The following is a 226,617-nucleotide window of genomic DNA, read 5'->3' on the forward strand; positions in this document are numbered from 1 at the left end:
GTGGAGAACAGGCCCTCTGTCCGGTGGAAAACCTGCTTCTCTGGCCTACTATGGTGCGAGTGGCCAAATAACGGCCATTGAACCCACAAGGAGAACCTCGATGACCGACTCGCGCGTTGCACTGGATGCTTGGACAGCAGCCATCGAACTGCTTCGCGCAGAAGATCTCCTCACCGATTCCCAGACTGCTTTCGTCCGGATGGCTCATCCTCTCGCAACGGTCGAGGATATTTTCGTCATCGCTGTCGGTTCTGAGTTCGTGAAGTCGTGGATCGAAGAGAACGTGTCGGCCGCTATGGAGGCGAAACTCTCCGACATTCTCGGCCGACAAAAAAGAGTGATGATTTCGGTGGACTCTGCGTTGGGGGAGGCTCCTCTCCAACAGACTCCGGCCGAGCCTATCCATACCCGCGGTTATATCCCCCAAGCACCGTCTTCATCGCCGGCCGTCCCTCCCACCCCAGGAACGCCAGTCGCCCCGCATGACGATTCGCTTTCCGTCGCCTCGGCCGCAGATGCTGCCGCCGACCAGCATCGCAGCCAGCCTCCGGCAACCGAGTCCGCCCTCCGCGCGGCCGGCCTGAATCCGCGATACACCTTCGATTCCTTCGTGATCGGAGAATCGAACAGGTTCGCACACGGAACATCGTTCGCGGTGGCGGAAGCACCGGGCCAGACTTACAGTCCCCTTTTCATCTACGGAAACTCCGGCATGGGAAAGACGCACCTCATGCACGCCATCGGGAACTATGCGCTCAATCTCTATCCCGATCTCAAGGTCAAATACGTGTCTGCCGAAGAATTCACGAATGACTTCGTCAACTCCCTCGGTGAGAACACAAAACACCTTTTCAAGGAGCGCTACCGCACGATCGACATTCTCCTGATCGATGACATTCAGTTCTTCGGCAAGAAAGAGGGCACGGTCGAGGAATTTTTCCATACCTTCAACGCACTCTCGAACGCCAACAAACAGATCGTCATCTCCTCGGATGTTGCGCCCCACCTTCTCAACGGCTTCGAGGAGCGGATGATTTCCCGCTTCGCGTCTGGCATCACGGCCAACATCACACCCCCTGATCTCGAGACCCGCATGGCGATCATCAACCGGAAAGCTGCCAGCGACAATATCCACGTCCCTCGGGATGTCACCGAATACATCGCAACAAAGGTCGCGACAAACGTCCGAGAGATCGAGGGCGCGCTGCGCCGAGTTACCGCATACTGCGATCTGTCGAAACAGCCCATCAGCGTTGCGGTTGCTGAGCTTGTCCTCAAGGACCTCATCACGGATCCCGATTCGCTCGAGATCACAGCCGGGCTCATCATGGCCCAGACTGCCAGCTATTTTCACATCACCATCGAGGATCTGACGTCTCCGGATCGAACACGTGTAACGGTGACAGCGCGCCAGATCGCCATGTACCTCTGCCGTGAACTGACTGATCTCTCGCTCCCGAAGATCGGCGATCTCTTCGGCGGGCGCGATCACACGACAGTTATGCATGCGTACAAGAAGATTTCGACGCAGATGGCGGAGAAGCAGACACTCTTCGGCGACGTGTCGACGCTCACAACCCAGATCAAGCAGGCGGCCTCGAAGACGGCCCGTCACTAAGGAAAAACCTTGATATCCACAGATTTTGTGGACAACTCCGGAAAAAGGCGCCTTTTCTGTGGATAACTAGAAGAAAATGTGGAAAGTAAATTCTGACGAATGGCTCAATCCACAGGGGCCCCGAGTTTTCCACAGTTCGACCCCCATGTGGTTCACAGGCCGAATGGCAAGAATGTGCCAAAAGATGTCGTTTTCAACATGTTCCACAGGGCCTACTACTACAACTACCTTTGAAGAATTGAAGAAAAATACGAGCCAACAGACGCCTCAAGTGGCTCGCTCACCTCTCGTGGGGACTTGAGATTCTCTGGTCACGCGAAGCGTCGAAGTCGCGTAAGGTAAGGCTAGTTACAAGTCTCATAGGAAGGACTCCAGGGTGGAGCTGAGGGTCGAACGCGACGTTCTTGCAGATGCTGTGACGTGGGCAGCCAAGACAATTCCCAGTCGCCCCGCCATTCCGGTACTCGCGGGCATCAAACTCGTGGCAGATAGCGAAGGCACTTTGCAGGTCTCTGCATACGATCCGGAGACGACCGCCCTTGTCGAGACTGAAGCAAGTGTTGATACTGCTGGCGAATGTCTTGTCAACGGACGCATCCTTGCAGATATTTGCCGGAGTCTTCCCAATAGGCCCGTCGATCTCACGCTCAATGGAACAAAGCTCGAAGTGGTCTGCGGCAACGCGCGCTTCTCCCTGCACTCCATGGCTCTCGACGAATATCCTGCTCTTCCCTCGACATCCGATGTCATCGGAACCGTCGACGGAGCCGAATGGCTGGAAGCCGTCAATCAGGTTTCCTCCGCAGCATCCCATGACGAGACACTGCCTTTGCTTGTGTCCGTCTGCGTTGAAATCGACGGCGAGAACATCACCCTCATGGCAACGGACCGCTACCGATTGGCCGTCCGCGAGCTCTCGTGGTCACCGTCCAAGACCGATGTGTCTGATCGGATTCTTGTCAAAGCATCGCGGCTGCTCGACATTGCGAAATCGTATGGCTCTGCAGGACAGATCACGTTCGCCCTGGACGAGGCTGGCAATGCCAAGATGATCGGTTTCGACGCCGTCGGCAGGCAGAGCACATCGCGCCTGATCGATGGCGATTACCCGCAGGTGCGTTCTCTGTTCCCGAAGGACATCAACGGCTATGCCGTCGTGTCCCGGGTCGAGCTTCTCGAGGCGATTAAGCGCTCCCGTATCGTCGTCGAACGAAATTCTGCTGTTCGTCTGTCCTTCAGCGAGGGTCAGGTGACGGTCGAGGCCGGTCAGGGCGGCGATTCCGCGCAGGCGAAGGAAGTCCTTCAGGCCAGCCTGAACGGCGAAGACATTACGATGGCCTTCAACCCGTCCTATCTGCAAGATGCTCTGACTGTGACGACCTCACCCTATGTTCGCATCTCCTTCACTCACTCAACCAAGCCGGCTGTTGTGTCTGCTCAGGAGGAACTCGGGGGTGACGACTCGCTGGACTTCCGCGTTCTGCTCATGCCGATTCGAGCATTCGGTGTGAACTAGTGTGAAGTCAGCGGTTCGTCAGGCTTCTCTAGGCACTGGCAGGAGATGTCGCTAACGTGTGGATCTCTCATCTCGCTCTCAACGACTTTCGTTCCTACACGGGCACGGTTCTCGAATTCTCCCCCGGAGTCACTATTTTTGTGGGAGAGAACGGCCAGGGCAAGACAAATCTGGTCGAGGCTATCGGCTATCTAGCAACCCTATCGTCGCATCGAGTCTCAGCTGATGCTGCCCTCGTCCGTCAGGGTGGCCCCGCAGCTGTCGTTCGTGCAAGGGCTCACGATGGTGATCATGAGACGATGCTCGAGATCGAGATTCTCGCCGGACGCGCGAACAGGGCGCGTCTCAATCGGGGAAACGCGAAACCGCGCGACCTTCTCGGGATTGTCAGAGCGGTGGTGTTCTCGCCTGAGGATCTTACGCTGGTCAATGGCGACCCCAGTGTCAGGAGGCGTTATCTCGACGAGGTGGCTATCCAGCAGCGGCCTCGCATGGCTCATATTCGTGCTGAATATGATCGTGTTCTACGGCAGAGAACTGCCCTGCTGAAGTCGGCCAGTATGGCGAAACGGCGCGGCCAGCCTATCGATCAGGTGAGCTTCTCTGTGTGGGACGAGCAGCTGGCTGAGCTTGGTGCCGTGATCATTGCACACCGCACCCAGATCGTGCGCTCTCTTCGTCCGCTTGTCAGGGCGCGATATGAGGAGATAGCTCCAGGCCGGGGCAGTACTCACCTCGCTTATCTGGCCAACGTGGATGACGATTCGAAGAATGTGCCGTCCTTTGACGTTCTCAACGAATCGAACGGCGGTTTGGGGGAGATCGAGGAGAGTCTTCTCGATGTTTCTGCTGTGAAAGAGCGCCTCCTTGCGGAGATTGATGAACTGAGAGACAGGGAGATCGACAGAGGTGTGAACCTGGTCGGTCCACATCGAGACGACCTGCTTCTCGGGCTGGGATCACTTCCCGCGAAGGGATTCGCCTCTCATGGCGAAACCTGGTCGTATGCTCTGTCATTGCGTTTGGCCGAATGGGAGCTCTTGCGCGGGGATGAGGGGGAATCCGATCCTCTTCTCATCCTCGACGATGTCTTCGCTGAGCTCGATTCGCGTCGGCGCTCTGCCCTGGCCTCGATCATCGGAGCGGAGCAGGTCTTCATCACCGCCGCGGTGGGTGATGATATCCCGCCGGAGCTGATGGGAACCCGTTTTCGAGTGCATGATGGAGAGGTGACGAAACTTGATCGTTGAGGAGGCTCGTGCCGCGGCGCGGCTGAAGTCGGGCGACGACGTCTGCCTGCGTGCTCTCGAACGGGCACGGGACATGCAGGAGCGACACGGTTATCGTCGAGTTCCCAAACCGAAGCCGTTCACGGGCAAAGGTCGTCCACGGGGAGATGTGTCGTCGGCCCAGGATCTTGCCGTGCAAACACCCGGGCCCGGATGGGGAGACGTAGGCTCCGGTCCGAGACCTTCGTGGAGAGACCCTCGGCCTATTGGGGAAACCCTGGGGAAGTTTGTCACCGGGTCTGGATGGTCTCGGCAGCTGTCGGTGGCAAAGCTTCGTAACTCGTGGGATGACATCGTCGGATCCACCGTCGCCAAGCACGCCGTCATCGACGAGTTCGAGGATGGGGTGTTGACGATTCTCGCGTCTTCTCACTCGTGGGCGGTCAATCTGCGGTCGCTTCTGCCTCAGGTCGAGAAGGCCATAGTCGATGCCATTGGGGAGGGGATCGTCGATGAGATCTCCGTCAAGAACCCGCAGCAGGTGTCATGGAAGCACGGCAGGTTTTCCGTGCCAGGACGCGGACCTCGGGATACGTACGATTAATCTCTCCCGAGTAGTTCATTTACTTAAATAGGGCTAGAATGAGACGAGCCCTAAATCTAGGCATACCTACTAGTTTTAGGGTCCAGGCCGACAGACGCGATTCTGTGCATGTTTTACAGCAGGTCTGGTCTGAAACAACAAAGGAGAATCCCGCACGTGGATGACGAACGCTCACACGAGACCCAAGGTCGGCGCCCAGGCACGGTCGATGTTAATCAGGCCTACGATGCCGCGGACATTACAGTCCTCGAAGGCCTCGAAGCGGTCCGCAAGAGGCCAGGCATGTACATCGGATCGACCGGTGAGCGTGGTCTCCATCACCTCGTCTACGAAGTGGTCGACAACTCGGTCGATGAAGCGCTTGCCGGCTATTGCGATCACATCGAGATCACTCTTCTCGAAGACGGCGGCGTCCGAGTGATCGACAACGGTCGAGGTATTCCTGTCGCGATGCACCCGACGGAGGGCAAGCCGGCAGTCGAGGTCGTCATGACCGTTCTGCACGCCGGCGGTAAGTTCGGCAATGGCGGCTACGCGGTGTCGGGCGGTCTGCACGGCGTCGGCATTTCGGTGGTGAACGCCCTCTCCACCCGCATGGCGACTGAGATCAAACGTGACGGTTTCCAGTGGACCATCGCATACGAAAACGGCGTGACGACGGAGCAGCTCGAACGCGGTGTCGAATCAGACGAGACTGGAACAACCCAGACATTCTGGCCCAATGCCGATATCTTCGAGACAGTCGAGTTCGATTTCGAGACGCTTCGCAAGCGCTTCCACCAGATGGCGTTCCTCAACAAGGGCCTGCGCATCACTCTCACCGACAATCGTCCGCAGGCTGTCGCCGAGGGCGATGAGGTGACGGGTGATGACGAGGGGACGACGAACGATCCTGTCCAGGGGCATCGCCAGGTCTCCTACAAATACGAAGGCGGTCTTCTCGACTACGTCAAGTTCCTCAACCACATGAAGAAGGTCGATCTGGTCAATCCAGAGCCGATCTACTTCGAAGCGGAGGACACGGAGAAGAAGATTTCCGTGGAAATCGCGATGCAGTGGACGAACGGATACTCCGAATCCATTCACACGTTCGCGAACACGATCAACACGACGGAGGGCGGCACCCACGAAGAGGGCTTCCGTTCGGCGTTGACGACCATCATCAACAAGTATGCGAGGGAGAAGGGCCTCCTCAAGGAGAAGGATCCCAATCTCTCGGGCGAGGATGTCCGTGAAGGCCTGACGGCCGTTATCTCGGTCAAGCTCGGTGAACCGCAGTTCGAGGGTCAGACGAAGACAAAGCTGGGCAATACCGAGGCCCGAACCTTCGTCCAGCAGCAGACATATCAACAGTTGGCCGACTGGTTCGATGCTCATCCCGCTGAAGCGCGCGACATCATCCGCAAATCGACCCAGGCATATCAGGCGCGTCTAGCCGCGCGTAAAGCCCGGGAAGCGACCCGACGCAAGTCGGTCCTCGAATCGGCGTCAATGCCCGGAAAGCTCAAGGACTGTACGTCGCGCAACCCTGCAGAGTGCGAGATCTATATCGTCGAGGGTGACTCCGCTGGCGGCTCTGCCGTCAACGGCCGAGATCCCATGCATCAGGCGATCTTGCCGATCCGCGGAAAGATCCTCAACGTCGAGAAGGCTCGGCTCGATCGCGCCCTCTCCTCAGACACCATCCAGTCGCTCATCACGGCCTTCGGTACGGGTGTCGGCGAAGAGTTCGACATCAGCAAGCTCCGCTATCACAAGATCATCTTCATGGCCGATGCTGACGTCGACGGACAGCATATTGCGACACTTCTCCTCACTCTCGTCTACCGGTACATGCGTCCGCTGATCGAGGAGGGCCGCGTCTTCCTCGCGATGCCGCCGCTCTACAGGATCAAGTGGACGAATGCTCCGCACGATTATGTTTTCTCTGACAAGGAGAAGGATGACGTGATGGAGGCAGGACTCGCGGCAGGAAAGAAGCTCCCGAAGGATAAGACCCAGGGCGCGATCCAGCGCTACAAGGGCTTGGGCGAGATGAACGATTCGGAACTGTGGGACACCACGATGAATCCCGTGACCCGAACGCTCAAACAGGTAGAGATCGGCGAGGCTGCGGCCACGGATGAGACCTTCTCCATTCTCATGGGCGAAGATGTCGAGTCCCGCAGAAGCTTCATCCAGCGCAATGCACATGACGTGCGTTTCCTCGATATTTAAGGGCAGCAGTGAGCGAAGAAGTAACCTCAACGTATAACCACGGCAATATTGTCGAGGTCGACCTCCAGCGGGAGATGGAGCGGTCCTATCTCGACTACTCCATGTCCGTCATTGTCGGACGCGCACTTCCCGATGTTCGCGACGGCATGAAGCCCGTCCACCGCCGCGTCGTCTACGCGATGTGGGATGGCGGATATCGGCCGAACAGCTCCTTCTCGAAGTCGGCGAAGATCGTCGGCGACGTCATGGGCCACTATCACCCGCACGGCGACTCCGCCATCTACGACACGATGGTGCGTCTCGTCCAACCGTGGACCATGCGCTATCCGCTCGTGTCGGGGCAGGGCAACTTCGGTACGGCAGGCGATCTGGGAGCCGCAGCGCCCCGATACACCGAGGCTCGGATGGCGCCCCTGGCTGTCGAAATGGTTCGGGATATCGACCAGGAGACGGTCGACTTCGAACCGAACTACGACGGTTCGCTCCTGGAACCCAAGGTTCTGACGTCGCGTTTCCCCAATCTTCTCGTCAACGGCTCGGAGGGCATCGCGGTCGGTATGGCGACCCGCATTCCTCCCCACAATCTTCGCGAGGTCGCTGCGGGTGCGCAGTGGTTCCTCGAGAACCCGGACGTGACGAAAGAGGAGCTTCTCGAGGAGCTGCTCCACCACATCAAGGGCCCGGACTTCCCGACAGGGGCAACGATTCTCGGGAAGAAGGGAATCGAGGAGGCCTATCGCACCGGCCGCGGCTCCATCACCCAACGAGCTGTCGTCGAGGTCGACGAGATCAATGGGCGCCAGTGTCTCGTCATCACGGATCTGCCCTATCAGGTGAATCCTGACCGGCTTCTCGAGAAGATGGTCGAGGGGATCAAAGAGGGCCGTCTCCCGGGGATCGCCGATATTCGTGACGAGACCTCGGGCCGCGCCGGGCAGCGCATCGTCATCGTTCTCAAGCGTGATGCTGTTGCGAAGGTTGTTCTCAACAACCTGTACAAGCACACACAGATGCAGAACAACTTCCCCGCCAACATGCTTGCCCTCGTGGATGGTGTCCCGAGGACACTCTCCCTCGACGGCTTCATTCGGCACTGGGTATCCCACCAGATCGAGGTTATCCAACGGCGGACAACGTTCCGTCTGCGGAAGGCGAAGGAACTGCTCCACATCCTCACCGCTTATCTCAAGGCACTCGATAATCTTGACGAGGTTATCGCTCTGATCCGGCGCTCCCCGACAGCAGATGTGGCGCGCGAGGGACTTATCGAGCTTCTCGACATCGATACGGAACAGGCAAATGCGATCCTGTCACTCCAGCTGCGCCGCCTGGCAGCCCTTGAACGTCAGAAGATCCTCGACGATTACGCGAAGGCTGAAGCAGAGGTTCTCGACTACGAGGATATTCTTGCCAGGCCCGAGCGGCAGCGGTCCATCATCTCCCAGGAGCTGAAGGAAATTGTCGACAAGTATGGTGACGAGAGGCGGACGAAGATCCTCCCCTTCGATGGGGAGATGTCTGTCGAGGACCTTATTCCTGAAGAAGATGTCGTCGTCACTGTCACGCGAGGCGGATTCGCCAAGCGGACCAAGGTGTCGGAGTACAGAGCCCAGCATCGCGGCGGCAAGGGAGTGAAGGGGGCGTCGCTCCGGGGCGATGATGTCATCGACCGCTTCGGCGTTGCCTCCACGCACGACTGGCACCTGTTCTTCACGAATCTCGGTCGGGTCTACCGGATCAAGGGATACGAGATCCCTGAGGGCGGTCGGGATGCGAAGGGGCAGCATGTCGCGAACCTCCTGGCATTCCAGCCGGGTGAACATATCGTGACAGCCCTCAATATTTCGTCCTACCAGGATGCCGAATATCTGGTCCTTGCGACGCAGGACGGCCTGGTCAAGAAGACGAAGCTTGCCGACTATGATTCGCCGAGAACCGGAGGACTTATCGCCATCAAGCTGCGTGAGCACGTCGATGGGTCGACCGATCAGGTTGTGGCTGCCCGCCTTGTGGACGATGGTGACGACATTCTCCTCGTCTCGAAGAAGGGCCAGTCTCTGCGCTTCACGGCGAACGACGAGACGCTGCGCCCGATGGGGCGATCAACGTCGGGTGTGCGAGGCATGAAGTTCCGCGACGAGGACTGCCTGCTGTCGATGGATGTGGTCCGCGACGATTCTGAAGTCTTCGTCGTCACGGAGGGCGGCTTCGCCAAGCGCACCATCGTGTCGCAGTACCGGGCGCAGGGCAGGGGCGGGTACGGCATCAAGGTTGCCAACCTTGTCGAAGAGCGGGGCGATCTCGTCGGTGCTCTCATCACTGAACCGACCGACGAGGTCCTTGTCATCATGAACTCGGGCAAGATCGTGCGATCCGCGGTCGCCGAAGTGTCGTTGACAGGACGCAACACGCAGGGCGTCATGTTCGCAAGGCCCGATAGCAGCGACAAGATCGTTGCTCTTGCGAGGAACGTTGAACGTGTCGAGGACGTCCTCGAGGAGGATGTCGTCAGTGACACACCGGCCGAGGATTCTGCGACAACGGATGAAGACGATGCTTCCCGTGGGGTACCGTCTAATCAAGACCAAACCGGCATTGAGGACGACGAGTCATGAGCGTGAAGACAGAAGGTACGCAGGTTGCTACGCAGCGAGGAGGCATCCGGCGCGCGCATATGACCATCTCGAGGATTGACCCGTGGTCGGCTCTCAAGGTGTCCTTCCTGCTCGCGGTCGGCATCGGTGTCATGACCGTCATCTCGACGGTCGTGGTGTGGAACGTCTTGGATGCGATGAATGTGTTCGCCTCGATCAGGGACCTCCTCGAGACACTCGGCTCCGCGCCGCTGCTGGAACTCATACAGTATCTCGAGTTCGGCCGGGTGGTCTCTTTCTCGATCATCGTCGCCGTCATCGACATCGTGCTCTTGACGTTCCTCGGCGCAATCATCGCAGTGCTCTACAACCTGATTGCGATGCTCGTCGGCGGCACTCACATCACCATCACCGATGAGTAGGACCTTCGGGTTAGCATCTCCCAGACAATCACGATAAGATAACGGAAGTGCCGTGGCCGCCAGTTGAATCATCCTGGCGGCCACGAGACATTCCAAGTGTCGGCAGGGTCACTTCGCGCAGGTTTTGTTCCAAGGCTAAGCGTGAGATAACCTAGTTTGGCACGTTACCAACAGGTAATAGGGGCCTATAGCTCAGTCGGTTAGAGCGCTTCCCTGATAAGGAAGAGGTCGCTGGTTCGAGTCCAGCTAGGCCCACACCCGTACGATTGGTTAGCATGAAGAAGTTCGCAGTAGTCATCATTGCCAGTGGCCTTGGTTACATGGCCTGGTTGAAGATTGCGGCGGACCGTGCAAATCAGGCAGTATGGGAAGAGGTTGCGGATCCAACTCCAGCAATCTAAGGGGCTATGGCGCAATTGGTAGCGCATCTGCTTTGCAAGCAGAGGGTTCGGGGTTCGAGTCCCCGTGGCTCCACAGAGAACGCGGCACATGGTGCCGCGTTTTTTTGTGCGCCCTGACTCGTATGGCCGTCCTGCGACCCGATACTGCATAGTTTCCCACGTCCTAGCCGCAGCGGAAGTTGGCCTGCGCCGTCGTTGAAATGATCCCTCAAAGCGTTGACTGGGAGCATTTTCTCCAATTCCCCCATTTAATACGGATATAACCGTATTATTAGGTTTAACCAGGTGGTTCGAGTCAAGGAGAAATTGTGGACCCCGATTTTCCGCTGTGGCTGCGCGCCATGCATCTCATGAACTTTGTTCTGATCGGCATCCTGCTTCGGAGCGGATGGGAGATGCTCTCCTCTCTTCCACGTCTGTGGTGGCGAAACGATTGTGCCCCCGGTACTGAATGGCTCCGCTTCACGAAGCGGAAGCTCCCGAAAGAGGAGGGCGTCTATACATCGCTCATGGACGAACGAAGCCTGAGCCCACTGATCTCGCTCCCGGGGAAGAAGAACATCGGTCTGGGACGCCACTGGCACGGCCTGGGGACCACGCTATGGCTCATCAACGGTCTTGCCTACGTCATCCTTCTCTTCGCGACCGGCCTGTGGCGGCGCATCATCCCCACATCGTGGGATGTATTCCCTCAGGCGTGGGAGTCCCTGACGATCTACCTGGGTTTCGGAAAGCCGTCGATCGAACACTTCCAGCCGTATGATGCGCTGCAGATGCTGGGATACACGACGATCATTTTTGTCGTCGCACCACTCATGATCCTCACGGGGCTCGCCATGGCACCGGCGATCCGGTCTCGCTTCCCCCGCTACGTCAAGATGCTCGGCGGCCACCAGGGAGCACGATCGATCCACTTCATCTGCATGGTGATCATGACGCTCTTCATCATCATGCACGTCAGCCTCGTCTTCCTCGTCCATGCGGAACACAACCTGCCGAAGATGATGTTCGGGTCTGACGATCCGGCACGCTACGCTCAAGCCTTCACCGTCGCGGTGGCGATGATCATCGCCGTCATCGCATTCTGGATCGCACTCAGCTACATCTCCCTTGCCGACCGCCCGCGGATGCAGCGCTTCCTTGTCGCCGTGACGGAACCGGTTCGACGTGTCGCTTTCGGCTGGATGAAACCGCGGAACCGGAACCAGACCGCATATACGGAGAAGGACATCTCAGAGTTCCACTGGACCAACGGCCTGCCGCCGACCGCGGACGAGTCCGTCGAATGGCTGGAGATGAGAGACAACGACTGGGCGGACTGGCGACTGCACGTCGGCGGCGACATGATCGACTCATCCCTTGAACTCACACTGGACGACGTCAAGGCACTGCCGGCGCACGACTATATTGCGACCCACACGTGCATGCAGGGATGGTCGGCAACATCGCGATGGACGGGAGCCCGTCTCGAGGACATTCTCGCCCTTCTCGGGCCGCGACCCGCAACAGCGAAGTATGTCATGATCACCTCGCACGGCCTAGCGCAGGAGATGATCGACCATCGGCCCCGCGAACCGTTCTATGCGGTCATCGACCTCGAGACGCTGCACGAGGACGACACGGTGCTGACATACTCCCGTAACGGTCAACCACTCGAGTCTCATCTCGGAGCTCCCGCACGACTCCGCGTCGAGTCGAACCACGGATACAAGATGGTGAAGTGGGTGAAATCCATCGAATGGATAGAAGACTATTCCGTCTATGGCGATGGTCGAGGCGGGACCCGCGAAGATTCTGCGCTCCAGGCCTTCAACGGCCGGATTTAGGAGATAACCGATGATAGCGACAATCTATCGACTTCATGGAGTGTCGACAGACGACGACATCCTCAACCTGAGACTGACAGTCAGTTCCTACGATGAACAGGTCGGAGGGGTGTCTTTCGAACGTCTGGCAGACGGCTCGACGCTCATGATTATCAAGCATCGAGAGGGGACGCTCCTGTCGACGGAGAACATTTCCCGACTCGTCCAAGAGGCCGGTCCGTTCACAATGGAGACGATGTGAGAGATCCGCAGACGGCATAAATAGCTGTAAAAAACGCGTTCCGGGGCACGACACGTGCGGCAACTCGCTAAGCTGGTCCCACTGCCGACTACAGTGAGGACCACTCGTGATCCAATTCCGCGATGTTGGAAAGACCTATCCGGACGGCACCGTTGCCGTTCACAGCTTCAGCTACACCGCTGATGAGGGGAAGATCGTTGCGCTTGTCGGAGCATCCGGATCCGGGAAGACGACGCTGCTTCGCATGGTCAATCGGATGGTCGAACCGTCGCGCGGATCGGTCTGGGTCGACGGAGAGGATGTCTCCACGGTTGACCGGGTCGCGCTGAGACGATCGATCGGCTACGTCCTGCAGGCCGGTGGTCTCCTCCCTCACCGCACCGTGATCGACAATGTCGCGACTGTTCCCATGCTTCTCGGAGTGCCTCGCCGCCAGGCGCGCATGGCAGCGGGGGAGCTCCTGGAGCGAGTCGGCCTCGACCAGACGATGGGGCGGCGCTATCCCTCCCAGCTGTCGGGAGGTCAGCAGCAGAGGGTCGGCGTTGCGCGGGCACTTGCCGCGAACCCCAAGGTCATGCTCATGGATGAGCCATTCGGAGCGGTCGATCCCATCGTGCGTCGGGAACTGCAGGACGAACTGAAGCGGCTCCAGAGTGATCTGGGAAAGACCATCATTCTCGTCACGCACGACATTGACGAGGCTTTCCACGTGGGGCACGAGGTCGTCCTCCTTCGGGAAGGCGGGGAGATCGTCCAATCGGGAGTCCCGGAGGAGATTCTCGCCCATCCGCGCAACCAGTATGTTCGGGACTTCATCGGGGCAGACAGAGCTGAACGGAACTTCTCCATCCGCACCATCGACGGCCGGCAGATCGTCATCGATGGCGATGGTCGCCCGGCAGGGCTGCTGAACCCATGACCTGGCTCTCCTACTCGTGGGGGCATATCGCCGATCTGCTTCTTATTCACCTGGCGATCACGATCCCTCCGATCCTCATCTCGATTCTTATCGCCGTGCCGATCGGCAGACTCGCGTTTCGCTATCCCCGCCTCGGCGGGCCACTTCTGTCCGCATCGACCCTGCTGTACGCAATCCCCGCGCTGCCGCTCCTCATCATCATTCCCGTTCTTTTCGGGACCTCGCTGAGATCGTCCGCCACGATCACGATCGCGCTCACCGTCTATGGGGTTGCCCTGCTTGTGCGAAGTGCGGCAGATGGTTTCGAGTCGGTCGATCCGGCCGTGCGCCAGGCGGCGCTAGCCGTGGGCTACTCGAAACGGCACATGCTGTGGCTCGTGGACCTGCCCTTGGCCACCCCCGTCATCGTGTCCGGCATCCGCGTCGTCACAGTCAGCACGGTGGGACTGACGACCATCGGCGCACTCGTCGGCATCCAGAGCCTCGGCAGTCTCTTCACCGATGGGTTCCAGCGGGACATCCCGGCGTCGATCGTGACCGGTATCGTTCTCACCGTCATCGTTGCTCTCGCCCTCGATGCCCTCGTTCAACTGATCGGCTACCTCCTGACGCCCTGGACGCGTGCGGGATCAAGCCGGGGGGTGGGTGTCTCATGATCCTCAACGACACGCTTGACTGGCTCCTCGACAGTGCACGATGGTCCGGAAGCGGCAGCATCCCCCAGCGGGTGGGGGAGCACCTCGCCATCACTTTCATCGTCGTCCTCATCGCCGCCACGATCGCCATCCCCATCGGTGTGATGATCGGGCACAAGCGGCGCGGCAAGGCCTTCGTCGTCGGTGTTGCGGGAGCACTGCGAGCTATCCCCTCCCTCGGCCTGCTCACCCTCGTGGGTCTCTCGGTGGGCATCGGACTCCAGGCGCCTCTCGTCACGCTCGTCGTCCTCGCTATCCCCTCCCTCTTGGCGGGAGCATACTCGGGAGTCGAGTCCGTCAATCGTCAGACGGTGGATGCTGCGAGGGCACTGGGTATGAGCGAACCACAGATCGTGTGGAAGGTGGAGCTGCCCCTCGCTTCCCCCGTGATCGTCGGCGGCATACGAGCCGCCACCCTGCAGGTTGTCGCCACCGCAACCCTCGCGGCATATGTGGCGGATTTCGGTCTCGGCCGGTACGTCTTCTCCGGGCTCAAAGGTGGGGACTACTCACCGATGCTTGCGGGCGCACTTCTCGTCACGATACTCGCGATCATCCTCGAGCTGATCCTTGCGTCGATCCATCGAGCATCACGTAGACTCGCATATCCAGTCGGTATAGCCACCGTGAAGGGAACACCATGAAACGAACACTTGCCCTCCTGACCATCCTCGGTCTGGGGATGGGAGCCTGCTCGAGCGACGATCCGCTGGCGGACGATGCCGGCGGAGATCAGGGAGAATCCCGGGCGATCGTCATCGGATCCCAGGATTACTATTCGAACGAGATCATCGCAGAGATCTATGCGCAGGCACTGGAAGCCGAAGGTTTCAAGGTCGAACGAGAGTTCCGGATCGGCCAGCGCGAGGCCTACGTTCCAGACATTGAATCGGGAGCCATCGATCTCTTCCCCGAATACTCCGGCCCGCTGCTGCGGTATTGGGCGGGCGAAACCGACGTTCGGGAGGCAAGCGAGGTTCACCGAGAGCTTGTCGAGATCGCACCGGAGGGAGTACGCGTCCTCGAATACTCCCCGGCCACAGACCAGGATGCCTACTTCGTGACGCGAGAGTTCGCTGAAGAGTGGGATCTCGAATCTTTGGGCGACCTAGCCAATGTCACCGTACCGATGACGATCGGCGGCAACTCTGAGCTCGAAACGCGGCCCAATGGTCCACAGGGGCTGCTCGATGTCTACGGGATCGAGGTCGGCTTTACCCCGATCGAAGACGGCGGCGGCCAGCTCACCGTCAACGCTCTCGAGGCGGGCGACATCCAGATGGCACTGATCTACACAGCCGATCCGAAGATCGCTGATCTTGACGTTGTCATGCTCGAGGACACGGAGAGCATGTTCTTGGCCTCTCACGTCGTGCCCCTCGCGTCTGACAATGTCGATGAGCAGGCTGAAGAGATCATCAACCGCATCAGTGCGGCCATGGATACCGATCAGCTCGTTGCGCTCAATGCACGATCTGTCAACGATCAGCTACCGGCATCAACAATCGCAGCCGACTGGCTGGCAGATCAGAACTTCTAGATAGGTGAAGGCCCGAACACCGCATGGTGCTCGGGCCTTCACTCATGACACTACTTGGTGTCGGGCTTTCCGAGATCTGACTTGTCGTCAGCCTCGGCCAGTCCCGCCTGGGCGGCGGCCTCAGCCTCTGAGAGAGCAGGCTTGTCGACCTTCTCTGCCGGCACCGGGTCGTTGACTACTGCCTCGGCTTCGGCCAGAGGATCGGAGTTCCGTGCAGCGGCGTCTTCAGCGGCGATGTCCTCCCAGTAGGCTTCCGCCCACGGATCCTCGATCGGCTGATTCCTCTTCCACACGAAGTAGCCGATTCCGGCTGCGGAAGCCGCGACGAGTGCCCAACCGAGCTTGCACTTCTTCTTCTGCTTGGGCTGCGTCTTCAATGCCTTCGATGAGGCCTCGGAGATGGCAAGCGCCTTCGTCTTGAGGTCAGCATCCTTGGCGGCCTCTTCGCGTGCCGCCTCCGCGGCGGCGCGCAGACGCGGCAGGTATTCCTGCTCCCACACTTCACTTGCATTGTGCGTCGCGTCCTGTGCCTTCCGCGACGCATTCTCGATCTTCGGAGCGGCCCACTTGGCGCTCTGGTCCGCGTAGCGCTTCGCCTGCTTGCTCGCACGCGTCGCGTAGACATTCGCCTCGCCCGACGCCTTCTCTGCGAAGTGCTTCGTGTTTTCGCCAACGTGCTTGGCGTATTCGCTCAGGCCACCCGCGCGGGTGCCGAGCAGGTCTGCCCACTCGCCCAACTGGCGGCTGAGCACCTCTCCGAGTTCCCCAGTCTGGGATTTCGCCAGTGCTGGAGCGGTCTTCTTCTGGCCGAACATACGACACCTCCATGTGGATTCGACTAACTCTATGAAGTCTATCTCTCATCAAACAGCTTCGCTCGCATTGGTTTAAGTTGCCGCGCGAAATACGCCGATGGCGCAAGGAGATGTTGGGCGTCGACGGGGGTTAGTGGGAAGATAGTCCCCATGGAAGCAACACTGCATACAAATCATGGCGACATTGTCGTCGAACTCTACCCCAACCACGCTCCCGCGACCGTCGCGAACTTCACCGAGCTCGCGACAGGTGAGCGCGAGTGGCAGAACCCCGCAACGGGTGAGCGCACGTCCAAGCCGCTCTACGATGGCGTGGTTTTCCACCGCATCATCCCCGGCTTCATGATCCAGGGCGGTGACCCGTTGGGCACCGGTACGGGAGGCCCCGGCTACAACTTCGACGACGAGATCCACCCCGAGCTGTCCTTCACGGAGCCTTACATGCTCGCGATGGCGAATGCTGGGAAGATCGGTGGCCGCGGCACGAACGGTTCACAGTTCTTCATCACGGTCGCTCCCACGACGTGGCTGCAGGGCAAGCACACGATCTTTGGCCGGGTCGCGAACGATGATTCGCGAAAGGTCGTGGACGAGATCGCTGCCGTAGCAACCAACGCCCAGGATCGTCCTCTCGAGGACGTTGTCATCACCTCCATCTCCGTCTCAGCATGACCGAGTATCCGGATCCGGTGCCGGCCGATCGCGCGCCGGATCCGGATCGACCTCGCCGTCGGCGACCTGCTGTCACGACCGCACTCATCGTCATGTGCGTGGGAGTGTACGGGTTCGGACGTCTCTGGCCAGAGGTCGAATCAACCCTCATCTTCGCGCCATGGCTGGGCGAGACACAGCCGTACAGGTTTATCGGATCGGCCTTCATCCACGCCGATTTCTGGCATCTCATCTTCAATATGTATGCGCTATGGCTCGTCGGCAACGCGATCGAGCCGGCTTTTGGTCGATGGCGCTTCATCGCCCTGTATGCCCTGTCTGCGATTGGCGGCAACGTTGCCGTCCTCGTCCTCTCAGACCCGACGGGCGTCAGCTATTTCACCTTTGTCGTCGGCGCTTCGGGTGCCGTCTTCGGTCTGTTCGGGGCGCTCTTCGTTCTCGCCAAGCGACTGTCTCGGGATACGACTGCACTCCTTATCCTTCTCGGCATCAATCTCATCCTCGGTTTCATTCTCGAGGGGATCTCATGGCAGTCACATCTCGGCGGCCTCATCGTCGGCGTCGTCCTGGCCTTCTTCTACGTGAGGACGAACAGGCTGTGGGGACACATTGCAGCCACGGTAGCGGTGGCGATGACCCTCGCCGGCACGATTCTGCTGAACTACGCCTAGGACTTTGCGACTAGATGACCGCCCGAGAGGGCGGTTTTTTTCACATTCTCGACGCAATTTCTTCCACCCCAACCAGTAGTTGTCCACAGATTTATCCACAGCTGGGGATAGTTGCGGTCGCAAGGACTGGATCTTTCCGCATGATCCTGGGAAGTTACACGCGTGTAGTTATCCACTTGTGTACGAAAACTGTGGATAACTTTTGACTGCTTCCACAGCAGTGGATGAAATTGTGTGTAACCGGGACCTGTGTTACCTTTTCGCCCCCATGCAGACAGTCGCCGTTCACCGTCGAGATTCTCCGAGGACAATCCACTCATCGCGTCGCGTACGCCAGTAGAGAGTCACGCTGCGCAGCCCCATGAAGATTCCGGCATAGCCCGCCCACAGGAGAATGAGGCCGAGCCGATCCAGGTCTGTGGCGGCGAGGACGAGGGGAATGGGGGCGTAGGCGAGCAGGGAGACGAGCATCATCCACGCCAGGTAGCGAGTGTCGCCCGCACCGATGAGAACGCCATCGAGCATGTAGGCCACTGCGGCCACAGGGAGTCCGATGCCGCAGACGAGAAGGCCGGCAGCGGCCCAACGCGTGACGTCAGGGGACGTCGAGAACACGGTCGGGATCCACCCGGAAGAGGCGGCGAGAATGATCCCCAAGACGGCTCCCACACCCACTCCCCAGACCAGACACCGATCGAGCACCTCTCTCGCGCGCCGGACGGCAGATGCTCCGAGAGCCTGCCCGACGAGCGCCTGGGCGGCGATAGCCAGAGCATCGAGCCCATAGGCCGCGAAATTCCATACGGCATTGACGATCTGATGGGCGGCCAAGACCGTCGTCCCGAGCGCGGTGGCCGCCGCCACCGTGAGAAGGATGCTGCCCCGCAGGCAGAGTGTCCGCACGATAAGGGGGACAGCATCCGACAGGGACCGCAGAACTCCGGTGCCCGAGGGCAGGAGAGCGGCGCCGTGACGGCGCGCAGACCGCACAACCACCCCGCCGAGGACGAGCCCCATGCCCGTCTGGGCGAGCGCAGTCCCGTACCCGGCACCCGCCGTGCCGAGTCCGCCGGGGTAGATGAGGAGATAGGACAGCGGAATATTGGCCAGCGCGCCAATCGTGGCGACGAGGAGCGGCGTGCGGGTGTCCAGCATGCCGCGCACCGTCCCGGTTGCGGCGAGCACGACGAGCATGCCGGGCAGCCCCCACGCGCTTGCCCGAAGGTAGGACACCCCTTCGGAGAGAACCCCGGAATCTGGACCGAACCAGCCGAGAATCGTATCCGCCGCGACCATGAGAACAGCTCCGAGAACGAGCCCGAGTCCGAGAGCGAGCCACATCCCGTCCATCCCCAGCCGAAGCGCCTGGGCGGGCTTCCCTGCGCCGAAGTAGCGTGCCGTCGAGGCCGTCGTCGCGTAGGACAGAAAGACACAGATGCCGACGATCGTCGCCAGGACGGTGGACGCGAGGGAGAGGCCGGCAAGAGGGTCAACGCCGAGCCGCCCGACGAGCGCGGTGTCGACGAGAATAAGCGTGGGCTCGGCCAGAAGGGTCGCGAGCGTCGGCAGGGCGAGGGAGATGATCTGGCGGTCGAGGCTGGTCACCTCCTCACTGTAGGACGGCTCAACCGAGGCTTGAGGAACGAAACTGCCCTGGTGTGTTGCTCGCCGTCCACAGGCTCGAGTTATCCACAGCTGTGGGAAACATTGGGGATGAATTCGGCGTTATCCCGCCGTTTTATCAAACTATGTGCCGACAACATGCCGCATCTGTGGATAACTGACCGTTTTACGCACACGTTGTCCACGATTCAAGGGGTGTGTTTCCACCATTATCATCACGTTGTCCACAGGTTATCCACAGGTGTGGACGGGGTATAGTCCTGCTAGACGACAAAGGAGAGGTATGACTGAATCCGGGGGCGGTTTCGAGAGGACCCCACCACAGAACATCGAGGCTGAAATGTCGGTTCTGGGCGGCATGATGCTGTCGAAGGACGCCGTCGCAGACGTGACGGAGATCCTTAAATCGGATGACTTCTATCGGCCTTCACATGCTCTGATCTTCGACATCATCATGCAGTTCTTCGGCGATGGCGAACCGGCAGATGCCGTGACTGTGGGCGCGGAGCTCAAGAGGCGCGGCGAACTCGAGCGAGTGGGCGGGCTGCCCTACCTGCATTCCCTCGTCGCGTCGGTTCCCACCGCCGCCAATGCCGGATACTATGCGACGATCGTGCGCGAACAGTCGCAGCTGCGCTCGCTCGTCGAGGCCGGCACCCGCATCGTCCAACTCGGCTATTCCACCGATGGTGCCGAGGTCGATCAGCTCGTCAACATGGCGCAGTCAGAAGTGTATTCGTTGACGGATACTGCCGAGAAGCGCGAATACGCGGTCATGGAAGACATCGTCAACGACCTTGTCGAAACCCTCGAGCACAACGAGTCGCGAGGCGGCGAACTCGACGGAGTCACGTCCGGCTTCGCCTCGGTCGATGCGATGCTCAACGGCTTCCGCGGGGGTCAGATGATCATCGTCGCTGCCCGCCCCGGCGCCGGCAAATCAACGTTCGCCATGGACGTGTGCCGAGCGGCATCAGTCCACCACAACCTGCCATCGGTCTACTTCTCCCTTGAAATGAACCGCACGGAATTGTCGATGCGTGTCCTGGCAGCGGAATCGAGCGTCTTCCTCGATCGCATGATCAAGGGCAACATGACAGCGGACGACTGGCATCGTGTCGTCAACGGGCTTGAGAAGATCTCGAAAGCACCGCTGATCGTCGACGACTCGCCGAACCTCACGATGGCAGAGATCCGTGCGAAGTGTCGGCGTTTGAAGCAGCAGCACGACATCAAGCTCATCGTCATCGACTATCTGCAGCTCCTCACCTCCGGCGCGAAGAACGTCGAGTCGAGACAGCAGGAAGTGTCGGACTTCTCCCGCTCCATCAAGCTCCTCGCCAAGGAACTCGACGTACCGATCATTGCCGTGGCACAGCTCAACCGTGACTCTGAGAAGCGTGACTCGAAGAAGCCCATGGTCTCCGATCTTCGCGAATCGGGCTCCCTCGAGCAGGACGCCGACGTCGTGATCCTGCTGCACCGCGAGGACATGTACAAGTCGCGTGAAGAGTCGCCGACTGGCATCGGCGAGGTCATCGTCGGCAAGCACAGGGCCGGCCCAGTCGGTTCGATCATGCTGAGCTTCCAGGGGCACTATGCGCGCTTCGTGGAGGCCGCCGAATAGACTACCGTTGAAGGCTGCGGCGCACGGTTCGTGCGCCCCAGAGGAGTAATGCGCCCGCTTCCCACATGATCGCCCAGCACCGCCGATTCTCGGGATCCGGTGCGCCCACCCCTCGGGGGATGAAGCCGATGTGACGAGCGATGAGAAGGGTTCTGGGAACATGGAACCGGGACGTCACAAGGGTGACAGGTATTCTCTCGTCCCCGCCGTAGGCCAAGACCCGTGGATCAGGCGCCAGGGAGGCAGGCTTGCCTGCCCATGCCTGCGGGAAACGAGGATCGGTGATCATGGCGCGCAGGTGAAGCAGATTCTCTTCTGTCGTGCGGGAATAGGCCTCTTCGATGAGCATGTCCCGCGGCACCCCGAGAGATTCCATGATGCTCGCCATGACGGGCGCCTCAGGTTCGGTCCCCTCACCGCCGATACCGCCGAGGCAGACAACGACGGGGAGTACTCCGTGCCGTCGTGCTAGATGCCACTGGTCCGCGGCGGCCTCGAGTCGGGAGCGCAGTGCGGGGGATGCTGTTCCGCCCGACACTGTGCTCCCGAGGACCGCAATAATCGGCCTAGTGTTGGTAGGCACCTTGCCACACGGTGTCGAACGGTGCATGCCCACTGATCCTGTGTTCGATGCCGGCGGTGACGACATCCTTCGCGATCTGGACAGCTTCTTTCAGATCCGTGCCCTTGGCAAGCTCGGCGGTGATGGCGGCGGCGAGAGTACATCCCGCGCCGTTGACACGATGGTCACCGACCTTGGGAGCGCGATAGACCGTCGCTTCATGTCCGTCCCACAGGACGTCCACAGCGTCGTCGCCGGGGAAATCAATGCCGCCCTTGACGACGACTGCCTTCGGACCGTGCTCGGCGATACGCTGCCCCGCCTCGATCAGGTCATCGACGGTCGTGAACGATTCCATGCCGGACAGTGTCAGCGCTTCGAAATGGTTCGGTGTTGTGACCGTCGCCTGGGACAGCACCTCTCTCCGCAGGGCCGCATCGGTATCAAAGGCTTGGCCGGGCTCCTGCCCCTTGCAGATCAGGACGGGGTCGACGACGATATTCTTCCACGGCCGGGAGCGGAGCTTCTCCGCGACTGTTTCGATCGTGGGGACCGTGCCAAGCATGCCGATCTTGACCGTGTCGAGATCGAATGCCGCCGTCGCGGCATCGAACTGGTCGGAGATCAGCCCAGGCGCGATAGGCGTGAAACTGTGCGACCAGTCATCGTCCGGATGCATGGTGACGATGCAGGTGAGGGTGCCGAGACCGTAGACGCCCAGCTCGTGGAACGTCTTGAGGTCGACTTGAAGGCCGGCGACTCCGGCCGCCTCTGAGCCTGCAATCGTGTAAGCGAAGTTCATGATGTCCTTTCTGGTCACAGACGATCCATGGTCCGAGGGTCGGAGCCTTGACGGCCGTCCTCGCCGCGGTCGAGCGCTGTGATGATCTCATAATCCTGGTCGGATAGCGCGACGTCAAAGATGTCCATATTCGACACGATGCGCTCCTTCGTGACGGACTTCGGGATGACGACATCGCCGCGTCCCACATGCCACGCCAGCACGGCCTGGGCTGGGGTGATGCCGCGGCGCTCAGCGATCTCGACGATGGCGGGGTCGTCTAGCACGGCCCCGCGGCCCAGGGGAGACCACGCCTGGGTGATGATCCCCGCGTCCGCATTGGCCCGGCGCGATGCGTCGTTGGTGAAATAGGGGTGGATCTCGATCTGGTTGACAGCGGGAACGGTTTCGCTTCCCTCGAGGAGTACGTCCAGGTGTTCGGGGAGGAAGTTGGAGACACCGATGGCCCGTGCGCGACCGTCCGCGAAGAACTCTTCGAGAACCTTCCACGTCGAGAGGAAATCGCCCCCGTACAGGGTGGGGAGGGGCCAGTGGATGAGGAACAGGTCGACGTAATCGGTTCTGAGATCCTCGAGTGATTGCGCGAAGGAGGACCGAGCATCCTCCGCCCGATGGTTCGTATTATTGAGCTTCGTCGTCAGGAAGATCTCGTCTCGCGGGATTCCCGATGTTGCTATTGCTTCCCCGACTTCGGCCTCGTTTCCATACATTTGGGCCGTGTCGATGTGACGATATCCAGCATCGAGGGCAAGACGGACCGCTCGCACAGTGTCTTCGGGAGCGATCTTGTATGTCCCGTACCCGAGTTGAGGCATGGGGTGTCCGGTGTTCAGAGTCAACGTCGTCATGCGTTCATTGTTCCCTGTCCGGCGGACGAATGGAAACGTTGATGCTGGGAACGAAAAGTCTGAGACGTGCTACCCCGTGACCAGCGGACTTGGTACGTTGGTGTTATGCAGCTCATACCCGTCCTCGTGGTCGAGGATGTCGATACCGCCCTCGATTTCTATTCGAGAGCATTCCGCGCGGAGACCTACAAGGTCATCGACCAGACGACCACCCTGCGCATCCAGAACCAGGCTTTTGCGATCAGGGAGGCCGACGAGTCGGATCCTGCCGGCAGAGCAGACAGTGTCCTGCTGCTGATCGAAACCGCAGCCCCCGACTCCGTGGCGGAAGTCGCCATCTCCCACGGCGCCACCGCCGTGTCCCCCGTTGATGATCGTGAGTCCGGCATTCGTGCCGGCCGCTTGCGCGACCCGTTTGGATTCCAATGGATAGTCAGCACCCCAGTACCCCGGTAGGCGGTTCCTACGATCTCGGCTTCGCCCGGCTCGCCGTCTTCTGCGACGGCGACACGGTCATCGCCTCAGGCTTCCAGTCGCTCGACGAGATCGCGGCAGGCCGACCCTACACGGAAGGAGACCTCCCGGAGACGGTGACGCAGGCTCTTGCCGCGTGGCAGGACGGCCAGTGGGAACCGCTCATGACAGTGCCGGTGCGTTATGCGGGAACACCGAAACTCGCGCAGCTGCGACGCGCCATGAGAACAGTCCCCGCCGGCCAGGTCGTGACATATTCCGATCTTGCAGCATCTGCAGGGCTGCCGGGACTCTCACGACTGGCGGGGAGGGCGTGTTCGGAGAATCCCTGCCTGCTGTTCGTGCCCTGCCATCGGATCGTCGCCGCGGGCAACGTCGGCCCCCAGGTTATCGCCGGATCCTATGCAGGTTCCGAGACCGTGAAGGCACTGCTCCTCGAGCACGAAGGGGTGGCGGTGCGGACTCGTCAGCGCGACAAGGCCTCAGGCTTCTGATCTGAGAGGGGGCATACTTGTCTCATGGCACGTGAGACAGACAGCTACCGCATCGCATCCGACACCTACCTTGACCACCGCATGACGGTGCCCCTCGACCATGCGGGCGGATTGACCGAGACGATCACGGTGTTCGCGCGCGAGATCGTGCGCGACGGCCAGGAGAAGTCTCCCCGTCTCGTCTTCTTCCAGGGAGGGCCGGGATCGCCGGCCCCGCGTCCCGCCCCGCTGGGTGGATGGATCGAGTGGGCTCTCGGGCGCTACCGCGTCGTCCTCATCGATCAGAGAGGCACCGGAGCATCTCATCCGATCGATGCTCGGGTTGTAAAGGCCCGGGGTGACGTGCAGGCGCAGGCTGATTTCCTGTCGTACTTCCGGGCAGATTCGATCATCGCAGACGCAGAAGCTCTTCGCCGTGATCTGCAGGGCGATGAGCCGTGGCACGTGCTGGGGCAGTCGTATGGCGGGTTCGTCAACACCGCCTACCTCTCCCAGGCGCCCGAGGGCCTGGCGTCCGTCATGATCACAGCCGGCCTGCCGTCGGTGACGAAACATGCGATTGAAACCTATCGGCTGACCTGGCCATCGACAGAGAGACGAAACGGCGACATGTACGACACGTTCCCGGGACTGCGGGAACGAGTCTGGGATGTTGCCGTCCACCTCGAGAACCACGACGAACGCCTCGTGACGGGCGAACGGTTGACCCCTGCTCGGCTCCGCATGCTCGGCATGGTGCTCGGCTTCTCCTACGGCCCGCAGACCCTGCACTTCCTCTTCGAGGACCCCTTCATCCGCGTGAACGGCGAGCTCGCACTGAACTCCCGGTTCCTCCTTCAGGCATCGGAGCGGCTCTCGTTCGCGGGCAACCCGATCTACGGGATCCTCCACGAGTCGATCTATGCGGGAACGGTGCCGGGGGGAACGCGATGGGCGGCGCACCGAGCCCGCGACGAGTTTCCGCAGTTCGCGATCCCGGGATCAGAACAGTCCCCGTTCTCAACAGAGCGGGAGGCGAGACAGGCAGGCGCGGAGTTCCTCTTCTCCGGCGAGCACGTGTTCCCGTGGCAGATGGTGGAGGACCCGGCGCTCTCGCCGATCGCGGAGGCCGTGAACGTTGTCGCCGAACGCGAGTTCGACTCGCTCTATGATCTCGACGTGCTGGCCGCCAACCGCGTGCCAGCATCGGGATGGGTGTATTGGGACGACATGTTCGTCCCGGCGTCCCTGTCGCTCGAGACAGCGGATCTCATCAACGGCTTCACCCCCATCCTGACGAACGATTATCACCACGATGGTCTTCGCGTCGACGGCGCACGCCTGCTCGAACGAATGCATACCCTCAACCATCAGAAGCTCTCGACCGCGCGGTAAGGCGCCAGGCTGCAGCGGTAGGTCCCCAGACGCCACACCGTCTTCCCTGCTGACATCATCATGTGAGTTGCCACGTTATTGGATCAAAGAGCGTGGAAGTTCTTACAGTGGATGTATGAGCACAGGACCGAAGGGTGGGCCCATGAACATCTCACAGGAGATCGTCAACGACTTGGTTCTGTCCGTGCCCGACAACCTCACGGCAGAGGATCCTCCGGCACAGATCCGGGAGGATGGGTGTGCTCCCGCCTATCGATGGGGAGCTCGCCTTCTCCTCTTCCCCTCCCGCGAGGAGGACGTGGAGCGCTTGGAGCGCGCACACCGGTGGACTGCCGAGGCGACGGCGCTGCTGCGCGATGCTCATATCGCAGTTCCGACCCCCCGCTACCGGGGGGAACCGAGTAAGATCTGGCCCCACCCGTGGTACGTCACCGATGCCGTTGGGGGGCGCCCACTCCACACGGTCGAGCCTGACGGGCGTGGGCGGATAGCCCGAGATCTGGCTGTCGCTGTCGCGGTCCTTCACGTGGATGCCCCGCCCTCCGCCCCGGACATCCCGCCGCTGAGTCCATGGGACGCGAAAATTGAGAGGGATGCGGTGCGGGGCGCCGACAGGCTGACAGAAATGATCGAGCTGGGAGCCAGGGTCCCGCCCTGGCAGGGCAACCCGGTCTGGTGCCACGGCAACCTCAATCCCGCCACCATCGCGGTCCACGACACGTCGCTATCCGGATTGATCGACTTCGGGGCCCTCGGACGAGGCGATCCCGCCGTTGACTACGCCGCATTCTTCCTCTGCTTCACCCCATCGCAGCGGGAGGATGCCAGGGTGATCCTTCGGACCATCGGTGCACCAGATGATGACGACTTGTGGATCCGTGCCCGTGCATGGGCGGCACGGACGGCTCTCACCCTCCTCGCATCCCACCAACCAGACATGTCCGTCGTGGGAAGGCAGGCTTGTGAACTCGTTCTCGAGTCTGCGTGACTATCGTTTCCAGCACCGGCTCGTCGGGTCGTAAGCTGAAGGAATGGGTGACACGATAGCGCAGCTGATCCGGGATCTGACGGACGACGATCTCATCGCCCTCTTTGACGGACCGACAGTGGAGCGGGGGCGCAGCTACTATCGGGAGGGACGAGTCGAATCCGTGTCGGATAGCAGCGGCCTCGTCGCGAGGGTGCGCGGCAATGGCCGCTCGTATCTCGTCCTGATCGACGACGTCGAGCCCTTCATCGGGCGCTGCACCTGCCCAGTCGGCACCTACTGCAAGCATATGGTCGCGACACTGTTCGCTCTCGGCGCGGGAGGGGACCTCGGCTGGCGGGGGCTGCTGACTGCGATCACAGCAACCCAAGAGAAGCGGGGTGCCAGTCTCGCTCTGGGTCTCGGCACGAGGAATGAAGGGGTGCCGCTGAGCCCGTTCCGCAGAACGGGCGAGCACTGGGTGGCGGTACCGTGGCCGGACCTGACGAACAACAACTGGCAGTCCACGACCGCTGGCCTCGATGAGAAGCAGGTGACAGTCCTCCGTCACCTCCACCGCTCCGCGCGACGCAGCCGCCCATGGAACTCGCCCTCCGACATCCTCCTGTCCGATCTCGGTGCGGAGGGGCTTTCCTTCCTCCGCCAGGTCACCCACTCGGGCGCCGTTCTCCTCGACCCGGACATGCAGAGACTGGACGTGGTGGAGGAGCCATGGCCGGTCAGGCTGGAGATCGAAGGGCATTCAGACCTTGTCGTCCAGCCGGTTGCGAGCAGGCCCGATGGTGTTCGTGCCCTCGTCCTTCCCGGGGTTGTTCCCGCCATTGCGCTGTCTCGCGGACATGTGGCCCCTGTCGACCCGGTGATGCCGGTCCAGATCCAGTCGATGATGGCATCGAAGGGAAGCCTGCACGTGGCGGCGGAGGAGAGGCTCGAGTTCGAGGCAACCTTCGTCCCCGCCCTGGGGCAGGTCGAGATCCTGTCTCCCGACGGATCTTTCACACCCACACTGTTCTCCGAGCCCCGTCTCCATCTGCACGTGGCGCGACCCGCCGGGCTGTCCCTCCTCCTCACGTGGAAACAGTCCCGAGCCGTCCCCGGCCACGACAGTCTCGTCACCGATCATCTCGACGTCGGTCTCCTGGCAGAGGATGTCTCATTCGTCTACGGGGTGTGGCGGGAGGCAGGCCTCCCGGACATTCACATTCCGTCGCCCACGCAGGTCGGACCCGAGTTCCTCGGCGTCTTCCGCGACGTCATTGTCCCCACACTGGAGAACCACGGCATCGGGGTGACATTTGCTGGCCGCGGCGATATTCAGCTGGTGAGCGCCGCCCCCGAGCTCAAGGTGAACGCCGCCAGTGAACGCGACTGGCTCGATCTTGCGCTGACGGTCAGCATCGAGGGGCATGACGTGCCACTCCCCGTCCTCTACCCCGCCCTCGTCGGCGGGCAGCCATATCTGGAGTTCGGCAGCATCCTCATCAAACTGGGGGAGGAGTTCGATCATCTTCGCGCACTGCTGCGTGAGGCCGCCATGCTCGGCCGGATCCGGGGGACGACGATCAGCGTCCCGGCAGCCCAAGCGCATGCCCTGAGCATTCCGGAAGAGCTGCTCGACGGAGTGCTGGCCGACAGGCTGGCGGCCTTGCACAGTTTGGGGGAGCCCGTGCCCGTGCCGGCTGGGCTCACGGCCACGCTGCGGCCCTACCAGGAGGTCGGCTACTCGTGGCTGGTGCGCCTCGCGGAGGCCTCCTACGGCGGGATACTCGCCGATGACATGGGCCTGGGCAAGACTCTCCAAATCCTCTCCACGATCGCACGCCTGAAAGAAACGGGGCGCCTCGCGGCACCTGTCCTCATCGTTGCCCCAACCTCTGTCGTCTCCACGTGGGCAAACGAAGCCGCCCGGTTCACTCCAGGACTGAACGTCCGCGCCGTCACGGCGACCAGGAGGAAGCGCGCAGAGCGGCTCCGGGACATGATGGATGCGGACATTATCGTCACCTCCTATACGCTCCTCCGGCTTGAGGGCGATGATTACGAAGACATTCGGTGGGCGGGACTTGTGCTCGACGAGGCGCAGGCAGTGAAGAATCCCCGCACGATCGGATATCGTGTTCTGCTCATGCTGGTGCGCGACTGGACGTTCGTCGTGACCGGCACCCCGGTGGAGAACACGATCGGTGACCTGGGCGCGCTCTTCGCCCTCTCATCCCCCGGCCTGCTGCCAGGGCCCGATGGATTCTCGGAGAGGTTCCGCCGGCCCATTGAACGCAACGGGGATCCGGCCGCCCGTGCCATGCTCCACAAGCTCACGCGCCCCTTCCTCATGAGGAGGCGGAAGAGCGATGTGGCGACGGACCTCCCGGAGAAGATGTCCACGATTCTCTCTGTGCCGATGGATGAGGGGCACCGTGAGCGGTACTCGAAACAGTTGGAGAGGGAACGCCAGGAAGTCCTCGGTCTCATCCGGGACCCGGACGGCAACCGCATGTCGATCCTTGCCTCGCTCACTCGGCTGCGTCGTCTCGCGATCGACCCGGGGCTTCTCGAGGATCGGCAGGAGCCCTCCGCCAAGACGCAGGTTCTTCTCGAGCATCTCGATTCCCTCCTCCCCTCAGGCCATCAGGTCCTCGTCTTCTCGCAGTTCACGAGCTATCTCTCGAGAATCGCGTCCGAGTTGGAGAAGGCGAAGATCCCCTACGCTTATCTGGACGGATCGACACGGAACAGGGATCGGGTGATCTCTTCGTTCAAGTCAGGAGAGAAACCGGTCTTCCTCATCTCCCTCAAGGCCGGCGGCGTCGGCCTCACACTCATCGAGGCCGACTATGTCTTCGTCATGGATCCCTGGTGGAATCCTGCCGCGGAGGAGCAGGCGATCGACCGAGCCCACCGCATTGGACAGGACAAGCACGTCCACGTCTATCGCCTGGCATCTGCCGACACGATCGAGGAAAAGGTTCTCGCGCTGCAGGAGCGCAAGCGGATGCTCGCGGACATCGTCGATGCTGGGGCAGGATCGCCCATCACGCCCGACGATATTCGAGCACTGCTCGAGGACTGATCCTCAAGCACAGTCGTGCCCTCCGTTACTGCATGGCGGGCAGACGTTGCGCCCCGCCCGGGCGGGGCGCATAACGCTACGAGAGCGGTTCGTCCGCGATAGGGCGGAGCAGGTAGGCGGCGGCCTCCGGGTCCTCTTCTGCCCGCAGCCTGGGAACGGAGGTCTTCTCGGGATTGAAGCCCGTCTTCCCGGCATAGAACGCGCGGATGACCTCCATATCAGCCTTGATATCCCACGTCGGTTCGAAGGTGGGGCCTGTGCCGAAGACCTTCGTCGAGGCGTCGACATAGCCGAAGGTGATGGGAAGCTTGTTCTCGTACGCCATTCGATAGAAACCGGACTTCCAGAAGTCACGCTTCGATCGGGTGCCCTTGGGTGTGATGCAGAGGGTGAATGTCTCGGACGTCGCCACGGCCCGTGCCACGCTCGTCGTGACCCCGGTCGACTCGCGGCGGTTGACGGGAATGCCGCCCAGCCATCGAACGATCGACTTCAACACCGGGTACTTCATGACCTCGTCTTTGACGAGGAAGTTGAAGGACCGGCCTTCGCGCCACATAATCAGAGCCATCACCGCAGCGTCGAGGTTCGACGTGTGCGGGGCTCCGATGATGATCGACTTCTCGGGCCACTGCTCGACCTTGACAGTCCAGGGGATGACTGCGATAACGAGTTTCGCGAAGCCGCGCTTGATTGCTTTACTGATCACTTCTCACCGCTACTGAATAGTTCCAAATTTCGGATTTCGTGCCCACAGGCTTCACGCCGTTCGCACGCGTGTGGCTCTCGCGGAAGGCCTGCGAGTTGCGCCACGCATCGAATGACTCCTCATCGCTCCACCGGGTGACGACCAGCCACGTGGTGCGACCATCTTCCGGCCGGAAGAGCTCGAAGCCCTCAGAGCCGGGAATCCCCTCCATGGAGCGCACGCGAGGGGCGAAACGCTCGGCAAGGGTGTCTCCAGCCTCGAGGGGAACATCGATGGCATTGATTTTGATGACGGTCATGGCCAATCCTCTCAGTCGAACTTAGGTTACCCTAACGAACTTAGGGTAACCTAAGTTCCACGAGTTCAAGGAATTGGTCCGTACCGAGGGCCCCTGGCACCAGTGTGTCGTGGACGATAAACGTGGGGGTGCCGGTGATGTTGAGAGACAGGGCCTCGTCGCGTGATGCCATGATGTCGCCGAGCACGTCCGAGTCCGTCAAGGCACCCTCGAAGGCCTCGAGGTCGGCCACGCCGACACGCTCCGCCACCTCAAGGAAATAACTGCGGTCATAGGCGGGGTCCAAGCCGTCGTAGGCGTCTCTGTAGAGAGCGTCCCCGTATTCCCAGAAGAGGCCCTGCTGCCCCGCAGCTCTTGCTGCAAGGGCGGCATAGACGGAGGCATCTCCCAGAACCGGATGATCACGGTACTCGAAGCGAACCTGACCCGATTCGATATACGGATCGAGAGCAGGCGCCACCTCGACGTGCCACAGAGCGCAGTACCCGCAGCGGTAGTCGGCGTATTGGACGATCACGATATCCGCGTCGACGTCGCCGAGGGCGTAGGGATCGTCCGGATCCCTACGCTGCTGCGCCATGAGGAGCGCCACCGTCTCCTCGGGACTGAGAGCGGCAGGGCTCGTCGGAGACGATTCGGCTTCGGGTGCGGACGTCGACTCATCAGGGGCCGCTCCGTCCTGCGGGCCGCCATCGCCCAGCGCGAGGACAAGCGCGACAACCAGCACGATCACCGTGACGAAGAGGATCGCGACGGTGACGAGTAACCCCCGGCTCCTGCCGGCGGGAGGCGAATCCTGCCCAGCGGTGAGCCGGGGGTCGAGAGTCACTGCTTCCAGGCCTGCATCTGCGCCAGAGCATCATCGGGCTTGGAGATGCAGGAGGCGAAGGTGTCCAGGTCGACGTTGCCGCCCGAGAGGACGACGCCGACGCGGGAACCGCGCTCGATCTGGCCTGAGGCGACAAGGTTCTTGATGCCGGCGAGGCCGAGGACGCCCGTCGGCTCGGCAACGAGCTTGAGGCGGTCCGCCACGAGCTTCATCGCCGTGAAGATCTCGTCATCGGACACGGTGATGATCCCGTCCACGCGCTTCTGCATGAGTTCGAGAGTGAGCTCAGAGATGTGGCGGACACGAGCACCGTCCGCGATCGTGGTGGGAGCCGAAATCGTCACGACCTCACCCTTCGCGAGGGACTGCTGAGCATCGTTCGCGTTCTCCGGTTCCACACCCCACACGTCTGCGTTGGGGTTGAAGACCTTCGATGCGAGAGCGGAACCCGAGATCAGGCCGCCCCCACCGACAGGGAGCACAACATCGTCGAGGTGGCCGACCTCGCGGATAAGCTCCATGATCGCCGTGCCCTGGCCCGCGATGATATCCGGATCATCGAACGAGGGGATGATCTCAAGATCCCGCTCTGCAGCGAGCTGCTGCGCCATCTCTATCCGGTTGTCCGTCTCAGGGTTGTACATGCGGACCTCAACCCCATAGGACTTCGTCATATCGACCTTGACCTTGGGAGCATCCGTCGGCATGAAGACGACGACGGGGATCTCCAGCTGGTAGGAGACGAGAGCCATGGCCTGCGCATGGTTGCCCGACGAGAAGGTGACGATGCCGCGATCCTTGGAGACGAGACCCCGCTCGGCGCGGGCCAGGACAGCATTGAAAGCGCCGCGGGACTTGAACGAACCGGCACGCTGTTGGTTCTCGCACTTGATCAGCACCTCAACTCCGAGATACCGGTTGAGCAGCCGAGAACCGACAACACGGGTCTCGTGCGTGTAGGGCTTGATGCGGGCCGCGGCGGCCGCGACGTCTTCGAACGTGGGCAGGTCGGTCATGATGTTCTCCTTCAGAGCAGGAAACTGAACGCGGGGGTGTCCGGTTCGAGCTTCTCGATTACCAGCGGTGACGCCTCCATCCTCTCCAGCAGAGAGGTGATACGCGTCGGGACATCGATTTCGATGCCAACGAGCGCCGGGCCCGTTTCTCGGTTGTTCTTCTTGGTGTATTCGAACAGGACGATGTCTTCACCCTCGGACAGGACGTCGTCCAAGAAATGGCGCAGAGCACCGGGCTGCTGTGGGAATGTCACCAAGAAGTAGTGCCGCAATCCCTCGTGGACCGCGGATCGTTCAATGATCTCATCGTACCTGGACAGATCGTTGTTGCCGCCCGACACGAGGCAGACGATGGGACCGTCGGCGGCAGTCACGAGACCGAGGGCGACAACGGTCGAGGCCAGCGCCCCGGCAGGTTCGGCGATGATGCCATCGCTCTGGTAGAGCTCGATCATCTCCGTGCACACGGCACCCTCGGGCACCGGAACGATCCTGTCGACGAGATCGCGGACGATCGGGAACGTGATATCGCCGACGCGTGCGACGGCAGTCCCGTCGACGAAGCCATCGACCGATGGAAGCTTGACGGGCCGCCCCTCATCCAACGCCACCTGCATGGAAGGCGCACCTGCAGGCTCCACGCCGATGATGGTCGTGTCCGGATAGTTCTCCCTGACCCAGATAGCGGTACCGGCGGCGAGACCGCCGCCCCCGATCGGAACGATCACGGTCCGTGGGCGCACGGAGGCCTGCTCGAAGACTTCCTTGATGACAGTGCCCTGGCCGGCAATGGTCCGAGGATCGTCGAAGGGATGGACATAGATCGCGCCGCTCTGCTCGGCAAAAGCCTGGGCCGCGGACGATGCCTCATCGAATGAATCGCCCCCGATGATCTGTTCGATCCAGGGCCCGCCGATGTCTTGGATGCGGCGACGCTTCTGGCGGGGTGTTGTGGACGGCAGGAAGACTCGTCCGTGGATCCGGAGCTGACGGCAGGCGAAAGCCACACCCTGGGCGTGGTTGCCGGCTGAAGCGCAGACGACGCCGTGGGAACGCTCCTCCTCCGAGAGGGTGGAAATGAAGTTGTAGGCGCCCCGAACTTTGTATGATCGGCCGACCTGGAGATCTTCGCGCTTCAGCAGCACGTCCCCGTGCAGGATGCCAGAGAGCCGAAGAGACAGTTCCAGCGGCGTGCGTCGGACCATGGGTCCGAGGCGTCCCGCCGCTGCGGTGACGTCTGCTCCAGTTAGTTGTGGCATGTCTCCATGGTGCCACGCGTACGGCGAACAAGAGCGGCACTTCGTCCCAATTTCATGGATCGGAGAGTAAAGATAAGATCACAAATATGGACATTGACCCGATTGAACAGATCTTCGAGTTTGAGCGAAAGTTCTACGTCTCCCAACTTCCGGACGTTGTTCAACACGCCCACCACACCCTCATCATCCAGGGTTACGTTTTTGCTGAGGATGGATATGCGATCCGGGTCCGTGTCACCGTTCGTGATACCGCGATCGACTTTTCGGGCTTCAACCCGGATGTCGACCGCTTCGGCGCGTTCGAACGACGCATCCTGGCAGGCCTCCAGGGCTCGCTCAGCGGCGCATGGATCACCGTGAAATCTCCGCCCGTGTCCGCGCAGCGCTACGAACTCGACCAGCAGCTCGACAGTGCCGTCGCCATCTCCATCCTCCAACGGTGCCCCACCATTGTCATCAAGAACCGCCACTCCGTGTGGCTTGGAGAGGATGGCTGGGAGATCGACGAGTTCGGTGGACAGAACGCGGGACTCGTCATCGCCGAATGTGAGCGCACAGGCCCCGTCGTCAACCTCACCATCCCCGATTTCTGCGAGACGGAAGTATCGTCCGATCCCCGCTTCACGAACGACTACCTGTCAGCGCAGCCATGGGTGGGCTGGGGGTCCGCATTCCGTGCCGAGCTTGCCGCCAAGGGGCCCTACTTCGAGGACCTGTGATGGTGGTCCATATCGTGTGCATGGGAGTGGCAGGGACAGGGAAATCCACTCTAGCCCGTCGTCTTGCACGTGAATTGGACGGTTTTGCCTTCGCGGAGGGAGACGACTTCCACAGTGCGGAGAATCGAGCCCGGATGAGTCGTGGGGAACCGTTGACGGACGAGGACAGGGCACCGTGGCTGGCGGCGATCAGAGACTGGATGGCAGAGAAGGCTGAAGCCGGCACATCCACCGTCGTCGCCTGCTCCGCCCTGAAACGCCGCTACCGCGATGTTCTGCGGGAGGGGGGTGGCCGTGTCTTCTTCGTCCATATCGCCCCACCCGACGAAACCGTACGCGAACGTCTCATGAAGCGAGCAGGGCACTTCATGAAGGTCGATCAGCTCGACAACCAGCTGGCCGTACTCGAGCCGCTCGAGGGTGACGAGGACGGTGTCGTCGTTGCCGACAGTCACGAACCGGACAGGATCATCACTGACATCCTGCCGCTGCTTACGAGGCTCGACCGAGATTAAGAGGTGCGGGACGTCCGTAAGAATGGCGATCATCTGCCCTGTTTCCGCGTATTCTTGGCACTATATCGGTGATGACAGGATGGACGACCATGAGTTTCTTGCTCAACGCGATTTGGCTCTTCTTCGGGGGATTCGTGCTCTTCCTCGAATATATCGTCATCGGCGTACTCGCCATCATCTTCATCATCACGATCCCCGCAGGCATTGCCTGCTTCCGCATCGCCGGATTCGTCCTGTGGCCCTTCGGCCGAGTCGTCGTCGAACGGCCCGACGCCGGAACAGCCAGCACGATCATGAACGTGATCTGGTTCCTGCTCCCGGGATGGGTGCTGGCTCTCGGACACCTGACGACCGCCGTCGTCCAGGCACTCACCATCATCGGGATCCCGCTCGCGATCGCCAACATCAAGATGATCCCCATCACCTGCTTCCCGTTCGGGAAGGACGTCATGTCGAAGCGCGAAGCCGAGATGAGACGGGTCCACATCCTCGCGGCAGGCCCCGCCACACCCTAGTTGTGATGCATGACGGTCATGGATGGCTGGGCAAGGAATGCGAGAGCCGCGATCGTGAAAGCCGACATGGCGGACGCTGCCCGATTCCGGTCAACCCCGTAATTGTCGGCCAACCAGTCCGCACCGACCTCGAGTGACCACGCATCGACGTCGAACACGTCGATATGGCCGAGACGGTCGAGGGTGTTCTGGTCGATCGTCGTCCCCTTCTCATGGTTGATGACGATCGCGATCTCGGAATGGAACCCGCGCAGCGGCGTGACTGTCGTATGGGGCTGGTCATCGAACATGCGGTAGATGCCAGCCGAGTCGAGCTTCTCCCCGGCGAGCGATGCAAGAGGATAACCGGTCGCCATCGGCATATCGAGAGCCTCCGCAACCTCCCGCACGAGAGCCTCATGATCATTCGCCAAGTCGATGATGGAGGAGACCCAGTCAAGCGCTCCACAGCCGCTCGACCTGTCATCCGGCCCGACATGGATGGCACCCTCGGTGCCATGCCACGTGAGTTTCGTCGTCAGCTCAGACGCCCCCCACATCGGATCAGTCGCACCACGCGTAGCCGCCAGCCCGACAAGGAGGCTCAAACTACCCCCGGGCGCACACGGCACGATCTGGGCGTACGGCGTCGTGGGGCGCCGACCGTCGATGCACCGCCCGGGCAGATCCTGATCGGTCAGCGTGTAGAGCGTCCCGTCGGCGTTCGCCTGGGCGAGAGGCCCCAGCGCCGGATGATCCGGGTCGGGGGCAATGGATCCGATGGCTAGCTTGGCGAATTGCTCCATAACCCTACTTCCAGCCGAGTGTCATGAGGAAACCGACGATCATGACACCGAAACCGACGAAGAGATTGTAGTTGCCGTTCTCGAACGGGATCGGCCAGTTGCCGCCCGTCACGTAGGCCGTCACGACAACGATGAGGCCGAGGACCATGAGTCCGACCATGAGCGGTGCCCACCATCGCGGCGATGACTGCGGCTCGCGATTCTTCTCGATCTCAAGCTCGCGCTGCGCGCGCTTCTTCTGGACTGCGGCCTTGCGACGCCTGGACTCGGGCATGTTCGCTCCTTCGTTTAGGGATGGCATAATCTTAACTGGACCAACGCGGAATTGAGGAGGGGCACCGATGCGCCGACACGCCAAGGCCAAACCGTCAGCCTTCTCGAGAGTACTCGGTGTGACCGGTGAACTTCTCATCACCGCCGGCGTCGTCGTCCTCCTCTTCATTCTCTGGCAGGTCTGGTGGACCGACATCATTGCCGGGCGGGAGCAGGCGCGGCTCGTCGGAAACTTCTATGACGAGGTCGCCGACAGCGGCGACGGCATCGGAACCGAGCATCGAGACGACCCTCCCGTGGTCGATGTGGACAGCATCAGACCCACCATCGGAACAAACAACATTTGGGCGATCCTCCACGTTCCCGCCTTCGGCGACGACTACCAGGTGGGCATCGCCGAAGGCGTCGACCTCAGGACCATCCTCGATCAGGGCAGCCTCGGCCACTACCCGGAGACCCAGCTCCCGGGAGAGCCCGGCAACTTCGCTCTCGCGGGACACCGACAGACTTACGGTGCGCCGCTGTGGGCCCAGCCCGACCTCGAGATCGGAGCTCCCCTGATCGTGGAGACAGCCGACAACTTCTATGTCTATCGCGTGACCGAGCACGAGATCGTGGCACCCAGCGCAGTCGAGGTACTCGCCCCAGTCCCGGGTGATCCTGGTGCCGCAGCAGACGGTCACTATCTCACGCTCACAACCTGTCACCCCCCATTCGTCTCCAACCAGAGATGGATCACGTACGCAGAACTCGACTATTGGATGCCCCGCTCCGAGGGCGTCCCGAAGGAGCTGTGATGTATTCGGCCCTCTTTCGTCGGCTCCCAGGCCCCACATGGTTCAAGATCATCGAGATGATGATCCTTGCAGCCCTCGTCATCGTCGTCCTGTTCGGCTGGGTCTTCCCCTGGGCGGCAGAGAACCTCCCCATCTCAGAGAACACGGTCGGCTAATGAGCACCATTCTTGTCATCGATAACTACGACTCGTTCGTCTACACCATTGCCGACTATCTCCAGCAGCTCGGAGCGACCGTCGACATCGTCCGCAACGACCAGGTCGAAGCAGAAGACGCGGAAGACTACGATGGTGTCCTCATATCGCCCGGCCCGGGCGCGCCGGCGGATGCCGGCGTCTCGATCGACATGATCCGCTACTGCGCGGAAACGAAGAAACCCGTTCTCGGCGTATGCCTGGGACACCAGGCGCTCGCGGAGGTCTTCGGGGGCGTCGTCTCACATTCCCCGGAACTGATGCACGGCAAGACGTCACACATCCACCACGACGGGACCGGCGTGTTCGAGTCGCTTCCCAGTCCGCTCGAGGTCACCCGCTATCATTCGCTGGCGATCGAGAACGGTACCAACCCGGACGAACTCGAGGTGACGGCGAGCGTTCTCTCGGCCCGCGGCGAGGTCATCATGGCGGTCCAGCATTGTTCGCTTCCCCTGTGGGGGGTCCAGTTCCATCCCGAATCCATCCTCACGCAGGGCGGACACCGCATGCTCGCCAACTGGTTGGCGATAACCGGTGATGATCGGGCAGTATCGCGCTCTGCCGGCCTAGCGCCCTTGATTCAGCGCGGCTAGCAGCCCGCCCGATAGAGATCTGGGAGGAGAGCCATGCTCCCCTCCCAGTCCTCTACGGTGACGGCGACTCCGACGGCTCGTCCGATGGTTCGGGAGTCGGGGTCGGCGTCGGCGTGGGTGTCGCGGGAGGCTCTGTCGTGGGCTCCTCGGTCACCGGGGGAGCCTTCGCAATCGTGATCGTGATCTGAGTGCCGGTCGTGACGATCGACCCCTCACGATAATCCTGTCCGATCACCGTGTCCGGAGTAGCATCCGCTGTCTCCTGCGGCTCGATCCGATAGCTCAGGCCCCGAGCATCCAGCTCGGCAGTCGCGATGTCGACATTGAGGGTCAAAAGGTTGGGGACCGTGACTCGGCCCGAGGAGACCTCGACGTTGACCACCGTCTGTCGCGGCACCCGGGAGTTCGGCGCAGGATCCGAGGAGACGACTTCGCCCTCGTCGTAGGTCGGGTTGTTGTCGACCGTCGTCGTCGTTCCCCAGATCAGCCCCTCGTCTTCGATGGCGCGACGGGCGGCCTCCACACTGAGCCCTGTCACGTCGGGAACGGTGGCCTCCCCGACCCCTGCCGAGAACGTCACCTCAACGCTCGAGCCCTTCTCAACCTGAGAACCCACCGGGGGATTCGCAGACACGAACAACCCTGCGTCGATCTCGTCGGATTCGACGGGTTCCGCGATCGTCATGTCCAAGTCCTGCTCCGCTAGAGCATTGCGGACTTCCTGTTGGTTCATGCCCTCAAGGTTGGGGATTTGGACGAGCTCAATGCTCGGCGTCGGCTCCTCGGGAGGATCATCGTTGCCGAAGACCTGGAAAGCCACAAAACCGAGCACCGCAAGGAGAAGAACAATGACTGCCCACAGCCACCCATTGTTCGACTTCTGCTGCTGGGCGGGCAGTTGGCCCGTCTCATACGGGGGGTAATTGCCTGTGTGAGCAGACGCCGCTGTCGGGATGGAGCCGGGGGCGGCGGCCCCCAAGACAGCCGTGGCCGCCGCGGCAGGCACCGCATAGGCAGTTGTCGCTGGAGCACCCACCGCCTGCCCGCGGACCGCGGACAGCAGATCAGCACGGAACTCAGCGGCACTCTGATAACGATCCTCCCGGGTCTTCGAGAGAGCCTTGAGCACGACACGGTCGATGTTGTCAGGAATGTCTGCAGTGACAGAGGAAGGCGGCGCGGGAACCTCCGACACGTGCTGATAGGCAACCGAAACGGCGCTATCGCCGGTAAAGGGGGGCTTGCCCGTCAACATCTCGTACAGCAAGCATCCCGCCGAGTAGAGATCAGAACGAGTATCGACGACTTCGCCCCGGGCCTGCTCCGGCGATAGGTATTGAGCCGTACCCACCACCGTGTTCGTCTGGGTGACCGTGGAATGTGCGTCAGCGAGAGCGCGCGCAATGCCGAAGTCCATGACCTTGACCGAACCGTCTGGGGTGAGCATGATGTTGCCCGGCTTGATGTCGCGATGAATGATGCCTTCGCGATGAGAATACTCGAGTGCTGAGAGCACGCCGGCCGCGACATGTGCGGCCTCGTCGATCGGAATCGGGTCACCGTCGGCCAGCAGGTCGCGAACCGTCTGACCGTTCACGTACTCCATGACGATAAACGGGAGCGTGATCGTGCCCTGGTTCGTCTGGATGTCTTCTTCACCCGTGTCGTAGACGGCGACGATCGACGGATGATTGAGAGCCGCCGACGATTGGGCTTCGCGACGGAACCTGGCGAGGAACGTGTCATCGGTTGCCATGTCGGATCGCAGGATCTTGATGGCTACGGTGCGCGAAAGACGGGTGTCGTAAGCGATGTACACCTGAGCCATGCCGCCGCGCCCGATGAGCCGACCGACCTCGTAACGGTCTGCCAGCATTCGGGGTAGTTGGTCCACCATGTTTTCCCTTTCGTTACACCTAATCCGATAGCGCGGCCAGCATGACCGACTGCGCCATGGGGGCGGCGAGAGACCCGCCGTCAGTACCAAAACCCTGGTAGCCGCCGTTTTCCACGACGACCGCGATCGCCACCTCAGGATTATCGGCCGGAGCGAACCCGATAAACCAGGCATGTGGGGGGATTGTCGTCGATATCTCTGCGGTACCCGTCTTGCCGGCAACCTCGACACCCTGGATTTGTGCCCGATAACCAGTCCCGTTCGCCACGACATCGACCATCATGTCCGTCATCAGCTGCGCAGTGTTCTCGCTCATGGCAACCGAGTACTCCTCGGGATTCGTCACGCTGAGGACACCAAGGTCGGCAGACAGGGTCCGATCCACAAGGTAGGGCTTCATGAGTGACCCGTCATTGGCGATGGCGGAGGCGACCATCGCCATCTGCATCGGAGTCACACGAACATCGAACTGTCCGAACGCACTCTGCGCAAGCTCGGCCTGCGTCGCAGTGTCGGGGAACTGTGACGGAGTGACAGTCATCGGGATAGAGAGTGACTGGCCGAAGCCGAAGGCTTCCGCCTGCTCCCGGACCGTGTCTTCGCCCAAGTCGACTGCCGCGATCGCAAACGGAGTGTTGCAGGACTGGCGGAGGGACTGAAGGAGCGTCGCCTGCCCGGATCCGTCCCCACAGGCGAGTTCGCCAGGGTTGTTGATCGCGTGAGTCGTACCCGGCGGAGTGTATTCCGTCGGTGCGTCGATGAGATCGTTTGGCTGATAGCCGTTCTCCAGCATCGCCGTCGCTGTGACAACCTTGAAGACCGACCCTGGGGCGTAGAGATCCCCGCCGATTGCGCGATTGATGAGGGGTTGAGTCTCGTCCGCGACCAGTGCATCGTAGTTCGCTCGTGCGGCCTCGGCGTCGTGGGTTGCGAGGAGGTTCGGATCGTAGCTCGGGATCGACACCATGGCAAGGATGCGGCCGGTGTCGGGTTCGAGGACGACGATTGAGCCGCGCTGCCCGTTCAGGGCGTCAACAGCGGCCTGCTGGACGTCAGGATCGAGAGTGAGCTCGACGCCCCCGCCGCGTTGGGCGTTGCCCGTGATGAGGTCCTTCAGCCGCTGGAGTGCGAGGGACTGGGAGGACCCGCCGAGGACGCTGTTCTCGTAACGTTCGACCCCGGTGATGGAGTTGAAGGCGACCGAGAAGTAGCCGGTCGAATGGGCGTACAGCTCCCCCTGCTGGTATGTGCGCAGGAAGTTGTAGAGATTGTCGACCGGTTCGGACGTGACGACGGGTTGATCAGCCACGATGATCGGGCCTCGTTCGCGGCCGTACTCCTCATAGATCGTGCGGGAGTTGCGGGCGTCAGCGTTGAGCTCGGGAGCGCGAACGAACTGAATCATGGTCACGGACACGAGCAGTGCAAGGAACATGAGGCACGTGAGCGTGGCTATTCGTCGGATGGGTTGATTCATGGCAGCTGCACCGCCTGAGTCTCCTGTCGATCGGCTGGGGACGAAGGGCTGCGCGGAGTCAGATCATGAGGGGGCTCGCCGCCGCCGTCGTACTCCCAGGCGGGCGGCAGCGGCTCGGACGACCTGATCTGCGGTTCGCGGGCAGCATTCGAGACGCGCAACAGCAGACCGATGACGATCCAGTTGCACAGCAGGGAGGACCCACCGAGTGCGACGAGCGGAAGCGTGAGGCCGGTCAGCGGGATCAGACGAGTCACGCCTCCGACCACGACGAACACTTGAAGAGCAATGACGAACGACAGGCCGGACGCGAGAAGCTTCCCGAAACCATCCCGGACGTAGGCGGCGCTGCGCAAGCCCCGCACAACGATGACCAGATAGAGGGAGAGGACGGCGAAGACGCCTATCATTCCCAGCTCCTCGCCGATGCTGGAGATGATGAAGTCTGAATTTGCCTGGGGGACGATGCCTGGATAGCCCTGGCCGAGACCGGCGCCGAACAGGCCGCCGGATGCCATGCCGAAGTTGCTCTGGACGACCTGGTAAGAGCCGAAAGGTGCGTTGTACACGTCCGGGTCCATTGCGTTCAGCCACACGGTGAAACGGGCAGTCACATGCGGGAAGGCCTGGAATGCGACGAATCCGCCGCCGAGGGCGAGGAGCCCGCCGATGATCATCCACGACAGACGGTCGGTCGCGACGTAGAGCATCGACACGAAGAGCCCGAAGAACAGGATCGAGGTGCCGAGATCCTTCTGGAAGATGAGGACGGCGATGCAGACGGCCCACGCGAGCAGGATAGGGGCCAGGTGGCGGAGCTGGGGGAGTTGGAGTCGAAGAAACTTTGGGCCCGCAAGAGCAAGATTGTCTCGGTTCACGACGAGGTAACCGGCGAAGAAGACGGCGAGGAAGATCTTCGCCAGCTCGGCAGGCTGGAACGAGAAGCCAGCGATGTTGATCCAGATCCGTGCGCCGTAGATCTCTCGACCCAAGCCGGGAATCAGCGGAAGGAGGAGCAGCAGGGCACCGATGACGAGTGACGTGTAGGTGAAACGGCGCAGAATCCGGTGGTCGCGCAGAACGACGACGGTGAGGACAGCAACCGTCAGTCCAAGAAGGGTGAAGACAGCCTGTGAACTCGCGTGAGACGTGTTCTTGGCAATGTCGAGACGGTCGATGACGGCGATGCCAAGCCCATTGAGCGCTAGCGCTGAGGGAAGGATAACCGGGTCGGCATAGGGCGCCGCCCAGCGTATGAGGAGATGGGCGGTCAGAGCGACACCAAGCGCCCCAGCCGAGATGATGACGAAGTTGCCAGGCAGGCTTCCCTCGGCGCCGAGGTTGACGAGCGCGTATGCGCCCACCCCGATGAGGACCGCGATCACGGTCAGGAGGAACTCCGGGAGACGTCCCGGACTGGCCGCGCGGGGAGCCGCCGTCACGGTGTCTCCCCAGGCTGGCTGCCGCTGCCGCTCTGCGTCGGTGGAGTCGGATCCTCCGACGGCGATGCCGGCTCGGTCGTGGGCTCGGTCGTGGGCTCGTCTGTCACGTCTTTGAGGAAGCGCTCCTCGAGCTCGGCGACAAACTGCTCTGCATCGGCTCGTGATGACAGCGTGACAGGTTCGCGCAGTCGACGCTGCGCAGTGTCGGTCAGGTCGTCGATGCGAATCGCGGAGCGCTCTTCCAGGTGGGATAGATCGAACGGTCCCACGGATTGCGGCACTCCCCGGTAGATCCCGACATTGCCGTCTGCGGCGTACACGTAATACTGGGATTGCGTCCAGAACCATCCGCCGAACAGGCCCCCGCCGACGAGGAGGAGCAGACCGAAGATGACCGCGACACGGGCAGGCCACTTCCTCTTGACGGCAGCAGCCGGCTCGTCCGCATCGCTGCGAACGGCTGTGCGTTCGAGATGATTCGACGCTCCATCGTGGAAGAGTGAGGCGGCCGAGCCCACGACAACGGGCGAGGTGGAGGGCGCGGTAGCGGCCGTGACATCACGGTCGTCGAGGACATCGGCAAGAACAACGGTCACGTTGTCGGGTGCCCCTCCTGCTAGCGCAAGTTCAATCAAACGGTCAGCGCACTTGTCGAGGTTCTGGTAGTGCATCATGGTGTGCGCGATCGTCTCGTTCGAGACAACCCCGAAGAGACCATCGGAGCAGAGCAGCCAACGATCACCGACCACGGCTTCCCGCACGGATTCGTCGAGCTCGACCTCCCCTTCCGTGTCGCCCAGAGCGCGCATGATCACGTTCTTCTTCGGGTGATTCTCTGCCTCCTCAGGAGTGATCTGCCCGTGGTCGACGAGATATTGGACGAGAGTGTGATCCTTGGTGACCTGGATGAGGGAATCGCCGCGAAGGAGATATGCGCGGGAATCGCCGATGTGGACCATGGCGAGCTTGTTGCCGGATCGGAGAATGGCGATGCAGGTGGTTCCCATGCCCTTGAGGCTTCTATCGCGCTCCGCCATGTCGACAAGTTCGTCATGAGCGCCGGTCACTGCGTCGCGCAGCAACGGAAGGAGATCTTCGGCCCGATGGATATCGTCGAGTGCTGCCAGCATCGACACCGTCACACTCGAGGCAGTGTCGCCGCCCGCCGCCCCGCCCATGCCGTCCGCCATGACGAGCAGGTGCGGCCCGGCGTAACCAGCATCCTGGTTGTTCCTGCGAACTGCACCGATGTCGGATCGTGCAGCGAAACGGAGGTGAACAGACATGGTGTCCCTAACTCTGCAGCGTGAAGGTCGTCTGGCCGATCGTGACCGAGTCACCGGCCTTCACGGGCATAGGGTGGTCGATCGGTTGGCCATGGACGAACGTGCCGTTGGTCGACTGGAGGTCTTCGACAAACCACTGGCCTTCCGACACGAAGAATCGAGCGTGCCTGGCGGATGAGTAGGAGTCGTTGAGAACGAGCGCTGAATCAGGGGAGCGTCCCACGATCACGGAGGAGTTCCCCAGCGGGACCGTCGTCCCCGCAAGAGGCCCGCCGGTCACCAGGATCTTCGTCGGGGTAACGCCTCTCGGCTTCGGCGACGGTGACTTCCTGGAACCAGCAGAGGCAGTAGGAGAAATGGGACGAGGCCGGCGGGGGATTCGAACCCCGTAGATGTCCTTTCGCAGGGTTGACATGATCGACAAGACAAAGACCCACAGCAGGACGAGGAAGCCCAGCTGGAGAACTGTCAGGACCAGGTCGCTCATGCGTAGTTCTCCGGGCTCGTCCAGAACATGATCCGGGTTCGCCCGATCGTCACCGTGTTGCCGTCGACGAGCGTTGCGGCGCTGATGCGATGGCCCTCGACGAATGACCCATTGGTCGATCCGAGATCGGTGGCGATCACGCCCCTCGGTGTTACCCGAAGCTCGAGGTGGTGACGCGAAACCCCGGTATCGTCCACGACGACGTCAGCGTCGGATCCGCGCCCGATGATGGTCACGGGGCCTGTGAGCAGATAGCGCTGGCCCTGGACGTCGATGATCGGGTTTGCGGGAGAAGGAACAGAATTGGTCACGGGTGCAACAGCTCCTCGTACGGTTTGAGAGGTGACCCGGACGGTTCCGGTGCCCGCCTCCTCATCTGATTCGAACGAAATTCTCAAGGGACCGAGGAAGGTATAACCCTGCGAGGTGGCATAAGTGACGGCGTGGTCGATGAGCTCTTCCTCGATCGCCTCTTTGCCCCACTGGTCGATCTTGGCGAAATCATCAACCGAGAGGAGCACGCCGAATTCGTTCGGGGAGATCGTGCGCGAACGCGAATAGACAGCCGCCCCCTCGTCCATTGCACGGTTGAGCGCCGACGCGATCTCGACGGGCTTCACCTCAGACTTGAAGGCGCGACTGAAGACGGAGTTCACGGCATTTTCAATGCCGCGCTCGAACTTGCCGAAAGCTCCCACCTCACATCCCCTTTCCGAAGACTGTAGGCCAGACAAACAAACCTAGGTCAAGACTAGTAGGAAACTCGTCCCAAACGACCATGGCGGGGAGTCCCGGGGGCATTTCGTTCGTCGCGATGGTTTCTCTGCTTCTCCATTATCCCCCGTGTTTCCTTGACAACAACCCACTTTGGTCACGCCAAGGGGAGAACGTGCAAATCGTGCGATCAGTGGACGTCGCCGGTTTCACAACGTCGCAAGTTTGAGAGAGCGCACTGATCAAGGTAAGCTAAGCGAGCTGGTGACCAGCATTGCGCAAGTGGCGGAATAGGCAGACGCGCACGGTTCAGGTCCGTGTGCCCGAAAGGGCGTGGGGGTTCAACTCCCCCCTTGCGCACCAGCTCTCGGGACATCGTTTATCGGTGTCCCGAGTTTCGTATTCGACAGCAGCGGTTCGTCGTGCCGTGTGTCCGTGCCCCGGATAGAATGGCGTGACTACGAAAGAAGGCTGTCATGATCAAGGATATTGGACCGAACCCGCACGCTTTCGACATCGAGACCGCGACACGGAAGAACGAGAATTACCGGACGACCGTGTGGACGGGGAAGTACCTCCAGGTCACTCTCATGTCCATCGAGCCCGGCAGCTCGATCGGTCTCGAAGTGCATCCCGAGACCGATCAGTTTCTGCGGATCGACGCCGGCACGGGACTGTGCGTCATGGGAGACGCTGAAGATGACCTGAGCTTCGAGCAGGAGGTCTCTGACGGCTGGTCGATCCAGGTGCCGGCAGGCAAGTGGCATGACGTGAAGAACACCGGTGATGAGCCGCTGCGGCTCTACACCGTCTATGCCCCGGTCCACCACGCGCAAGGAATCATCCACGAAACCGCCGAAGACTCCGAACGCGACGAGGAGAACGGCGTAGACGTGCCGCCAGAGTGGACAGTGCAGCCGGAAGACCCTGCAGAGGACCAGCACGCCTAAAGACCGGTGGCTGCCCTCAGAGGGCAGCCACCGAAACATGATCGCTCAGATGTTCTGGCTCTAGCGAATTTACTTCCACCACGTGTCTGACATTGCTGCCGGCATGTGTCGCTTGTGCCGTGATCTGAGGTAGTAGGCCTCGATGCGTTCTGCGACCTCGACGCTGACCGTCTTCCCCTCGAGATAGTCGTCAATGTTCTCGTAGGTCAGGCCGAGTTCGTCCTCATCGGTTCGCCCGGGGTTCTCGTCGAGGAGATCAGCGGTCGGCACCTTGTTCCACAGCTCTTCCGGGCCGCCCAGCTCTTTGACCAGGAGTCTCACCTGGCGCTTGTCGAGGCCCGCAAGGGGAACAATGTCGACGCCCCCGTCACCATACTTGGTATAGAAACCGGTCACAGCCTCCGCTGCGTGATCAGTACCCACCACGAGCATCCCAGTATCTCCCGCCACGGCATACTGCGCCATCATCCTCATACGCGCCTTGGCGTTGCCCTTGGTGAAGTCGGACATGCGAGCATCGACCCCAAGGCCATATTCTTTCTCGAAAGCGTCGACAGCGGGTCCGATATTGAACGTGACGCGGCGGTCGGGGGAGATGAACTCGATCGCGGCCTGAGCGTCCGACTCGTCCGACTGCACGTGATGGGGAAGTCGAACGGCCACGAAGCTTGCATCATGACCCTGCTGACGGGCTCGCTCGACGGACAGTTGGGCGAGACGCCCGCCGAGCGTTGAGTCCACGCCGCCCGAAATCCCGAGAACATATCCTCGAGCTCTCGCTTTGATGAGGTAGTCCGTCAGGAATTGGACTCGATCCTCGATCTCGGAAGCCGGATCGATCTCGGGCTTGACGCCCAGGTCACCAATGATCTCTTTCTGAAGGTCTCGCATGGTCCGACACTACCGGAAACACATACCCAGTTCCCGTGGATATTATACAGAGAGCCTGTGGATAACTCATCGTTTTTGGTGGAAAAGTGGCGAAAACCTGTGGACAATGGAGGATTTACGGTGGATAACGCTGTGGGAAACATGCCCTTCATGAAATGACACCGGTGTTTTTCAGGAGGTGAGAGGTGCGGCAGGTGTGGATATGCGGTCGACTAGTCTTCCAGTCGTCCCCAGTTCGATTCCATGCCCCGGAGCCGGTCGAGTTCGCGGCGATCCTTCTTCGTGGGCCTCCCCGCTCCGCGCTCGCGGATAAAAAGGGGCGGGATATAGACCTTCGCGCGCTCGGGCGTGTGGTTGATGTAGCACTCCTGGGCCAGCGGCGCGCTCGTGCGCTTGACGATGAGCTTGGTGACCTCGAGGATCCTATCCATCCCCTCGATCCTCAACCTCACCTCGTCTCCCACTTTCACCTTATGGCTGGCCTTCACCGGGGCGCCATTGACGCGGACGTGGCCGGCCTTGCAACTGTTGGTCGCTAGTGTGCGGGTCTTGAGCTGGCGCACAGCCCACAGCCACACATCGACACGAACACTCTCACTCATGGTGCCAGTGTAGATGCTGGTGCGCGGCTGACAGTCGGTGATATCTGTGCGGCACAACTTCCTGGCATCCGCAGGCGGATGGTCTCGGATCGCTGCTCGAAGGCTGTTCCGTCAGCACCGCAATGTCGTTCTGCGACTAGGCCGGGCCGGGGGTCCCGGCGTGCCGAGACCCCCCGCGCCACATCCCGCTATTTCATGCGCTTCTTCGTTTCGAGGTTCCGCTTGTAGAGCACCTTCTCGTCAATGGGGGCATTGTTGGATGCTCGGTGGTGACGATAGTATTCGGCGGCTTGGACCTGCCGCTCGCGTTCGAGCCCGGAGGATATGGGGGCCCTCCAATGCTCTTGCGTGTAGCCGAAGGCCGCCACGAGGTCGAGGGCGTGCGGCCTGATCTTCGTCAGGAGGCGTGCGATGTAGTCGGATAGGGTCCGCGCACGGCCAAGGGAAAGATGACCGTTCATGAGGTACCAAGAGAGTTCGCGCTCGATCGTGGTGAGGGCAAACAGATCCCTCAGGCGGACGAGCACCGCTCGCGTAGCCTCATCCTCGACCTTCGCCAAGCCCTCGTTGAAGGCTGTCAAGAGGATGACATCGATGTGCGCCTTCGCGGTCTCGATGAGCTCGACCTGATGGGAGTTGACGAGGGCCGCAGCCTTCTCCTTCGGCATATTGGGAGCCTGTCGAAGGTTGAGGCTCAACTCTTCCACCATGGATTCGGCCCGGGTCGAGATGAGCTCGAGCTGGAGATCCGGATCCCTGAGGGACGCCGCGGTACGGCGGACCGAGCCGAGGTCGGATGCGGACTGGAGGAGGCGGCGCCATGGGGTGTGCCGGGCCGAGATGGTTTCTGCCCGAGAGGTGATGAACTTCGTGACATCGCCAGCATCCATGCCCTTGAGCGAGTTCGCGTATTCGCCGAGGAGGCGCTTGCCGACCAGCTGGAGAAGGATGTGGTTATCCCCCTCGAAGGTCGCGTAGATGTCGAGGTCATCGTGCAGTCCCACGAGCCTGTTCTCAGCCATGTAACCTGCTCCACCACAGGCCTCGCGAGAGGTTTGGATCGCATCGAGGGCGAGCCAGGTCGAGTTCGGCTTGAGTGCGGCCGCCAGGGTTTCCAGGTCCTCCCGATTCTCATCGGTGTCGTTCTCGCCGCTGAAGACCTCGTGGAAGGCATGGAGGAGGTTCTCTTGGGCGAATGCTGCCGCATAGGTTCTCGCCAGGAGCGGGAACAGCCGGCGCTGGTGCAGCTGGTAGTCGAGGAGGACGACTTCGTTGATTCCGGTGAAGTCGGCGAACTGTCGGCGCTGGCTGCCGTAGGTGATGGCGATGCCGAGAGCGAGTTCGGCCGCGTTGATAGCGGCGCCCGAGAGTGAGACGCGTCCCTGGACGAGAGTTGTCAGCATCGTGAAGAATCGCCGCCCCGGGGAGGCGATGGGGGAGGTGTACGTGCCGTCGGGTGCGACATCGCCGTAGCGGTTGAGCAGGTTCGTCCGGGGAACTCGGACGTGATCGAAGGCGATGCGGCCGTTGTCGATGCCGTTCAGGCCGCCCTTCTGGCCATCGTCCTCGATGGAGATGCCGGGGAGGACTTCACCGTTCTCCCGAATCGGGACGAAGAAGCAGTGCACCCCGTGGTTGACGCCCTTGCTGATGAGTTGAGCAAACACGACGGCCGCGTGTCCGTGCAGCGCCGCGTTGCCCAAGTAGTCCTTGGTCGCCGCTCGGAAGGGCGTTTGGATGATGAATTCTTCGGTGTCGGCATCGTAGAGGGCTGTCGTTCCGACCGCTGACACGTCGGAGCCATGGCCGATCTCGGTCATGGCATAGATGCCGGGCAGCTCCAGGCTCATCGTCTTCGCCAACCACTTCCTGTGGTGCTCCTCCGTCCCCAGGTGGAGGATCGCCGAGGCGAAGAGCCCGAACTGGACGCCTGCCTTGATCTGGAGGGACGGGTCAGCGGCAACGAGCTCTTCGAACGCGGCGAGATTGCCGCCGGGATCGTTGTCGCCGCCGAGAGACTCGGGCAGCATCTGCGCCGACCAGTTGCGCTTCGCCAGCTCCTTGAGGCGTTCGAGAGTCATCGCGCGATGCTCTTCCTTCGACACGTCCATCGGACGTGCGAACGCAGGATCCGCAGAGATCTCTCTGCCCCACGCCCTCATCTCCGCCCATCGGCCGTCGAGGATCTTGGTCAGTCCCTTGACGTCGATATGGTGTGCGTCATCGACGTGGAGGTGAGATTCGGCGGGCGGGCCGCTTGATTCGTTGGCGGCGATGGGGCCGGCGGAGTGGGCCGCGAAGGCGGCGCTGTCAGAGGGTGCCCCGGAGGGCACTGGGGGTAGCGTTGTCGTCATTGAGAACTCCCGAAAGCAGTGCAGAAACGATGAATGTTGTGATCTGGTCTTTACTGATGCTGTGATCCGAATCCATCCACCACTGGAACGTGGCATTGACGAATCCGATCGTTCCGACTGACCAAGCGTGTAGCCGGTCGCCGGTGAGGATCCCCTCCATCGACTGTGCGACAAGAGCCGCACAGTCCTCGAGGAACTGCGACAGTCCATCAGAGGGTTGGATGACGAAGTGATAGACGTTGACCGAACTCGCGGCGGAATCGACATACATGCGCACCATCGTGCGAATGGATTCTTCCGGGGTTGAGCCGGCCCGAACGCCTTCTTCGAGCTTGTTTGTCATGCGTGTCAGGATCGACTCCCCGAGCGCCTGTTTCAGCTCGTCCTTATCCTGAAAATATCTGTACACAATCGACTTGGATGTGCCGCTGGCGGCAGCTATCGCGGCCATGGTCACGTCAGGACCATCGGAGTGGATAAGCTTGCGAGCGACGTCGATGAGCTCTGCACGTCGCTGTTCACGGTGATCATCCCAGCGCGTTGAGCGCCGATCAATAGATGTAGCAGGGTTCACAAAACCGACGGTATCAGATACTCTCGGTATTGCATACCTTCGAGTTGGCATAAACGAAACGGAGAACTCGTGAATTATCCCCGCAATGTTGCGGTGCTGGGTGGAAACAGAATTCCATTCGCCCGCGCTGGCAAGGCCTACAAGAACGTCAGCAACCAGGACATGCTGACAGCCGCCCTCGACGGGCTGGTTGCGAGGTTCTCCCTGCAGGGTGAGCTCCTCGGCGATGTGGCTGCGGGCGCCGTGCTCAAGCATGCGAAAGACTTCAATCTGACGCGTGAGTCGGTGATCGGGTCAGCACTCGATTCCCGCACGCCTGCGATCGACATGCAGCGAGCATGCGCCACCGGCCTCGACGCGATCAACTTCGTGGCGAACAAGATTGCTCTCGGCCAGATCGAGGTCGGTATCGGCGGCGGTGTCGACTCAACGTCAGACGCCCCGATCGAAGTGAGCGGTGCGCTCCGCAAGATCCTTCATCGCGCCAACGCCGCACGCTCGACGAAGGAGCGCCTGCAGATCCTGGCCTCCCTCCGCCCTGCCGATCTGAAGCCCAGCGCACCGTCCGCAGCTGAAGTGCGGACTGGTCTGAACATGGGCCAGCACCAGGCGCTGTCGACGGAGCGCTGGGGTATCACCCGCGAGGAACAGGACCAGATCGCCTTCGAGTCCCACAAGAACCTCATGGCAGCCTATGAGCGCGGTTTCTTCGATGACCTCATGACCGGTTACCAGGGTCTCTCGCGAGACGAGAACCTGCGCGTGTCCACCATGGAGAAGCTCGGATCCCTCAAGCCGGTCTTCGGCGGGCCGGAGGGCACGATGACGGCGGGCAACTCGACGCCGCTCTCGGACGGAGCCTCCACTGTTCTCATTGCTTCGGAAGAGTGGGCGCAGGAGCACGGGCACCAGCCACTTGCCTACATCCGCGATATCCACACTCGCTCCGTCGATTTCACGGCGGGAGCGGACCTGCTCTCCGCACCTGCCTACGCCGCACCCGAGATGTTGGCCCGCAACGGCCTCACGCTCGACGATATGGACTTCGTCGAGATCCACGAAGCGTTCGCGGCCACCGTCGTCATGATTCTGAAGGCGTGGGAAGACGAAGAGTTCGGCCGTGACGAGCTCGGACTCGACGGGGCCTTCGGCTCGGTCCCCCGGGACCGCCTCAATGTCCTCGGCTCCTCGCTCGCTGCGGGCCACCCGTTCGCCGCGACAGGCGGCCGCATCGTCGCCTCTCTCGCCAAGATGCTGTACGAGGCGGGTCCCGGCAAGTTTGGACTGATCTCAATTTGTGCCGCCGGCGGGCAGGGCACCGTCGCCCTCCTCGAATCTGCACGCTGAAAGGGAATCTCCTATGAAGTTGGATTACACGGCATTCGTTCGCTCAGCCCCCGGCAAGTTCATCGCCGGCAAGACAGGGCTCCCTCAACCGACTGACCTGCCGCGTTTCGCGGACAGGCCGCAACCGGTTCTTGGGCCGGTGCTCGTGCTCGGCACGTCGCAGGCCGCGGAAGAACTCGCCGCCCAACTTCTGGAGTGGGACTGTGACGTTCGTCGGCACGCCGATGATCTCGATAAGATCGGCACCATCGTGGTCGTCTTGGATGAGATCTCGGCGCCCGGCGACACCGGCCCGATTATTCGGGACATGCCGGGTGCTTTCAAGAAGATGAAGCTCGGCGGGCGGGTTGTCACCGTCTCCCGGACGGCGAACAGCGACGATCCGCATGTCAATGCCGCCAGGGCTGGAGTCGAGGGATTCGTTCGTACTCTCGCGAAGGAAGCACGGTACGGGACGACCGCCAACGGCATTCTCGTCGATGACGGTGTGAGCCTCCGGGATCCGTCCGTCATCGGTGCCCTGCGGTTCTTCGTGTCCGCGAAATCCGCATTCGTCACGGGCCAGACCCTTCGGGTGTCGGCTGAGGGAGGGGGCCTTCCCGCTGTCTGGGAGGCACATCTCCAGGGCCGCACGGTCCTCGTGACTGGTGCGGCTCGAGGGATCGGTGCCGCCATCGCGCGCACTCTCGTCCGCGATGGCGCGAAGGTGATCATCCTCGATGTTCCCGGCGCCGGAAGTGCGCTCTCCGATCTCGCCAACGAGATCGGTGCGATTCCGCTGCAGATGGATATCACGGCTGAGAACGCCGGTGAGCGGATCGTCGACGAGCTGACAAAGCGAGATCTCACGCTCGATGCCTTCGTGCACAATGCTGGCATCACGAGGGATAAGTACTTCGCCAATATGGATGAGGATCGGTGGAACTCTGTCATCGATGTCAACATCGCGGCCCAGCTCCGGATCAACGATGCCCTCCTCGCGTCCGACCGTCTCGGTGACGACTTCCGGCTGGTCTCGCTTGCGTCGACATCCGGCGTGGCGGGGAATGCTGGCCAGGCGAACTATGCCTACTCGAAGTCGGCCGTCATGGGCATGGTTGCGGCGCTCGCACCGATACTGGCCGAGCGCGGGGGAACCGCGAACGCTGTCGCGCCGGGCTTCATCGAGACCGAGATGACGAAGAAGATTCCGCCCATGCAGCGGGAGATCTTCCGACGCTCCAACTCTCTCAAGCAGGGCGGGCTCCCGCTCGACGTGGCCGAGACCATTTCGTTCCTGTGCAGCCTTCCGGCTGGCGGGTACGTGGGTCAGACGCTCCGCGTGTGCGGACAGAACCTGGTGGGCAGATAGATGCGGATCGAGCACGAGAGGCTGCCTTCCTTCGGCGAGACCTTCACCGCTGCGGCGATGCAGGCCGTGCGTGTCAAGGCGGGACGCGGCGCAAGCAGTCTTCCGGGAACAGAGGCGCGAGCAACCCTCTCGGCCGACCCGGAGAAGCATGCCGACTTCGTCCATCTCGTCGGCGACACGGTGACGGATCACCTTCACCCCGGGTACGTCCATGCGCTCGGCTTCCCGCTGACGATGTCGCTGCTCGTCCAGAAGGATTTCCCGCTGCCGCTCCTCGGCATGCTGCACCTGACGAACAGGGTGACGCAGAGCCGCGGCATTGAGCTGGGGGAGACGATGGAGCTGATCGCTTCCGTGGAGAATCCTCGGGCGCACTATGCCGGGACGCTTATCGACTCGATCGTCCGCGTCATGGTCGACGGCGAAGAGGTCATGGTCGACACGGCGGGTTATCTCGTCCGGGGCTCGGACCTGGGCGGCCCCCGCCCGGAACGTCCCGATCGTGAAGAGTTCGAGCCGGGCCGTGCGACGGCCGTCTGGTCCCTGTCGGGAGACACCGGTCGCCGCTATGCGAAGGTTTCCGGTGACGGCAACCCGATCCACCTCTCGAAGGTGACGGCGAAGCCATTCGGTTTCGACAAGCCGATCGTTCACGGCATGTATTCCGCGTCTCGCGCCTATTCCGCCACCGGGAAGGGCAACGACGGTCCGCGAGACTGGTTCGTCGAGTTCGAGGCGCCGATCTCCCTGCCTGGCAAAGTCCAGTTCGCGACGACCATGGTCGATGGCAAGGCGGAGTATGTGGGGTGGCGGGCCGCTCGAGGCGAGAAACCTGCCCGTCGTCATTTCACGGGCTGGGTTGAGTAAGTATCAATGGGATTTTGTCCCGTTTTTCACCAATGTTTCGTCAGATCTGATTAGATGATTGGTATGCGAAAACGTGGTTGTGCATTGGCACTGGCTGTGCTGATGTCGGGATGTGCGGCGACTGACGAGCCGTACGTCCCGAGCCACACGCCCACCTCGATCGAGCCTGCGGGAGATCCCTCCGCGACGCGGGGGCCGGTGAACTCCGAGTTGTTCTCGGCGATCGAGAAGGCAGAGAACTTCTTCGGCGGCCATGCTGTCGCCTTCGAAAGCCGAGCCGAGGCCTATACGGTGTCTGTCATATCGCGCGGGACGCTGCGAGAGATCACCATCGTCGGATCGGGAGTCATCGTCAACACCCTCCGAGATTTCGACGAGGGGCTTGAGGATTTCTTGGAGAACCAGGTCGTGACACTGGCGGACGCGGTCGATGCGGCATCGATCGCGACCCCCGGCAGGGTCGATTCTGCTCGCATCGTCCTCGACGACGGCGACCCTCACTATGTTGTCGTCATCGAGACCGACGAGGATCTTGTCGAGGTCAAAGTGGACGGCTATAGCGCGCAGATCCTCTGACGGCCCTGCGGGTCTTTTGCCCCGTGAGCACGGGGTTTGTCGGCGGCTCTGAGACAGTAGTCCTATATGCCCGCTTTTTCCTTATCTATCCTTAGCCCATGACGGTACAGGACGAGCCTCTCAAGGGGCGGATGGACGTGCCCCTCGAGAAGTGCGAGGAGCTCGAACGCATCCACTTTATCCTCGGGAAGCGGTGGATGGGTCCGATCGTCGACACCCTCCGCCAACGTCCCGCCCACTTCAACGAGCTCTCGAAAGTTCTCGACGTGTCGCGGCGCATGCTGTCCGCGCGGTTGAAGGAACTGATCTCTATCGGCGTGGTGGAACGCACGGACGAACACGGGGAGATCCTCTACGCGCTCACGCCGTCCGGCCAGGAGCTGGGCCCCTCGCTCGACGTCATGCGCGAGTGGGCAATCCGGCACGTGGATCTCATCCGCGATTGATTCGCTACACTATGTGACGAAGCGTTCCGCTTCCCGAACACGCCCGGTGGTGGCAGCACCGAGCTCTCCTTCGTCACCCTGAGGTTCGCATGTCTGCCTATTCTTTTGCCCCGGTACGCCGGGGACACTACGACATCATCGTCGTCTTCTTCGTCCCCTTCCTGCTGCTGTCGAATATCGGCGCCACGAAGCTCATCGAGATCGGAGTTTTCGACTGGACGCTGATCTTCGACGGCGGGGCGATCCTGTTCCCGCTGACCTATATCCTCGGCGATGTCCTGGCCGAGGTCTACGGGTTCAGGCCCGCCCGCCGCGCGATCCTGCTCGGCATGTTCGTGTCGATCATGGCATCGGCCGTGTTCTTCCTCGTCCAGATCGCTCCCCCCGCTGCGGACTACGAGAACCAGGCCGCCTTTGAGGCCGTGCTCGGGTTCGTCCCTCGGATAGTTGCCGCGTCCGTCGCCGGCTATGTCGTCGGCCAGCTCATCAACTCGTGGGTGCTCGTCACCATCAAGAAGAAGTACGGTGAGAAGAACCTGTGGGCCCGGCTCATGGGCTCGACCGTCCTCGGAGAAGCGGCAGACACGATGATCTTCTGTGTCGTCGCCTGGGTGGGCGTCATGCCGGCCTCCACCATCCTCAACCTCATGATCGTCGGCTACGTCTACAAAGTCGCGGTCGAAATCGTCCTCCTTCCCGTCACCTATCGTGTTGTCGCCTGGGTGAAGAGAACGGAACCCGCCTACCAGGAGATCCTGTGACCTTTACTGTCAATACTCGCCTCGACGGCCTCGGCCGCGCCGGCACTCTGACGACGCCGCACGGCACGATCCACACACCGGCCTTTATCCCCGTCGGGACGAAAGCGACCGTGAAAGCGGTGCTGCCCGAATCGATCAAGGATGTGGGTGCGCAGGCCGTCTTGGCCAACGCCTATCACCTGTTCCTCCAGCCGGGCTCCGACATTGTCGACGAGGCTGGCGGCCTCGGTGCGTTCATGAACTGGCCAGGCCCCACGTTCACGGATTCCGGCGGTTTCCAGGTGATGAGCCTGGGCACCGGTTACAAGAAAGTCCTGTCCGAGCAGTTCGCTGGATCCGGCCAGAAGGGCCGTGACGGCTCCGATCTCGAAGTTGCGGAGAACAAGATCCGGCGCGCCCACATCGACGACGATGGCGTCACGTTCAAGTCTCACCTCGACGGGACGAAGCACAGGTTCACGTCTGAAGTATCGATGCGGATCCAGCACGAGCTGGGCGCCGACATCATCTTTGCCTTCGATGAGCTCACAACGCTCCTCAATTCTCGTCCCTACCAGGAGGAGGCGCTGGAACGGACCAGGCTGTGGGCGGAACGATGCCTTGTCGCACACAAGAAGCTCACCGAGGAGCGTGACGGCAAGCCCTACCAGCAGCTGTTCGGTGTGCTGCAGGGCGCCCAATACGAAGATCTGCGCCGCAAGGCGGCGCGTGACCTGGGCGCCATGGAAGTCGATGGCCAGATGTTCGACGGCTTCGGCATCGGCGGTGCCCTCGAGAAAGAGAACCTGGGAACGATCGTGGGCTGGGTGAGCGAGGAGCTTCCCGAGAACAAGGCACGTCATCTCCTCGGCATTTCCGAACCGGATGACTTGTTCGCGGCAGTCGAAGCTGGAGCGGATACGTTCGATTGCGTGAACCCGTCCCGAGTGGCACGCAACGCCGCCATCTACTCCCCGGACGGCCGCTTCAACGTGACACGGTCCGAGTTCCGGAGGAACTTCACGCCCCTCGTGGAGGGCTGTGGATGCTACACGTGCACGCACTATACGAAGGCATACCTTCATCACACGTTCAAAGCGAAAGAGATGATCTCCTCGACTCTCGCCACCATCCACAACGAGTACTACACGGTCCAGCTCGTCGACTCCATTCGCCGCTCCATCACCGATGGGACGTTCGCGGAGTTCAAGGAAGAAACGCTGGGACGGTTCTACGCCAACCGGCGCTGATTAGACGCGTCCGGTTGGCGCAGAAGCCGGCTCAGTCGTTGCGGCGGTAGTCGGCCGTGAGAATCCTCGACTCGATCGGCCGCGATGCGCTGGCGGCAGCGAGACAGAGGACGAATCCGAAGAGCACGACTCCGAGGAGGCCCGTCAGCCCGCTCATCTCGATCGTGAACCCCGGGGTGGCGGCCGTCATCGTCGCCATTGCGAGGAAACCGAGCGGGATCGCGAGCCCGAGGGTGGCGACGAGGGGGAGCAGGACCTGACGGTATCGTGCGGTCCCGAAGACTTGACGCGGGGTGCCCATGCGGGTCAGGGCAACGGTCTGATCTGCTCGATCCACGGTGAATGCCGCCTGGTTGATCAGCGTTGAGGTGGCTGCCACGACCATCCCGATCACGAGGGTCACCATCGTGCCGGTCGAAATGTCCTTGACTTGCAGGTTGAAGATGGGATCGTCGGGCGTGACTGGCATGCCGGCCATGAACGCGGCGATGAAACCGATGAAGGCCAGTGCCGCCACGTTCCGCCACGCATCCCGAGGCTGAGCAACGAGCCGTCTCATCGCCAGCACCGTGGCGGGGCTGGATGATCGGGCAAGCGGCCGGGCGATCAGCTGAATGAGCCATGGTCCGACCAGATTGACCGTGAACAGGAGGAGGACCAGGACGCCCGCGATTGTCGCGAACACCATGAAGTCCGATTCGCGAAGGTTGAACGTCTGCGAGGCCACGATGAAGAGGACGATGGCGAAGGCGAAAGCGATGACGCGCCAGAACTTCAGTGCCTTCGGAGATTCCCGCCGAGCAACCCCAAGGGGGCTGATGACCACACGCTGCAGTCCGATCACGGTCGACAGGGCGGAGAGGACGAGGATGACGACGACAACCGTGCCGTTCACCCACCATGGCGCGACCATCTCCCCAGCGGATATGGGGGAGCTGTGGAAGGAGATGAACTGCCACAGCGGCAGGCTGAGGGCGAAAAGGAGCGACCCGAGCAGTGCTCCGGCGACCGTGAGGACGACGGACTCGATGACAGACATGAGAACCACTTCCCCGCCCGTCATCCCGATCAGTCGAAGGGAAGCGAGCCTGCGGGCGCGTCCGGATGCTCCGAGCCGGGCCGCCCCTCCGCCCAGACCGAGAATCGGTACGACAAGGATCGCGCACGCCACGATCGCGAGGAACACGTAGGTCTGCGCGAACTCCTGCGCTGACCAATACTCGTATTCGCTATTGGAGACGACGTCGACTAGTGCTTGGGGAGGGTTGTTGTAGCGGTCGACGAACATACTCGTACCCCCGGCCACTGTCAGAGCAAGAAAGCTCGTCACAGCGAAAGCAAGGATCGCGAGAACATCAAGTCCGGACCGGTTGGTTCTTATCCGGGAGATCGCGAGGCGCGACGACAGGCCGATCATCGTCCCACACCCAGCTTCCTATCGTCGTGGATAATCGCATCCCGAATCTCGACAAGCCGGTTGCACCATTTCGCGACCTCCATGTCATGCGTGACGACGATGAGAGTCGCCCCCGACATCTGGCACACAGTCGTCAAGATCTGCATGACCTCATGGCCCGTCGCCTGGTCGAGGGCACCCGTCGGCTCATCCGCGAACACGACCGCGGGATGATGGACGAGGGAACGTGCGATCGCGACACGCTGCGCCTGCCCGCCCGACATCTCGCCCGGTTTGCGCCCAGCCATGCCGCTCAATCCGAGGCGATCAAGCCAGTGGGTTGCCTCCCTCATCGCCTTCGACCGTTTCCAGCCGGCAAGCAGGAGCGGGAAGGCCACATTCTCGGCTGCCGTGAGCTCGTCGACGAGCTGGCCGTCCTGGAACACGAAACCGAAGCGTTCGCGGCGCAGATGCGAGCGGTCACGGTCCCTCAGATCTGTCACGTTCGTCTCCCCCAGCCGGACCGTACCCGAATCGGGGCGGAGAATGCCGGAGAGGACATGAAGGAGGGTGGATTTGCCGGAGCCGGAAGGGCCCATGATGGCAAGAGACTCCCCTGACTGGACATCGAGGGAGACGTCGGCAAGCGCCTTGACCGTCCCATAAGTCTTGACGAGGTGTGTTGCGCGTATTGTGTCGTTCATGGTTCCCATTCCACCCGAGGGCCTCGGCCTGCACCATCCACCCCGGTGCCGTCTTGGAGTGGACCCAGGTCTACTCCGTCCGGGAGCTGACCACCCTAGAATAGGGCTATGAGAGCCAGCCTGAACATCGCCATCGCCGTCGGGGTGTTGGCCATTCTCGCCGTGGAACTGGTTCTCGGCTACCGCGACGGGGCCGTCTTCACACTCCTTGCCGTGGTCCTCACGCTCGGCCTGAGCAGGCGGACGCGAGACGAGACCGGTCACGTCGAAGACCATGCCGACAACCTGGCAGAGCTGAGGCGCTCGCGGAGAGAGATCGTCGGTGCATTCGAGATCGAACGCCGCCGCATCGAACGAGACCTGCACGACGGCGCACAACAGTATCTCGTGGCCGCGACGATGAAGATGGGAGAGGCCGCTCTCGAGGTCGATCCAGACAGCGCTGCGGGGCGTCTGCTCGCTGCCGCCCAGGATGATGCGGGCTTGGCCATGAAGGCGCTGCGTCACACCGTGCATGGGATACACCCGCAGGTGTTGACAGATATGGGGCTGGAAGAGGCCGTGCGTGATCTGGCTCGCCGCTTCACCGATGTGGACGTTCGCTGCCCACATCCGCTCCCCTCGCTCCCCACGGGCGTGACGGCGTCAGGCTACTTCTTCGTCTCGGAGGCGCTGACGAATGCTGTCAAGTACGGCGGTCCCGCTGTCGTCCTGTTGACCGCGGATGAATCCCTCCACATCACCGTCACCGACCGAGGGCCCGGAGGCGCAGTCATCAGGCCCGGCCACGGCCTGTCTGGCATGAGGGAACGACTCGCGGCCTTCGGCGGCACCCTTCATCTTTCAAGCCCCACCGGCGGCCCCACAGAGGTGCGCGCCACCATGCCGCTTCTGCTCAACGTCGGAGAGTCAGGATACCTGTGAAGATCATTGTCGCCGACGATTCAGCACTCCTCCGGGAGGGAATCATCGGACTCGTCGAACGGCAGGGCCACGACGTTCTCGCCAGCGCGGAGGACGCGCCCGGGCTCGTCTCGGTCACAGCCTCCGCGATCGCGGCCGGGACGATCCCGGACGTCGTCATAGCGGATGTTCGCATGCCGCCGGGGATGGCCACGGACGGCCTGGATGCTGCCGTCGACCTGCGCGAAACCTATCCCGAGCTGGGGATCATGATCCTCTCCCAATATGTTGCCCCCGCCTACGCGTCCCGCTTCCTCACGGGTGGAGTGGGAGGCTTCGGATATCTTCTCAAGGACAGGGTGGCCAAGGTTGGTGACTTCATGAGGTCCCTGACCGTCGTCGCCTCGGGAGGAATCATCATCGACCCCGAGGTGGCAGGCCAACTCGCGCAAGCGCGCTCCGGTCCTCTCGATTCCCTCACCCCGCGCGAGCGCGACGTGCTGGCCCTCATGGCGGAGGGCCTGTCGAACAGCCAGATCTCAGCCAAGCTCTACCTCTCAGCCGGGGCCGTCTCCAAATATGTGGCGTCTGTCTTCCTCAAGCTGGGCCTGCCGGTGGGTGAGGAGAATCGGCGCGTGCGTGCCGTTCTCGCCTACCTGACAGCGAGCAGGAGCTAAAGAGCGGGCAGGTTCCAGATGGTCGTACCGTCCACGGCGACTGACGCGCTGGAGGCATCGAGATCGAGTGCGACAACCATCTCCCGCCCCTCGCCCCGCGTCGCATAGACGAACCGCGTATTGGTGAGTTCGAGCGTCTCGGTGCGTGCGGATGCCAGCCAGCGGTGCTCCCGTCGCAGGTTCGCACCCCACCGATAGATGTTGAGCATGCCATGATCTGTCGCCTCTGCCGGTGAGGTGGGGAGCATGGGACGGATCGGGTCGTCCGCAGCGAAGCCTTCCCCCTTGGTGGCATGCCAGCCAAACTCATCGCCAGCATAGATCGAGGGAATACCGGGAGTGGTGAAGAGGATGACAGCTGCCATGGCGGCCTTCGTCATCCCCACCGTCGAAGCGATCCGATCGACATCGTGGTTCCCGATAAAAGTATTGGGGGTGAAGGTGTCGAGGAAGGTCGCATGGCGCTGGAGGGACCAGTCGAGCTCATAGAAGTTCTCCTCCTTGAGGCTGGACCAGATCGCCTTCCACAGCTCGTATTGGGTGACAGTGTCCAGGCGGTCGGGCCCGGTGAAGCTGGGATAGTCGCCGTGGATGACTTCCCCGAGGAGCCAGGCGTGAGGGTAGGCGGCCCGCACGGGCGGCACGATCTTCTCCCACACGGCCGGATCCATGCGGTATGCCGCGTCCATCCGCCACCCGCGCACACCGCGGTCGAGCCAGTGCAGGAGCACGGACACGATGTAGTCGATGACGACGGGATCATCGTGATCGAGCTCGAGAAGGGAATCGTGCCCCTCGAACACTCGGGGGCTCCCGTCATCGCTTCGTGCCACATGGGAGTCGAGGACGTGGCCGCGGGCCACATGGTTGAAGACGCCGTCGAGAACGATCCCCAACCCCCGCTCGTCTGCGAGGCGGACGAATCGATCGAAGTCGTCGTCCGTTCCCAGGCGCGGATCGAGGGTGAGGTGGTCGAGGGTGTCGTAGCCGTGGGTCGCGGAGGTGAAGACGGGTCCGAGCAGAAGAGTGTCGGCCAGGCTCGCGGCGTGATCGAGCCAGGACTCCAGCCTCCCGAGCCGGTGTTCGCCGGTGCCAGGATCGGTCCAGTCCCTGATAGGGGAGCCTGTAGCGCCCAACGGATAGATGTGCCAAAGAGTATCCACCCGACCATCTTCCTCTATCGCCCACCGTGAGCAAAGGCTCTCACCGGCGCGGACTTTCTTGCGGTGACAGGTGGGCCGTGTTCTAGACTGTCACCGGAAGGGGAATGAGTGCGAAGAATCCTAGTGGGCCTTGCCGTTCTTGTCGCGGCCTCACTGACTGCGTGCGGCTCCGTTGCGGGACCGCTGGATCTCGGTACCCTGGATGGTCAGTCGGAGCAGCCGACACCCTCGGTCGTTCCCTCTGATGATGAGACCGGCGAGAGCACGTCTCCCGTTCCCGACCCGGACCAGGACCCTTCCCAGGCCACGGCGATTGATGAGTCGATGACCGTGTCCCTGCCGGACGACTGGCGTTACGCCCCCGAACTGGAAACCCCGTACACGGTGTTCACCTGGTCGAAAGAGGACGGCACTCAGAACCTATCCATGGCGCCGCTTGGGCCTTGGTCACAGATCGAGTCTCCCGAGGAGTACGTGGAGGAGCTGACCGCCAACGGAACGTTGGCAGATGCGACGGCGACCATCGAGGGCGATATTCGGATCGACGGATATGACGGGTTCTGGATGTCGGTCGAGGGCCCCGGGTACGTGACCAACATCTACTACATCAACGTCAAGGGTGGCATCAAAGAAGTCACCGCGAACGCATACCATTCCCTCGGTCTTGCAGAGATAGACAGGCTGGTTCACACAATTGATTTCTACTAGGTTCGCGGCAACAGTACTGGCAGGCCTGCTCGCACTGTCAGCCTGCGGTGACACGTCCGAAACGGACAGCACGGCGACAAGCCGAGCCCTGGGCGCTGTCGAGTCCGAGACGACCACGGTGTCCGAACCCGGCGTGACGGTGACGCGCCCCGCCGGCTGGTACGAGGTCGAGCCGCAGGACGGATTCGCCTACCAGTACCTGTGGAGCGGCAACGACTGGGACGACGTCCTGGCCCAGTATTTCGAGACCAGCGACTACGAGTTCTCGAGCGAGTTCTTCATCGACCTGCTCGATTCGGCTCTCGGAGACACCTCCACCCTCGAAGTCCGAGAAGTCCAGACCGAGTTCGCGGGATATCCGGCGATCATCATCGACATCGTCTACACCTCCGGATCGTACACGTCCCTCACCTACGTCAATGTTGACGATCGGCTGTGGGAGTTCACGGTGAATTCACAGACACCCGAAGGTCTTCGTCGCGGGGAGAAGATCAACTCCACGGCAATCTTCACCCCGTAGGGCTGGCCCAACCGCGCCTGACCACGGCCCGAAGGACAAGGCCTACGGCAAGGACGCCGAGGCCGGATCCGATGGCGGACAGCGGCAGAGAGAAGGCCACTGCCACGCAGCCCACCAGTCCGATCCACTGCACCGCGCGCCTTCGACGTTGGGTGAGCGCACTCAGGTTCGCGACCGCATAGTAGAGCAGCACGCCGAACGATGAGAACCCGATCGCGCCGACGAGCGGAACGAAGAGTACGAGAGGGATCGTGATGGCCAGGAGAGCAAGGTCGATCCGATAGGGGGAGCGACCCTCGCGAACGGCGCAGAGCACTCGAGGCAGATCGCCCTCCCTCGCCATGGCGAGCCCCGTCCTGCCGATCCCGGCCGTGACACCCAGGAGCGAACCGGCGCACGCCGCCGACACTCCGACCGTGAGGATGGCATGGACGGCGGGGCTGGTCGACAGGTCGGCAAGCGGGTGCAGAGAAGACGTCAGGGCGTCGATGCCGAGGAGGGAGACGAGACTGAACGCGACGAGGCTGTAGAGGACAAGAACCAGGGCGAGAGCTATGACGATAGCCCGGGGGATCGTCCGCTCCGGCTCCTTGACCTCTTCGCCGAGTGTGGCGATGCGAGCGTAGCCTGCGAACGCGAAGAAGAGCAGCCCCGCACCCTGGAGCACTCCGACCGCAGACCCCTCCGCCACTGTCACCTCGACGGGGGACCTCTCATTCCAGCCCGCCGCGAGAACCGTCGCAACGGAGGCGAGGGTGATGGTGAGGATAAGAGCGGTGGCGGTCGCGGTGCGGGTGATGCCGGCAAGGTTGATGACGGTCACGGCAACAAGCACAAGCACGGCAGCCAACCGGCTGTGATCGGGAGCCGCGTAAGCGCCGAAGGTGAGTGCCATGGCGCCGGCGGATGCTGTCTTCCCGATGAGGAAGCACCAGCCTGCCGCGAATCCCCACCACGGTCCCAACCGTTCGCGGCCGTACACGTATGTCCCGCCCGATGTCGGGTATTGGGCGGCGAGTTGGGCCGAGGAGGCGGCGTTACAGATCGCGATTGTCGCGGCGAGAATCAACGACAGGGGGAGCAGGTGTCCGGCCGCGGCGGTTGCGGGGCCGAAGGCGGCGAAAAGACCGGCCCCGATCATGGAACCCATGCCGATCGTCACGGCTCCGGACAGTCCCAGTTGTCGATGCATGGGGCTAGTCTGCCGTGTCTGTCCGTTCAGAGCACGCTACCGGCCCGGCCGGGAGGGTCGTGGCCAGGGAAGCTCGAAGAACAGCCATTTCACCGGCGGTATCCAGCGCGCCACATACACCGTGATGGTGGGGATGATCAGGCCGACGGCGATCATGATGAAGAAGTGGATGATGCTGTCTGGTGCGAACCGCCAACCGACCCACCAGATGTAGCCGAGAAGCAGCGGGTAGTGCATGACGTAGTAGTAGAGGGAGTATCTGCCGACGAACTCGAGCGGCCTCGTCCACCGCGACGACGTGATGAAGGAGGCGAATCCGAGGACAAGCGCGATGAAGGCGAGCGGCCCCCAGATGTACTCCAGGCGATACCGGACCGGCGCCGAACCGCTCACGTACAGGAATGTCGGAATGAGCCAGAGGATGAGGAGCGTCAGCGCGACGGGGGGCTTTCGCACGAATCGAATGATCCTCTCCAGGTGCTGCATCGCGACCGTTCCGAGGAAGAAATAGGTCATGAGGTTCGCGAACCGGAGGTCGGTCGAACCGATGGCGGTGCCGTCGATCAGCTGGTATGCGCTGTAGGCGAGTCCGAGGACGGCCCCGGTCCAGAGGGGGAGGCGGAGCCAGGCGATCGCCTGCGCGATGAGGTAATAGAAGAACAGGTTCCGCAGATACCACAGGGGAGTCTGGTTGGGGTTCTCGGGGCGCAGGATGTTCATGGGGATGTCAGACAGCAGGGCCGCCTCGTGGATCCACAGGACGACGAAGAACATCGCGATCCAGACCGCGTACGGCCACGCCAGCTTCGTGAACTTGCCGGGGAGGAACTTCTTCCAGCCCTTTGCGATGGAGCGGGGGACGAGCATGCCTGACAGGAACATGAGAAGCGGCATGCGAATGAGGACGAGGATCTTGTTCGATACCAGCATCCATTCGGAGCTCTGGAACATTGCGCCCGTGCGCCCGATGGCCTCCGCGTGCCCCCAGATGACGGCGATGATGGCGAGTCCGCGCACCAGGTCCATCCAGATCGCACGCGACCGCACCGTCTTGCTGGACGTCTCCTGAACTGTTGGCATGAGCACCAGATTATCAGCGGGATTGCACGGTCCCAGAATACCGAGAGAGGGGTAACAGTCCTACCGTGACAGTTTCCGCTGGGCCTTCTCGATCTTCATGAGCGTGCTCGGACTGCTCAAGGCCCGAGCGAACTGGATCGCCTCATCATCGAGGATCGTCGACATGGAGACCATCCGTGCGCTGCGATCCGCGGGCGGGAGCTGCTTGAGGATCTTCTTGACACCCTTCCGATCCACGCGCTCGATCAGAGCATCAATGAGACCATACTCCGCAGCTTTCGTCACCCCGATCGTGTCCGAGGTCTTCATGAGATCATCTGCGATACTGGCGCCGACCTGCCTGCGGAGCAGTTCGTGGGTGCCGAAGTCGGAGGGAAGGCCCAGCTTCGCGTAGGCGGTGGTGAAGCGAGACCGATGCGTCGCGATCCTGTAGTCGCAGGCGAGGGCGATGCCGAGACCGGCCCCGGCGCATGCTCCATCGATGAGTGCGATCGTCGTGGCGGGGGAGAACAGAAGGTCCTCGATGACATTCCCGCCCCGGCGGACAACGTCCGCCGCCCCGTCCACATCGCTCTGCGCCTGCTCGGCCAATGCTGCGACGGTGGAGAGACCCCCGCCGGTCGAGAATCCGCCGTTCTTCCCCGTGATGACAAGAACGCCGGGGGGAGCGTTTTCGATCTGTGCCGACAGAGCGCCGACCAGCGCCATGTCCAGCGCGTTCTTCGTCGCGGGGTCATCGAGAGTGATCCAGAACTGGTCCTTGTCCTGGAAGGCGGTCACTCGAGGATCAGAAGCATTCACGTCTTCCACAATAGCGTCAACGAGCAGAGCCCACGAGCACGGATCACCGCAGCGGTTCGAATGCGAGGGCGGTGGCGGAGGGAATACCGGGCAGAGAGGCCGCTGCGCGTACGCCATCGATCACGGCCATGCGGACCGCCTCCGCGGCAAGGAAACAGACAGCATTCAGCGGAGCCTCCACGGAGCCCGTCGAGACAGCGAAGATCGTATCTCCGTCATCCATCGTATGAACCGGTCTGATCGAGCGGGCCAAGCCGTCGTGGGCCGCAGAGGCCACCTTCGAGGCGTGGGGTTTCGTCAGGGCCGCGTTCGTGGCGACGATGCCGATGGTCGTGTTCGTGAACCCGACGCTCGACCCCACATACGCTTCAGTCGGCAGGAAACCGTGGCCATTATGCGTTCCCGCTATCTTCTCCGCGCCGTCATAGATATCGCCGAGTGCGTTGACGACGACTGCGGCGGAGACGATGAGGTCCCCGCTGGTGACGGCCGCCTGGCCGAGACCCCCCTTCATGACACCACCGGCAGGCCCCAGATATTTGCCCACCGTCGCGCCAGTCCCTGCCCCCACGTTCCCCCGCGACCTATCGTCGGAGGCGGAGAGGGTGGCCTGCCTGCCAAGCTCGGGAGTGGGATAGGCGCCGCCGCTGAGCGGCAGGTCGAAGATCACGGCCGCCGGAACGATCGGAACAATTCCCATCCCCGTATCCAAGCCCCGGCCCTGCTCCGCCAGGGTAGACATGACACCATCGACGGCTGCGAGGCCGAAGGCGGAACCGCCGGTCAGAACGATCGCCGTCACCTGTTGGACGGCGGCAGTCGGATCGAGGAGGTCCGTCTCTCGCGTTCCGGGAGCAGACCCGCGTACGTCGACACCGGCAACACCTCCCGTGTCGATGATCGCGACGGTCACGCCCGTGCCCGCCCCGCTCGCATGCCCCATTCGCACACCACCAGCATCCACCAGTGCGCCATTCTTCACGATCTCCATGCGCCGACACTACCCGCGCGGGAACGAAAGAGCGACTACCGTGGGTGGGGTGAGGTTGGATATGCCGGAACATCCGGTCAGTGCCGTTCTCCCCGCTCTCGGGGAGGCCATTGTCGGCCACGGCGCGGCCGTGCTGTCGGCGCCCCCGGGCACAGGCAAGACCACTCTCGTCCCGCCCTACCTGGCGGAGCTGGTGACAGGCAGGATTCTGGTCTCCCAGCCGAGGAGGATGGCGGCACGTGCCGGTGCGCGGCGCCTCGCGTCCCTCGTGGGTGAACCTGTCGGACAGTCAGTCGGGTATTCGGTGAGGGGAGATACGCGGCGGTCCCGCCAGACGCGAGTCGAGTTCGTGACCGCCGGTGTCCTGCTGCGCCGGATCCTGTCCGAACCCGACCTGCCGGGAGTGGCTGCTGTCGTCCTCGACGAAGTGCACGAAAGGCACGTGGACTCAGACCTGGCGGCGGCCCTCCTCCTCGACATCCGAGACCTGACAGGGCTGAAGCTTGTCGCCATGTCGGCCACGGTGGCGGCAGACGCATGGGCGGGGCTCATGGACGCCCCCATCATCACCGCGCACGCCCGGACCCATCCTGTCGATATCCACTATCGGCCCGGACCCCAGCCGCTCGGCACACACGGGGTGGAACGAGACTTCCTCGCGCACGTTGCGCACGAGACCCGGCTGGCGGCCGACGAGAACTCCGGAAGCGTCCTCGTGTTCCTTCCCGGCCGGCGAGAGATCGAGAGAGTCGCCAGCCAGCTCGATCATCCCGGCGTCCGCGTCCTCCACGGCTCCATTCCCGCACGTCTTCAGGACAGCATCCTCACGGGCAGTGACGAGCAGCAGATCGTTCTTGCCACATCGATCGCGGAATCGTCCCTCACAGTGCCGGGGGTGGCGCATGTCGTCGACTCGGGCCTGTCACGAGAACCGAGGACCGCCTACGACTCCGGCATCTCCCGCCTCGTCACCGTCTTCGAATCGAAGGCGGGGGCCGCGCAGCGGGCCGGACGAGCAGGCCGTCTCGGCCCCGGCCAGGTGCGCCTCCTCATGAGCAAGACGAGCTGGTCAAGGCTAGCGGACTACCCGCAGCCAGAGATCCGCACGGCAGACCTCACGGAGTTCCTCCTCTCGGCGCACCGGTGGGGGAATGTCGAGGATCTGCGGCTGCTCGACGAGCCTCCTGCCGCGGGGCTCAGCTCCGCGCGGAGGATCCTCCTTGCGCTGGAGGCGATCGACCAGAACGGCATCACCCCCGTGGGAGAGCGGATCTCTCGCATGCCGGCACACCCGCGGACGGCGGCCGCGCTCCTGCGCCTCTACGCCTCGGTGGGCACGAGAAGGACGGCAGAGATCGTTGCCCTACTCGACGAGGACCATCAGGTTCCAGGGGCCGATCTTGCTGCGGCCTGGCGGGACATGATCCGTCATCCCACAGCCTCGTGGAAACAATCGGCCGCCCGTCTCGCCGGGCTCGTCCCCGATGTTCGCGGCGATTCGATGACAGCAGATGAAGCGCTGGCCGCGGTCGTCTCGCACGCCTACCCGGACCGTCTCGCAATGCGTCGAGCGGGCAGATATGTGACCGCGTCGGGAACGGGAGCGATACTCCCGCACGGATCCCCTCTGACAGGATCCGAATGGTTGGCGGTTGCCGACATGACGGACACGGGGCGTGCGGATGCGATGATCCGCAGTGCCGTCCCCATCGACCCGGCGGTGGCGAAGCAGACCGGCGGCAGGGACGAAACGCGACATGAACTGGCCGATGGCAGGGTTCGAGCCTGGCAGGTGCGGAGCATCGGCGTGATCGAGCTTCACCGGACGCCCACACGAGTCGACAAGAGCATTGCACGGGAGACGATCAGGCAGGCTCTGGCGCAAACCCCGAGCATCCTCACATGGTCGCAGAGCGCAGTCGATCTGAGGGAGCGTCTCGCCTTCCTGCACAGAATCCTCGGGGAGCCCTGGCCGGATATGGGGGACGAAGCGTTGGCGGATAGGGCCGAGGAATGGCTCGGCCCCGAACTCGACAGGTGGAGCGATGGTGGCATCATTCGGGCCGACCTGGCCGAATGTGTGCGCCGGCTCCTGCCGTGGCCGGAGGCGCTCCGCCTTGACGACCTGGCACCCGCCCGCATCGAATCACCCGCGGGTGGCACCGTGAGAGTCCGCTACGACAGGGAGACGCCGTACGCGGCGATGAAGCTCCAGGAATGCTTCGGCTGGCAGGAATCACCATCCGTGGCGGGCGGGGTGAGGCTCCAGATCCACCTGCTATCACCGGCGGGGCGTCCGCTCGCGGTGACAGACGACCTGGCATCGTTCTGGCGCGGCGCCTATGCTCACGTCAGGGCAGAGAACCGGGGCCGCTACCCGAAACACCCGTGGCCGGAGGACCCGTTGACGGCAGTTCCGACACGACGAACGAAAAGGACAAGCCCATGAGTCAGCTCAAGGCTTTGAAGAGACAAGCCGCCGATGCTGTGCGGGAGATGAGGGACTGGCTGGTGCGAGACGGCCACGCGCCCTCCGAGGTGGAGGTCCTCGGCCGCATCGACGGCCCCGGCGTCACCTTCTTCGTCATGAGGTTCCGTCTCGACGGGGACTGGCTGTTGGGTGTGGCAGGAGGCTACGTGGCGGACACGCTCACTGTCACCGGGCACACTCTCACAGCCTACGAGCCCGTCACGGACAATGTCGGAGAGGACGCGACAGCCCTGATCACCGCGATGGATCGCGCTCTGACAGCGGGGTCCGTTGCCGATGGCAGGACGGTGTCCGAGCGGCTCACGGCAACACTCCTCGTGCACGAGAGGGTGGACGTGTCTCGTCTGCAGGGGATGCTCGGCGGCGACATCATCGACGGCGCACTGGTGCTCGGCACGTCGACGCTGCGGCCGGGACCGGCCCAGGATGTCACAGACGCAGCTGAACGGGCCTACCTTTGGCCCCAGGCCGTCTCGCAGACGAAAACCCATACGGCAAGCATCATCATCGACACGGCGGGCGGCGAGGAGAGGGCCCGAATCCACACTCGTCTTGTCGCTTCCCTCCTCGACGAGAATGTCGCGGCGGTGGCCGCGAACGGCACCGTCTATGAACCGGCCTTCTATCGGCAAGTTGTTGACACGACCCCCGAGGACTCACCGGCAGTCCTTGTTCTCGTCCATCTCGGCATCGCGACCCGGCGCGGGCGGCTCTATGGCTTCACGGAAGGATTGGCGGACGTGGGGAAGGACGAGTTCCTCCTCTCAGGGTCGAGCCCCGAGGAGCTGCAGGGGGTTCTCCTCGAACTCGCCTCTCACGTTCTTCTGACAGGAGCCGTGATCCCCGATGATACCGAGCTCACTCTTTCGACGGGAGCGAAGATTCACCTGTCGCGGCAGGGCGAGGGAGCGGAAGCAGTCCTCGCCGGCAGGCTCTGACCCGCAGGGTCAACTGGTCGATCCGGACGCATTATCCGTCACTGCCGGTCGAGCGCTCCGCAAGGATGAGGCACTCCATGTGGCCCGTGTGCGGGAACATATCGAAAAGCTGTGCACGGACGGCACGGAAACCCATCGTCCCCAGGTCGTCGGCCGCTGAGCGCAGGTTGCATGACGAGTAGAGGACGCGGTCGATGGGCGAGTCACGGATCCACTCCGCAAGATCACCGATCCCACGCCTGGGCGGGTTGACGATCAGGAGATCCGGGGCGGAATCCTGCTGCCGCGCCCACAACCCCGCGTCGGCTGCGATGAAGGTCGGTGGCCCGCCAGCCGCCCGCACAGCATCCTCCGAGAGTTCAACGCCCCGCACGGTACGCCAGGGACGTGCGACCGACTTCGCGAACCCGCCGACGCCGCAGTACAGATCCCAGACTTCTTCCGGGTCCGTTTCGTCCACCCATGCGGCCGCAGTCGCGTAGAGAACACGGGTGATATCCGTATTCGTCTGGAAGAATCCCTGCGGCCGGAGTCTTAGATCGAGCGGCCCCAGGCTCATATCGAGAACATCGTCCCCATAGAGCGGAATCTCGGTGGGACCCTCCGGCAGTGCTACGTGATGCGGATGAATGTTCGCCGTCACGACGTCGACGGGAAGCCTGTCGACCAGCCAGTCGAGATGAGCGAGCAGGGAGGGCACGAGTTCTTCTGTGCGTAGCACGAAACGGATCATGAGCCGATCGATGGGACTGGCCGTGAGGATGATGGACTTCAGCTCTCCCATGCGGTCCGGAATCGAATAGGGGACGAGACCTGCCCGTGCGATAAACCGGGCGAGAGTCTCATGTGCGGCCGTGATGATCGGCGGATACAGCAGGCAGTCGCGCAAGTCCTGCCCACGACCATCGCCCACGATCCCGAGACGAGGGTGCTCCGGCGTGCCAGTGACGACGATCTTTGCCTTGTTGCGGAAGCCGAACTCTGCGCTTTCGACCGGTGCGAACCATTCGTCACAGGGGAGGGTCTCCTCCGCGCGGCGCTGCTTGAGGGCTACCTGCTCCCGGTACGGAACAGCGAGATGTGTGCATGAACGGCACAGCCCCGCGTTGAAATATCCGCAAGGTGTGAGGGGGAAGTGGTTGTCCGTTGCCACCCCATCATCCTAGCGGACGGTGTGGGGGCGCAGGATCGCTCCCGCACCCCCTCCGCTCACGCTGTCGGGCCCGGGTCGCGCAGATTGCCGTCGGCGTCGAGGTGGCGGCCAGAGGCCGTCTTTGCCTCATCGACGTCCCACACGTCGGTGAGACGGACCGCCTGGTCGAACTCCTTATCGATTTCGGCCTGGATCTCGGCCGGGTAGGCGGTCTTCTTCGAGACGAGCCACGTGACGAGGAGAGCCGCGAAGAAGGCGGGAACCATCTCGTAGAGGTCGAAGATGCCGCCCGCGTCGATGTTGCCCCACACGAAGACGATGACGGCGCCGGTGATCATGCCCGCCATCGCACCCCGCGAGGTGAGTCCCTTCCAGAACAGCGCCAGGATAACGATCGGGCCGAAGGAGGAGCCGAAGCCCGCCCAAGCGAAGCCGACGAGATCGAGGATCGTGTCGTTGGGGGAAATCGAGATCAGGGCTGCGACGATTGCGGTCAGGAGAACGGCGAAGCGTCCCGCCATGACGCCGCTCTTCTGCGACATCTTCTTCCTGGTGATGCCGGAGTAGACGTCCTCGACGAGAGCAGAGGAGCTGACGAGGAGCTGGGAGGAGATGGTCGACATGATCGCGGCAAGAACAGCCGCGAGAATGAGGCCACCGATGAGGGGGTGGAAGAGGGCAGTCGTGAGCGCGATGAAGACCGTCTCCGGATCGGCAAGCGGGTTGGCGTCGGGGCGGAAGTAGGCGATGCCGACGATGGCAGTGAGAACCGCGCCGCCGACGGAGATGATCATCCAGCTGATGCCGATGCGGCGACCGTAGATGGCGTCCTGGGGGTTGCGCAGCGCCATGAAGCGGACGATGATGTGTGGCTGGCCGACATAGCCCATGCCCCATCCGATTGCGCCGAGAACGGCCATGATCGTCAGGCCGGCGAAGGGATCGAGTCCGTTGGCCAGCCCGGAGCCTTCAAGCGTTTGGCTGCCTACGATGTCCGACACGTCGCCGACGCTGCCCACGTTGATCGTGGTCGCTATCGGGACGATGATCAGCGCCGCCATCATCAGCAGGCCCTGCGCCATATCCGTCCATGCCACCGCGATGAAGCCGCCCGCGAACGTGTAGAGGACAACGATGACGGCGACGAGGAGCATGCCCCAGATGTAGTCCCATCCGAAAGCGGACTCGAAGTATTTGCCGGAGGCGACGAGCTGGGCAGAGATGTAGAAGATGAAGAAGATGAGGGTGATGATTCCGGCGACGATCGTCAGGCCGCGTCCGGTGCCCTGGAGGCGCGCATTGAAGAACGACGGGATCGTGATCGAGTTGCGGGCGATCTCCGTGTAGGCGCGAAGCCTGGGGGCGATGAACTTCCAGTTCAGGTATTGGCCGATTGTCAGTCCGACCGCGATCCAGCCCTCGACGAGGCCAGCCGCGTAGATAGCGCCGGGCAGGCCCATGAGGAGCCAGCCCGACATGTCGGATGCTCCAGCGCTGAGCGCTGCCGGGATCGGGTGGAGGTTGCGCCCCGCGAGCATGTAGTCGTCGTAGTCTTTGGTTTTTCGGTAACCCCACCATCCGATGAGGATCATGGCAATGAAATAGGCGACGAGTGCGATCGTCTGTCCGGTGAGCTGACTCATGACTGTCCTTCCCCGGCGCGGCGGCGCCGAGTGGTTGTTCTCCCGGGATTCGTATCACCATCGCAAGAACACACCCACAGGAGAGATCTGCACCACTTTCTTGATATCGAGATAGTAACGGACTGAGGGGCGCCATGGGGAGCTTTTATCCAGTTGTGGCCGTTTGTTCGAGGTTTGCGGTGGTTCGGAGACGACAGTGGGGGCCGCCGAAGCGACCCCCACCGCTCTGGTGCGAGTTATTCGACCGTGAGGCGTTCGCGCACCTCAGGGTTCTCATCGAGCCATTCCGCGACGGTCTCAGCATTGTCGCGATCGGCATTCTCGTTGAGGACGTAGTTCTCAACGGCGGAGAGCTCCTCATCGGAGATCTCGAAGGACGAGAACATGGCGGCGATCTCAGGGTAGTCGTCGGAGAAGCCGGAACGACCGAAGGACTTGATGTCCTCAGCATCGCCGTACGCACCCTCGGGATCCTCGAGGTCACGGATATCGTAGGCGCCGTACGCCCAGTGCGGGGACCAGAGGGTGACAACAATATTGCGCCCCTCCTTCATCGCACCATCAAGTTCGGCCAGCATCGCGGCAGTCGAGGAGATCTTGAAGTCCATGCCCTCAAGCCCGTAGGTGGGCATAACCTCGTCGCGGGTGATCCGGGTCAGCCCCGCCCCGCCATCGATGCCGATGATCTCGTTGTTGAACTCATCAGCGGCGTCCGCGAGCTCGTCGATCGACTGGATGGGAGCATCGTTGTTGACGGCCAGAGCAAGCTTCGCATCCGAATACCAGGTGCCCAGATCCTCGATGTCGTCCTCGTAGCTCTCCAGGTATTCCGAGTGCGTGACGGGCAGCCACACGTCGAGGAGAAGGTCGATATCCCCGCTCGCGAGGCCGGTGAAGATGACGCCGATGTCGGCGTTCGTCAGGGTGACATCGTAACCCTGCTCGTCGAGAGCGATCTTGGCCATGTGGGAGACGACGACGCCCTCGTCCCATCCGGCAGGGACGCCGATTTCGATCTCTTTCGTCACCTCGGCGTCACCTGTCGTCTCTGTCTCTTCGCTCTCGCTGCCACAGGCGGCGAGGAGCGTCAGTGCGACGGCGGCAGAGAATGCCACGCTTCGTGTCTTGCGAGTCATGTGTCTTCCTTCTGTTGTGTGTCGATGCTGGCTTCCGGGTCCGGCAGCCATAGGCACTTTCTGGGATTCTTACTGGGTGAGCTGGTCTCGTTTCGACATGCCGAACGCGGAGGTCACGCGATCGAGGTACATGGCGAGAATGACAACGGACAGTCCTGATTCCGCGCCGAGGGAGATATTGACCTGGGTGACTGACGTGTAGACGTCAGCACCGAGACCGCCCGCGCCGACCATGCCCGCGATGACAACCATGGAGAGAGCGAGCATGATGACCTGGTTGACGCCGCCCATGATGTTCTGTCGGGCGAGCGGGAGCTGGATCTGCGCGAGGATCCGGGCGGGGTGAGCGCCGAAGGCGTGTGCCGCTTCAACAACCTCCCGATCGACCTGTTTGATGCCGAGTTCGGTGAACCGCACGGCGGGAGCGATGGAGAAGAGGATGGTTGCGACGATGCCGGGAACGACACCGATCCTGAACAGGACGACGAACGGAATGAGATAGACAAAGGCCGGCATCGTCTGCAGGAAGTCGAGCACCGGACGGACGATCGCGGAGGCAGTGCGGCTCTTCGCTGCCAGGATGCCGAGCGGAATACCGATGGCGATGGCAATGATCGAGGCGACAAGGACAAGGGCGAACGAGGACATGGCGTTCGACCATTGGCCCACGCCGTAGATGATGAGGAAGCCGAGAAGCGAACCGACGGCAAGCTTCCAGCCCTTGACGGCGAAGGCGACAAACGTCAGCAGCGCCATGATCGTCCAGACGGGAAGATCATCCGCCACACTCTCCGGAGGGGTGAGGAACCATTGGCTGAGAATGAAGGCCAGCGCGAAGGCGCCGGCACCACCCAACCCGGCCTTCCATCCCTTCCACAGCGTGATCGCAAGCGTGACGATCACGGCGATCGACAGGAAATCGGGCGTGAGGAGGAAGTTCTCGAGGAACGTGTAGAGCGGCATGAGGATGTCGCCAGAGATCCAATCGAAGACACCCTTAAGGTTGCCCGTCATCCAGTCGACTGCGGACTTCGCCCAGTCGCCTAGCGGGATCTCGAACAGAAGACCATCGGCCATCAGAAACTCTCCTCTGCAGTCGTCTCGGCTATCGCCGGCATCTCACCCGTCGTGGCGGCCGCTGACGGCGCGCTCGCGGCAGATGCTGCACTCAGATCCACCGGCATCACCACGTCTTCCTGCCCAAGTGCACGCAGAAGCGTGACGTTGGGGATGACTCCGAGAAGACGGTTGTCGTCCGAGACGACGGGGACCGTCAACTGGTCGCTGGCGGCAGGTGCAACAACCTGGTTGAGCGGAGTATCCGGTCCCACCCCGGGATGAGAGGGGTGGATGAGGCCCTCGATCGATGTCAGTCTCGGATTCCGGCGCAGTGCGCGAAGGATCTCTTCGACATAGACGCAGCCGAGCAGGTTGCGGGATCCACCATCGGTCACCCAGCCGCCCGGAGCGTCGATCTCCTCCAGCTTCTTGAGGACGACGTTCGGACCATCGCCCCGGTAGAGACGAGTCAGGGGCTTGACCATGATCGAGGAGGCTGTGATCACGCGGGACCGGTCGACGTCCTGGACGAATCGCTCGATGTAGTCGTTGGACGGGTTCGTGAGAATCTCTTCGGCCGTACCGATCTGGTCGACGGATCCGTTCCTCATCACCGCAATCCGATTGCCGACGAACATGGCTTCGTTGAGGTCGTGGGTGATGAAGATGATGGTGCGCCGCTTCACCTCCTGGATCTCCAGGAGAAGCTCCTGCATGTCCCGCCGGATCAGCGGGTCGAGAGCGGAGAACGCCTCGTCCATGAGCAGGATCGGAGCATCAGCGGTCAGTGCCCGGGCCAGGCCTACGCGCTGCTGCATGCCGCCGGACAGTTCGGAGGGATAGCTGTTCTCCCAACCCTCCAAACCCGTTGTCTTGAGCGACTCGGCGGCGCGCTCCAGGCGCTCCTTCTTCGCTACGCCGGCAATCTCGAGGGGGTAGGCGGCATTGTCGATCACAGTGCGGTGGGGCAGGAGTGCGAAATGCTGGAAGACCATCGACATGGAATCCGCACGCAGGGCGCGAATCGCAGACTGCGACATTGCCGTGATCTCGTCATCGCCGATGAAGATCTTTCCGCCTGTGGCCGGCCCGAGGGCGTTGAGGGTCCGCAGGAGTGTTGACTTCCCGGACCCGGATAGGCCCATGACGACGAAGATCTCACCGGGATCGACCGTGAAGCTCACATTGTTGACTGCGACTGTGACGTCGTCGGGAAGCTGGTCAAGGCTCGCTCCGCTCTGGAGCATCTTCGTCGCCTTGGCACCGTCCTTCCCGAAAACCTTGTAGACGTTCTCGCACCGGAGACCCTTCATCTACTTCCTTACTCTTCCGCTCAAAACTCGTCGTGTGCTTTTACTTGTTCGTGAACTGCGGCACACGAATGACATACTTTGCAGGCAATTACCAGACTTCCAGGGTTTCCACAGGCCCTCAAATAACGATCCGATAACGCGATGGCGTGATTGTGGGAGAGAGGCGCGAATTGGCGGGAATCGCACGGTGACGGCTCGGCGCGGGCTGTTGCCGAATTGTGACCCACCAGACTCATTATTCCGTATATTCTGAGAAATATGCATAAATGATTCGTTTGGTCCCGTGCTTAGGGCCCGTCCCGGCCGGCATGTGTGCGCCACTGAGCCAAGAAAACTGAGATCCTATCGGTTCGCGGCCCAAAGCGCCACGTATGATATGCAAAAGTTATGAAGATGAGATGTTCGTCGGCGTGCTGATCGCCGCAAGTATGGTCTCGTCAAGGAAGCGTCGAGTTTTTCCCAGGGGATGCAAAAAGTCCGGCACCAGTGGTGCCGGACTCGCTGCGCGCCCGGAGGGATTCGAACCCCCAACCTTCTGATCCGTAGTCAGATGCTCTATCCGTTGAGCTACGGGCGCCAGTCGCTTGGACGTCATTTATCATAACGCGATTTCATGCCGGGACGCGAATCTGGATTGCATGAGAGCCGTCACGATTTAGACGCGTACAGCAAACTAGCCGATAGCCGACAGCGCCTTCGCGAGGCGGGGGCGGACCGGAGTCTCCCACGTTCCGACAAGCTCCTCGACGTCTCCCTTGAACTGGCGCTTGAAGTGGAGAACCCCAGCATCGGAGGCGTCATCGGTGAAGATGCCGGTGATGCCGAACGTGTTGTACCGGTCAATACCGTTGGCGCTCGCCCACTCGAGCATTGCACGGTGGACGAGATAGATGCCGTAATACGACTGGTACTCACGGTAGGAGCCTGACAGCAGGTAGACGAGCTCGTTGGGGCATGCGATGAAGAGCGATCCGGCGAGGACGATCTCGTTGCCGGCACGATCGCGGTGTTCGCGGGTCTCAGCGGCACGCCGGCCGAGCACATTGAGGCGTTCCTGTGCCTCATTGCGGGCGGTTCGCTGCTTCTTCGCGAGATTCTTCCCCTCGCCGGCCAGGGCCTTCTCCTGCTCATCGATCCTGGCGATCGTGGCCGAAAGCTCCGCGGACTCCGCCGCGATTCCCGCAAGATAGTCATCGCAGTTGAGAACCGCGACCGGGGCGAACACGTTCTCCGGCTCCACCCGCTTCATGCCCTGGTAGAACGCCATTGCATGGTTCGAGATCTCCTGCATCTCAGACCGGTCTGCCGTGTGGGACAGGATGTCGTTGAGGATATGGAACTCGTCCGCCTCGAGGAATCTCACCTCGACACCGGGCGTCCCCCGCACGGTTGAAGCCCGTCCGGACCACCTGTCCGACAGACTTCGTCACGTCCGCGAAGGTCATGCCCGAAATGTCTTTCGTGTAGAAGAAACGCGCCTGGATGTCAGCTGACTCGTAGAACTCGCGGCGGAGACGACTGATCCCCAGCTCCGCCATCGTCGCCGCAAACACGTCAGCCACCGGATTATCGGCCACGGGCGTGATGTCCTCGTAGAACCGCTCGGCAAGGAGCGGGTTGAAGCGCAGCGCCACCATCGCCCGATCCTTCTTCAAGTAGGAGATGAGATGGTCGAAGAAGAAGCGGACAAGGTCTGGCCGGGAATAATCCATGACGGGCCCGTATGCGATGTTGGCGCGCTTGAAGACTTTCTTCCACGGCTGGTAACGGACGAGCGCCGCGGCGACCACGCGCTCCTCCCCGTCGATGGTCTCGACAACGCCCACCTCGTGGATTTCCGTGCCTTCGCTGCGCCGCTCCGCGGCGTAGCCGGGGAGCTGGGGGAACAGTACTCGTTCCTGATCGTGTACGAAGCGGGCGTAAGCGGACTGGGAGAGTCGGGTGAATCGCATGCACCTATTGTGCCCTCTGCGGGCGGGGCAACCTAGAAGGCGGTGTCAGAGGGCGTCGGATAAGACGAGATGAGAGCCCGCAGCTGGTTCGCATCGGCCGCATAGCGGTAGGCGAAACGCTTGATGTTGGGATCCCTGCGATAGGAGAGGGGATGGACGGGGGGTCGGCGGATCATGAGCCGCAGAAGGTGAGTGCGCAGTGCCCTGTCGCGGACCCAGCGGAGTATCGCCAGGGGCGGGACGAACGCATAGATCCCCTCACGCGTGCCGACTCGCGGGGATAGCGCGACACCGTCGACGAAGTCCGCCACCATCGCACGAGCAAGGTTCACCCCGCCAACAGCAGTGAAATACGAACCCCGTCCCCAGCGGGGATTGACGTCGAGGACATGGGGTTCACCGGTGCGGGAATCGATCTTGATATCGATCGAGAAGAAACCGCGCAGCCCGAGTGAGGTGACGACCTGTGAGGCAATCTCGCGAAGATCTGGCCGATCGGTGACGTGGATGATCCCGGCGTTGCCGATAAAAGATGACTGATGGAGTCCAAGGACCTGCCGCCCCATGGCTACGGCCGTGACCGTGCCCGCTGCATCGACATAGCCGGAGGCGATCCACGAGTAGGTGTCATCTCCGACGACCATGTCCTGGACGAGCATCGAGCCAGTAAAGCCCGCGTTCGCGATCGCCGACAAGATGGCGAGAGCATCATCGGCAGACGCGGCGGAATAGACCTTCTTCTGCCCCGCGAAGCGAAGCCTGCCGAACGCCATCCCACCATCCTTCGGCTTAATGACAGCGGGGAAGGTGATCGGCTGGAGGAGCTCCTGCCAGGACGCATCCGGATCCGATAGGTCGATGTCGACTGTTGTGATGGTCGGCAGTCCGAGAGATTCACACAGACTGTTGAGGACGGCCTTGTCCGAGGCTCGTTCCACGATCTCTGTCGACGCCAGCGGAATGATGTAGCCAGCCTCCGTCAACGTCTCCCGGTGCCGGAGGACGAGGTCGACATCGCGATCCATGAAGGGCATGAGGATGGGAGTGCGGTCCGTGTCGGCGATCTTCAGAAGAGTCGAGACCATGAGCTCGTCGTCGAGCGTGCCGCCTTCGCCGACATAGACATTGTCGATGATGCTCGAATAGGAGATCGAGCCGCGAGACTGGCCCGAGACCGTCACCGATCGGCATCCGAAAGCCTCGTGGAACATCCGTGCGCACGAATACGTGCCGACATCGGTGCCGAGAAGGACGGGCATGAGCTCGGGACGAGGTGTCGATGAAACCATGCTTCGAGTGTGCCACAGTCGCCAGTGCCTAGCCGCTGCGACGGGCGACGCTGAATGCTGAAAGACTGGCCGCGTCAGAGTCGTGGCGGGCTAGCATGGTGGCTCACAAGAGTTGAGGGGAAGAGCATTGTCAACGACACTGAGCATCGATCTCTGGACGGATATCGTCTGTCCATTCTGCTACATCGGGGAGTCCCGCCTGCGGCGTGCTCTCGAACGAAGAGGCATCGCCGCTGAGATCAGGATCCGATCGTTCGAACTCGATCCCGATGTGCGGGAACCGATGAACGTGACGGATCGTCTTGCTCAGCGCAAAGGCCTGACCCGAGCCCAGGTGGTGGAGATGGAGGGGCAGGTCCAGGCCATGGCGCAGGCCGAAGGCCTCGACTATGTCACCGACCGGCTCCAAGGCTCAACGCTGCCCGTGCACCTCATCGCCCAGTACGCCAACACGGTCAGTGCGGAGGCGGGTGAGGAGTTCTTCCGCAGTGCACAGACCTCCTACTTCAACGGTTCGTTCAACCCTTTCGACGAGTCTGAGCTCATCGGCTTCGCCGTCGACTCCGGCCTGGACAGGGCAGGTGTCACGGCGGCGCTGACCGATCCGGACCTGCTCGATGCGGTGCGAACCGATCAGCAGATCGCACGCCAGCTAGGCGTCCAGGGGGTTCCCTACATCCTGCTCGACAGGAAGCTCGCTATCCCGGGCGCCCTCAGCCTCGAACAGTTCGAGAGTGCCATTGCCCAGGTGGAAGAACTCGGCTCATGAGCGAGGGCCATGACTTCGACCTCTCCGCCATCGTCCAGTTCGGCGGGGGAGCGCTCTGCGGCATCGACGGCTGCGAGACCGAAAACCTGTCGGACCCGGCCGAGAATGACCGAGTCCGACAGGCGATGACCCTCAAGGAAGAGTCGACTATTCGACCAGAAGGTCAGGATCCGATCCCTGGGTGAACTGCGACATGTAGAGGCGATGGTAGGCGCCGTCCCGTGCCAGCAGCTCATGGTGGCTGCCCTGTTCGACGATCGCACCATCCTCCATGACGAGAATGATGTCGGCCTCGCGAATCGTGGAGAGCCGGTGCGCGATGACGAAGGACGTGCGGTCCGACCGCAGGGCGGTCATCGCCTGCTGCACGAGAAGCTCGGTACGAGTATCGACGGATGATGTCGCCTCATCCAAGATCAGGAGCGCGGGGTTCGCGATAAATGCTCGGGCGATGGTGATGAGCTGCCGTTCGCCTGCCGAGATGTTCTCCCCACCATTCTCGATGACTGTCTCGTAGCCATCCGGGAGGGTGTGGACGAAACGGTCGACGTAGGTCGCCTTCGCCGCGGCAATGACTTCCTCATCAGTAGCATCCAGCCGCCCGTAGCGGATATTGTCCATGATCGTGCCGCCGAAGAGGACGGCGTCCTGGAGGACCATGCCGATCCGTGACCTCAGGTCGCCGCGATCCAGGAGGGACGTATCGACTCCATCGAGGCGTATCTGGCCGCCCTGGATCTCGTAGAACCGCATGATGAGGTTGACGAGCGTGGTCTTCCCCGCCCCCGTGGGGCCGACGATGGCAACGACCTGGCCGGGCTCGGCGCGCAGCGAGAGGTCGGTGATCAGAGGCTTGTCGGGGCTGTAGGAGAAGGTCACGTGATCGAACTCGATCTTGCCCGCGACCGGCTCCGTGAGTGTGGCCGGCTGACGGTCCGACGGTGCGAGGAGGCCCGCCTCCGCGAGTTCGCCCAGATCGGGCTCCTGCTCGTCCGCATCCAACAGTTCGAAGATCCGCTCCGCTGATGCCACGCCCGAGATCAGCATGTTCGCCATTCCGGCAACCTGGCCGAGAGGCTGATTGAATTCGCGCGAGTATTGGATGAAAGCCGTGACCGCTCCGAGTGTCATCTGTCCGTTCGCGACACGCAGGGCGCCGACGACGGCAATACCGACGTAGCCGAGGTAGTTCACCCACTGCATGATCGGCATGATCATGCCCGAATAGAACTGTGCCTTGAAGGAAGCCTCGTAGAGCTCCTCGTTCCTCTCATTGAAACGTTCGCCCATCTCGTCCTGGCGGCCGAACGCGGTCACCAGTTCGTGGCCCGTGAACGCCTCCTCGATGTGGCCGTTCAACCGTCCCGTGTTCCTCCACTGGTCGGTGAAGAGACGCTGCGATTTGGTGCCGATGATCCCGATGACGACCCCGGAGAGGGGGAGTGCGACGAGGGCGATGAGGGCGAGCTGCCACGACAGGGAGAACATCATGATGATGATGCCGATGATGGTCAGAAGCGAATAGATGACAGACGTGAAAGCCTGCTGCATGGCGTTCTGAACGTTATCGATGTCGTTCGTCGTGCGCGACAGGATGTCGCCGCGGGAGTTCGTGTCGAAATACGACAGCGGCAGACGATTCACCTTCCGTTCGATGTCGTTGCGCATGCGGAAGATCATTCGCATGACAACATCGTTGAGAAGCCTGCCCTGAAGCCACATGAAGAACTGCGCCACGAGGTACATGCCGAGAACGATGCCGATGAGGAGAGCGAGTCTCTCGAAGTCGATGCCGTCACCGGGGACGAAATCCATGCCGGACAGCATGTCGGCCAACTGCATCTCGCCCGAGGCCGCCAGGCCCTCGATGACCTGTTCGCGCGTCAAATCGGCGGGCAGGTCTGCCGAGATCGCGCCGCCGAAGATGACATTCATGGCGTCGCCGAGGATCGAGGGCGCCCACACGGACAGAACGACGGCGATGACAACCATGATGAGGACGGCGAGGAGGGCCGCCTTCTCGGTCGCGAACTCGCGCAGAAGCCGGATGGCGGAGGGCCAGAACGCTTGCGCCTTCCGCGGCGGGGCAGAGTCACCCCACATTCCCATATCGACAGAGTCCTGGAACTCCTCGATCTCAGCGTCGCTGAGGGCGCCGGAAGAAGACTTGTCGGTGCTCATGCGAGCTCCTCCTTGCTGATCTGAGAATGGACGATCTCCTGATAGGTCGAGGAGGACGTCAACAGTTCGTCGTGGGTGCCGCGGGCTACGATCTTGCCCTCCTCGAGAACGAGGATCTGATCCGCGTCCGTGATCGAGGAGACGCGTTGTGCGACGATGATGACCGTCGCATCCTGCGTGTAAGCGCCCAAGGCGGCCCGGAGCTTCGCATCCGTCGTCACGTCGAGGGCCGAGAACGAGTCGTCGAAGAGATAGATGCGGGGGCGGGCGGCAAGGGCGCGGGCGATGCACAGCCGCTGGCGCTGCCCTCCCGAGACGTTCGTGCCGCCCTGAGAGATTGCCGAATCCAGTCCAGTCTTGGCCGCTTCACCCGAACCTGTGGAACGCTCCGACACGAAGCCACTGGCCTGAGCCGTATCGAGGGCGAGCCACAGCTCCTCATCGGCAGCGTCCGGTGCGCCGAAGCGAAGATTGTCTGCCACGCTTCCCGAGAACAGGTAGGGGCGCTGGGGGACAAGGCCGACCGTGTCGGTCAGGGTCTTCCGGGCCAGTTCCGTCACTGGCACGCCGTCGATCAGGACCTGCCCGGCAGTCGCGTCATAGAGGCGCGGAATAAGGTTGATAAGGGTGGTCTTCCCCGATCCGGTTGAACCGATGATCGCTGTTGTCTTGCCGGGACGCGCGAGGAATGACACGTCGTCGAGGACGGGCGATTCCGCGCCCGGATACGAGAAGGAAACATTGCGGAACTCGACAGAACCCTCATGGGTGTCAGGGAGCCGCGGGGCCAGGGGTTCCACGACGGATGACTCCGTGTCGAGGACCTCCCCGATCCGCCTGGCGCAGATGATGGCGCGCGGGAAGATCATGAACATGAAGGTTCCCATCATGACCGCGACGAGAATCTGGAGAAGATACTGCATGAATGCCGTCAGGGCACCCACCTCGACGAGACCCTCGTCCACACGGATACCGCCGAACCAGAGGACCGCCGCGGTTGCGAGATGAAGGATGATCGTGACAAGCGGACCCATGAGAACGAACAGCCGCCCGATACGGACAGAGATATCAGTCAGGGCCGCATTCGCATCCGAGAAGCGGGCGGCCTCATGGTTCTCACGTTGGAAGGCCCGAACAACACGAATCCCCATGATCTGCTCGCGCATGATCCCATTGATCGAATCGATAGCGTCCTGCATGCGCTGGAACAGCGGCATCAGCATCTTGATAATGACAAGCAGAATCGCGAGAAGCACGGGAACCGACGTCCACACGAGCCACGACAGACCGGGATCTTCACGGATCGCCATGACGATGCCGCCCACGGACATGATCGGAACCATGACCATGAAGTTCAACGACATGAGAAGAACCATCTGGACCTGCTGAACATCGTTCGTGCCGCGAGTGATGAGAGTGGGGGCGCCGAACCTGCCCACCTCTTCCGAGGAGAATGTATCGACACGGGAATAGACGGCCTTGCGAAGATCGCGGCCGACCGACATCGACACCCGCGCACCGAACCACACGGCAGTGACAGCCGTGACCAGCTGGACGAGAGCCACGATCAGCATGACACCGCCCGTGTTCCAGATGAAATCAGTATCGCCTCGCGCAATGCCCTGATCGATGATGTCGGCATTGAGGGAGGGGAGGTACAGAGTGGCCAGAGTGGTGGCCGTCTGAAGTATCACAACCGCCAACACCTGTGCGCGATACGGCGAGGTGTAATGGCGGATCAGCTTCCACAGCATGGGAGTCACTTCCGTTGGGCACGGTCCGCGTAAAGCGCACCGAAGGGTCGAGCGATGCGAAGGCATCATCAATGAGTCAAGGTACCAAAATGGTGTGGCGGTAAGCGCACGACGACTCGGTTACACCGGACCGAGGAACGCCCGCCACGCGCCCAGATCAAGACAGCGCGCGTGGTGACCGCCGTCAGCGAAGATCTCATTGTGCGCCTGTCGAGTACTGTCCGTCTAGTACGATTCCGCCACATTCACGAACCCGACTTTGTCGGATATCGCGCGGCAGGGGGGCCACTCCCTATAGGCTCTGTGCAAAGCATGGGGGAACGACATGTCGAACAACGCCATCGGAACAGACATCTATGTGGCAATCCCCGAACGCGGCCAACAGGTATTGCCACTCCTCGCCGGAGATCTCGTCGACGTCCGGGTACTGGCCCGCGAACGCTTTGCGCTCTTTGCGGAACGACCAGGTGGGCGCCTCTATCGTCTCCACGGTGAACCCTCCGGCTCGAGAGACTATCCCGAGTGGCCCACTCTCATGTTCCGGGCACTCTTCGTCGGGGAATCCGTCCTCCGTGTCGTGGAAGAGCTCCCCGACTGGTCGGTCTTCGGCCCGCGAGGAAAAGCCGTGGAAGACCTCATCGACCAATACCTGTTTCTCGACGACACGGGGAAATCGTCCTACCATCGCGTCGAGCAGGTCGGCAGAGCACTCCTGCGCGACTATGCCAAAGAAGAGGCGGGTGGGGACTCATTCCTCGAATCCATCTTCGACGGCACAGTGTATGGCGGGAGGTTCGAGATGGCATGCAGGGCACTCTACTATCTTGCGAACTCCTCCTGTGCGGCAGGCCCCCTCGCGCTCGCGGCCGCCATCATCCTCAGAGAGGGACTCGGCGAAGAAGCTTACGAGCATCTCGTCCAGCCCTACCGACTCGCCAGCATCCCCTTCCTCGAGCAGGTGGAGTAGGGCCAGAACCTCGAGGGACAGCCCTGTCCAGCAAACGCTCCGAGACGGCCCGGATCGAGCAGGCTCCCGGACCAGCGGATCATACTGATGTCTACCTGCTCAGGCTTGGGAGAACGAACGGATCGGAACCGACCCGCAGCGTATTGTCTTCGGCTCGAGCGATCCGAACCGGAACGCAAGACGGGGTGATACCGGAAAACCCCCCTAATCGCTGGTATTTCAACGATTAAGGGGGCTATCGCGGAGATGGAGGGATTTGAACCCTCGAGGGGCTATAAACCCCTACCTCCTTAGCAGGGAGGCGCACTCGACCTGACTATGCGACATCTCCAGGTGCTATGAGCTAGCGTGCCCTATTTTACAGGTCAACGGGGCCAGATGCTAATGGAGCTCCCGTGCGGGGCGCCATACCCCTATTCCCGCGAAGGAGTCTGTCCGATAGGGACGTGATGACGCACCGCTTCGAGGAGGGATGAGGTCAGGCTGCGGGAGTGGCGAATCAGCTCCTCCGCATCGCGTTCAAGAGCTCGAACGGCGAGGGTGACAGTGCAGAGCCTCTCCTGCTCCTCGAGCGGAAGAAGAGGAATCTCTAGATCGGTGACGGGGATGCGCCGGATCGCTACTCCATCCCTGAACCTCTCATTCCATTTGCCCGTCACTGCCAGAGCAAGGAACTCTGGTGTGAGGACAGAGCGATCGAGAACTCGGAGCCGTTCCACCCCCAGTGCTACGTGATGATTGCCCGTCGTGTCCACCATTGCGTTTAGCACGTTCATGGTCGAGATGAGAACGTCCCCTGGCTCCGTCTCCTCCATGGGAAAGAGGGCAGGTGTGTCCAATGGCTCCGGCAGGGACTGCTTGGCCACGTGGGAGGACGTGATGATCGCGCTGTTCTCGCTCGAATCGGGAGATTTCCGGTGACGTCCTGGCCTTCGCTCGACAATTCCCATCTCAATCAGCCTCTCGATCGTCACGATCCGCGCCTCGGAGAGCCCGGCAAGGGAGTCGATGTCGACAGAAACTGTCGCCAGGCTCGAGATTTTCTGCTCCAAGGCTTCTGCCGAGTCGGCGACTCGGCCAGAGATCTCGGATGGGTCGACATCCGTCGCGCCGATCCAGAGTGCCGGAGTGAGAGCGGAGCCCTCGGCGATGATGTCCGTGACGTCGACGCGGAGGTGGGGCGCGGTGATCGGTGCTCCCGTGAACCAGGTGGGGGCAACGTTCTCGGCGTCCGGTGTCTCGCTCGCATCGACCAGGAGCACGTCCGTTGACGAGGCGTCAGGGTTGCGGAGCACCCACAGCACGGTGGCAACGGCAGAGGAGGGAAGGAGCCTGCCAGGCAGGCTCACAATAGCCTCGATGCAGCCCGCCTTGATGAGCTCCGTGCGAACGTCCTGGTCCACGCGTGAACGACGCAGTGCTCCGGTGGTTGTCACGAGGTAGGCTCTGCCGCCGGGCGCCAGGTGCGCAAGCGCGTGCTGAACCCACAGGAGATCCCCTCCCATCCTTGACGGGATCCCGTATCGAAACCTCGGGTCCGACAGGAGTGTCGAGTGATCCGCGTGTGGACTGAACGGCACCTCGGCGATGATGACGTCTGCCTGAAGGTCTGGGACCGGGTCATCGGCAAGAACGTCTCCCAAGACGAAGGTGATGGTGCTTCCGCTGAGCATCGAGCGCAGGCACGCCAAGATGAGAGCGTTCGTGTTGATGTCTGATCCGATCAGCGCTCGTGCACGGCGGTGCTGGGCCACCTGGACGAGACTGTTGGCGATCCCGCTCGCCGGATCGTAGACCGTACCCTGCGTCTCCTTCGCCAATGAGGCGAGGAGTGTCGATGAGCGTGCGCCGATGGATCCGAAGGTAGACCCCATCCTGCTCTCACGGTTGAACCGGCTCATGAGCTCGTCTGCGTATTCCGCCATGCGGCTGCGCTCCGCCGACTGGACTGCGCTGAGAAGGGGTTGGAGTGCGTTCGCATCAACGCCCCGGAGGACGTCTCGCACATCGAGCGCCAGTCTCTCCCGGTCATCCGTCGGGTAACCCTCGCGCAGCTCCGCCTCCGCCTCTGCCAGAAGGTCGAGCTTCTCATCTGGACCTGCGTCAGCAATGTCGTCGAAAGTCTCCGGCAGGTGCTGCCTGAGAGTGAGGAGCAGAAGCGTGAGAATGTCGATCATGGCGAAGTCGACGCTGCCGCGAAGGGTGTTGAGGGATGACCAGATTGTGGCGACCGTGTCTTCCTCCTTGACCTCGTAATCGCGGTCGGTGAGCCATGCGATGACCTCTTCGCGCGAGAACAGGGGGCGGGATTCGGTGCCCCCGACAGGCTGGGGGAAGTCGGGATTGCGCCGACGCCAATTGCTGACGACAGGCCTGCTCACCGAGGCAAGTTCAGCAATGTTCGTGGGAGACAGGAGCTGGTCGCGCATACTAAGCAGCCTTCGTGTAGGTGGTGGGAGAGAGGAGGTCCTCGAGGACAAGAACTCGGGAGGCAGATGCGGAGAGGATAGGTGAGAGCTGGCCGCGCCACGACGCGACGGTGACAGGCACGCCTGCCGCACGGAGGGCCCTGACGCTTGGTGCGAAGCCATGGTCGCCCGAGACGAGGACGATCTCGCTGTAGCGGCCGGCCAGGTCTTCATTAGCCATGACATCGATAAGTGCCTTGTCGGCAGCATCGGGCCCGGAGCCTCCGGTGACAATGCGGGCAGAGCCCCACGACAGTCCGACGTTGAGCAGGCCTGTCGCGCACGTGCCGACGATGACCTGCTCGTCGCGAGTTATGTCAAGCATGGTGGTGAGAAGGGAGCGCCCCCACTCGGCTGCATCCCGAGTCATCGCCGCACCGCCAATCATGTTTTCGATATCGACAAGAAGAAGTCGGCGATTGCCGAATGTCGCACGCCTCGACGCGCTATCCGTGAACATCATAATCTCAACTCTCTGTGTGAACTAAATAAACAACCTCTTGAGAAAAGAGTAGGATGCGGCTCTGGCAAAAAAGAACGTTAATCGTGTTAACGCGAAGCGTGGAGATTGGGTTGTTAACAATTGTGCGATGTGCGGAGACGAGAAACCCGGGCCGGCCAGCGTACTGGCACAACCCGGGTCACGGCGGAGGGTGGGGGATTCGAACCCCCGATGCGGGGTCGCCGCATAACGGTTTTCAAGACCGTCTCATTCGGCCGCTCTGACAACCCTCCAAGCCAGGCCATTCTACTGATTCCTTTCCCGACATGCACATCGCTGTCAGAATGGCGTCATGACCACAATGCTTGCCATGACGGACGACTCAGACTTTCGCCTCATCGACACCACCATCCCCGCGCCAGCTGCTGGCGAGATTCTCATCAAGGTTTCACATGCGGGAGTGAACCGCGCAGATCTCAGCCAGGTCGAAGGCACCTACCCGCCGCCTCCCGGCGCCTCCCACATTCTCGGGCTGGAAGCATCCGGCACCAGAATGGACACGGGTGAGCCGGTCATGGCGCTTCTCTCCTCGGGAGGATACGCGGAATACGCCGCCGTGCCCGAGGGTCAGGTCATGCCCGTGCCGACAGGAATGAGCCTTGACGCTGCCGCGGCAATCCCTGAAGCCCTGGCAACCGCCTGGTCCAATCTCGTCGACGTTCTCGCGGTTGCGGAGGGTGAAACCGTTCTCATTCAGGGCGGGTCTGGATCGTTGGGCACCATCGCCGTGCAGCTGGCCAGGGAGCTTGGTGCCCGCGTCATTGCAACGGCGGGAGGCCATGAGCGCTGCCGGCAGGTTCGTGCTCTCGGCGTTGAGTGCATCGACCATGAGTCAGACATCGTCAGCCGGGTCCGAGACCTGTGCCCGGAGGGCGTCGACGCTGTGCTCGACATCGTCGGCTCCGACGTCGGTGACCTGCTCCCGCTCATGGCGACGGATGGCAGGATCGCAGTCGTCGCGCGTCAGGGCGGCGCCGAAGCCACCATCAACATCGGCAGGCTCATGGTGAAGAGAGTCTCGATCCACGGCACAACCCTGCGATCCCGGCCCATCCACGAGAAGGAACAGATCCTTCGAGCGGCCGCTCAGTTCGCTCTCCCCCGATTCGAGGACGGGAGAATACGGCCGATCATCGCCCGCAGGTTCCCCCTGGCGGAGGCGAGGCAGGCACTCGACTACGTGAGAGGATCGCGGCCCTTCGGCAAGGTCGTCCTCGACTGCTAGAGGAGCCTTTCGAGGACGATCGCGAGACCATCTTCATCGACCGGCGCGGTCTGAGCATCGGCTGAACCATGAACCTTGGGGCTGGCATCTCCCATCGAGATACCGGTCCCCGCCCACCCCAACATCTCGATGTCGTTCTCACCGTCGCCCACCGCGAGTACGTTCGATGTGGGCAGGGAGAATTCCTGGCGCAGCTTTTCGAGGGCGCTAGCCTTCGAGACGCCATAGGGCGAGATGTCGAGCCAGGCAGTCCACCCGACCGCATACTCCACACCGTCCAAGCCGAGCCCGTCGATACGGTCCTGAAGCTCTTGAGCGCTGAGAGAAGGGGCGCGAACAGTCAGCCGTGTCGCATCGTCTCCCGCAAGCTTCGCCGCAGGGGTGATGACCGAGTGTCCGACAAGCTCTCCATCCGGGAACGGTGCCGACAGCCTGCGGGGGCCGCGTGCAGGCTCGACCGCGAGAAGCGCTTCTGGCACATGAGTCCTGATGATGTCGATCTCGGCCGCAGGATTGAACGTCGTGTAGTCGAGAAGCCGGGCACCCGGGTAGATTCCCGGCTCAGCGACCCCGGCCTCGCGCGACAGGGTGATCGCGCCGTTCGCGCAGATCGCGACACCGTCGGGAAGGCGGAGCTGGTCCGCAACCAGCATCATGGCGTCGATGCCGCGCCCGGTCGCTATGACGACACGGGAGCCGACAGCGAGGTGGGCGTGGATCGCGTCCGCGACGCGAGGCGACAGAGACGTGTCGTGACGGATGGTCGTGCCGTCCAGGTCGAGGGCGACGAGAAGCTCGGGACCGGCCCCGGGCAGGCTCGACATCGCCTCATCGAGCCGTGCGGCGTCGTATGCGCTGGCTGTCACTGTACGGAGATCAGCTCCCGGCCGCCGAGGTAAGGCCGGAGCCCCTCGGGAACGTAGATGCTGCCGTCCTCGCGCTGGTGATTCTCGAGGATCGCCACGAGCCAGCGAGTCGTCGCCAGTGTGCCGTTGAGCGTCGCGACGGTCTGGGTCTTCCCATCAACCTTCTCCCGAACGGAGAGGCGTCTCGCCTGGAAGGTCGTACAGTTCGACGTGGACGTCACCTCCATCCACCGTTCCTGGCTTGGCAGCCAGGCTTCGCAATCGAACTTACGGGCAGCAGAGCTGCCGAGATCTCCCGCCGCCGTGTCGATGACGCGGTAGGGAAGCTCAACCTTGGCAAGCATCTGCTCTTCGAAATCGAGCAGACGAGCATGCTCGTTCTCCGCATCGTCCGGGGTGCAGTAGGAGAACATCTCCACCTTGTTGAACTGGTGGACGCGGATGATTCCGCGGGTGTCCTTGCCGTACGAGCCGGCCTCCCGCCGGTAGCAGGTCGACCATCCCGCGTAGCGCTTCGGGCCGTCCGACAGGTCGATGATCTCATCGGAATGGAACCCGGCCAACGCCACTTCGGAGGTGCCGACCAGATAGAGGTCGTCCGTCTCCAGGTGATAGATCTCGTCGGCGTGCGCGCCGAGGAAGCCCGTCCCCGCCATCACCTCCGGCTTCACGAGGGTCGGCGTGACCGTCAGGGTGAAACCGTTGGCCTCGGCAAGATCCGCTGCCGCCGTGAGCAGGGCGAGCTCGAGCCGCGCGCCGATGCCGGTGAGATAGTAGAAGCGCGACCCGGACACTTTTGTTCCCCGAGCCATGTCGATGGCGCGAATGCCCTCGGCAAGATCGAGGTGGTCTTTCACGGGGAAATCGAATGTCGGAACATCTCCCACGTGCTTGAGGACGACATAGTCGTCCTCTCCGCCGGAGGGCACCCCATCGACGATGATGTTCGGGATCAGCATGCCGATCCGCTCGTATTCCGCGTTAGCCTTCGCGGCGGCGTCCTCGAGCTCCTTCACCTTCGCCGCCAGTTCCTGAGCCTGGGCGAGGATGGTGGGACGCTCCTCGGCGGATGCCTTCCCGACCGTGCGAGACAGAGCCTTCTGCTGGGCGCGCGTCTCCTCTGCCACCTGCAGAGTCGAGCGACGGGCCTCGTCTGCTCGCAGGAGGTCATCTACCAGGGTCTCATTGGCGCCGCGGGCCCGCTGCGATGCTTTGACAGCTTCGGGGTTCTCACGGACGTAGCGAATATCGATCATGTCACCAGTCTAGCCCGCAGGGGTTATCCTTTCGATATGACCTGGGAATCATGGCTTGCGATTGCGGCCCTTCTCGTGGCGCTGAGCGCCCTGTTCCTCGCACTCAGCAACCGACAGGCCATCGCAACGCGTCTCGCCAAATCCTCCGAGCACGGCCAATGGGCGCTCGAACACGATGCGGACAACGTGAGATCGAAGCCCGTGGTCGTCATCTACAACCCGGTCAAGAACATCAACGTCCCCACCTTCAAAGCCCTCGTCGAGCGCATGGCGGCGGAAGCCGGTTATCAGGACGTTCGCTTCAGCGAGACAACAGTCGAAGAACCGGGCAGCAGCCAGGCGAAGCAGGCTGTCTCCGACGGTGCCGGTCTCGTCATCGCGGCCGGTGGAGACGGTACCGTGCGGGCCGTCGCAGCAGGGCTCGCCAAGAGCGGAACAGCTCTCGGCATCGTTGCCCTCGGTACCGGAAACCTCCTGGCCCGAAATCTCGACCTTCCCATCTCCTCGACCGAGGCGATGGTGCGGACCGCACTCACGGGAGGCACGCATGCCATGGATGTCGGGTTCCTTCAGGCGGACCCGCTGACGGAATCCGAGCTGTTGGTCCTCGCGAACGAAGACCCCGATGCGCTGTCGGTGCCGGACGGCGATCACGCCTTCGCCGTGATCGCAGGCCTCGGTTTCGATGCCGCGATGGTGGGCGATGCTGATGCCGAGCTCAAGTCCAAGATCGGCTGGGTTGCCTACGTCGCCTCAGCCGTACGGAATCTGACAGCCACGAAGATCCACGCGAAGATCACGGCCGGAGCCGGGCACGAGGTGCCGATCGATGCTCGTTCGATCATGTTCGCCAACTGCGGGAAGCTGCCCGGCGGTGTGGTGCTCGCTCCCGATGCTCGACTCGATGATGGTTGGATCGATCTCGTCGTCATCGACACGAAGGGCGGCCTTGTCGGCTGGGCCGATCTTGTTCGCCGCATGGGATTGGCCGGCATGGGTGTGACGAATGACGGTCTCCCGATGACGGGCATGATCGACCTGCGCAAGACGAGCCGGGCCAGCGTCGTGACGGAATCACCCGCCCGCGTCCAGGTTGACGGTGACGTTCTCGGCTACGCGTCGACAGTGAGGGCGCGAGTCGAGCCTGGTGGTCTCCTCGTCAGGTTCTGATCCTAGTCTTTGGTCTCAAGCAGGCCCGCCACCCATGAGCGTGCCGACGAGAAGTCCTGATCGGCCGTACCGGGGCGAAGCTTGACAGGTATCTGGTGGGCGCTCGGATAGGACCCGAAGAACCGAACCAGTGGGCATGTCCGATGGAGGCCGATCAGCACTGCCTGGACGCGCTCATCCGCGACATGGCCTTCGCAGTCGATCGAGAACTGGTAGCGGCCGAGAGAGTCGCCGACGGGACGGGATTCGATCCTCGAGAGATTGACCCCGCGGGTAGCGAACTGCTCAAGCATCGTCAGGAGGGCGCCCGACTCGTCCGAGGGCAGCTGCACCTGGAGCGTTGTCTTATCGGAGGGGGTCCGTTCCGGCAGCGGAACATTCTCCGGGCCGACCGTGATGAACCGGGTGACAGCATCCGGGTTGTCGGCGACACCCTCCGCGAGAACCGTCAAACCATACTGTTCCGCGGACAGGGGATTGCACAGGGCCGCATCGAAGTTTGTCGCTCCTCCCGCCATCGCCGCAGCCGCGGCCGCCGTGGAGGTGGCAGGAACATGGATGACATCGCCCAGGTTGTCGGCGATCCAGTTCTGGCATTGGGCCCAGCCGTGGGGGTGGGTCGAAATCCTCTTCACATCCTCGAGGCGCGTCCCCTCGGGGGCGGCAAGGACGAACGTGATCGGGACGAGCATTTCCCCGACGATACGGAGGGCGGAGCCGTTCGAGAGGGAGTCGATGGTGGCATTGACGCCGCCCTCGACAGAGTTCTCGATGGGAACGACCGCGAAGTCTGTCTCACCCCTGCGGACCATGCGGAGGGCCGCGGGGACATCAACCGCAGGAACGTGCTCGGACTCGTCGCTCGAGACCTGCATGAGTGCCATCTGCGTGAACGTGCCCCGAGGGCCCAGGTAGGAAAAGCGCATAGGCACCATTGTAGTCCCGTCCTTTCACCGTCATTCTCGTGTCCATATAGGATCGGTCCATGAGATCGCTCGCAGCCGCCGTCATCGCCGCTTGTGCCTGTGCGCTAGCGATCGTCTCGCCCGCCGCAGCCCACTCCGATCCTCCCGTTGTCATCATCGGCACCGGAGGAGTGATGTGGGAATACGTCACTCCGGAGGACACGCCCAACCTCTTCGCCTTCTCCGAGCGTGCGGCAGTCGGCAACGTCTCCGTCCGCTCCGTCTATCCCACAACCTGCCCAGCAGACGGATGGCTCACCCTGGGTGCAGGAGAACGAGCAGGCGATAGCGTCTCCGATTCCGGGGCGTGCCGGCTGCTCGAGGAACCGGCACAGAGCGAGACGGGCTTCCTCGTCCCGAACTGGAAGGACTATCTCGCCTCTGCCGAGAATTCCCCCTACCGTGCGACCCTTGGTCAGCTGAACGACCTGACGCGGGATCGTGACACTCTCGCACTCGGCCCCGGTGCCGCGATCGCACTGGCGGACGATCGTGGACGAGTTGAGGACTACGGTGACGTGTCTGATCTGACCGACCTCGCGCCGGGCAAGGATCTTGTGCTCATCGACCTCGGCGGGCTGTCGGAGCTCGAACCGCGCCAGTTCGCGCAGACGGAATCGCGGCTGACGGGCGATCCGCTCTCCGCCTCTTTCGTGGGCCAGAACTGGAATGACAGCGACCTGAGAGAGCTCATGAGAGAGCTCGACGCACGTCTGGGAACAGTGCTCGACGACGTTGAGAAGGCGCTCCCCGATGCACATACGACAATCGTGTCTCTTTCCGACTATTCCGCAACCGCGTCGACGCTCCAGGTGGTCATGACAGAGTCGGACGAGCCTGGCCTAGTCACGTCAGCGACGACGCGGCGCGACGGCCTCATCGCCATCACTGACCTCCTCCCCACCATCGTTCCAGGCGCGGCGGGCCCAGGGTCGCCGTTGACTGTCACTGAAGGAGGGACAGCCGCAGACAATCGTGAAACCGTCACCGATCTTGACAGGCTGACTCTCGCGATCGCCCCCGCAACGGGACCGGTGTATGCGCTGTGGGGAACGATGTGGCTCCTCACGCTGGCCTTCCTGCGCAGGCGTGGCCCCGCCCTCTATACTGCACTCCTTGCTTCCGCCGCCGTGCCGGCAGCCAACGTCGCGATGATGGCAACCCCCTGGTATCGGGCACCCTTCCCCACCGCCGTCCTTCTCCTGGGAACCTTCGCGCTCAGTCTCGTCATCGCAGGCATCGCGTTCCGAACGAGGAGATTCGGGCGTGAATACCCGGCAGGGACTGTTGCGGCCGTGACCGTGACAGCCTTCCTCCTGCCGGTGCTCCTCGGATCCACACTCGCCCTCAACTCAGCATTCGGCGCCCTCCCCCAGCTTGGTCGCTTCTACGGGATGACGAACATGATGTTCGCAATATCGGGAGCCGCGAGCCTCATCCTCGCGGGAGTCATCGCCAGCCGGGTCGCGGAGAACAGACGTGCCGCGCTCATGATCCTCCTGCTCGGGGCAGTCGTCATCCTCATCGACGGCTCACCCTGGCACGGTGCGGACTTCGGTGGGCCCCCCGTGCTCACGATCGCGTTCGCAGTGCTGGCGATGCTCGTGGCGGGCTGGCCGATCACCGTGTGGCGGGCCGGCGGGATCCTGATCGCAGCAGGTCTTGTCGCGGCACTGTTCGCGACTGTCGACTATCTTCGCCCAGCAGACGAACGCACCCACCTCGGCGACTTCGCGGAATCCGTCCTCGACGGCTCCGCACTGACCGTGATTCTCCGCAAGGGCTCTCAGGTGCTCGCGCAGTGGCCGCTGATCCTCATCCTCCTCAGCGTGGTCGTGGCCCTTGCCCTGTGGTTGAAGAAGAAGGGTGCGATGGCACTGTTCGCTGAGAAGCGGGACGATCCATGGCTGTGGGTGGGTCTCGCGCTCGTCATCCTCCTTGTCGGAGGAATGCTCATCAACGATTCCGGTGTCATCATCGTCGTGACCGGAGGAATGGTTGCATTACCTCTGATCGCGTCACTTGACCGGGCGGATCAACCAGCGGCGGTCTCGCCTAGAAGGGGCGCACCCGGTAGGCGCTGAAAGGCTCGCCTGGGCGCTGGCTGCTGGGATCGACCCGGTAGTGGGACGCTATCCGAACGCCGCGCAGCCTGCGCATGTTGACCGCGAGAGCAACATCCCGGTACTGGCCGGCACGATGAAGCTGGCCCGAGAAATCATTCCCGGTCGGACGATGCTGGAGATCGCACGGGATCTCCTGAAGAGTCATACCCGCCACGAGCATGTCGATCGTCATCGCCGTCTCAACACCCCAGCCGCGTGCCAGCGGCTTCGCCGACTCGTAGGCTTCCCTCGTCATGCAGCGCTGTCCCGACAGCGGCTGCGTCGGGGACCATCCGGTCAAAGCGGAAATGGCTCGGCGCGACAATCCCGTGACGAGTCCGTGCCCGCCAGCACCGGCCTGCTTGGGAAGAACCGCGATCGTGCAGTCTGCCTGGCCCGACATGACGGGCTCGACGAGGGGGGCGGTTTGGACGGCGGTCTCGCTGAGATCCGCATCGATGAACATGAGGAGCCGGGGTTCGCGTCCCTCCGCGTCCCTCATCGCCACCACGGATGCTCCGGTTTCCAGGGCGGACGCCTTGCCCCTGTTGACCGGATGGCGCACGACGGTCGCACCGGCCGCACGTGCAGCTGATTGCGTGTCATCCGTCGAACCGTCATCGACCACGACGATGAGGTCAACGTAGGGAATCGCGCGCGCTGACCGAATGGTCGAAGCAATCAGATCGACCTCGTCCTTTGCGGGTATGACGACCGCGACGTGCACACGAGAGGAGTTCACAACGTAAGCTTAGCGCCCTAACTGGTGAGAGATTGACAACAGACCGAATACTGATGGGTTGGCGCAGCTGATGTGCGCCAACCCGCCTATCGGAGAGTCACCTGCCGGGACACGATGCCGGACCTGGCGCGGCGCTCTTCGGGAGTGAGGGGCTCGGTGGCGGCGATGGCGGCAGCGAACTCGTCCTCGAAGGTTGCCATGGGGGCGGATAGCTCATCGGCTTCCGTGCCGGGAGCGAGCTGCCAGACGGGGATGAGGAGTCCGCACGCGCGGAACGCGCCCACGAAACGAGCATCCTTATCGAAGCCCTCCGATCGTGCCGTCTGGAGGCGTGCCAACCCGTCGAGGACACGGTCCTGATCCTCTGTGCGAATCCAGCGCACGAACTCGTTGGTCATCCGCACCCAGTACGCTCCGCGAATCGCATCGATAGCGACAGTCGGGGCAACATTGTCACGCGTCTGCTCGATCGCCTGGCGGACATCGTCGCGATCCTTCTCCTCGTCGCTCACCCAGTAGGCGAAATCCTCGTACAGGACGAGGTCGAGGGGCTGATCGACAAGAACGTCTGACAGTCGCGGGCCCGGCTCTGCCAGTTCTGCGGACTGGATGGCTTCCCCGGGCTCGAGCTCGAGGGCGTCGATGATGAGAGCGGCAAGGTCGCGGGAGGCGTCTCCCGAGCCGGTCACCGTCTGCACGGCGACGAGCAGTTCACCGTCTTCGCGCCGCACGGCCGCCGCCATGTTCGGCAGGAGCGTGACGAGGGTGATATCCCGGCTGCCATACTCGGGGGCTGTCGTGGCCGAAGCAGTCGCCGCAGGAAGGATCTCCTTCATGGCAACCAGCTCGACCTCTGCTGTCAGGCCCTCGTAGGGGCGCTCGACAAAGGGCACACGCTTCTTCTTCGGCGCCTTGTTGAGGCGGCTCTTCTTACCCATGGGGCTCCTTAAGCGATCGTGGGGATGTCGCCATCAGACGACACAAGCGGCAGGCCGTTGTTCTGCCACGCGGCCATGCCATCAGACAGATCCCATGCATCGATACCGTTCTCTGCGAGAATCTCGGCGGCCTGTGCGCTGCGCCGACCCAGCCGGCAGACGACCATGATGTCAGTATCGGGGACTTCGTCGATCCTGTCTGCGAGCTCGTCGAGCGGAATGTGAAGAGCTCCGGGAGCGTGTCCCGCATCCCATTCGTCTTCGCCGCGAACGTCAATGAGAGTAAACCCTTCCGGAATGGGGTTGTCAGCGTTCAGATCCGTCGTGACGAGGGGTCCCGGGTGAAGTGGAATAGCCATGCGTCTAGAGTACGGTGAAAGAATGTTGAGACGAAACTTTTCACCCCTCTTCCTCATCCTCGCTCTCGCAGGCTTCTTCCTGGGAACGGCGCCCGTGCAGGCTCACGACGTTCTCATCGGGTCAACCCCGGAGGACGGCGCGGAGCTCGACCAGGCTCCCGCAGAAGCGGTCCTGACCTTCTCGGCGGCCCCACTCGACGTGTCGCCCCAAGCCGTCCTGCAGAAGGATGGGGAGACGATCGAGACCGAGCCCGTCACACTCTCCGGCAACGATGTCATCCTGCCCCTGCCTGAGCTCGAAGCAGGAAGCTACACGATCATCTATTCCGTCGTGTCCTCTGACGGCCACCGGATCGACGGCACCACATCATTCTCGGTGACGATCGGTGCGCAGACGGCGGAAGAAACCACGACCGAGGCGGCCACAACGGAAGCCAGCCCGTCCGAGGCAGAGACGACAGCCCCTGCGCTGGCCGAGACCGTGGAGACGAGCGACAGCGAGGACTCCGCGGTCGGATGGATTCGCTGGGCCGGCATCATCATCGTCGTCCTCGGGGGCTTCGTCATCGTGTCGCGAATGCTTCGCAACCGTTAGCAAGATCTCCACGCGGGCCTATTACCTCCAGTCTCTCCCGAGGAGTATGTTTGACTGCTGACGAGAATGTGAAGGGATGAACGTGGCGAAGCGCGAGAGGGATCTGACGTCGAAGAGGGCTTATCGGGGAATGACTCCTGAGCAGGCCGCGGAAGCGGAAAGGAAGCACCGGGAGGTGCTCTCGATTCTCACCGGACTTCTTCTCGTCCAGTTCATCGGCATGCTGTCGAGCACGATCGTGTCGAATGCGATGCCGGTCATCGTGGCCGAAATCGGCGGCACTCAAACCCACTTCACGTGGATCCTCACCTCCGCTATTCTCGCCAACACTGTCATGACAGCGCTCTCGGGCAAGCTGGCAGACCTGTACGACAAGAAGAAGCTGTTCATCGCCTCCATGGTGATCTTCAGTGTCGCTTCCCTCCTGTGCGGTTTGGCGACCACGCCCGAGATGCTGATCGCTTTCCGCGTCCTCCAGGGCGTCGGCATGGGCATGCAGATCATGCTGTCCATGGTCATCATGGCGACGATCATCCCTCCCCGGGAACGCGGCCGCTACAACGGCTACATGGGGGCCACGATGGCACTGGCGACAGTCTCGGGCCCGCTCCTCGGCGGTCTCATCGTGGACACGCCCTGGCTGGGATGGCGGTGGTGCTTCTGGGTCACCATCCCGTTCATGCTCGGCGCCATCTGGGTCATCCTGCGCAGGCTCCAGATCCCGCCCGTCCGCAGCGGCAAAGTCCATCTCGACATCCCCGGCGCCGCTCTCATCGCGTCCTCCTCCGTGTCCTTCCTCGTCTGGATCTCCATGATCGGCAGCGGCATGCCGCTCACCGATCCGACAGCCCTCATCCTCATCGCCGTCGCCGTGGTCTCCACCGTTCTCTTCATCGTCGTCGAGACGAAGAGCCCCGAGCCTCTTATCCCGATGGAGATCCTCCTGCACCGCAACACGGTTCTCGCCGTCATCGCAGTCATGGGGGCTGGCACGATCATGTTCGGTGCGTCCGTCTTCCTCGGACAGTACTTCCAATACGGGCGCGGCTATTCGCCCACAGCGTCCGGCCTCCTGACGCTGCCGATGATGCTCGGCATCGTCATCGCCTCCACGTGGATCGGCCAGCTCATCACCCGGAAGGGCATCTGGAAGCGCTATGTCGTCTCCGGCATGCTCCTCCTCACCGCGGCGGCAGGCCTGCTGTGCTTCACCCGCCAGGACACGAACCTGATCGCCATCGGCCTCGTGCTCTTCGCCGCGGGCTGGGGGCTCGGTGCCGCCAACCAGAACCTTGTCCTCGCCGTACAGAACACGGTTCCCCTGCGTCAGATGGGAGCGGCAACGTCGACAGTCACGTTCTTCCGCAACCTCGGAGGCGCAGTCGGACTCCAGGTTCTCGGTGCCTCCTACAATGCGGCCACCGATGCCTACATGGTGAAGGAGCTCGGCGAGCTCCCGGAGGTTCCCGCCAACGCGGCCGGCTCATTGGATCTCGGCGCACTCCCCGACGCCGTCGAAGCGGTCGCACGATCTGCTTTCGGCAACTCGCTGTGGGCCGTCTTCATCGCCGCGACAGCGCTTCTCCTTGTCGGCTCCATCGCCACCATGTTCATGAAGGGCACGTCGCTGCGCGACACGGTCGACATCGAGAAGAAGATCCATCGCACAGTCGAGGAGGACGAGGCTCCCCGAGCATCTGCCCGCCCCAGCTCCTGGGAGGCGACACCGATCCTTCCCCACGACGAAGCGGACCAGAACAAGCCGCGAACCCACTAGCCGGCAAGGCCGCTTGACAGTCCTCGTGGAAGACAATGGTGGGGGTTGGGCATCGCCCAACCCCCACCATTGCTTCTCAGCAGGTCTCAGTCGACGACGCCGTAGAGCCTGTCGCCAGCATCGCCCAATCCGGGAACAATGTAGGCGTTCTCGTCGAGCCTCTCGTCAACAGCCGCGAGAACAACCGTCACGTCGGCGCGATCGCCGATATGCTCCTCAAGCGTCTTGAGGCCCTCGGGTGCACCGAGCAGACAGATCGCGGTGACATCCTTCGCCCCGCGCTCGAGCAGGTAGTCGATGGAAGCGATCAGTGTGTGGCCGGTTGCGAGCATCGGATCAAGAACGAAGCACTGCCTGTTTGACAGGTCGTCCGGCAGCCGGTTCGCGTACGTGATGGCCTCAAGCGTGTGCTCGTCCCGCTTCATGCCGAGGAAACCGACCTCAGCAGTCGGCATGATCCGCTCCATACCGGACAGCATGCCGAGACCTGCACGCAGGATCGGCACGACAATGGGCAGGGGGTGAGTCAGTGCGGTGCCGATCGTCTTGGCTACCGGAGTCTCGATCTCGATAGGCTCGACATCGATGTCCCGCGTCGCCTCATAGGCGAGCAGTGTCATCAGCTCTTCGACGAGCTGACGAAACACGGGGGAGGGCGTCTCCTTCTTCCGAAGGGTCGTCAGTTTCTGGGCGACTAGGGGATGGTCGATGACCTGCAATCTCATGTCAACTAATCTAACGTAGTAAAGCCGCTTGCGCAGGAACCGGAGGGCCCATGTGCTCAGAACGACTCAGACAATTCGAGAGTCACATGCGTCACTGCCTCGACCTGGCAGAGATCGCCGCCTCCCAATCGGACATTCCCGTCGGGGCTGTCGTGTTGGACGAGACCGGTGCTGTCATCGCAACGGGCCACAACACGAGAGAACGCGACCACGACCCGGCAGGACATGCCGAGATCGTCGCCATGCGGGAGGCCGCCCGCGTGCGGGCCGGGTGGCGCCTTGACGGCTGCACGCTCGTTGTCACTCTCGAGCCATGCACCATGTGTGCGGGAGCGATCGTTCTCTCGCGGCTATCCGCCGTGGTCTTCGGAGCGTGGGATCCCAAGGCCGGTGCGGCGGGATCGCTGCGCGACGTGCTGCGTGACCCGCGGCTGAACCATCAGGTCGAGGTCATTGGCGGAGTCCTCGAGCAGGAATGCTCCTCCCAGCTCACCGGCTACTTCTCTGCCCGCCGATAACTCCGCCACATTCTCCCGATCGGATTTGTGCCGATGGGCATCGAGACAGTAACCTGAATTGCTGATGGTGGAGTGTCCGAGCGGCCGAAGGTGCAGCACTCGAAATGCTGTTTGGTGAAAGCCAACGTGGGTTCAAATCCCACCTCCACCGCCACAGATTCCCCCGGAATACCAGTAAAAGGTAGTCCGGGGGAATCGCTTTGTGTCACCGACGTCTAGAGGCCGACCTGATTGACGCCGTGGGTAGCCTGGTCGAGTGAGAAGCCTTCGTAGACGAGCTGATCAATGAGTCCTTGGCGGGAGAAGCCCATGAAGTCGAGGTAGCTCTGTGCAGACAGCGCCGCCTGTTCATACCAGTCGACTGAGACTGTATCGACACCGTGCGTGGCCTGCTCCGTCGAGAATCCCTCATACTCGAGCTGGCCGATGAGACCGCTCCGGGAAAAAGCCGTGAAGCTCAGATAGGACTCGGCGGACCCGGCCGCCTGCTCGAGCCAGTCGACGTTGAGCGAGTCCACCGCGAACTGCGCATCGGCGTTGCTGTACCCCTCGTATTCGAGCTGGCTGATAAGCCCCGACCGAGAGAAGTTCGTGAAGCTCAGGTAGGATTCCGCTGATCGGATAGCGCTGTCCTGCGAGACGCTCAAGGCGGGTTCCGGTGTCGGTGCAGGGGCGGCCGGTGCTGGTGCGGGCGTGGTGGCCTCGACGGTGGGCTCAGCCGCCTGCACTGATTCAGTCTCTTCGGCGCTGGGCTCAGCAGTCGGCTCTGGAGTTGCAGCGGGAACCGCGTCTTCCTTCTTCTCTGCCCTGTTCCCCTCCTCATCGACCTGGTAGTCCACGGCAGTGTCCGCCCCATCGTCGGCGGTTCCGGTGCCGGACAACGCCGAGCCGATGCCGATCGCGAGGAGGACAGCCAGCGCCCATACCCACCACCGTGCGTACCAAGCCTTTGCGGTGGTCACGTTGTCTGCGTTCATTTCCTTGTTCCTGTCTGCCATGATCACTCACCGGCGGGTGGCTTCGTTGCTCTTAATGAGCGTAGGTGCCGGCACGGGCACATTGTGCCGCTGGATCGTCAGTGCTGGGTTCAGAAGCTGAATCGCCGTGCTTTTACAAGGAAACTGCGCCGCCAGCAAGCTGACAGCGCAGAATCGTCGATCAGGCAGGCCTGATGAGGAGCGGGCTACCGGGAGCGGAAGCTCCTCGAGTAGTCGGCCGCTGTGCGTCCCGTCGAGGAGGAGCTCGCGGCGGCAGGACGGCCGCGACGGCGTCCACCCGTGCTCGTCTTAGCCTCCTGGCCCTGACGTGCCGGACGGTTACCGGAACCCTTCGAGGTGCCGCGCGTCGATTGACGCCGACGCCCTCCGCCTGACTGCTGCTGCTGGGGAGGAGCAATGTCCTTCCCAGCCATCTCAGCCGCCCTATCGGGGGAGACGAAGACCCTGTCGCCGGGAGCCAGCGTGTGCAGGATCGCGGAGTCGGGGTACGCATTGGTGAACGTGGGCGTGATCTTCGCCTTGTTGAGGAGATCCCTCACGTCGCGGCGCTGTTCGGGCAGCTCGAGAGTGATGACGGTGCCGGCCTTGCCGGCTCGCGCCGTCCGGCCAGACCTGTGCAGGTACGCCTTGTGCTCAACGGGCGGGTCGGCATGGATGACAAGAGCGACATCGTCGACATGGATGCCGCGAGCGGCAATGTCCGTCGCCACGAGCGTCTGCACGCGTCCCGAATGGAAGGCATCCATATGGCGCGTCCGAGCATTCTGCGACAGGTTGCCGTGGAGATCGACGGTCGGGATACCGGCCTTGAGAAGCTGCTTCGTCAGCTTCTTCGCCCCGTACTTCGTGCGGGTGAAGATGATCGAGTTTCCGGGCGCTGCCGCGAGGGACGCGATGACATCCGTGCGATCATCGGCCGACACGCGCAGGACATGATGCTCCATGGCAGAGACGGGGGAAAGGGCCGAATCGGCTTCGTGCGTGAGGGGCTTGTGGAGGAACTCTTTCACAAGCGTCGAGACACCAGCATCGAGAGTGGCAGAGAAGAGCATCCTCTGACCGCGCTCGGGAGTGGCCCGCATGATCCGACGAACATTGGGAAGGAACCCCATGTCGGCCATATGGTCTGCTTCGTCGATCACGGTGATCTCGACTGCCGACAGGTCGACAAGACGCTGATCCATGAGGTCGAGGAGCCTGCCGGGGCACGCAATGAGGACGTCGATACCTGCCTGCAGTGCTCGAGCCTGGGGCTTCTGGTTCACACCGCCGAACACGACAGTGGAGGCGATGTCCGAGTTCTTCTCGAGGACGAGCAGGGACTCGTGCAGCTGTGTCGCAAGCTCGCGCGTCGGCGCGAGGATAAGGGAGCGCGGCTTCTTGGGCTGCCTCGCGCGGTTCGATTCTTCGAGGCGGGCGACGAGCGGTATGAGGAAAGCGAAAGACTTGCCGGACCCTGTCCTGCCGCGGCCGAGAACATCCCGTCCGATCAGAGAATCGGGCAGAGTTGCGGCCTGGATGGGGGTCGGGGTGTCGATGCCGTGCTTCGCGAGAGCGGAGACAAGGCGGGCGGGCACACCGAGGTGTGCAAAAGTGGATGACATAAAAATGTACCAATCGGGAGTTGTCTCACCGGGGTGTCAATGTTTTCTAAGCAAAGTGGGCGTCCTGCAGAATTTTGATTGACCTGCGCGCCAGCGGCCCGGGGTAAGACTGGGCGGACCGATACCCCGACTGTATCAGGGCTATCGACATTTGCCCGGTTCAGGTGTTGTTGCTCACGCGCAGGTCTGCGCGATTCCAAGGCGACAATGCGTCATCCGAGTCCGGCTGGGGCGGGGAGAGAGTGCCTCCGGGTTTCAGGGGAGTGGTCGGCACGGACGTCGGGTAAGACGCCCGGCTGTCGGAGCCGGTGAGCCCTGGAGCCCAGCACATCTGACGGCCGGCCCCGGTGAGCCATCAAAACACCAGAGCGGCATCGTCCAACCAGGGGCAGTCGCGCGGGACACGAAGGCCTCCGGCAGGAATGGGTCACCACACCCTGCCGGAGGTCGTGTCGAGAGCGTTCACAGCGGCCGAGGAGCTAGATGGCGGAAGCGGTTGCGTTCGTCGATTCTTGGCGTGCCAGAGCACGGCGCAGCGTCACGAACAGGACGATCATGCCCGCGCTCAACAGCATGTGTCCCAGGCCTGCGATGCCGGAGATCATCGGCGTGCCCTGCTCTCCCAGGACGGTGAGGGAGCCGTGCCAGATCATCATGGAGGCGGTGAGGATCAGGCCTGCGTTATAGAGCCAGAAGAACCATGTGAAGAGCTTCTGGTCTTCTGACAGGCCGAAGAGCTTCTCCAGCGCCAAGACGATCAGCAGGACGATGAAGCCGAGCGACAGGAAGTGCGTGTGCACGCCTGCGAGCTGGGTGAATTCGCCTGCCGGGAAGTCGTTGATCTTGGTGAACTCGCGGTAGAACAGGCCTGATGTCACGCCGAGAAGCATGTACAGGAATGCAGCATTAGACAGTCTTTTCATCGTTGGTATTCACTCTTTTGTGGTGGTGTGTGGACGGGGTCAGATCAGACCTGATTGTTGGGCGACATGGATTGCTTTCGAGCGGCTGCCCACGCCGAGCTTCATGAAGATGTGGGTGAGATGTGTTTTGACGGTCGCCTCCGTGACGAAGAGTGTCCGCGCGATCTCTTGATTCGATGCGCCGCTCACGAGCTGCTTCAGCACTGCATGTTCACGTTCGGTGAGTTTCGGTGTCGCTCTGGTCATGCCTCGAACGACGCGGGAAGCCACACTGGGGGAGAGCACAACCTCGCCCGCGGCGGCGCGATGGAGTGCGTCGATGATTGCGTCGGGCGCGGATTCTTTCAGCAGGTACCCGACTGCACCGGCCTCGATCGCGCCGAGGATCTCGGCGTCACGGTCGAAGGTCGTCAAGATCAGGACTGCGGGTGGCGGCGTGAGAGCGCGCAGGGCCGCGGTCGTCTCGATGCCGTCGATGCCGTCACCGAGGCGCAGGTCGCACAGGACGACGTCGGGGTGCACCACGCCGGCCAGCACGAGAGCCTCTTCGCCCGTCGCGGTCTCACCCACGACACAAAGCGTGGGATCATCATCCAGCAGCGCCCGCAGGCCGCTTCGGACGACGGGATGGTCGTCGACGATCAGTACTCGGATGGTCATGGGATCACCTCAACATCGACAGCCTTGCTCGGCAGGTGGATCGGCAGGCTCGCAGAGATCGCCGTTCCCCTGCCGGGGGCGCTCTCGATATCGAGCTCTCCGCCCAGCTCGCGGAGCCTGTCTCGCATGAAGCCCAGCCCGAAGTTCACCGAGCTGTGTCCGCTCGATTGCTCCCACTCGGCAATGTCGAAACCTCTGCCGTCGTCGACAAGATCGAGCCGTACAGCATCGACCGCGTCGATGACGCTCATGACGACATGGGTGGCCTCAGCATGCTGGCGAACATTGGCCAGTGCCGACTGTGCGGTGCGCAGCAGCGCGACTTCAACATTCGTTGGCAGCACCGGAAGGGAATGGTCGACCTGGAGAACGACATCGATCCCGTGCTCGTCGCTCAGGCGGGTGCACATGCGCTGCAGGGCAACAGCGAGGGCCCCATCCTCCAGCTGTGCAGGAACGAGAGCGGCGACGATCCGCCGCACATCTGCCAAGCTCTCACTCGCCATGGACTCGACCTGGGACAGTGTCCGTGCCGCATCACGGTCTTCGGTGCGTTTTGACCCGACATGTGCGAGCAGCTTGATCGAGGAGAGAGCCTGCGCGACCGTGTCGTGGATGTCGCGAGAGATCCGTGTCCGCTCCGCGATCATGCCCGAATGTCGCTGTGTGCGCGCCAGCTCGTCGTGCAGCTCCGACATCTCTGCCTGCGCTTTCGTCAACGAGGCGACCAGTTCCTCTCTGGTCACCGCATCTCGCAGCAGCTGGAGGTAGCCGAGCGACACGCCGAAGGCGAAGACGCCGCCGATCGTGGGGCCGAAGATGTTGGCATAGCTCGTGGATCCGTCGTGGAGGATCGGCGTCAGGATCACGACACCCAGCACGAGAGCGGAGAACACCAGCCCCCATCTCACAGGCAGGAGGTGGCCGGCGAGCAGCCACAAAAGGAAGGCCACCGACACGAACTCTGCTGAGATCGCTACCGTCACCAGCCATATCAGCGCAAATCCGACCAGCCATACCGCCGCGAACCGAGTCGAGCGGTAGCGGGCAGGCAGCAGCGACCCCGCCGTGTGCCACGAGACCAGGGCCAATCCCGAAACGATGGCGACGAGAACGGGAACGCCGTCGAGCACCGCTCTTACGGCACCCACGGTTGTCAGCGCCGCGGCCATGACGTGCTGGCACACATTCATCAACCGCACCGTCAGGTCGACGGACAGGAGCTGAGAGCTCGACACGCGCGATAGCGGAACTTCGACCAGGCTCATCGCGATGCCGTCCGCCAGTTCCCGCCATCATGACCGGTCGCTGAGAGCGAGCGGGGGCGTGCGGAGCGCACAGAGAAAGACCGGGGGAGCATACCAACCATGACAGTCCATTCGGGAACGCGCCGCATCGTCCGAAGATCCGAAATCAAGATCAGACTTTCGATTGATGTTTTGACGACGGATATGTGCATCGACGACGGGACTTGAGGGCATAGGGTGCGCGTGGCCTATCCGGACGCCACACGTCGGTGATCCGGCCGTCCATGCCGCTCTCTCGCACTATTTCCGCGGGTTCTGCGCCCCTGGCGCCGGGAGCCATCAGCGTTTCCGGTACAGCTTCTTCACCTGATAGACCGGCTCCGACGTGACATGAACCCCGAGGTTGCGGAAGATGTCCTCATCGACGGGGCCGAGGATGCTGGTCGTGTGCACGTCACATCCGCTCAGGTTCTTCAGCTCGGCAAGAGCACGCTGAGCCCGTTCGTCCGTGCCCGCGGAGACGGAGAGAGCGATGAGAACCTCATCGGTGTGCAGCCGCGGGTTGCGGGAACCCAAGTGTTTCGTCTTCAGATCCTGGATCGGCTTGATCGAATCGGGAGAGAGGATGTGCACCTTGTCATCGATGCCGGCAAGAGCCTTGAGGGCGTTGAGGAGCATCGCCGAGGAGCACCCGAGGAGCTCTGATGTCTTGCCGGTGATGATCCGACCGTCTGCGAGTTCGATCGCCGCACCCGGCGCCCTCGTCTTCTTCTCCACCTGGAGCGCTGGCTCGACAGGACGACGGTAGCGAGTATCGATGCCCAGCTTGCCCATGACGATCGCGATCCGCCCAGACTCCAACGGGTCCAGCCCGTCCCTGTGTTCCGCCACGGCCGCCTTGTAGTAGCGTCTGATCACTTCTTGGCGTGCAGCATCGCGGCAAACCTCGTCATCGCTGATGCAGGTGCCGACTAGATTGACACCCATGTCAGTCGGAGACTTGTAGGGCGATTCTCCAAGGATCTCTCGCAGCAGCTGGGCGAGAAGGGGGAAAACCTCGAGGTCGCGGTTATAGTTCACCGTCATCTCCCCGTAGGCGGCGAGATGATAGTGATCGATCATGTTGACATCGTCAAGATCCGCCGTGGCCGCCTCGTAGGCCAGGTTGACGGGATGGTCGAGAGGAAGATTCCAGACGGGGAACGTCTCAAACTTCGCATAACCCGAAGGAATCCCTCGCTGGTGGTCGTGGTAGAGCTGGGACAGGCAGGTTGCTAACTTCCCCGAGCCGGATCCGGGAGCTGTCACGACGACGACGTTCTTCGTCGTCTCCACATACTCGTTCTTCCCGAAACCATCCTTCGAGACGACATATTCAGGATTGGCCGGATAGCCCTTGATGATGCGATGGCGAGAAACCTTGAATCCGAGCCGTTGAAGCCGAGACCGGAAGGACTTCGCAAGCGAATTATCGTCCGTCATCTGGGTCAGCACGATGTTCTCGACAAGGAACCCGCGCTCGCGGAACACGTCGACGAGTCTCAGCACGTCCTGTTCGTAGGTGATGCCGAGGTCTTTGCGCATGCGCTGGCGCTCGAGGTCTTTCGCATTGATGACGATGACGAACTCGACGTCATCCTTGATGCGCTCGAGCATCGTGATCTTGTTGTCGGGGGTGAAGCCCGGTAGGACGCGCGAAGCATGGAAATCGTCGAACAGCTTCCCGCCCATCTCCAGATAGAGCGTCCCGCCGATGTGGGCCCTGCGCTCTTCAATGTGCTGGGATTGCAGGTCAACATATTTCGCACTGTCGAAACCAACGGATGTGACTGTCATGATGCTCGATTCCACGCTGTTGTAATCGGGGAGCCCTCAAGAATCTTAGGCCGTTCGGCTCTCATTTGAGAACCTGTTCCGCGAGGCGGCGATTGTCCCGTGCGACACGTGGCCTGAAAGTTCCCTGGACGGAACACTCCTCCCCCCTTGGCATCCGACACGTTGTCGTGAAGGGTAGAAGATGATCGAAAGGGGAGAAACATGACTGAATTGACCGGACAGAAGATCGCATTCCTCACGAAGCGCGGGGTCGAGCAGCCCGAGCTGACAGAGCCGTGGAAAGCTATCGAGGCGGCTGGCGGCCAGCCGGTCCTCGTCAGCGACGAGCCAGGCACGATCACGGCCATGATCGGCGATTGGGACCACGGCGACGAGTTCCAGGTCGATGTCACCCTCGACGACGCGAATCCCGATGACTACCTTGGTCTCGTGCTCCCCGGCGGCACGCTCAACTCGGACAAGCTCCGCACGAACGAGAAAGCACAAGCTTTCGTCAGGGCGTTGATGGACGCAGGCAAGCCTGTCGCGCCGATCTGTCATGGCGCGTGGGTGATGATCGATGCCGGCGTGATCGCAGGACGCACCCTCACGTCGACGACGAGAATCAAAACAGATCTCGTCAATGCTGGGGCGACCTGGGTCGATGAAGAATTCCACACCGACGGCAACCTGTTGTCGAGCCGGAGCCCGCGCGACCTGCCCGCGTTCAACGCCGGGATTGTCAAGGCCTTCGCCGCCGCAGCCCGCGGAGAACGCTAGCGGGTGCGGCGCCAGCCCACGACACTATCGTCAAGAGATCTCGGGCATCGTGGGGTAGACAGGAGTCATGAGCTTTTCTGACTTCATCCCGTCCGGGAACCAGGCTGTCGACCCTGATCTGTACGACATCGAGAACCAAGCCATCGATCACGAGGGAGTGCTCTGGCGTGCTCTCATCGACGAGGCGGACTGGGCAGGCAAGACACTCGTCGACTTGGGATGCGGGTCGGGATGGTGGCTTCCGCGCTATGCGGATGCTCAGAAGGTGATCGGAATCGAACCCGACACGACTCTGCTGCCGCTCGCGCGTCAACGAGCTGGCAGTGCCACCGTCCTCCACGGATCGGCGGAACACATTCCACTCGGGGACTCCTCTGTCGATGTCGTCCATGCCAGGTTCGCCTACTTCTTCCCACATCCAGAGTTCGACACCTCTGCGGGGCTGAACGAGGTTGCGCGCGTTCTCCGCCCCGGCGGTCGCCTCGTCGTGATCGACAACGACACGGAAGAAGGGGAGTTCGCGGAGCTTCTGCGCATGAGCCCGGCCGCGGAACTGCAGGGGCAGGACACGTACGCGCGTGAATGGTGGAAGAAGCAGGGTGCGACGACGAAAGCCATCATGAGCTCCTGGCGGTTTGCGAACCGAACAGATCTGGAGGATGTCTTGCGCCTCGAGTTCCCGAGCGATCTTGCAGACGGATGGCTCGACCAGCACCCCGATCGCCTCCACATCACCTACGGATATCTGCTCCACACGTGGACAGCTGTTAGTCTCGGCTCGACGAAGGAGAAACCTCATGAGACTGCGATTCGTGACGCGAACACGACTGAGCCCCGATGACGCCGCCAAACGCCTGGTGACGATGAGTGCCCACCGGGTGCCCTTCACAGAGATCGCACAGGACGGGGACAGTGTCCTCGCGACGACCACACTCGGACCGATTGTCATACCAGACAACATGACGATCAGCCCCCTGGAGCGCAGCGGGAAGAACGTCCGCGGCCTCATCACCAAGACCGGGCCGGTTCTCGAAGGAACCCTCGCGTTCGCGGCAGTGAGCACCGCGCGCGGCACGATCATCGGCTGGGAGCAAGACATTCGCTTCGTGTCCTGGCCAGTCCTCGACCCGCTTCTCGCGATCGTCATGAGGATCGGATACGGGATTGCCTTCAACGGACTGCTCAAGGCCTAAAGCCGGAGCAGAAACAAAGAAGTGGCGGTATCTTGCGATACCGCCACTCTGTGGTCGGGGTGACAGGATTTGAACCTGCGACCTCTTCGTCCCGAACGAAGCGCGCTACCAAGCTGCGCCACACCCCGTGCAACTCATTCATGATAGCGAACATCGGCGAGTAGACGAAAACGGGAAGGCTACTCTCTCGTGACTAGTTGGTCACGCCAGGTCGATGATCTGCACCTCGGGCCGGCAGGCCAACCTGAACGGCGCGTAGGGAGACGTTCCCATTCCTCGAGAAATAGCCACCTGCATCGTCTGATCATGACCGATCGGCGGCCAACCATAAACGCCGGCGACATGGTCAGTGTCCAGGTCACAGTTCGTGATCAGCGCACCATATCCAGGTACGCACACCTGCCCACCGTGAGTATGCCCCGCCAGGGCAAGGCCGACGCCTTCGGATGCCATCTCGTTCAAGATCCGCGTGTAGGGAGCGTGGGTGAGGCCGATCGTGAACGCAGCATCATGATCGATGGGTGCAGGATACTCGTCATAGTCGATGTGGGGGTCGTCGACGCCGATGAGGCCGATCTGTTGGCCCGCAACATCGATGACATCTCGCCGATTGCGAAGATCGACCCAGCCGTTGTCGACCAGGGCGGCCGTCATTTCCTCGTGAGGCAGCTCGTCGGGTTCCTTCTCCCCGCTTGCCAGCGGAGGAATGACGTAGCCCAGCGGGTTCTTCCACACGGGCGCGTGGTAGTCGTGGGAGCCGTACACGAATGCGCCGGGAATGCCGGCGAGGGGCTTGAGAGCGCGCAGGAGGGCGGGAAGAGCCTTCGTCGACGACAGCTGGTCCCCAGTCAGGAAGACCGCGTCTGGTTTGAGATCAGCGAGATCTCGAACGAACTCGACCTTCTTGTCATCGCCCGGCATCATGTGCAGATCCGAGATGTTGAGAATTCGCATCGGATGGTGCGCCGCCGGCAGGATCGTCAGGTGGTGGAAAGATCGAGTGAAGGCGCGAGCCTCGACAAGCGACCAGGCCGCCACTCCGACCGAAGCGGCAGCCAGTCCACCGAGTGTCCGCATCACTCGCCGTCTCCCTCGTCCACGTCACCCTCACTCGGGTTCTGATCGGGCTGGGTGTCCTCCTCGACGGGCGGGGCCGGATCGGACTCCTCCGAGGGTGCGGGTTCGGGCTCCGGCTGTGGTTCAGGCTCAGGCACAGGCACGGGACGTATCGCCGGATTATCTCGTCCCTGCGGGAGAACCGTTGCGCCGTTCTCGTTCGCTGCGACGGTTTGGAGGCTGAAGGGAACCGGTGCGACACCTTCGAGGATGCGGGCGTGATAGGCGGAGAAGACCTGTGCCGGATAGAGGCCGCCGTAGACCTCAATGTTGTACTGGCCGTTGATCGTCGTATAGAACATGGAAATGTTGCCTTCCATGTGGCCCAGCCAGATCGCGGACGCCTCGTGGCTCGTGTAGCCCATGAACCACGCGTGGTAGTCCATGTTGGCCGTGCCGGTCTTGCCTGCGGCGTCGTGGCCCGGTATTTCCGCCCGGAAGCCCGTGCCTCCTGGCGAGACGACCGTCTGCAGAGCGGATGTCGTCGTATCGGCGACGTCCTCGTCCAGGACGCGAACGCAGCTCGGGCTGATATCGGCGATCACGTCGCCATCCTGGTTCTCGATCTTCGTGAACGACAGCGGCTCGCACATGATGCCGCCCGAGGCGAGAGTCGCCATCGAGTTCGCTGTGGAGAGCGGGGTGACGTTGTTGGAGCCGAGAACGGATGACGGGTTAGGGGTCAGAGCCGCACCGTTGCCGGAGCGCACACCCATCTGCTCCGCAACACCCACAATGTTGCACAGGTCGAGTTGGCTCGCCATGTCGATGAAGGACAGGTTGACCGAGCGCTTCGTCGATTCGAGAACCGTCATCATTCCCGAACCGATCCCCTCGATGTTCGACGGGTTGTAGGCGTCCGCATATTCGGGGGCACACGAGATCGTCCAGTCGTCGCGCGTGTAGGTATCGCGTGACGCATCGACGAGCTCATCGAGCCCGCGCCCGGCGCGGATCCACTCGATGAGGGTGTACACCTTGAAGGTTGAACCGGACTGGAAGCCGTAGCCTCCGCCGCGATCCATCCCGACATTGAGATTGACCGTGGTGGCGTTCGGATCTTCCGGGGTTGCGCTCCCGTAGTTCGTGTTCTGGACCATCGACACGATCTTGCCCGTCCCGGGCTCGACAGACGACATCGCCATCTCGACGGACGAGGGATCGTTGACGGGAACATACGTGGTGACAGCGTCGAAGGCGGCCTGCTGCTTGCTCGTGTCGAGAGTCGTGTGGATGACAAGGCCCCCGCGGTAGAGCTGGTTCAGCCGGTCCTCCTGGGAGTCTCCCCACGACTCCGAAGCAAGGAGGTCTTTGACGACATACTCGCAGAAGTAGACGGAGATGCCGGCGGATTCGCAGCCGTTGACAGGGGCTGACACGTTCAGCATGTCCGCAATGGGGAGGTTGACCGATTCACGGAACTCGTCTTCCGTGATGTAGCCGAGCTCGTACATCTTCGCCAGCACCGTGTCTCGACGATTCTTCGCCTCGTCGGGGTTCGAAATTCGGATTCCATCGCGCAGGGGACTGCGTGATGCCGGCTAGCATCGCGGCCTGCGGAATGCTCAGTTCGCTTGCGGGGACGGAGAAGAAGTATTGGGATGCTGCTTCCGCGCCGTATTGGGACGGGCCGAACATGGCGATGTTGATGTAGCCGGTGAGGATCTCATCCTTTTCCATCTGCTTCTCGATCGCCATCGCAGTCCGCGCCTCGGACAGCTTCCGGGCAAGGGACCGCTCGGTGGCCTGAGCGATCAGGTCGGGATCGTTCGAGTTACGACCCTCCTCGATAAGGAGGTTCTTCACGTACTGCTGGGTGATGGTCGAGCCGCCCGCGAGCTGCCCGCCGGTGAAATTGTTGAAAGCAGCGCCGATCAGGCCCTGCGGGTCGATTCCGTTGTGTTCGAAGAACCGCTCGTCCTCGATCGCCACGACAGCGTTCTTGAGGTGCTGGGAGATGTCCTCGGATGCGACGAGCACACGGTTCTCGGCATAGAAGCGCGCGAGCTCCGTCCCGTCGGCAGCCAGGATGACGGACTGTTCGGACGGCTCGGTGAAGGTCAGCTCCGTCGGGAGGTCATCGAAGAGCGACGTCGTCGCATTCGATACCGTCCCCGTGGCGGCGACGAGCGGCATGGCCAGCCCGGCGAGGACGAATCCGCCAGCTGTGCATGCCAGCAAGAATGCCAGGAGGGCTGACACCATTCGGGCGGGAGTGGTCTGGGGGGAGCTCGACATGGTTACGAGTTTAGAGGGTGATTCGGTCCTTGTCTGTCTTCGGTTATCCACTCCTCAAACCGCTCTGCGCTTTTACCAGATTTCACGGATAAATGTTGATGAAATCGGTTGTTATTTCGCAAATTCCCAGGTGGACGATATATTGAAGGGGTAGGTGACAACGATCACGCCATCGATCATCGCCAGAGTCGAGGAAGCCTCAGGTGAAGGAGCGAAAATGTCTCTTTTGTTAGAAGGACAGACATGGGCAGCGCAAGCAGCATGCTCGAATGTTGATCCAGATAGTCTTTTTGTGAGGGGTGCTGCGCAAAGGCAGGTGCGCCAGGTCTGTTTCAGCTGCCCGGTGAGGCTGGAGTGCTTGGCCGATGCATTGGATTCCAATACGACGTACGGCGTGTGGGGAGGGTTGACGGAGCGCGAGCGGAGGGCTCTTCAGCGGCGATTCCCCAACGAGCAGAACTGGTATCGCAGGCTCCACACATCGGCGGATCCGATCTCTGTGGAGCTTCGTGCAGGCAGGGTTCCGCGTTTCACCAGCCGCTAAGAATTGAGAGGGTCAAGTTCGGTACCCTTGTTGCATGACGCAATGGGAATACCTCACAGCACCGCTTCTGATCCACAACACGAAGACGATTCTCGACAACTTTGGCAAGCAAGGTTGGGAACTCGTCACGATCACTCCCGGTCCCCAAGGGACAGAGAATGTCGTCGCCTATTTCAAGAGGCCGAAAGACGCATGAACGTGACGCCGAGCCAACGTTTGGCAGAGCTGGGACTCGAGCTTCCCGCCGTCACGGCGCCGCTTGCCGCGTACGTCCCATCAAAGGTGACGGGGAACGTCGTGCGGAGCTCGGGCCAGCTTCCCTTCGTCAACGGCCAGCTGGTCGCGACGGGCAAAGTGGGTACGGGAGTGTCGCCGGACCAGGCTTATGATGCTGCTCGAATCTGCGCGCTCAACGCGGTCGCGGCTGTTGCTGAGGCCGCGGGAGGCATCGATGCCATTGCCTCGATCGTCCACGTGACAGGCTTCGTCTCATCCGATCCCGAGTTTGTCGGCCAGCCGGCTGTCATCAACGGCGCCTCCGACATTCTTGGGGAGATCTTCGGCGACAGCGGCAGGCATACGAGATCTGCTGTCGGGGTCGCAGTGCTGCCGATGGATGCTCCGGTGGAAGTGGAGATCACCTGCGAGCTCGCCCCCAACCATAAAATTTAGGGGTGCGGTTAAACGTGAAACGTGTGGGGTGCTAGTCGCGGCTACCACCCCACACACGTCAGGAGGCGCGCTTCTCGAGGCGGCCGATCTCGATGAGCGTGACGGCCCGGCCTTCGAGGCGGATCCATCCGCGGGACACGAAGTCGGCGAGAGACTTGTTGACGGTCTCGCGGGAGGCCCCCACGAGGTGAGCGATCTCTTCCTGCGTGAGGTCGTGTGCGACGTAGACGCCTTCCTGGGTTCGCTCACCGAAACGGCGGGCAAGATCGAGGAGTGCCTTGGCAACGCGTCCGGGAACGTCAGCGAAGACAAGATCTGCCATCTGCTCGTTGGTCTTGCGCAGGCGTTGGGCGAGCTGGCGGAGCATGTGCTTGGCCATGTCAGGGTTCGTGTCGATGAAGCCCATGAGGTCGACGTGGGACAGCGCGAGGAGGGTCGTCGGGGCGACCGCGGTCGCGGATGTCGACCTCTTGCCCTTGTCGAACAGTGAGAGTTCGCCGATGATCTCGCCGGGGCCGAGAATGGCGATGAGGTTCTCTCGCCCATCGTCAGCCGCGTGGCCGAGCTTGATCTTGCCGTCGACGATAATGAACAGGTGCTCTCCGGAATCCCCTTCGTGGAAGAGAGATTCGCCGCGACGGAGGGTCTCCTCAGACATCAGCTCGGCGAGCTTAGCCTGATCCTCCTCAGACAGGCCAGCGAAGAGCTGAACCGAAGCGATGATGCTGGTCTCCAATGCTTTCTACCTTTCATGGTTGCCTCAACGGCGCTGGCGGTATGGCCAGTCGTCGACAATTCAGAGTCAAGACTATCCTATGTGACAGGGGGCATAATGTTGAGTATGACTGCCAAGGAACAGAAATTCCCCCCGCGCCCGCGATCGCGAGCCGCACGAGTGGATCAGGCAGTCCGCGTGAACGAGGTGTTGGCCGAGTTCTACCCCGACGCGAGATGCGAACTGGACTACTCGAATCCGCTCGAGCTGCTCGTCGCAACCGTCCTGTCTGCCCAGACCACGGATGTCAGAGTGAACTCCGTAACCCCCGAACTGTTCGTACAGTTTCCGACAGCGAAGGACTATGCGGAGGCAGACAGAGAGCTCCTGGAATCGATCCTGCGGCCCCTCGGGTTCTTCCGTTCGAAAGCGGCGTCCCTCATCGGAATCGGCCAAGCCTTGACCGAAAAATTCGATTCGACTGTTCCCCCGAACCTCGACGACCTCGTGAGCCTGCCCGGCGTGGGGCGCAAGACAGCGAATGTCGTGCTCGGCAACGCCTTCGGGATCCCCGGCATCACCGTGGATACGCACGTCGGAAGGTTGGCGAGGCGCTTGGGATGGTCGAGGAACACCGATCCCCTCAAGGTTGAGAAGGATATCGCCGACCTGCTCCCAGCATCTGTTTGGACGATGGCGTGCCACCGCCTGATCTTCCACGGGCGAAGGATCTGTGCGGCCCGAAACCCGCGATGTCAGGAGTGCCCGGTGAAGGAGCTGTGCCCGACGGGGAGAGATCTATAGGTTCTCGAGGAACCCCAGCAGGAGCTTGTTGAACTCCTCCGGGGACTCTTCGGGTGGGAAATGGCCCGTTCGCGGCATGACGACATGCGAGTAGTCTGCGGTCACACGCGACGCGGTGCGTGACCATGCGCGGGCGGGCAACAGTGGGTCGAGATCTCCCCGGATCGTCAGGACGGGAGCTTTGATCGGCCGCGAGATCTGTTCCAGATGTTCGCGCCCTGAGGGCCTCCGCGGAGATGACCACGTCCATCTCAGCTGATGAATCTGGGCCTTCGCTGCACTGGGGAGCTGCAGGGCATGAGCATAGTGCTCGGCTGCTTCCGTCGCGCCGGTGTTTCCGGGTGCCGAGAATTCTGCCAGAAGCGCCTCTAACGACTCGGGGTTCTGGAGTCGATCTTCTGCGATGCGGGGGAGGAAGGCGGCGAAATAGTGCCGCCACGTGCGGAACGTGACGTGGAGGCCAAGCCGGTAGGTATCCGCGGGATGAGGTGCGGACACGGTGACCAGGCCCTTGACCAGATCAGGTTCGAGGCTGGCGGCAGACCATGCCAGGCTGCCGCCAGCCCCCAGTCCGACGAGGACAGCGCTCGATGCTCCGAGGCTGCGGATCACGCCATGGATGTCACGGGCCAAGGTCGGCATATCAAACGTGTCACGGGTTCGATCACTCCCGCCCGCCCCGCGAATATCCATCGCGGCGACAGCGTAGCCCGCCTCCGCGAGTGCGGGGATCTGGTTCCGCCAGGCGTACCAGTACTGCGGAAAACCGTGAAGGAGGAGGACGAGCGTTGCATCCTCTCGATCATCGCCGGCGGTGGCGACATGGAACTGGGCGCCACTGGCGCGCACTAGACGATGACGCCAGGGGCCTGGCAGGGTCACGCACGAATTATCGGCGGGCACGATACTCCTCAAGATCTACGGGTGCAGGCAGGGGCCTGCACCCGCACTGAATCCTTCCTGAGGATATCCTAGGCGTCCGTCCGCCTCGACAGGAGGACTCCCCGCCTACCGAGGATTTCTCCCCGCTCCTGGCCGTGACGCCGCGCCTGGTGAGAGACGATGCCGGTCATGAACAGGAGGAAACCGAAGCCGGTGAGTCGGCCAGATGCGAGATCGTCTGTGAGATGGTGGCCGACATTGCCTGTGAAGTCGTTGTAGCTGACGAACTGTTGGATGGGCGAACTCTGGAGCACATCCTGGACAACGGTGGGGGCGAAGATCGCGATAGCGCCGGCCACGGTGATGATGAGACCGAAGACGATGGCGCCAACCGATGACAAGCTGACGAGATACCACAGCACCGCGAGGCACAGTAGCGCTCCGAGGAGCTCGAGCACGACGAGCCAGTCCACAGTTCCGGTGTTCCAGGCAGAGTCCTCGAGGCCGCTCAGGCGGACGCCCGAGTCGGCGAGCAGGTACCAGGCGAGGGGCGCAAGAAGTAGCGTCGCGAAGAAGACTCCGACATGTGCCCAGCCGCGTCCTCGCGGCTCTTCGGGGATCGGTTCTTCGAACTTGTGGGTGAAGCGCTGTTCCGGGTTGCGCTGGAGAGGCTCAGGGGGAGTGGACACATATGTCGGCTGGCCCGCATCACCGGTTCGCTGGAAAACAGACGTGCGCGTCGGGTACGCATTATCGCTCGCGGCAGGTGAGACCGGTGCCGGAGGGGCGATAAGCGTCTCATCCGCGGACCTCTGCGGCGTGACGATCGTTGCGTCATCAGTCGATGATTCTGCGGAGCCGAAGGCCCGCTCCCAGCGTTCTCTCTCAGACTCTGTGTTCGCGGCACTGTCCTCTTTGTCATCGTCAGAGAAGTCAGGCTTCCACGACTGAGTCGATTCAGTCTCGGAATCGACCGGGGGAAGGATTGGGTCGTCGAGACGCGGCGACTGGTCCGTTGCCTGGTCCTCGGGCTCGACGGCGGCGTCAGATCCGCCAAGCTCGTCGCTCTCTGGCCGGACCTGTGACGCTGCGGTGTCAGGCTCGCCGGCAGGCTCTGGGAGCGGGTCGAGAATATCGTCGTGGGCGTCCTCGTGGTCCGGGCGCGAATATGGATCGGTGGGTGTCGACACGGTGACCTCCTAGTCTGTGATAAGTCGACGCTATACCGAACAGGGATCGAATTGTGTATCACGCGCCCGCCGACCTACCGTTACAGCCATGGACAGTGGGGATACGGCAATGGGTTCTGCTCTCGATGCGCTGGCGACATTGCCGGAGGCATCCGCTGGCGCCGCCCGAGTATCTCAGGCGGTGAGGGCTGTTCGGTTCTCGACGGGCCTGCGCCGGGGCTGGGCGGAGGCCCGCACCGAGGCGAGTATCCAGTGGGTGGTCAACGACTATCGGGCGAGCGGTGGGGAGATCTCCACCCGCACGCTGAGGGAACAGGTTGCCTGGCTGGGGGAGCCCAGCGCGCCGCGCGCTTCGGCGGCGTGGCGCTGCCACTCCGAGGTCGTCGCCGATATGCCGCCGCTTGTCACGAAAGATACTGCCCCCGCACCGCATGCGTCGACGCGAACAATGCTCGCCCGCCTTCACCGCGACGCTTCCTCCGCGCATCCAGACATGAGTGTGCGACAGCGTGCCGGGATCTTGTCCACTGAGGACTCCGTCCGACAGGATCTCCTGCTAGACATCGCAGAGTCGGCCGCCCCCGGTCTTGTCACCATCGCCGTGCTTCTCGGTCAATGGCTCTCCCAGCCGCTGTCTGCCGAGGGCAACGCAACGATCAGGGATAGCTTCGTGCGGTGGTTTGCCACGGTGCGAGGTTTCGAGCCGACAGGGACAGCCGTTCTGGATATCAAGACTCTCGAATCGCATCTGTCCGACTACGAGTCGGGAAGCTCTGCCGGGATGGATGCGTGGCTTGGGCACGTGGCCGACATGTACGTGTCCGCCATGACGAGATCTCTTCGCATCTCACAATCGATCCTTGCCGGGCGTACTGATCCCGAACTCGGCTAGGGGCATCCACAGAACCGATTCTCGACGCCTGATCGAGGGAAGATGCGCACAAGAATCGGGCCATGAACGACAAGGTTTCCCATCGCAGGGTCAGGACCCAGCCGCTGACGACAGTTCTCATCCGCGCGTCCAGCCCAGAACTCCTCACGGACATCGAACGACTCGCAGAGGTCGCGGGAGTCGATACGGCCACGGTTCCTGTATCGGGAGAGGCGCCCCCGGCAATACTCACACTCGTCGAAGAGTCGGGCACGACGAGAACGGCAAGAGCCAGTTTCAACGAACTGTTCCAACCGGAGTTCGCAGGTAAGTCGGTCAGCGTCAATCCGCGCACAGAACCTGCGGACCTGCTGGAACTGTTCGTCGCGGCGGGCGCAACCCAACGAGGCGTCATCGTCGGCGTGATCGGCTGTCACGGCGGCGCGGGAGCGACTGTGCTTGCAACGATGCTGGCGCGACAGCTAGCGCAGGATGGGACGACGTCGCTCATTGACATGGATCCCCTCTCGCCCGGGTACGGGATGCTGCTCAGCCTCGAGGCGGGAGGCAAACGGTGGCCAGATATCGGCAAAGAGAACGGAACCCTGCTTCCGGGTCGGCTCGTGGATTCGCTTCCGAGATGGAAGAGCGTGCGAGTTCTCACCGGTGACGACAGGGGTGCTATTCCTCTCTCCGGCCGTGCAGGAATCCTTGCAGCGTCAGCAGTATCCCAGGTCAGTGCGGTGACGGTCGTCGACCTGCCACGCTTCGCGCTCCTCAAACTCAACCCGGCCTCGGAGTGGCTCACGTGGCTCGACCATCTCGTCACAGTGACACGGCCAGACGTCACGTGCCTCGCCGCAGCGAAACGGACACTGAGCCTCATCCCGCCCGCCCTCGCCCACACGCTCGTCGTGGGAGGTGTGAAGAGCGTCGGGCAGGCGGACGATGCCGCCCATCAACTTGGCATGGAGGGATGTCCGCTCCGGTACGAGCGAACATTCGATGGCGACATCGCCCACGGAATGACACCGGGAGATCGCCTCCGCTCGGGATCCGCCCGCGATATTCGCCGCATCGCAACCAGGGTCCTCTCGTGAGCCCTCTCTTCGCAGACCTTGCCGCCGCACGTGCCGCCGTGGTCGGCGGGGACCGGATCGGCACGGTTCTTGCAGGGGCCGTCCCCGATGCGATCTCCATCGCCTCCGTCGCCTCTGTCGGCCAAGGAATCCTGCAACAGCTCGAGGGTGCAGGCCCCGTGCTCCAGCCGCTCCTCGAGGATCCCGAGGTGACGGATGTCCTCGTCAACGGAACCGAGGGCGTGTGGGTGGACCGAGGGAACGGACTCGAACGCGTGAGCCACACGACGGAAGACCTCAATGACCCCTTGGAGGTGCGAAAACTCGCTGTCCGGCTTGCAGCGACCTGCGGTCAGCGCCTCGACGATGCGTCCCCGATCGTCGATGGAACATTTCCTACCGGGGTACGCCTTCATGCAGTCCTTCCGCCGCTTGCTGCGGAGGGCACTCTGATCTCTCTGCGCACGCAGCGAACTGTGGCACTGACTCTCGATGATCTCGTCGAATCGGGAACCTCGAGTGTGCCCATGGCACGAGCTGTGTCAGCGATGGTCGGTGCAAAAGCGAACGTCATGATCTCGGGTGCAACCGGTTCGGGCAAGACAACCCTCCTTTCTGCGCTCCTCGGGTTGGTTCCGCCTGCCGAACGGATCGTCGTCATCGAAGAGTCGGCCGAACTCCGGCCCACCCATCCCCATTGCGTCCACCTTCAAGTGCGTCACGCCAACGTGCAGGGGGCCGGCGAGGTCTCGATGAGCGATCTCGTTCGAGCGGCAATGAGAATGCGACCGGACAGGCTTGTCCTCGGTGAGTGTCGAGGCGCAGAAGTCAGAGATGTTCTCGCAGCCCTGAACACAGGCCACGAGGGCGGGTGGGCCACCATTCATGCCAATACGGCGCAGGATGTGCCGGCCAGGCTTGTGGCTCTCGGGGCGCTCGCGGGCATGTCAGAACCAACAGTTGCCGCCCAAGCCTCGTCAGCGCTCGACGCCATCATCCACATCCGCCGAACATCAGGTGGGAGGCGGATCGACCACGTGGCCGTGCTGTCGCGGGATGAGGGGCGCCTGGTCTCGGAGCCTGCACTCGTCACGCGTGGCGGCGAGACAGCACCTGGGCCAGGATGGGAGAGGCTGGCGGCCCGATTGGGCATCGAGAAGAGCTTCCTATGATCGTCGCGCTGTGCGCTGGCCTTGCTCTCGCTGCCGCGATCCTCACGACGACGAGCGGACGTCGTTTGCCCCGACCTGCCGTGACTCGCTCTCGAACGAGACGAGCCTCGATCTCCATACCGCGCCGCCACGACATTGATCTCGGCGTGCTGGCGACCGATGTTGCGACGCGACTCCGTGCGGGCATGGGGGTCGAACAGGCGTGGCGACTCTCTCTCCAGCGGGCGGGGCTGCCTGCCCGCCAACCAGTCCTCGATACGCAGGGGTCCCCGCGGATCCTCAACGAATTGGACGCGAGCGATGGAGTGCTGGCAGAAGCCCTTGCCCTGGTCAAGGGGGAGCCGAGAATAACCCACCTGACGCGGATCGCGCTCCCGTCGCTACTGACCGCTACGCGCCTCACGTGGCAGACAGGAGCTCCGATGGCGGACGTCCTCGACGAGTGCGCCGCTGGTCTCACGGAGGCGGGAGAGGCGCAGACGGCCCGAGAAATCGCTCTTCAAGGGCCGAAGTCGACAGCTGCGATGCTGGCGTGGCTGCCGCTGCTCGGACTGGGCCTGGGGCTGTTCATGGGCGTCGACCCCCTGGGTTTCCTCTTCGGATCCACACTCGGTCGAATCTTCCTCATCGCTGGTTCTATCTGTGAAATAGCGGGAATCGTCGTTGTGAGAAAGATGGTTCGCTCCGCACAGTCGGATGGTGCGATCGGGCGGGCCTCATGATCGCCATCCTCGTCGCGACTGTTCTTCTTGCGCTGCTGTGGCCGCCGCGCCGGCTTCCGCGCCCGCCCAAGGCGCCCCCGATCAAAGCGAAGCCCATTGATGAGGCGATGATCATCGATCTCGCGACTGCTCTCGTGTCCGCGGGGGCTGCTATTCCGACCGTCCTACAGGCGCTCGGCACGTGCCTGCCGCCGGGGGATGAGGCTGAGGACGCGATGAGGGCGAGCCGGTCCCTGCTCATGGGCGCGTCCTGGGAGGAGGCGTGGCAGACCAGCTCGGGCCGGCTATCGAGGTTGTCAGCCGCACTCGAACCGGCTTGGGTCGACGGCGCCCCGCCCGTTGTCATGCTTCGCCGCGCCGCCGCATCCGTGCGGGCGCGGCGTCTCAAGGATGCTCAGGAGGCCGCTGCGCGGCTCGGTGTCCGTCTCGTCCTGCCGTTGGGCCTCTGCTTCCTGCCGGCCTTCTTCCTCATCGGGGTTGCGCCAGTCATCATCTCCATGGGGATGATGGTCTTCGGCGGTCGCTAGAAGAGTGCAATCTTCGGTGCCGGGGGAAAGATCGTATCGAGCTCGGCCATGTCTTCCGCAGTTGGTACCCACGAAGCTGAGCGGGCGTTCGCATAGACCTGTTCGGGCTTTGTCACGCCGGCGATGATCGACGTGACGGGGTGGGAGGCCAGAAGGAAGGAGAAGGCGACCTCCAGCTCCGTCAGGCCGCGCTCCTGTGCGAAGGCGCGGAGCTTCTTCAGCTGGTCGAAGTCCGTTGACTCCATGAGTTGTGGCTTCGCAACATCGAGGCGGGATCCATCGGGCGCAATGCCATCCGTGTATTTGCCGGTCAAGAGTCCGTTCGCGAGGGGGTAGTAGGGGAGGACCCCAAGGCCGAACTGGGTCGAGGCGGGCAGGACTTCGAGCTCCGCGCGACGATCGAGAAGGCTGAAGTTGTTTTGAGCGGAAACGAACCGCTCTGTGCCGAGCTCCCGAGCAACATGGTCGAAATGAGCGATCTGCCAGCCGGACATGTTGGAGTGCCCGATGTATCGGACCTTGCCGGACCTCACGAGATCGTCCAAGGCGGACAGGGTCTCTTCAATGGGAGTGAGGGGATCGGGTGAGTGGTAGATGTAGAGGTCGATGTAGTCCGTGCCGAGGCGGCGCAGGGATGCCTCAGCCGCGTTGATGATGTAGCGGCGTGATCCGCGCGCGTTGAAGTCGGCTCCGTTGGCCCCGCGTGCATCGAGGCCGAACTTTGTCGCGATCACAACCTTGTCACGATTGCTGCCCAGGGCTCGTCCGACCAGGGTTTCGGACAGTCCCGCCTCCATCCCGTACATGTCGGCAGTGTCGAAGAGGGTGATGCCAGCGTCAAGAGCCCGATCGATCACCGCTTTCGTGCCCTCATAGCTCTCGGTCGCAGAGCCTTTGCGGCCGAAATTGTTTCCGCCCAGACCCACTGTCGATACTGTGAGTCCGGATTTACCCATGCGTCGCATCTCCATGTATCCAGTCTAGGGAAATGCGGGTGGAGAGGGAGGGAATGGACGGGAGCGGTCAGTTCCTGTCATGGCGTCAAGGTGGACGTGTGCTCTCCATATTTTGAAATAGCGTTCTCTGCTTCTCCCGTCTCGACGAATCAACGGACGTCGATCGCCGGATGCGCGAATGGGCGCGTAGAGGCATGCCACATCATCACGCATAGCTGCTCGGAAATGCGGTTCATCCAGTCAATCCGGCAGCAACCTGTCCACAGCGGAAGAAGGCAGAGACACCTCCACATGAGCATTTCGAGGACGGCACGGGGATAGCCTGCCGCGGGACAGTTGCACTGTGCCCAACCGGGCGCGCGACAACGAAAGGACAAAGCCATGAATCCCCATCTCGAAGAATGCCACGACCTCGACGACCCGGAAGCCGGTATGGCGACCGCGGAATATGCGATCGGTACAGTCGCGGCAACGTCATTCGGAGGGCTTCTCGTATGGATCCTTGACCAGCCATGGGTCAAGGAAGCGCTCGAGAACATCTTCCGCTCCATCTTCAACTTCTTCTAGCGCTGAGTGGCCGGCCCTTCGGGGCCGGCCACGGAGGACCTCATGAAACAGACACAACGACAGCGCGGCAGTGACAGGGAGCGGGGCATGGTCACAGCAGAGCTGGCCATGACCCTGCCGGTCGTCATGACGGTGCTTTTCCTCGTCGTCAGCCTCGGCCTCGCGCTCGTCACGCAGCTGCGTATCACCGACGCGGCACGGGAGGCGGCTCGAGGATATGCGATGGAGATGAGCGAGAGTGAGATCCGCGCAATCGTCTCTGATCGGGCCGGTCACAAGGCTGAAATCCGTGTCCGCGACTCGGGAGAGACCCTGGCAGTGACAGTGCAGGCTCCCGTGGGAGGGCCATGGAGCCTCCTCGATCTCACTGCGGAATCAACGATCACGGTGTTCGCAGAAGGGGGAGGGTGATGTCGGATCGAGAACGCGGATCCGGCACCGTCCTATCCGTCGCTATCATCGGCGTTATCAGCGCTCTTGCACTCATCCTCGCGACGCTTGCCGCAGGCTTCGACGCCAAGCATCGTGCCGACAGCGCTGCCGACTTCGGCGCGCTCGCGGCTGCGGAGAGCCTCCACGATCCCTTCAGCTCGCGAGCTCCGTGCGAGGCTGCGGCGCTTGTCGTGACGGATGCGGAACTGGTCTCGTGCACCGTGAGAGGCTCCCGAGTGGTCGTCGAGACACAAGCCTCCGTGACTTTTGGGATCATAGCGACGTGGCGGTTGACGGGAATTGCGGAAGCCGGCCCACGTTAGCCGCCCGACACAAGCGGAAGCTTAAAGCGCCTGATTACGGGCAGATCCTATGCCCACCGGCGACGTCGGTGGACATAGGATCCGAAGAAGGAGCGAGAGTTTGTCCGTCGCACTGTAGCGAGATGGTCGTGGCTGGTGAGAGGAACTAGCTGAAGAAGGTCAGTGAGAACTCATCTGCGCGGCTGATGTCGGCCCCTGAGAGATCGACGCTCAGCTGAGAGCTGTCGATGACACTCTCCGAGGGTGATGGGAGTGCCTGCCATACCTGTCCGACCCGGTAGGCGACTTCGTACTTGAGGCCGATGCAGGCGGGGGAGATCTGCGAAAAACTGACCTCCGAGAGGCGCCACGGAACATCCCCCGTACCGACGAAATCAGGTTCCCCCATGGTCACGGCGAGGGGCTGTGAGGCGGGCTGGCATGTGGTCGAGACGCCAACAGCGCCAGCCTGAAAATTGCCAGACCATCCGGCGCCCAATTGAGTGGCTGCTGCAAAACCCAAACTGCTCACTGTGAGGACGATGACGGCAGAGAGAAAGATCTTCGTCAGGAAATCGGCTCCCGAAAAAATATGTAGGGTACCCTCTACGCCCTGCATTCTGTCCGCTTCCCTGTCGCGGCAGTGCCGTCTCCCACATGGAATATGGTGCGTGTCACAAGCGCCGTATTCCGACACAGTAGCACTCGATTTGAGACTAAACGCTACCGTTCTGTATTTGAGACATACCTGTCCAATAAGTGGTGGTGGCGGTGGAGGGGGTGCGGGGCCACGTTTGTGCAATCGGGATCGCGGTGGTGCGCAAACTCAATGCCTGCCTACCGTTTGGTAGATATAGGCGTTTCTGTGGGCGAGGGTGATGCGTTCGTGCCACGTGATCTGCGCATTCGTCTGAGCCGGTCGTGCCTGCGATGAGTTTGTGTGGCATTCATGGCGCCGCCGATTCGCCTTCATGTGTGCTTGCGCACGGCAGTCGCTCGTGGTTGGCGCTATGGTCGCGTACTCATCATGTCCTCCAGCAGCGCGCTGCCCAGGATGAGGGCACCTACCTTCGAGAGCGGAGAGTTGCCGTTGCCGCACTTCGGTGATTGCACGCACGACGGACATCCCTCCCGGCAGGGGCAGGACTCCAGTCGACTCACCGTTGCCGCCAACCATTCGGTGGCTGCGTGGAAACCGCGCTCGGCGCATCCAGAACCGCCGGGGATAGCGTCGTGAATGATGATTGTCGGTCCCCCCGTCTGTGGATGGTGGGCGGTCGAGAGTCCTCCAATATCCCAACGGTCGCATGTGGCGAACAGCGGCAGGAGTCCAATGGCGGCGTGCTCGAGCCCGTGGAGCGAGCCCGGAAGGATGTCGAGGGTCAATCCGGCCTCGGTGCAGCGCGTCTGTGAGATCGTCCACCAGCAGCCCTGTGTGGGGAGCTGGCGCAATGGCATCTCGAGCGGCATCCGCCCCAGGTAGAGGCCGTCTCGGCTCCGACGAGTGTCGTAGCCCGTGACTCGCGATGCGACGAGGACGTCGCCAAAAGCAAGGATGCCGTGGCGCAATTCTCGCTCTCGGGAAGTCGCGGTGATCTCGACCGCGGTCTCTGCAACGGCGAACGTGCGAACCTCTTCATCCCGATACGGCTCGACAATCGCGCGCTCCTCATCGAGAGACGTGACGAGGTACGGCGCTCCCTGGTGAACGTAGATCGCGTGTGGATGGACGGCCGTATCGGCCTGCCCCGAGGACACGGTGCCAAGCAGCACTCCCGTGCTTCCCTCGATGATCGAGATTTCGCTTCCCCCTCCGCGAATGTCGACCATGGCGTGAGCTGAGACGCCAAGTGCAACATTCCAGCGCCAGGTTCCGCCCCGATGCGTCAACAGTCCAGCATCGACCAGCTCATCGAAGTTCGCGGTCGATTCGAATCCGAAGACTGCAGCGTCGGAGGCCGTGAGGGGAAGCTCTGCGGCTGCCGCGCAGACTTGGGCAGAAACGGCATACGGGTTTGTCGGATCGAAGACCTGGGCCTCAACGGACTGCGTCAGCAGATCGTCAACATGCTCTGCCAGATATTGATCGAGTGGATCATCTCGGGCGATAAGAACGCCGATGCCGTCTTTCCCGCCACGCCCTGCCCGGCCCAGCTGCTGGCGGAACGATGCGTGAGTGCCCGGCCATCCCGACATGATGACAGCGTCAAGGCCAGAGATATCAATGCCGAGCTCAAGAGCGTTCGTCGTTGCCAGGGCCCTGATCCTTCCCTCTCGCAATCCCGCTTCGAGATCCCTGCGCTCCTCCGGCAGGTAACCTCCGCGGTACGCGGCGACGCGGTCGGAGAGCCCCGAACAACGTTCCGTCAGAGACTCGCGGACAAGCTGTGCCACCGTCTCCGCGCCCGCACGCGAACGCGCGAAGACCAGTGTCGAGGCGCCAGCGTCGACCGCCCGAGCGGCAGCCTCCGCCGCCTCCTTCACCGCGGAGCGGCGCGGAGCTTCACTCGGGCCGTCGAGGACGAGGATGTCCGCCTCCGATGCGGAGGGGAGGGGGCGTCCGCGTGCGACAACCAGATGAGTAGCGGAATGTGCAGAGCAGTCGGTATCGATGACAGCGATGTCGTCACGGGCAACGCCGAGGAAACGCGCGGCCGTGGCTCCCGGGTCGTTGGCGGTGGCGGAGAGGAACACGACCGTCGGGTTGGCGCCATAGTGGCGCGCGATGCGGAGCATGCGGCGGGTGACGAGCGCGACTTGAGCGCCGGTCATCCCGCGATAGGTATGGAACTCGTCGATGATGATCGTCGAGAGCCCGGCCCACATTCGGCTCCAGTTCTGGTGGCCGGCAAGAAGCGAGAAGTGCGCGAAGTCCGGGTTTGTGAGGATGAGATTGGCGTGGGCGCGGGCCCACCGGCGGACCTCGGTCGGAGCATCGCCGTCGACAGCTGCCGCCAGTGCGGGAGAGGCCGTTGCCGCGATCATTCGGTTGAGGCTATCGAGCTGATCCGCCGCCAAGGCCTTCGTGGGCGCGAGATAGAGTGCGGACGGTTTCCTCCGGATGTCGGCGAGGCTGACGGACGACCGGTAGCCTGCGATGTCTGACAGGACCGGCATCCAGGCGATGAGTGACTTCCCCGAGCCTGTGCCCGTAGCGATGACGGTGTGCCGATGGTCGTGGATCGCCTCCATGCCCTCCGCCTGATGCTGCCAGGCCTGGATGCCGAGGCGTGCCAGCCCCGCCGTCACATCGGGGTGGAGCCACGAGGGCCAGGGTGCGTGCACTCCCTCCCTGGCCGGGGTGTGGTGAATGCCTGCCACCTGATCAGCGCTGAGACCGTCCAGGATCGCGTTCCACAGTGTCATAGGTGCCAATGTAGCCGCGACCGGTGCCAGAAGCCTCGCCACCGCGCCAGAGAACTCGTCTTCTAGACGGTGTCTTGCCCGCGGCCTTTCACTGCGTCAACGGTCGCGATCGTCAGGGCGATCAACATGAAGAAGGTGATGAGTGCGAAGCCCCACGCCAATGCGACGTCATAGCCGGAAGATACGTGGCTGAAATAGAGGCCGGTGACGGCGGCCGTACCCATGGCAGTGCCGACCCGTTGGCCCGTCTGCATGATTCCGCCCGCCGTGCCGCCATGATTGGGCGGAACCTCACGCAGCGTCAACGTCTGATTCGGAGACGTGATCCACCCGGCGCCGAAGCCGATGGGGAGGACGGCAAGCATCAGCCACCACACGGGAGCTCCTGCCATGATGGCAAACGCTGCGATCACAGTGAGGACGAGGCCTGCGATATTGAGGAGGAGGCCGGTGACGACCAGCCATCGTCCGTGCGTGACGACGAGGCGGCCCCCGATGTAGGAGGTGTACACGGATAGGATCGCGGCGGGCAGTCCGACCATGCCGGCGACGAGTGCTGTCTGCCCGGCTCCCTCCTGCACGAACTGTGCAAGCAGGACCCAAATCGTCGTCGTGCCCGCGAAGAACACGGCGATCATCGCGGATCCGAGTGAGAATGATCGGATCCGGAAGAGCGAGAGATTGACCATCGGGGAACGCCCAGAAAACCTGTAGTGCTGTTCCCACGCGAGCCAGCAGGCTCCTACGACTGCGCCGAGGGCGAGGAACCACCAGGTTTGGGGACTGTCCTCCGCCATCATGAACGGCAGCATCGTCAAGAATACGGCCGTCCCGAGAAGGATGGCCCCGATTGGATCGAGGTCGTGCTTGACCCCGCTCGTGCGAGGCGTCTTGGGCAGCCAGGCGAGTGCGAGAACGATGGAGATGATCGAGAGCGGAACGTTGATTCCCATCGTCCACCGCCACCCCACCCCAGCCGGGAGCCAGCCGATGATCGCGCCGCCGAGGACGGGCCCGATGGCGACGGCGAAGCCGACGACGGCACCGAAGATGCCGAAGGCGCGGGCGCGATCTCTGCCCGTGTAATGCTGCTGGATGATCCCGGTGATCTGGGGATTCATGATGCCGGAGCCGACGCCCATGAGAGCGCGCGCGATGTTGAGGACAACAATGCTGGGGGCGAGAGCGGCGACGAGCGAGAACGTTCCGAAAATGGCGACGCCGAGAATGAAGAGGCGCTCGCGGCCGAGGAGGTCCCCGGCTCTGCCGGATGCGATGAGGACCACTCCGAAAGTCAGCGAATAGCCTGATAGCACCCACTGGAGGCCCGTTGAGGACGCGTCGAGCCCCACGCGGATCGACGGCAGTGCGACGTTGATGATGGAGACCGCCACGAGCGCAGTGAAGAGCGCAGAGAGGAGGACGAGAAGGACTCGGTTGCGGTCGGTGGGTGTCAGCGTCGGGGTCACAATCACCAACCATAGCCCTCGACGTGCAAGCAGTTCTGGGTTCGGTCGATGTTCCTCGCCGAGTTCAGATACCATTCTTCCTAGTGTCAAGAAACAGTAAGGGTAGGGGTAGGGAATCGTGATGAATCTGACAGGTGTGGCTGATCGTCTTCGGCTTGAGCTTGCCGACTACACCGTCGCGGGTGTCAACACCGCACTCGGCAGAACGGGTGTCGCCGCAATCGAACGGGAACAGCGAGTCCCTGGAATCCTCCACGCCAGTCGCCAGCCGGGCCGGTTACCACTCCTCGTGAAGCTCTTTCTCCTCGGCCATGCGCTCACGGCAGAGGAATATGAGGTTGCTCTGCCGTCGATTCCGCTCGAGGAAGCGATCGACACAGGCCTCGTCACGAAAGACATCAAGGCACGGATCGCTCTACGCCCCATAGCGGTGCCTGAGAGGCACGGCGGGGGAGAGCTGATCATCGCCTCCGATCTTGGCCCGCTCCAGGGATGCTCTCCCAAGCATGACCATGTCATGCCGGTCGGAGGCGCCACGAAGACCCTGGCGGCCATAACCTCCTACGAGCCGGGGCAGTCTGTCCTCGATCTCGGCACAGGATGCGGGTACCATGCACTCCTCGCCGCACGGGCCGGCGCCAGGGTCGTCGCCACCGACGTGTCCGAGCGGGCCCTCGACTTCGCTCGTCTCAACGCAGCCCTTGCGGGCCTGACAATCGAGACCCGGTTGGGCTCCCTCTACGAGCCGGTGCCGGAAAGGTTCGATCGCATCGTCACGAATCCTCCCTTCGTCGTCACACCTCCCAGCGTTCGAGAGATCATCGGCACCTATGACTACCGCGACGCGGGTGTCGACGGCGACTCGCTGCTGACGAGCATTCTGACGGGCGTGGGGGATCACCTGACCGACGACGGTGTGGCCTGGATGCTCGGCAACTGGCTTGTCGACGCCGAGGTCGACTCCGGAGAGTTCGGTGTCGCCTGGCAGGATCCAGTCCGCGAATGGCTCGGGGATCGTGAAGCGTGGGTCGTGTTGCGCGATGCGACGGATCCCGCCCAGTATGCGGAGATGTGGCTGCGCGATGCTGGGATCACCGGTTCGGCTTTCACGATGGCCTACTGCTCCTGGTTGAAAGAGATCAATGCCGAGTCAGTCGCCTTCGGATACATCACCGTCGGAGCCCTGCCAGGCCCCCAGCGCCTGGAAGACTATCGCGGTCCGATCGGGGATTCCTTCGCAGACGCCGCCTGGCAGAACAGGAGACTCGCGGCGCTGTCTGACGATGCGCTGATGTCCAAGCACCTGCGCACCAACGGCGTTGTCGAGAAACGCCTGCATACCCCCGGCCAGGCCGACCCGTGGTTCATCGCACTGTCGGGACACGGGCGGGAGATTCCTGTCAGTGCGGAAGCGGCAGGCTTTGTGGGTGCGTGCGACGGGGAGCTGAGCGTCGCGCAGATCATCGGCGCTCTCGCGGGGCTCCTCGATGCGTCCACGGACGACATGGTGCACGCGGTCCTCCCCACCGTTCGGGAACTCATCGGGGCAGGTTTATTGGTCGACATCGGGTGATATCGTTTTCCGCAATGCGGGGCTGCAGATTGTCCTAGGGAGCCTTACTCCTTATATATTGTGGTCAGTCCCCATCGGGATCCGTGTCAACCGAAGGAAGTTCAGTGACCAAGCTTGTCATCGTTGAGTCCCCTGCTAAGGCTCGCACCATTGGCGTCTATCTCGGACCCGAGTATGTCGTCGAGGCCTCAGTCGGGCATATCAGGGACCTTGCTGAACCCCGTGAGCTTCCCGCGGACATGAAGAAGGGCCCCTACGGGCGGTTCGCGGTCAACACGGAAGACGGGTTCGACCCCTACTATCTTGTCGATCCGAGCAAGAAGAAGAAGGTTTCCGAGCTCAAAGCCCTCCTCAAGGACGCCGATGAGCTCTATCTCGCAACTGATGAGGACCGCGAAGGCGAGGCCATCGCGTGGCACCTCCTCCAGGTTCTCAAGCCCAAGGTGCCGGTCAAGCGCATGGTCTTCCACGAAATCACGAAGGAAGCAATCGAGCGTGCGCTCGAGAACACGCGGGAGATCGACACTCAGCTCGTCGACGCCCAGGAGTCCCGCCGTATCCTCGACCGCCTCTACGGCTACGAAGTCTCACCCGTCCTGTGGCGCAAAATCAACCAGGGCCTGTCGGCAGGTCGCGTCCAGTCCGTCGCGACGCGCCTTGTCGTCGAACGCGAACGCGAGCGAATGGCGTTCGTTCCCGCTGGCTATTGGGGTGTAAGGGTCAAGCTCAGCGGCGGAGACGAGGGGGCCCGTGAAACATTCAAGGCCCGCCTCGCAACGGTGGATGCTCGTCCCGTCGCTCAAGGCAAAGACTTCGGTGACGACGGGAAGCTGATCCCCGCTGCCGTGCGCAAAGACGTTGCGGTCCTCGATGAGGAGTCGGCGACAGCGCTCGCGAATGCTCTCCAAGACGCCGCGATCGGCGTCACCAATGTGGAGTCGAAGCCGTCGAAGCGCCGCCCCTCTCCTCCTTTCACCACCTCGACACTGCAGCAGGAGGCGTCGAGGAAGCTCGGCATGAACTCACGCCAGGCGATGAGTGTTGCCCAGCAGCTCTACGAAAACGGTTTCATCACCTACATGCGTACCGACTCCGTCGACCTGTCGAAGGAAGCGATCTCGGCCGCCCGGGCGCAGGTGAAGGAGCGCTACGGAGCCGACCATGTCCCGGACAAGCCCCGCATGTACTCGAAGAAGGCGAAGGGGGCGCAGGAGGCCCATGAGGCCGTCCGCCCTGCAGGCGATACGTTCCGCACCCCGGACCAGGTGCGCGGATCGTTGAACTCGGCCCAATACAAGCTGTACGAACTCATCTGGAAGCGCACCCTCGCATCACAGATGTCGGACGCCAGCCTCCTCACCGTGTCCGTGCAGATGTCCACTGAAGTCAACGCTGCCGGCTTCACCAAGGTGGGCCTTGTGGCTTCCGGCACTGTCGTGACATTCCCTGGCTTCCTCGCGGTCTATGAGGAGGGCAAGGACTCATCGCGCCATGACGACAAGGATGGCGAATCCCGCCTTCCCGATCTCTCCGAAGGCGATGTTGTCGACGTCGTCGAGCCCGGGGCCGTCGCAGAGGGCCACGAGACCACTCCGCCTCCCCGATACACGGATGCGTCCCTCGTGCGGAAACTCGAAGAGCTCGGCATCGGCCGCCCCTCGACCTACGCCTCGACGATCTCTGTCATCACAGACCGCGGCTACGTCGAGCGCCGCGGCCAGGCAATGATCCCCACGTGGACTGCGTTCTCCGTCATCAGGCTTCTCGAAGAGAACCTCCCCGGCTACGTCGACTACGACTTCACGGCACAGATGGAGGGAGAGCTCGACTCGATCGCCAGCGGCAAGGCCGACAGGGTCGCCTATCTCGAGGCGTTCTATCACGGCGATGACACGCACAAGGGCCTCCAGCATGAGGTGGAGAACCTTGGCGAGATCGACGCACGCGCCCTCAACACGGTCGACATCGGGGAAGGAATCGTCCTGCGGGTCGGCAAATACGGCCCCTACGTCGAACTGCAGCAAGGCGATGAGGATCCGCTCCGCGCTAACGTCCCCGATGAGCTGTCCCCCGACGAGCTGACGGTGGAAAAGGCGAAAGAGCTGCTCGAAAAGGGCAAGGACGATGGTCGAGTACTCGGAAACCATCCCGAGACAGGACTCGAGATCGTCGCGAAGTCGGGACGCTTCGGACCATACGTCATGGAGGTGCTTCCTGAGGATGCGCCGAAGACCGCGAAGGCCAGAACGGCCTCGATCTTCAAGTCGATGAGCCTCTCCACGATCACCCTCGAGCAGGCTCTCGAACTCCTCACCCTGCCGCGTGTGGTCGGAAAGGACGCTGAGGGCGTTGAGATCACAGCCCAATCGGGCAGGTTCGGACCCTACCTCAAGAAGGGCACCGATTCTCGCAGCCTCGAAACTGAAGAGCAGCTGCTCACAGTGACCCTCGAAGAGGCCGAAGAGCTGTTCTCGAAGCCGAAGGCTCGAGGTCGAGCCGCTGCGGCCGCTCCGCTCAAGGAATTCGGGGAGGATCCAGTCTCGAAGAAGCCCGTCGTCCTGAAGAACGGCCGATTCGGTCCCTACGTCACCGACGGTGAGCTCAACGCCTCACTTCGGGTCGCTGACTCCGTCGAAACCATCACCGATGCGAGAGCCTACGAACTTCTCGAGCTGCGGCGTGAATACCTGAAGAACAACCCACCCAAGAGGAAGGCCACGCGCAAGGCGCCCGCGAAGAAGGCGGCCACGAAGAAGACAGCCGCTACCGCGAAGAAGACGACGACAGCTGCCGCGAAGAAGACGACGACGCGCAAGCCTGCCGCGAAGAAGACTGCCACCACGTCGACCACGACAGCATCGTGACCGGGCACTTCATCTCCATCGAAGGTGGCGATGGGGCGGGAAAGACCACGCAGATCACTCTCCTCGCAGACTACATCGCCTCCACGGGACGCGAAGTAGTCGTCACCCGTGAACCCGGGGGCACGCCCTTGGGGAAGCAGATCAGGCAGGCCCTCCTGCACGGGGAGGACCTCTCTGCGCGCACGGAAGCGCTTCTTTATTCCGCCGACCGGGCCCACCATGCCGCCACGGTGATCCGGCCAGCCCTCGACAGGGGAGCAACCGTCATCACCGACAGATTCATCGACTCCTCCGTCGCCTACCAGGGTGCCGCTCGAGCACTCGGAGTCGACGAGATTCGAGAACTCAACAACTGGGCGGTCAACGGCCTCAAGCCGGAGCTCACGATACTCCTCGATCTCGATCCGGTTATCGGTGCCGCCCGGGTCGGTACGGAGAAAGACAGGCTCGAGTCGGCAGGAGACGCCTTCCACCAGCGCGTGCGCCAAACATTCCTCTCCATGGCAGACGCGGAACCGGAACGATTCACCGTCATCGATGCGAGCGGACAGATAGCGGCCATCGCCGCCGAAATCAGGGCGGCCTATGAGCGTCTTTGACGATCTTGCCGGCCAGGACGCTGCGATCGGCGTTCTTCGTCGCGCGGCGATGGATGCCAGGTCGGGCGGCACCGGCATGACACACTCGTGGCTGTTCACCGGCCCGCCAGGCTCGGGGCGTTCCACAGCTGCCAGAGCCTTCGCGGCGGCACTCGAATGTACTGGTGACGAAGCAGGATGCGGAGAATGCCATGGATGCCGAACCGTCATGGCGGGATCGCATCCCGACGTCGAGATCCTTGCCTCCGAGGTCACGACGATCACCGTCGCATCCGTCCGCGAGCTCGTTTCCCGTGCCCAGGCAAGCCCGACCGCGGGCGCGTGGCGTGTCCTCATCATCAAAGAGGCCGATCGGATGCTGGAGCGCACGACGAATGTCCTGCTGAAAGCTATCGAGGAACCGCCGCCGCGCACGGTATGGATCCTGTGCACGCCATCGCCGCGCGATGTTCTGACCACCATTCGCTCTCGGTGTCGCGGATTGAACCTCGTCATTCCGTCGCCCGAGAAGGTCGCGGAGCTGCTTGTCCGAAGGGATGGAATAGACCCCGAACGTGCGCTTGTCGCCGCGCGAGCCGCACAGTCCCATGTCGGTGCAGCAAAGGCTCTCGCAGTCGACTCGACGGTGCGGGAGCGCCGCGAGCTGAATCTTCGAGCCGCCTACCGTGTGAGAACGACGGGTGATGCCGTCCTGGCGGCAAAGGAGCTCCTCGACCGTTCCGAAGAGCAGGCCAAGAGCACCGGTGGTGCTCGGGAGGACCGGGATCATGCAGACCTTCGGAGATCGATGGGACTGGCCCCGGGCGAAGCCATTCCGCCAGCGATGAGGAGCCAGTTCAAGCAGCTGGCGGACGAGGGGAAGAAGCGTGAGACGCGCCAGAAGCGGGACGCGTTCGACAGGGCACTCATTGACCTGCTCTCCTTCTACCGCGACGTTCTTATCGTTCAGCTCGAGGCCGGCACTGATCTCGTCAACGTCGATTTCGAGAGAGAGATTAGCGAGATAGCAGACGCGACAACGGCTGAGAAGACCATCGATATCCTTGAGCACATTGCGTTGGCACGCGAACGCATCGGCGCGAACGTGGCGCCCCAGCTCGCCCTGGAGGCCATGATGATAGCCCTCCGGCGGGGATGAATCCCCCGAGCCTTCGTCGCACATGCTCAGGCTTCTGGTCTACCCTGAAGTCGTGAAAAGATCTCTCGCCGCTCTCGCCTCCCTCACCATCGCTCTCGCCGCATGCTCAACAGCAGTGCCGGGGGATGACGCCTCTGAAAGCGGCACCGCGACAATCGAAGCTCCCGCTGGTCTTGACGAGTTCTACCACCAAGATGTGGAATGGGAGGCGTGCGAGGGCTCTGGCGCGGTGACGACGGAATGCGCGACGGTTAGGGTCCCCCTCGACTACGACGAGCCCGAAGGCGAAACGATCGAACTCTCGATGCTTCGAGTCCCTGCAAGCGGTGACGCAATCGGATCCCTCTTCGTGAATCCTGGCGGCCCGGGCGGGTCCGGTAAGGACATGGCATCCGACGCCTCCTACTATTTCAGCGATGCTCTGAGGGAAAACTACGACATCGTCGGCTTTGATCCACGCGGTGTCGGCGATTCCACTCCGATCGACTGCCTGCCTGATGATGAGCTCGGAGACTTCTTGGATAAGAGTTACCCTGACACTCCCGAGGGTGAGGCGCAGTCGTTGAAAGATACTCGCGCCATCATCGAAGGCTGCGTCGACACGAGTGGGAACCTCCTGGAATTCGTATCCACGATCAATGCTGCGAAAGACATGGATGTCATGAGGGCGGCGCTCGGTGAGACACAGCTCGACTATTTCGGTTTCTCGTACGGCACCCATCTTGGTGGGCAGTACGCCGACATGTTCCCCGAGAACGTGGGACGCATGGTGCTTGACGGTGCGGTCGATCCCGCCGTCTCGGCACTTGATTCGTCCTATTTCCAGGCCGTCGGGTTCGAGCAGGCACTGACCGCCTACGTCGAGTCGTGCCTCGACGATACGGACTGTCCACTGGAGGGCGACACGGTCGAGGAAGCGAAAGCCCACCTGCAGTCCGTCATCGAGGCAACCCAGGACAATCCTCTTCCCACGGCCGTCGACGACAGGGTCGTCAACCCCGCCATCTTCTACACCGGGATCGCCACCACCCTGTATTCGGAAGACACGTGGTCCTACCTCACCGAAGCTCTCATCATGGCCATCGAGGAAGACGATGGCACCTTTATCCTGACCTTCAACGACCTCATGATCGGTCGAGACACCTATAGCGGAGAGTTCTCTGACAACTCCCTCGAGGCGCGTTGGGCGATCAACTGCGTCGACTTCCCCGCCGTGATCGACGAGGAGGCGGTTGCCGCGAACGATGTTCGACTGAACGAGGACGCACCAACATTCGCCCCATATTTCGAGGGCGGCGACACGTTCTGTTCGGAGTGGCCACACACGGCCGACGAGGTGCCGGGACCCTTCGTGGCAGCCGGCTCCAACCCGATTCTCGTCATCGGAACCGTGGGGGACCCCGCCACCCCCTACCAGTCATCCGTCAACCTCGCAGAGCAGCTCGAAAACGGCATCCTTCTCACGTGGGAAGGCGAGGGCCACACAGCATACGGCAGTGCTGGCCCCTGTATTGAAGATGCGGTGGATGACTTCTTCATCAACGGCACGCTCCCAGAGGATGGATTGACCTGCCCCGCCTAGCCTTCTGCCCAGAACTCGAGTGGCCAGCGCCATAGGTGCGCATTTGTGTTCTGGCTCCTGGCTTCGGTAAGCTCGTCGTGCTGATAAAACAGCGCCGCCTTAGCTCAGTCGGTAGAGCGATTCACTCGTAATGAATAGGTCAAGAGTTCGATTCTCTTAGGCGGCTCCACCACGATTCCCCACCACGTCAACAAAAGACGTGAGTGGGGAATCGCTTTATGCGAGACCATGCTTCCCGCCCGGTAGCCATCATGGTCGCCATCTAATTCACGTCTCCTGCTATGTGGAGAGAGTCTTCGATGAGCTAAGCACACGGTCGTAAAATCTGCGGGTACTGGTCCAACGGCTGGTGGGAGGAATCTCGTCGCGCACGAGTTGCTGTGAATCCAATTGCGTGAACGTGTGTCGCCTTCAGCGGCAAATAAGTGAGGCCCATCCGATCGGGACGGGCCTCACTAACTATGACACTTGGGAAGTAATGTCGTGATTTCATCATAAATCTCGCTGCCGAGTATTTATCGGGACCAAAGGCCGAAATGGTGCAAAGTGGAGACGATTTCACGGATGCTCCCGCGATGAATGAGGTTGTGACCTGCGCTGATTCGTGTTTTCGCAATTGTTGATTCTGGTGCGCGAGGGGAGGGTGGACGAGGCCGAGCATCCAGACTGTGGGCGGTGTTTTCCTGCGATGCGGGGACGGAGCGCCCTGGAGTACGCTTCGGGAGAGCATGGGCCATCCCACGCATGATGAGATGCCAGATTCGAAGGAACCAATGACTACTTCTCCCGAAGATCGACACGAACACCGCGATGAGGTTCTCGCACGTTCGGAACGTCTGGAACGACTGCCATTCACGAAGAAACTGGGCAAGCTTCTCGGCACCTCTGGTGTGGGATGGGCGCTGGACGCCATGGACGTCGGCCTCATCTCTTTCATTGTTGCTGCGCTGGCGGAACAGTGGGGGCTGACTGACTCCGAGCGGTCATGGATCATCTCCGTCGGTTTCATCGGAATGGCAGTCGGTGCGACTCTCGGTGGGCTGCTTGCGGACAGGATCGGGCGCAGATCAGTCTTTGCTCTGACGCTCTTGATCTACGGTCTTGCCACTGGAGCGACGGCTCTCGTCGGGTCCGTCGGAGTCCTCCTCGTTTTCCGTTTCATTGTCGGCCTAGGCCTCGGTGCGGAACTGCCCGTCGCTTCGACTCTGGTCTCCGAGTTCGCCCCTCGTGCGATTCGTGGCCGTGTCATCGTGTGGCTCGAGGCATTTTGGGCGTTGGGTTGGATCGCTGCGGCTCTGATCGGCTACTTCGTCGTGGCTGCTTCGGATGATGGCTGGCGGTGGGGTCTCGCCATCGGCGCGATCCCGGCGCTCTATTCCCTCATCATACGAATCCATACTCCCGAGTCCGTTCGCTTCCTCGAAACGAAGGGGAAGTTCGATGAAGCGGAGAGCATCGTTCAAGACTATGAGGCTTCCGCAGGCCCCGAGTACGCCTATGACGGCCCGACGATGCGATCGGAGGAGGATGCTCAACGGTTCGCGGTTCCCCAGCCCGAGCGTCACCTGACCATCTGGTCGCGGTCGATGCGCAGGCGCACCGCCGCCCTGTGGGTGATTTGGTTCGCGATCAATTTCTCCTACTACGGTGCCTTCACGTGGATCCCGTCCTTGTTGACCGCGCAGGGTTTCTCCCTCGTGAAGTCCTTCGAGTTCACTCTCATCATCACCCTCGCCCAGATACCGGGATATTTTGCGGCCGCCTACCTGATCGAGAAGATCGGCAGACGCAGCACTCTCGGGATGTTCTTGGCAGGCTCCGCTGTGGCGGCAATCCTCTACGGCCAGGCGACGGCGGAATGGCAGATCATTGCGGCGGGCATGATGCTCAGCTTCTTCAACCTTGGCGCATGGGGCGCACTCTATGCGATCGGGCCGGAACTCTATCCGACGAGCGTGAGGGGGACGGGGACAGGTGCGGCCGCCGGGTTTGGTCGTATCGCGTCGATCATCACTCCGCTTCTCGTGCCGGTGTTCCTCGGATGGGGAGGCAATGTTCTCGTCTTCACGATCTTCTCCGCTGCCTTCGCCATCGCCGCCGGTGCCGCATATTTCCTCCCCGAACAGCGGGGCAAAGCCATCAACTGAGGGCTGTTGCTCAGCCGATGGCGTCGAGTCGTTCGCCCACGCGGGTGAAGACGCGCAGGAGCATATCCTCGTCCCCCGGTTCGAGATGGGAGAGGAAGAGATCGTCGACTTGGCAGGCGTGGAGTGCCGCTGCTTCCTTGAAGAACGTCCTCCCGTCATCGGTGATGCTTGCGAGGGCACCTCTTCTGTCCGTGCCCTCAGTCTCCCGGACGACGAAGCCGCGATCGACGAGGTGTGTGACGCGGTAGGTGATCCGGGACGGCGCAAACACCATGCGGTTGGCAAGCTCGCCCATTCTCATCGACCCGCCGGCTTCGACGAGGAGCAGGAGAAGGTTATAGTCCGCGAGAGTCAGGCCCAGCTGGTCCTTGAGCGACTTCTCGAGCCGGTCGCGCAGAAGCGCAGTCGCCTCCCAGTAGGCCCGCCACGCTTGACGTTTCCCATCCGTCTCGCGCAGATCCGGCCTGCCGGCACGTGTCCATACGCTATCCGTTGAGAAGCTGCTCAAAGGGAGTCACCTCGATCTCGGTTGGGTGATGTTTCGATGCCCGTGGCCGGGAGGGAATGGCGTTGATCAGGTTGGCGAAGGTGGCGCCGGCATGGTGGATCCGCTCATGGATCGGAGCTGTCTTGGTCGAATCCGACGAGCCGTACACGTCACCCCAATCGTCTGCCGCCGCGTAGACGGAGACGGGGGAGGTCAACGCCTTGAGGTAGGCGAACAGCGGCCGCATCGCCTGGTCGATGACGAGGGAGTGCCGTGCGGTTCCTCCCGTTGCGCCGAGGAGTACAGGGGTTCCCGCGAACTCTTCCTCATCAACCAAGTCCCAGAACGACTTGAACAGGCCCGAGTATGAGGCTTTGAACGTGGGACTGACGGCGATCACGCCATCGGCTCCCATGACCTGGTCCAGCGCGTCCTGCAGACCGGGCGTGATCGTGTGGGCGATGAGGGAGTCGGAGATTGCGGTGGCGAGCAGACGCAGCTCGATGACATGAACGTGGGATGCGATACCGGACTGGGCGAGGGTCTCCGATGTTGCCTCTGCGAGACGATCGGCAAGCATACGCGACTGTGACGGGTCGCCGAGCCCGCCCGAGACAACGGTGAGACGTCGAGGATCGTTCCGTTCGAGAGTCATGCCTGTCACCGTGCCCTACTGGCGGCGTCGAGCTTCGCCTTGCGCTCTTGAGCATCGGACCATGCGCGTGAACCTTCCCTGCCTCCCGGCACTGGAGATTCGCCCCTCCGGGCACGCTCGACAAGGAAATCGTGCGTGGGAGCGTCGGGGACGTCCGCGGGACGGTTCTTCGCAAATTCTTCGCGCAGCACGGGCAGGACGTGTTCGCCGAACATGTCGAGCTGCTCGAGGACCGTCTTCTGGGGCAGGCCAGCGTGGTCGATGAGGAACATCTGACGCTGATAGTCACCGACCCAGTCGCGGAACTCGAGGGTGCGGTCGATCACCTGCTGGGGAGAGCCGACCGTGAGAGGCGTCATCTCCGAGAAGTCCTCAAGGGAGGGGCCGTGTCCGTAGACGGGGGCGTTGTCGAAGTAGGGACGGAACTGGCGAACGGCTTCCTGAGAGTTCTTGTGCATGAACGCCTGCCCGCCGAGAGCGACGTACGCCTGGTGGGCTTGCCCGTGGCCGTAATACTCGTAGCGCTGACGGTAGAGGCGGACCATCTCGATGACGTGTTCCTTGTTCCAGAAGATGTTGTTGTGGAGGAAGCCGTCACCGTAGTACGCGGCCTGTTCCGCGATCTCGGGCGATCGGATCGAGCCGTGCCACACGAACGGAGGCGTATCGTCCAGCGGTCGTGGAGTCGCGGTGAAGTTGTTGAGCGGTGTGCGGTACTTGCCCTGCCAATCCACTCGGTCTTCATGCCACAACCGGTACAGCAGGTTGTAGTTCTCGACCGCAAGGGGGATGCCGGCGCGAATATCCTTCCCGAACCAGGGATAGACGGGCCCGGTGTTGCCGCGCCCGAGGGCAAGATCGACCCGTCCTTCTGCGAGATGCTGCAGGTAGGCGTAGTCCTCTGCCAGGCGGACGGGATCCATGGTGGTGATGAGAGTGGTGGAGGTCGAGAGGATCAGCTTCTCTGTTTGGGCCGCGAGATAGGCGAGCAGGGTCGGCGGGTTGCCGGGCGCCACGAAGGGCGGGTTGTGGTGCTGGCCGGTCGCGAACACGTCGAATCCCACCTCCTCGGCGTGCTTCGCGATGTCGACGGTTGCCTTGATTCGCTCATTCTCGGTCGGCACATGCCCGTTTGTCGGATCCGGCGTGATGTCGCCGATGGTGAATACTCCGAATTGCATCGCTGAACAGTCTCCCTAAGTCTTTCAAATTTGAACTACTTGGGGTAACGCAAGATCGGGGAGTTTATTCCCGCCCCCATCGCGCCCTCATTCCCGCTTGTCGCGAACAGCGTTCCGTGACGTGAGAAGGCTCGTCTACCGTTGAGGCGATGCCCCTCATTCGGAGGGGCGATAGAGGAGAACAACCATGATTTTTATCGTCGTGAAGATGCCGGTGAAGCCGGAATATGCTGACCGCTGGCCTGAGCTCTCGGCCGAGTTCACGCAGGCGACACTCGCTGAAGAGAAGAACAAGTTCTTCGAATGGTCGCGTTCCGTGAACGACCCCAACACGTACGTGCTCGTGGAGGGCTTCGAGGACGATGGCGCCGCTGCACACGTCCAGTCGGACCACTTCAAGAAGATGCAGGAGGAGTTCCCGCAGTACCTCTCCGCCACACCCCAGATCATCTCCCGCCAGATCGAGGTCGATGACTGGGACGAGATGGGCGAACTGAAGATCGGCTGATCCCCCTCGGCGTGCGATACAGTCGTCCGCGCCCACAGTATCGGGGCCCGTCGCATGGTATTCCTAGAGCGACGGGCCCTACATGTTGGAGGAAGAATGAATCCGCACATACCGCGCGTGCTCACGGACGGCACGGCACTGATCGTGCCGCTCTTCGGCTCCCCGCAGAGCCTCCCCGAGAAGATCGCACAGGCGCGTGAATCTGGCGCTGACATCGTGGAATGGCGGGCGGATCTGTCAGAGGACTGGGAATCCTGCGCCGCCGTTCTCGCGGACGCCGACGTCCCGGTGATCGCCACGCTGCGGACCGATCGGGAGGGTGGGGCCTTTGCGGGGCGCGGGGAAGACTATCTCACGGCCGTGACGATGCTTCTCGCCGCGAAACCCGATCTCATCGACGTCGAGATCAACCGGTCAGCCGCCTACCGCGCGATTGCCCTCGCTCGCTCGAGCGGCGTGCCTGTCATCGCTTCGCACCACAATTTCGACATGACTCCGCGCAACGACGACATCCTCGAGATCCTCCAGGCAATGGTCGAGGCCGATGCCGACATCCTCAAGATTGCATTCCAGCCTCTCACCCCGGACGACACGTGGCGCCACATGGAGCTGTCGCGGAGCCTGACAGGCAGATTCGGTCGACCCATCATCTCGATCTCGATGGGAGATGATGCCGCGTGGACGAGGCTGGCCGCGAAAGCCTGCGGCTCCGCCGCAACATTTGCGAGCCTTGGCGAAGGTTCTGCTCCCGGTCAAATCGATGCATCCCTCGTGCGGGGTGTTCTCGATGCTTTGGGCCGGTAGAATAGTCCCGTGGAGAACTTACTCGCCGTCCTGCCGTCCATCCTCGCCCTCGGCGCCTTCGTCGCGGTGATGAAACTCGTGATGAATTCCGATCGTCTCGAGCGTAAAGCCGAAGCCGAACTGGATGCTCAGGAAGCGGCAAAGGCCCGCGAGAACACGGCCGACTAGGTCTGCCGTCCCGAATCCGCCTGATCTGACATGGAAAGATAGATATATGGTCTACAAACTGGTTCTGCTCCGTCACGGCGAGAGCGAATGGAACGCAAAGAATCTCTTCACCGGATGGGTGGATGTCCCGCTGTCTGAGAAGGGCGTTGAAGAAGCCAAGCGCGGCGGCACCCTGCTGACCGAGGCTGGCGTGTCACCCGACGTCCTGCACACCTCCCTGCTGCGCCGCGCCATCTCCACCGCCAATCTGGCGCTGGATGCCGCTGATCTGCACTGGATTCCCGTCAAGCGCTCCTGGCGTCTCAACGAGCGCCACTACGGCGCTCTGCAGGGCAAGGACAAGAAGGAGATCCGCGACGAGTACGGCGAAGAGCAGTTCATGCAGTGGCGTCGCTCGTACGATGTTCCGCCGCCGGCAATCGAGGCCGGTTCTGAGTTCTCGCAGGACTCCGAGCCCCGCTACGCGGGTGAACCGATTCCCGCAACCGAGTGCCTGAAGGACGTCCTCGAGCGTCTCCTGCCCTACTGGGACAATGAGATCGTGGCCGACCTCAAGGACGGCAAGACCGTCCTCGTCGCGGCACACGGCAACTCGCTCCGCGCCATCGTCAAGCACCTCGACGGCATCTCCGACGACGAGATCTCCGGTCTCAACATTCCGACCGGTATTCCGCTCTACTACGAGCTTGACGAGAACTTCAAGCCGATCACTCCGGGCGGCACCTACCTCGACCCCGAGGCGGCGAAGGCGGCAATCGCAGCCGTTGCCAACCAGGGCAAGTAAGACACTGTGACTGAGGGGGCCGGTTCAGACGAACCGGCCCCCTCAGTCATCGTCAGCTTTGGCCTTCGGATGCTTCCGCGATCTCGCGAATGGACTCGTTCCGTTCGGCAAGGACGCCGGTGACGAGGAAGGTGATGCGGCGGGCAATCGACACGCCGTGATCCCCGAAGCGCTCCATGTAGCGGGCAAGGAGGACCGTGTCGATAAGCTCCTGGCGGCTCAGGTCGAGGGACTCGTCGAGGACGAGGCCGAACGACTGCTGGTGCAGGGCATCAAGGATGTTGTCTTCCTCTTCGATGCGCTCCGCCAAAGACAGGTCGTGCGTGTCGAGGAGCTCGGCGACGCGCTGGCCGACGACGGTTGCATGCTCGGCCATGCTGACCAGCAGCTCGTAGACGGGGCCGGAGTTGACGCGCTCGGGGTAGCGTCCGCGTGCCACGTAGGCGACGTGCCGGGCCAGATCTCCCATCCTCTCCAGCGTCGAGGAGATACGCAGAACCGAGACGACGGTACGCAGGTCTGCGGCGACGGGCGCTTGGCGGGCCAGAAGCGAAATCCCCATCTCGTCGAGGTTGCGCTCGAGAGCATCGATCCTCTTGTCGGCATCGATCACCTGCTCGGCAAGCGCGATGTTCGCGTCCTTCAAGGACTCGGTAGCGCGCTCCATCGAACGCGCCGCCTCGCGGCCCTGCTTGAGCAGGTCGTCGCCGAGCTGCTGCATTTCTTGCCTAAAGATCTCGCGCACGTGAACTCCTGTCGCCGGTGGTCGTAGATATCCGAGCCTCACTTCATCATAGCTCGGTTAACATTTGGTGGTCTTGAGGTGAACTCTCGTCGTCAACGCGGAATCGAGAGGGGTATGGCTCGCCAAACCTGTCTATTGTGAAGGCATGCCTGATATCGGTATCCCGCATCTCCTCCTCGCCATCATCGGTGGCATCCTCACCGGATGGATCCTGGCGTCGACGCGGCTGCGCTCCCTGCGCTCGCAGGAGGACATCGACATGATGTCGTCTGAACTTGCCGACCGCGACGTCCAGTCGCTCCTCGCCGCCATCCCCCAAGCGCACATTCTCCTGACACGCATGGGAGATGTCGAGAAGGCCTCGACGGAGGCGTATTCTTTCGGCATTGTTCGCGGGTCCCGCATCATCCGCTCCGAAATCGTGGCGGCCGTGCAAGAGGTCGCGAAGACGGGGGACGTGAAAGACCTCGAGCTCTCACTCCGGCGATCATTCTCCGGAACAGCGAGAGTCGTGCTGTCGGTCAGGGTTGCTCCCATGAGCGGGGAGCGTACGCTCGTACTGTTCTTCGACACAACAGAAGCGAAGCGTCTCGAGGAGACGAGGCGCGATTTCGTGGCCAACATTTCCCACGAGTTGAAGACCCCGATTGGTGCGATCGGGCTGCTCTCGGAAACGATCCAGGACTGTGCAGACGAACCCGAGCATGTGGTGACCTTTGCGGAGAAGCTCCAGCGCGAATCGGCGCGGCTTGCGTCACTCGTCCAGGACATTATCGAGCTGTCGCGGGTGCAGAACGGTGCCGCTCTTGCGAGCAGTGAACTCGTCGATGTCGACGACATCGTGTCTGAGGCTATCGACCGATGCCGGATCGAGGCTGAGAGTCGCGGCCTGACGATCGTTGCCGTCCCGACGCCACAGGTCAGCGTTGTCGGCGATCGTGCGCTGCTGACCACCGCGATCCGCAACCTTATCGACAACGCGATCCGCTATTCCAATCCCGGTGGGAGAGTCTCTATCGGGGTATCCCGCCACGAAGGGGAGGTCCGAATCGCCGTCGTCGACCAAGGCGCCGGCATTCCCGACGAGCAGAAGGATCGTGTCTTCGAGCGTTTCTACCGGGGAGACGACGCTCGGACGAGAGACAAGGGCGGGAGCGGGCTCGGACTGAGTATCGTTAAGCATGTGGCAGCCGACCACGGTGGCCGCGTCATGCTGTGGAGCGAGGCGGGCAAAGGTTCGACCTTTACGTTTATCGTCCCCGACGTCACCCCCGCAGTGCAGAACATTGAAGAGGAAGAGGCACACGAATGACCCTGATTCTCCTCGTGGAGGATGAAGCGTCCTATCGCGATACGCTGTCGTTCAATCTCCGCAGGGACGGCTACGACATCGTTGCCGTGGGAGACGGGAAAGAAGCACTCGACATGTTCTCCCGCATCCATCCCGATATTGTGCTCCTCGATCTCATGCTGCCGGGCCTGTCGGGGACGGAGGTGTGTCGCCAGATTCGGCAGAAATCGAACGTCCCTGTCATCATGCTGACCGCCAAAGACTCGGAGATAGACAAGGTTGTTGGGCTCGAGATCGGTGCCGATGACTACGTCACCAAGCCCTATTCCTACCGGGAGCTCGTCGCTCGCATGAGAGCCGTCCTGCGTCGCGGCGGGGTCGAAGGAGACGAGGAGGCTGATGCGACGATCAGCATCGGCCGCATCACGATGAATGTCGATCGCCACGAGGTGACGATCGATGGGGAACCTGCACCGATGCCGCTGAGGGAGTTCGAGCTCCTCGAACTGTTCCTCCGCAACCCGAACCGAGTCTTGACGCGGGGCCAGATCATCGACCGAATCTGGGGCTCCAACTACGTGGGTGACACGAAGACGCTCGACGTCCACGTCAAACGCCTGCGCTCAAAGATCGAGGTCGACCCGTCCGCCCCAGAGGTGTTGAAGACCGTCCGCGGTCTCGGCTACAAGCTCGTGTCAGAGTCCTGAACACGAACGGGGCGCTCGAGCGCCCCGTCCTGATGTTCCACCGACAAGATCAGTCGCACTCCGCATCCGGGAAGGCGTCGACATAGTCGGGGGAGCATGCTGAGATCACGGGGATCGCGGCGGCAGATTCCGCTCCGCCCGCGCTGACGGTCGACCGGACGTTCGTTCCCGGCACGAAGTCGCCCCGCACGGTCACGAGGTTGCCATCTTCGATGTCGGCGAGAGTGCCGAGGTTAATGGAGGAGCCGGCGTCGACAGCGAAAGACTCATCGAGTGCGTCGCTGACGATCACGGCCCGAACATCATCCCCGCCCCGATTGTTGATCGACCCGTAGAGGATGCCCTCGCCCGAACCATCGGACAGGATCATGAGGTTTTCGAAGACCACATCTGAGTCGAGGTGGACGCGAATACCATCCGAGGGTGCGTACGGTTTCTGGGTGATGGCCTCGGTTGTCGTCGAGCACGAGGCGAGCACGAGTAGGGCACCGGCGGCGGTGAGTCGCAAAAGTTTCACATGTCCTCCTATTGTCAGTTCCCCAGGGTAGCCTAAATTATCCACGGGGACCGCCTAAAACGGCGAGATATCGGGAATCCAGTGGGCTATTTTCCGGAGGTGATAGAATAGGTTTCTAGTCGGGCTCCATCCGTGAAAGGCTTTCCATTTATGTCGCTTAAGATCGGCGAGACTGTTGTCTACCCCCACCATGGGGCTGCTTACATTGAAGATATCGAGACGAAGGTCATCGACGGCGAAGAGCTGAAGTACCTGACCCTCCGTGTCATCCAGGGAGACCTTGTTATCCAGGTCCCCGCTGCCAGCATCGAAGATGTTGGCGTCCGTGACGTGTCCAACCACGCCCAGCTCGAGGAAGTCTTCGCCGTGCTCCGTGAGGAGACGGTCGAGGAACCCACGAACTGGTCGCGCAGGTTCAAGGCCAACGGCGAGAAGCTCACCTCCGGTGACGTCATCAAGGTCGCCGAAGTGGTTCGCGACCTCACGAGGCGCGACGAGGGCCGCCACCTGTCGGCCGGAGAGAAGCGCATGCTCATGCAGGCACGCCAGATCCTCGGTTCCGAAGTTGCTCTCGCGAAGGACATCGACGAGGAAGAAGCATCGGACCTCCTCGACGAGATTCTCGGCTGAGATGACGACCGCCGTTGTCGTGACGGCCGCTGGCATGGGGACCCGTCTCGGGTTCAACATGCCGAAAGCGCTTGTGCCGCTGGCAGGGCGCACCCTTATCGAGCATGCTCTCGACGGCGTGATCGCCTCGAGCATTGCTGACCGGATCGTGGTCACGATCCCCCCGGGAACAGAGGACGTGTTCTCGGCACTTGTGGGCGCCGACGTCACGATCGTGGCGGGCGGCGATCACCGGCAGCAGTCCGTCAAGAACGGCATCGATGCTGTGGCCGATGCCGACATCATTCTCGTGCACGATGCGGCCCGATGCTTGACCCCGCCGGCAGTGATGGTGCGCGTGCGGGACGCGATCCGCGCCGGTCACGCAGGTGCCGTTCCCGCTATCCCCGTCACCGATACGATTAAGCAGGTGGAGCCGGGCTCCCCGTACGAACCGATCGTCCACACGCTCGACAGGAGCGTCATGAGGGCCGTGCAGACACCCCAGGGATTCCGTGGAGACGTGCTTCGAGCCGCACACGCCACACGGTGGCCGGGCGCTGATGGTGCGCCGGACGACGCGATCCTGGTCGAACACGCCGGCCACGATGTCGTCATCGTCGAGGGGAGCCACATGGCAATGAAGATCACGACCGTGCTGGATCTGCGTCTTGCGGAGCTCCTTCTCCAGGGACAGTCATGAGAGTGGCGACTGCGCTCGATGTTCACGCGTTTTCGACCGAGCCGCGTCCGCTCATGCTGGCCTGCCTCGAGTTCGCACCGACAGGAGGCCTGGCAGGACACAGTGACGCCGATGTCGCAGCTCATGCAGCAGCCGATGCTCTCCTCATCGCGTCAGGAATCGGTGAACTCGGCACAGTCTTCGGTACGGATCGACCCGAGTGGGCGGGAGCCTCCGGTGCTGCGCTGCTCGGCGAAGCGGTACGCCTCGTGCTGGCAGATGATTGGCATGTCGCCAACATATCGATACAGATCATTGGGCAGAAGCCGCGGTTCGCTCCCCGCAAGATCGAGGCGCAGGACGCGATGAGCAGGCTCGTTGGCGCTCCCGTCATGATCGCGGCGACGACCACAGACCATCTCGGTGCGCTGGGCCGCGTCGAAGGGATCGGCGCCCTCTCAACAGCGCTCCTCACCCGCTGACGAGAGGTCAGGCCGCGGAGTCCGTCAGCTTCTCTTCTGCCGGGCGGACCTTGAGGAACGATGCGAATCCCGCGAACAGGACAATGGCGATGCCGAGGATTCCGAAGTAGGCGGCGTCTTTCTTCGAGGAATCGAGAAGAATCGCGCCGATCGAGATTGCTGTCGCGTACATGAATGGGGAGAGGAACGAGACCGCTCTTCCCGTTGTCGCGTAGAGGCCGAAGATCTCACCCTCCTCCCCGGGCGGGATGATGCGGGCGAGATACGTGCGGGAGCTTGCCTGGGCAGGGCCGACGAAGATGCACAGAAGCAGGCCCGCGATCCAGAACACGATCTTCCCCTGGTCGTGCAGAAGGAAGATGAGCAGGCCGAGGATCACCATGGAGGCGAGAGAGAACAGGATGACGGGGCGAGACCCCACACGATCATCGATGTAGCCGAACTTGATGGTGGCGATCCCGGCAACAAGGTTCGCGGTGATACCGAAGATCAGCACTTCGCCGCTATCGAAACCGAAGGCGACGCCTGCAAGGACCCCGCCGAAAGCGAAGACACCCGCCAGACCATCTCGGTAGATAGCGGAGGAGATGAGGAACCAGACGATCGAGCGGTCGGTCCGCCACAGCCGGGCGACAGATCTCAAGAGCATGCGGTAGGAGTCGATGATGCCGACCCTGCTGGTCGTCTTCGCCTCAGTATCAGCCGCTGTCAGCATGAGGGGAAGCGAGAATGCGAGCGTCCACACGGCGCACAGGACCATCGAGACTCGCACGCTCATGCCGTCACCGGAGGTGACGCCGAACCAGCCCACCTCGGGGCCGATGATGCCGACGTAGAGGAACAGCATGAGGACGATGCCGCCGACGTAGCCGAGACCCCAGCCGATGCCGGAGATCTTGCCGATGTTCTTCGGTGTGGAGATGTCGGTCAGCATCGCATTGTAGACAACGGAACCAGTTTCGAAGGCGATGTTGCCGATGGCGAGGAGCAGGAGGCCGAGCCACAGGTAGGACTCGTCGGGGCGAACGAAGGCGAGGGCTGCGGTGGCGATGATGGTCACGGATGTTGTGAACGCGATGAGGCCGCGCCTCTTGCCGCTGCGGTCGGTGGACTGCCCGATTACGGGGGCGATGATGGCGACGAAGATCCCGGCCGCCGTCATCGTCCATCCCAGCGATGCGTTCGCGTTGTCCCCGAAGAGGTCAGCATCGGCGATGTAGACGGAGAAGACGAACGTTGTGACGACGGCATTGAAAGCAGCGGAGGCCCAATCCCACAGCGCCCATGCTGTGACTTTCTTCCGCATCGAACGGTCTTGCGTAGTGCTCATTCATGCACCGTAGCGCGTGAACGCTGACAAAAACGAAACAACGGGGAAAAGTATCGCCCGTCAGACATGTCGAATAGTGGGCGGAGACAGGTAGCCTAGATGTGTGACTCTGGAAATTCATGACTCAGCGACAAAAACCCAACAGGTGTTCGAGCCTCGTGTCCCCGGCAAGGTGGGCATCTACCTCTGTGGGGCCACCGTACAGGGCTCCCCTCATATCGGACACCTGCGGTCGGCGCTGGCCTTCGACGTTCTCGCACGGTGGCTGAGCAGATCGGGGTACCAGGTCACGACGGTCCGGAACGTCACCGATATCGACGACAAGATCCTTGCCAAGTCTGCCGAAGCCGACTGGGAGTGGTGGGCGTGGGCCTATCGTTTCGAGCAGGAGTTCTCCGCAGCCTACCGGGCTCTCGGCGTCCTGCCCCCCACGTACGAGCCACGGGCGACCGGCCACATCACCGACATGATCAGCCTCATCGGCACGATCATCGACCGGGGCCACGCCTATGCGGGGAACCCCGGCAACGTCTATTTCGACGTGGAGTCTTTGCCTGACTATGGTTCACTCACCCGCCAAGACCTGAGGAATATGACGGTCGACGAGGACGATGTCGAGACTGATAAGCGCAATCCGCACGACTTCGCACTGTGGAAGGCTCCGAAAGACGGTGAGCCGGAGACAGCCGCGTGGGACAGCCCCTGGGGGCGCGGTCGTCCCGGATGGCATATCGAATGCTCGGCCATGGCAGGACGCTACCTCGGCGACGCTTTCGATATTCACGGCGGCGGGATCGACCTCCGTTTCCCCCACCACGAGAACGAGCAGGCGCAATCCCATGCGGCAGGCAGGAGCTTCGCAAAATACTGGATGCACAACGCCTGGGTGACGGTCGACGGTGAGAAGATGAGCAAGTCCCTCGGGAACTCCCTCATCGTGTCCGAGATTCTCAAGAACGTGTCGGCGCCTGTCCTCCGTTTCGCGTTGACAACGGTTCACTACCGCTCGACGGTCGCATACTCACCCGTGACCCTGTCCGAAGCCAGCGCCAACTGGGAGAGGATCTCAGGTTTCCTCGCGCGGGCTGCCGAAACCGTCGGCGAGGCGGACAGCGATGCTGTCGCCGGGCTGGGGGCGGGCGAGCTGCCGGTCGAGTTCAGGGAAGCCATGGACGACGATCTTAACGTGTCGGCCGCCATGGCAGTGATCCACGATCACATCACGAGAGCGAACGTCGCGCTCTCGGCGCGCGACGATCTGGCCGTGGCAGAGGCCCAGGTGACGATCAGGGCGATGCTCGACGTCCTCGGCCTCGACCCGCGATCGCAGCAGTGGCGCGATGCTGGCGGGAACTCGCACGACGAGGCGCTCAGTGTCCTCGTCCAGGACGTGCTCGATCGTCGCGCCCAGGCAAGAGCCGATAAGAACTGGGAGCTGGCAGACAGTCTGCGCGACACTCTCACCGAAGCAGGAATCAATGTTGAAGACGGCGCCGATGGCGTGCGTTGGCACGTCAAGGAGAACTCATGAACAATCATCGCCCCGCCAATAAGAAGGGCCCGAAAGTCGGGTCCGGCGGTGTGCGCCGCCGCAGGCTTGAAGGCCGCGGCCCCACGCCGAAAGCTGTCGACCGCGAATACCATCCCGCGCACGCGCGAGTGAAGGCCAAGGAGGCTGAGGAGAAGCGGGCAGAGGCGATCAAGATCGCTCGTGCCGGCGGCAAGCTCCCCTCCTATCTCAAGCTCGAGCCCGGCCATGAGCTGATCGTCGGACGCAACGCGGTCGTCGAGGCCGTCCGTGCCGATGTGCCGCTCACGCGCGTCTTCATCGTGACGGGAAACACGACGGATGAGCGGATGGAGGAAGCGGCCCGTACCGCGGCCGAACGCGGCGCTCCCGTGATCGAGGTGACCCGCGGTCATCTCGACATCATGACGGAGAAAGCCTCACATCAGGGCATCGCCATCGAGGTTCCGCCCTACGACTACACGACGATCGAAGCGGTCGCTGACGACATTGCTGCCTCCGATCGGACAGGACTCATTCTTGCTCTCGATTCGGTGACCGACCCGCACAACCTGGGCGCAGTGCTCCGGTCAGCATCGGCCTTCAACGCGGACGCCGTCCTCATCACCGAACGCCGCTCTGCCGGTGTCAACGGCACCGTGTGGAAGGTGTCGGCCGGTGCGGCTGCCCGTGTCCCGGTCGCCCGCGAAACAAACCTTGTCCGTTCGCTCCAGGACCTGAAATCACGAGGCTTCTTCGTTGTCGGACTCGCTGGGGAGGGCGATGTCATGCTCGATGAGCTCGAGCTGGCCGACATGCCTCTCGTCCTTGTGACAGGCTCTGAGGGCAAGGGCCTGTCGAGACTCGTGCGCGACACGTGCGACCAGATCTGTTCGATCCCGATCTCGGGGGAGATGGAGTCGTTGAACGCGGCTGTTGCCACCGGTATCGCCCTCTACGAGGTGGACTGCCGCCGTCGAAAGGGTACGAAATGACGATGTGGCGTCCCGTCAGCGGGGACATCTATGGCCTCGATGCTGAGCTGTTCAACGAGGAAGCATTCCAGGAGTTCTTTCGCGAGGAACGAGTCCTCGCACGCGGACACAATGTCGAGAACGGCCACTACGAGATCGAGCTTGCCGTGACAGGCAGGCGCCGCCGCGTGGCAGTCCTCGACGCAGACGGCTATGTCATCCCCGGCATGCCGCTGTCCGAGCTTGTCGACACGATGGATCAGAAGCTGCGCAAGGTCCAGATCGTCATCGAGGACGAGATCCGCTACGGCGATATCAACCTCGGCTCGGTCGCACCCGACGTGGAGGCTGACATCGCGGTCTTCGAGGAGGGGCTGGCCGGAGTCCGCACACCGGAGGATGCTGCCGATGACTCGGATGAGGAGGATGCGGAGGAACTGCCCGACGCGCCGCTCCTCATGATCTCGGATCTCGCGTTGGCGGAAGTTCCTGCTATCGCAGCGGTGACGAAGGTGCCGATGGCGGTGATGCCGCATGGCAACGTGCGCGTCCTCGTCGCAGCGAAGGCAGTCGACGTGAAGAAGATGATCTTCCCTCGTCCCGTCTACCATCTGACCCTGAGGACACAGGGAGATGACGCCCCTCTGCTGACGCTCGGTCTCGACAATCAGAGGCTTCTCACGTGGACGTGGGAGGATCAGCTCCCTGTCATGGACTGGATGACGGACTATGAGGCGGCCCTCGAGTTCGCTGACGAGAACCTTGGTGCGGGTGCTATCGCCCGCCGGTGCGTGCTCGAAATCGATCAGGGATCCGCAGGAGACGTGCGTCGGGCACTCCTGTCGTCGAAGACGATGGGACCCGCCTTCTTCGTGCAGGCGATGGGGCTCGGCCCTGAAATCCTCGACGTGCTCGAAGGACGTCTCGACGTCGCCGAGATTCCCGACGCGGAGGTGTTCAAGCAGGCCAATCTGTCTGACACCATCCGCCAGGTCGTGGCGCTCGAGATCTCCGGCCATGGTGTCGCGACGCCGAAGCTGTGGGAGAACTATCGCAAGCTTTACCTCGGCAATCCGGGCCTCATGAGTGCGACGGCAGCGATCCAGGCGGCACTCGGCGGGTCAGTCTTTGTCGGTGCACTGCAGGCGAAGGGCAAAAAGGCCCGCTGGGGTGCAGGCCTGGGTGCGTTCCTCATGGTGAACTCTATTTCGCGCGTCCTCACGACTCACTACATCCAGGAGTCACTCGAGCACAGCGAGGCCGTCCGGAAGCTGACGGAAGCGGCCGCGGAGGAAGCCCGAGAAGAGGAGCGCGAGCGGCTCGAGCGGGAAAAAGACGCGGATGACTGACATCGAATCGTTCTGGAGCCATGCAATTATCAAGGCCCGGATCAACCCCCTCGAGGTTGTGACGGGGCCTGACCGTGAGTCAGTGCTCACGCCTCCAGCGTGGTCTCTGGACGATGAGACAGTGACGGCTGCTCTCGAGTCGAAGTCGACCGTCCTCACGTCCCTCGAGACAGACCATGAAGATCTGCCCCGCGTCGGGGCGTTATCAATCCTGCTCTGGGAGGACGGCACCCCTGCTGCGCTTCTGAGAACGACGGACGTCTCCGTCTATGGCCCTGACGAGCTGGACGGCCGTGCAGAAGTCGGAGACTGGGCCGCCCTTCGAGACACGGTCTCCAAGGGATCCAGGGTTGTTGTCGAGCGTTTCCGGGTCATCGCCGACAACTCGTAGGCGAATCAATCCTCGGTCCCGCGCAGAGCCGCCACCTCGTGACGGCAGTGAGTCGAGTCAGCGTTCGACGACGACGCAATTCTCAGGATTGGTGAGCTCCTGGCCGCCAGCCAGTGCTGCGAGTTCCTCCGCTGGGAGAAGGTTCGTGTAGCTGCTGCTGAGGACGATATCGAGCACTTCCGTTGTCGCCGTACCGTCAAGGAGCACAACGGCCTCCGGGAATAGGCGCGCCACTGTGTAGGCCTGCGGCAGTGCGCTTTGAGCGGCATAGATGACGACCGGCTCGGCAGGTTCCGTCCCGCCCCAGTTCAGTTCATCAGAGATGGTGATGCCCTGCTCGGTGAGACTGCCGGCAACGCTCCCTGCCAGCCCCGTCCGGTTCGAGGCGTTGTAAACGTTGGCGGTGATGGAGGAGTTCTCAACAGAGAGCGTTCCCTCGGGCATGCAGGGGACCACGTTGCCCTGCTCCTCCTCCGATGCGGTGAAGTCCCTATTGAACGGAATGGGGAGGATACCGGAGAACCACAGCAGGCCGAGGAGCATGAGGAGAGCAAGAACGAGAGCCATACTCCCGAAGACAACGGTTTGCCGCTGCTGGAGACGCCGCTGATAGCTGAGCCGTGGATTAGTGTTCACGTACCCAACGTTATCCCACACCGCCCCGAACATGGAGATAGATCGGCGTGTAGGGCTTCCGCTTGTGCGCCGCAAGGATGCCTGCGGGAGAGGGCTCCCCATTCGCCAGAAAGAGCGAAGACACCAAGGTTCCTAGACTTGCTCTCGAGGGGAGGTTGCCATGAAGCGTCGAGGAGTTCTTGCCTTGTCCGTGCTTTTTCTCGCTGGCTGCGGAGCGGTCGCGGAGGAGGACACAGGACACCTGGAGTCTGTGGGAGCGTCAGTCTCCGAGGGAGCGGGAGTACTTTTCGATCCGACGTCCCTCGGTCTCACCAGTGGATCTGGCAGCGGCATCGGCGGAACCTCCGAGAACCCACAGGCCGCTGATCCGCTCAACCCTGGATTCTCAATCGGACCCGCAACGGGCAATTCTTTCCATCGTCTCCTCCTCGACACGGCAGACGTGGTTCCCGACCAGAGCATCCTCCAGGTGGGCGAGCATCTCACCGATAGCGATATTCGTGAAGCCGTGACGATGACGTCCCGGTTCGCGGCAGAAGAGCTTGCAACATCAGAGCTGGCCTTCGACTACACGACAGAAGGTGCCCAGCAGTGGCTGGACGAACACGCAGAGCTTTTTCTATCGCCAGACCTCATTCGGAGCGCGCTCCTCGGCGAAACCGACACGAACGATTCTCTCGCCTTGCTCTACACGGATCACGGATGGGACAGAGGCGTTCCCGTCAATGCCAGCCGAGTCCAGAACCTCCAGGTGACCCTCACGTCACTGACGTGGGAGCAGGACACTCTTTCTCTCACCTACAGCATCACCTTCGAGGCTGAGGTGACAGGTGCAGGTGGCTTAGATACGCGAGCCATCGAACAGACGCGACTCCAGCCGACCTATCGCGTGAGACAGGTCGCTGGGCAATGGAAGATCGAAGACTACGCGACGCGCTGGCAGACGACATATCGGTTCTAGAGCTACACAACATGACAGTGGCTGGACGAGACATTCTCATCCAGCCACTGTCTGTGAGGAGAGCTAGAGTCCGCGGAGAGCTCCGAAGACGAAGCCCAAAGCGACCGCGATAGCGATGTTGATGACTCCTGGAACCAGGAAGGGATGGTTGAAGATAGCCTTCCCGATCCTTGTCGTGCCAGTGTCATCGATCTCAACGGCAGCGAGCAGTGTCGGGTAGGTGGGCAGGACGAAGAGAGCAGACACCGCGGGGAACGCTGCGATCGCGGCGACGGGGGAGACCCCGATGGCGAACGCTGTCGGCATGAGTGCTCTCGTCGTGGCGGCTTGGCTGTAGAGCAGGGCCGCGGCGAAGAACAGGATGATGGCGAGAGTCCACGGGTAGTCGCTGAGCATGTCGCCAGCGGTCTCCATGATGAGCTCTTCGTGGTTCGAGACGAACGTTGTCCCGAGCCACGCCACACCGAGAACACAGATGGAGGCGGACATGCCCGACTTGAAGGTGGAGGCGCCGAGAATCGATGCCGTGGGGACCTTGCAGAGCATGACGATCAGCGCCGCGACGGACAGCATGATCGAGATGATCGCCTGATCGCGGCCCATGACCGGATCGGAGATAAGGCCGACGTTCTCGCTGATCGCAGTCGCGTACGACATGACGGCAACGAGGCCGAGGACGAAGATGAGGACAGACAGCTTCGCACCCTTGGGGAGCTCGCGCGTCTGGGATCCCTTCATCTCGATCTCTCCGGCAGCCAGCCTGCGCTGGAACTCGGGATGTGTGGACAGCTCCGACGTGCCGCGAACCTTGTCGACAGCCATCATGATCGCCGCGGTGCTCATGCAGGCGATAAAGGTGGCTGGGATGGCGATGGCGAGGAGATCGATATAGGAGACGCCTGTTCCTTCGCTCTCGAGGAGAGCGGCGAAGAATACGACGGCGGCCGAGATCGGAGATGCTGTGATCGCCATCTGTGACGCAATGACAGCAATCGATAGGGGGCGTGAGGGGCGAATGTTGTTCTCTTTCGCGACCTCGGTGATGACGGGCATGGTCGAGAAGGCGGTATGTCCCGTGCCTGCCATGACGGTCATGAGATAGGTGACGAGGGGAGCGAGGAACGTCAAATACTTCGGATTCGAGCGCAGAACCTTCTCGGCAAGATTGACGAGGTAGTCCATACCCCCCGCCATCTGCATCGCGGCAATCGCTGCGATAACCGACATGATGATCGAGATGACGTCGAAAGGCATATCGCCGGGTGTGACGCCGAGGAGGGCGAGCGCAAGCACGCCGAGACCGCCGGCGAAACCGATAGCGATGCCGCCGAGCCGGGCACCGATGAAGATCGCTGCGAGAACGATCGCGAATTCGAGTGCAATCATCATGATGTTCCAGCCTCATCATCGTTGTCGTCGGTGAAGAGCTTGCCCTGGTAGACGGGGTTCTTCAAAGCCTCGGGTGACAGGAGTTCGTCGATGCGGGCCTCGTCCAGAAGCCCCATCTCCAAGACGACTTCCTTCACGGTCCTGCCCGAGCGTGCCGCCTCCTTGCCGACGAGGTCACCATTGTGGTGGCCGATCACCGGGTTGAGATAGGTGACGATGCCGATCGAGTTGAGAACGTTGTGCAGAGCAACCTCGGGGTTGGCGGTGATGCCGGTGACGCACTTGTCCTTGAGAGTCACTGTCGCGTTCTGGAGAAGCGAGATCGACTCGAAGAGAACCTGGGCGATAACGGGCTCCATGACATTGAGCTGCAGCTGGCCGGCTTCCGCCGCCATACTCACCGTCATGTCGTTGCCGATAACGTTGAAGCACACCTGGTTGACGACTTCGGGGATGACCGGGTTGACCTTGGCGGGCATGATCGACGAACCCGCCTGCATCTCCGGCAGGTTGATTTCGTTGAGGCCGGCCCGCGGCCCGGATGAGAGGAGGCGCAGATCGTTACAGATCTTGCCGAGCTTGACTGCGACGCGCTTGAGGGCCGCGTGCATCGATACATACGCCCCAGCATCCGACGTCGCTTCGATGAGGTTCGCTGCACGAACGACGGGAAGGCCGGTGATGTCGGCAAGCTTCGCGATGGCAAGCTCGGAGTAGCCCTCGGGGGTGTTGAGGCCGGTGCCGATCGCGGTGGCGCCGAGGTTGACCTCGAGAAGGAGCTCGGCCATGCGGTGCAGGTGACGGACCTCCTCGCGCAGAAGGACGGAGAACGCCGTGAACTCCTGGCCTAGGGTCATGGGCACCGCATCTTGGAGCTGTGTCCTCCCCATCTTCAAGAAGTCGGCGAACTCGTCGCCCTTCGCGGCAAAAGCATCTGCCAGGCTATCGACCTCGTGCCAGAGCGACTCCACGCTCGTGTAGAGAGCGACGCGGAACCCGGTCGGGTAGGCATCGTTCGTCGACTGGCTCTTGTTGACGTGATCGTTGGGGTTGATGACGTCGTAGCGGCCCTTCTCGAGCCCCATCGATTCGAGAGCAAGGTTGGCAACAACCTCGTTCGTGTTCATGTTGACCGAGGTTCCCGCGCCGCCCTGGAAAAGGTCGATGGGGAACTGGTCCATGCAGCGCCCATTGACGAGAATCTCGTCACAGGCAACCTCGATCGCTTTCGCGATGTCAGAGGGGATGGTGCGCAGTTCGCCATTGGCCTGCGCGGCGGCCTTCTTCACCTGAACCATGGCCCGCACCATAGCGGGCACGTCGTTGATCGTCGATGTGCTGATGTGGAAGTTGTCGATTGCTCTCTGGGTGTGGATGCCGTAATACGCATCCGCCGGAACCTCAGCTGTTCCGAGTAGGTCTTCTTCCGTCCTTGTCATCGCCATTGGTGCTCCTAAGTCGTGCCTCGCGTCCTTGCGAGGCTGGCTACTCCCGCCTTTGGGGTGTATCGGCGGGTGGTGCTTCCTGCTCACTGCTGTTGTGCAACAAGTTACGCGTATTATGGCATCTCCGCTCGGGGGACTTGTCCGACTTATGTCCCTTTTTGCTTGCACATCCTTCCATGTGAGCAAGGGGTGATATGCCCGCTAGTTCATTCTCTTCCGCGCTGAACATGATGATGTATCGCACATGGGCATGGTGGCGCCAGTATCCGCCGCAACAGGTGACCAGAAGAGGTCGATCGTGTGAACAATTCGTAGCAGAAAGGTGTCGGAGAACGAGGATAAACGTGCCATAATCTGATTGGCCTCAGCGGGTGGGCAATTCTGTCCGGCCGCCAGAAATGGATATTGGAGTGGCATGGCGAGTCCGAAGCCAAGTTCTGCTGAACAGATCATCTTCAAGGACGCTACGGAGCGGAACACAGGGTGGAATATCGCCTTCTCTCTGCTCCTCGCGGTCACTTTTGTCATATTTGCCAAATGGGGGCTCGGATATATCGGCGTGGATGCGAGTCTTCCCGTCTTTTTCCTCGCCTCCTGCTTCGGCCTGTTCATGGCCTTCAACATTGGCGGAAACGATGTGGCGAACTCGTTCGGCACATCTGTCGGCTCGGGCACGCTGACGATCAAGCAGGCGCTGCTGATCGCGGCCGTGTTCGAAGTCAGCGGCGCGATCATCGCCGGCGGCCAAGTCACCGAGACCGTGCGCAGCGGCATCGTCGATCTCGAGACGATCGACATCAGTCCCAACGATCTCATGTTCATCATGATGAGCTCGCTCCTGGCCGCCGCTATATGGCTGCTGTTCGCCTCGAAGATGGGCTACCCGGTTTCCACGACGCACTCGATTGTCGGCGGCATTGTCGGCGCCGCCCTCATGGTCGGCTTCGTGACGGGGCAGGACAACGCGCTCGACATGGTCCAGTGGGGCGAGATCGGCAAGATCGCCGTGTCGTGGGTTCTGTCACCGCTCCTCGGCGGGCTCGTCTCCTACGGGATGTATCGCTGGATCAAGAAGTATATTCTCCAGTTCAACGAACAGGCCGAGGCTGCACTGGAGGCGCTCGGTACGAAGCGCAAAGAGTTCGTCATGCAGCACCGCCACTCGTTCGAGGTCCTCTCCGACCTTCAGGGTGTTTCCTACACGGAAGCACTGAGCCGCGATTCGAAGCGAGTATCGTCGGGAGATTTCGAGCTCGATGAACTCGAGTCGGACTACTTCAAAGAGCTCGAGCTGATGGACCGAGAGGCGAAGAAGATCGATGCGCACCGCGCCCTCGAGAAGTGGGTTCCGGCCCTCGCCTCCTTCGGCGCCCTCGTCATCGCCTCCATGCTGATCTTCAAGGGCCTGTCAAACCTCGACCTGGCCCTGTCCATGTCAGGCAAGATCGTCATTCTCGCCATGGTGTCCGCTGTGGCATGGATGGCGACCTCGATCCTCGTGCGGCTCCTCAAGAAGAAGTCGCTGCAGCGGTCGACCTTCCTCGTCTTTGCGTGGATGCAGGTGTTCACAGCCTCTGCCTTCGCCTTCTCCCACGGCTCCAACGACATCGCCAACGCTATCGGCCCGTTCGTTGCAATCCTCGATGTCTTGCGCACGGGCAACGTCTACGAGACGGCGGCGATCCCCACCATCGTCATGATCGCCTTCGGCGTGGCACTTGTCGGTGGCCTCTGGTTCACCGGCCGCAACGTGATCCGAACGGTGGGGACGAGCCTGACACGCATGCACCCCTCCTCGGGCTTCGCCGCGGAACTGTCCGCAGCCATGGTGGTCATGGGTGCGTCCGTTCTCGGTCTGCCAGTGTCGTCGACACACATCCTTATCGGCGCCGTGCTCGGCATCGGCGTGGCCAACAGGGCTGCCAACTGGAAGCTCATGAAGTCGATCGGCGTGACCTGGGTCGTGACACTCCCCGCGGTCTCCGCAATGTCCGCCCTTGTCGTCCTCGGACTGCGCGCCATCTTCTAACCCAGGAAGCGTCAAGGTGGCCTCTCTATACTTGTGGTCCCACACGTCAGGAGAGACATGACCATTCGCAACGCAATCCTTCGAGCAGTACCCGGCGCCTACATCCTCAACTCGGGCATCAACAAGCTCGGCATGGACGAGGAGACGGCCGCTGGGCTCCAGCGCATGGCGGCAGCGGGCGTGCCGATCATGGCAGAGATGACACCCGCGCAGTTCGGAAAGTTCCTCAGCTACGGTGAGACCGCCGTCGGTGCGGCGCTCCTGTTGCCGTTCGTGCCCTCCCGCCTGGCGGGAGCGGCTCTCGCAACCTTCGGTGCAGGACTCATGGCAAGCTACTTCGCTCTGCCCGACATGACGCTCGAGGACGGCGTGCGCCCGTCCGAGGCGGGAACCGCTGTCGCCAAAGACAGCTGGCTGGTGGCGATCGGTGCCGCCCTCATGCTGCCGCAAAGCAGGCGTGAGAGGCTCTAGACCTCCCACCGCACGTCCGCGGGCGCCAGGTCTGTGCGCCATCCGCGCCACACGGCGTGCCGCAATCGACCGTTGCGCGTTCTGCCCGCCACGGTGACCTCTCCGACCTTCTTGGGGGTCACCCACCAGGCGTCAAGCATGTCTGCTTCCGGAACGTCCGCGACGGGTGGCGTCTTTCGTTCAAGACGGTGCAACTCTTGGTCGATTGCCACGAGCTGCGACTGCGAGAAGCCGGATCCGACGCGGCCAGCGTACCTGAGCTCCCCCTGATCGTCGGGGACGGCAGCGAGCAGGGATCTGATGCCGCGGCCGTCCCGCCCGCGGCGCACCCCGATCACCACAATGCTCTGATGAGGGTGGAATTTGAGCTTGAGCCAGGCTGTTCCCCGTTCTCCGGGGAGATAGACCGAGTCGGTGCGCTTCGCGACGACACCCTCAAGGCCCAGCTCTCTGCTGGCCTTCTCGGCCGTGGCCAAGTGGCCGAGGTCGTGGGGAGGGATCGCCACATGCTCTCCCGCCGCCACGCCCGCTTCCAGAATGCTTCGACGTTCCAGGAATGGACGGCGGATCAGGGAGCGGCCGGCTGATGGTGGGCCAAGGTGCAGAATGTCGAAGACCATATATCGGAGATCTGCCTCCTCATCCCCGCGGAGCGCTGCCTGTAGTTTCCCGAAGTCCGGCCGCCCCTGCTCGTCAACAGCCACCAGTTCGCCATCGAGGATCGCACCACCAGCGGCGAGAGCATCACCTGTCAGGAGATGGACGAGCTCACTGAGTTCGGGAACCCTGTCCGTCATGTCCACCCCGTTGCGACTCGAAAGGACGACGGCACCATTCGTGCCGTCGGTGACGATTCCCGCGACGAGACGGTATCCGTCCCACTTCATTTCATAGGCCCACGAACCCTCAGCGACGTCACCGCGAACTGCTGGGCGTGCGAGCATAGGGGAGGGGAGATCGTTGATCGTCGGGACCGTCCGGGGTAGTGTCGGCGCTCCCTCGGGTTGAGCGTCCGTGAGGCGGAGCAGCCACGCGTCCTTCCCCATGGATGCAGTGTTGACGAGAGCGAAGCGCCGCGGGATCCCGCCGAGACCTCCCGCCTTCTCTCCGTGAAGCACCGCAATCACCTCGCTCCCATCCACCCACTTCTCGCACTCGAAGAAACCGCTGTCCCAGATGCTGACAGTCCCGGCCCCATACTCTCCGCGCGGGATGACTCCCTCGAATGACGCGTACTCGATCGGATGGTCCTCGGTTTTAATGGCGAGTCTGTTCGTGCCGTGCTCGGCAGGCGGCCCTTTGGGAATCGCCCACGACACGAGAACACCGAAGTGTTCGAGGCGGAAATCCCAGTGCAGGCTGCTGGCGTGATGTTCGTGGATGACAAAGATGGGCCGATGCCCTTCCGAGCCCTGCGACGGTGGCTGTGCCGGGACTGGTTCTGTGGTTCTCCCCGGGTCCCTCATGGAACGGTAGGTCGATAACCGATCGATCGAGACATCCTCGTCCCCGAGCGCCGCGATCGGATTGAGGCCCCGCTCGAGACGCTCGAGGACCTCTCCCATCTCCAAGTGACGCAGCCCAGGAGCGGTGATCTCCTCCCACGTCCGTGGGGCAGCCACGGTGGGGCGCAGCCGCCCCCGCAGGGAATACGGGCTGATCGTCGTCTTAGAGCTGTTGTTCTGGCTCCAGTCGACGAGGACGCGGCCGCGACGGCGCGACTTCGTCATCGTCGAGACAACGAGGTCCGGATGATCCGTCTCGAGTCCGCGTGCCAGCTCTCGGGCGAAAGCGGAGATGACGTCAGAGTTGTGGGTGCCATCCAGCGGTGCGTACAGGTGGATGCCAGTGGAACCTGACGTGACAGGAAACGTCGACATTCCCATGTCGTCCAAGATGTCGCGGCACAGGCAGGCAACGGCAGCACAGTCCTGCAGGCCCATGCCTTCGCCCGGATCGAGATCGAGGACGAGGCGGTCTGGATGACGGGGTTGGCCTTGGCGTCCGAAGCGCCACTGGGGGACGTGCAGTTCCAATGCCGCCACCTGGGCGAACCATGCGAGCACGGCGGCTTCCTGTGCAAGCGGATACGTGCTGACCCCGGTCGAGTGTGTCTGCCTTCCGGTCGGAATCCAGCCGGGTGCAGAATCTTCGAGATCTTTCCGGAAGAAGACCTCACCTGGACTGTTCGCGGTGCCCACGCCATCGACCCATCGTTTTCGGGTGACGGGTCGTCCGTGCATCAGCGGGATCATGGCGTCCGCGACGGTGAGATAGTAGTGGAGGATTTCGGCCTTCGTCGTCCCTGTCTCGGGATAGAGCACCTTGTCGAGGCGTGACACCGTGAGGAGTCTGTCCCCGACTCGGTACAGCTGTCCGCCACGCCCCACGTTCATCACCTCGATCCAGTCTCCTGAGGGTAACGTTCGGCGACACTTCCCTCAACAGCTCGCTGTGATGCTGCTTACGCTAGGATCGTCGCCATGCGAGCAGTGTGGACAGGGGCAATAACTTTCGGGCTGGTCAACGTTCCGGTCAAGGCCTACAGCGCCGTGGAGGATCACGATATCTCCTTCCACCAGGTGCACGATGCTGACGGTGGGCGGATCCGCTACAGCAGAGTGTGCGAAGTCTGCGGCAAGAAGGTGGAATACAAGAACATCGACAAGTCGTACGAAGAGGACGGTGACACGATCATCCTCACGGACGAGGACCTCGAGTCGCTTCCCGAAGCGGCAAACAACGAGATCGAGGTGGTCCAGTTCGTCCCCTCCGACCAGATCGATCCCATCATGTTCGAACGCAGCTATTATCTCGAGCCCGAGGGTAAATCCCCCAAGTCCTATCTGCTCCTCCGGCGCACTCTCGAGGACACCGATCGCACAGCGATCGTCACCTTCGCCCTGCGGCAGAAGACTCGCCTCGGTGCACTGCGTTCGCGCGGCAAGGTTCTCGTCCTCCAAGGGCTGCTGTGGGCGGATGAGGTGAGGGAGATGGACTTCCCGGCAACGAGATCACGCGCCAAGATCAGTGATCAGGAACTGAAGCTGGCTTCCCAGCTTGTCGACCAGCTCGCCTCAGATTTCACGCCCGACGAGTTCGAGGACGAGTACCAGGTCGAACTGCGAAAGCTCATCGACGCGAAGCTCGAACAGGGCGAGACACTCGATACGGCAACTACCTTCGGCGAGAGCGACACGGCGGACGATGCTGACGTCATCGATCTCATGGAGGCGCTCAAGGCTTCACTCGATAAGAAGCGCGCGAAGACGGGCGCCAAGAAAGAGAACGGCTCGAAGGGTTCGCGCAAGAAGGGGTCCAAGGCCGGATAGGCCGCTGTCACGGACCATCACGCTGTCATCGAACGCGGCCTGTTCTGCTAGCACAGCCAGCCGAACAGCTCTCGCGCACGTACTGCTGTCGATTGGTGATTCCGACCCGGGGACGATGGTGGGAGAGCGATGAGCCGCCAAGGTCCACCAGTCCGACCCTCAGCCGACCGAAGCCGCAACCGTAATCGGACCCCACCGGTGATGACAGGCCGAACACCCCACCAGCGCCGGGCGTTCGAATAGACTCGGATGTTCGATAGGCGGGTGGAACGAGAAAGGGACTTCCCGTCAATGACGAAAAGTCCCTGTTCCTGCGGAGGATGGGGGATTCGAACCCCCGAGGGCTTGCACCCAACCCGCTTTCCAAGCGAGCGCCATAGGCCACTAGGCGAATCCTCCTCGCGTGCCGCGAACCCGCAACATGCCTTTCGATCTTAACGGACGAGTATGCGCAGAGGGAAATCAGGGGACTGTCGGCTGCGCCATGATTTCGCCGCCGCGCGGAACGTGCGGGGGTGGGCCGGGGAGTTCTCCGAGGGCGAAGAGCAGGTGACGGCGACAGTCTTTAGCCCGGTAGCCTGCGTGTTCAGCGTGACGTCGTTGCGCGCAGAGTGGGGGATAAGCGATACCGACCCGTGAGACGTCTATACAAACCCGACCTTCCTTTGTCAGAATGACAGCAGATCATTGACAACGAAACTATCGCCTTGGAAGGAGATGTGATGACCGACAGCCGTCTCGTCCCACCTCTCCTCGACCACATCGTTGTCACCACTCCAGACCTTGATGGTCTCGTCGAAGAGTTCGCCGCCACCACGGGCGTCCGGCCCGAGAAGGGCGGTTCGCACGAGAAGCTGGGCACGAGAAACTATCTCGTCTCCTTCGGCACCGATTCTTATCTCGAGCTGCTGGGCATCGACCGCGACCTCCCGGAGCCCGCCCAAGCGCGCCCCTTCGGCGTGGACAACGTCACCTCAACCACGGTATCCACATGGGTGCTCCATCCTGAGGATGCGGATGCGACGGTGATCGCCGGTCGGGAGAGCGGCATTGATGTTGGGGATCTTGCGCCTGCTTCGCGCCGCAAGCCCGACGGAGAGCTGCTGTCGTGGCGGCTGACGCCACCGCTCGGAGGCGGAATGAACGGTGCGATTCCGTTCCTCATCGACTGGCAGGATTCGGTATCCCCTGCCGTGTCGACACGTGCCCGGGTCACTCTCGATTCGTTCACGATCCACACCGATAATCCGGATGCTCTTCGAATGTCCCTGGCTGCCCTCGGCACCCAGGCCGACATGTGTTGCCTCGAGTGTCCGTGCGGTGAGTGCCGGGGGGAGCTTCCCTGTCTTGGCCTTGCCGTGAGTGGGCCCGCAGGAACCTGGACCATCTGAGTCTTCCCTCAACCTGCACACCAGGGGTTTGTCCTCGCTCACGGCCACCTTTTCGCTATATGACGATCACGTGTGCGCTGTCGCGTACCACCATCCAGGAGAAGCATTGACTCATCAACACACCATGAAGGCTGTTGTTCTCTACGAACACGGCTCTGTCGATTCCCTCGTTCTGACAGAGGACTACCCGAAGCCCGACATCGAGCCCGGCAAGGTTCTTGTCAGAGTCGAAGCCACATCGCTCAACTATCACGACATTTTCACGGTTGGTGGGATGCCGGGGATCAGGATTCCGATGCCGGTCGTCCCCGGCCTCGATATCGCCGGAACTGTTGACGAGATCGGCGCGGGCGTGGAGGGCTTCACCGTCGGCGATCGGGTTGTCGTCAATCCTCTCAACTCGGCATTCGAGCTCATGGGAGAGGTCATGGACGGCGGGCTTGCGCAGTACTCTCTTGTCGAAGCCGGCCAGCTGATTCCGCTCCCTGATAGCGTGTCGTTCGCCGAGGCGGCCGCCCTGCCGGTCGCGTACGGCACCGCCCACCGGATGATCGTCGGAAAGAACGCGATCAAGGCGGGTGACAAGGTTCTTGTTCTCGGCGCCTCCGGCGGTGTCGGTACCGCATCTGTCCTTATCGCGAAGCAGCTCGGAGCCTATGTTGTTGCGGCCGTCGGATCTGACGACAAGGGAAGGAAGCTCCTCGATTATGGTGCGGACGAGTACTTCAACTACCGTGACATCGCGATCGATGCGTGGACTCGAGCGAACGTCGGCAAGCCATCGCGAAGCTCCACGGAGCCCGGTTTCGATGTCATCATCAACAACACTGGGGGCGACACATGGCACCCGACCCTGAAGTCGACGAAGCTCGGCGGCACCATTCTTGTCTGCGGTGCAACGGCAGGCTTCAATCCTGCGGAGGACCTGCGATACATCTGGTCGTTCGAACTTAAGGTCCAAGGCTCGAACGGCTTCGGCCGAGAAGATATCGAAGCACTCGTCAACCTCATCGATACACAAGATTTCCACCCGGTCGTCGACTCGGTCCTCACATTGGAGGAAGCGCCTGCTGCTCTCAAGCGGCTCGAGGATCGCGGCGTGACAGGCAAGGTCATCATCGCACCGTGGGGGACCGACGCATGAGCGCACCCACGGCGGCGGACGTGCAGGCGGCTATCGATGCCGGACCGTTCAACCGGTGGCTGGGCGTGACCGTCACGAATCTGACGCCCACGGCGATCACCCTCGAGGCCGAGACGAGATCGGAGTGGACGAATTCGGCCGACGGGACGGTGATTCACGGCGGCATCATTTCCGCGCTCCTCGACGTTGCCGCATGCTTCTCGCTCGTCGGATCTCTCGGAGGGACGGCCCCGACCATTGATCTCTCGACACACTTCCTTCGCGCCGTCACGCCAGGAAAGATCATTGTCATCGGACGCCTCGTCAAGCCGGGGCGAGCGATTGCAGTTGCCGAAGCCGAGCTGGCAAACGAAGGAGGGAAGACCGCGGCTCTTGCTCGCGGCACCTTCGCCGCCTCAGCGACCACCCCTCTCGGAGCATCCTCATGACGTCGGCCGGAGTGAGCGGCAATATCGGCGATGCTGTGTCTCGGTTCGATCCCGCTGCTCCCGCCCTGACGGAGACAGATGGGGAGCAGTTAGCAGTCACCTACGGTGAACTCGGCCTCCGCATCGCTTCCGCCCAGCAGGCCCTTGCACAGAGGGGCGTCCGTCCCGGGGATCGAGTCGCCATCATCGGCCTGAACTCGCTCGCGTGGGTCGTGGCGTTCTACGCGATCATGAGGGCGGGGGCTGTGGCTGTTCCGATCAGCCATAAGCTGCCACCATCCGCTCTGGACTTTGTGCTTGACGATGCCCGGCCGACACTGGTCCTCACGGACACTGCGGACCGTGCGGCCGGAACTCGCCCCATCCTGCTCGATGACCTCCGTGGCGGGGACGTGGCGCTCGACGATGTTCGCGCCGCTGATGTTGTCGAGAGCGATCCTGCCATGGTGCTGTACACGTCTGGCTCGACCGGCAGGCCCAAGGGTGTTGTCCGCTCCCACGGCTCCCATCGGTGGATCATGTCCCACGCCGAACAGGGACAGCATCGGACCATTCTCGTTGCCGCACCCCTCTACCACATGAACGGCTTGGCCACGGTGCAGGGTGCTTTCCTCCAGGGAGATCACGTGATCCTCCAGTCGGTCTTCGATGCGAAAGGCTACCTTCGTGCGATTGCAGACCATCGGGTCACGAAGACGACTGGAGTGCCGCCCATGATGGCATTGGCGCTGCGGGAGAAGGCCTTGATCGACGAGCTCGATCTGAGTTCCGTGACGGAGCATCTGTTCGGTTCAGCGCCGCTGAGCGACGAGCTCATTGACATGATCGCGGACGTGTTCCCCCGCGCGACGTTGACGATCAGCTACGGGACGACAGAGACGGGCCCAGTTGCTTTCGCGCCCCACCCGGACATGCCCACACCGAAGAACTCCGTCGGAGTCGCCCACCCGCAGGTGCGGGTCCGTCTTCTTGCTGACGATGGCACGGTGCTCGTCGAGGACGGCCAGTCAGCCTCCAGCAGCGTGACGGGAGAGATCACCGGGAATCTTGCCCTCGCATCCCCCGCCGAGTTCACCGCCTACCTCAACCGTCCCGACCGTCCGGTCGACGCGGAGGGCTTCTACGCGACCGGTGATCTCTTCCGGCGCGACGAAGAGGGGTTCTATTTCTTCTCTGGACGAGTCGATGACATGTTCGTCTCCGGCGGGGAGAACGTCCACCCGGCGGCAGTCGAGAAGGTCCTGGAGGAGCATCCAGGTGTGCTCCAGGCCGTTGTCGTCCCCGTGACCGATGCCGTGAAGGGAGCGAAACCTGTCGCCTTCGTCATCCCCAAGGACGGTGCAACCGTATCCGAGCAGGCACTCAAGGACTGGGTGTTGGCCCGCATGGAGCCCTACGCACATCCGCGTCACGTCTACTTCGTGGACGAGTTCCCCCTCTCCGGCACGAACAAGATCGACAGGAAATCTCTCGGGTCGGAGGATCATGACCATTGATTACAGGAGGGCACCGGTCCGTACAGGTCTTGCGGTCGGCACTGCCCTCGTTCTTCTCCTCGCGTGGGAGATCGCCGCCCTGACCGATGTCATCCCGACACGGTTCGCGCCCTCTCCGAGCCAGATCCTGGGCGAGCTCGGCGGTATGATCGCCACCTCCGCGCTGTGGTCCGCGATCGGTGCGACGCTCTACGCGTGGGCACAAGCGCTTGCGCTTGCTGTCACGGCGGGAACCGCGATCGGTCTGGCTCTGGGTTCCTCTCGCTACTTCTCCGCCCTGTTCGGGCCGATCCTCGATTTCCTCAAGCCGATCCCGTCGATCGCGATGATTCCGCTCGTCATCTTCACCATCGGCTCGGGCAAGAATGCCGAGGTCTTCCTCGCGACCTACGGGGCGTTCTTCCAGATGCTCATGTCGTCGATATCGGCGACCCGCATGATCGATCCCGTCGGCCGGGACACTGCCGATGCGTATTCCTTCGGCTTCTGGACGAGACTCCGCTACGTGATCGTGCCGAGCATGCTTCCTCAGCTCATGACGGGCATCCGGATCGCCTCCAACACGGCGCTGATCTTCTGCATCACGGCCGAACTGCTCATGGGGATGGCGGGGCTCGGCAGTGCACTTGGGGCAGCCGGCTCTGCCGGCAACCTGACGGTCATGTACGCCTACATCGTCGTCATCGGAATTGTTGGATTCTCCCTCAATACGGGGCTTCTGGCGCTTCAGAAGAGGATCCTGTCCTGGCACGAGTCCTACCGAAACGAGGCCGCATGAAAAAGCCAATGTCGCTGGCGCTGGGTCTCCTCGGCACCGGTATTGTTCTTCTTCTCTGGTGGGTGACATCCAACCAGTCCCGCGAGCTCTACTATCCGCCTGCCCAGGACGTCCTTGAATCCGTGTGGGCCTACTGGTTCATGGGGGAGGGGCGTGCCGACCTCCTCTCGAGCCTGGCGAACCTTTCCCGGGGGCTCCTTCTCGGCATCGGCGGCGGGTTCCTCCTCGGCCTCATCATCGGGCAGGTCAGGTTTGTCCGCTACGGTCTGACGCCGACGCTCGAGTTCGTTCGCGCCATCCCCGGCACCGCCCTTATCCCTTTCGCGATCGTGATCTTCGGACTCGGGGACCAGATGAAGATCTTCATCATTGCACTCGGCACACTCTTCCCCGTGCTCCTCAACGTCATCGATGGAGTGCGGTCGATCCCTCGAGAATCGCATGACACGGCGAAGAGCTTCGGCATCACGGGATGGGCGAAGCAGCGTTTCGTCATCATCCCCGCCGTTATGCCCCGCGCGGTCGCAGGAATCACGGTCGCGATCCCGCTCTCCCTCATCCTCGTCGTCACGAGCGAGATGAGAGGGTCTCGGGATGGCATCGGAGCGTTCCTCATCACTGCGTCAAACTCTTTCAACCAGAGTGCCGTATGGGGCGTCATCATCCTCCTCGGCGTCCTCGGATTCACTCTCACCACCGTCTTCACGCTTATCGAAAATCGTCTGCTGGCCTGGGATCGCGGCCTGCATGGAAGGGACAACACATGACCGCCCGTGTTCGACTCAGTATCGAAAATCTCCATAAGACCTATCCGGCGCGAAACCGTCGAGACAAGGGAACGGAGGTCCTACGAGACATCAACGTGGACGTCTTCGACGGGGAATTCCTCACGATCGTCGGCCCGTCGGGGGCAGGCAAGACGACGCTACTGCGGACCGTGTCGGGGCTCCTCGACTCGACGAGCGGCAGGGTCCTTCTCGACGGCAAGGAGATCGTTGGACCTCCCCGCGAGATCGCCCTCGTGTTCCAGGACTACTCCAGGTCCCTCTACCCGTGGATGACGGTGGCGAAGAACATCGGCCTCCCGCTCAAGGCCCACGGTGTCGAGCGAGCCGAGATCGCCAAGCGTGTTGAGGCCGCTCTGTTCAACGTCGGCCTGGCAGGCGTGGGAGACAGGTACCCGTGGCAGCTGTCCGGGGGCATGCAGCAGCGCGTCGCAATCGCACGTGCCGTGGCCTACCGTCCCGAGGTCATGATCCTCGACGAACCGTTCGCTTCAGTCGATGCTCAGACCCGCAATGATCTCGAGGACCTGCTCCTGCGGGTGAAGGAGCAGACGAACTCGACCTTCGTGTTCGTCACCCACGACGTCGACGAGGCGGTCTACCTGTCCGACCGCGTCGCCATCCTCTCGAAGACGCCCTCCCGGATCGAGCGTGTCATCGACATCAACCTGCCCCGGGAGAGAAATCAGTTGGAGACACGGGCACTGCCCGAGTTCTCGGCCTATCGGGCAGAAATCTTCGGCACGATACGAAATCTGGTCGTGCCTGCCGATCAGGGCCCATCGCCCGAATACTCGATCTAAGACAACAGAAAGAAAAGAATGGAATTACTTGGCAAAGCGACAGCATTGGCACTGACCGGACTGTTCGCCCTCGCGGCCTGCTCGTCGGATGATGCTCTCGAGGAAACAGCAGACGGACTGACGAAGCTCACGGTCTACCACATCACGACCGTCGACTCGACGCCGCTCTACCTCGGAGTCGAGGAGGGCTTCTTCGAGGAGGAGGGCCTTGACGTCGAGGTGAAGATCGCCGAATCCGGTTCCGCGATCATTCCGTCCGTCGTCAACGGTGAAAGCCCCATCGGCTACGCGAACGTCGTCTCTGACCTTGCCGCCATCGATCAGGGTCTCGACATCAAGCTCGTCTCCAACTGCTGCGGTGTCGCAGGCACATCCGATGAGACAAGCTCGCGCGTGTTCGTCCTCGAGGATTCCGACATCCAGGGCCCCGAGGACCTCGCGGGAAAGACGATTGCCGTGAACTCGACGAAGAACCTCGGAGACGTGACGATCCCGGTTGCTCTCGAGAACCAGGGTATTGACGCCTCGACCATCGAGTACGTTCCGATGAACTTCGCCGACATGTCGGCAGCCCTGGAACGCGGCGACGTGGATGCGATCTGGATGGTTGAGCCATTCCAGACTATCGCCTACGACAACGGTTACCGTCCCGTGCTTGCGAACTTTGCGGAAGCGTTCCCCAACTCGACACTCGGCTACTACATCACCTCCGGAGACTTTGCGGACGAGAATCCGGAGACGGTGGCAGCATTCCAGCGTGCACTCGACCGTACGAACGAGTACGCGTCAGAGAACCATGACAAGCTCCGCGAGCTCGCCGTGTCCGAAATCGGACTGACCGAGGACGTTGCCTCCCGCATCGCCTTCGCGACCTTCGAGCCGGGACTCGATACCGAGTCCGTGGAAACATACGCGAAGGCCGCAGTCGACTTCGGCATCATCTCCAAGGAGCCCGACTACTCCTCGATCTTCGTCCAGCCCGGCAACTAGCGGTTCGGGGTGATGGTGAGCCGATCAATGACTGAATCAGAAGGTGCTTCCAGCACCATCTGAATCGCCCATGCAACCGAATCGGGGGACATGGCGGTGGATGGATCGAAGCGACGATCCGCCTTGGCCGCCATGTCCCTCTGCATGTCCGTATCAATGCGGCCCGGGGTCACCGTGCTGACCCGGATCGTGCGCTCCTCCGCCCGCAACACCGAGGCCGCCTTCTCGAGGGCGGCCTTCGAGGTCGAATAGGGGAGCCAGCCGGGGAAGTCGGCAGTCGCGGCAGTCGAGCCAACATAGACAACCGTGCCCCGAGCCTCGCGCAGGCGGGGAAGGAGTGCCTTGGTGAGAAGGATCGGGGTGAGCACGTTGACGGTGTACACGTCCCGCAAGAAGTCGTCCGCCATAGTTTCAAGCGGTGACGCTCCTTCAATGCCAGCGCAGGACACGAAGGCATCCAGGCTGCTCTCCGGTATCTGGGACGCGATGGTCGCTGCCGCATTCCTCTCTGACAGGTCGCCGATCACGATCGAGGAAGAAGGGTAGCGCTCCCGCAGGAGCCGAGCACTGTCCTCGTTGCGTGCGAGAAGGATGAGAGACCACGTCTCGGAAAGCCGATCGGCAAGCGCCGCGCCGACCCCGCGTCCCGCGCCGGTGAGGAAAAGTGTTGTCATGCACCCAGTATCGGGCCTCCGCTTCGGACTCGCCAAGCTCGCACCGTAGTGAGCGGGGTGTGGTAACCACACCAAAACGACTCATTCCCAATGCGTGTAATCCCCGCTTTTACCCACCGCCGCCATGTGCGCTAGACTGTCGGTGGCTCCCCACGTGACGCTATCTCGTATACCGCCCCAGGGTCGGAAGGCAGCAAGGCAATACGGGCTCTAGCGGGTGCGTGGGGAGTCCCTTATTCTCCCCGGGCGATGACGCGTCTCTTATGCGTTCGGTTCTGCCGAGGGAGGGAACTAGACTGGGCCCGTGAGCACTGCACTGTATCGACGCTATCGGCCCGAAACCTTTGAACAGGTCGTGGGCCAGGAGCACGTGACCGTCCCGCTCATGGCAGCCCTCGAGGGGGACCGCACCAACCACGCCTATCTGTTCTCCGGACCCCGCGGGTGCGGAAAGACCACGTCGGCTCGGATTCTTGCCAGATGCCTCAACTGCGCTGAGGGCCCCACGGCAACCCCGTGCGGTGAGTGCGAATCGTGCCGCGAGCTGTCTCGCGGCGGCACAGGCTCTCTCGATGTGGTCGAGATGGATGCAGCATCCCATGGCGGCGTGGACGATGCTCGAGAGCTGCGCGAACGGGCCAGTTTTGCCCCGCTCCGCGACCGCTACAAGGTCTTCATCATCGACGAGGCCCACATGGTCTCAAACCAGGGTTTCAATGCCCTCCTCAAGCTTGTTGAGGAGCCGCCCCCGCACGTCAAGTTCATTTTCGCCACGACGGAGCCGGAGAAAGTGATCGGAACCATCCGGTCACGCACCCACCACTATCCATTCCGGCTCGTCCCGCCCGGGATTCTCGAGACCTATCTCGCGGATCTCGCGAGGCAGGAGAACGTCGAGGTCGGAGACGGTGTGCTGCCGCTCGTCGTGCGAGCAGGGACAGGCTCCGTACGAGACAGCCTGTCTGTTCTCGACCAGCTTATCGGCGGCGCCGCAGGCAACACGCTCGACTACCAGACCGCGATCTCCCTTCTCGGATATACGGACGGGGCGCTGCTCGACTCCGCGGTCGATGCGATCGCGAACGTCGATGGTGGCGCGCTCTTCACCGCCGTCGCCAACGTCGTCGAATCCGGTCACGATCCGCGCCGCTTCGTCGAGGACCTCCTCGAACGCCTCCGCGACCTCGTCGTCCTGTCGCTTGCGGGAGAGTCTGCCGCTGATGTCCTCTCGACAATCCCGGAGGACCAGCTCGCGCGCATGATGGACCAGGCGGAGCGTCTTGGAGCCAGCCGGGCCACGACGTGCGCTGATCTCACGAATAGGGCCCTCTCAGACATGGTGGGGGCAACCTCTCCACGGCTCCAGCTCGAACTCCTGTGTGCGAAGCTCCTCCTGGCGGCCACGAGCGTCACGCCCGCAGTGCAGGGCGCGGGAGTGAGCTTGGCGGATGCTCGGGCGGCCGCGAGGAGCTTCAAGAAGGCGGAGGCTCCCCCCGCAGCTCCCGCGCAGGAAGCACCGCAGGCTGCTCCGCCCGAACCGCGGGAGAAGCCTGCCGTGCAGGCACCCGGCCGTCTCGTGCCGCCGCAAGAACCAGCGCCACGTGCCACGGTGCAGAAAGAAGAACCTGCTCGAGAATCGGATGAGGAGAAGCTGTCTCGCATCCGATCCATGTGGGCTGACATCACGGCCGATCGCAGGGTACCGCGGGGCACGAACGATTTCATTCGCCAACACGGCAAGGTTGCGGTTGTCGAGGGCGTCCTTCGTTTCGACTTCCCGACGCAAGAACTTGCCCGCTCCTTCGAAGCCCGTGCCGGAGAGATCCAAACGGTGATCAGGGAGAAGCTCGGAGAACCGCTGGTCGTCCACTTCGGGGTCACCGGCACTCCGCGCGAGACCGCCGACGATCCGGAGGGTGACTCACGGGCACCATCGGTAGCCGCTGCCACTGAACGGCACACAGTTTCCCAGGGTGAACCTCCGGTTCGCCGCAGCGAGGAGACGGCCGTACCCGCCCAGCAGGGCGCGATGTCCGCAATCGCGCGTGCCTCCGCACGGTCGGCCGGAAGCCGTGATTCGGCCGCCTCTCCCGAGGAGCCGCGTGGAACATCGCCCGCAGCCCTACCGCCGATGCGTGGAGGCGGCGCAGAGATCGCCTCATCCGATTTTCCGCACGGGGAACCAACACCCCCGGACGACGACGAGTACGGCAGCATCCCCGAACAGCTGCCCCCCGATCTGCCCGATATCGTCATGGAGGACTTCCCGAAGCCTCCCCCCGCCGCTATGCCGAAGTTCCCTGCCCCGCCCCCGCGCGAGGCTCCGAGCATGGGAGGCGTGGTACCGAACCGGACCGGGGGAGTGTTCTCCCGGCTGGCCGAATCACGGAGCGTCGAATCAGCCCCAGAAGAAGAAATCGTCGATGTTGAGCACGAGCACGAGCTCGTATCGCATGACGACCCGCTGGCTCTCGAAGCGCAGGGCATTGGTTTGAGCGTCGTTCTTGACGTGCTGAACGCAACCATCATCGAAGAAGTTGAGGAGACATAGTGGCAGGTGTGTACGACGGTGCCGTCCAGGACCTGATCGACGAGCTCGGTCGGTTGCCCGGCATCGGACCCAAGAGTGCCCAGCGCATCGCCTTCCACATCCTCTCCGCCGATGAGACCGACGTTCAGGCGCTGATCGATGCGATGACGGCGGTGAAGTCGAAGGTCCGGTTCTGCACCGTGTGCGGGAACGTGACGGAGCTGGAGGTCTGCAAGATCTGTTCCGACCCGAGACGGGTGGACTCGGTGATCTGCGTCGTGGAGGAGCCGAAAGACATTGTCGCAGTGGAACGGACCCGCGAGTATCGTGGCCGCTACCATGTGCTCGGTGGAACGATCAACCCTATCGAGGGAGTGGGCCCCGAAGACTTGCGGATCCGCCAGCTCTTCACCCGCCTCTCCGATGGCAAGGTGCAGGAGATCATCATCGCCACCGACCCCAACATCGAGGGCGAAGCGACAGCGTCCTATCTCATCCGTTCGCTCGCACCGATGGGTGTCAACGTGTCTCGTCTCGCCTCTGGCCTCCCCGTCGGGGGAGATCTCGAGTATGCAGACGAGATCACTCTCTCCCGGGCCTTCGAGGGCCGAACCATGGTCCATAGGACTTCCGGCGGCGACAGCATCGACTGATTAGCCCTACTATTGCACTCATCACCATCCATAACGTGAGAACGACGAGACTGGATAAGCTCGGCGGCGACAATCTCATCGACAATGAAAGCCCGAACAGACGGAGTCATAGTGAGCCTAGTAGTCCAGAAATACGGTGGATCGTCCGTGTCTGACGCCGCCGCTCTCAAGCGCGTCGCCGCTCGCATCGTCGAGACGAAGAAGGCCGGAAACGATGTTGTTGTCGTCGTCTCTGCCATGGGCGACACGACCGACGACCTTCTCGACCTTGCGGCGCAGGTGACGGCCGACCCGCCCGCCAGGGAGATGGATATTCTTCTCACGGCGGGAGAACGCGTCTCCATGGCACTGCTGGCCATGGCGGTGACAGAACTCGGTGTTCCCGCCCACGCATACACCGGGCAGCAGGCAGGCCTGCGCACCGACAACCATTACGGCAAAGCCTCCATTGTCGGCATCGTTCCCGAGCGTATCGCCCGCGACGTCAAGGACGGGTCGGTTGCCATCATCGCCGGCTTCCAGGGCGTCAACGAACTGAACGACGTCACGACTCTCGGCCGCGGCGGCTCCGACACGACAGCGGTTGCGCTCGCGGCCGCCATGCATGCCGATGTGTGCGAGATCTACACGGATGTCGACGGTCTTTTCTCGGCAGACCCCCGCATCGTTCCCGCCGCCCGGCGCGTCCAGTCCCTCGACTATGAGGAGACGCTGGAGCTGGCCGGGCAGGGCGCAAAGATTCTTCACCTGCGTGCCGTCGAGTTCGCACGTAAATACAACGTGCCTCTTCACGTGCGCTCGTCATATTCCGAACTGGAAGGAACCTGGATCATGAACACGGACGAGAGGGACATGGAGTCCCCCATCATCACCGGCATCGCCCACGACCGTTCGCAGTCGAAGCTCTCCATCCTCGGTGTTCCTGACATTCCGGGCAAGGCCGCGAAGGTGTTCGGCAAGGTCGCGGAGGTCGGTGCCAACATCGACATGATCGTGCAGAACGTCGCAGCCTCCGAACCCGACAAGACCGATATCTCGTTCACGCTTCCTCACGACAGTGCCGCGGTTGCGCTCAAAGCCATCGAGGACATGAAAGAGGAGCTGCAGTACAGGGAGGTCACCTTCAACGAGAAGGTCGGCAAACTCTCCCTCATCGGGGCCGGCATGAGGTCCCACCCGGGTGTGTCCGCGAAACTCTTCGGGGCGCTGGCAGAGGCCGGGATCAACATCGACATGATTTCCACGTCCGAGATCCGCATCTCTGTCGTGGTTCGCATCGATGAACTCGATAAGGCTGTGCGTGCCGTCCACACCGCATTCGACCTGGATGCTGAAGACACGCAGGCAGTTGTTTACGGAGGGACAGGACGATGAGTATCACTCTCGCAGTAGTTGGCGCCACAGGGCAGGTCGGTCACGTCATGCGTGCCCTCCTCGAAGAGCGCGGCACGAAGGTGGGCACAGTCCGCTTCTTCGCATCCGCACGCTCCGCAGGCAAAGAACTCACCTTCAACGGTGAGACGGTTGTTGTCGAAGACGTTGCCACGGCAGACCTCTCCGGCATCGACATCGCACTCTTCTCCGCCGGCGGCGCAACATCGAAGGAATATGCCCCGAAGTTCGCGGCCGCGGGAGCAGTCGTCGTCGATAACAGCTCGGCATGGCGGAAGGATCCCGATGTTCCCCTCGTCGTGTCCGAAGTGAATCCGGGAGCGTTGAAGAATCGCCCCAAGGGCATCATCGCGAACCCGAACTGCACGACGATGGCGGCGATGCCGGTGCTGAAGCCCCTCCATGATGCGGCAGGCCTGCGCCGCCTCATCGTCTCCTCCTATCAGGCCGTTTCCGGTTCCGGCCTTGCCGGAGTCCAGGAGCTTGCCGGACAGGTCACGGCCGGAGTGAGCCAGGATCTGGCAGCTCTCGCGACAGACGGCTCAGCCGTCGAGCTTCCCGCCCCGAAGACATACGTTGCACCCATCGCGTTCAACGTGGTTGCGCTCGCGGGCAGCCTCGTCGACGATGCCAGCAACGAAACGGACGAGGAGCAGAAGCTTCGCTTCGAATCCCGCAAGATTCTCGACATTCCTGAGCTTGCCGTGGCGGGCACCTGCGTGCGCGTCCCCGTCTTCACCGGCCACGGCCTCTCCATCAACGCCGAGTTCGAGTCCAGCATCGACGTCGAGCAGGCGAAGTCCTTGCTCGAGGGGGCTCCCGGCGTCAAGCTCGTCGACGTTCCGACCCCGCTCGAGGCGGCCGGTCAGGACCCCTCGCTCGTGGGACGCCTGCGTGTCGACCAGTCCGTCCCCGACGGCAAGGGTCTCGCCATGTTCGTCGTGGGCGACAACCTTCGCAAGGGTGCGGCCTTGAACACGATCCAGATTGCTGAGCTCCTCATCGAGGAACTGACCGCATAACGGTCGAAGCGGCAACGAGTGTGGCCCCGTTAGGGGCCACACTCGTCAGTCCCGGTCGATGATCGCTCCGAGGAGTGCCTTCTCATCGGGACGGTAGATGAGAATGTTGTCGATATAGGAGCGGACGGCGTAGTTCATGGACACGTCGTGACCCGCCTTCTCCGACATGTACCAGCGGTGCTCGAGAAGCTCGTGATACATTTCTGCCGGCTGGAGGCGTCCGCGCAGATGAACGGGGATCGCGTTGACAGCGGGTTCGAACACGTGCGACATCCACTCGTGCGCGACCTCGGAGAGCGGCTGCCCGGCTCTGCCGGTCAGCGCCCGATAGGATTCGAGATCGTTGAGGAGCCGCCTGGCCTGATTCTCCTCGACGTCGAGCCCCGTCAGGCGGAGGATCTGCCGATGATAGTGACCAGCATCGACGACCTTGGGTTGGATCGAGACCGATGAGCCGGACGTGTTCGACGTCATGGACAGCTCTCCGACATCGAATCCCAATGTGTTGAGGCGGTTGATCCGCTCCGCTACCCTCCACCGTTCGTTCGAGGCGAAAGAGTCAACCCGGGTCAGCTCGCCCCACAGCGTCGTGTACCGCTCCTCAAGCCGATCTCCCCACGCGACAACATCAATATCCTCATCGAGCATCCCGCCCGCCTGAAGATCCATGAGCTCACCGATGATATTGGTTCGCGCCACATCGATGTCGTAGGTGCGTTTGCCGTCCGAGAGCGAAACATTGAGCTCACCCGTCTCCGCATCGACCAAGTAGGCCGCGAACTCACCGGCATCACGCCTGAACAGCGTGTTCGACAGGGACACGTCGCCCCAATAGAAGCCGAGAAGATGAAGCCGCACAAGGAGGATCGAGAGTGCGTCGATAAGCCTGTCCGCAGTCTCCGGCTTGAGGAAGGTTCCGAAGGCTGCGCGGTAGGGCAGCGAGTAGGGAAGATGCTCCGTCACGAGGACCGCCTGCAGCGGCTGACCCTCCACATCGGCCCGGCCCGTGACGACTGCGAGGGGCGTGACCGCCGGAGCCTCGAGGCGCGCCAGATCCCGGAGCAGCTCATATTCGCGGTGCGCGGTGAACTCCCCGATCTCCTTGATCGCGATCACCTTCCCGCCAAGGTGCGCGAAGCGCACGACATGGCGGGAGATGCCGCGGGGGAGGGCCGCGATGTTCTCATCGGGCCACTCCTCCAGCGGTATGTGCCACGGCAAGTCGAACAGTGCGGGTTCGACGGACGCGGCGGTGATCTGCAGGGCCACCATTCACCTCTCCGGGCGCGATGCGCCGCGCCGGCTACCGGCCGAGCGCGTTGCCGGTCGAGTGGCTGAAGAAGTGGCCGCCGTGGTCCTTGAGCTGCACGGTGACAACAGAATCGGGTGCCGGTACCGCATTGGGTGGGATGCGGACCACGACCTGGTCGGAGCCGTCGCCGGAGCCGAACTTCTCGACTTCCCGCTCCGAGCCGACGATCTTGCCGTAAATGTAGGCGTCCGAGCCGAGCTCTTCGACGAGGGTGACCTTGACGGGGATGGTCGAGGTCGAGCCTTCCGTGGCCGGTTCGAGGTTCTCTGGACGGAATCCGACGATCACCCTGCCATCATCGTCGGGAGTGATCCCGGCAAGGACAGAATCGGGCAGGGCGACTGATGCATCGCCGAAGGTGGCGCGGCGGCCCTGGATCGTCCACGAACCGATGTTCATGGCGGGCGAGCCGATGAAACCGGCCACGAAGCGGTTGGCAGGGGTGTCGAACATGTCGCGCGGAGTACCCACCTGCTGGAGCAGGCCATCCTTCAGCACGGCGATACGGTCGCCCATGGTCAGGGCTTCCGTCTGGTCGTGCGTGACGTAGACGGTCGTGATCCCGAGGCGGCGCTGCAGGGAGGCGATCTGTGTACGGGTCTGGACACGAAGCTTCGCATCCAGGTTCGACAGCGGCTCATCCATGAGGAACACCTGCGGCTGGCGGACGATCGCGCGGCCCATGGCGACGCGCTGACGCTGGCCGCCCGACAGTGCCTTCGGCTTGCGCTCGAGGTAGTCCACCAGGTCGAGGATCTCTGCAGCCTCCTGCACCCGCTTAGCGATCTCCTCCTTCGGCGTGCCTGCGATCTTCAGCGCGAAGCCCATGTTCTGGGCCACCGTCATGTGGGGATAGAGGGCGTAGTTCTGGAAGACCATGGCGATATCGCGGTCTTTCGGGGTGACATCGGTGACGTCCTTATCGCCGATGTAGATGCGGCCAGCATCGACCTCTTCGAGGCCTGCGAGCATGCGCAAAGATGTTGACTTCCCACATCCCGACGGTCCGACGAGAACGAGGAACTCGCCGTCTTCAATGGATAGATCGAGAGCGTCGACGGCGGGCTTATCGTTGCCCGGGTATTGACGCGTTGCCTTGCTGAACGTAACAGTGGCCATGATTGGTCCCTTCACCGGCAGGTACGTGCCGGACGATCCGTTGTGAAGGTGCCAGAGCCGCGAGTCGACACTGACACGGCCGCGAAAGGGAACGATGAACATCGGTGTTCATCACTATGTCTTCCACAACCTCCTCAATCATGCCGGTAAGCGAGTGATCATTTCAAGCGAACGGGGCGAGTAGGACCAGGGCGTCCGGGAAAAACTCAGGTACCGTAGGCAGGGTGCGAGACCGTAGCGAGATTGGCGGCTACCAGCTGGTTCAGAAGATCGGCTTCGGTGGCATGTCAACGGTGTATAAGGCGCTTGATGGGGGCGGGAACTCCGTCGCGCTCAAGCTTCTCCACCCCTCTATCTCAGCCGACCCCAATGCTCGGGACCGGCTGCGCCGAGAGGTGCGTACGCTCCGGCAGGTGACCGGCCCCTACGTCGCCCAAGTGATCGATGCCGAGACGGAGGAGGACGATGCTTTCATCGTCACCGAACTGATCGACGGACCCACCCTGTCCGTCGACGTGTCAGACCACGGCGTCTTCATCGGCAAAGATCTCGCAGACCTTGCGAAGGAGCTTGCCGAGGCCCTGCAGGCAATCCACGACAAGGGCGTCCTGCATCGAGACCTCAAACCCTCCAATGTCATGATGAGCCAGCGGGGGCCCGTCCTCATCGACTTCGGCATCGCGCAGATCGCCGAGGAGTCGCGCATGACAGCAACTGGCCTGTTGGCGCACACGCCGGGATATGCCGCTCCCGAGGTTCTCAACGGAGAGGATCCCACGGCGGCAGCCGACTGGTGGTCCTGGGCCGCAACGCTCGCCTATGCCGCGACGGGACATGCTCCGTTCGGGACGGGGCACAGCCCGAAAGTGACGCGGCGGGTCCTGACCGGTGAATGCGACCTGTCAGGTGCCGATCCTGTTGTCGCGTACGCACTGGAGGCGGCTCTCAACCCCCGCCCGGACAGGCGCCCTGACCCGGCGACGGTGATCGGGATGCTCGATGGCTCCATCGAGGTCGATGAGGACTACCTCATCCTCGGGCCCCGTCATGCGGAACCGGCTGATACCGTGCCCGCCCCGGTGGGCGACATGGACGTCACGGACCTCGTCACAGACCAGGGGGAACCTCCGCAATTCCCCCCGACCAGGCCGATGGCGCCGCCCGGATACTATGCCCCCGCACCCACAAACAGGTACGAGACGCCCAGCCCGTACGACACGTCCGGGTCCGCAGTCTTCCATCCGCGCCAGGACTCGGCGGTTGTCGCGCAGGCACGCTTCGATCCGCGCTTCTCCCGGAACCCGGCGCCGCTCCCGGACTGGCTGAGGCCAGCTCCCCGCAGGCCCGTTGTCGTTCTTATGCTGTGGGCTGTCTTCATCGCCTGGGCGGGTGTGCTGCCGGCCTACTCGATTCTTGCCTTTGCCGCCTACTCCCTCATCTCCTCGATCGTGGGTGTGGCCCGTGATGCACTGATCCGTGCTCGGCTCGAACGGGGCGGGCGTTTCCGGGGAGAGTCGATGAGCGTGCTCGGACGCCTGCCGCTCTCGATCTTCGGGGGACTGGCGCGTACTATCGCCGCGGTGGGTTCCGGGCTCGTCACCGGCGGGGCCCTGTCATGGTTCCTGCACGACATTCTCCTCATGAGCAATGTCGTGTGCGTGCTCGGGGGTGCGCTTGTCGGCACACTCGTGGCCTGGGTCTATCCCACGAGCCGTGCTTCGCGCGAGACGACGCGGCTTCTGTTCGCGACGATCGCGCCGAGCACGGGATATCGGCTGTTCTGGGTGGTGCTGGCAACCGCGCTGCTCTCCCTCGCGCTCGCCATCTACTCGAATGGCGGGGAACCCGACTGGACCCCGTTCTCCATCCCTTTCGTTTTCAACTAGACTGTGCTCGTGACCGTGCGACTCCGAGTCCTCTCCGCCGCAGTACCAGCCCTTGCGGCGGCTCTGCTCGTGCTCGGATCACGGTGTACGGACGCAGCCCATTCGTTCCTTCTCTACGCGGGTGTGATCCATGCTGACGCGGGCTGTGCGAGCGGTATGGCTCTCGGTCCGAGTGCAATGCAGATCGGCGGCCTCGGCCTCATTGTTGCGGCCAGCGCGATCGGGAACTCGGTAGCGGTCCGTGAGGCGATAGCGTCCCTCTTCGGCCGGTTGATGACGGTGCGGCCCTTTGCTCGCCCGGTGCCCGTTCCGGTCCTTTCGGGATATTCCCGCAGGCGCACCTGGGGTGTTGACTGCGGCGTGGGATCGAGGGACCCTCCGAGGCCCTGATCAACCCCGCCCACAACACCAAAACGTCAAGAAAGATCAACCATGGCAAATCAGAATGCAACGAAGGCGGAGCGCCGCGAAGCGGCCCGCCTCAAGGCCAAGAAGCTCCAAGAAGCAGAAGCGAAGCGCGCCAAGCGCAACAAGTTCCTCACCATCGGCGTCATCGTCGTCGCGATCGTCCTCGTCGGCGTCGCGATCTGGTCGATCATCGCCAACGGAAACGACGAAGACACGGCGACAGGCAGGCAGGAATGGGATCCTGTCGCGGTGCAGGTCGAGCCCGTCGTCAAAGACGGCACTGACGTGACCACCGGTTTCTCGGTCGTCGGCGAGGGTGCCGAGCTCTCGGCCGATGCTCCCCGCGTCGACATCTACTTCGACTACATGTGCACGTACTGCAACGATCTCGAGCAGATGAACGGCGGAGACATCAACGGCATCATCGCCACCGGCGATGCTGAGTTCGTCTACCACCCCGTCGCGATCCTGCGCAACGATTTCTCCGCCAAGGGCGCGGCGGCCTTCAAGTACATTGCCGACAACTCGCCCGAGCATCTTCTCGCCTTCCACAAGAACGTCTTCGAGGACGCGGATGCTGTCCTCAACGGACGCTCCTCGACGATCCCCGACTGGAGCAACATCGAAGCTGCGGCGCGTGACGCCGGCGTTCCCGAGGACATCGCCTCCTCCATCGAGGAAGAAGCGGACATGGAGTGGGCGTCGACCACGACGCAGGAGTTCCTGACAACCTACCAGGGCACCCCGACAGTCCTTCTCGACGGCAGCCCGACGAACACGTGGGCGGCGAACGACTTCCCGGCCATGCTCGGACTCGCCGAGCCGAAAGCAACAACGGAATAAGAATCACAGAGTGCGGGTTGGCTTTGCCCACCATTCGTCTGGCAGAATTGACCCGCACGTTGCCGCCTTAGCTCAGCTGGTAGAGCACCCGCCTTGTAAGCGGACGGTCGTCGGTTCGAATCCGACAGGCGGCTCCACAGAGCCCCGACATTCGCCACAAGCGAGATCGGGGCTCTGTTCTCGTATCCGCGACTTTTTGCCTCCCGGAAAAGCACGGGAAGCTGGACGTGACCTGTGCACATCATGACAATCGGTGGGTATGTCGGTTCGTCGGCGGGGCGGCGCGGGATCGGACGTCGTATCCGCTGGGTTCCTGACCTGTGCATCTAGCGTTGGTCGAGGTCTGTTCAGCGCGATAAGGCGGCTTCTGAGCATGCTGGGGCGCTCAGCCCCCAGGAATTCTCCAGCTGCGAAGACTTAGTTCCCCAGGTTCCGGTGGGTCAATGAGAGTGCATTATTCCGAAACCAAGGAGCACCCTCGTGACCGCGACACTTCCCATTGCCGTTGATGTTCTCGCCATCAGCATTCTCGTCTTTGGACTCTATTTCCCCCGGCACCGTCGCATGGACATGGCGCTCGCGTACGTGACGGTCAATGTCGGTGTTCTGGCAGTGGCGGACACTCTCGCCTCCTCCAACGTGGCGGCAGGTCTCGGCCTCGGCCTGTTCGGCGTCCTGTCGATCATCAGGCTCCGCTCCGAGGAGCTCAACCATCGCGAGATCGCCTACTACTTCGCGGCTCTCGCCATCGGCCTGATCACCGGTCTCGCGGATATCTCGCCCCTCCAGATCGGTCTCATCGGCCTCATCCTTGCCGTGATCGCGATCATCGATTCGCGGCACGTGTACCCGGTTGAGAGCCGACGCCTCGTTCTGGATCGCGCCATGACGAGCCCTCGCGAGATCCGCGACTACGTTGAGTCTCTCTGCGGTGGACGGGTTGTGGACATGACAGTCGACGAAATCGACCTCGTCAAGGATTCGACCACGGTTCGCGTCCACATCAAGACTGCCGTCCACCGCCGCGAATCAGTGGAGGCGGCGGCGTGAGCACCATGACAGACAACTGGGCGGCAGCATTGCCCGGGATCAGTCTCGATGATCTGAACCGTGCAGCCGCCCGTCTCAGTCGAGTCGATCGCAAGTATCTCGTGCGAGAAGGAGATGTCGCCGGGATCCTTGCGGAGCTCTCCGATGCTCGGGTGCTCGACGTCGATGGATGCCGCTCGACGAGGTACGCTTCCCTCTACTGCGACACTCCCCAGCTCGACGCATTCCACTTGGCGGGGCTCTGCCGCAGACGCAGGTTCAAGGTGAGAACTCGGAGCTACGAGGCAGGAGATGAGTTCCTCGAAGTGAAATGGAAGGACGGGCGGGGAGTCACCCACAAGGTGCGCCAGCCGCTGTGCGGGCCCATCACCAGCCCGCCGTCACAGCGTTTTGTGGAGACGTCTCTCGAAAACGCTGGGATTCGGTGCGCGGTCAACACGCTCGAACCCGTGCTGCAGACTGGCTATGCGCGCACCACCCTCCTCCTGCCGGGCGACGAGGCGAGAGCAACGATCGACAGTGATCTCGCCTGGACGTCCGCCACTGGCAGTGCCCGCGTGAACGGCATGTCGATCATCGAAACGAAGGCTGGTTCACGACTGACCAGCCTCGATCTGATCCTTCATCGCCACCGCTATCGCGCCCTTCCGATGTCGAAGTACGGCGTGGGAATGGTTGTGACCAGGCCAGGCCTGCCGGCAGAAAAATGGCATCGCACCCTTCGACTGTTAGAAAGCACAATCTCATGAACCGACTCATCACCTGTACAGCCCTGATCTGCACCGTGGCCCTGCTCTCCGCATGCTCCGACAGCAGCGGGGCGGCCACTGAACAGCAGAGCACCGAGCAGAGCACGGAGCAGAGCACCGAGCAGAGTACGGAGCAGGCCGCGACGCTCTCGGGATCAAACCTCGATGAGGTTCGAGCCACCGTGAAGGAAGCGCATTCGGTCGATGACCTCTCGGATGATGTGACAGACCTCCTTCTCGACGGCAGCTCGGTCACCGGCGGGGATGGCAGCGTCAGCGCGGCTGTCGGATCCGTGACGATCACCGCCGCTGGAACCTACCGTCTGAGTGGAGAGTTCGATGGCACAGTGATTGTCGCCGCGGCCGATACGGACAAGGTCGGGATCATTCTCGACGGTGTGGAAATCCAATCCGTCGACGGGCCGGCCCTTGCCGTGACCTCCGCGGACGAGGTGACGATCAGCCTGGCCGAGGGGACGGAGAACGTCCTCGCCGATTCCGCGGCCTACTCCGACGAAACAGACGACGCCCCCAATGCTGCCCTGTTCAGCTCCGCGGATCTCTCGATCACCGGAAACGGGTCCCTGTCCGTCACCGGCCTCTACAACGACGCGATTGCGTCGAAAGACGGCCTTGTCATCGAATCGGGAACGATCACTGTCGATGCTGTCGACGACGGCATCCGCGGCAAGGACTATCTCGTTGTGAAGGGCGGCGATATCGCGATCACGTCGGGAGGGCACGCGATGAAGTCCGACAATGCCGACGATATGACGGTCGGCTACATCGATATCCAAGGCGGCCAGATCGTCATCGACACGGGGGAGGATGGGGCGAATGCTCAAACAGTTCTCATGGCCGACACCTCGGTCACGATCAGCGCAGCCGATGATGGAATCCACGCTGACGGCTACCTCGTGGTCGACGGGGCGACGGTCACCATCGACGAGAGCTACGAGGGTCTCGAAGGAACGGTGGTTGCCATCCTCGACGGGACCATCGACATCACGTCGAGCGATGATGGAATAAACGGATCAACCGGCGATGATGTGACCTCCTCGGCTGGCGATGTCATCGTCTACATCGGCGGCGGAGACACGGTGATCGATGCGGGAGGTGACGGCTTCGACTCCAACGGCAACGCCGAGATGACAGGCGGGAGTCTCATCATTCACGGCCCCACCGATTCTGCGAATGGTGCAATCGATGTCGACGGCACGTTCACGATCAGCGGCGGAACCCTGTACGCCGCGGGTGCGTCGGGCATGGCGCAGACCCCCGCCGCAGACTCCGCCCAGGGCTGGGTCACGGCCAACGTCAATGCCACCAGCGGAAGCACGATCACGATCGCCGATGCTGAGGGCACGGAACTCGACAGCTTCCAGGCTGCACAGGTCAGCCAGAATATTGTCATCTCCGTCCCCGGGATGGTGACTGGCGAGACGTACACCGTCTCGGTTGATGGTCAGCAGGCCGCGGAGGTTGTCGCGGGACAGGGCGGGTCTGCCATGGGGCCGGGAGGAATGCAGGGCGGTGTGCCTGGTCAGCGGCCGGGCCAGGTGCCGGGGCCAGGCGACGGGACAGATGAGGGCTGGGGAGAAGGTCCCCAGTCGCCCACGCAGGAGGATCCGGGAGCAGAGGAATCGGCAGACTCGGAAACCGCGTAGCGCGAGGAACAGAAATGAGGGGCGTCCCCGCATTCAGGACGCCCCTCACTCCTGGTGTGGCCAACTGAAATAGTACATGCAATCTCTAGGCACTGCATGGCGGATCGGTGTGCAACGACTGTGACGAATCCGAAGGGAAGACACTCGGGAGATTCGAACGGCAGGTGCCCAGGAGCCGGCAGAGACAGGTGTTCCCCGGCAGGATCACCCGCCGGGGAACGAGAGACTGTTCCTAGCCCGTGTTGCGCATCCCGGCCGCGATGCCATTGATCGTGGTCAGGAGGGCGCGTTTGAGGTCTTCGCTTGCTTCCCCGTCATCGAGTTGGCGGATGCGGGTGAGGAGATTGACCTGCATGTAGTTGATCGGATGGAGGTACTGGTCGCGCACTTCCAGCGTCCGGCGGAGGACAGGATTCGATTCGAGGAGCTGCTCCTCTCCCGTGAGGGCGCCGATCTCCTCGAGAGTGATCTCGAACTCCTCCCGGATGAGATGGAAGAGCGGCCACAGCCTCTCGGGCGCCAGCGAGCGCACGTAATGCTGGGCAATACCCAGGTCGGTCTTCTTCGCCGTCATCTCCACGTTCGAGACGACCGCACGGAAGAAGTGCCAGCCCTCGTACATATCCTTCAGCTCATCGCCATACCCGGCCTGACGTGCCGCTCGAAGTGCGGTGCCGACACCGAACCAGCCGGGAACGATCTGGCGCGACTGCGTCCACCCGAACACCCAGGGGATGGCACGCAGACCATCGATCCCCGAATCCGCGGTCGTCCTCTTGGAGGGCCGCGAACCGATGTTGAGCATGCCGAGCTGTTCCACCGGGGTGGTGGTCACGAAATACTCCGGCAGGTCCGGGTCGTCGATGAGCTGGCGGTAGCGTCGGAAAGCGGCCTCCGACATGTATTCCATGAGCCGGTCGCGCGAAACCTGAACGTCGTGGGGTGCACGTGCTGCACGGTGCAGGGAGGAGGCCTCCATGACTGCCGCGACAGTCAGCTCAAGGTTCTCTCGAGCCAGTTCGGGATGAAGGTACTTGTCGGAGATGACCTCACCCTGCTCGGTGAACTTCATCTCCCCATCGAGCACACCATATGGCTGGGACAGGATCGAATCGTAGGTGGGGCCGCCGCCGCGGCCGACAGATCCGCCGCGGCCGTGGAAGAGCCGCAGGTCGATGCCGTGCTTGGCGCACACATCGCGCAGGCGGCGCTGTGCCTGATGGATCTCCCACTGCGACGTGAGGACACCCGAATCCTTGTTGGAATCCGAGTAGCCGAGCATGACCTCCTGAAGATTCCCCCTCATGCGAACGATCTCGCGATAGGAGGGATCGGAGAACAGGGTATCGAGGATCGTGTCCGCGATCCGCAGCTCCTGGACCTCCTCGAGCAGGGGTACGAACCCGATCGCCGCATGGCCTCGAGATGACTCGCTCGGGATCTCGATGAGGCCGGCTTCGCGGGCGATCACGGCGGCGGCGAGAATATCGTGCGCGCCGTGCGTCATCGAGACGATGTATGTTTCGGCCACGTCGGGGCCATAGATGTTCTGGGCGCGTGCGATCTCGGCGAACGTGTCATACGTGCGCTGCTGGGCTTCGGGAATATCCATGGTGCCGTGGGCCAGGCCTGGGCCGGCCAAGGGCCTCTTTGACGCGAGCTCGCGGGAGAGCACCTCGGTGCGCTCCTCCACCGACATGTCCGCATACGGCGTCCCGTGTTCGCCGAGACGATCGAAGAGCTGGCTGAGAAGCTCGTGATGCTTCGCCGAATGTTCGCGGACGTCGATCGCGGCAAGCGTGAGCCCGATACCGCCGAGGGTGCGGCGCACGTCCCCTGCCAGGCCGGTGATGACGCGCTCCGACTTCGTCCGCTCGAGAGCGTCGATGATGATCTCGAGGTCGTCACGGATCTCGTTCGTGCACGCGTAGTCGGACCCGGGAACGTGCGGGGTTCCTTCGTTGATGCGGGAGCGTGTGTTGAGGAACTTGCCCTTCATGAGCTCCACCTTGAGGCGGAACGGCTCGTCCTGGAAGAGCTCGTGCACGAAGCCCGGGAAGCGGGGAAGAGCCTTGAGGTCAGCCGCGATCGAAGCGGCCAGCCTCTCGTCGGGCTTGACGAGCTTCGTCGACACGGAGAGGACCTGCGACGCGTATTCGAGCTTCTCGAGGGCGACAGTGATCGCCTCGTTCGCCTGCATGCGCAGGATCTCAGCCGTCACCTCGGGGGTGACGAACGGGTTGCCGTCGCGGTCCCCGCCGATCCACGAGAACAGCTGAAGAGGCTCGCTCGACGAGTCCAGCTCCACGCCGGCAGCGTCGAGCTCGGCCGCGAGGAGAGCGACAGTCCCGGGAAGAGCATCCGTGTAGAGGGACTTCAGGTAGTAGAGGAGGTTGCGCGCCTCGTCGACCGGGGTCGGAGCGGTGCGGCGCAGCTCATCCGTCTGCCACAGCAGCTCGATGATCTCGGCGAGGCGCCTGTCCTGCCTGCGGCGAGCAGCCGTCCCCTCGACGGTGTCCTCGGAGAGAACATCGAAGAGTCGACGCAGCTTCGCGAGGACTGCGCGCCGTGAGGCCTCGGTCGGATGAGCGGTGAAGACGAGACGGATGTCGAGCTTGTTGGCGATCCGTGCAAGCTCGTCGGTTCCGAGAGAATCGGTGATGCGGGCGACGGCGCGCTGGATCCAATCCTCCTGCTCGGGACGATTGTTGCGGGCGCGGGCACGCTGGTTCTGCTCTGCCGTGTTGGCGAGCTGGAAGTACAGGGTGAAGGCACGGACAAGATCCGTGACCCGCTCCATCGGAACATCGCGAAGCTCTTCCGCCATGCGGGAGAAGACCTCGATCCGATTATCGGACTGCTGGGCCTCCTTCGCGAGCTGGCGAATGCGCTCGACCTGGTCGAGAAGATCCTCACCCTTCTGTTCGGCGAGAATCCTGCCAAGCATGGTGGCAAGCCGGCGGACATCGGCGCGGAGTTCCGCATCCGTATCCCCGTACTGATCTAATTCAATGTTTTCGGACACGCGTCCTCCTTGTGTGACGGACGATCGCAACTTTAGTGCACGGCGCGGGGATATTGCCCACCGGTCCACCGGTGGGATAGGACATATGTCCTATGGCGTTATACCCCCTAGGGGTATAGTGTGAAGTCTCATATACCCCACGGGGGTATCGGACGAGCCCGTGAGGGCAGGGGAGGGAACACCATGGCAACAACAGAATTCACCGTGACCGGCATGACATGCGGCAACTGCGAGCGCCACGTATCGGAAGAAGTCTCCGCAATCGAGGGCGTCGAGAGCGTCGCCGTGTCCCACGTGACCGGGATTCTCTCCGTCACAGCGAGCAGGGATATCGATGACGCTGATGTCATCGCAGCGGTCGACGAGGCCGGCTACGAGGCTGTCCGCGCCTAGCCTGACCGCCCCGCCGAGAACCAACTGTCAAGTCAAGAACCGAGGAACGCATGACGACACCACTGATCGACACCGTCGAGCTCACCATCGGCGGCATGACGTGCGCCTCGTGCGTGGCGCGGGTCGAGAAGAAGCTCAACAGGCTCGAGGGCGTTTCCGCCACCGTCAACTTCGCGACGGAGACCGCGCGCGTCGAGGTGCCGGAGGGCTACGACCCGGAGATCCTCGTGAACCAGGTCGAATCGGCAGGATACTCGGCGGCGGTCAAACAGCGTCCCACGGGATGGCTCGAGCTGACGATCGGCGGCATGACGTGCGCCTCGTGCGCGGCGCGGGTCGAGAAGAAGCTCAACAAGCTCGACGGCGTCTCTGCCACCGTCAACTACGCGACAGAGAAGGCACGTGTCGAGATCCCGGAAGGCTACGACACGGCACGCCTGATCGAGCAGGTGGAGGCCGCGGGATATTCGGCAGTGCTGCCTGAAGCGCCAAGCATCGTCGAGGACGGAGAGGCGCCTGACCGTGAGCTCGAGACTCTGCGGCAGCGAGTGATCGGTGCCGTCGTGCTCTCCGTGCCGGTCATCGTCCTATCGATGGTCCCGGCGTTCCAGTTCGACTACTGGCAGTGGTTGAGCCTCACGCTCACTGCCCCCGTCGTGGTCTGGGCCGCCTTCCCCTTCCATCGCGCAGCGTGGTCGAACCTCCGCCACGGCGCGACGACGATGGATACCCTCATCTCCCTCGGAACACTGTCGGCGTTCCTGTGGTCGCTCTACGCGCTGTTCTTGGGCACCGCGGGCCACCCGGGCATGACCCACGGGTTCCACCTGACCCCGAGCCAGTCCTCCGGGGAGGGCAACATCTATCTCGAGGTTGCCGCCGGCGTCACGATGTTCGTCCTCCTGGGCCGCTATTTCGAGAAGCGTTCCAAGCGCGAGGCGGGATCCGCGATGAGGGCGCTGATGGAGATGGGAGCGAAAGACGTCTCCGTCCTCCGGGACGGGGTCGAGACCCGCCTGCCGATCTCACAGCTGACGGTCGGAGACGAGTTCGTCGTCAGACCCGGGGAGAAGATCGCGACCGACGGTGTCGTCGTCTCGGGACGCTCCGCTGTCGACGCGTCGATGCTGACCGGCGAGTCCGTGCCCGTCGATGTGGCCGAGGGTGATCGCGTGACGGGCGCGACGGTCAACGTCAGCGGCCGGATCGTCGTCCGTGCGGCCCGCGTCGGTTCCGATACGCAACTGGCGCAGATGGCGAAACTCGTCGAGGAGGCACAGACCGGCAAATCCGACGTGCAGCGTCTCGCTGATCGCATCTCCGCCGTGTTCGTGCCGATCGTCATCCTCATCTCCCTCCTCACACTCGGTGCCTGGCTCATCTCGGGGGCCAGCGTGACCATGGCGTTCACCTCGGCTGTCGCCGTTCTCATCATCGCCTGCCCCTGCGCACTGGGCCTTGCGACCCCGACAGCGCTCCTCGTGGGGACTGGGCGCGGTGCCCAACTCGGCATTCTCATCAAAGGCCCCGAAGTCCTCGAGCAGACGAGGACCGTGGATACGATCGTGCTCGACAAGACGGGCACTGTCACGACGGGCGTCATGTCACTCGAAAGCGTCACGGTGGCGGGCACGGATCGGCAGACGCTCCTGCGCCGCGCGGGAAGCCTCGAGAACGCCTCGGAACATCCCATCGCCCGCGCCATCGCCGACGGGGCGGGCCGCGAAGTCGACCTGGCCGATGTCGATGGCTTCGCCAATCACGAGGGCTTCGGAGTGTCCGGCACCGTCGACGGCGTCGGCGTCCTCGTCGGCAAGCCGTCCCTCCTCGAACGCCACGGCGTGACTCTGGGAGACCTGGAGGTGCCGTTCCGGCAGGCGCAAGAGGACGGTCAGACAGCTGTCGTCGTCGCCTGGGAGGGCCAGGCGCGGGGAGTTCTCGCCGTCGCCGACCAGGTGAAACCTACCTCTGCGGAAGCGGTGCGACAGTTCGAGAAGCTCGGCCTCGACACCATCCTGCTGACAGGTGACCATGAGCGTGTCGCACGGACCATCGCAGGAGCGGTCGGCATCGACCGCGTGATCTCCGACGTCCTCCCGCAGGACAAGGTCGACGTCGTCACGCGGCTCCAGGCCGAGGGGAAGGTCGTTGCCATGGTGGGTGATGGCGTCAACGACGCCCCCGCCCTGGCGCAAGCCGACCTGGGTCTCGCCATGGGAACGGGAACCGATGTCGCCCTCGAAGCAGCCGACATCGCCCTGATCCGAGGCGATCTCCGCAGTGCGGCAGACGCAATCCGGCTCTCGCGGAGAACCCTCCGCACCATCAAGGGCAACCTGTTCTGGGCCTTCGCCTACAACACGGCCGCCATTCCCCTGGCCGCCCTCGGCATGCTCAACCCGATGCTGGCAGGCGCCGCCATGGCCTTCTCCTCCGTCTTTGTCGTCTCCAACTCGCTGCGGCTGAGGGGATTCCGCTCAACGGCAATCGAAGGGATGCACTCATGATCGACGAGACCGCCGGTGACTGCTGCCAGTCCGAGCATCATCACGGATATCACGACAACAAGGCGAAGTATCTCGCCAGGCTGCGGCGAATCGAAGGTCAGGCCAGGGGCATCCACCGCATGGTCGACGAGGGCGAGTACTGCATCGACATTCTCACCCAGATAGCGGCCCTCACGAGTGCGCTCGAGAATGTCGGGCTCTCACTCCTCAACGATCACCTCAGCCACTGCGTCATGGACGCGGCCCAGTCCGGCGGGCAGGTCGCAGACGACAAGATTGCCGAAGCCATGGCCGCGATCACCCGCCTCGTCAAGTCCTAGCGCGATTCCCGCACCCGTCCTCAGACTCGTGCCTCGGTAGATTCTTCGCCGATCAGTGCTGACATCCCGGACACCAGAAGAGCCTGCGCCCGGCCAGCATGCTGTCGGCGACAGGGGTTCCACAGCGCCAGCACGGCCTGCCGGTGCGATGATAGACCGCGAATCTTCGGTCATTCTCATCAGCAGGATCCGATGGTGAGAACTCGAGCGGGTTCGTCTGGATGAAGCCGTCCCGGACGCCCTCCCTCATGGCGACGACCAGATCGTCCCACAGCAGGCCGAGACGTGCCTCCGAGACCCGATTGCCGGGGCGCAGCGGGTGGATGCCGACGCGCCACAGGCAGTCAGCGCGATAGATGTTCCCCGGCCCAGCGGCGACAGCCTGATCGAGGACCAGCTGTCCCACAGGAACCCTGCGCCGGCGCACGAGACTCGTGAAGCGCTCGCGGTCACCGGGATCGTTGCGGATCGGATCGGGCCCCAGCCTGGAGACGATGGAGCGCACGTCGCTCCCGGTGAGGACTTGGCACTGATTGGGGCCCGTCAGGTCGGCGATCCCGTGCTCGTGGGCGAGACGAACGCGCACCGTGTCTCGGGGTTCCGGTGGTTCCCACTCATCGGATACTCCGCCGAGGCTTTCCCTCTCGCCGATCCGTCTCCTGGGGGCTCCGATGGTGTCCTCAGCGACGAAGTGCCGATCTCCAGCGAAAGACCATGAGCCGTAGAGGCCGAGATGGACGTGCAGCCAGTCCGGACCATCATCGCCCAGGCTGACGGGGGCCGGGTCGTGCGAGAACGGCATGAAGAAGTGTTTCCCCCAGGCATGGGCGGGGAGTGCCACGCGCCCGGTCAAACGTTCGGCTCCCTGGGAGAACCTGCCCTGGGGTGACGTGACGGCGGGCCGCTGGCCCGAGAACAGCTCCGTCAGGGCTCCGGCGAGGCGATGAACGGTGTGCCCTTCAGGCATTGACGCTCCTTAGCTAAGCTCGCGAATGCTGATCATTTTCCATCAACGATCATAACTGCCCCTATCTGGGCCATTCGGCGGATAGTTGCCACAGAAGTGCATGCTAACCTCAGGAAAGATCCGTGACTATTGAGGGAGGGTACCATGATTCCGACTCCGGCCGGAGGTCCCCGGCCGATGGCGGAGGCGCTGAACGAGGCCACTCCGCTGACAAGGCAACAGCGCAGGCTTCTCGATCTCCTGGCCGATCTGGGACGAGCGGTCACGGTGGTCGAGCTCGCCGAGAGTCTCGAGTCCCATCCCAACACCGTGCGGGAGCATCTTGCCGTCCTGGAGAGCCATGGATTGGTCGCGTCATCGACGGTCCAAGCGACCGGGCGCGGCAGGCCGCGGAAGGTGTATCGCACCAATGCTGGCGCCCGAGGAGCGCCTGCGCGTCATCTCGTCGGCCTCATCACCTCAGCGCTCAACTCCCTGCCGGAGGAGACTGCTCGCGCCGATGGTTACCGGTGGGGTGAATCGTGGGGGAGCGACATTCTCGAGAGCGGAGCTTTCACGACCGAGAATGGCGTCGTGGATGGTGTCGCGACACTGATGTCGGACATGGGTTTCGCGCCGCAGGTGACCGGGCGGACAGGCACGTGCATGGCTCTGACCCAATGCCCGCTCCTCACGTCGAACCGTGCCATTCCTCGCGGGCTCTGCGATATCCACCAGGGCATGCTCGATCGAGTGCTCGGGGAGGCGGCCCCGGGTGCAAAGGCGTGGGTTGAGCCGTTCGCAGAACCCCATGCCTGCAGGGTCACACTGAAGACTCCCTAGCTGGTCTACCGCCCACCTATTTAGTACGGTTAGTACCGTGAATAAAGGTGGGGTTGGGCGTCGTGGCGGCTGGGTGAGGTGGTCTCTGCTCTTTCTGGGCGGCGCCAGCCTCCTCCTCGGGCTGAGCCTTGCGCTGAGCCTCCTCGGCGTGTGGCCTTCTCTCCCGCCAGCCGACTCTTCCGCGCATGCTCAAGCGATGACCCTCGGCTTCCTCGGAACACTCATCTCCCTTGAGCGTGCGATCGCGCTGCGAGAGCGCTGGGCGATGCTGTCCCCTGCCGCGCTGGGAATCGGCGGCATCCTGCTTCTCGTCCTCCCTCCCGTCGCACACGTTCTCCACACGCTCGGCATGCTCCTTCTCGTCATTGTCTATGCCAAACTCTCCAATCGGGGGCTGACGATCGCCCTCTCGATCCAGATCCTGGGCTCCCTCGCCGGCATGGGAGCCGCCACTCTCTGGTGGGCCGGAGTCCCGACCCCCGCAGTCATCCCGTGGCTCACGGCCTTCCTCGTCTTGACGATCGTCGGCGAACGTGTCGAGCTGGCGGCCTTCGCTCTCCCGCAGCATGCCGAGATCGTCGCCTGGCTCCTCGCACTGGCCCTCGTCCTCGGGGCTGCCATCGTCCTTGCCGCGGGGCGCGGGGATGAGGTGTTCGGGCTGATCCTGCTCGGGCACGCGGCCTGGCTGGCACGCTTCGACATCGCCCGGACCACGGTCTCGGGGACAGGATTGGTCCGCTACGCGGCTGCGAACATGCTCGCGGCGACAGCATGGCTCGGTGCGGCGGGCCTCGCCCTCGTGCTCGGCGGGCGCCTGTCCGTCTCTCCCGTCTACGACACGGTCGTCCACGCGGTGACGATCGGATTCACGCTGTCGATGATCATGGCTCATGCTCCGATCATCCTGCCCGCCGTTATCGGGAAGCCGCTGCCCTACCGGTCAGCTTTCTGGGTGCCGACAGTGCTGGTCAACGGCGGCCTGCTCGTCCGCGTTCTCGCAGATATTCGAGGGCTGGACGTGATGTGGCAGATCGGCGGCACTGTCCTCATCGTCGCGCAGCTCATCTTCGTTCTCGTCGCGGCCGGTTCCGCACGTGCGCGCGTCAACACCACTCCCGGACGCCAGTCGGCCGGCACCAACACGACGGAGTCACAATGATCGGTACCCGCTCGGCATGGCACAAGAGCGTTTCAGCACTCGTCTTCGTGTGGATGATTGCGGCGGCCGCCGCCGTGACCGCACACCGCTTCATTCCCGAGGCCACCTGGCTCATGGTGCACACGTTCACCCTCGGAGTCGTGACGAACGCTCTCCTCATCTGGACGAACCATTTCGCGACAACGGTCCTGCGCTCTCGCACCGCGGCGCACAGGCGCGGCGAAATCGCCGTTCTCGTGCTCATGAACTGCGGTGTCCTCGTTCTCGGCGCGGGCATGATCTCCGATATCGGTGCAGTGACCCTTGCCGGCTCAGTGACGGTGGGGCTGGCGATCCTCGTCCACGCGGCCAGGCTCTGGCGGCAGCTCCGGCATGCTCTGCCGGCACGGTTCGAGGTGACGGTCCATGCCTACCTGTCGGCAGCCGTGCTCTTCATTCCGGGGATTGCCCTCGGCTACCTCTTATCGCTCGACTCGTGGTCCCCCGAGGCCGCCATCGCCATCCGCGGAGCGCACGTCGCCCTCAACGTTCTCGCCTGGGTCGGTATCCCCATCGTCGGCACGCTCCTGACGCTATGGCCCACGATCGTGCGCGCCAAACTGCCCCCAGGTGCTGAGACGGCGGCCCGCCGCTACCTCCCGCTCCTTGTCGGCGCCAGCATCCTCGCGGCGCTGGGCAGCCTCCTTCTCATGCTCACACCCGCCGGTGGCGCGATGTCGGGCATCGGCTACCTGGTGTTCGTCGTCTCCGCCATCGCCATGCTTGCCCCGCTCGCGCGGGCGACGTGGCGGATGGCGAGGGGGAGCTTCGCGCCCCTGTCAGTGGCGTGCGGGGTGGCCTGGCTGCTGCTGACGATCTCCTCCCTCGGCATCCGCCTGATCGTCGACCAGCCGGCTGGCGTGATCGGAAACCTCGGTGCCGTGACGCTCCCGCTGCTCGGTGGGGGCGTCGCCCAGATCGTCGTGGGTGCGCTGAGCTATCTCCTGCCGGTGGTGATAGGGGGCGGCCCCAAGCATGTCCGGGTCCGCCAGGCGCGGACGGACAGCGGCCACGTGTGGCGGCTCGTCGTCCCCAACGCTTGCCTTGCTCTCTACGTCCTAGCCAGCGCGAGCCTCGTCCTTGTCGTCACGTCCCTTGCCGCTCTTGTCTCCGTCCTCGCGACCGTGGCATGCCTGGTGTGGGCGACCCTGCCGGTCTCATCGTCCCAGCTCGACCAGGCGCCGCCACCGCTGATCGACGGGGAGGGGAACATCGTGCCCGTCCCTGCACGGCGGGGTTCCGTCCTCGTCTCTGTCGGCGCCGTGGCACTGCTCGTCGTCGGTGCGGTAGCGGCCGATCCGGTGTCGTCCGGAATCGTGCGTCCCGCCGCGCAGACCGTCGCGCCGTCGGGCGAGACGACCGAGGTGGACGTGACCATGGTCGACATGAGGTTCGTGCCGGATCGAGTGACGGTTCCTGCCGGCAACGAGCTGACGATCATCCTGACGAACAGCGACGGACAGTCCCACGATCTTGTTCTTGACACGGGTGCGAGTTCGGGCAGGATCGCACCCGGCGACACGATGGTCTTCGAGGCCGGAATCATCGGGGGAGCGGTTGACGGATGGTGCTCGATCGCAGGCCACCGGCAGATGGGGATGACGCTGACCATCGACGTCGAGGGAGGCCCCTCGCCAGAAGCATCTCCACACGCGGGCGACCATGCGACCCCCGAGAGTGACTTCGACCTTGCCGGGAACATGGATCCCGATCGGTATGTGGATCCGCGCCTGGCGCGGGACACGGGGGTGACGGAGCACCGCGTGACCCTGAGGGTGAGCGAGATGGAGAAGGAAGTGGCCCCGGGACTGACCCAGAGCCTGTGGCTGTTCAACGAGACCATGCCGGGACCGACTCTTCACGGGCAGGTGGGAGACACGTTCATCGTCACCCTCGTGAACGATGGGACGATGGGGCACTCCATCGACTTCCATGCGGGCGCCCTCGCGCCCGATCGACCCATGAGGACGATCGAGCCCGGGGAAGAGCTCACCTACACGTTCACGGCAGAGCGCGCGGGAGCGTGGATGTACCACTGCTCGACAGCCCCCATGTCCCTTCATATCGCCAACGGCATGTACGGCGCGGTCATCATCGAGCCCGCCGATCTGCCCGACGTGGATCACGAGTTCGTCATGGTCCACGGCGAGTCCTACTACGGGCCTCCCGGGGAGGTCGCGGACTCCGAGAAGATCGCGGACGGCGATCACGACACGGCGCACTACAACGGATATCCGAACCAGTATGTGCACCGGCCCATCGAGGTCGCTGTCGGGGAACGCGTCCGCTTCTGGGTCGTTGACGCGGGCCCCAATGTGTCGACGAGCTTCCACATCGTGGGAGGCCAGTTCGACACGGTCTGGAAAGAGGGCGACTATCTGCTCGGACCGCAATCGCAGACGGGCGGCTCCCAGGCGCTGGGCCTCATGCCGGCCGAGGGAGGATTCGTCGAACTCGTCTTCCCGGAAGCGGGCACGTACACCCTCGTCAACCACATCATGTCCGAGGCGGAACGCGGCGCGAAGGGCACGATCATCGTGAGTGAGAGCCCCTAACGCTCAACGCGCCAATCGATCGGAGGTGCGCCCTGCTCTTCTAGAAGTGTGTTGGCCGTGCTGAACGGCCGCGACCCGAAGAATCCGCGTGATGCCGACAGGGGAGAAGGGTGTGCCGAGGCGATGATCGGCGCATCGAAAAGCGGTGCAAGCTCCTGCGCCTGCCTGCCCCAGAGGATCGCGACGAGGGGGCCGCCCCTGGCGGAGAGCTGGGAGATGGCATGGGAGGTGATCTCCTCCCACCCGAGCCCGCGATGAGAGGCGGCCGCCCCCGGCCGAACGGTGAGAACACGGTTGAGCAGGAGGACGCCCTCCTCCTGCCAGGCACTGAGATCGCCCGTCCGGGCGGGCGGAATGCCGAGATCATCGGACAGTTCCCTGTAGATATTCACGAGGGACCGCGGGAGCGGGCGGACGTCCGGAGCGACGGAGAACGACAGCCCAACCGCATGCCCCGGGGTCGGATACGGATCCTGGCCGACGATGATCACCCGAACATCGGCCATGGGAGTCGAGAAAGCACGCAGGATCCTCTCTCCCGCAGGGAGAAAGTCTCGGCCCGCCGCCGACTCGGCGCGCAGGAACTCTCCCATGGCATGGATATTGTCCTCCACGGGGGCCATGGCCTCCGCCCAGTCGGGTGCCATGAGCTCTGCAATCGGTTTCACCATGGGACCAGGTTACGATGGTTCGGTGGAGTTGACATGGCTGACCTGAGCGACGAAGACCTGCTGGTCCTCGAGCTGGAAGACACGTGGCAGGATCGTTTCCCGACAAAGGCCGAGGCGATCCGGCAGACGCTGGGATGGTCGACGACGAAATACCATATCCGTCTCAATCGGCTCCTCGATGACACGGCCGCTATCTACGCGAAGCCCGTCACCGTGGGCCGTCTGAGGCGCCTGCGGGAAGCGCGAGCGGCGGAACGCGGAACGACAAGTGCCCACTCCGCCAGCTGACAGGCTAAAGTGATGCTCGTGGAGCAGTATCCCAGGGATGAATTCGATGAGCTGGCCGACGAACGCGGCCTACGAGGCTCGCACCGTCGGCGCCGGCACTGGTCCGTCGTCCTCGCTCCACTCCTCGCGGCGCTCGTCTTCGCGCCGCTGGCGGGATGGGGAGTGGTCGAGCTCATGAGCCAGGACGGCATGACGAATCCCTTCATGGCGGAGACGACCTCGACGAGTGCAGGCGAATCTCCCACGGGTGCTGCCGATGAGGAGACATCATCGGACGTGACAGACGATCCGGGCTCGACGGACGGCGTCGAGACGACAGAACCGGCCGAGACAAGCGAACCGGTCGAGACAACCGAAGAGCCGGCGATCGAGACGCTGCCTCCCGTCGACGGCGTGGAGTATAACGCGAGCATCGACCTCATGAACGGCACGGGCGTCGCCGGCGGCACGGATCCGACCGAATCGACGCTCCTCGTCGCCGGCTACACGGCCATCGCCTCCGCCGATTTCGCCTCCACGACACCCACGTATAGCGCGATCTATTTCTCCTCCCCAGAGCTGTATGCGACCGCGCAGCACCTGGCCCAGACTCTCAACATCAACTTCTGGGCAGAGAACGCCGCCATGACCGGCGGGGCGGACATCCTCATCGTCATTCGCTGACAGCATGAACTTCCGTTCCACCTTGCACTCGCACGGTGAGAGTGCCAGAATCTAATTAGCACTCTCCATGCGAGAGTGACAGAATTTCGACCGATGAGGTCATGACGGTCCGGAAAGTCCGGTCCGGAGTGATCGTCCGTCGCGGGCGTCGGTCGCACCAGTGGAGGTTTATCACCGCTATGGCTAAAACCATTGCTTTCAACGAGGATGCTCGTCGCAGTATGGAGCGCGGACTCAACATCCTCGCAGACACCGTCAAGGTAACGCTTGGCCCCAAGGGCCGCAACGTTGTTCTCGACAAGAAGTGGGGCGCCCCCACGATCACCAACGATGGTGTGTCCATCGCCAAGGAGATCGAGCTCGAGGATCCCTACGAGCGCATCGGCGCCGAGCTTGTCAAGGAAGTTGCGAAGAAGACCGACGACATCGCGGGTGACGGCACCACGACGGCGACCGTCCTGGCACAGGCACTCGTCCGTGAAGGTCTCCGCAACGTCGCCGCAGGCGCCAACCCGATCGCCCTCAAGAAGGGCATCGACGTGGCCGTCGCAGCCATCACCGAGCGTCTCCTCGCAGACGCCAAGGAGATCGAGACGAAGGAAGAGATCGCAGCGACTGCCGCTATCTCCGCCGGCGACTCCGTTATCGGCGAGCTCATCGCCGAAGCACTCGACAAGGTCGGCAAGGAAGGCGTGGTCACCGTTGAGGAGTCCAACACCTTCGGCCTCGAGCTCGAGCTGACCGAGGGCATGCGCTTCGACAAGGGCTACCTGTCCCCCTACTTCGTCACCGACGCAGAGCGCCAGGAAGTCGTCCTCGAAGACTCCTACGTCCTCCTCGTCGAGTCGAAGATCTCGAACGTCAAGGACCTGCTGCCCCTCCTCGAGAAGGTCATGCAGACCGGCAAGCCCCTCGTCATCATCTCGGAAGACATCGAAGGCGAAGCGCTTGCTACGCTCGTCGTCAACAAGATCCGCGGCACCTTCAAGTCCGCAGCCGTCAAGGCACCGGGCTTCGGCGACCGCCGCAAGGCCATGCTCCAGGACATCGCGATCCTCACCGGCGGCCAGGTCATCTCCGAGACCGTCGGCCTCAAGCTGGAGAACGCCGATCTCGACCTGCTCGGCCAGGCCCGCAAGATCGTCATGACCAAGGACGAGACCACCATCGTCGAAGGCGCCGGCACCACCGAAGCCATCGAGGGCCGCGTCAACCAGATCAAGGGTGAGATCGAGAACTCGACCTCCGACTACGATCGCGAGAAGCTCCAGGAGCGTCTCGCCAAGCTTGCTGGCGGCGTTGCTGTCATCAAGGCTGGCGCAGCGACCGAGGTTGAGCTCAAGGAGCGCAAGCACCGCATCGAGGACGCTGTCCGCAATGCGAAGGCCGCTGTCGAAGAGGGCATCGTCCCCGGTGGCGGCGTTGCACTCATCCAGGCCGCCAAGGACGTCATCGACGGCCTCGGCCTCGAGGGCGACGAAGCGACGGGCGCGGCGATTGTCGCTTCCGCCGTCTCCGCACCGCTCAAGCAGATCGCCATCAACGCGGGCCTCGAAGGCGGCGTCGTCGCTGAGAAGGTCGCCAACTCTGCCAAGGGTGTCGGCCTCAACGCAGCCACGGGCGTCTACGAGGATCTCCTCGCAGCCGGCGTGAACGACCCGGTGAAGGTGACCCGCTCTGCCCTGCAGAACGCGGCCTCCATCGCCTCCCTGTTCCTCACCACCGAGGCTGTTGTCGCAGACAAGCCTGAGCCTGCCGCACCGGCAGCCGGTGGCGACGACATGGGCGGCATGTACTAAACCGTCATAGTTGTGGGGGAGCACCGTGGTGCTCCCCCACACGTGTCTCTCCAGCGGATTTAGTAGTCGGGTTCGCGTTCGAAGCCGGCACGGGCCGAATCGTCATCGTCATGCCACTCGGGCGTGGGTGCCGATGGTGGGCTTGCCTGCGACGGGGCGGACGGCGGGGAGGCGACCGGGGACGGTGGGGTGGCGATACTCTCGCCCGGCAGGCCGCGCTGGCGCCGCGCCATACGTTCCTGCATCTTCCGCGCGATCTCCTCCCGCTCAGCCATCTTCTTCTTCTCGGTCGTCAGCGTGCGGGGAGGGCTGCCCGGCTCGGAATCATCGGGGATGGTTTCCAGCGATGATCTGTCCGACTCTTTCTTGGCAGCGGGCGGCAGGCTGTCAGGGGAGGCGATCTCCTCCACTACCCGCTCATTGCCCTGCCGAAGCTTCGCGTACTCCTCGGGGGAGAGCGGCCTCTCCTCGCCGCGGGGGAGCGGTGCGGCTTCCTCCGCCGACCTCTCATCGTGCAGCGCGGCCAGCCGCGTCTCGATCCGCTCGAGCTCACCGGCGAGATTATCCCGGGCGGGGCCCTCCCACTGGCGTCCGAGAGGGGTGAGGAAGATCTGCCGGCGCGCCAAGAGCTTCCCGATGATCTCGCGGCGTGCGCGGAGGAACGCCTCCTGCGGGACGTGGCTGTACTCCTTGCTCACCTGATCGAGATATTTCGTGTACTTTTGGGGGCCCGCCGCGAGGGCGCCGAGATGTGCGTCGCGCAGGGCAAGCTTGTCGATATCGATCGCATTGAGCGTCGTCGATATCGTGGGATCGATCTCTCGAGGCTGCTTCTTCATGCCCGTGATGAGGTCCGCGACTCGGTCGACGGTAGCGGGCGCGATGCCGATAGCGGCCAGTTCGGAGCGTGCGACTCGCGCCGACTCGACCTCGTTCTCGCCGCCGTTGCGCGTATACGTGTCCTTGTCCGCAGTGGAGAACACGCACCCGTGATAGAAGGCCGCCAGGCTCACGAGCTCCGGGTGATGGGTCTCCGGCGCGAGAGTCGTGATCCTCGACAGCATGTCGCAGAGATGATGAAGGCCGTGGTGGTGGCGGTTGGGTGCGCCCCAACGGCCCATGAGCCGCATGGCGGCCGCTGACAGCTCCTCATCGGACGCCGTGGCACCAGCCGCCCGGGCACTGCGGATAAACGTGGGGAGAAGCCACTGTGGGTAATCCATCGAGTTTCGAAGCCTTTCTGCGATCACCGGAAGTCTAGACTCTTGCGGGTCAAGTTGCGACAGGCTCAGTGTCCCGCACCGGGCCGGTGTGCATTACCCTGGGAGATACTACTCGTAAGGAAGGTCGATCCCATGGCTAAGAGTCCCCACCCCCGCATCTTTGGGTGTGCTCTCATCACTGGCGGGACCTCCGGAATGGGACTAGAGTTCGCGCGCCAGCTTGCCGAGCGGGGTCTCGATCTCGTCCTCGTCGCGCGTGATGCCGACAGGCTCGAACGGACCGCGACGATGCTGGAGTGGCGCTACAAGGTGAAGGTCGAGGCCATCGTCGCCGACCTGGCCACGACCGAGGGGCAGGATGCTGTGGCGGCCCGCCTCGCAGACGCCGACGCTCCGATCGAAGTGTTCGTCAACAACGCCGGAGCTGGGCTGTACGAGCCCCTGGTCACCGAGAACTTCGCCCCCCACAGAACTGCTCTTGAGGTCATGCTGTGGGCCGTGCTGCGGCTCGGCGCCGCGGCGGGCGGCGCGATGAAGGAACGCGGACACGGCATCATCATCAACACGGCCTCGATCTCGGGACTGGTCCCCATGGGCGGCTATTCCGCCATCAAGTCCTGGGCGCGAACCTATTCAGAATCTCTCTACCTTCAGCTCCGTGACCATGGCGTTCATGTGACGACCTTCATGCCGGGCTGGGTGCGCACCGAGTTCCATCAGCGCACCGGAGTCAAGACATCGAACATTCCGGACTTCCTGTGGCTGGAAGCGGATCGTGTCGTGCGGGAGTGCCTCGATGACACGGAGAAGGGCAAGGTTCGCTCGATTCCGTCCAAACGGTTCAAGGCGATCGGCTTCTTCGCAGAGCGCGGCCCCCAGGGCGTGGTCAGGTCCGTGGTCCACTCGATCAACAAGGGGCGCCAGTGACTACCCTTCATCCGCTCACCCAATACACGTCACGTTCCCACCGGATCGCGCGGAGGATCATACGGCGCGGCATAGCGCGCCCTCTCATCTCCTCCATCGTCTCCGCCTCCGTCGAGGGCGAAGAGCTCGTCGAGGGGCTCACGGGTGCCTTCATCGTCGTCGGCAACCACTCCAGCCATCTCGACGCGCCGATGATGTTCACGCTCCTTCCGGCTGATATCACCGAGAATCTCGCGACCGGCGCAGCCGCCGACTATTTCTATCGGAAACGCTTCGTATCCCGGTTGACCGCGCTGTTCTTCAACACGTACCCGATCGAGCGCAAGGGCAAGATCAAGAAGTCGTCCGGGCGGGGACTCACGTCCCAGGAGGGGCCCAGCCCCGCCGCCGGTATGACGGGGCGCCTGCTCAAGGCCGGGATACCGATCCTGATCTTCCCCGAAGGCACACGCTCCCGTGACGGGCGCATGGGAGAGTTCAAGGCGGGAGCAGCCGCCCTCTCCCAGAAGCTCGGCGTTCCGATTGTTCCCATCGGCCTCATCGGGGGACACGATGCGATGCCGGTGGGGGCGTTCTGGCCGAAGCCGGGCAGGCCCCGAGTCAAGCTCGTCATCGGGGCTCCCATGCAGGCAGAGAGCGATGAAACGGTCGAACACTACAATGCTCGGATCAAAGCCTGCGTCGAGGCGATGAGAGCGACAGGGCACCCTCATTCCGGTGAAGGCGTTGATCTCGACGCCGCCTAGCGCCGGCTGACTGCGTAACCGCCCGCTGCTCACTTCTCCGATCGCGCCGCGTCAGACGGTGCGGGATCCGACAGGTCTGCGGGAATGGGGAAGTTCAAAGACACCGTCGTGCCGCCACCCGGGGTGGTGCTGACGTTCGCGGAGCCGTGGTGTGCGGCGGCGATCGAGGCAACGATCGCCAAGCCAAGTCCGGATCCTCCCGAAGCTCGTGACCGAGACGTATCGACGCGATAGAACCGTTCGAACACCTTCTCCTGCTTATCGGGCGGGATGCCGGGGCCGTGATCTCGAACTTCGATGATCGCCATCGAGACCATCCCGGCCGCCGAGTTCATGCGCTCGACTCCGACCGCGACGTCGACGGCGGTCCCCGCCGGGGTGTGCTGGAGGACGTTGCTGAGCAGGTTCGAGATGACCTGAGCGATCTTGTCCCTGTTGACCCGCGCAATGACAGGCTGGGGTTCTTCGCCGTGGAGACCGATGACGCGGGCCGAATACTCTGGAGCCCGCGCATGGAAGTCCATGACGGCGCCCTGTGCGATGTCCGTGAGGTTCGCAGATGTCATCGTCAACGGCCGCGACTCGTCAAGGCGGGCAAGCTGAAGCAGGTCCTCCACGAGGCCTCCCATTCGCCGTGACTCGGACTCGATCCTGTCCATGGCCTGGCCGACCTTGTCGGGCCCGATGCCGCCCATGCGATAGAGCTCGGCATAGCCGCGAACGGATGCGAGCGGGGTGCGGAGTTCATGCGACGCATCGGAGATGAACTGCCTCATCTTGTCCTCGGAGCGCTGACGAGCATGCATACCGGCTTCGATCTGGCCGAGCATGATGTTGATCGAGCCGGCCAAATGACCCACCTCGACTCCCAGGTTCTCTGTCGGCACGCGCTGGCCGAGATCCCCTCGCGAGATCTGTCTCGTCGTGTGCTCGATGATGCGGAGGGGCTTGAGGGCGTGCTGCACCATGAAATAGGAGATGATTGCCCCGAGCGCGACGACGGAGGAGGCGATCATGAAGAGAATGAGCATCATCTCCGCCTTCGTCTGCTCCATATTCGCCAGCGGATATGCGATAGCGACAGCCGGGAACTGGTCCGAGACGGTGTTGAGGTAGATGGCGCGCCAGCTCGAGTGCTCGATCGTGCCAGGTATGGTGATCGGCTGGGCGGGCTCCCCGTCGAAGACGGCCGTCACATCCTGGGGTGTGCCGTAGCGCTCCTGCATCGACGGCGACATGTACTGCCAGTCCGCGTTGAACTCGTTCTTCACATAGATGTAGTAGGGGGAGGGGACGACCTGGACGTTCGTGCCGGTGAGGGCACTGAAGGTCTGTTGAGCGATCGTCGCGCCCGACGACTTCAGATCATCATCCACCTGATTGAGGAGCACCTGGCTCATCACCGTCATCGTGCTCATGAACACGGCACCGAGGGCGATGGTGAGCACGAGGACGTAGAGGGCGACAAGTCGCCCCGTGAGGCTCTTCTCGTTACGCAAGACTACTTCTGTTCGCGAAGGACATAGCCGATAGCGCGCTTCGTATGGATGAGGGGCTTCACCTCGACACCGAGCGCCTCGGACGAATCGATCTTGCGCCGCAGATACGAAATATAGGACTCGACGATCGAGATCTCGCCGTTCCAGTTGTAATCCCACACGTGGTCGATGATCTGTTCTTTCGACACGACGCGTTCTGCGTTGATCATGAGATAGCGAAGGAGCTTGAACTCGGTCGGAGAGAGCTCGATGTTGACTCCCGCGCGGTGCACTTCGTACGAATCCTCGTTGAGGACAAGATCGGCGTACACGATGTTGCCCTCCTCCCGTTCGTCGTTGGTGCGGCGCAGGATCGCGCGGATCCTGGCAACTACCTCTTCAAGCGAGAACGGCTTCGTCACATAGTCGTCGCCGCCGATCGACAGGCCGCGCACCTTGTCCTGGATGTCATCCTTCGCGGTGAGGAAGAGGACGGGAAGGCCGGGCTCGTGCTCGCGGAGCTTCTTCAGCACCTCGAAGCCGTCCATGTCCGGCAGCATGATGTCGAGGACGACAAGATCGGGGTGCACGAAAGATACCTGGGAGACGGCCTCATGACCATCGGCCGCCATGCGCACCTCGAAGCCGGCGAAGGACAGCGATGCGCTGAGAAGCTCGCGGATAGACGGCTCGTCATCGACAACAAGGATTTTTGCTTCAGAACTCATGACACCCATTATCTTGAAGTTTGCTGGACGTTGCCTGTGAATGGGAGGCGAGTTTCCTCAATGAGGGGACCCGGTCTCCCAGGTCCCCTCGAATGATCCAGACAGCTACCGGATGCTAGTAGATCGTCGTGTTCTCTCCGGACTCGATCTCGCCCGGGCGCTGCTTGGCAGCCTTGAGGGCCGCGAGACGCGCCTCGATCTCGACATCCTGGGAATGGTCCTCGAGCTCGGCGAACTGGTCTGCCAGCGAGGAGCCCTGGAGCTCCTTCCTGCCCGCGACCACAGCCTCCTGCCGGCGGATCTGCTCCTCGTAGCGGGAGATCTCCGACGTGGGATCGAGAACGTTGATCGACGCCATCGATTCCTGGACCTTCGCCTGGGCCGCGACAGACTTCTGGCGGGCGACGAGAGAGTCCCTGCGCGACTTCAGCTGATCGAGCTTCTGGTGCATGGTCTGCAGGCCGGCCTTCAACTGGTCGACGACCTGGTTCTGCGAATCGATCATGGGCTCCGCGGAACGGGCCTCCGACTCGGCGGCGATCTGCTTCGAGAGCGCCACCTTCGCCAGATCGTCGAACTTCTTGGCATTGCCCTCGTCGCCCGAGGAGCGGAACTGCTCGGCGCGATCCGATGCTGCGATCGCCTTGCGGCCCCAATCCTCAGCCTCCCGCATGTCCTCCGCGTGATCGGCCTCCGCGAGACGGAGGTTGCCGATCGTCACAGCAATCGCATCCTCCGCCTCAGCAATGGAATTCGTGTAGTCGCGGACGAGCTGATCGAGCATCTTCTGGGGATCCTCCGCACGATCGAGGAGGGAGTTGATGTTTGCCCGAGCGAGCTGGCTTACGCGACCGAGAATGGACTGTTTTTCAGCCATGGTGAACCTTTCGTTGGAAATTGTGAACGTAACAGTTAGAAATCGATGCCTCCGCCGAAGCCGCCCCCGCCGCCTCCGCCGCCGAAGCCTCCGCCGCCGAAGCCGCCCCCGCCGAAGGAGCCCGAGGAGAAGCCGCCACCGTTGTTGCCGCCTCCGAAACCGCCGGAGAGGATCGAGCCGATGAGGAGCCCCGTCATCATGTTGTTGCCGCCCCCGCCGCGGCGTCCGCCGTAGAACTGGCTCTGGTCGAGGCGGCTGATGTCGTTCTTCGCCTCGTCTTCGGCGCGGCGTGCGTGACGCTCGGCCTCCTGGAAGTGAGAGAGCTTCTCGTCGATACCGGAGGCTCGTTCGCCTGCCGACATGGCGGAGCGAGCGGCGGCGAGGGAGGTGCGGGCCCCGGAGCCGATGGTGCGGCGGTTCGAGTCGATGAGGATATCGGCTGCGTGAATCCTGCGGTCGGCAGCATTCCGGGCCTTCTCCACGCCTGCGATAAGGCGCTGATGGTTCTCCTCAGCCTGGCGCACACCCGCAAGAGCGGAGTCGATAGCGGTCTCAGCCTCCTCGAGCTGGCCGAGCGCAAGGATCGGATCGGCACTCGAGTCCACGGCGTACGAGAGTGCGCGCTCCGCCGCAGCCTGGCGGGCCAGGATCGTCTGATCGCCTCTGCCGAGACGCTTCGCATCCTCCACATCGGACGAGAGGGATGCGATGGCCTTCTGCAGGTCCTTCTTCGCATTGAGGAGGGTCTGTTCGGCATTCGTCACCTCGTCGAGAAGGTGAGAAGCCTGCTGGACGTGGGACTCGGCGATCCGAGCGAAAACGGAGGCCTGGGAGCGCTGATCGAGTGAAACCTGCTCCTGTCCCTTCGCCACTGCTTCCTTTGCCGCCGCGAGAAGCTCGGTCACCTTGCCCGGATACGTCTGCAGGGTGGCGAGAGCGGCCTGGGGGAAGCGATAGCCCAGCGTATCGATCTGAGCCTGGGCGGAGGGGATCCGGGGGGTGATCTCGTGGATGCGGGTGGCGAGATTGGCAAGGATCTCGTGGACGCGAGCATTCATGTCTCGAAGCTTCGCGAACTCCTCCTCCTGCGCGGCGATCGCGAGGCGTGCACGTTCCGTATGCTCGAGGATCGCCGTGTAATAGGCGTGCTTCTCAGCATCGGTGTCGGGAATGTTGTCATCGAGCTTCTTGCGGACCTCGAAGGCCTGCTGGACTTCGTCCCGTGCAAGACGGAGAGCCTCATCGAACTGGACGGTTGCCTGCAGGCCGAACTCCGCCTTCGCGAACTCGAGCTCCGCGGCAGACTCGCGCACGCCATCATCCGCCTCGATCAGGGCGTTGGATGCTCTCTTCCCGAGGGCCTCCAGATTCTCGGACGCCTTCCGTGCCTTCGCTTTCGAGCTGCGGCTCTTGCGGAACGCCGCGACGGCGATCAATGCGGCGATGAGTGCAACGGAGACGAGTGCGAAGGCGGCGAGACCGGATGAGCCTTCGCTCCCACCGGTGAGACCTCCGCCGTCGGACGACAGCTCGGACGTGATGGTTTGGATCGCGCCATCCCAGTCGCCTTCACGGAGTTCGGGACGCGCGGTGATGATAGCCGCCTCGACGCTGTTCGCGACGTCCTCGTTCAGCGACCAATAGCCCACTTCGGTGGCATCAGTGGCGATCGCAATGAGAGCGTCGCCCTCGTCGATGACAGCGGAACTCGCCTCGGCGGCCCACTGGCTGGGGCCCAGGTCTCCGAAGTCGCTGACAAAGACGATGTAGAGCTCATCGCCGCTCTGATCGGCCAGATCGTAGAGCGCATCCTCCGCCGCCTGGGGGTTCTCCACGACACCGTTCGGGTCGGAGAGCAGATCGGTTGGGCGGAAGGGCTCAACGCTCGCGACAGGCCCTCCATGGATGATCGTCATGTGACACTACTTCTTTCGGTCGATGGGTGAGCACAGTCTATCCGTTTTGTGGCTTGGGGCACCTCCGGAGAGCTGGTCCGGGGCCGTATTTCGCAACCGGCTAAGCCGGGCGGCCCCGGGTTGGACTGCCCCGAGGGCACGGCGGACGGGGGAAGGCGGTAGACTGGAGTGGCATCTCTACTATTGAAGAAGGAGCTGGCGTGCCAACTGGCAAGGTAAAGTTCTTCAGCCAAGACAAGGGTTTTGGCTACATCACCGGTGACGACGGGCGGGACGTGTATTTCCCCGAGTCGGTTCTCCCGGTCGGTGCGCGTCCCCGAAAAGGGACCAGCGTAGAGTATTCCGTTGCGGAGGGCCGTCGAGGCCTCCATGCGCTGTCCGTTGAGATCAAGGAAGCGCCCGTCTCCCTCGCGAAAGTCAACCGGCGCAAGCCGGAAGAAATGGTCCCCATCATCGAGGACCTCATCAAGCTTCTCGACAATGCGTCAGGGCAGCTGCGGCGCGGCCGCTATCCCGAGGGCGGTCAGCGAATAGCCGACGCGCTGCGGACCCTGGCAAGCGAGTTCGACGCATGAGCAGGCTGGTGCCGGTCCAGACGGTCACGAAGGAGAAGACTCTCGCGCAGGCGGTCGATCTGGCGAGGGAGGCTCTGGTCGATATCACCCCAGCAGACTCCATTGGCGACCACCAGGGCGTCGTTCTCGAGGCAGAGCGCGTCCTCACCCATGCCTTCACCTGTCTTCTTCCCGGATACTCCGGCTGGTTCTGGGCCGTCACCCAGTCTCGTGCCCCGCGCTCGCGGAAAGTCACCGTCAACGAGCTCTCGCTGAAGCCCGGCCCGGAGGCTCTTGTCGCCCCCGAGTGGGTGCCGTGGGCAGACCGTCTCGAACCGGACGACGTGTCCGGCGTGGAGCCCCTCCCGTACCGGGCAGAGGATCCGCGCCTTGTCGAGGGCTTCGAAGACACCTCGGACGATGCTGATCAGCTGCGGGAGTTCGAGCTCGGCCTCGGGCGGGCCCGCGTGCTGTCCCAGCAGGGCCGCAAGGAGGCGTTCAACAGGTGGTACAACTCCGATCGCGGGCCGGACAACCCGTCGACGCGTGCGGCGAAGGCGAACTGCTCGACGTGTGCGTTCATGATGCTCATGGCAGGGTCGGCACGAAGCATGTTCGGTGTCTGCGCCAACGAGTGGTCCCCTGACGACGGCAAGGTCGTGTCTCTCGATCACGGGTGCGGTGCGCACTCGGAGACAGATGCTCCGAAGCAGCAGAAGCTGTGGGACCAGTCGGATCCCGTCCTCAACGAGACCGACATCGAGATTGTGGAAAGCGCGACTTAGTGGAGAGGGTTCGCGGGATCGTCAAGGACTACGCGTGGGGGTCGAGGACGGCGATACCGGCACTGTTCGACCTTGGCGAGAGCGCGGCCCCGGTTGCGGAAGTCTGGCTCGGGACGCATTCGGCCGGCCCTGCGATCATCGGCGATGGCATGGTGTACGGGCGGGGCGCCGATGGCTCGGAGCAGGATCTGCGCTCCTATGTCCTCGCCGATCCCGAGGGGGCCCTTGGCCCGGACGTGGCACAGATGGGGAACACGCTCCCGTACCTTCTCAAGCTCATCGCCCCCGCGAAGCCGCTCTCCCTTCAAGTCCATCCCAGCCGCGAGCAGGCGGCCCGGCGGTTCGATGACGAGGAGAGGGCGGGAATCCCGCTGACAGCCCCGACACGCTCCTACCTCGACAGGAACCACAAGCCGGAGCTGCTTCTCGCGCTCGAGCGCTTCGAGGCCATTGCCGGCTTCCGGGCTCCACGCCGCGTCGCGGACGTGATCGCGGACCTGCCTTGCACGATCGCCGCCACGCTGTCGATGTACCTGCGTGAGGATCGAAGCGCTGCCGGTGTGCGGCGCTGCTTCGAATACCTGTTGAGCGAGGAGACGCGGCCGAGCGAGGACGAGGTGACAGCACTCGTCGAGGGCTGTCGCGCCAGGCTGGAAAGCGGCAGCTCACCATCACTGCGCGCGGATCGGATCGTCAGCCACCTGGCCGACCACTATCCCGGTGATCCCGGCGTTGTCGCCTCCCTGCTCCTCAACCCGGTCACGCTCCAGCCGGGCGAGGCCCTCTTCGTTCCCGCGGGAACCGTTCACGCCTACATGTCCGGCGTCGGCGTCGAGATCATGGCGAATTCGGACAATGTGCTGCGGGCAGGTCTGACATCGAAGCACATCGACGTGCAGGAGCTCCTCGCGACGGTCGACTATATTGCGGCCCCTCCGATTCGTATCGCGCCCGAACATATTTCCGACGTGACGCGTACCTTCTATGCGCCGGTGGAGGATTTCGAGCTGTCCGTGACGGACCTGTGGGCCTGGAACCAGGCTCATCCGCTGCCGGGTCGCGGCCCCCGTATTCTCCTCTCCCTGTCTGGTGCGATCGAGGTCGCGACGAACGAGCAGAGGATCACATTAAACCTCGGTGAGGCCGTATTTGTTCGTGCCGATGAGGGAAATCTCCAGGTCAAAGGTGTGGGTACTCTCATCCAGGCCGACGTCCCCTAGAATTCGTCTCACCATTCGGATGGGAATTTGTCCAAAAGGCGGAATGGCTGGTTGGTGATGGGTGCGGCTCGTCAAAGATCGATCGAGTGAACGAACTACTTGATCGCACGTTTAAGCTCTCCGAGCGGGGCACCACGGTTGGCCAGGAACTCCGTGGCGGCCTCGTAACCTTCTTCGCGATGAGCTACATCCTCGTGCTGAACCCGATCATCCTTTCGACCCCCGATTCGACCGGCCACTTCCTCGGCGGCGGCACGGATGGTGCTAACACCCCCGCCATTGCGGCCGGTACAGCCCTCATCGCCGGCATCATGTCGATCCTCATGGGCTCTGTCGCGAACTTCCCGATGGCGATGGCGGCGGGCCTCGGCATCAACGCGATGCTCGCCTACACGATCGTCTCCCTCCCGGGAATGACGTGGGCCGATGCCATGGGCATCGTCGTCCTCGAAGGCATCCTCATCTTCATCCTCGTCATGACGGGCCTGCGCGAGGCGATCTTCAAGGCGGTGCCGGGCTTCCTCAAGACGGCGATCTCTGTCGGCATCGGCCTCTTCATCGCTCTTGTCGGTCTCGTCAACGCCGGCATCATCCGCCCAGGATCCGGCACCCCGCTCGATCTCGGCATCAACGGCTCGATCGCGTCGTGGCCGCTCGTCGTCTTCCTCGTCGGCCTCGTCTCCATCATCATCCTCATGGTCAAGCGGGTTCGCGGCGCCATCCTCATCGGCATCGTCATCGCAACCGTCGTCGCGATCATCATCGAGGCGGTCTTCGATCTCGGCGGCCAGACGCCCGACGGGACGAATCCTGGCGGTTGGGGCCTGACAGTTCCTGCGCTCGACGGCTCCCCGGTCTCGGTTCCGGAGTTCTCGACCATCGGCGCCTTCTCCATCACGGGCCCGTTCGAGAAGATCTCTGTCATCGCGATCCTCGTCCTCGTCTTCTCCCTCATGCTTGCCGACTTCTTCGACACCATGGGCACGATGGTTGCCGTCGGTTCGGAGGGCAAGCTCCTCGACAAGAACGACAACCCGCCGAAGATGCGCCAGATCCTGGCTGTCGATTCCCTTGGTGCGATCGCGGGCGGCGTCGGCGGCGTATCCTCCAACACGGCTTACATCGAGTCCACGACGGGCGTGGCGGATGGGGCGCGCACGGGCCTCGCGAGCGTCACGACCGGCATCTTCTTCCTCCTGTGCACGTTCCTCGCCCCCGTCGCCGGCATGATCCCCTACGAGGCGGCCACTCCCGCCCTCGTGGTCGTCGGCTTCCTCATGATGCAGCAGGTCGCGAACATCGACTGGCAGGATCTCGTCGTCGGCATCCCGGCCTTCTTGACGATCGTCTTCATGCCGTTCTCCTACTCGATCACCGTCGGTATCGGCATGGGCTTCATCGCCTACGGAATCCTTGCCCTCATCGACCGCCGCAAGGTCCACCCCCTGCTCTGGATCGTCAACATCCTCTTCGTGTTCTACTTCGTCCGGGGCCCCATCGAAACAGCCCTCGGTCTGTGATGGAGTAGACCGCCGACAGCTATGGTTTCCTAGGTTAACTATTCGCTATAATGGTTAATCGTGTTAGAAAGCTCTTCTGTCGCCGAGTCATTGAGATTCGCCGTGCTTCACCTCTCTCGCGGTCTACGCGGAGCGGGAAAGCTCGGCGAATCTCGCTATTGCGTCCTCTCGGCCCTCTCGGCCAGCCCCATGACGGTCAGCGCGCTCGCATTCCACGGCCGCGTCTCCGTTGCCTCCATGTCCAAGCTCGTGTCGGCCATGGTCGAGGCGGGCCTCGTCCAGCGCGAACGGGACGTGGTCGATGCTCGACGGGTCGACATCTCGATCACCGAGGCGGGCCGCGAGGCGCTGGCCGCGGCGGCAGACGACGGAGTGGAATGGCTACATCGGCATATAGACGGATTGGAAGGTGAAGATATCATCACTCTCAGCCGCGCGGCGGCAATCATGAGGACGATGATCACCACGTGAAGCGTACTTTTTTCTCTCTCAAGTATTACAACTATCGGGTCTGGTTCTTCACCGCCATCGTTGCGAACACGGGGACGTGGATGCAGCGGGTGGCGCAGGATTGGCTGGTGCTGACCGAGCTCACGGACAATGACGGTTTCGCCGTGGGTGTGACGACCGCACTGCAGTTCCTGCCGCTGCTCTTCGTCACTCCCTACGCCGGGGTCCTTGCGGACAGGTACGACAAGCGGAAGATCATGTACGTCACGCAGTCCCTCATGGGGCTCCTGGCGGCAGGACTGGGCGTCCTCGTGCTGACAGACCGAGCGACGGTGGAGATCGTCTACATCTTCGCATTCCTCCTCGGCACGGTCGCGGCCTTCGACACCCCGCCCCGCCAGGTCTTCGTCTCCGAACTCGTCGAACCCAAGCACCTGACCAACGCGATCGGGCTGAACTCGGCAAGCTTCAACAGCGCCCGCCTCATCGGCCCCGCAGCCGCAGGCCTCCTCATCGCCCTTGTCGGCACCGGCTGGGTCTTCATCATCAACGGCGTATCCTTCGGCGCGACACTCCTCGGCCTCATGCTCATGAAGTCCGCCAAGTTCTATCCGGTCAAACATCAGCCGCGCAACAAGGGCCAGATCCGCCAAGCAGCATCCTACGTCCGCCATCGCACAGACATCATGGTCATCATGGTCGTGGCAGGCGTGGTCTCGTGCCTGGGCCTCAACTTCCAGCTCACGAGTGCGACGATGGCGAGCGAGGTCTTCGGGAAGGATGCTGGGGAGTATGGCCTCCTGGGATCCATCATGGGGATCGGCTCCCTCACGGGCGCGCTCATGGCCGCCCGCCGCGGCGAAGCCCGAGTCCGGCTCGTCGTCATCGCAGCATTCGGCTTCGGCATCGCGGCCGGTGTCAACGCACTCATGCCGACCTATTGGACGTACGCGATCTCCTGCATCCTCGTCGGATACTTCACCCTCACCCTCCTCACGAGCGCCAACATGGCGATCCAGACATCGGTCGATCCGATGATGAGGGGCAGGATCATGGCCCTCTACCAGGTGGTCCTCATGGGATCGACGCCTCTCGGAGCTCCCGTCGTCGGCTGGATCTCCGCCAATGTCCACCCCAGGTGGGGGATCGGAGTCGGCGCTATCGCCGCCATCCTCGTCTCGATCGGTGCCCTCTTCTGGGTGCGCCGCCACTGGAACGTGACCTTCGAATACAGCAAGCAGAGGCCGCACCTCGTCATCATCGGCCCCGCCGAACATGCGGAACGGCGGGAGTCACGCGAGCACGGTCGTCGCCGCAGCGAGCGGACGCTCGACGCGACAACCCAGGAGCATGCGGCTCTCAGCGCGGGCTCAGTTGCTGTCCCACCCAGGACAGCGACTCCAGAAGAGCCCTGACATCGTCAGGCTCCGTGGCCGGGAATGTCGCAACCCGCAGCTGGTTGCGACCCAGGCCGCGGTAGCCGTCGATATCGACGATCCCCGATCGGCGGCAGATCGCGCTGATCTCGTCCGCGGGCAGATCGACATCAATGGTTGCAACGACCTGGGATCGGTACTGGTCGGCAACGAACGGATGTGCCCACTCTGTGCGCTCCGCCCATTCATAGACCAGGTCCGACATTGCTGTCGTCCGAGCATCCATCGCGGCCAGCCCGCCCTCCGCCAGCATCCAGCCGAGCTGGCGGTCGAGAAGATGAAGGGTTGCCAGGGCTGGGGTATTGAGCGTCTGATTCTTCCGCGAGTTCTCGAGAGCGAGGCGAAGGTTGAGGATGTCAGGGACCCAGCGCTTCGACGTCAGGGTGTGGATGCGGGCGATGGCGGCGGGAGACAGAACGGCGAACCATAGCCCGCCGTCGGATGCGAAGCATTTCTGGGGCGAGAAATAGTAGACGTCGGCCTCGTGCGGATCGAAGGACACTCCTCCGGCGGCCGAGGTCGCATCGACAACGGTCAGAGCGTCTGTGTCGCCGCACCGGGTCACGGGAAGCATCGCCCCGGTCGAGGTCTCGTTCTGGGGATAGAGATAGGTGTCGATGCCGTCCGAGATCGTCGGCAGGGTTGCCGAACCCGCTGGTGCCTCGTCGATCTCCGGATCGTGAACGAACGGATTCTTGGTAATAGCGGAGGCCGCCTTCGCGGAGAACTGGCCGAAGGTCGCGGCACGCGCCCTGTCCTCAACGAGACAGAAGGGGATAGCGTCCCACAGGAGCGATGCTCCGCCGTTGCCGAGAGCGATCTCGTAGCCATCGGGCAAACCGAAAAGGTCAGTCAGGCCTTCCCTAATTCGACCGACGACGTCCTTCACGGGGGCCTGTCTGTGGGATGTTCCGATCCATCGAGGGTCTAGGCTTGCATGGTCAGCCGGCACCTTGGAAGGGCCGGCGCCGAAGCGACCATCCGCAGGAAGTAGTGACGTGGGAATCAGCATGATTCGATCTTCGCAAACTTCACGCTTTTTGACACGGGTGTCCAGATAGAGTGGGTTCAAGTCTGTGCAGGAGGAAAAGTGGCTGATCTGATCGATACTGGCGAGATGTACCTCAAGACGGTGTACGAGCTGGAGGAGGAAGGCATCCCGCCGCTCCGTGCTCGCATCGCCGAGCGTCTCGAGCATTCCGGGCCGACCGTCTCGGAGACCGTCAACCGGCTCTCGCGCGATGGTCTGTTGACGGTCGGAACGAGCCGTCAGCTGGAACTCACCGTGGAAGGCCGTCGCAAGGCCACCGAGGTCATGCGCAAGCACCGTCTCGCCGAGCGCCTCCTCATCGATGTTATCGGCATGGACTGGCAGTACGTCCACGAAGAAGCATGCCGGTGGGAACACGTCATGTCCGATCGAGTGACGAAGAAGCTTGAGGAAGTTCTCGGCGACGTCACCTTCGACCCGTACGGGAATCCGATCCCGGCAATGGTCGAGGGCCCCGGCGAGCTCGTGGCAGGCCAGTCGGGCCTCGTCGCTCTGTCTGACATCGACCTGTCAGAGCCCGTCACCGCGACACTCCGGAGGATCGCGGAGCCGCTCCAGGTGGATGTGGAGCTTCTGGCGGCCTTCGACGACGCCGGGATCCGCCCGGGCAACGAGGTAACCGTTGTGTCGACGCCGATCGGGCTCAGCATCACGGGATCCGCGTCCGCGATTCACGACCTCCCGGACGCGGTTGGCAAGCATCTTTTCATTGACGCCTAGGTCACAAAAAGTCACCACTTGTGACATATTCGTTATCTTCCGTTATCCTCTTGATCTGTAAGGTCTTCACAGGATTTCAGGAGAGACATGTCAAACAGTCGTCGCGGCCGCCACGCTGCCCCCAGGGTCCGCCCTTCGTCCGCGCTCACCGTTGCCGCGGTTTCAGCCGCCTTCGGCATGACAGCAACCGCAGCAGTTGCGGCTCCGTCATCTGATGCGGACGCTCCCGCGGCGAAGCTGACCTCCCTCGACGTGCCGCAGACGCCCGCCGTGATCGGTGTCGATCTCCCGGAAGACTCCACTGTCGAGCTCGACGCGATCACCGTGACCTCTGTCGAAGCTCCTGAGCCTGTCGTTGAGGAAGCCGTCGTCGAGGCTCCTGTCGAGGCCCGCGTCGTGACCGCTGAGGCGCCTGCGGAAGCCGCGACCACCACGACGGTCGATGCGCCGACGACTGAGGTTGCCACGGCACCCGTCGAGGAGACCGCTCCCGCTCCCGTCGTCTCGGGAGGCAACTACTCGGTCGTCGCCATTGCTCGCTCCTACGTGGGAGCGCCCTACGTCTTCGGCGGAACCACCCCTGCAGGATGGGACTGCTCAGGCTTCACCTCCTACGTCTTCGCGCAGGCCGGCATCTCCCTGCCTCGCTCCTCCGGTGCCCAGCTCTACGCCGGCACGATCGTGCCCGCCTCTCAGGCGCAGCCCGGCGATCTCGTCTGGTGGCCAGGCCACGTCGGCATCTACACCGGCAACGGCATGCACATCGCAGCCCGCAACCCCTCCGCGGGAACCTACGAGGGCCCGGTCTACGGCTCTCCCACCTACATCCGCGTCGGCTAAGACGCGAAAGCGGACGGCCAGTGCCATGCACTGGCCGTTCTTGCATCTGCAAACACTCCACATGCCGATCGATAGGGAGGGGTGGCCGGCTGGTCCCCCGCCCGAAAGCGTCCTGCAGGCTCGCACGTACCTCCACAGATCCGTTCGGACCGCCCCACCATCACGTGCGAGATAGGCCACATTTATAACGGCGTGTGACCCGGCTCGCGTGATCTTTCGTTGCGGTATGGCGGTTTCATTTTTCGGCCATTTTCCCTCTGTAACAAATTGTTATCGAAGCGTGACATTTCCGTTTCTCTATTGTTATAGTTTTTGAAGTTCGCCCAGCGGACGGCGTCATCTCGGCGCCATGCAATAACAGACGAATGAAAACACGCGGGTTCTCCCGCTTGGAGAAATTACACAATGATCAAGTCTCAGCGTTCCGGCCGTCACGTGGCTGCCCCCGCCGTCAAGCCAATGACCGCCGGCGTCGTCACCGCAGCCGCTGCAACTACGGGCATGATATTCAGTGCCACCGTCCCCGCCGCCCTTGCTGCTGAGGAAGAGGTCGGCGCATCCGAGCAGATCGACCTGGCCCAGGAGCCGGTCGAAGAGCTCGCCACAGAATTCACCGTCCAGACAGACGGTGCGCAGGACTTCGCTCTCGATAGCGTGACAGTCTCCGCACAGGCACCTGTTGTGGCGGAACCTGTGGTTGAGGAGGTCGCTACGGCTCCCGAGGTTATCGCAGCTCCCGAGGTTGCGGCCGTCCCGGCTCAGACGACCACGCAGGCCCCCGCCCAGGTCGAGACTGTCGAGGAGACGGTCCAGGCACCTGCCGCTCCCGTCGCATCGGGTCGTGGCGCTCAGGTTGTCGCGATCGCACGCTCCTACGTCGGTGCGCCCTACGTGTGGGGCGGCACGAGCCCGGCAGGATGGGACTGCATCGGCTTCGCAGGCTACGTCTACCGCCAGGTCGGCGTGAGCCTCCCCGCATCCTCCTCTGCCGCGCGCTACGCCGGCACCCAGGTCTCAGCCGCTGAGGCTCAGCCCGGCGACCTCATGTGGTGGCCCGGCCACGTCGGCATCTACACCGGCAACGGCATGCACATCGCTGCCTGGAATCCCTCCATGGGAACCAAGGAAGCAGCTGTCTGGGGCAGCCCGATCTACCTGCGCGTCCTCTAGATCAACCCAATTTTTCGCAGTGGGGGCCGGTCACAACCGGCCCCCACTGCTGTGCTCCGGTCTCGTTCCAGCCCGAACGGATGCGACCAAGGTCCGCGTGTCGAGCTCGATGCTGTGCACTGGGGCGGGAAAGGTGGGCCGATGAACAGATTGCCGCACACCATTTGCGATCCGTTGGTACGGAAAAGTCTCGCGAGCGGTAAACTAGCGGCATGACCTGAGAAGGAGGCCGCCATGACGCACGACAACGTTGTCGCCGTTGGTATCGATGGTTCGGAGAGATCAGACATTGCCCTGACCTGGGCGATTGAGCAGGCGCAGCGCCGGGACGCGCGTCTGCATATCGTGTCCTCCTACGAACTGCCCACCTATACAGCACACACATTCGAGGGGGCAGGAGCCTCCATCGACTCTCGGCTCTTCGAGGCTGCGAATGAGTTCCTCGACATCGCGGTCAAGCGTTCCCAAGCCGCTGGAGTGGAGACATCCTCCTCGCTCGAGACGGGTGATCCTGCCGCCATCCTCGTCGAACTGTCGAAGAAGGTTGCCACCGTCGTCGTCGGTTCACGCGGGCGTGGCAGTTTCGCGGACCGGCTGCTCGGAACCGTCTCGAGCGCAGTGCCGGCTCACGCCTACTGCCCGACTGTCGTCGTACCCGAGCAATCCGGGGGGTCCTGCCTGCCCGTACGGCACATCGTCGTCGGCGTGGACGGCTCAGACTCATCGAATATCGCTCTCGAGCGCGCCATCTGGGAGGCTGAGCGCTGGCAGGCCAAGCTGACCGCCGTCGCGGCCGTCAACATGGGATCGATCGCGTGGATGCCGGGGGCGGGATACTCCGTCGATGTGCTCGACGACGTAAGGTCCGGACTCGAGGTCGTCGTCGCGAAGGCGACCGAGGGCTTCGATATCGATGTGCGCACCCATGCCCTTGAGGGGAACCCGGCCGCTCTCATGGCCGAGTTCTCGACCGCGGTCGACCTGCTCGTCATCGGCACGAGGGGCCGCGGCGGGTTTGCTGGCCTGCTCCTCGGATCGACAAGCCAAGCGATCCTGCACCACTCGACATGCCCTGTCATGGTCGTTCCCCGCAGGGTCAAGCCGGGAGATGACGTACCTCCCATTTCTCCGACCGTGACGGACGTCCCGTGGAATAGGCCCGAGTAGAAAGTTTCGGTAAACTGGAGAGCGTTGCCCTCGTAGCTCAGCGGAAGAGCAATCGCCTCCTAAGCGATAGGTCGTTGGTTCGAATCCAATCGAGGGCACCGCGGCAGAACCCGTTCTGCGTGCTGGCTCGGCAGATGTCATGAGGCTCTGCCGAGCCGGTTTTTGTCTTCCTGCAGGTAGAGCCTGTAGGCTAGCGATTCGCGCTTGAACTATATCTTCAGTATTATGGCGAGCGTCACACTGAGAAGTGTCGGTGTCTGCGATGGCACCGGTTGCAGCGATATGTCGTATCGCTCCTCGGTTCACTCGTGGCTAGTCCACGACCGTATAGAAGGAGACATTATGTGGTTAACCCTGATTATCGTCGGTCTGGCGCTGCTCCTCGTGGGCGTCTTTGTTGAGGCTGCCAAGTTCCTCATCTGGCTCGGCATCATCATTCTCGTCGTGTCCGCCGTCATGTCGCTCCTTAGTCGAGCCAAGCGGTAGACGAACAGTGGCAGGCCTGCTCCCCGTGGAATGACTATCCACGGGGAGCAGGCCTTTCACGTGGACAGGTAGGCCTGAGCCCGGCTTTAAGCTGATCCGGTGTCTCGAGGGTGGTATCGGCCCTGATGGGGATGCGGAAGGGATGTGATGGTTGCCCCGGCACGGGAACGAGGACGGTAGCGAGCACGCCTGCCCGATGCCTGCGCAGAACATCCCTATCCACACGATCTCCCACCTACACGCAGGAGGCTGCCGGTAGCCCCAGAACATCCGCTGCGCGGTGGATGAGAGAGGGATTGGGTTTGCGAGCCCCTGCCCCACCCGAATAGACCTCCGCGCCGATGAGATCGGACAGGCCGTGGTCTGTGAGGCAGGTGTGGTGGACAGAGCCGAAGAATGCGTTCGAGGCGATCCCGACGGGAAGGTCAAGACAGGCATCGATGTGATGCCGTGCTTCGGCGTCGCCGTTGTGGTTCTCTGCAAGACGGTCAAGTTCGTGGTGGAGCATGCCACGAAGCGGATCCCGAACAGCCGGCGCGATCTGCACACGCTGATAGTGATGGATGATGAGCGCTTCGACGTCGTTCGTCAGGATCGCTGCATGCGTGCAGTCGGTGCGCTTTCGATGACGCCCGAGACTCTGCGCTCAGGAGTCGTTATGGCCGGGGGTTATGAGGATGGGATCTTTGCCTTAGCTTTGCAGAGATGAGCACAACCGAGCATAGAGACCCATGGATAATCGACTCAATGTGTCCAGGGGACGAGAATGTACGTTCTAGCATTTGAGCAGAAGGAGTGATTAAAGCAAGAAAGGTAAAGTATGAAGACGAGTCGATTGCCAGTCACATCCCGCACAATCGAGCTCAATCTGTGTGTTCCGATGGGCAGCACAACCTTGGCATATGCGAGTGACAGGTTATGACATGAGTTGGGATTTCCTCGTAATTTTCATAAGCGCCATACAATTCTTGATTCTACTTCTCTTCGCATTTCTGCTTGTCAAAGTAATAAGAATGCTGGGTCATCTGATCGAGCAGAAGGAAGAAAAGGTAGTGAGACCCAAAGACGACCCACCAGCTCACTGATGAGCTCTAGTTGCGGCCTGGATGCGCGTGCTTCTAGGCCACGATCTCTTCACGCTCTCTGCAAGGAAAGCGTTTGAGGAACATGCGCAGGATTGTTTCCCTTATTGATCTGATTGGTGACCGCGCTCAGCTTGCTCAGGGCAACAGTGAGGTCATCGACGGTGCCGGTGCGGCTAATCGCTCAGTGAACATTGCTGTTTCACTATCGGAATCTTCCATTTCTCTTCACCCTGTAGTGGTGCTGTCATCAACGAATCACACCTTGCCAGAAGAACTCCGCCACGTAGACCTGATCAAAAAGAATGGAAAACAAGGTAAACGCCTAGGAAGTAGACCCAGGACACCTCACACCTCTGCGGGAAGCAAGGGGCGCGACATTGAATCCGGCCGCAGGCCGAAAGCGATGTGGACGGCCCTGACATCGGCAGGAATCCTGGTGCGGGGGAGAGGTGCGGACGCGACCACTGATCTCGTCCGCACCTCTCCCCCCAACCCCCGGGTTCATCTCGGACAGGGCGATGAAGCCGCCGAAATCGAGAATCAGACCCTGCTGGGGTGTTGTCCCCTCAACATCCTCTCTTAGCTCAGATCGGGAGCGGGCATGCCGACATAGACGGTCTCGAGATATTCCTCGATGCCCTCCTTGCCGCCCTCTCGCCCCAGACCCGACTGCTTCAATCCTCCGAAGGGTGCGGCGGTGTTGGAGATCGTCGCACTGTTGACGCCCAGCATGCCGATCTCGAGCTTCTCGGCGAGGCGGAGGATACGGGGAAGATCATTCGTGTGGAAGTAGCCCGCCAGGCCCACGGAGTCCGCATTGATGATCGACACGAGCTCCTTCTCGTCCGTGAACCGGACGACGGGCGCGACGGGTCCGAAGATCTCTTCCGTCATGATCTCCGCATCGACCGTCACATCCGTGAGAACGGTCGGCTCGAAGAAGAAGCCGCGATCGCCGTGGCGCTTCCCGCCGACCCGGATCGAGGCCCCGCCCTCGACCGCGCGCTCGACAAGACCCGACACGTCCGTCAGCTGCTGCTGCGACACGAGCGGGCCGACGTCGACTCCCTCCTGGGTGCCGTCTCCGACGGTCTGGGACGAGAGGGCGTCCGCGAACTTCGAGGTGAATTCGTCATAGACGGC

The 226,617-nt window shown here is 62.5% G+C and carries 218 protein-coding genes, 12 tRNA genes and 1 other RNA gene (1 of these 231 only partly in view); 138 read left to right on the forward strand and 93 right to left on the reverse strand.

Translation table 11 applies throughout. The annotated features are described in order from the left end of the window. Positions 1 to 100 precede the first annotated feature (100 nt). From dnaA to H2O75_RS00075, 16 genes are all read left to right on the forward strand, one after another. Positions 101 to 1,618: a chromosomal replication initiator protein DnaA gene (dnaA, locus tag H2O75_RS00005; protein WP_182171914.1), complete on the forward strand. Its 1,518-nt coding sequence runs from the start codon at positions 101 to 103 to the stop codon at positions 1,616 to 1,618. 376 nt (positions 1,619 to 1,994) lie between these two features. Then, on the forward strand, positions 1,995 to 3,134 hold the full coding sequence (gene dnaN, locus H2O75_RS00010) for a DNA polymerase III subunit beta (RefSeq protein WP_182171917.1): 1,140 nt from the start codon (positions 1,995 to 1,997) through the stop codon (positions 3,132 to 3,134). Positions 3,135 to 3,190: 56 nt separating this feature from the next. After that, positions 3,191 to 4,384 carry a DNA replication/repair protein RecF gene (gene recF, locus H2O75_RS00015; RefSeq protein ID WP_182171920.1) on the forward strand — a complete coding sequence of 398 codons (1,194 nt, stop codon included), beginning with the start codon at positions 3,191 to 3,193 and terminating at the stop codon, positions 4,382 to 4,384. A gap of 73 nt (positions 4,385 to 4,457) precedes the next feature. After that, positions 4,458 to 4,967: a DciA family protein gene (locus H2O75_RS00020; RefSeq protein WP_259365345.1), complete on the forward strand. Its 510-nt coding sequence runs from the start codon at positions 4,458 to 4,460 to the stop codon at positions 4,965 to 4,967. Positions 4,968 to 5,123: 156 nt separating this feature from the next. Then, a complete protein-coding gene (gene gyrB, locus H2O75_RS00025; RefSeq protein WP_259365256.1) occupies positions 5,124 to 7,184 on the forward strand; it encodes a DNA topoisomerase (ATP-hydrolyzing) subunit B in 2,061 nt (686 codons plus the stop codon). An 8-nt stretch (positions 7,185 to 7,192) separates the two neighbouring features. Further along, entirely contained in the window at positions 7,193 to 9,799 is a 2,607-nt protein-coding gene (gyrA, locus tag H2O75_RS00030) for a DNA gyrase subunit A (protein WP_220462741.1), read from the forward strand. A gap of 59 nt (positions 9,800 to 9,858) precedes the next feature. Beyond that, positions 9,859 to 10,200, forward strand: coding sequence for a DUF3566 domain-containing protein (locus H2O75_RS00035; RefSeq protein ID WP_182174739.1), 342 nt, complete (start codon positions 9,859 to 9,861; stop codon positions 10,198 to 10,200). A 181-nt stretch (positions 10,201 to 10,381) separates the two neighbouring features. Then, positions 10,382 to 10,455, forward strand: a tRNA-Ile gene (locus tag H2O75_RS00040). 20 nt (positions 10,456 to 10,475) lie between these two features. Beyond that, complete coding sequence (locus H2O75_RS10760) at positions 10,476 to 10,601, forward strand: DLW-39 family protein (protein ID WP_220462742.1); 126 nt, start codon at positions 10,476 to 10,478, stop codon at positions 10,599 to 10,601. Continuing rightward, positions 10,602 to 10,674, forward strand: a tRNA-Ala gene (locus tag H2O75_RS00045). A 235-nt stretch (positions 10,675 to 10,909) separates the two neighbouring features. Further along, entirely contained in the window at positions 10,910 to 12,427 is a 1,518-nt protein-coding gene (locus H2O75_RS00050; RefSeq protein WP_182171929.1) for a molybdopterin-dependent oxidoreductase, read from the forward strand. 40 nt (positions 12,428 to 12,467) lie between these two features. Next, entirely contained in the window at positions 12,468 to 12,668 is a 201-nt protein-coding gene (locus H2O75_RS00055; RefSeq protein ID WP_182171932.1) for a hypothetical protein, read from the forward strand. A gap of 106 nt (positions 12,669 to 12,774) precedes the next feature. Continuing rightward, complete coding sequence (locus H2O75_RS00060; protein WP_182171935.1) at positions 12,775 to 13,587, forward strand: ABC transporter ATP-binding protein; 813 nt, start codon at positions 12,775 to 12,777, stop codon at positions 13,585 to 13,587. Further along, the gene (locus H2O75_RS00065; RefSeq protein ID WP_182171938.1) at positions 13,584 to 14,243 is read left to right on the forward strand and encodes an ABC transporter permease; all 660 of its coding nucleotides are present in this window, start codon (positions 13,584 to 13,586) and stop codon (positions 14,241 to 14,243) included. Before H2O75_RS00060 ends, H2O75_RS00065 begins: the two co-directional genes overlap by 4 nt. Continuing rightward, positions 14,240 to 14,926: an ABC transporter permease gene (locus tag H2O75_RS00070; RefSeq protein WP_182171941.1), complete on the forward strand. Its 687-nt coding sequence runs from the start codon at positions 14,240 to 14,242 to the stop codon at positions 14,924 to 14,926. Before H2O75_RS00065 ends, H2O75_RS00070 begins: the two co-directional genes overlap by 4 nt. Beyond that, entirely contained in the window at positions 14,923 to 15,822 is a 900-nt protein-coding gene (locus H2O75_RS00075; RefSeq protein WP_182171944.1) for an ABC transporter substrate-binding protein, read from the forward strand. The genes H2O75_RS00070 and H2O75_RS00075 overlap by 4 nt, the downstream gene beginning before the upstream one ends. 50 nt (positions 15,823 to 15,872) lie before the next feature. On the opposite strand, the gene H2O75_RS00080 is transcribed toward H2O75_RS00075, so the two are convergent. Beyond that, positions 15,873 to 16,637: a hypothetical protein gene (locus H2O75_RS00080; RefSeq protein WP_182171947.1), complete on the reverse strand. Its 765-nt coding sequence runs from the start codon at positions 16,635 to 16,637 to the stop codon at positions 15,873 to 15,875. Between the two features lie 150 nt (positions 16,638 to 16,787). Between H2O75_RS00080 and H2O75_RS00085 the strand changes: the two genes are divergently transcribed. Both H2O75_RS00085 and H2O75_RS00090 read left to right on the forward strand, forming a co-directional pair. Next, positions 16,788 to 17,309: a peptidylprolyl isomerase gene (locus tag H2O75_RS00085; protein WP_182171950.1), complete on the forward strand. Its 522-nt coding sequence runs from the start codon at positions 16,788 to 16,790 to the stop codon at positions 17,307 to 17,309. Continuing rightward, positions 17,306 to 17,980, forward strand: a complete 675-nt coding sequence (locus tag H2O75_RS00090; protein ID WP_182171953.1) for a rhomboid family intramembrane serine protease — start codon at positions 17,306 to 17,308, stop codon at positions 17,978 to 17,980. Before H2O75_RS00085 ends, H2O75_RS00090 begins: the two co-directional genes overlap by 4 nt. Positions 17,981 to 18,265: 285 nt before the next feature. Here H2O75_RS00090 and H2O75_RS00095 read toward each other — a convergent pair whose 3' ends face one another. Next, on the reverse strand, positions 18,266 to 19,585 hold the full coding sequence (locus tag H2O75_RS00095; protein ID WP_182171956.1) for an MATE family efflux transporter: 1,320 nt from the start codon (positions 19,583 to 19,585) through the stop codon (positions 18,266 to 18,268). 301 nt (positions 19,586 to 19,886) lie between these two features. Between H2O75_RS00095 and dnaB the strand changes: the two genes are divergently transcribed. Continuing rightward, on the forward strand, positions 19,887 to 21,230 hold the full coding sequence (gene dnaB / locus H2O75_RS00100; RefSeq protein WP_182171959.1) for a replicative DNA helicase: 1,344 nt from the start codon (positions 19,887 to 19,889) through the stop codon (positions 21,228 to 21,230). A gap of 1 nt (position 21,231) precedes the next feature. Here the strand turns inward: dnaB and H2O75_RS00105 are convergent, their stop codons facing one another. Genes H2O75_RS00105 through H2O75_RS00115 form a run of 3 tightly spaced genes read right to left on the reverse strand, consistent with a single transcriptional unit; the run spans position 21,232 to position 23,442 of the window. Further along, positions 21,232 to 21,813 carry a YdcF family protein gene (locus H2O75_RS00105; protein ID WP_182171963.1) on the reverse strand — a complete coding sequence of 194 codons (582 nt, stop codon included), beginning with the start codon at positions 21,811 to 21,813 and terminating at the stop codon, positions 21,232 to 21,234. After that, positions 21,797 to 22,612 carry a hydroxymethylpyrimidine/phosphomethylpyrimidine kinase gene (locus tag H2O75_RS00110; protein ID WP_310650320.1) on the reverse strand — a complete coding sequence of 272 codons (816 nt, stop codon included), beginning with the start codon at positions 22,610 to 22,612 and terminating at the stop codon, positions 21,797 to 21,799. The genes H2O75_RS00105 and H2O75_RS00110 overlap by 17 nt, the downstream gene beginning before the upstream one ends. Next, complete coding sequence (locus tag H2O75_RS00115; protein ID WP_182171966.1) at positions 22,609 to 23,442, reverse strand: aldo/keto reductase; 834 nt, start codon at positions 23,440 to 23,442, stop codon at positions 22,609 to 22,611. Before H2O75_RS00115 ends, H2O75_RS00110 begins: the two co-directional genes overlap by 4 nt. Positions 23,443 to 23,547: 105 nt before the next feature. Here H2O75_RS00115 and H2O75_RS00120 point away from each other — a divergent pair, with 105 nt between their 5' ends. The 5 genes from H2O75_RS00120 to H2O75_RS00140 all read left to right on the forward strand — a co-directional run bounded on the left by H2O75_RS00120 (position 23,548) and on the right by H2O75_RS00140 (position 29,839). Next, the gene (locus tag H2O75_RS00120; RefSeq protein WP_182171969.1) at positions 23,548 to 23,898 is read left to right on the forward strand and encodes a VOC family protein; all 351 of its coding nucleotides are present in this window, start codon (positions 23,548 to 23,550) and stop codon (positions 23,896 to 23,898) included. Beyond that, entirely contained in the window at positions 23,868 to 24,410 is a 543-nt protein-coding gene (locus H2O75_RS00125) for a methylated-DNA--[protein]-cysteine S-methyltransferase (RefSeq protein ID WP_182171972.1), read from the forward strand. Before H2O75_RS00120 ends, H2O75_RS00125 begins: the two co-directional genes overlap by 31 nt. A gap of 24 nt (positions 24,411 to 24,434) precedes the next feature. Continuing rightward, the gene (locus tag H2O75_RS00130; RefSeq protein ID WP_182171975.1) at positions 24,435 to 25,784 is read left to right on the forward strand and encodes an alpha/beta fold hydrolase; all 1,350 of its coding nucleotides are present in this window, start codon (positions 24,435 to 24,437) and stop codon (positions 25,782 to 25,784) included. Between the two features lie 142 nt (positions 25,785 to 25,926). Then, complete coding sequence (locus H2O75_RS00135; protein WP_182171978.1) at positions 25,927 to 26,772, forward strand: phosphotransferase; 846 nt, start codon at positions 25,927 to 25,929, stop codon at positions 26,770 to 26,772. Between the two features lie 43 nt (positions 26,773 to 26,815). Next, complete coding sequence (locus H2O75_RS00140; RefSeq protein ID WP_182171981.1) at positions 26,816 to 29,839, forward strand: DEAD/DEAH box helicase; 3,024 nt, start codon at positions 26,816 to 26,818, stop codon at positions 29,837 to 29,839. A 76-nt stretch (positions 29,840 to 29,915) separates the two neighbouring features. Here H2O75_RS00140 and H2O75_RS00145 read toward each other — a convergent pair whose 3' ends face one another. The 5 genes from H2O75_RS00145 to ilvA are packed head-to-tail and all read right to left on the reverse strand — an operon-like array spanning position 29,916 to position 33,950. Beyond that, positions 29,916 to 30,548: a 1-acyl-sn-glycerol-3-phosphate acyltransferase gene (locus tag H2O75_RS00145; protein WP_259365257.1), complete on the reverse strand. Its 633-nt coding sequence runs from the start codon at positions 30,546 to 30,548 to the stop codon at positions 29,916 to 29,918. Then, positions 30,538 to 30,846: an antibiotic biosynthesis monooxygenase family protein gene (locus H2O75_RS00150; protein WP_182171985.1), complete on the reverse strand. Its 309-nt coding sequence runs from the start codon at positions 30,844 to 30,846 to the stop codon at positions 30,538 to 30,540. Before H2O75_RS00150 ends, H2O75_RS00145 begins: the two co-directional genes overlap by 11 nt. Positions 30,847 to 30,886: 40 nt before the next feature. Continuing rightward, entirely contained in the window at positions 30,887 to 31,675 is a 789-nt protein-coding gene (locus H2O75_RS00155) for a DsbA family protein (protein ID WP_182171989.1), read from the reverse strand. Continuing rightward, positions 31,672 to 32,691, reverse strand: a complete 1,020-nt coding sequence (locus tag H2O75_RS00160) for a pyridoxal-phosphate dependent enzyme (RefSeq protein ID WP_182171992.1) — start codon at positions 32,689 to 32,691, stop codon at positions 31,672 to 31,674. The genes H2O75_RS00155 and H2O75_RS00160 overlap by 4 nt, the downstream gene beginning before the upstream one ends. Before the next feature lie 11 nt (positions 32,692 to 32,702). Continuing rightward, on the reverse strand, positions 32,703 to 33,950 hold the full coding sequence (gene ilvA, locus H2O75_RS00165) for a threonine ammonia-lyase IlvA (protein WP_182171995.1): 1,248 nt from the start codon (positions 33,948 to 33,950) through the stop codon (positions 32,703 to 32,705). Positions 33,951 to 34,036: 86 nt separating this feature from the next. Between ilvA and H2O75_RS00170 the strand changes: the two genes are divergently transcribed. The 3 genes from H2O75_RS00170 (at position 34,037) to H2O75_RS00180 (ending at position 35,699) form a co-directional block, all read left to right on the forward strand. Further along, positions 34,037 to 34,669 carry a CYTH domain-containing protein gene (locus H2O75_RS00170; RefSeq protein ID WP_182171998.1) on the forward strand — a complete coding sequence of 211 codons (633 nt, stop codon included), beginning with the start codon at positions 34,037 to 34,039 and terminating at the stop codon, positions 34,667 to 34,669. Next, positions 34,669 to 35,184: a gluconokinase gene (locus H2O75_RS00175; protein ID WP_182172001.1), complete on the forward strand. Its 516-nt coding sequence runs from the start codon at positions 34,669 to 34,671 to the stop codon at positions 35,182 to 35,184. Before H2O75_RS00170 ends, H2O75_RS00175 begins: the two co-directional genes overlap by 1 nt. 89 nt (positions 35,185 to 35,273) lie before the next feature. Next, entirely contained in the window at positions 35,274 to 35,699 is a 426-nt protein-coding gene (locus H2O75_RS00180) for a YccF domain-containing protein (RefSeq protein ID WP_182172004.1), read from the forward strand. On the opposite strand, the gene H2O75_RS00185 is transcribed toward H2O75_RS00180, so the two are convergent. Continuing rightward, on the reverse strand, positions 35,696 to 36,484 hold the full coding sequence (locus H2O75_RS00185) for a cadmium-containing carbonic anhydrase (protein ID WP_182172007.1): 789 nt from the start codon (positions 36,482 to 36,484) through the stop codon (positions 35,696 to 35,698). The two genes, H2O75_RS00180 and H2O75_RS00185, sit on opposite strands and share 4 nt — an antisense overlap. 4 nt (positions 36,485 to 36,488) lie before the next feature. After that, positions 36,489 to 36,758 carry a cell division protein CrgA gene (locus tag H2O75_RS00190; RefSeq protein ID WP_182172010.1) on the reverse strand — a complete coding sequence of 90 codons (270 nt, stop codon included), beginning with the start codon at positions 36,756 to 36,758 and terminating at the stop codon, positions 36,489 to 36,491. A 67-nt stretch (positions 36,759 to 36,825) separates the two neighbouring features. Here H2O75_RS00190 and H2O75_RS00195 point away from each other — a divergent pair, with 67 nt between their 5' ends. Genes H2O75_RS00195 through H2O75_RS00205 form a run of 3 tightly spaced genes read left to right on the forward strand, consistent with a single transcriptional unit; the run spans position 36,826 to position 38,344 of the window. Continuing rightward, entirely contained in the window at positions 36,826 to 37,554 is a 729-nt protein-coding gene (locus tag H2O75_RS00195) for a class E sortase (RefSeq protein WP_182172013.1), read from the forward strand. Then, positions 37,554 to 37,709 carry a hypothetical protein gene (locus H2O75_RS00200; protein ID WP_182172016.1) on the forward strand — a complete coding sequence of 52 codons (156 nt, stop codon included), beginning with the start codon at positions 37,554 to 37,556 and terminating at the stop codon, positions 37,707 to 37,709. The genes H2O75_RS00195 and H2O75_RS00200 overlap by 1 nt, the downstream gene beginning before the upstream one ends. Next, positions 37,709 to 38,344, forward strand: coding sequence for an anthranilate synthase component II (locus tag H2O75_RS00205; protein ID WP_182172019.1), 636 nt, complete (start codon positions 37,709 to 37,711; stop codon positions 38,342 to 38,344). Before H2O75_RS00200 ends, H2O75_RS00205 begins: the two co-directional genes overlap by 1 nt. 52 nt (positions 38,345 to 38,396) lie before the next feature. Here H2O75_RS00205 and pknB read toward each other — a convergent pair whose 3' ends face one another. The 6 genes from pknB to H2O75_RS00235 are packed head-to-tail and all read right to left on the reverse strand — an operon-like array spanning position 38,397 to position 45,631. Beyond that, positions 38,397 to 40,241, reverse strand: a complete 1,845-nt coding sequence (gene pknB / locus H2O75_RS00210) for a Stk1 family PASTA domain-containing Ser/Thr kinase (protein ID WP_259365258.1) — start codon at positions 40,239 to 40,241, stop codon at positions 38,397 to 38,399. A 19-nt stretch (positions 40,242 to 40,260) separates the two neighbouring features. After that, positions 40,261 to 41,718 carry a peptidoglycan D,D-transpeptidase FtsI family protein gene (locus H2O75_RS00215; protein ID WP_182172022.1) on the reverse strand — a complete coding sequence of 486 codons (1,458 nt, stop codon included), beginning with the start codon at positions 41,716 to 41,718 and terminating at the stop codon, positions 40,261 to 40,263. After that, positions 41,715 to 43,160 (reverse strand): FtsW/RodA/SpoVE family cell cycle protein, encoded by a 1,446-nt coding sequence (locus tag H2O75_RS00220; protein WP_182172025.1) that lies wholly within the window; start codon positions 43,158 to 43,160, stop codon positions 41,715 to 41,717. Before H2O75_RS00220 ends, H2O75_RS00215 begins: the two co-directional genes overlap by 4 nt. Continuing rightward, the gene (locus H2O75_RS00225) at positions 43,157 to 44,446 is read right to left on the reverse strand and encodes a PP2C family protein-serine/threonine phosphatase (RefSeq protein ID WP_182172028.1); all 1,290 of its coding nucleotides are present in this window, start codon (positions 44,444 to 44,446) and stop codon (positions 43,157 to 43,159) included. The genes H2O75_RS00220 and H2O75_RS00225 overlap by 4 nt, the downstream gene beginning before the upstream one ends. 7 nt (positions 44,447 to 44,453) lie before the next feature. Continuing rightward, entirely contained in the window at positions 44,454 to 44,933 is a 480-nt protein-coding gene (locus H2O75_RS00230; protein ID WP_182172031.1) for an FHA domain-containing protein FhaB/FipA, read from the reverse strand. Next, complete coding sequence (locus H2O75_RS00235; protein WP_182172034.1) at positions 44,930 to 45,631, reverse strand: FHA domain-containing protein; 702 nt, start codon at positions 45,629 to 45,631, stop codon at positions 44,930 to 44,932. The genes H2O75_RS00230 and H2O75_RS00235 overlap by 4 nt, the downstream gene beginning before the upstream one ends. A 292-nt stretch (positions 45,632 to 45,923) precedes the next feature. Between H2O75_RS00235 and H2O75_RS00240 the strand changes: the two genes are divergently transcribed. Together H2O75_RS00240 and H2O75_RS00245 are read left to right on the forward strand one after the other, a co-directional pair. After that, positions 45,924 to 46,010 (forward strand) — tRNA-Leu (locus tag H2O75_RS00240). A gap of 113 nt (positions 46,011 to 46,123) precedes the next feature. After that, positions 46,124 to 46,597 (forward strand): cupin domain-containing protein, encoded by a 474-nt coding sequence (locus H2O75_RS00245; protein ID WP_182172037.1) that lies wholly within the window; start codon positions 46,124 to 46,126, stop codon positions 46,595 to 46,597. Positions 46,598 to 46,666: 69 nt separating this feature from the next. Here the strand turns inward: H2O75_RS00245 and nadE are convergent, their stop codons facing one another. From nadE to H2O75_RS00265, 4 genes are all read right to left on the reverse strand, one after another. Continuing rightward, complete coding sequence (nadE, locus tag H2O75_RS00250; RefSeq protein ID WP_182172040.1) at positions 46,667 to 47,488, reverse strand: NAD(+) synthase; 822 nt, start codon at positions 47,486 to 47,488, stop codon at positions 46,667 to 46,669. A gap of 212 nt (positions 47,489 to 47,700) precedes the next feature. Next, positions 47,701 to 48,090: an RNA-binding S4 domain-containing protein gene (locus H2O75_RS00255; RefSeq protein ID WP_182172043.1), complete on the reverse strand. Its 390-nt coding sequence runs from the start codon at positions 48,088 to 48,090 to the stop codon at positions 47,701 to 47,703. Between the two features lie 188 nt (positions 48,091 to 48,278). Beyond that, complete coding sequence (locus tag H2O75_RS00260; protein WP_182172045.1) at positions 48,279 to 50,444, reverse strand: acyl-CoA dehydrogenase family protein; 2,166 nt, start codon at positions 50,442 to 50,444, stop codon at positions 48,279 to 48,281. After that, the gene (locus H2O75_RS00265; protein ID WP_204736181.1) at positions 50,401 to 51,018 is read right to left on the reverse strand and encodes a TetR/AcrR family transcriptional regulator; all 618 of its coding nucleotides are present in this window, start codon (positions 51,016 to 51,018) and stop codon (positions 50,401 to 50,403) included. Before H2O75_RS00265 ends, H2O75_RS00260 begins: the two co-directional genes overlap by 44 nt. A gap of 69 nt (positions 51,019 to 51,087) precedes the next feature. Here H2O75_RS00265 and H2O75_RS00270 point away from each other — a divergent pair, with 69 nt between their 5' ends. The 7 genes from H2O75_RS00270 to tgt all read left to right on the forward strand — a co-directional run bounded on the left by H2O75_RS00270 (position 51,088) and on the right by tgt (position 57,595). Next, a complete protein-coding gene (locus H2O75_RS00270; RefSeq protein ID WP_220462743.1) occupies positions 51,088 to 52,365 on the forward strand; it encodes an acetyl-CoA C-acetyltransferase in 1,278 nt (425 codons plus the stop codon). Positions 52,366 to 52,378: 13 nt separating this feature from the next. Then, a complete protein-coding gene (locus H2O75_RS00275; protein WP_182172051.1) occupies positions 52,379 to 53,716 on the forward strand; it encodes a 3-oxoacyl-ACP reductase in 1,338 nt (445 codons plus the stop codon). Continuing rightward, a complete protein-coding gene (locus H2O75_RS00280; RefSeq protein ID WP_182172054.1) occupies positions 53,717 to 54,583 on the forward strand; it encodes a MaoC family dehydratase in 867 nt (288 codons plus the stop codon). Between the two features lie 84 nt (positions 54,584 to 54,667). Next, the gene (locus tag H2O75_RS00285; protein ID WP_182172057.1) at positions 54,668 to 55,159 is read left to right on the forward strand and encodes a PepSY domain-containing protein; all 492 of its coding nucleotides are present in this window, start codon (positions 54,668 to 54,670) and stop codon (positions 55,157 to 55,159) included. A 98-nt stretch (positions 55,160 to 55,257) separates the two neighbouring features. Continuing rightward, the gene (locus H2O75_RS00290; RefSeq protein ID WP_204736185.1) at positions 55,258 to 55,605 is read left to right on the forward strand and encodes a winged helix-turn-helix transcriptional regulator; all 348 of its coding nucleotides are present in this window, start codon (positions 55,258 to 55,260) and stop codon (positions 55,603 to 55,605) included. An 89-nt stretch (positions 55,606 to 55,694) separates the two neighbouring features. Continuing rightward, positions 55,695 to 56,366 carry a queuosine precursor transporter gene (locus H2O75_RS00295; RefSeq protein ID WP_182172060.1) on the forward strand — a complete coding sequence of 224 codons (672 nt, stop codon included), beginning with the start codon at positions 55,695 to 55,697 and terminating at the stop codon, positions 56,364 to 56,366. Beyond that, the gene (gene tgt / locus H2O75_RS00300; RefSeq protein WP_182172063.1) at positions 56,363 to 57,595 is read left to right on the forward strand and encodes a tRNA guanosine(34) transglycosylase Tgt; all 1,233 of its coding nucleotides are present in this window, start codon (positions 56,363 to 56,365) and stop codon (positions 57,593 to 57,595) included. Before H2O75_RS00295 ends, tgt begins: the two co-directional genes overlap by 4 nt. Positions 57,596 to 57,626: 31 nt before the next feature. Here tgt and H2O75_RS00305 read toward each other — a convergent pair whose 3' ends face one another. Both H2O75_RS00305 and H2O75_RS00310 read right to left on the reverse strand, forming a co-directional pair. Continuing rightward, positions 57,627 to 59,012, reverse strand: a complete 1,386-nt coding sequence (locus tag H2O75_RS00305; protein ID WP_182172066.1) for an FtsX-like permease family protein — start codon at positions 59,010 to 59,012, stop codon at positions 57,627 to 57,629. Continuing rightward, a complete protein-coding gene (locus tag H2O75_RS00310; RefSeq protein ID WP_182172069.1) occupies positions 59,009 to 59,695 on the reverse strand; it encodes an ABC transporter ATP-binding protein in 687 nt (228 codons plus the stop codon). The genes H2O75_RS00305 and H2O75_RS00310 overlap by 4 nt, the downstream gene beginning before the upstream one ends. Positions 59,696 to 59,803: 108 nt before the next feature. On the opposite strand from H2O75_RS00310, the gene H2O75_RS00315 reads away from it, so the two are divergent. Continuing rightward, positions 59,804 to 60,619, forward strand: a complete 816-nt coding sequence (locus H2O75_RS00315; protein ID WP_182172072.1) for a sensor histidine kinase — start codon at positions 59,804 to 59,806, stop codon at positions 60,617 to 60,619. Then, positions 60,616 to 61,275 carry a response regulator transcription factor gene (locus H2O75_RS00320; protein WP_182172075.1) on the forward strand — a complete coding sequence of 220 codons (660 nt, stop codon included), beginning with the start codon at positions 60,616 to 60,618 and terminating at the stop codon, positions 61,273 to 61,275. Before H2O75_RS00315 ends, H2O75_RS00320 begins: the two co-directional genes overlap by 4 nt. Here the strand turns inward: H2O75_RS00320 and H2O75_RS00325 are convergent. Continuing rightward, positions 61,272 to 62,438 carry an alpha-amylase family glycosyl hydrolase gene (locus tag H2O75_RS00325; RefSeq protein WP_220462744.1) on the reverse strand — a complete coding sequence of 389 codons (1,167 nt, stop codon included), beginning with the start codon at positions 62,436 to 62,438 and terminating at the stop codon, positions 61,272 to 61,274. The two genes, H2O75_RS00320 and H2O75_RS00325, sit on opposite strands and share 4 nt — an antisense overlap. Positions 62,439 to 62,546: 108 nt before the next feature. Here H2O75_RS00325 and H2O75_RS00330 point away from each other — a divergent pair, with 108 nt between their 5' ends. Further along, positions 62,547 to 63,146 carry a hypothetical protein gene (locus H2O75_RS00330; protein WP_182172078.1) on the forward strand — a complete coding sequence of 200 codons (600 nt, stop codon included), beginning with the start codon at positions 62,547 to 62,549 and terminating at the stop codon, positions 63,144 to 63,146. Next, on the forward strand, positions 63,133 to 63,666 hold the full coding sequence (locus H2O75_RS00335; protein WP_182172081.1) for a hypothetical protein: 534 nt from the start codon (positions 63,133 to 63,135) through the stop codon (positions 63,664 to 63,666). Before H2O75_RS00330 ends, H2O75_RS00335 begins: the two co-directional genes overlap by 14 nt. Here the strand turns inward: H2O75_RS00335 and H2O75_RS00340 are convergent. From H2O75_RS00340 to H2O75_RS00355, 4 genes are read right to left on the reverse strand one after another with little or no spacing between them, the layout of a single operon-like run. Continuing rightward, on the reverse strand, positions 63,656 to 64,858 hold the full coding sequence (locus tag H2O75_RS00340; RefSeq protein WP_182172084.1) for an APC family permease: 1,203 nt from the start codon (positions 64,856 to 64,858) through the stop codon (positions 63,656 to 63,658). The two genes, H2O75_RS00335 and H2O75_RS00340, sit on opposite strands and share 11 nt — an antisense overlap. Positions 64,859 to 64,894: 36 nt before the next feature. Further along, a complete protein-coding gene (locus tag H2O75_RS00345) occupies positions 64,895 to 65,938 on the reverse strand; it encodes an acyltransferase family protein (RefSeq protein ID WP_182172087.1) in 1,044 nt (347 codons plus the stop codon). Positions 65,939 to 65,998: 60 nt separating this feature from the next. Further along, on the reverse strand, positions 65,999 to 66,739 hold the full coding sequence (locus tag H2O75_RS00350) for an enoyl-CoA hydratase/isomerase family protein (RefSeq protein ID WP_182172091.1): 741 nt from the start codon (positions 66,737 to 66,739) through the stop codon (positions 65,999 to 66,001). A gap of 43 nt (positions 66,740 to 66,782) precedes the next feature. Next, positions 66,783 to 67,730, reverse strand: a complete 948-nt coding sequence (locus tag H2O75_RS00355; protein ID WP_182172093.1) for a P1 family peptidase — start codon at positions 67,728 to 67,730, stop codon at positions 66,783 to 66,785. Positions 67,731 to 67,791: 61 nt separating this feature from the next. Between H2O75_RS00355 and hrpB the strand changes: the two genes are divergently transcribed. Together hrpB and H2O75_RS00365 are read left to right on the forward strand one after the other, a co-directional pair. Next, positions 67,792 to 70,179 (forward strand): ATP-dependent helicase HrpB, encoded by a 2,388-nt coding sequence (gene hrpB / locus H2O75_RS00360; protein ID WP_259365259.1) that lies wholly within the window; start codon positions 67,792 to 67,794, stop codon positions 70,177 to 70,179. Then, a complete protein-coding gene (locus tag H2O75_RS00365) occupies positions 70,176 to 71,159 on the forward strand; it encodes a hypothetical protein (RefSeq protein WP_182172099.1) in 984 nt (327 codons plus the stop codon). The genes hrpB and H2O75_RS00365 overlap by 4 nt, the downstream gene beginning before the upstream one ends. Positions 71,160 to 71,190: 31 nt before the next feature. Here the strand turns inward: H2O75_RS00365 and H2O75_RS00370 are convergent, their stop codons facing one another. The 9 genes from H2O75_RS00370 to H2O75_RS00410 all read right to left on the reverse strand — a co-directional run bounded on the left by H2O75_RS00370 (position 71,191) and on the right by H2O75_RS00410 (position 80,704). Then, positions 71,191 to 72,312: a class I SAM-dependent methyltransferase gene (locus H2O75_RS00370; RefSeq protein WP_182172102.1), complete on the reverse strand. Its 1,122-nt coding sequence runs from the start codon at positions 72,310 to 72,312 to the stop codon at positions 71,191 to 71,193. 56 nt (positions 72,313 to 72,368) lie between these two features. Further along, positions 72,369 to 73,955, reverse strand: a complete 1,587-nt coding sequence (putP, locus tag H2O75_RS00375) for a sodium/proline symporter PutP (RefSeq protein WP_182172105.1) — start codon at positions 73,953 to 73,955, stop codon at positions 72,369 to 72,371. A gap of 236 nt (positions 73,956 to 74,191) precedes the next feature. Next, complete coding sequence (locus H2O75_RS00380) at positions 74,192 to 75,091, reverse strand: glycine betaine ABC transporter substrate-binding protein (RefSeq protein ID WP_182172108.1); 900 nt, start codon at positions 75,089 to 75,091, stop codon at positions 74,192 to 74,194. 69 nt (positions 75,092 to 75,160) lie between these two features. Further along, complete coding sequence (locus H2O75_RS00385; protein WP_240161561.1) at positions 75,161 to 76,168, reverse strand: ABC transporter permease; 1,008 nt, start codon at positions 76,166 to 76,168, stop codon at positions 75,161 to 75,163. After that, positions 76,168 to 77,463, reverse strand: coding sequence for a quaternary amine ABC transporter ATP-binding protein (locus tag H2O75_RS00390; protein WP_182172111.1), 1,296 nt, complete (start codon positions 77,461 to 77,463; stop codon positions 76,168 to 76,170). The genes H2O75_RS00385 and H2O75_RS00390 overlap by 1 nt, the downstream gene beginning before the upstream one ends. Positions 77,464 to 77,967: 504 nt before the next feature. Further along, positions 77,968 to 78,040, reverse strand: a tRNA-Arg gene (locus H2O75_RS00395). Between the two features lie 96 nt (positions 78,041 to 78,136). Then, positions 78,137 to 78,826 carry a peptidoglycan bridge formation glycyltransferase FemA/FemB family protein gene (locus tag H2O75_RS00400; protein WP_182172114.1) on the reverse strand — a complete coding sequence of 230 codons (690 nt, stop codon included), beginning with the start codon at positions 78,824 to 78,826 and terminating at the stop codon, positions 78,137 to 78,139. Beyond that, positions 78,756 to 79,415: a peptidoglycan bridge formation glycyltransferase FemA/FemB family protein gene (locus H2O75_RS00405; protein WP_182172118.1), complete on the reverse strand. Its 660-nt coding sequence runs from the start codon at positions 79,413 to 79,415 to the stop codon at positions 78,756 to 78,758. Before H2O75_RS00405 ends, H2O75_RS00400 begins: the two co-directional genes overlap by 71 nt. A gap of 32 nt (positions 79,416 to 79,447) precedes the next feature. Beyond that, positions 79,448 to 80,704: a carboxylate--amine ligase gene (locus H2O75_RS00410; RefSeq protein WP_182172121.1), complete on the reverse strand. Its 1,257-nt coding sequence runs from the start codon at positions 80,702 to 80,704 to the stop codon at positions 79,448 to 79,450. 127 nt (positions 80,705 to 80,831) lie between these two features. Here H2O75_RS00410 and H2O75_RS00415 point away from each other — a divergent pair, with 127 nt between their 5' ends. Then, the gene (locus tag H2O75_RS00415; protein WP_182172124.1) at positions 80,832 to 81,473 is read left to right on the forward strand and encodes a DsbA family oxidoreductase; all 642 of its coding nucleotides are present in this window, start codon (positions 80,832 to 80,834) and stop codon (positions 81,471 to 81,473) included. Beyond that, the gene (locus H2O75_RS00420; protein WP_182172127.1) at positions 81,470 to 81,658 is read left to right on the forward strand and encodes a hypothetical protein; all 189 of its coding nucleotides are present in this window, start codon (positions 81,470 to 81,472) and stop codon (positions 81,656 to 81,658) included. Before H2O75_RS00415 ends, H2O75_RS00420 begins: the two co-directional genes overlap by 4 nt. Here H2O75_RS00420 and H2O75_RS00425 read toward each other — a convergent pair. Next, complete coding sequence (locus tag H2O75_RS00425) at positions 81,621 to 83,654, reverse strand: ABC transporter ATP-binding protein (RefSeq protein WP_259365260.1); 2,034 nt, start codon at positions 83,652 to 83,654, stop codon at positions 81,621 to 81,623. The two genes, H2O75_RS00420 and H2O75_RS00425, sit on opposite strands and share 38 nt — an antisense overlap. After that, positions 83,651 to 85,408 (reverse strand): ABC transporter ATP-binding protein, encoded by a 1,758-nt coding sequence (locus H2O75_RS00430; protein WP_182172130.1) that lies wholly within the window; start codon positions 85,406 to 85,408, stop codon positions 83,651 to 83,653. Before H2O75_RS00430 ends, H2O75_RS00425 begins: the two co-directional genes overlap by 4 nt. Positions 85,409 to 85,733: 325 nt before the next feature. Between H2O75_RS00430 and H2O75_RS00435 the strand changes: the two genes are divergently transcribed. Continuing rightward, positions 85,734 to 86,375 carry a hypothetical protein gene (locus tag H2O75_RS00435; RefSeq protein ID WP_182172133.1) on the forward strand — a complete coding sequence of 214 codons (642 nt, stop codon included), beginning with the start codon at positions 85,734 to 85,736 and terminating at the stop codon, positions 86,373 to 86,375. A 241-nt stretch (positions 86,376 to 86,616) separates the two neighbouring features. On the opposite strand, the gene H2O75_RS00440 is transcribed toward H2O75_RS00435, so the two are convergent. The 4 genes from H2O75_RS00440 to H2O75_RS00455 form a co-directional block, all read right to left on the reverse strand. Beyond that, a tRNA-Ser gene (locus H2O75_RS00440) sits at positions 86,617 to 86,706 on the reverse strand. 82 nt (positions 86,707 to 86,788) lie between these two features. Then, on the reverse strand, positions 86,789 to 88,804 hold the full coding sequence (locus H2O75_RS00445) for an N-6 DNA methylase (protein ID WP_182172136.1): 2,016 nt from the start codon (positions 88,802 to 88,804) through the stop codon (positions 86,789 to 86,791). Between the two features lies 1 nt (position 88,805). Beyond that, complete coding sequence (locus H2O75_RS00450; protein ID WP_182172140.1) at positions 88,806 to 89,168, reverse strand: NYN domain-containing protein; 363 nt, start codon at positions 89,166 to 89,168, stop codon at positions 88,806 to 88,808. Positions 89,169 to 89,490: 322 nt separating this feature from the next. Beyond that, positions 89,491 to 89,578, reverse strand: a tRNA-Ser gene (locus tag H2O75_RS00455). A 59-nt stretch (positions 89,579 to 89,637) separates the two neighbouring features. Between H2O75_RS00455 and H2O75_RS00460 the strand changes: the two genes are divergently transcribed. Next, the gene (locus H2O75_RS00460) at positions 89,638 to 90,570 is read left to right on the forward strand and encodes an NAD(P)H-quinone oxidoreductase (RefSeq protein WP_182172143.1); all 933 of its coding nucleotides are present in this window, start codon (positions 89,638 to 89,640) and stop codon (positions 90,568 to 90,570) included. On the opposite strand, the gene H2O75_RS00465 is transcribed toward H2O75_RS00460, so the two are convergent. Then, positions 90,567 to 91,436, reverse strand: coding sequence for an HAD family hydrolase (locus H2O75_RS00465; RefSeq protein ID WP_259365261.1), 870 nt, complete (start codon positions 91,434 to 91,436; stop codon positions 90,567 to 90,569). The genes H2O75_RS00460 and H2O75_RS00465 overlap by 4 nt on opposite strands. Beyond that, entirely contained in the window at positions 91,433 to 92,692 is a 1,260-nt protein-coding gene (gene serS / locus H2O75_RS00470; protein ID WP_182172147.1) for a serine--tRNA ligase, read from the reverse strand. The genes H2O75_RS00465 and serS overlap by 4 nt, the downstream gene beginning before the upstream one ends. Before the next feature lie 36 nt (positions 92,693 to 92,728). Between serS and H2O75_RS00475 the strand changes: the two genes are divergently transcribed. Then, on the forward strand, positions 92,729 to 93,862 hold the full coding sequence (locus H2O75_RS00475) for a diacylglycerol/lipid kinase family protein (RefSeq protein ID WP_182172150.1): 1,134 nt from the start codon (positions 92,729 to 92,731) through the stop codon (positions 93,860 to 93,862). 2 nt (positions 93,863 to 93,864) lie between these two features. Here H2O75_RS00475 and pheA read toward each other — a convergent pair whose 3' ends face one another. Then, entirely contained in the window at positions 93,865 to 94,788 is a 924-nt protein-coding gene (gene pheA / locus H2O75_RS00480) for a prephenate dehydratase (RefSeq protein WP_182172153.1), read from the reverse strand. A 59-nt stretch (positions 94,789 to 94,847) separates the two neighbouring features. On the opposite strand from pheA, the gene H2O75_RS00485 reads away from it, so the two are divergent. Next, positions 94,848 to 96,911 carry a DUF2339 domain-containing protein gene (locus tag H2O75_RS00485; RefSeq protein WP_182172156.1) on the forward strand — a complete coding sequence of 688 codons (2,064 nt, stop codon included), beginning with the start codon at positions 94,848 to 94,850 and terminating at the stop codon, positions 96,909 to 96,911. On the opposite strand, the gene H2O75_RS00490 is transcribed toward H2O75_RS00485, so the two are convergent. The 3 genes from H2O75_RS00490 to H2O75_RS00500 form a co-directional block, all read right to left on the reverse strand. After that, positions 96,883 to 97,674, reverse strand: a complete 792-nt coding sequence (locus H2O75_RS00490; RefSeq protein WP_182172159.1) for a glycosyltransferase family 2 protein — start codon at positions 97,672 to 97,674, stop codon at positions 96,883 to 96,885. The two genes, H2O75_RS00485 and H2O75_RS00490, sit on opposite strands and share 29 nt — an antisense overlap. Positions 97,675 to 97,760: 86 nt before the next feature. Further along, complete coding sequence (locus H2O75_RS00495; protein ID WP_182172162.1) at positions 97,761 to 98,612, reverse strand: DUF5926 family protein; 852 nt, start codon at positions 98,610 to 98,612, stop codon at positions 97,761 to 97,763. Between the two features lie 8 nt (positions 98,613 to 98,620). Continuing rightward, entirely contained in the window at positions 98,621 to 98,971 is a 351-nt protein-coding gene (locus H2O75_RS00500; RefSeq protein WP_182172165.1) for a rhodanese-like domain-containing protein, read from the reverse strand. Between the two features lie 22 nt (positions 98,972 to 98,993). Here H2O75_RS00500 and H2O75_RS00505 point away from each other — a divergent pair, with 22 nt between their 5' ends. Both H2O75_RS00505 and H2O75_RS00510 read left to right on the forward strand, forming a co-directional pair. After that, the gene (locus tag H2O75_RS00505; protein ID WP_182172168.1) at positions 98,994 to 99,566 is read left to right on the forward strand and encodes a copper resistance CopC family protein; all 573 of its coding nucleotides are present in this window, start codon (positions 98,994 to 98,996) and stop codon (positions 99,564 to 99,566) included. Positions 99,567 to 99,648: 82 nt separating this feature from the next. Continuing rightward, positions 99,649 to 101,343, forward strand: coding sequence for an MFS transporter (locus tag H2O75_RS00510; RefSeq protein ID WP_182172171.1), 1,695 nt, complete (start codon positions 99,649 to 99,651; stop codon positions 101,341 to 101,343). 86 nt (positions 101,344 to 101,429) lie between these two features. Here the strand turns inward: H2O75_RS00510 and upp are convergent, their stop codons facing one another. Beyond that, positions 101,430 to 102,068, reverse strand: coding sequence for a uracil phosphoribosyltransferase (upp, locus tag H2O75_RS00515; protein WP_182172174.1), 639 nt, complete (start codon positions 102,066 to 102,068; stop codon positions 101,430 to 101,432). Between the two features lie 50 nt (positions 102,069 to 102,118). On the opposite strand from upp, the gene tadA reads away from it, so the two are divergent. Together tadA and H2O75_RS00525 are read left to right on the forward strand one after the other, a co-directional pair. After that, a complete protein-coding gene (gene tadA / locus H2O75_RS00520) occupies positions 102,119 to 102,586 on the forward strand; it encodes a tRNA adenosine(34) deaminase TadA (RefSeq protein WP_259365262.1) in 468 nt (155 codons plus the stop codon). A 66-nt stretch (positions 102,587 to 102,652) separates the two neighbouring features. Beyond that, a tRNA-Ser gene (locus H2O75_RS00525) sits at positions 102,653 to 102,740 on the forward strand. 61 nt (positions 102,741 to 102,801) lie between these two features. Here H2O75_RS00525 and H2O75_RS00530 read toward each other — a convergent pair. The 6 genes from H2O75_RS00530 to H2O75_RS00555 all read right to left on the reverse strand — a co-directional run bounded on the left by H2O75_RS00530 (position 102,802) and on the right by H2O75_RS00555 (position 109,854). Continuing rightward, positions 102,802 to 103,563 carry an Ltp family lipoprotein gene (locus H2O75_RS00530; protein ID WP_182172180.1) on the reverse strand — a complete coding sequence of 254 codons (762 nt, stop codon included), beginning with the start codon at positions 103,561 to 103,563 and terminating at the stop codon, positions 102,802 to 102,804. 206 nt (positions 103,564 to 103,769) lie between these two features. Further along, positions 103,770 to 105,188, reverse strand: a complete 1,419-nt coding sequence (locus H2O75_RS00535) for a DEAD/DEAH box helicase (RefSeq protein ID WP_182172182.1) — start codon at positions 105,186 to 105,188, stop codon at positions 103,770 to 103,772. A 479-nt stretch (positions 105,189 to 105,667) separates the two neighbouring features. After that, positions 105,668 to 106,111, reverse strand: coding sequence for a DUF2871 domain-containing protein (locus H2O75_RS00540; RefSeq protein WP_182172184.1), 444 nt, complete (start codon positions 106,109 to 106,111; stop codon positions 105,668 to 105,670). A gap of 39 nt (positions 106,112 to 106,150) precedes the next feature. Continuing rightward, the gene (locus H2O75_RS00545) at positions 106,151 to 106,771 is read right to left on the reverse strand and encodes a response regulator (protein WP_182172186.1); all 621 of its coding nucleotides are present in this window, start codon (positions 106,769 to 106,771) and stop codon (positions 106,151 to 106,153) included. Then, the gene (locus tag H2O75_RS00550; RefSeq protein WP_259365263.1) at positions 106,768 to 108,009 is read right to left on the reverse strand and encodes a sensor histidine kinase; all 1,242 of its coding nucleotides are present in this window, start codon (positions 108,007 to 108,009) and stop codon (positions 106,768 to 106,770) included. Before H2O75_RS00550 ends, H2O75_RS00545 begins: the two co-directional genes overlap by 4 nt. A gap of 348 nt (positions 108,010 to 108,357) precedes the next feature. After that, positions 108,358 to 109,854: a DUF1846 domain-containing protein gene (locus H2O75_RS00555; RefSeq protein ID WP_182172190.1), complete on the reverse strand. Its 1,497-nt coding sequence runs from the start codon at positions 109,852 to 109,854 to the stop codon at positions 108,358 to 108,360. A 201-nt stretch (positions 109,855 to 110,055) separates the two neighbouring features. Here H2O75_RS00555 and H2O75_RS00560 point away from each other — a divergent pair, with 201 nt between their 5' ends. The 3 genes from H2O75_RS00560 (at position 110,056) to H2O75_RS00570 (ending at position 111,806) form a co-directional block, all read left to right on the forward strand. After that, entirely contained in the window at positions 110,056 to 110,613 is a 558-nt protein-coding gene (locus H2O75_RS00560) for a type 1 glutamine amidotransferase domain-containing protein (protein WP_182172192.1), read from the forward strand. Positions 110,614 to 110,680: 67 nt separating this feature from the next. Continuing rightward, positions 110,681 to 111,454 carry a class I SAM-dependent methyltransferase gene (locus H2O75_RS00565; protein ID WP_182172194.1) on the forward strand — a complete coding sequence of 258 codons (774 nt, stop codon included), beginning with the start codon at positions 110,681 to 110,683 and terminating at the stop codon, positions 111,452 to 111,454. Continuing rightward, entirely contained in the window at positions 111,426 to 111,806 is a 381-nt protein-coding gene (locus H2O75_RS00570; RefSeq protein ID WP_182172196.1) for a hypothetical protein, read from the forward strand. Before H2O75_RS00565 ends, H2O75_RS00570 begins: the two co-directional genes overlap by 29 nt. Positions 111,807 to 111,857: 51 nt before the next feature. On the opposite strand, the gene H2O75_RS00575 is transcribed toward H2O75_RS00570, so the two are convergent. The 4 genes from H2O75_RS00575 to H2O75_RS00590 form a co-directional block, all read right to left on the reverse strand. After that, positions 111,858 to 111,934: transfer RNA gene (locus H2O75_RS00575), tRNA-Pro, on the reverse strand. Positions 111,935 to 112,007: 73 nt separating this feature from the next. Next, positions 112,008 to 112,883, reverse strand: a complete 876-nt coding sequence (locus H2O75_RS00580; RefSeq protein WP_182172198.1) for a metallophosphoesterase — start codon at positions 112,881 to 112,883, stop codon at positions 112,008 to 112,010. Further along, positions 112,883 to 114,388: a transglycosylase domain-containing protein gene (locus H2O75_RS00585; RefSeq protein ID WP_182172200.1), complete on the reverse strand. Its 1,506-nt coding sequence runs from the start codon at positions 114,386 to 114,388 to the stop codon at positions 112,883 to 112,885. The genes H2O75_RS00580 and H2O75_RS00585 overlap by 1 nt, the downstream gene beginning before the upstream one ends. Next, complete coding sequence (locus H2O75_RS00590; RefSeq protein ID WP_182172202.1) at positions 114,336 to 115,160, reverse strand: transglycosylase domain-containing protein; 825 nt, start codon at positions 115,158 to 115,160, stop codon at positions 114,336 to 114,338. The genes H2O75_RS00585 and H2O75_RS00590 overlap by 53 nt, the downstream gene beginning before the upstream one ends. Before the next feature lie 217 nt (positions 115,161 to 115,377). Between H2O75_RS00590 and H2O75_RS00595 the strand changes: the two genes are divergently transcribed. The 3 genes from H2O75_RS00595 to H2O75_RS00605 are packed head-to-tail and all read left to right on the forward strand — an operon-like array spanning position 115,378 to position 116,376. After that, positions 115,378 to 115,704: a WhiB family transcriptional regulator gene (locus H2O75_RS00595; protein WP_182172203.1), complete on the forward strand. Its 327-nt coding sequence runs from the start codon at positions 115,378 to 115,380 to the stop codon at positions 115,702 to 115,704. A 34-nt stretch (positions 115,705 to 115,738) separates the two neighbouring features. After that, positions 115,739 to 115,900 (forward strand): Sp36 family protein, encoded by a 162-nt coding sequence (gene sp36, locus H2O75_RS00600; protein WP_182172206.1) that lies wholly within the window; start codon positions 115,739 to 115,741, stop codon positions 115,898 to 115,900. A 2-nt stretch (positions 115,901 to 115,902) separates the two neighbouring features. Beyond that, positions 115,903 to 116,376 (forward strand): RidA family protein, encoded by a 474-nt coding sequence (locus H2O75_RS00605; protein ID WP_204736242.1) that lies wholly within the window; start codon positions 115,903 to 115,905, stop codon positions 116,374 to 116,376. Between the two features lie 58 nt (positions 116,377 to 116,434). Here the strand turns inward: H2O75_RS00605 and H2O75_RS00610 are convergent, their stop codons facing one another. After that, the gene (locus H2O75_RS00610; RefSeq protein WP_182172213.1) at positions 116,435 to 117,112 is read right to left on the reverse strand and encodes a Crp/Fnr family transcriptional regulator; all 678 of its coding nucleotides are present in this window, start codon (positions 117,110 to 117,112) and stop codon (positions 116,435 to 116,437) included. A gap of 105 nt (positions 117,113 to 117,217) precedes the next feature. On the opposite strand from H2O75_RS00610, the gene nth reads away from it, so the two are divergent. Beyond that, positions 117,218 to 117,895 (forward strand): endonuclease III, encoded by a 678-nt coding sequence (nth, locus tag H2O75_RS00615; protein WP_182172216.1) that lies wholly within the window; start codon positions 117,218 to 117,220, stop codon positions 117,893 to 117,895. Here the strand turns inward: nth and H2O75_RS00620 are convergent. Further along, positions 117,890 to 118,744 carry an alpha/beta fold hydrolase gene (locus H2O75_RS00620; RefSeq protein WP_259365264.1) on the reverse strand — a complete coding sequence of 285 codons (855 nt, stop codon included), beginning with the start codon at positions 118,742 to 118,744 and terminating at the stop codon, positions 117,890 to 117,892. The genes nth and H2O75_RS00620 overlap by 6 nt on opposite strands. A 122-nt stretch (positions 118,745 to 118,866) precedes the next feature. Continuing rightward, positions 118,867 to 119,967 (reverse strand): hypothetical protein, encoded by a 1,101-nt coding sequence (locus H2O75_RS00625; RefSeq protein ID WP_182172222.1) that lies wholly within the window; start codon positions 119,965 to 119,967, stop codon positions 118,867 to 118,869. Between the two features lie 109 nt (positions 119,968 to 120,076). Here H2O75_RS00625 and H2O75_RS00630 point away from each other — a divergent pair, with 109 nt between their 5' ends. From H2O75_RS00630 to H2O75_RS00645, 5 genes are all read left to right on the forward strand, one after another. Further along, positions 120,077 to 120,859, forward strand: coding sequence for a hypothetical protein (locus H2O75_RS00630; RefSeq protein ID WP_187995888.1), 783 nt, complete (start codon positions 120,077 to 120,079; stop codon positions 120,857 to 120,859). A 62-nt stretch (positions 120,860 to 120,921) separates the two neighbouring features. Next, positions 120,922 to 121,938 (forward strand): CpaE-like family protein, encoded by a 1,017-nt coding sequence (locus H2O75_RS10860; RefSeq protein ID WP_259365265.1) that lies wholly within the window; start codon positions 120,922 to 120,924, stop codon positions 121,936 to 121,938. Next, positions 121,935 to 123,089 carry a TadA family conjugal transfer-associated ATPase gene (locus H2O75_RS00635; protein ID WP_259365266.1) on the forward strand — a complete coding sequence of 385 codons (1,155 nt, stop codon included), beginning with the start codon at positions 121,935 to 121,937 and terminating at the stop codon, positions 123,087 to 123,089. Before H2O75_RS10860 ends, H2O75_RS00635 begins: the two co-directional genes overlap by 4 nt. After that, the gene (locus H2O75_RS00640) at positions 123,086 to 123,811 is read left to right on the forward strand and encodes a type II secretion system F family protein (RefSeq protein WP_182172231.1); all 726 of its coding nucleotides are present in this window, start codon (positions 123,086 to 123,088) and stop codon (positions 123,809 to 123,811) included. The genes H2O75_RS00635 and H2O75_RS00640 overlap by 4 nt, the downstream gene beginning before the upstream one ends. Further along, the gene (locus H2O75_RS00645) at positions 123,808 to 124,338 is read left to right on the forward strand and encodes a type II secretion system F family protein (protein ID WP_182172234.1); all 531 of its coding nucleotides are present in this window, start codon (positions 123,808 to 123,810) and stop codon (positions 124,336 to 124,338) included. The genes H2O75_RS00640 and H2O75_RS00645 overlap by 4 nt, the downstream gene beginning before the upstream one ends. Here H2O75_RS00645 and H2O75_RS00650 read toward each other — a convergent pair. Beyond that, positions 124,335 to 125,309 (reverse strand): aldo/keto reductase, encoded by a 975-nt coding sequence (locus H2O75_RS00650; protein ID WP_182172237.1) that lies wholly within the window; start codon positions 125,307 to 125,309, stop codon positions 124,335 to 124,337. The two genes, H2O75_RS00645 and H2O75_RS00650, sit on opposite strands and share 4 nt — an antisense overlap. Before the next feature lie 366 nt (positions 125,310 to 125,675). Here H2O75_RS00650 and H2O75_RS00655 point away from each other — a divergent pair, with 366 nt between their 5' ends. The 3 genes from H2O75_RS00655 to H2O75_RS00665 are packed head-to-tail and all read left to right on the forward strand — an operon-like array spanning position 125,676 to position 126,616. Continuing rightward, positions 125,676 to 125,861 carry a DUF4244 domain-containing protein gene (locus H2O75_RS00655; protein ID WP_182172240.1) on the forward strand — a complete coding sequence of 62 codons (186 nt, stop codon included), beginning with the start codon at positions 125,676 to 125,678 and terminating at the stop codon, positions 125,859 to 125,861. Between the two features lie 42 nt (positions 125,862 to 125,903). Continuing rightward, entirely contained in the window at positions 125,904 to 126,272 is a 369-nt protein-coding gene (locus H2O75_RS00660) for a TadE family protein (RefSeq protein WP_182172244.1), read from the forward strand. Further along, a complete protein-coding gene (locus H2O75_RS00665) occupies positions 126,272 to 126,616 on the forward strand; it encodes an Rv3654c family TadE-like protein (RefSeq protein ID WP_182172247.1) in 345 nt (114 codons plus the stop codon). The genes H2O75_RS00660 and H2O75_RS00665 overlap by 1 nt, the downstream gene beginning before the upstream one ends. A 145-nt stretch (positions 126,617 to 126,761) precedes the next feature. Here H2O75_RS00665 and H2O75_RS00670 read toward each other — a convergent pair whose 3' ends face one another. The 3 genes from H2O75_RS00670 to H2O75_RS00680 form a co-directional block, all read right to left on the reverse strand. After that, positions 126,762 to 127,118: a hypothetical protein gene (locus tag H2O75_RS00670; protein ID WP_182172250.1), complete on the reverse strand. Its 357-nt coding sequence runs from the start codon at positions 127,116 to 127,118 to the stop codon at positions 126,762 to 126,764. Positions 127,119 to 127,603: 485 nt separating this feature from the next. Continuing rightward, positions 127,604 to 129,961: a DEAD/DEAH box helicase gene (locus H2O75_RS00675; RefSeq protein WP_182172253.1), complete on the reverse strand. Its 2,358-nt coding sequence runs from the start codon at positions 129,959 to 129,961 to the stop codon at positions 127,604 to 127,606. A gap of 62 nt (positions 129,962 to 130,023) precedes the next feature. Further along, positions 130,024 to 131,430: an MFS transporter gene (locus tag H2O75_RS00680; protein ID WP_204736198.1), complete on the reverse strand. Its 1,407-nt coding sequence runs from the start codon at positions 131,428 to 131,430 to the stop codon at positions 130,024 to 130,026. A gap of 121 nt (positions 131,431 to 131,551) precedes the next feature. Between H2O75_RS00680 and H2O75_RS00685 the strand changes: the two genes are divergently transcribed. From H2O75_RS00685 to H2O75_RS00715, 7 genes are all read left to right on the forward strand, one after another. Continuing rightward, positions 131,552 to 133,003 carry a DUF7059 domain-containing protein gene (locus H2O75_RS00685; RefSeq protein WP_220462746.1) on the forward strand — a complete coding sequence of 484 codons (1,452 nt, stop codon included), beginning with the start codon at positions 131,552 to 131,554 and terminating at the stop codon, positions 133,001 to 133,003. Between the two features lie 104 nt (positions 133,004 to 133,107). After that, positions 133,108 to 135,867, forward strand: coding sequence for a type I DNA topoisomerase (gene topA / locus H2O75_RS00690; RefSeq protein WP_182172262.1), 2,760 nt, complete (start codon positions 133,108 to 133,110; stop codon positions 135,865 to 135,867). After that, positions 135,864 to 136,466, forward strand: a complete 603-nt coding sequence (tmk, locus tag H2O75_RS00695) for a dTMP kinase (RefSeq protein WP_259365267.1) — start codon at positions 135,864 to 135,866, stop codon at positions 136,464 to 136,466. Before topA ends, tmk begins: the two co-directional genes overlap by 4 nt. Then, complete coding sequence (locus H2O75_RS00700; protein WP_182172265.1) at positions 136,453 to 137,604, forward strand: DNA polymerase III subunit delta'; 1,152 nt, start codon at positions 136,453 to 136,455, stop codon at positions 137,602 to 137,604. The genes tmk and H2O75_RS00700 overlap by 14 nt, the downstream gene beginning before the upstream one ends. Before the next feature lie 52 nt (positions 137,605 to 137,656). After that, positions 137,657 to 139,186 carry an alpha/beta hydrolase gene (locus H2O75_RS00705; protein WP_182172268.1) on the forward strand — a complete coding sequence of 510 codons (1,530 nt, stop codon included), beginning with the start codon at positions 137,657 to 137,659 and terminating at the stop codon, positions 139,184 to 139,186. Positions 139,187 to 139,279: 93 nt separating this feature from the next. Next, a tRNA-Thr gene (locus tag H2O75_RS00710) sits at positions 139,280 to 139,355 on the forward strand. Positions 139,356 to 139,959: 604 nt separating this feature from the next. Next, positions 139,960 to 141,333, forward strand: coding sequence for an MFS transporter (locus tag H2O75_RS00715; protein ID WP_182172271.1), 1,374 nt, complete (start codon positions 139,960 to 139,962; stop codon positions 141,331 to 141,333). Positions 141,334 to 141,343: 10 nt separating this feature from the next. Here the strand turns inward: H2O75_RS00715 and H2O75_RS00720 are convergent, their stop codons facing one another. The 3 genes from H2O75_RS00720 to H2O75_RS00730 are packed head-to-tail and all read right to left on the reverse strand — an operon-like array spanning position 141,344 to position 143,656. Next, a complete protein-coding gene (locus H2O75_RS00720) occupies positions 141,344 to 141,841 on the reverse strand; it encodes a MarR family winged helix-turn-helix transcriptional regulator (protein WP_204736201.1) in 498 nt (165 codons plus the stop codon). Beyond that, entirely contained in the window at positions 141,819 to 142,475 is a 657-nt protein-coding gene (locus tag H2O75_RS00725; protein ID WP_182172274.1) for a CE1759 family FMN reductase, read from the reverse strand. Before H2O75_RS00725 ends, H2O75_RS00720 begins: the two co-directional genes overlap by 23 nt. A 5-nt stretch (positions 142,476 to 142,480) precedes the next feature. Next, entirely contained in the window at positions 142,481 to 143,656 is a 1,176-nt protein-coding gene (locus tag H2O75_RS00730) for an LLM class flavin-dependent oxidoreductase (RefSeq protein ID WP_182172277.1), read from the reverse strand. A gap of 187 nt (positions 143,657 to 143,843) precedes the next feature. On the opposite strand from H2O75_RS00730, the gene H2O75_RS00735 reads away from it, so the two are divergent. From H2O75_RS00735 to H2O75_RS00750, 4 genes are all read left to right on the forward strand, one after another. Continuing rightward, on the forward strand, positions 143,844 to 144,164 hold the full coding sequence (locus H2O75_RS00735; protein ID WP_182172280.1) for a putative quinol monooxygenase: 321 nt from the start codon (positions 143,844 to 143,846) through the stop codon (positions 144,162 to 144,164). 96 nt (positions 144,165 to 144,260) lie between these two features. After that, on the forward strand, positions 144,261 to 144,968 hold the full coding sequence (aroD, locus tag H2O75_RS00740; protein ID WP_182172283.1) for a type I 3-dehydroquinate dehydratase: 708 nt from the start codon (positions 144,261 to 144,263) through the stop codon (positions 144,966 to 144,968). 9 nt (positions 144,969 to 144,977) lie between these two features. Continuing rightward, positions 144,978 to 145,136 (forward strand): hypothetical protein, encoded by a 159-nt coding sequence (locus H2O75_RS00745; protein ID WP_182172286.1) that lies wholly within the window; start codon positions 144,978 to 144,980, stop codon positions 145,134 to 145,136. A gap of 46 nt (positions 145,137 to 145,182) precedes the next feature. After that, the gene (locus H2O75_RS00750; RefSeq protein ID WP_182172289.1) at positions 145,183 to 145,920 is read left to right on the forward strand and encodes a phosphoglyceromutase; all 738 of its coding nucleotides are present in this window, start codon (positions 145,183 to 145,185) and stop codon (positions 145,918 to 145,920) included. A 52-nt stretch (positions 145,921 to 145,972) separates the two neighbouring features. Here H2O75_RS00750 and phoU read toward each other — a convergent pair whose 3' ends face one another. Further along, the gene (gene phoU, locus H2O75_RS00755; protein ID WP_182172292.1) at positions 145,973 to 146,665 is read right to left on the reverse strand and encodes a phosphate signaling complex protein PhoU; all 693 of its coding nucleotides are present in this window, start codon (positions 146,663 to 146,665) and stop codon (positions 145,973 to 145,975) included. Positions 146,666 to 146,810: 145 nt separating this feature from the next. Here phoU and H2O75_RS00760 point away from each other — a divergent pair, with 145 nt between their 5' ends. Further along, positions 146,811 to 147,977, forward strand: a complete 1,167-nt coding sequence (locus H2O75_RS00760) for a sensor histidine kinase (RefSeq protein ID WP_182172295.1) — start codon at positions 146,811 to 146,813, stop codon at positions 147,975 to 147,977. Beyond that, the gene (locus H2O75_RS00765) at positions 147,974 to 148,663 is read left to right on the forward strand and encodes a response regulator (protein WP_182172299.1); all 690 of its coding nucleotides are present in this window, start codon (positions 147,974 to 147,976) and stop codon (positions 148,661 to 148,663) included. The genes H2O75_RS00760 and H2O75_RS00765 overlap by 4 nt, the downstream gene beginning before the upstream one ends. A gap of 49 nt (positions 148,664 to 148,712) precedes the next feature. Here H2O75_RS00765 and H2O75_RS00770 read toward each other — a convergent pair whose 3' ends face one another. Beyond that, positions 148,713 to 149,180, reverse strand: a complete 468-nt coding sequence (locus H2O75_RS00770; RefSeq protein WP_182172302.1) for a hypothetical protein — start codon at positions 149,178 to 149,180, stop codon at positions 148,713 to 148,715. A gap of 150 nt (positions 149,181 to 149,330) precedes the next feature. Between H2O75_RS00770 and H2O75_RS00775 the strand changes: the two genes are divergently transcribed. The 3 genes from H2O75_RS00775 to ispF are packed head-to-tail and all read left to right on the forward strand — an operon-like array spanning position 149,331 to position 150,953. After that, positions 149,331 to 149,810, forward strand: coding sequence for a CarD family transcriptional regulator (locus tag H2O75_RS00775; protein WP_182172305.1), 480 nt, complete (start codon positions 149,331 to 149,333; stop codon positions 149,808 to 149,810). 1 nt (position 149,811) lies between these two features. Continuing rightward, positions 149,812 to 150,492 carry a 2-C-methyl-D-erythritol 4-phosphate cytidylyltransferase gene (ispD, locus tag H2O75_RS00780; protein WP_182172308.1) on the forward strand — a complete coding sequence of 227 codons (681 nt, stop codon included), beginning with the start codon at positions 149,812 to 149,814 and terminating at the stop codon, positions 150,490 to 150,492. Beyond that, positions 150,489 to 150,953: a 2-C-methyl-D-erythritol 2,4-cyclodiphosphate synthase gene (gene ispF / locus H2O75_RS00785; protein ID WP_182172311.1), complete on the forward strand. Its 465-nt coding sequence runs from the start codon at positions 150,489 to 150,491 to the stop codon at positions 150,951 to 150,953. The genes ispD and ispF overlap by 4 nt, the downstream gene beginning before the upstream one ends. Before the next feature lie 7 nt (positions 150,954 to 150,960). On the opposite strand, the gene H2O75_RS00790 is transcribed toward ispF, so the two are convergent. Beyond that, positions 150,961 to 152,283, reverse strand: coding sequence for an MFS transporter (locus tag H2O75_RS00790; RefSeq protein ID WP_182172314.1), 1,323 nt, complete (start codon positions 152,281 to 152,283; stop codon positions 150,961 to 150,963). A gap of 103 nt (positions 152,284 to 152,386) precedes the next feature. Between H2O75_RS00790 and cysS the strand changes: the two genes are divergently transcribed. The 4 genes from cysS to H2O75_RS00810 are packed head-to-tail and all read left to right on the forward strand — an operon-like array spanning position 152,387 to position 156,504. Beyond that, positions 152,387 to 153,814, forward strand: coding sequence for a cysteine--tRNA ligase (gene cysS, locus H2O75_RS00795; RefSeq protein WP_182172317.1), 1,428 nt, complete (start codon positions 152,387 to 152,389; stop codon positions 153,812 to 153,814). Further along, positions 153,811 to 154,785, forward strand: coding sequence for a 23S rRNA (guanosine(2251)-2'-O)-methyltransferase RlmB (gene rlmB / locus H2O75_RS00800; RefSeq protein WP_182172320.1), 975 nt, complete (start codon positions 153,811 to 153,813; stop codon positions 154,783 to 154,785). The genes cysS and rlmB overlap by 4 nt, the downstream gene beginning before the upstream one ends. Further along, a complete protein-coding gene (locus H2O75_RS00805) occupies positions 154,782 to 156,113 on the forward strand; it encodes a hypothetical protein (RefSeq protein ID WP_182172323.1) in 1,332 nt (443 codons plus the stop codon). The genes rlmB and H2O75_RS00805 overlap by 4 nt, the downstream gene beginning before the upstream one ends. Then, positions 156,106 to 156,504, forward strand: a complete 399-nt coding sequence (locus tag H2O75_RS00810; RefSeq protein ID WP_182172326.1) for an ASCH domain-containing protein — start codon at positions 156,106 to 156,108, stop codon at positions 156,502 to 156,504. The genes H2O75_RS00805 and H2O75_RS00810 overlap by 8 nt, the downstream gene beginning before the upstream one ends. Positions 156,505 to 156,561: 57 nt before the next feature. On the opposite strand, the gene H2O75_RS00815 is transcribed toward H2O75_RS00810, so the two are convergent. Then, a complete protein-coding gene (locus H2O75_RS00815; protein ID WP_182172329.1) occupies positions 156,562 to 157,140 on the reverse strand; it encodes a LytR C-terminal domain-containing protein in 579 nt (192 codons plus the stop codon). Positions 157,141 to 157,300: 160 nt separating this feature from the next. On the opposite strand from H2O75_RS00815, the gene H2O75_RS00820 reads away from it, so the two are divergent. Beyond that, complete coding sequence (locus H2O75_RS00820) at positions 157,301 to 158,101, forward strand: hypothetical protein (RefSeq protein WP_182172332.1); 801 nt, start codon at positions 157,301 to 157,303, stop codon at positions 158,099 to 158,101. 63 nt (positions 158,102 to 158,164) lie between these two features. Here H2O75_RS00820 and H2O75_RS00825 read toward each other — a convergent pair whose 3' ends face one another. Together H2O75_RS00825 and aspA are read right to left on the reverse strand one after the other, a co-directional pair. Next, positions 158,165 to 159,490 (reverse strand): anaerobic C4-dicarboxylate transporter, encoded by a 1,326-nt coding sequence (locus H2O75_RS00825; RefSeq protein ID WP_284142897.1) that lies wholly within the window; start codon positions 159,488 to 159,490, stop codon positions 158,165 to 158,167. Beyond that, positions 159,487 to 160,935, reverse strand: coding sequence for an aspartate ammonia-lyase (gene aspA, locus H2O75_RS00830; RefSeq protein ID WP_182172336.1), 1,449 nt, complete (start codon positions 160,933 to 160,935; stop codon positions 159,487 to 159,489). Before aspA ends, H2O75_RS00825 begins: the two co-directional genes overlap by 4 nt. 415 nt (positions 160,936 to 161,350) lie before the next feature. Between aspA and H2O75_RS00835 the strand changes: the two genes are divergently transcribed. Both H2O75_RS00835 and H2O75_RS00840 read left to right on the forward strand, forming a co-directional pair. After that, the gene (locus H2O75_RS00835; protein ID WP_182172339.1) at positions 161,351 to 162,964 is read left to right on the forward strand and encodes an inorganic phosphate transporter; all 1,614 of its coding nucleotides are present in this window, start codon (positions 161,351 to 161,353) and stop codon (positions 162,962 to 162,964) included. 57 nt (positions 162,965 to 163,021) lie between these two features. Further along, positions 163,022 to 163,435 carry a hypothetical protein gene (locus H2O75_RS00840; protein WP_182172342.1) on the forward strand — a complete coding sequence of 138 codons (414 nt, stop codon included), beginning with the start codon at positions 163,022 to 163,024 and terminating at the stop codon, positions 163,433 to 163,435. On the opposite strand, the gene H2O75_RS00845 is transcribed toward H2O75_RS00840, so the two are convergent. Further along, on the reverse strand, positions 163,432 to 165,831 hold the full coding sequence (locus H2O75_RS00845) for an ATP-dependent DNA ligase (RefSeq protein WP_182174778.1): 2,400 nt from the start codon (positions 165,829 to 165,831) through the stop codon (positions 163,432 to 163,434). The two genes, H2O75_RS00840 and H2O75_RS00845, sit on opposite strands and share 4 nt — an antisense overlap. Before the next feature lie 87 nt (positions 165,832 to 165,918). On the opposite strand from H2O75_RS00845, the gene ku reads away from it, so the two are divergent. Beyond that, on the forward strand, positions 165,919 to 166,767 hold the full coding sequence (ku, locus tag H2O75_RS00850; protein WP_182172345.1) for a non-homologous end joining protein Ku: 849 nt from the start codon (positions 165,919 to 165,921) through the stop codon (positions 166,765 to 166,767). 314 nt (positions 166,768 to 167,081) lie between these two features. Here ku and H2O75_RS00855 read toward each other — a convergent pair. Next, positions 167,082 to 167,166, reverse strand: a tRNA-Ser gene (locus H2O75_RS00855). 323 nt (positions 167,167 to 167,489) lie between these two features. On the opposite strand from H2O75_RS00855, the gene H2O75_RS00860 reads away from it, so the two are divergent. From H2O75_RS00860 to H2O75_RS00895, 8 genes are all read left to right on the forward strand, one after another. Continuing rightward, positions 167,490 to 168,158 (forward strand): VOC family protein, encoded by a 669-nt coding sequence (locus tag H2O75_RS00860; RefSeq protein ID WP_182172348.1) that lies wholly within the window; start codon positions 167,490 to 167,492, stop codon positions 168,156 to 168,158. A gap of 124 nt (positions 168,159 to 168,282) precedes the next feature. Beyond that, positions 168,283 to 169,302 carry a zinc-binding dehydrogenase gene (locus H2O75_RS00865; RefSeq protein WP_182172351.1) on the forward strand — a complete coding sequence of 340 codons (1,020 nt, stop codon included), beginning with the start codon at positions 168,283 to 168,285 and terminating at the stop codon, positions 169,300 to 169,302. Continuing rightward, entirely contained in the window at positions 169,299 to 169,730 is a 432-nt protein-coding gene (locus H2O75_RS00870) for a PaaI family thioesterase (RefSeq protein ID WP_182172354.1), read from the forward strand. The genes H2O75_RS00865 and H2O75_RS00870 overlap by 4 nt, the downstream gene beginning before the upstream one ends. Further along, positions 169,727 to 171,226: a class I adenylate-forming enzyme family protein gene (locus H2O75_RS00875; protein WP_182172357.1), complete on the forward strand. Its 1,500-nt coding sequence runs from the start codon at positions 169,727 to 169,729 to the stop codon at positions 171,224 to 171,226. Before H2O75_RS00870 ends, H2O75_RS00875 begins: the two co-directional genes overlap by 4 nt. Beyond that, the gene (locus tag H2O75_RS00880) at positions 171,216 to 172,004 is read left to right on the forward strand and encodes an ABC transporter permease (protein ID WP_182172360.1); all 789 of its coding nucleotides are present in this window, start codon (positions 171,216 to 171,218) and stop codon (positions 172,002 to 172,004) included. Before H2O75_RS00875 ends, H2O75_RS00880 begins: the two co-directional genes overlap by 11 nt. Beyond that, complete coding sequence (locus H2O75_RS00885; RefSeq protein ID WP_182172363.1) at positions 172,001 to 172,771, forward strand: ABC transporter permease; 771 nt, start codon at positions 172,001 to 172,003, stop codon at positions 172,769 to 172,771. The genes H2O75_RS00880 and H2O75_RS00885 overlap by 4 nt, the downstream gene beginning before the upstream one ends. Then, positions 172,768 to 173,592, forward strand: coding sequence for an ABC transporter ATP-binding protein (locus H2O75_RS00890; RefSeq protein WP_182172367.1), 825 nt, complete (start codon positions 172,768 to 172,770; stop codon positions 173,590 to 173,592). The genes H2O75_RS00885 and H2O75_RS00890 overlap by 4 nt, the downstream gene beginning before the upstream one ends. A gap of 18 nt (positions 173,593 to 173,610) precedes the next feature. Next, complete coding sequence (locus tag H2O75_RS00895) at positions 173,611 to 174,582, forward strand: ABC transporter substrate-binding protein (RefSeq protein ID WP_182172369.1); 972 nt, start codon at positions 173,611 to 173,613, stop codon at positions 174,580 to 174,582. Here H2O75_RS00895 and H2O75_RS00900 read toward each other — a convergent pair. Next, entirely contained in the window at positions 174,579 to 175,256 is a 678-nt protein-coding gene (locus tag H2O75_RS00900; RefSeq protein WP_182172372.1) for an SDR family NAD(P)-dependent oxidoreductase, read from the reverse strand. The genes H2O75_RS00895 and H2O75_RS00900 overlap by 4 nt on opposite strands. A gap of 141 nt (positions 175,257 to 175,397) precedes the next feature. On the opposite strand from H2O75_RS00900, the gene ffs reads away from it, so the two are divergent. The 5 genes from ffs (at position 175,398) to H2O75_RS00925 (ending at position 180,853) form a co-directional block, all read left to right on the forward strand. Further along, positions 175,398 to 175,493, forward strand: an RNA gene (gene ffs, locus H2O75_RS00905) — signal recognition particle sRNA small type. 67 nt (positions 175,494 to 175,560) lie between these two features. Next, positions 175,561 to 177,807: a DNA polymerase III subunit gamma and tau gene (locus H2O75_RS00910; RefSeq protein WP_182172405.1), complete on the forward strand. Its 2,247-nt coding sequence runs from the start codon at positions 175,561 to 175,563 to the stop codon at positions 177,805 to 177,807. Further along, a complete protein-coding gene (gene recR / locus H2O75_RS00915; protein WP_220462748.1) occupies positions 177,807 to 178,439 on the forward strand; it encodes a recombination mediator RecR in 633 nt (210 codons plus the stop codon). The genes H2O75_RS00910 and recR overlap by 1 nt, the downstream gene beginning before the upstream one ends. Positions 178,440 to 178,550: 111 nt before the next feature. Beyond that, positions 178,551 to 179,813, forward strand: coding sequence for an aspartate kinase (locus H2O75_RS00920; RefSeq protein ID WP_182172408.1), 1,263 nt, complete (start codon positions 178,551 to 178,553; stop codon positions 179,811 to 179,813). Continuing rightward, the gene (locus H2O75_RS00925; protein WP_182172412.1) at positions 179,810 to 180,853 is read left to right on the forward strand and encodes an aspartate-semialdehyde dehydrogenase; all 1,044 of its coding nucleotides are present in this window, start codon (positions 179,810 to 179,812) and stop codon (positions 180,851 to 180,853) included. Before H2O75_RS00920 ends, H2O75_RS00925 begins: the two co-directional genes overlap by 4 nt. A 45-nt stretch (positions 180,854 to 180,898) precedes the next feature. Here H2O75_RS00925 and H2O75_RS00930 read toward each other — a convergent pair whose 3' ends face one another. Both H2O75_RS00930 and H2O75_RS00935 read right to left on the reverse strand, forming a co-directional pair. Continuing rightward, complete coding sequence (locus tag H2O75_RS00930; RefSeq protein ID WP_182172415.1) at positions 180,899 to 182,125, reverse strand: DUF4032 domain-containing protein; 1,227 nt, start codon at positions 182,123 to 182,125, stop codon at positions 180,899 to 180,901. A 31-nt stretch (positions 182,126 to 182,156) separates the two neighbouring features. After that, the gene (locus H2O75_RS00935; RefSeq protein ID WP_182172418.1) at positions 182,157 to 183,284 is read right to left on the reverse strand and encodes an ABC transporter ATP-binding protein; all 1,128 of its coding nucleotides are present in this window, start codon (positions 183,282 to 183,284) and stop codon (positions 182,157 to 182,159) included. 224 nt (positions 183,285 to 183,508) lie between these two features. Here H2O75_RS00935 and H2O75_RS00940 point away from each other — a divergent pair, with 224 nt between their 5' ends. The 7 genes from H2O75_RS00940 to H2O75_RS00970 all read left to right on the forward strand — a co-directional run bounded on the left by H2O75_RS00940 (position 183,509) and on the right by H2O75_RS00970 (position 189,887). Next, positions 183,509 to 185,170: a serine/threonine-protein kinase gene (locus tag H2O75_RS00940; RefSeq protein WP_182172421.1), complete on the forward strand. Its 1,662-nt coding sequence runs from the start codon at positions 183,509 to 183,511 to the stop codon at positions 185,168 to 185,170. A gap of 9 nt (positions 185,171 to 185,179) precedes the next feature. Further along, on the forward strand, positions 185,180 to 185,560 hold the full coding sequence (locus H2O75_RS00945; protein WP_182172424.1) for a hypothetical protein: 381 nt from the start codon (positions 185,180 to 185,182) through the stop codon (positions 185,558 to 185,560). Between the two features lie 42 nt (positions 185,561 to 185,602). Then, complete coding sequence (locus H2O75_RS00950; RefSeq protein ID WP_182172427.1) at positions 185,603 to 186,421, forward strand: DsbA family protein; 819 nt, start codon at positions 185,603 to 185,605, stop codon at positions 186,419 to 186,421. Positions 186,422 to 186,482: 61 nt separating this feature from the next. Continuing rightward, positions 186,483 to 186,558 (forward strand) — tRNA-Thr (locus H2O75_RS00955). A gap of 343 nt (positions 186,559 to 186,901) precedes the next feature. Continuing rightward, positions 186,902 to 187,471, forward strand: coding sequence for a DUF4956 domain-containing protein (locus tag H2O75_RS00960; protein ID WP_182172430.1), 570 nt, complete (start codon positions 186,902 to 186,904; stop codon positions 187,469 to 187,471). Between the two features lie 5 nt (positions 187,472 to 187,476). After that, positions 187,477 to 188,220: a VTC domain-containing protein gene (locus tag H2O75_RS00965; protein ID WP_347878367.1), complete on the forward strand. Its 744-nt coding sequence runs from the start codon at positions 187,477 to 187,479 to the stop codon at positions 188,218 to 188,220. Beyond that, positions 188,217 to 189,887 (forward strand): carbohydrate-binding domain-containing protein, encoded by a 1,671-nt coding sequence (locus H2O75_RS00970; protein WP_182172437.1) that lies wholly within the window; start codon positions 188,217 to 188,219, stop codon positions 189,885 to 189,887. The genes H2O75_RS00965 and H2O75_RS00970 overlap by 4 nt, the downstream gene beginning before the upstream one ends. A 232-nt stretch (positions 189,888 to 190,119) precedes the next feature. Here H2O75_RS00970 and ppc read toward each other — a convergent pair whose 3' ends face one another. After that, positions 190,120 to 192,912 (reverse strand): phosphoenolpyruvate carboxylase, encoded by a 2,793-nt coding sequence (gene ppc, locus H2O75_RS00975; protein ID WP_259365268.1) that lies wholly within the window; start codon positions 192,910 to 192,912, stop codon positions 190,120 to 190,122. Positions 192,913 to 193,095: 183 nt separating this feature from the next. On the opposite strand from ppc, the gene H2O75_RS00980 reads away from it, so the two are divergent. From H2O75_RS00980 to H2O75_RS00990, 3 genes are read left to right on the forward strand one after another with little or no spacing between them, the layout of a single operon-like run. Continuing rightward, entirely contained in the window at positions 193,096 to 193,305 is a 210-nt protein-coding gene (locus tag H2O75_RS00980; protein ID WP_182172440.1) for a heavy-metal-associated domain-containing protein, read from the forward strand. A gap of 50 nt (positions 193,306 to 193,355) precedes the next feature. After that, positions 193,356 to 195,812: a heavy metal translocating P-type ATPase gene (locus H2O75_RS00985; RefSeq protein ID WP_182172444.1), complete on the forward strand. Its 2,457-nt coding sequence runs from the start codon at positions 193,356 to 193,358 to the stop codon at positions 195,810 to 195,812. Next, positions 195,809 to 196,132, forward strand: a complete 324-nt coding sequence (locus H2O75_RS00990; RefSeq protein ID WP_182172447.1) for a metal-sensitive transcriptional regulator — start codon at positions 195,809 to 195,811, stop codon at positions 196,130 to 196,132. Before H2O75_RS00985 ends, H2O75_RS00990 begins: the two co-directional genes overlap by 4 nt. 52 nt (positions 196,133 to 196,184) lie before the next feature. On the opposite strand, the gene H2O75_RS00995 is transcribed toward H2O75_RS00990, so the two are convergent. Continuing rightward, positions 196,185 to 197,099, reverse strand: coding sequence for an Fpg/Nei family DNA glycosylase (locus H2O75_RS00995; RefSeq protein WP_182172450.1), 915 nt, complete (start codon positions 197,097 to 197,099; stop codon positions 196,185 to 196,187). A gap of 144 nt (positions 197,100 to 197,243) precedes the next feature. Here H2O75_RS00995 and H2O75_RS01000 point away from each other — a divergent pair, with 144 nt between their 5' ends. The 3 genes from H2O75_RS01000 (at position 197,244) to H2O75_RS01010 (ending at position 201,674) form a co-directional block, all read left to right on the forward strand. After that, positions 197,244 to 197,921 (forward strand): helix-turn-helix transcriptional regulator, encoded by a 678-nt coding sequence (locus tag H2O75_RS01000; protein ID WP_182172453.1) that lies wholly within the window; start codon positions 197,244 to 197,246, stop codon positions 197,919 to 197,921. Positions 197,922 to 197,994: 73 nt separating this feature from the next. Then, positions 197,995 to 199,080, forward strand: a complete 1,086-nt coding sequence (locus H2O75_RS01005; protein WP_182172456.1) for a DUF8744 domain-containing protein — start codon at positions 197,995 to 197,997, stop codon at positions 199,078 to 199,080. Next, entirely contained in the window at positions 199,077 to 201,674 is a 2,598-nt protein-coding gene (locus H2O75_RS01010) for a multicopper oxidase domain-containing protein (RefSeq protein ID WP_182172459.1), read from the forward strand. Before H2O75_RS01005 ends, H2O75_RS01010 begins: the two co-directional genes overlap by 4 nt. Here H2O75_RS01010 and H2O75_RS01015 read toward each other — a convergent pair. Beyond that, positions 201,671 to 202,345, reverse strand: coding sequence for a uracil-DNA glycosylase (locus tag H2O75_RS01015; protein ID WP_182172462.1), 675 nt, complete (start codon positions 202,343 to 202,345; stop codon positions 201,671 to 201,673). The two genes, H2O75_RS01010 and H2O75_RS01015, sit on opposite strands and share 4 nt — an antisense overlap. A 33-nt stretch (positions 202,346 to 202,378) precedes the next feature. Between H2O75_RS01015 and H2O75_RS01020 the strand changes: the two genes are divergently transcribed. From H2O75_RS01020 to groL, 3 genes are all read left to right on the forward strand, one after another. Next, positions 202,379 to 202,633, forward strand: a complete 255-nt coding sequence (locus H2O75_RS01020; RefSeq protein ID WP_204736203.1) for a DUF3263 domain-containing protein — start codon at positions 202,379 to 202,381, stop codon at positions 202,631 to 202,633. An 18-nt stretch (positions 202,634 to 202,651) separates the two neighbouring features. Next, the gene (locus H2O75_RS01025; RefSeq protein ID WP_182172467.1) at positions 202,652 to 203,296 is read left to right on the forward strand and encodes a hypothetical protein; all 645 of its coding nucleotides are present in this window, start codon (positions 202,652 to 202,654) and stop codon (positions 203,294 to 203,296) included. 179 nt (positions 203,297 to 203,475) lie between these two features. Beyond that, positions 203,476 to 205,095, forward strand: coding sequence for a chaperonin GroEL (groL, locus tag H2O75_RS01030; protein WP_182172469.1), 1,620 nt, complete (start codon positions 203,476 to 203,478; stop codon positions 205,093 to 205,095). Between the two features lie 59 nt (positions 205,096 to 205,154). Here groL and H2O75_RS01035 read toward each other — a convergent pair whose 3' ends face one another. Next, positions 205,155 to 206,318: an HD domain-containing protein gene (locus H2O75_RS01035; protein ID WP_182172471.1), complete on the reverse strand. Its 1,164-nt coding sequence runs from the start codon at positions 206,316 to 206,318 to the stop codon at positions 205,155 to 205,157. Between the two features lie 132 nt (positions 206,319 to 206,450). Between H2O75_RS01035 and H2O75_RS01040 the strand changes: the two genes are divergently transcribed. Together H2O75_RS01040 and H2O75_RS01045 are read left to right on the forward strand one after the other, a co-directional pair. Further along, positions 206,451 to 207,245 carry an SDR family NAD(P)-dependent oxidoreductase gene (locus H2O75_RS01040; protein ID WP_182172473.1) on the forward strand — a complete coding sequence of 265 codons (795 nt, stop codon included), beginning with the start codon at positions 206,451 to 206,453 and terminating at the stop codon, positions 207,243 to 207,245. Further along, the gene (locus tag H2O75_RS01045) at positions 207,242 to 207,991 is read left to right on the forward strand and encodes a lysophospholipid acyltransferase family protein (protein ID WP_182172475.1); all 750 of its coding nucleotides are present in this window, start codon (positions 207,242 to 207,244) and stop codon (positions 207,989 to 207,991) included. Before H2O75_RS01040 ends, H2O75_RS01045 begins: the two co-directional genes overlap by 4 nt. 29 nt (positions 207,992 to 208,020) lie before the next feature. On the opposite strand, the gene H2O75_RS01050 is transcribed toward H2O75_RS01045, so the two are convergent. The 4 genes from H2O75_RS01050 to H2O75_RS01065 form a co-directional block, all read right to left on the reverse strand. Continuing rightward, positions 208,021 to 209,490: a sensor histidine kinase gene (locus H2O75_RS01050; RefSeq protein WP_182172477.1), complete on the reverse strand. Its 1,470-nt coding sequence runs from the start codon at positions 209,488 to 209,490 to the stop codon at positions 208,021 to 208,023. A gap of 2 nt (positions 209,491 to 209,492) precedes the next feature. After that, positions 209,493 to 210,206: a response regulator transcription factor gene (locus tag H2O75_RS01055; protein WP_182172480.1), complete on the reverse strand. Its 714-nt coding sequence runs from the start codon at positions 210,204 to 210,206 to the stop codon at positions 209,493 to 209,495. A gap of 106 nt (positions 210,207 to 210,312) precedes the next feature. Further along, on the reverse strand, positions 210,313 to 211,074 hold the full coding sequence (locus H2O75_RS01060; protein WP_182172483.1) for a PspA/IM30 family protein: 762 nt from the start codon (positions 211,072 to 211,074) through the stop codon (positions 210,313 to 210,315). 35 nt (positions 211,075 to 211,109) lie between these two features. Beyond that, positions 211,110 to 212,990, reverse strand: coding sequence for a TPM domain-containing protein (locus tag H2O75_RS01065; RefSeq protein WP_182172486.1), 1,881 nt, complete (start codon positions 212,988 to 212,990; stop codon positions 211,110 to 211,112). A 200-nt stretch (positions 212,991 to 213,190) separates the two neighbouring features. On the opposite strand from H2O75_RS01065, the gene H2O75_RS01070 reads away from it, so the two are divergent. The 6 genes from H2O75_RS01070 (at position 213,191) to H2O75_RS01095 (ending at position 218,934) form a co-directional block, all read left to right on the forward strand. Beyond that, entirely contained in the window at positions 213,191 to 213,565 is a 375-nt protein-coding gene (locus H2O75_RS01070; protein ID WP_182172489.1) for a cold-shock protein, read from the forward strand. After that, complete coding sequence (locus H2O75_RS01075; RefSeq protein ID WP_182172492.1) at positions 213,562 to 214,329, forward strand: DUF3027 domain-containing protein; 768 nt, start codon at positions 213,562 to 213,564, stop codon at positions 214,327 to 214,329. Before H2O75_RS01070 ends, H2O75_RS01075 begins: the two co-directional genes overlap by 4 nt. Further along, positions 214,329 to 215,549, forward strand: coding sequence for a mannose-6-phosphate isomerase, class I (manA, locus tag H2O75_RS01080; RefSeq protein WP_182172495.1), 1,221 nt, complete (start codon positions 214,329 to 214,331; stop codon positions 215,547 to 215,549). The genes H2O75_RS01075 and manA overlap by 1 nt, the downstream gene beginning before the upstream one ends. A gap of 86 nt (positions 215,550 to 215,635) precedes the next feature. Beyond that, positions 215,636 to 217,069, forward strand: coding sequence for an NCS2 family permease (locus H2O75_RS01085; protein WP_259365269.1), 1,434 nt, complete (start codon positions 215,636 to 215,638; stop codon positions 217,067 to 217,069). Between the two features lie 60 nt (positions 217,070 to 217,129). After that, entirely contained in the window at positions 217,130 to 217,540 is a 411-nt protein-coding gene (locus tag H2O75_RS01090) for a MarR family winged helix-turn-helix transcriptional regulator (RefSeq protein WP_182172498.1), read from the forward strand. Then, entirely contained in the window at positions 217,537 to 218,934 is a 1,398-nt protein-coding gene (locus H2O75_RS01095; protein ID WP_182172501.1) for an MFS transporter, read from the forward strand. The genes H2O75_RS01090 and H2O75_RS01095 overlap by 4 nt, the downstream gene beginning before the upstream one ends. On the opposite strand, the gene serC is transcribed toward H2O75_RS01095, so the two are convergent. Then, positions 218,879 to 219,967: a phosphoserine transaminase gene (gene serC, locus H2O75_RS01100; protein WP_182172504.1), complete on the reverse strand. Its 1,089-nt coding sequence runs from the start codon at positions 219,965 to 219,967 to the stop codon at positions 218,879 to 218,881. The two genes, H2O75_RS01095 and serC, sit on opposite strands and share 56 nt — an antisense overlap. Before the next feature lie 78 nt (positions 219,968 to 220,045). Here serC and H2O75_RS01105 point away from each other — a divergent pair, with 78 nt between their 5' ends. From H2O75_RS01105 to H2O75_RS01130, 6 genes are all read left to right on the forward strand, one after another. Next, positions 220,046 to 220,726, forward strand: a complete 681-nt coding sequence (locus tag H2O75_RS01105) for a metal-dependent transcriptional regulator (RefSeq protein WP_182172507.1) — start codon at positions 220,046 to 220,048, stop codon at positions 220,724 to 220,726. An 87-nt stretch (positions 220,727 to 220,813) separates the two neighbouring features. Further along, positions 220,814 to 221,566, forward strand: coding sequence for a C40 family peptidase (locus H2O75_RS01110; RefSeq protein WP_182172510.1), 753 nt, complete (start codon positions 220,814 to 220,816; stop codon positions 221,564 to 221,566). A 501-nt stretch (positions 221,567 to 222,067) separates the two neighbouring features. Beyond that, positions 222,068 to 222,736 carry a C40 family peptidase gene (locus H2O75_RS01115; protein WP_259365270.1) on the forward strand — a complete coding sequence of 223 codons (669 nt, stop codon included), beginning with the start codon at positions 222,068 to 222,070 and terminating at the stop codon, positions 222,734 to 222,736. A 234-nt stretch (positions 222,737 to 222,970) separates the two neighbouring features. Beyond that, positions 222,971 to 223,903: a universal stress protein gene (locus H2O75_RS01120; protein ID WP_182172516.1), complete on the forward strand. Its 933-nt coding sequence runs from the start codon at positions 222,971 to 222,973 to the stop codon at positions 223,901 to 223,903. 26 nt (positions 223,904 to 223,929) lie between these two features. Continuing rightward, positions 223,930 to 224,001, forward strand: a tRNA-Arg gene (locus H2O75_RS01125). Positions 224,002 to 224,245: 244 nt separating this feature from the next. Continuing rightward, positions 224,246 to 224,389 (forward strand): hypothetical protein, encoded by a 144-nt coding sequence (locus H2O75_RS01130; protein ID WP_182172519.1) that lies wholly within the window; start codon positions 224,246 to 224,248, stop codon positions 224,387 to 224,389. Between the two features lie 235 nt (positions 224,390 to 224,624). Here the strand turns inward: H2O75_RS01130 and H2O75_RS01135 are convergent, their stop codons facing one another. Then, entirely contained in the window at positions 224,625 to 224,936 is a 312-nt protein-coding gene (locus tag H2O75_RS01135; protein WP_182172522.1) for an HAD family hydrolase, read from the reverse strand. A gap of 620 nt (positions 224,937 to 225,556) precedes the next feature. Between H2O75_RS01135 and H2O75_RS01140 the strand changes: the two genes are divergently transcribed. After that, positions 225,557 to 226,057: a hypothetical protein gene (locus H2O75_RS01140; RefSeq protein ID WP_182172525.1), complete on the forward strand. Its 501-nt coding sequence runs from the start codon at positions 225,557 to 225,559 to the stop codon at positions 226,055 to 226,057. On the opposite strand, the gene H2O75_RS01145 is transcribed toward H2O75_RS01140, so the two are convergent. Beyond that, on the reverse strand, positions 226,054 to 226,617 hold the 3' end of the coding sequence (locus tag H2O75_RS01145; protein ID WP_182172528.1) for an NAD-dependent succinate-semialdehyde dehydrogenase. 909 nt of this gene lie beyond the right edge of the window; 564 of the gene's 1,473 nt are visible here — the last part of the coding sequence; the start codon falls outside the window, past its right edge — the gene reads right to left on this strand; its stop codon occupies positions 226,054 to 226,056. The genes H2O75_RS01140 and H2O75_RS01145 overlap by 4 nt on opposite strands.

The sequence above is a fragment of the Flaviflexus equikiangi genome (genome assembly GCF_014069875.1).
Lineage (GTDB): Bacteria > Actinomycetota > Actinomycetes > Actinomycetales > Actinomycetaceae > Flaviflexus > Flaviflexus equikiangi.

What these genes read in the sequence shown, in the direction of transcription:
- dnaA (WP_182171914.1), top strand. Translation starts at nt 101, where the DNA reads ATGACCGACTCGCGCGTTGCACTGGATGCTTGGACAGCAGCCATCGAA.
- H2O75_RS00020 (WP_259365345.1), top strand. Translation starts at nt 4,458, where the DNA reads ATGCAGGAGCGACACGGTTATCGTCGAGTTCCCAAACCGAAGCCGTTC.
- H2O75_RS00035 (WP_182174739.1), top strand. Translation starts at nt 9,859, where the DNA reads ATGACCATCTCGAGGATTGACCCGTGGTCGGCTCTCAAGGTGTCCTTC.
- H2O75_RS10760 (WP_220462742.1), top strand. Translation starts at nt 10,476, where the DNA reads ATGAAGAAGTTCGCAGTAGTCATCATTGCCAGTGGCCTTGGTTACATG.
- H2O75_RS00065 (WP_182171938.1), top strand. Translation starts at nt 13,584, where the DNA reads ATGACCTGGCTCTCCTACTCGTGGGGGCATATCGCCGATCTGCTTCTT.
- H2O75_RS00070 (WP_182171941.1), top strand. Translation starts at nt 14,240, where the DNA reads ATGATCCTCAACGACACGCTTGACTGGCTCCTCGACAGTGCACGATGG.
- H2O75_RS00075 (WP_182171944.1), top strand. Translation starts at nt 14,923, where the DNA reads ATGAAACGAACACTTGCCCTCCTGACCATCCTCGGTCTGGGGATGGGA.
- H2O75_RS00080 (WP_182171947.1), bottom strand. Translation starts at nt 16,637, where the DNA reads ATGTTCGGCCAGAAGAAGACCGCTCCAGCACTGGCGAAATCCCAGACT.
- H2O75_RS00085 (WP_182171950.1), top strand. Translation starts at nt 16,788, where the DNA reads ATGGAAGCAACACTGCATACAAATCATGGCGACATTGTCGTCGAACTC.
- H2O75_RS00090 (WP_182171953.1), top strand. Translation starts at nt 17,306, where the DNA reads ATGACCGAGTATCCGGATCCGGTGCCGGCCGATCGCGCGCCGGATCCG.
- dnaB (WP_182171959.1), top strand. Translation starts at nt 19,887, where the DNA reads ATGACTGAATCCGGGGGCGGTTTCGAGAGGACCCCACCACAGAACATC.
- H2O75_RS00115 (WP_182171966.1), bottom strand. Translation starts at nt 23,442, where the DNA reads ATGACGACGTTGACTCTGAACACCGGACACCCCATGCCTCAACTCGGG.
- H2O75_RS00120 (WP_182171969.1), top strand. Translation starts at nt 23,548, where the DNA reads ATGCAGCTCATACCCGTCCTCGTGGTCGAGGATGTCGATACCGCCCTC.
- H2O75_RS00125 (WP_182171972.1), top strand. Translation starts at nt 23,868, where the DNA reads ATGGATAGTCAGCACCCCAGTACCCCGGTAGGCGGTTCCTACGATCTC.
- H2O75_RS00130 (WP_182171975.1), top strand. Translation starts at nt 24,435, where the DNA reads ATGGCACGTGAGACAGACAGCTACCGCATCGCATCCGACACCTACCTT.
- H2O75_RS00135 (WP_182171978.1), top strand. Translation starts at nt 25,927, where the DNA reads ATGAACATCTCACAGGAGATCGTCAACGACTTGGTTCTGTCCGTGCCC.
- H2O75_RS00140 (WP_182171981.1), top strand. Translation starts at nt 26,816, where the DNA reads ATGGGTGACACGATAGCGCAGCTGATCCGGGATCTGACGGACGACGAT.
- H2O75_RS00150 (WP_182171985.1), bottom strand. Translation starts at nt 30,846, where the DNA reads ATGACCGTCATCAAAATCAATGCCATCGATGTTCCCCTCGAGGCTGGA.
- H2O75_RS00160 (WP_182171992.1), bottom strand. Translation starts at nt 32,691, where the DNA reads ATGACCGACCTGCCCACGTTCGAAGACGTCGCGGCCGCCGCGGCCCGC.
- ilvA (WP_182171995.1), bottom strand. Translation starts at nt 33,950, where the DNA reads ATGCCACAACTAACTGGAGCAGACGTCACCGCAGCGGCGGGACGCCTC.
- H2O75_RS00170 (WP_182171998.1), top strand. Translation starts at nt 34,037, where the DNA reads ATGGACATTGACCCGATTGAACAGATCTTCGAGTTTGAGCGAAAGTTC.
- H2O75_RS00175 (WP_182172001.1), top strand. Translation starts at nt 34,669, where the DNA reads ATGGTGGTCCATATCGTGTGCATGGGAGTGGCAGGGACAGGGAAATCC.
- H2O75_RS00180 (WP_182172004.1), top strand. Translation starts at nt 35,274, where the DNA reads ATGAGTTTCTTGCTCAACGCGATTTGGCTCTTCTTCGGGGGATTCGTG.
- H2O75_RS00185 (WP_182172007.1), bottom strand. Translation starts at nt 36,484, where the DNA reads ATGGAGCAATTCGCCAAGCTAGCCATCGGATCCATTGCCCCCGACCCG.
- H2O75_RS00190 (WP_182172010.1), bottom strand. Translation starts at nt 36,758, where the DNA reads ATGCCCGAGTCCAGGCGTCGCAAGGCCGCAGTCCAGAAGAAGCGCGCG.
- H2O75_RS00195 (WP_182172013.1), top strand. Translation starts at nt 36,826, where the DNA reads ATGCGCCGACACGCCAAGGCCAAACCGTCAGCCTTCTCGAGAGTACTC.
- H2O75_RS00200 (WP_182172016.1), top strand. Translation starts at nt 37,554, where the DNA reads ATGTATTCGGCCCTCTTTCGTCGGCTCCCAGGCCCCACATGGTTCAAG.
- H2O75_RS00205 (WP_182172019.1), top strand. Translation starts at nt 37,709, where the DNA reads ATGAGCACCATTCTTGTCATCGATAACTACGACTCGTTCGTCTACACC.
- pknB (WP_259365258.1), bottom strand. Translation starts at nt 40,241, where the DNA reads ATGGTGGACCAACTACCCCGAATGCTGGCAGACCGTTACGAGGTCGGT.
- H2O75_RS00215 (WP_182172022.1), bottom strand. Translation starts at nt 41,718, where the DNA reads ATGAATCAACCCATCCGACGAATAGCCACGCTCACGTGCCTCATGTTC.
- H2O75_RS00225 (WP_182172028.1), bottom strand. Translation starts at nt 44,446, where the DNA reads ATGTCTGTTCACCTCCGTTTCGCTGCACGATCCGACATCGGTGCAGTT.
- H2O75_RS00230 (WP_182172031.1), bottom strand. Translation starts at nt 44,933, where the DNA reads ATGAGCGACCTGGTCCTGACAGTTCTCCAGCTGGGCTTCCTCGTCCTG.
- H2O75_RS00245 (WP_182172037.1), top strand. Translation starts at nt 46,124, where the DNA reads ATGATCAAGGATATTGGACCGAACCCGCACGCTTTCGACATCGAGACC.
- nadE (WP_182172040.1), bottom strand. Translation starts at nt 47,488, where the DNA reads ATGCGAGACCTTCAGAAAGAGATCATTGGTGACCTGGGCGTCAAGCCC.
- H2O75_RS00255 (WP_182172043.1), bottom strand. Translation starts at nt 48,090, where the DNA reads ATGAGTGAGAGTGTTCGTGTCGATGTGTGGCTGTGGGCTGTGCGCCAG.
- H2O75_RS00260 (WP_182172045.1), bottom strand. Translation starts at nt 50,444, where the DNA reads ATGACGACAACGCTACCCCCAGTGCCCTCCGGGGCACCCTCTGACAGC.
- H2O75_RS00275 (WP_182172051.1), top strand. Translation starts at nt 52,379, where the DNA reads ATGAAGTTGGATTACACGGCATTCGTTCGCTCAGCCCCCGGCAAGTTC.
- H2O75_RS00280 (WP_182172054.1), top strand. Translation starts at nt 53,717, where the DNA reads ATGCGGATCGAGCACGAGAGGCTGCCTTCCTTCGGCGAGACCTTCACC.
- H2O75_RS00290 (WP_204736185.1), top strand. Translation starts at nt 55,258, where the DNA reads ATGACGGTACAGGACGAGCCTCTCAAGGGGCGGATGGACGTGCCCCTC.
- H2O75_RS00295 (WP_182172060.1), top strand. Translation starts at nt 55,695, where the DNA reads ATGTCTGCCTATTCTTTTGCCCCGGTACGCCGGGGACACTACGACATC.
- H2O75_RS00305 (WP_182172066.1), bottom strand. Translation starts at nt 59,012, where the DNA reads ATGATCGGCCTGTCGTCGCGCCTCGCGATCTCCCGGATAAGAACCAAC.
- H2O75_RS00310 (WP_182172069.1), bottom strand. Translation starts at nt 59,695, where the DNA reads ATGAACGACACAATACGCGCAACACACCTCGTCAAGACTTATGGGACG.
- H2O75_RS00315 (WP_182172072.1), top strand. Translation starts at nt 59,804, where the DNA reads ATGAGAGCCAGCCTGAACATCGCCATCGCCGTCGGGGTGTTGGCCATT.
- H2O75_RS00340 (WP_182172084.1), bottom strand. Translation starts at nt 64,858, where the DNA reads ATGCATCGACAACTGGGACTGTCCGGAGCCGTGACGATCGGCATGGGT.
- H2O75_RS00345 (WP_182172087.1), bottom strand. Translation starts at nt 65,938, where the DNA reads ATGCCAACAGTTCAGGAGACGTCCAGCAAGACGGTGCGGTCGCGTGCG.
- H2O75_RS00355 (WP_182172093.1), bottom strand. Translation starts at nt 67,730, where the DNA reads ATGGAGATCGTGAAGAATGGCGCACTGGTGGATGCTGGTGGTGTGCGA.
- hrpB (WP_259365259.1), top strand. Translation starts at nt 67,792, where the DNA reads ATGCCGGAACATCCGGTCAGTGCCGTTCTCCCCGCTCTCGGGGAGGCC.
- H2O75_RS00365 (WP_182172099.1), top strand. Translation starts at nt 70,176, where the DNA reads ATGAGTCAGCTCAAGGCTTTGAAGAGACAAGCCGCCGATGCTGTGCGG.
- putP (WP_182172105.1), bottom strand. Translation starts at nt 73,955, where the DNA reads ATGAGTCAGCTCACCGGACAGACGATCGCACTCGTCGCCTATTTCATT.
- H2O75_RS00380 (WP_182172108.1), bottom strand. Translation starts at nt 75,091, where the DNA reads ATGACTCGCAAGACACGAAGCGTGGCATTCTCTGCCGCCGTCGCACTG.
- H2O75_RS00385 (WP_240161561.1), bottom strand. Translation starts at nt 76,168, where the DNA reads ATGGCCGATGGTCTTCTGTTCGAGATCCCGCTAGGCGACTGGGCGAAG.
- H2O75_RS00390 (WP_182172111.1), bottom strand. Translation starts at nt 77,463, where the DNA reads ATGAAGGGTCTCCGGTGCGAGAACGTCTACAAGGTTTTCGGGAAGGAC.
- H2O75_RS00405 (WP_182172118.1), bottom strand. Translation starts at nt 79,415, where the DNA reads ATGCGATTCACCCGACTCTCCCAGTCCGCTTACGCCCGCTTCGTACAC.
- H2O75_RS00410 (WP_182172121.1), bottom strand. Translation starts at nt 80,704, where the DNA reads ATGGTTTCATCGACACCTCGTCCCGAGCTCATGCCCGTCCTTCTCGGC.
- H2O75_RS00420 (WP_182172127.1), top strand. Translation starts at nt 81,470, where the DNA reads ATGAGCGAGGGCCATGACTTCGACCTCTCCGCCATCGTCCAGTTCGGC.
- H2O75_RS00425 (WP_259365260.1), bottom strand. Translation starts at nt 83,654, where the DNA reads ATGAGCACCGACAAGTCTTCTTCCGGCGCCCTCAGCGACGCTGAGATC.
- H2O75_RS00430 (WP_182172130.1), bottom strand. Translation starts at nt 85,408, where the DNA reads ATGCTGTGGAAGCTGATCCGCCATTACACCTCGCCGTATCGCGCACAG.
- H2O75_RS00435 (WP_182172133.1), top strand. Translation starts at nt 85,734, where the DNA reads ATGTCGAACAACGCCATCGGAACAGACATCTATGTGGCAATCCCCGAA.
- H2O75_RS00445 (WP_182172136.1), bottom strand. Translation starts at nt 88,804, where the DNA reads ATGCGCGACCAGCTCCTGTCTCCCACGAACATTGCTGAACTTGCCTCG.
- H2O75_RS00450 (WP_182172140.1), bottom strand. Translation starts at nt 89,168, where the DNA reads ATGCTTGACATAACTCGCGACGAGCAGGTCATCGTCGGCACGTGCGCG.
- H2O75_RS00460 (WP_182172143.1), top strand. Translation starts at nt 89,638, where the DNA reads ATGACCACAATGCTTGCCATGACGGACGACTCAGACTTTCGCCTCATC.
- serS (WP_182172147.1), bottom strand. Translation starts at nt 92,692, where the DNA reads ATGATCGATATTCGCTACGTCCGTGAGAACCCCGAAGCTGTCAAAGCA.
- H2O75_RS00475 (WP_182172150.1), top strand. Translation starts at nt 92,729, where the DNA reads ATGACCTGGGAATCATGGCTTGCGATTGCGGCCCTTCTCGTGGCGCTG.
- pheA (WP_182172153.1), bottom strand. Translation starts at nt 94,788, where the DNA reads ATGCGCTTTTCCTACCTGGGCCCTCGGGGCACGTTCACGCAGATGGCA.
- H2O75_RS00485 (WP_182172156.1), top strand. Translation starts at nt 94,848, where the DNA reads ATGAGATCGCTCGCAGCCGCCGTCATCGCCGCTTGTGCCTGTGCGCTA.
- H2O75_RS00495 (WP_182172162.1), bottom strand. Translation starts at nt 98,612, where the DNA reads ATGGGTAAGAAGAGCCGCCTCAACAAGGCGCCGAAGAAGAAGCGTGTG.
- H2O75_RS00500 (WP_182172165.1), bottom strand. Translation starts at nt 98,971, where the DNA reads ATGGCTATTCCACTTCACCCGGGACCCCTCGTCACGACGGATCTGAAC.
- H2O75_RS00505 (WP_182172168.1), top strand. Translation starts at nt 98,994, where the DNA reads ATGTTGAGACGAAACTTTTCACCCCTCTTCCTCATCCTCGCTCTCGCA.
- upp (WP_182172174.1), bottom strand. Translation starts at nt 102,068, where the DNA reads ATGAGATTGCAGGTCATCGACCATCCCCTAGTCGCCCAGAAACTGACG.
- tadA (WP_259365262.1), top strand. Translation starts at nt 102,119, where the DNA reads ATGTGCTCAGAACGACTCAGACAATTCGAGAGTCACATGCGTCACTGC.
- H2O75_RS00530 (WP_182172180.1), bottom strand. Translation starts at nt 103,563, where the DNA reads ATGAACGCAGACAACGTGACCACCGCAAAGGCTTGGTACGCACGGTGG.
- H2O75_RS00535 (WP_182172182.1), bottom strand. Translation starts at nt 105,188, where the DNA reads ATGTCATCCACTTTTGCACACCTCGGTGTGCCCGCCCGCCTTGTCTCC.
- H2O75_RS00540 (WP_182172184.1), bottom strand. Translation starts at nt 106,111, where the DNA reads ATGAAAAGACTGTCTAATGCTGCATTCCTGTACATGCTTCTCGGCGTG.
- H2O75_RS00545 (WP_182172186.1), bottom strand. Translation starts at nt 106,771, where the DNA reads ATGACCATCCGAGTACTGATCGTCGACGACCATCCCGTCGTCCGAAGC.
- H2O75_RS00555 (WP_182172190.1), bottom strand. Translation starts at nt 109,854, where the DNA reads ATGACAGTCACATCCGTTGGTTTCGACAGTGCGAAATATGTTGACCTG.
- H2O75_RS00560 (WP_182172192.1), top strand. Translation starts at nt 110,056, where the DNA reads ATGACTGAATTGACCGGACAGAAGATCGCATTCCTCACGAAGCGCGGG.
- H2O75_RS00565 (WP_182172194.1), top strand. Translation starts at nt 110,681, where the DNA reads ATGAGCTTTTCTGACTTCATCCCGTCCGGGAACCAGGCTGTCGACCCT.
- H2O75_RS00580 (WP_182172198.1), bottom strand. Translation starts at nt 112,883, where the DNA reads ATGCGGACACTCGGTGGACTGGCTGCCGCTTCGGTCGGAGTGGCGGCC.
- H2O75_RS00590 (WP_182172202.1), bottom strand. Translation starts at nt 115,160, where the DNA reads ATGTCGAGCTCCCCCCAGACCACTCCCGCCCGAATGGTGTCAGCCCTC.
- H2O75_RS00595 (WP_182172203.1), top strand. Translation starts at nt 115,378, where the DNA reads ATGTCTCTTTTGTTAGAAGGACAGACATGGGCAGCGCAAGCAGCATGC.
- sp36 (WP_182172206.1), top strand. Translation starts at nt 115,739, where the DNA reads ATGACGCAATGGGAATACCTCACAGCACCGCTTCTGATCCACAACACG.
- nth (WP_182172216.1), top strand. Translation starts at nt 117,218, where the DNA reads ATGACTGCCAAGGAACAGAAATTCCCCCCGCGCCCGCGATCGCGAGCC.
- H2O75_RS00630 (WP_187995888.1), top strand. Translation starts at nt 120,077, where the DNA reads ATGGGTTCTGCTCTCGATGCGCTGGCGACATTGCCGGAGGCATCCGCT.
- H2O75_RS10860 (WP_259365265.1), top strand. Translation starts at nt 120,922, where the DNA reads ATGAACGACAAGGTTTCCCATCGCAGGGTCAGGACCCAGCCGCTGACG.
- H2O75_RS00640 (WP_182172231.1), top strand. Translation starts at nt 123,086, where the DNA reads ATGATCGTCGCGCTGTGCGCTGGCCTTGCTCTCGCTGCCGCGATCCTC.
- H2O75_RS00645 (WP_182172234.1), top strand. Translation starts at nt 123,808, where the DNA reads ATGATCGCCATCCTCGTCGCGACTGTTCTTCTTGCGCTGCTGTGGCCG.
- H2O75_RS00650 (WP_182172237.1), bottom strand. Translation starts at nt 125,309, where the DNA reads ATGGAGATGCGACGCATGGGTAAATCCGGACTCACAGTATCGACAGTG.
- H2O75_RS00655 (WP_182172240.1), top strand. Translation starts at nt 125,676, where the DNA reads ATGAATCCCCATCTCGAAGAATGCCACGACCTCGACGACCCGGAAGCC.
- H2O75_RS00660 (WP_182172244.1), top strand. Translation starts at nt 125,904, where the DNA reads ATGAAACAGACACAACGACAGCGCGGCAGTGACAGGGAGCGGGGCATG.
- H2O75_RS00665 (WP_182172247.1), top strand. Translation starts at nt 126,272, where the DNA reads ATGTCGGATCGAGAACGCGGATCCGGCACCGTCCTATCCGTCGCTATC.
- H2O75_RS00675 (WP_182172253.1), bottom strand. Translation starts at nt 129,961, where the DNA reads ATGACACTGTGGAACGCGATCCTGGACGGTCTCAGCGCTGATCAGGTG.
- H2O75_RS00685 (WP_220462746.1), top strand. Translation starts at nt 131,552, where the DNA reads ATGAATCTGACAGGTGTGGCTGATCGTCTTCGGCTTGAGCTTGCCGAC.
- H2O75_RS00700 (WP_182172265.1), top strand. Translation starts at nt 136,453, where the DNA reads ATGAGCGTCTTTGACGATCTTGCCGGCCAGGACGCTGCGATCGGCGTT.
- H2O75_RS00715 (WP_182172271.1), top strand. Translation starts at nt 139,960, where the DNA reads ATGACTACTTCTCCCGAAGATCGACACGAACACCGCGATGAGGTTCTC.
- H2O75_RS00725 (WP_182172274.1), bottom strand. Translation starts at nt 142,475, where the DNA reads ATGACTCTCGAACGGAACGATCCTCGACGTCTCACCGTTGTCTCGGGC.
- H2O75_RS00730 (WP_182172277.1), bottom strand. Translation starts at nt 143,656, where the DNA reads ATGCAATTCGGAGTATTCACCATCGGCGACATCACGCCGGATCCGACA.
- H2O75_RS00735 (WP_182172280.1), top strand. Translation starts at nt 143,844, where the DNA reads ATGATTTTTATCGTCGTGAAGATGCCGGTGAAGCCGGAATATGCTGAC.
- aroD (WP_182172283.1), top strand. Translation starts at nt 144,261, where the DNA reads ATGAATCCGCACATACCGCGCGTGCTCACGGACGGCACGGCACTGATC.
- H2O75_RS00750 (WP_182172289.1), top strand. Translation starts at nt 145,183, where the DNA reads ATGGTCTACAAACTGGTTCTGCTCCGTCACGGCGAGAGCGAATGGAAC.
- H2O75_RS00760 (WP_182172295.1), top strand. Translation starts at nt 146,811, where the DNA reads ATGCCTGATATCGGTATCCCGCATCTCCTCCTCGCCATCATCGGTGGC.
- H2O75_RS00765 (WP_182172299.1), top strand. Translation starts at nt 147,974, where the DNA reads ATGACCCTGATTCTCCTCGTGGAGGATGAAGCGTCCTATCGCGATACG.
- H2O75_RS00775 (WP_182172305.1), top strand. Translation starts at nt 149,331, where the DNA reads ATGTCGCTTAAGATCGGCGAGACTGTTGTCTACCCCCACCATGGGGCT.
- ispD (WP_182172308.1), top strand. Translation starts at nt 149,812, where the DNA reads ATGACGACCGCCGTTGTCGTGACGGCCGCTGGCATGGGGACCCGTCTC.
- ispF (WP_182172311.1), top strand. Translation starts at nt 150,489, where the DNA reads ATGAGAGTGGCGACTGCGCTCGATGTTCACGCGTTTTCGACCGAGCCG.
- H2O75_RS00790 (WP_182172314.1), bottom strand. Translation starts at nt 152,283, where the DNA reads ATGAGCACTACGCAAGACCGTTCGATGCGGAAGAAAGTCACAGCATGG.
- rlmB (WP_182172320.1), top strand. Translation starts at nt 153,811, where the DNA reads ATGAACAATCATCGCCCCGCCAATAAGAAGGGCCCGAAAGTCGGGTCC.
- H2O75_RS00805 (WP_182172323.1), top strand. Translation starts at nt 154,782, where the DNA reads ATGACGATGTGGCGTCCCGTCAGCGGGGACATCTATGGCCTCGATGCT.
- H2O75_RS00810 (WP_182172326.1), top strand. Translation starts at nt 156,106, where the DNA reads ATGACTGACATCGAATCGTTCTGGAGCCATGCAATTATCAAGGCCCGG.
- H2O75_RS00820 (WP_182172332.1), top strand. Translation starts at nt 157,301, where the DNA reads ATGAAGCGTCGAGGAGTTCTTGCCTTGTCCGTGCTTTTTCTCGCTGGC.
- H2O75_RS00825 (WP_284142897.1), bottom strand. Translation starts at nt 159,490, where the DNA reads ATGATGATTGCACTCGAATTCGCGATCGTTCTCGCAGCGATCTTCATC.
- aspA (WP_182172336.1), bottom strand. Translation starts at nt 160,935, where the DNA reads ATGGCGATGACAAGGACGGAAGAAGACCTACTCGGAACAGCTGAGGTT.
- H2O75_RS00835 (WP_182172339.1), top strand. Translation starts at nt 161,351, where the DNA reads ATGGCGAGTCCGAAGCCAAGTTCTGCTGAACAGATCATCTTCAAGGAC.
- H2O75_RS00840 (WP_182172342.1), top strand. Translation starts at nt 163,022, where the DNA reads ATGACCATTCGCAACGCAATCCTTCGAGCAGTACCCGGCGCCTACATC.
- H2O75_RS00845 (WP_182174778.1), bottom strand. Translation starts at nt 165,831, where the DNA reads ATGAACGTGGGGCGTGGCGGACAGCTGTACCGAGTCGGGGACAGACTC.
- ku (WP_182172345.1), top strand. Translation starts at nt 165,919, where the DNA reads ATGCGAGCAGTGTGGACAGGGGCAATAACTTTCGGGCTGGTCAACGTT.
- H2O75_RS00860 (WP_182172348.1), top strand. Translation starts at nt 167,490, where the DNA reads ATGACCGACAGCCGTCTCGTCCCACCTCTCCTCGACCACATCGTTGTC.
- H2O75_RS00865 (WP_182172351.1), top strand. Translation starts at nt 168,283, where the DNA reads ATGAAGGCTGTTGTTCTCTACGAACACGGCTCTGTCGATTCCCTCGTT.
- H2O75_RS00870 (WP_182172354.1), top strand. Translation starts at nt 169,299, where the DNA reads ATGAGCGCACCCACGGCGGCGGACGTGCAGGCGGCTATCGATGCCGGA.
- H2O75_RS00875 (WP_182172357.1), top strand. Translation starts at nt 169,727, where the DNA reads ATGACGTCGGCCGGAGTGAGCGGCAATATCGGCGATGCTGTGTCTCGG.
- H2O75_RS00880 (WP_182172360.1), top strand. Translation starts at nt 171,216, where the DNA reads ATGACCATTGATTACAGGAGGGCACCGGTCCGTACAGGTCTTGCGGTC.
- H2O75_RS00885 (WP_182172363.1), top strand. Translation starts at nt 172,001, where the DNA reads ATGAAAAAGCCAATGTCGCTGGCGCTGGGTCTCCTCGGCACCGGTATT.
- H2O75_RS00890 (WP_182172367.1), top strand. Translation starts at nt 172,768, where the DNA reads ATGACCGCCCGTGTTCGACTCAGTATCGAAAATCTCCATAAGACCTAT.
- H2O75_RS00895 (WP_182172369.1), top strand. Translation starts at nt 173,611, where the DNA reads ATGGAATTACTTGGCAAAGCGACAGCATTGGCACTGACCGGACTGTTC.
- H2O75_RS00900 (WP_182172372.1), bottom strand. Translation starts at nt 175,256, where the DNA reads ATGACAACACTTTTCCTCACCGGCGCGGGACGCGGGGTCGGCGCGGCG.
- H2O75_RS00925 (WP_182172412.1), top strand. Translation starts at nt 179,810, where the DNA reads ATGAGTATCACTCTCGCAGTAGTTGGCGCCACAGGGCAGGTCGGTCAC.
- H2O75_RS00930 (WP_182172415.1), bottom strand. Translation starts at nt 182,125, where the DNA reads ATGGTGGCCCTGCAGATCACCGCCGCGTCCGTCGAACCCGCACTGTTC.
- H2O75_RS00935 (WP_182172418.1), bottom strand. Translation starts at nt 183,284, where the DNA reads ATGGCCACTGTTACGTTCAGCAAGGCAACGCGTCAATACCCGGGCAAC.
- H2O75_RS00950 (WP_182172427.1), top strand. Translation starts at nt 185,603, where the DNA reads ATGGCAAATCAGAATGCAACGAAGGCGGAGCGCCGCGAAGCGGCCCGC.
- H2O75_RS00965 (WP_347878367.1), top strand. Translation starts at nt 187,477, where the DNA reads ATGACAGACAACTGGGCGGCAGCATTGCCCGGGATCAGTCTCGATGAT.
- H2O75_RS00970 (WP_182172437.1), top strand. Translation starts at nt 188,217, where the DNA reads ATGAACCGACTCATCACCTGTACAGCCCTGATCTGCACCGTGGCCCTG.
- H2O75_RS00980 (WP_182172440.1), top strand. Translation starts at nt 193,096, where the DNA reads ATGGCAACAACAGAATTCACCGTGACCGGCATGACATGCGGCAACTGC.
- H2O75_RS00985 (WP_182172444.1), top strand. Translation starts at nt 193,356, where the DNA reads ATGACGACACCACTGATCGACACCGTCGAGCTCACCATCGGCGGCATG.
- H2O75_RS00990 (WP_182172447.1), top strand. Translation starts at nt 195,809, where the DNA reads ATGATCGACGAGACCGCCGGTGACTGCTGCCAGTCCGAGCATCATCAC.
- H2O75_RS00995 (WP_182172450.1), bottom strand. Translation starts at nt 197,099, where the DNA reads ATGCCTGAAGGGCACACCGTTCATCGCCTCGCCGGAGCCCTGACGGAG.
- H2O75_RS01000 (WP_182172453.1), top strand. Translation starts at nt 197,244, where the DNA reads ATGATTCCGACTCCGGCCGGAGGTCCCCGGCCGATGGCGGAGGCGCTG.
- H2O75_RS01010 (WP_182172459.1), top strand. Translation starts at nt 199,077, where the DNA reads ATGATCGGTACCCGCTCGGCATGGCACAAGAGCGTTTCAGCACTCGTC.
- H2O75_RS01015 (WP_182172462.1), bottom strand. Translation starts at nt 202,345, where the DNA reads ATGGTGAAACCGATTGCAGAGCTCATGGCACCCGACTGGGCGGAGGCC.
- H2O75_RS01020 (WP_204736203.1), top strand. Translation starts at nt 202,379, where the DNA reads ATGGCTGACCTGAGCGACGAAGACCTGCTGGTCCTCGAGCTGGAAGAC.
- groL (WP_182172469.1), top strand. Translation starts at nt 203,476, where the DNA reads ATGGCTAAAACCATTGCTTTCAACGAGGATGCTCGTCGCAGTATGGAG.
- H2O75_RS01035 (WP_182172471.1), bottom strand. Translation starts at nt 206,318, where the DNA reads ATGGATTACCCACAGTGGCTTCTCCCCACGTTTATCCGCAGTGCCCGG.
- H2O75_RS01040 (WP_182172473.1), top strand. Translation starts at nt 206,451, where the DNA reads ATGGCTAAGAGTCCCCACCCCCGCATCTTTGGGTGTGCTCTCATCACT.
- H2O75_RS01055 (WP_182172480.1), bottom strand. Translation starts at nt 210,206, where the DNA reads ATGGGTGTCATGAGTTCTGAAGCAAAAATCCTTGTTGTCGATGACGAG.
- H2O75_RS01060 (WP_182172483.1), bottom strand. Translation starts at nt 211,074, where the DNA reads ATGGCTGAAAAACAGTCCATTCTCGGTCGCGTAAGCCAGCTCGCTCGG.
- H2O75_RS01065 (WP_182172486.1), bottom strand. Translation starts at nt 212,990, where the DNA reads ATGACGATCATCCATGGAGGGCCTGTCGCGAGCGTTGAGCCCTTCCGC.
- H2O75_RS01075 (WP_182172492.1), top strand. Translation starts at nt 213,562, where the DNA reads ATGAGCAGGCTGGTGCCGGTCCAGACGGTCACGAAGGAGAAGACTCTC.
- serC (WP_182172504.1), bottom strand. Translation starts at nt 219,967, where the DNA reads ATGCTGATTCCCACGTCACTACTTCCTGCGGATGGTCGCTTCGGCGCC.
- H2O75_RS01110 (WP_182172510.1), top strand. Translation starts at nt 220,814, where the DNA reads ATGTCAAACAGTCGTCGCGGCCGCCACGCTGCCCCCAGGGTCCGCCCT.
- H2O75_RS01115 (WP_259365270.1), top strand. Translation starts at nt 222,068, where the DNA reads ATGATATTCAGTGCCACCGTCCCCGCCGCCCTTGCTGCTGAGGAAGAG.
- H2O75_RS01120 (WP_182172516.1), top strand. Translation starts at nt 222,971, where the DNA reads ATGACGCACGACAACGTTGTCGCCGTTGGTATCGATGGTTCGGAGAGA.
- H2O75_RS01130 (WP_182172519.1), top strand. Translation starts at nt 224,246, where the DNA reads ATGTGGTTAACCCTGATTATCGTCGGTCTGGCGCTGCTCCTCGTGGGC.
- H2O75_RS01140 (WP_182172525.1), top strand. Translation starts at nt 225,557, where the DNA reads ATGCGCAGGATTGTTTCCCTTATTGATCTGATTGGTGACCGCGCTCAG.